The sequence below is a fragment of the Micromonospora pisi genome (assembly GCF_003633685.1).
Taxonomy (GTDB): domain Bacteria; phylum Actinomycetota; class Actinomycetes; order Mycobacteriales; family Micromonosporaceae; genus Micromonospora_G; species Micromonospora_G pisi.
On record NZ_RBKT01000001.1, the window covers coordinates 3,164,133 to 3,394,818 of the forward strand.

Consider the following 230,686-nt stretch of genomic DNA (forward strand, 5'->3'; position numbering starts at 1 on the left):
CAGGCCGACGCGGCGGCCGCTCGCGCCAGTGAGGCGATCACCGCTGCCGAGAACGCCGAAGCGGCGGCGGCTCGTGCCGCCGAAGAGGTCAGGCCGGCCTACACCGCAGCGGCGCAGGCCGCTCGTTCGGCCGCCGCGGCCGCCACCTCCGTGGCCGAGGCGAAGCGGGCGGCGGCGCAGGCCGCAGCCGACGCCGCGGCGGCGCGTACCGCCGCAGCCGGTGCGGCCAGCGCCGACGCCCAGGCAAGCGTTGACGCTGCCGCCGCTCGCAAGGCGGCCAACGAGGCCGCCGAGGACGCCGCGATCGCCGGGCGCAACGCACAGCAGGCCCAGCAGGCCGCCAGCCAGGCCAATCAGGCCGCCAACAGCGCCGAGGCCGACGCTGCCGCCGCTCAGGCCGCCGCCGACCGGGCCGAGGCCGACGCTGCCGCCGCCCAGCAGGCGGCCGACGAGGCGCAACAGGCGGCGGACAGCGCCGCCACCGCGGCCGCCAACGCGCTCCAGCACGCCATCGACGCGCAGAAGGCCGCCGACCGGGCGGAGGAAGCCGCACGGCAGCGCGCCGCGCAGGAACTGGCCGACGCCGCAGCCAACATCCCCCCGGACGCGACCGAGGCCGACCTGCTGCAATACCTGACGCCGGACGAACTGGAGCAACTGCGCCAGGCCGAGCAGGAGGCCGGGATGAGCATCCTGGACTTCATCAAGGCCGAGGCGTGGGACCTGTTCCTGGACCTGTCCGGCGTCGGGGACATCGTGTCCTGCATCCGCGACGGCAACGTCGTGGCCTGCCTGTGGAGCCTGGTCGGCCTGCTCGGCGGGATCAAGGCGATCCGCGCCGGCTACAAACTCGTCCAGCTCGTACCCAAGCTGATCGCGTTCCTCGAAAAGGTCAAGGACGCGAAGAAGCGGCGGGACACGCTGCGCGACATCGCCCGGCGCAACAAGAAGAAAAAGGACCGCGACGACGAGTGCGATGTCCGCGCCCGAAGCAACAGCTTCCTGAGCGGCACCCCGGTGCTGCTCGCGGACGGTACCAGCCGGCCCATCGAGAAGGTGGCGGTCGGCGACCTGGTGCGAGCCACCGATCCGATCACCGGTGTCACCGTCGCCAAACCGGTAACCGCCACCATCGTCGGCGACGGCGACAAGAAGCTCGTCGACATCACCGTCGGCGCCACCACGATCACCGCCACTCACAACCACCCGTTCTGGGTCCCGGAGCTGTCGCAGTGGGTCGACGCCGAACGGCTGGCGCCTGCGCAGTGGCTACGCACCGGCGCCGGCACCCATGTCCAGATCACCGCGGTGCGACACCACGACGCGCAGACCCGCGTCCACAACCTCACCGTCGCCGACCTGCACACCTTCTACGTGGTCGCCGGGACCGCCTCGATCCTGGTCCACAACAGCGACTGCGAAGAGATCATCTGGAAGAACGCCTACGACGCTCGATTCCCGCTCCGCGTTCCGAATCCCGACGAGCAGGATGAGCTGCCTGATCCTTCGATCGTCCGGCGGAGCAAAGACGGGCGAGGGCCACTCGCCGACGGCTGCCACCACTTCGTGATCATGCCGAATGACGAGGTCAGGTCGGTCTCCGACGGCATTCTCGAAGCTCTGTGGGACCGGAGCATCTGGTCGGGTCACACGAGCATCGCAGGACGGGACAGTCAGGACAAGCCGAACGGTGTGCTCATGGCGGGAGGTATCAAGGTTTCCGACGGAAAAATCGTCGAGTTCAACCGGTGGTCCGGCCACTATCAGCCGCAGGATTACGGAGATGACGACGAGATGCTTGAAGAGATCTCGAAGCGTGCGTTCGCGGCGGCCGGTTACGGCTGGTTCGCGACTTACAAGGGCGAGTCGCTGTGCGAGGACTGAGGTAATGGCGAGCCGATGGCGTACGGTCTGGGCGACCGGTGAGAGCGACGATCTGATCGTCCGTCTCGGCATGGCGGGCCCCGGCGTGGTGGTTTCGGCCGACCACGGCGGCGCGCTCGAGGCGCGGCGGGCCGATGATGGCTCCCTGGTCGCTCCGCCGACGTACACCGGTATCAGCGGTATCAGGGGCATCGTTGCGCTGGCGGCCTGGAGGGACGGCCCGATTGTGCGGGCGGCGACCGGCGCGGGTTCTGGGTGGGCGTCGTACCGGTGGTTGCAGCGGTGGGACCTCGACGCCCGGAAGGAGATCCCACCGGCGATCGACATGAACGTTGCGCAGGTGAAGCACGTCGACCCGGCCGTGGTCCGCGGCGAACAGGTCCTGGTCGTGATCAATCGCGGCACGCTCGAGATCCGCCGGACCACCGACGGCGCGGTCATCGACAAGGTGGTCAAGCATCGGGAAACATCGCGGGTCGTGATCGGCTCGTTCGGCCGGGAGCCGATCGCGATCACTACGTCGCCCAGCGCGCACCCGGAGCTGTTCCGGCTGGAGGACCTCGCGGCGCCCGAGCCGCTGCCAGGTCTTGCCGGCGGCTTCGTCGCCGCGATGGACGGCGACCGTCTGGTCTGCGGCAGCTACGCGGAACCATGGAATGCCTGGCGAACCGCGTGGGCTCGCGACCTGACCGGCCAGCGGCTCGGCCCCGATGTCACCGGTGAGGTGATCACCTCGGTGGCGGTCGCGGACTGGCCTGCGGTCTACATGGCCCGGGCCGACGGCACGGTGTCGCTGGTCGACCTCGAATCCGGCGACGAACTCTGCCCTGCTCTGCGACTGCCGACCAAGGCCGCGAGCCTCGCCGTCGCCCCGGGCGGAGATCTCATCGTCGGGTACGGCCCTCATGTCGCCCGTTTCCGGCCACCGAGGTGATGTCACCGGCTCGGGCGTCCTCCGTCGCGCCGGCACGCTGTGAGGATCAATGACAAAGGGGTCAGCCCCGGTCACACGAGCATCGCGGGATGGGACAGCCAGAAGGTACCCGACGGTGTGCTCATGGCGGGGGTCTGAAGGTCGAGGACGGGAAGGTCGTGGAGTTCAACCGGTGGTCCGGCCACTATCAGCCGCAGGACTACGGAGACGACGACGAGATGCTTGAAGGGATCTCCAAGCGTGCGTTCGCGGCGGCCGGTTACAGCGGGTCCGCGACGTATAAGGGCGCGACGCTCTGCGAGGACGACGAGGACTGAGGTAATGGCGAGCCGATGGCGGACGGTTTGGACGAACGGTGAAAGCGACTATCTGATCGCCTGTCTCGGCATGGTCGGCCCCGCCATGGTGGTTCCGGCCAACCACGGCGGCACCCTCGATGCACGGCGAGCCGATGACGGTTCCCTGGTCGCACCGCCGAGGTCCTACGGCTTCCCTGCGTTGGCCACGTGGATCGACGGAACGGGCGTGCGCGCGGCTGGGGATGGGCTTCAGTCCGCCCGTTCCGGCCACCGAGATGACGGAGGTGAGTGTGGAACGTCTGAGAGGGTGATTCGGGAGCGTATGTCCGTTGTGGGTTTGGCCGTAGGTTAGAGGCCCTGTTCGTGGGACTACGCGGACGGCGGTGGCGGGGCGAGAGTGAACAGGCCGGCCTCGGGCTCGGTCAGGATCTGGCGGGCGACGAGGCGTTTGAGCTTGGCTCGGAGACCCTCGGTGTCCTTGGCGGTGACGCCGGTGCCGAGGGCGTGGCAGATGTCCTTGGCACGCATCGGACTGGTGGCGGTGTGGAACACGGCGAGAATCTGCTGGTAGGCCGGGCTGGCGACGGTCGCGTCAGCGGGTGCCGTCGTGTCGGTGTGGCCGGTCAGGCTGAGCAGGGTCTTGCGGGTGATGGCGAGTTCGGCCAGTTCGGTCTCGGCCGTGGTGAGCTGGTCGCTGAGTGAGGCGATCTGCTCCCGAAGTCGTTCCGCGGCGGCACGGGCGGCGGTTTCGCGTTCGGTGAGCAGGTCCAGCAGCGGTGGCTGGGTCACCGCTGGTGGCCTGGGTCGCGCCAGGACGGGGTGTTGGTGCCGGTCAGCCGGCGGACCAGGTTCGCCGTGGACGCCCACCAGGTTCGAGACACCGCCGAGGCAGGGCGGCTCTCGTACTCGCGGACCAGGCGGCGGTGCAGCATCAACGTGCCGTTGGTCTGCTCGACCACCCACCGGCGCTTGACCGGCACGAACCCGGCCGTCGTGTCGGACCGTCTGACCTGCTCGACGTCGATACCGCGGACCGCGCCGTGGATCGCCACGTCGTCTTTGAACCCGGCGTCCACCCATGCCTTGGTCACCGTCGGCGTGTGAGCCACGACTTTGTCCAGCAGTTTCACGCCGATCGTGTTGTCGGTGACCGACGCGGCGGTGACCACCACCGCGATGATCAACCCCAGGGCGTCAACAGCAAGGCCACGTTTACGGCCCGGCACCTTCTTCGCAGCGTCCTTACCGGTCGTCGCGGCCGGGACGTGGTTGGCCGCCCGGATCGACTGGGTGTCCAACACCACCGCGGTCGGATCCTCCGCCCGGCCGGCCCTCTCCCGCGCCTGACAGCGCAACAGATCATGAATCACCTGGTCGGTGCCGTCGTCACGCCACAACGCGAAGTAGTAGTACGTCGCGGACCTCGGCGGCAGATCGTGCGGCAGGTACGCCCACTGACAACCAGTCCGGTTCTGGTAGAAGATCGCGTTCACGATCTCCCGCAACTCATAGCGGCCCCGATGCCCCGACACCGACGGATGCCTTGTCTTCCACGCCTGCAGGAACGGTCCGACCACCGCCCACTGCTCGTCGGTCAGGTCACTCGGATACGCCGCCCGCTCACCCATGATCAACCCAACGCAGCCACAACCTCACCGGTTACGACCACGGCTCATGTTTATGCGTCAGGCCACACCCACAAAGGACATAAGCTACCGAATCATCCTCTGAGTGCCGCCGTAATTAAGGCGCTTACCGATAGGGCGCGCGATGCTCCTCCCGACAAGCTGGCTGTCGACCGGTCGGTCCTGGCGATGTTCCTTGACACGCTGCTGGGCGAGCTGCCGTGGTGGAATCGCGCCTGGCGGGTAGCCGAGGTGGCAGAAGTGCGTAAGAGTTCTTCAGCTCTGGCCCTTCCGCCCGGGGAGGTGCAGGTGGTCGAGGTGACCGTGCGGGGTTCCCTCGGCGGCGACGCCGGCGAGGTTCAGTCGTTCTCTGCGCGGGTGAGGCTCCTGGAAGACCGGCTCCTCCGTTGGCAGATGAAGGTCGGGGACACGGTCATCGGACCGGCGGTCGCGCCGGCGGGGGAACCGGAGCCGCACCCGTTCGGCGCCGTGTTCCAGATGCTGGTGGAGATGCGCGGCCTGTCGTTGCGAGAGGTGGCCTGGCGGGCCGGGCGAGCCGACTCGACGATCATGAAACTCCGTCGCGGAGCCCTGGTTCCCGAACGGGCGCTGATCGACCAACTGGCGCGGGAGTTGAACGTGCCGGCAGCGAATCTCGCCCTCATCGCCGGAGTGGACCCGGCCGACCCGGGCCGGGCATAGCATTTGAGGCCTCGATCACCGGTGGGTCACCGCCGACGAGGCATACGGGCAGGACTCGAAATTCCGGCTCTGGCTGCAGGAACGCAAGGTCGGTTACGTCCTGGCCGTACCACACAGCCAGAGGGTTTCCACCGACACGGGCAGCGCCCGCGCGGACTTCCTCGCCGCCCGGGCCCCGGCCCTGGCGTGGAAACGACGTAGCTGCGGCGACGGTGTCAAAGGCCCACGCCTGTACGACTGGGCCGTCGCGTCCCTGCCCGACACCGGCACCACCGATCACGGGTTCACCCGGTGGCCGCTGATCCGCCGCAGCATCACCAGACCGGACCTTGGAAGGGCTACCCGAGGTCACGGACGACTCCCCGGAGCCATCCGTCTGACTACCCGCCGTGATCCAGGACGGTCGCCCTCCCACCCGGCAAATCTGACGTTTGTCCAGGTCACCCAGGGATGATGTCGTGACGGTACGCCTGTACCCGCGTCCCGTCCGCGAGGACAACCTCTACCCGGCCCGTTCTCGTCGAGCGCTCTGCCCACGAAGTGGACCCGCTTACCGGCGTGTTCGTCGGCCTGGGCACTGTCGGCGCGTGCAGGACGGTGGATCCAACCGAGGTTCACGACTTCAGGACGCACAAGAAACCCCCGAGTAGCACAGGTGTACGACGAGCGAGTCCAGTCATCCTCGAACATCCGCACCTCGCGACACGGCGGCGCGGCAACGAGCGGGGCTGCCCGTTTCTCCGGGGACCCGCGATGCGCCCTCGTCTGATCGGGATCACCATCGCCACGGGCCTGTTCACCTGTGCTGGTCCCAGGTGGGATCACCTGCACCAGCGGCCACTGATCGGCCGATCAGTGGCGGGAAGCCGGGCACGAGACGCCTCCAAGCTGAGACGTCGAGGGTTGCGGTGCCCTACGCCGGCCAGTAGGTAGTTCAGGCCGACCGTAGCGCAGGTCTCGATGCCACCCACCAGCTCGAGACGAACCGGGACGCCAGCGTTCTCGGGCCAGGTGCCGACGGCGTCGGCGATGCTCAGCAGCGGGCTGACCAGATCGCCGCCGGACCTCCCGCTGGATAGCTGCCTGGTTGCAGGCCTCCCAGACACCTCCGGCCAGGCGACATACAGCCGTCGCGTTGCCTGATCGTCGCTACCGCGACTGAGATCGTCTGGGTCGAAGAACGAGATGTCGACATCTCGTACCCGCTCCGAGTGAAGCCCGGCCCGTAGACCTGGCTCCAAACGAGGTCGCGAATCATCCCGGGCCCAACCAACCCACGGATCGGACAGCTCGCTCTCGCGTCTTGCTTACTGGTCGGGCTCACTACGTTGATCGTGTTCGAGCGCGGGAGGACGAACTTCGCCCAGTTGCAGCGGCGCGTCACCGCCGGCCGCAGGCTCCTCCGACTGGCCCACGAATACCCCGCCCACTACGTGCTCTTCGACCTGCTCGCCGACGCGGGCGGCAAACTGCTCCGGAATCTGCCCCTTTCGGAGCGGCGGGCCCGGCCCGGCGCGGCGCTCGGTCGGAGGCGGTCACGGAGTCTCTGCTCTCCTCGCTCGGGCTGATCCGGTGGCAGCTCACCCTAACCCGAGTCCTGGTGTTCACCACCACAGCCGATCGATACGGCACTGCCGCGCCCAGGTCGGTGCGAGCGTCGCCGAAACAACCTCATCAGTGGGATCAGTGTCGTCGTGATCGCAGGGCGGGCTGCCCACCATCGACACCGGTTTGCCCTTTTCGCTCGTTCAAGCGGGCTCGCCACATCGCCGACCGACCCACCGGCCAGGCGTCTCGGCGCAGCAAACGTAGCCCATTGAGACCCACGATGATGGTCGATCCCTCGTGCCCGGCCACGCCTAACGGCAGCGGAAGATGACCGATGATGTCCCAGGTGGCGAGCACGGTGATGACTGACCCCGCGATGACGAGGTTTGCGATGACATAGCGACGGGCACGGCGGGACAATTCGATGACAGCTGGGATGGTGGTCAGATCATCGCGGACAACGACCGCGTCCGCGGCTTCGATGGCGAGATCGGATCCCACCCTGCCCATCGCGATGCCGATGTGCGCAGCGGCCAGGGCCGGGGCATCGTTGATCCCGTCCCCGACAACGAGCAGGTGGGTACCGTCGGCCTGCAGCTCATGTACGGCGGCGACCTTGGCCTCGGGCAACAGGCCGGCGCGGATATCGTGCACGCCCACCTGGCTCGCGATGCGCACGGCAGCGCGGGCGTTGTCGCCGGTGAGTAGCACCGGTGCCCGTCCGGTCAGCGCCGCGATCCGAGCGCTGGTCTCGGCGGCAGCCGGACGAATCCGGTCGGCGATGCCGAGCACGCCGACCGGGTCACCATCCACGAGTACGACAACCGCGGTATGCCCGTCGTCCTCCAACTCCTCGGTCAGTCGGCGGGCGATCTGATGGCCGTCGGAAAGCAGATGGGCCGGGCTGCCTACGGCTACCTCGCGCCCCTCGACGCGGGCGGTCACGCCCCGCCCGGGCAGTGAGGTGAAGTCGGCCGAAGCCGGCACCGTCAGTTCCCGGTCCCGCGCGGCAGCGAGCGTCGCAGCGGCCAACGGGTGTTCACTGGGTTGCTCCGCGGCGGCGGCCATCGCGAGAACTTGGTCGCTGTCGTCGAGTAGGCCACCGGGCACCACCCGAATGACGGCCACTTGCGGGCTGCCTTCGGTGAGCGTGCCGGTCTTGTCGAACGCCACCTGGCCGGTCTGGGCAAGGCGCTCCATCACGACTGCGGACTTGATCAGCACACCATGACGGCCGGCGGTGGCCATCGCCGCCAGCAGGGGTGGCATGGTGGCAAGCACCACCGCGCAGGGCGACGCGACGATCATGAAGGTCATGGCGCGCAGCAACGATGTCGTGAGATCCTCACCGAGCGCCAATGGAATCCCGAACAGTGCCAGCGTCGCGACGACAACGCCGAGTGAGTAACGCTGTTCGACCTTCTCGATGAACAGCTGCGTCGGTGCCTTCGTGACCGATGCCTCTTCTACCATGGCCACGATGCGGGCCACCACGGTGTCGGTAGCCGATTTCGCCACCCGTACCCGCAGGGCACCGGTGCCATTGAAGGTACCGGCGAACACCTCGTCGCCTGTGCACTTGGCTACCGGTAACGGCTCGCCGGTGATGGTGGCCTGGTCTACCTCGCTGGCACCGTCGAGTACGTGACCGTCGGCGCCGATCCGCTCACCGGGGCGGATCAGGATCACGTCGGCGACCGCCAGGTCAGCCACGTCAATTGCCTCCTCACCGCCGAACGCATCCACCCTGGTGACGCGCGGCGGAGCGAGATCCAGCAGGCTACGGACCGAGTCGGCCGTGCGTTGAGTGGCAAATGCCTCCAGGGCGCCCGAGGTGGCGAAGATGACGATAAGCAACGCGCCGTCGAACACCTGCCCGATCGACGCCGCCCCGATCGCGGCGATAACCATCAGCAGGTCCACGTCGAGCGTCTTGTGCCGCAGCGCCCGCAGCCCGGCCAAACCCGGCTCCCAACCACCGGCGGCGTAGCAGGCGAGGTACAGCGTCCACCACGACCATGGCGGTCCACCCGCCAGTTGTAGAACCCCGCCGGCCGCGAACAGACCCACGGCGGCGGCCGCCCAGCGCGCCTCGGCCAGCGCCCACAGCGGAGTACGGCGCCTCCGAGGGGCACCCTGAGTAATCACAGCTGAATCCGGCCGGAGCCGCGCATCGGTCAGCACCAGACCACACTACCTGCGCAGTCATGCATATACGCAAGTTAGCAGGTCTGGGATAGGCTTCCGCTCATGCACACGTCCGTGCCCGACTTCCGTATGCCGAACGAGGAGCAGGTCCACCTCGCGGCCGAGAGCTTCCGCCTACTGGCCGATCCGACCCGGATCAAGATTCTCTGGGCACTGCTTCAAGGCGAGTCCTCGGTCGCCTGTCTGGCGGAATTAGTCGGTGGCGCCCCGACCGCTGTCAGTCAGCACTTGGCGAAGTTGCGGCTGGCTGGGCTGGTGCGCGGCCGACGCGAGGGAACTTTTGTCTACTACTCTGCCGCGAACGTGCACGTTGGTCACCTGCTCGACGAGGCCCTGTTCCACGCCGACCACACCGACCTGGACCTACCCGATCATCCGAGCGACGACCTGTCTACGCACCGGCCGCCCAGCAAACCTGCCGTCGACTGAATTTGTGGTGCCTGTCAGCCGGTCCGCAGCGCCAGGTCACCCGGCCGCCGGACCGCGCGCTGCGGCCCGGCGGGAGATGGTGAGTGGTTTGTTACCCGCAGCCCAGCGCGGCCTTCAGCCGCCCCAGGTTCGTCCGCATCACTGACAGGTAGTCATCGCTGGAGCCGGGGGTCAGGCCCTCGATCGGATCGAGTACCTCCGCTTTCGCCCCTACCTCCCGCGCGATGGTCTCGGCGACCTTCGGGCTGACCAACGTTTCGAAGAAGATCGTGGTCACCTTGCGTGCCCTGGCCTGCTCAGCGACCTCGGCCATGTGTTGCGGCGACGGCTCCTCCTCGGGGGACAGGCCGCTAATTGGGATCTGCTCCAACTGGTACCTGCCCGCGAGGTAACCGAACGCGGCATGGCTGGTAACGATCTCCCTGCGCTGGCAGGTCCCCAGGCTGTCCGTGTACTCGGTGTCGAGCTTGCCCAGCTCGGCGCGCAGGGCCGCCGCGCCGTTCCGGAAGTCGGCGGCCCGGCCGGGCTCCAAGGTCGCGAGCCGATCGGCGAGCTTGTCGCCGAGTGTCGCCAGCCGAGTCGGGTCCAGCCAGATGTGCGGATCTTTTCCGTTGAGCGCCTTGCTCTCCTCCTCGCCCTCATGTTCCTCGCCCTCGTGCTCCCCGCCGGCGGGGGCATCGCGCAGCGACTCGATCGCGAGGCCGTCGAAGGAGGAGTCTTTGGCGTTCTGCTCGACAGCCTCGTCGACCGCAGGCTGGAACCCACGCAGGTAGACCACCAGATTTGCATCCACAATCTGTCTGACCTGCTCTGGAACGAGTTCCATGTCGTGCGGCTCGACCCCTGGCTTGGCCAGGTTGGTCACGGTGACCGCGTCGCCGCCCACCCTCTGCGCGACGAACTGCAGCGGATAGAAGGCCGCCACCACCGAAATCTTGCTCGGCGACGCCGTGGGGCCAGGGTCACTGTCACCACCACATGCGCCGAGCCCAACCGAGGCCAGCACGGCTGTGGCCGTCAATGCCGTCACCTTCAAGGGAGTTCTCATGGTTCAGCTTGCGATCTTGCGAAAATGATTGTCAAAAGCGCATAACCGCATGCATAGATGCCTCCCCCGACCCGCCGCGCCCGCCGGTCGCCCAACCCATCCCAGGCGACGGATTTCTCCCGCCAGACACGCTCCTGCGGGCCGCACACTTCGGACGGACCCACACCCAATCACATGCGTCGCCCCGTCGCCTGACCACCTGCGGCGATGCGAGCGCTCCGCAGAGCTTGCCTACTGGTCCCGTCGTCGATCCACCCACCCCCACAGCGCATGCCCGTCGCCAATAATCGAAACGATTGTCATAATCGCTAGACCCATCGACCCGAGGACTTCCATGAACGATCCGTACCAACGATCAGCCGAGTACATCGACATCCTCATCGCCGAGGCTTGGGGGTTCTTCGCCCCCGGGCTTGCCGAGGCCCTGCGTGGCCTCAGCGGCACGACGGGGGTCACTGTGGACCTGGGCGCCGGTTCGGGTCGCGGGGTCGCGGTGATCTGCGCCGCCCTGCCCGACGACTCGCCGGTTCTGGCGGTGGAGCCCTCACCATCCCTGCGCGCGGTACTGCTCGCACGGGCACACGAGGACGTACGCCTGCGCGAGCGGGTGACCGTCTCACCGACCGACGCGCTGGGCACTCCCCTCCCCGACCACATACGGGCGCTGGTAGCCATGAACATGATCGGGCACCTGTCACCGGACGATCGACAGGTGTTGTGGGGACGAGCGGCCCCCCGACTGGTCCCCGGGGGCGGCGTGATCCTCAATCTCTCCCCGCCGACGAGCCCGACTCACATCGCGAGGAGCCGAATGTCCAGCCGCAAGGTGGGCGACCTGACCTACGAGGGCTGGGCGAGCGCGGAGGTCGTGGGCGATCACCAGGTCAGGTGGCACATGACCTACCTCGTCCAACGGGACGGGCAGCCCGTGTCCGAACTCGTCGTGGAATACGACTGGTGGGTCCTGGACGAAGCGGAGCTGGGCAAGGAGCTTGCCGAGCACGGGCTGACCACGCGTCGTACGGGCCCTCCCGACGCCGGGATGTACGTCGCGACCCGGAACTAACCTCCGTGACATGATTGAAATGAAATTCATTTTCACCTAGGCTCTCCGGTGCGCGCCCCGCCGTACTTCCGGTGGGGCGCTCCCCCTTGCCGTCGCAGCTACGGAGACCGGATGAACCTGCCCCTGAATCCCGAAGCAGCCCTCGACGACGTACTTGACTGCATCGCCGAGGTCCTCGGCACGGACCCCGGGCTGATCGACACGGAAACACCGCTGACGGCCCTGGGCCTGGAGTCGTTCACCGCCGTACGGCTACGCCGCCGGATCCGGGAGCGCACTGGGCACGACCTACCGCTGACGGCGTTTCTCGACAACGCGACCGCGCTGGACCTCGCCCGGCAACTGTCGCGGTTTGTTGAGCCGACCAGCGACCCCTCCAGCACCAGCACGCAGCCGGACGACTCGTTGGTCTTTGCCCTGACCCCGATCCAGGAGTCCTACCTGGTCGGTCGGGAGGCCGGGCTGGTTCTCGGTGGGGTGGCCACGTTCTATTACTACGAGTACGACCGGATCACCGACGACGCCGTGGCCGACCTCGATCGTCTGGAAGTCGCCTGGAACCGACTTGTCTCGCACCACTCGATGCTGCGGATGGTCGCCGACCACCGTGGCCGGGGACGCGTCCTGCCCTCGGTCGGGCCGTATCGAATCGGCGTCACCGACCTGCGCGACGCCTCGCCCGCAAAGGTGGACGAAGAGCTCGCCGCTTTACGGCACGACCGCTCTCACCAGGTACGCCCGGCCGGGCAGTGGCCGCTGTTCGACCTGCACGCGGCGTTCCTGCCCGAAGGCCGCACTCGCCTGTACGTCGGGGTCGACGTGCTGGTTACCGACATGGCCGGCTGGATGCTGCTGATGCGCCAGTGGGGGCAACTCGTCGCGGATCCTGCCGCGTCCCTACCCGTGCCTCCCGCCGACTTCACCGACCTGTTGCGGGGCAGGGCTGCCGATCCGGAATGGGCCGAGCGGCGTGTACGGGACCAGGCCTACTGGGCGACCCGCGTCGCCGAACTTCCTCCGGCGCCACGCCTGCCGGTGACCCGTGCCGCTGACTCCACCGAGCCGCCTCGATTCGTCCGGCACGCCGGCGGGCTCGAGACCGGAGCCTGGCGGGAGTTACGCGCCCGGTGCGGCGAGCACGGAGTGACGCCGACCGCCGCGCTGCTGGCCGCGTTCGCGGTGATCCTGTCTCGGTGGGGGGCCGGCGACCAGGTATGCCTGAACACCACGCTGTTCGACCGTCCCGAAAGCCCCGAGGGCATCGACCTGGTGGTGGGCGACTTCACCACCACCGCGCTGGTGGGCACGCCCCGGTGCGACCCGTCATCCTGGAGCGGGTTCGCCGGGTACGCCGCAGATCTGAACCGCCGGTTCTGGGAAGACCTAGACCACCGCTCGGTCTCCGGGGTTGAGGTGCTGCGACAGCTCGACCGCACCGCTGGCCCACCGCCCTACCCGGTGGTGTTCACCAGCGGGGTGGGGCTTGCCGGTGACAAGGCCGAGGCTCCGGCGAGCTGGCTCGGCGAGGAAGTCTTCGGTGTTTCGCAGACCCCTCAGGTACTGCTCGACCACATCGTGTGGGACGAGGCCGGGGCGCTCCGGATCGCCTGGGACGGGGTCGTCGGCGCCTTCCCCGAGGGCTACCTGCGGGACATGCTCGACGCGTACCTTCGGCTGCTGCACCGCCTCACCGAGGCCGCCGCCTGGAAGGATCCGACCCTCGGCTGGGACCCCTTCGTCCTACCGACCGAAACCCTGGACGTCGAGCCGTTTCCCGATGCTGGTCCGCTGCTGCACGATCCGGTGACCATCGCCGCCCACCGCGTGCCCGAACACCCGGCGCTCTACGCCGGCAGCGGGACGACCTCGCACGGACGGCTGGCCGAGAACGTCGCCGCAACCGCCGGAGCCCTCGGTGCGGCCGGTGTCGGTGCGGGCGATCTGGTCGCGGTGGCTTGTGAGAAGGGGCCCGCCCAGATAGCCGCGGTCCTGGCCGTCAACGCCGTCGGGGCGGGTTACCTGCCCGTCGAGCCGTCCTGGCCCGATGCCCGTGTGGCGGCGATCTGCGCCCGTGCCGGGGTGCGGCACGCTCTGGTCGGCCGAGGCGTACGGACGGCGTGGCCCGAGGGCGTCACACCACACCGCCTGACCGCAGTCGGACGGCCCAGCGCCCGACCGGAGGTGTCGGCGTCGCCGCCGACCACACCGCCGCGCCCGCAACCCGATGCCGGCTCCACCGCGTACGTCATCTTCACCTCCGGATCAACTGGCCACCCGAAGGGCGTCGAGATCCAGCACCGGGCCGCTCGCACCACCATCGACGACATCGTCGACCGCTTCGGCGTGCACGCCGGTGACCGGGTACTGGCCCTGTCCGCGCTCAGCTTCGACCTCTCCGTCTTCGACATCTACGGGGTCCTCGGCGCCGGTGGCGCGCTGATCCTGCCCGACCCGGCCCGGCAACGCGACCCGCAACACTGGCTGGAACTCGCCGACCGGCATGGAATCACCATCTGGAACACCGCCCCCGCGTTGCTGGAGATGCTCGTCGAGTACGCCGAAATCGAGCCGGAGGCCGCCGGTAAGGCCCTGCGCACGCTGCGGCTGGTGATGCTCTCCGGCGACTGGATCCCGCTGACCCTTCCCGACCGGCTGCGTCGCCTCGCCCCGCAGGCGCGGGTGATGAGTCTGGGTGGCGCGACCGAAGCGTCCATCTGGTCGATCACCTACCCCGTGGGAGAAGTCGACCTGCAGTGGCGGAGCATCCCGTACGGTCGGGCACTGCGGGCCCAGTCCTTCCACATCCTCGACCCGAACGGTGCCCCCTGCCCGGTCGGTGAACCGGGCGAGTTGTTCATCGGCGGTGACGGACTCGCCAGCGGCTACGTCGGCGATCCGGAGCAGACGGCGCAACGCTTCGCCACCCATCCGGTGCTGGGCGAGCGGTTGTACCGCACCGGGGACCTGGGGCGGTGGCGGCAGGACGGAAACATCGAGTTCCTGGGGCGCGTCGACCGGCAGGTGAAGGTTCGCGGACACCGAATCGAGCTCGGCGAGATCGAGGCCACGCTGAGCCGGCACCCGGGGTTGCGGCAGTGTGTCGTGGCGGCGGTGCCCGGTCCGGACGAACGGCCACGCCTGGTCGCGTACGTGGTACCCAAGGCCGGCCAACCTACGCCGCCGATCGCTGAGCTGACGGAAACGTTGCGCGAGCGGTTGCCCGACTACATGGTCCCGAACCGGTTCCTCGTGCTGGAGTCGCTGCCGGTCACCCCAAACGGCAAGATCGACCACGCGGCGTTGCCAAACCCCTACCGGACCGTGGACGACAGCTCGGACGACGACATCCAGCCGTCGCCCCCGCCAGCCACGCCTCCAGTACGCACGCCACTCTCGTCCGCCTCGAACGGCCCGGACTGGGTCGGCCCGGCGATCACTGAGGCGGCGGCGCTCGGCCTGGAGATCGGGCTGGTCGTACATCCGGGGCGGCTGTCACCGTCGCAGGCCCTCGTCGCGTCGGCCCGCTGGCTCGAACGGGTCCATCTCGGAACTGGTGCATACGCTGCCAATTTCGTCGAACGGATTCCCGTCGACGGTGTCATCGAACTCGTCCCTCGCAGTCCGAATCCGGTCCCGACCGCTGGCACTCCTCCGACCCGGCAACCGGCCGCCGTCGCCGAACCGGCAGTCACAGCACCGGAACCGTCGGCGCAGAAGCCCGCAGACGGTGGGGTGACCAAGGGTGCCCGCCCGACAGACCCCAGCGTCACCGAGGCGGTCATCGCGGTGCTCAGCGACCTGACCGGAGAACCGGTGCACCCGGACAGCACGTTCGCCGCGTTGGGCGCGACCTCGCTCACGCTCGTACTCAGCCACCGCAGGCTGCACGAGGGCATCGCCCCCCGACTGGCACTCGCGGACATGTTCGGACACGCCACGGTCGCCTCCCTCGCCGCCCACATCACCTCCCTGACACCCAACCAAGGCCCACGAACGCACGAGCCGCTCGACAATTCGACGCAACCGTCGACCCGACGCTCGTCCCGGCTGGCCGCCCGCACCCGGGCCCAGGAGGTCGACCGATGAGCGCGACGGACAACTCGGCGGAATCGCTGATCGCCGTCACCGCCCTGGACTGCCGCTTCCCCTGCGCACCCGACACCGCCGCGTTCTGGGAACTGCTGGTATCCGAGCGCCACGGCCTCACCCGACACACGCTCGGGGAACTCGCCGAGCGAGGGGTGCCTCTCCGGCTGCGCGAGCATTCCGCATACGTTCCGGTCGGCGGCGTCATCGACGGTCAGGACCTGTTCGATCCGGAACCGTTCGGGCTCACCGACACCGAGGCCGCACTCATGGATCCGCAACAGCGGCTGTTCCTCGAAGCCTGCTGGCGCGCCCTCGAAGCGGCCGGGCACGGCAACGGCATCGGCGCCGGAGCCGTCGGGGTGTTCGCCGGAGCCGCACACAGCGACTACCTCATGCGCAACCTCGCCCACCGCTACAACTCCGCCGCCAGTGATCCGATCGGCAGCCTCCAGACGGCTATGGCGACCGTCGGGGACTACCTTCCCCTTCAGGTCGCACACCGCCTCGGGCTGACCGGGCCGGCGATCGCCGTCAACAGCACCTGCTCCACCTCCCTGGTGGCCGTACATCTGGCCGCCCAGTCGCTGCTGGCCGGCGAATGCGACACGGCGCTGGCCGGGGGCGCGTCGCTGATCGTTCCACAGGGTCTGGGATACCTGTACGTTCCGGACGGGATCTTCTCCGTCGACGGTCGGGTGCGCACGTTCTCCGCCGACGGCACCGGAATCGTCCACTCCCAGGGAGTGGGGGTCGCCGTCCTGCGCCGTCTCACCGACGCCCTCGCCGACGGTGACCCGGTGCTGGCGGTGCTGCACGGCTCCGCGGTCAACAACGACGGCGCGGACAAGACCGGCTTCACCGCACCCTCCCCACGTGGTCAGGCGCGCGTGATCGCCGAGGCGCTGGCCGTGGCCGGTGTGGACGCCCGACAGATCAGTTACGTCGAGGCGCACGGCACCGCGACCCGCCTCGGCGATGTCGTGGAGATCGGCGCGTTGCGTCGGGTGTTCGGGGACGAGGGTCCGGCCTGGTGCGCCGTCGGCTCGGTGAAGAGCAACATCGGGCACGCCAACTCCGCCGCCGGCATCGCCGGATTCGCCAAGACCGTGCTCGCCCTGCACCACGGAGTTCTCCCCGCCTCGCTGGACGCCGAGCCGCTCAACCCACAACTGCACCTGGACGGCTCACCGTTCACCGTCGCCCGCCGGACCACGGACTGGCCCGGGCCGCGCTACGCCGGCGTCAGCTCGTTTGGCATTGGGGGTACGAACTGCCACATGGTGCTCGGCAGCGCACCCGCCGGGTCCGCCTCCGAACCCGATCCGCGCCCGCAGCTGACACTGCTCTCCGCCAACAGCGACGCGGCCCTGGCCGTCACCGTCACGGCGACCACGGACGCGCTGGATGCGGCTGCGGCAACGCCGGCCGACGTCGCGTACACCCTGCATCAGGGCCGGGTGGCTCGGCCGTACCGCGCCGCGGCGGTCCTCACCGGAAACGGTGTCACCGACCGGACCGCCCTGGCCACGGCGGCACGCCGTGCGGTCGGGACGGTCGCTCCTCGGATCGTGCTCGTCTTCCCCGGCGGCGGTGCCCAATACCCGGGCATGGGGCGCGAGCTGATGGCGGACGAGCCGGAGTTCGGCCACACCGTACGGGAGTGCGCGGCGCTGTTCGACGAATCCGGCCAGCCCCGGCTGGTCGACCTGATCCGGGCCGACCGCGACGACCAGGTCGCACTGCGGCTCGTCCGTGATCCGGCGTACGGCCTGCCCGCGCTGTTCACCGTCTCCCTCGCCACCGCCCGGGTCCTCGCCCGGTGGGGCGTACGACCGGACGTGGTGGTGGGTCACAGCCTCGGCGAGTACGTGGCAGCGGTGGTCGCCGGCGCACTGTCACTCGCGGACGCCGCTGCCCTGGTCCGCGTGCGGTCGCGGGGGATGTCCCGGACCGCCGGACAAGGCGCCATGCTCGCCGTGCCGCTGCCCGAGCCCGACGTGGCGGCGCTGTTGGCCGACCACCCGGAACTGGATCTCGCCGCCGTGAACGCACCCGGTTCCTGTGTGGTCTCCGGGCCCGAGCCGGCGGTGGCCGCACTGGAGGCGCGACTGGCTGCGGACGGCCCGGCGCCCACCCGCCTGCGGCTGGACGCTGCCGCCCACTCACGACTCGTCGACCCGGTCCTGCCGGAGCTGCGCGCGGCTGCCTCGGCGGTGGACGCGCGGACACCGGTGGTGCCGCTGGCCACCACCCTCACCGGCGGCTTCCTCGTCGACCCGCCCGGCGCTGACCACTGGGTACCGCACCTGCGGTCGGTGGTGCGCTTCTCCGACACGCTGACCACCGCCATCGGCGACGGGCCAGCCGTCGTCGTACAGGTCGGCCCCGGGGGCGGTCTGCTACAACTCGCCCGTCAACAACAAACGACGAACCTGGTGGCGACCGTCGCCACCTTCCCCGAGCCGGACGAACCGGGCGGCGAACGCGCAGCGCTGCTGACCGCCGCCGGTGAACTCTGGACCCGGGGTGTCGAGATCACGGCCGAGGCGCTGCATCGGCCCGGCCGGCGCAGGGTTGCCCTGCCCGGCCACCCGTTCAACCGGCGCCGGCTGTGGATCGACCCGCCCGAACCCGAGGCCGGACCCGTAGCGGACACGCCCGACGAGGACGAACCCTTCCAACTGCCGGTTTGGCAGCGCACACCCGTGCCGGACGGCCCATCGGTCGTCGCGGGTCGGTGGCTGGTCGACGGCCCCGAGGACAACCCCCTGATCGGCGCGGTACGGGCACACCTGTCCGCGCTGGGAGCCCAGACAATGGACCGCGCCGAGGTCTCCGCAGACCCGACGGTCCCCTGTGCCGGTGTGGTCGTACTCGACCTTGCCCCGGACGGTGACGACCCCGCCGACCGGGTGACCGAGGGCGTACTTCGGCATGCCGAGCTGGCTCGCCTCACCGCCGCCTGGGCGCACGAAACGTGCCTGCTGCACGTGACCGGTAGCGCTCAGCACGTGGAAAGCACGGACCAGCCGAGTCCGGCCGGCGCGGCAGGCACCGCCGTACCCCGGATCCTGGCTCAGGAATTCCCCGGTCTGCGCTGGCGCAACATCGACCTGCCGGCGGCCGGGTCGCCGGCCGAGCTGGCCCGCAGGGTGGGCGAGGAGGCGGCGGACCTGATGGCCGGCGGCCGGACCGGGATGGAGGTGGCGCTGCGCGGCGACCACCGTTGGCTGCGCACCCTGACCCCGTGGCGTCCACAGACCCGCGAACCGAGGGTAGGCACGAAAGCGGGCACCGCCGTGCTCGTCGGTGGGCTCGGCGACGTCGGTCTCACCATGGCCGAACACCTGGCCGAACGGGGTTGGCGGGTCGTCGTCACCGGCCGCACCGGACTCGCCCCCGACCCGGTGCCGGGCAGCCCGGCGGCGGACCGGATCGCGGCGGTCCGACGCTTGACCGAACGGGGTCTGCCGGTGGAGGTACGGGCGGTCGACGCCGGGGATCCGGCCGCCACCGCGGCGTTGCTGTGGGACGTCGTCGATCGGTTCGGCGGGGTGGATCTCGTGGTGCACGGCGCGGGCGTGGTGGCCTCGACCGCGGTCGTTCCGCTACGGGCCGTCGATCCCGAGGTGGCACGTGACCACGCGCGGGCCAAGGTCTCGGCCGCCGTGGCCCTGCGGCGAGCCCTGGCAGAGCTGCCCGAGCACACCCGCCCGGCCACCGTACTGCTGATGTCATCGGCGACGACCCTGGTCGGCGGCCTGGGGTTGGCTCCGTACGCCGCCGCCAACCGCTACCTCGACGCGCTGGCGGAACGGACAGGCACGGACGGCCGTACGGTCTGGGTCAGCGCGGCCTGGGACGGCTGGCGGGTCGGCCCGGGCGGCACCGACCGGGCCGTCGCCTCCCGACACTCGATCGGGCGACGAGACGGCATGCGCTCACTGGACCGTCTGCTCGCCCTGGCCGGGCACGGGCGGGCCCCCGCGCTGGTCGCGGTCTCCCCCGCCGACCTGCGTCCCCGTCTCGCCGGCGGGCAGACCGACGTACAGCGGACCACCGCAGCCGTCGGCCAGGACGGCCCGGCCGATGGCAGTGCCCCCCGTGACGACGCGGAAGCGACCCTCGCCAAGGTCTGGTCGGAGCTGCTCGGATTCGAGGTGTCCGACCGGGACGCCGACTTCTTCGCCCTCGGCGGGCACTCCCTGCTCGCCACCCGGATGCTGGCCCGGCTCCGTGACGAGCACGGCGTCCAGCTACGGCTGCAGGACCTGCTGTCGCGGCCGACCGTCGCGTCGCTGGCCGCACTGGTGGCAGCGGCCAACCGACCGTCCCCGACGCCGGCCGCTGGTTTCTCGGCGCAGACGGACGTGGACGCCGTCGGCACGGACTCCGACGCCGCCGGGCCGGACCCGGACGGGCCACGGGAGTTTCCGCTGACCCGGGTGCAGCACGCGTACTGGGTCGGCGGGTCCGGCGGTTACCGGCTGGGTGACGTGCCGTGCTCGTTCCACCTCGAACACGACTGCCCGGGGCTGGACACTGCCCGGTACGAGCAAGCCTGGAACGCCGTGATCGCCCGGCACCCGATGCTCCGCGCGATCATCACCCCCGAGGGCCGCAACCGGATCCTCGACCGGGTGCCCCGGTACCGCATCCGGGTACGGGACCTCTCCGCGCTCGACGAACCCGCCCGGCTGGAGAAGCTGACCCGGACCAGGGAGGAGATGGTCGGGCGGGAACCGCGCCCGGGCCGGTGGCCGCTGGTCGACATCCGCGCCGCGCGGCTACCCGGCGGAATCGTCCGCCTGTTCGTCAACGTTGACGTGCTCGTCTGCGACACCGCCAGCTTCCTGCTCTGGGACCGCGAGGTCCGCGCCCTCTACGAGGACCCGGACGCCCCGCTCCCACGGGTGGGTACGACCTTCGCCGCGTGCGTCGCCGCCCTGGAACAACGCGCCCAGGGCCCGGAGCGGGACCGGGCGGCGGCCTACTGGCGCGATCGACTCGATCGTCTTCCCGGGGCGCCCGGCCTCCCGGTCCGGCCAGCCGAACCGGGGACCCGCCCCCGGTTCGGCCGACGCACCGCCCGGTTGGACCCGCCGCAGTGGCAGGCGCTACGAGCGGAGACCGCCCGACGTGGTCTCACCCCGACCGCCGTCCTGCTCGCCGCGTACGCGGACGCGTTGGCCGCCTGGTCCGGACAGGGACGATTCGCCATCACTCTCACCCTGTTCGACCGCCCGCAGGTGCATCCGGACGTCAACCTGGTCGTCGGGGACTTCACGTCCCTGCTGCTGCACGAGGTGGACCGGTCCCGTCCCGGGACGTTCGCCGGCGACGCGGCCGACGCGCAGCGGACGCTCTTCCGCGATCTGGACCACCGCGAGTTCTCCGCCCTGGAACTGCTGGCCGAGAAGTCCGCGCGCACCGGCCGGACCGAGTCGGTACCGGTGGTGTTCACCAGCGCCCTGGGGTTGACCGACCCGCTCGGCGGCGAGCACGACCTGGACTGGATGGGCGCACCCGTGTACGGCGTGAGCAGTACGCCGCAGACCTGGCTGGATCATCAGGTGATCGAGCAGCACGGCGCCCTGCTCCTGCAGTGGGACGTGTTGGAGAACGTCCTGCCGGCCGACGAGGCGGACCAGGCGTTCGCCGCCTACGTCGAGCGGGTCCGACGACTGGCCTCCGACGTCGAGGCATGGGAGGCACCACGGCAGGCGCGGACCGTACCCACGCCACAGGTCGACGCCCGGACGGGTCAGGGTGAGACGGCGCTGCTGCTCCGCGCCGGCACCGCGAAGGCGCCGCTGTTCCTGATCCACCCCTCCGGCGGTGACGTGCTCTGCTACGGCGAACTCGCCCGGCTGCTCACCGACGATCGGCCGATCGTCGGTCTCACCGATCCGGCGCTCACCGGAGGCGTCGGACCGACGGACATCCCCGCCCTCGTCGACCACTACCTGGACACGGTTCGCGCGTACCAGCCGCACGGGCCCTACCTGCTCGGCGGTTGGTCGATGGGCGGAACGCTGGCCCACGAGATGGCCTGTGTCCTGGAGCGGCGCGGTGAGCGCACGGACCTCCTGTTCATGATCGATTCCAACACCCCGGACCGGATCAGGCCCCTACACGGTCAGGGGGCGCCAGAAGCGGTCGCCGCCCTGCGCTACCTGCACTCGCTCGAGGCGTTCCTCGACCTGGACCTCGTAGGCGGTGCGCGGGACGGGGCCGGACTGCTCACCGGAACCAGTGACGAGATCCGAAATGCCGTCACCGAGCGGCTGCGCCACGTCGGCCTGCTGAACCGGCGGGACACCGCCGACCTCCGGCTGCGGGTCTTCGAACGTCACCTGCGGGCGCTCGGCGAGCACCACGCGGGCCACCTGCACGATCCCGCCACCCGGCTGCTCCTCGTCCGGGCCGCGCTGCCGTCACCGCGCAACAGCGGCGTCGGCATGGGTGTCGACGACGCACCAGACCTGCCCGGCCTCGGCTGGCCCGGTCACGTACGCGGGCCGCTCGACGAAGTCGTCGTCGAGGGTCACCACTACTCGCTCCTCACCGGGGACGCCGCCAAGACGATCGCCGGACTCCTGGACCAGACCCTCGCGGCACTGCCAAGTCCGCTCCAGTAACCGCTCCGCCCCTCCTAGCCGATGGAAGAACCGATGTACATACCTCTCCGGTCCCGCCGCGCGCGGCACGGACTGCTGCCGCTTGCCATCACCGCCGCCCTGCTGCTGGCCGGCTGCGGCGCCGACAACACGACCAGCGGTTCGACCGGCGGATCGGGCGCGCCCGTCGACGGCGGCACCCTGCGCTACGTCGTACCGGGTTCGCCGGCCACCGCGAGCAACGACCCGCACGGCGGACTCGGCAACGAGTCGGACCTCATGCGCTTCGCCCTGACCTACGACGTGCTCACCGTCCCCGGCGCCGACGGCAGCCCGCAGCCGCGCCTCGCCCAGTCGTGGGAGCCGAACCAGACCCTGAACCGGTGGACGTTCCGGCTGCGCGACGACGCGAAGTTCACCGACGGCCGGCCGGTCCGCTCCCGGGACGTGCTGTACTCGCTGACCCGGATCGCGGACAAGGCCGCCGAGAACTACGGCCGGCTCGCCGACTTCGACATGGCAGCGGCCACCGCACCGGACGACCACACGGTGGTCCTGGCGACCCGGTCCCCGATGGCCGAAGCCCCGAAGGCGCTGGAGTCGATCAGCTTCGTGGTGCCCGACGGCAGCGCCGACTTCTCCGCCCCGATCCCCGGCTCCGGACCGTTCCGGGTGACCGAGACCGACGCCCAGACCGCCGTGCTCACCCGCAACGACAGCTGGTGGGGTGAACGGCCCCACCTGGACCGGATCGAGATCCGGGCGGTCGCCGACCCACAGGCGCGTGCCGCCGCCGTCACCTCAGGTCAGGCCGACGTCGCCGGCAGTGTCAGCCCGGCGGCCGTCAAGACCGTCGAGGCCGGGGGCCGGGCCCAGGTCGTGCGCCGCCAGGGCGTCACCGAATACCCGATCATCATGCGGCTGGACACCGCTCCCTTCGACGACCCGAAGGTGCGCGAGGCGTTCAAACTCGCCGCCGACCGTCAGGCGCTCGTCGACACGGTGTTCCTCGGCTATGGCCAGATCGCCAACGACCTGCCCACCCCGTACGACCCGTCGTACCCGAAGGGACTGACCCAGCGCACCCGGGACCTGGACCGGGCCAGGGATCTGCTCACGCAGGCCGGTCACGCCGAAGGGCTGAAGCTCACCCTGCACACCACCACGTCGTACCCCGGCATGGACACCGCGGCCACCCTCTACGCCAACCAACTCGCCGACATCGGTGTGCGGGTCGAGGTGAAGGTGGAGCCCGCCGACACCTACTGGACGAACATCTACGCCAAGAAGGACTTCTACGTCGGTTACTACGGGGGCATCTCCTTCCCTGACCTGGTACGCGTCGGCCTGCTGGCCGCCTCCCCGACCAACGAGACCGCCTGGCGCAACGCCACCTTCGACGCCGAGTTCAACGCCGCCATGGGGATCCTCGACCCGGCCCAGCGCAACGCCCGGCTCGCCGCCATCCAGCAGGACCTGTGGCGCGACGGCGGGTACGTGGTGTGGGGTGTCGGGGACGGGCTGGACCTGACCGGCACCGGTGTGCACGACCTGCCCAACGGGCCCGGCTTCCAGCGGATGTTCATCGAACGTGCCTGGAAGGCGAAGTGATCGCACGCCGACTCGCCCGTACGGCGCTGCTGGTCCTCGCTGCCACCGCCGTGGTCTTCGCCGCCACCGAGGTGCTGCCAGGAGACGCGGGGACGTTGCGGGACCCCGGCCGGGCGTCACCGGAGCAGGTCGCGCAGGCGCGCGACGAACTCGGCCTGGACCAACCGGTGGCGGTGCGGTACCTGCGGTGGCTGGGCGGGCTGCTCCGGGGCGACCTGGGCCGGTCGCTGAGCAGTGACCGGCCGGTCAGTGACCTGCTCGGCCAGCGCCTGCCCGCCACGGCCAGCCTGGTCGCCGCCGCGCTGGTCGTGACGGTCCTGCTCACCGCGGCCGGTCTGCTGGTCGCGCACCTGCGTCGGGGCCGGGGCGGGACGCTCGCCGCCGGGCTCGCCGCGGTGCCGCAGGCCGTCTACGCGGCGGCTCTGGGCGCGGTGCTGTCCGGGATGTTGGGTTGGCTTCCCGCCGTGTCCCTGCTCCCACCGGGCGGACACCCGTGGCAGGAGCCGCAGGTGCTGGTCCTGCCGGCGCTGACCCTGGCGCTGCCGTCGGCCGCGTTCGCCTGCACCCTGCTCCGCGGCGCGCTCACCGACACCCTGCACCGGCCGCACGTGGTCGACGCGTACCGGCGGGGCCTGTCACCGTCACTGGTTCTGCGCCGGCACGTACTGCCGTTCCTGCTGGTGCCCATGATCCAGGTGCTGGTCCTGACCACCGGGTGGCTGGTGGCCGGAACCGCACTGGTGGAGACGGTCTACGGCTTCCCTGGCCTCGGCGGGCTGCTCGTCTCCGCGGTGGCGGTGCGTGACGTGCCGGTGGTGCAGGGCGCTGCGCTGATCCCGATCGCCACGGTGCTGGTCGGAATGCTGCTCGCCGACCTCGCCGCCGCGACAGTGCATCGGACCGCCGGTCCCGCTACTCGCCGGCCGGTCGAGCTTACGGTTGGCGTGCCGTGACACGACGTTCGCGATGGGACACGGTCACGCCGGTCGTGGCACTGGCGGTGGTCGCGCTGGCCATGCTGGGCCGGCACCTCGCCCCACACGACCCCGAGCAACCGCTGACCATGCCCTGGTCCACGCCCTCGGCACGGCTGCCACTCGGTGCCGACGCGCTCGGTCGCGACGTCCTCTCCCGGGTCGTCGCCGGCGGCGCACACCTACTCGGGGTCGCTCTCGCCGCCGCCGTGACAGCGCTCCTGATCGGAGTCACGCTCGGGCTGCTCGCGGGCTGGTGGCCAACCCGGGCGGGCCGTGTCGTGCACTGGCTCGGGGACCTGCTGCTGGCCGTACCCGCACTGATCCTCGCCCTGGTACTGGCGGTGGCTCTACCGGGCGCGACGGCGGTCGTGGTCGCCTCCGTACTCAGCGGTGCGCCGCTCACCGCCCGCGTGGTGGCAGCACAGTGCGTCGCCGTACGTGACAGCGGCTACCTGCACGCCGCCGTCGAGCGCGGTGAACGTGGCCCGGCCATCCTCGTACGGGAACTCCTACCGGCGTTGAGCGGCCTGGTCGCGGCGGATGCGGGTTTGCGCCTGATCACCGCACTGCAACTGGCGACCACACTCGCCGTCCTCGGCTTCGGCCCCCAGCCCCCGAACCCCGACTGGGCGTTGATGCTCAGCGAGAACCTGCCCGGCGCCGCACTCAACCCGGCGGCACTGCTGGCGCCCGCCGTGCCGTTGGCGTTGTGCGCCCTGCTGTTCGCCGCCGCGGCACGCGCGGCGGGGCGCCGACTGGAGGGCGTGACGTGAGGGGTAGGAGCGGACACCTGATCGTGCTCAGCGCGGCGGCACCGCATAGCGGTACCCGCCGAAACGGAGCGCCCTCATGAGCACGGCGGACACGGCACTGTTGACGGCGACAGGGCTGACGGTGAGTCGCTCCGTCGACGGCGAGGTGCTGCTGCCAGCCACCGACCTGTGGGTGGGGCCCGGCGAGGTGCTCGCTGTCACCGGGGCGTCCGGGGCCGGCAAGAGCACGTTGCTGCACGCGCTGCTGGACACTCTGCCCACGGGTCTGTACCGCGCCGTCGGGACGGTGCGGTGGCGCGGCCAACCGATCCACGCGGGCCGACCAGCCCGCCGTTGGCGGCGAACACAGTGCGGGTACCTCGGTCAGGATCCGGCCCTGGCGCTGCATCCGCTCTGGTCGGTCGGGCGTCTGCTGGGTGAGCATCTGACCGGTCCCAGGGCGGACCGGGCAATGCGCGTCCGTGAGCTTCTCGACCTGCTCGACCTGCCGGCCGAACTCGCCGAGCGCCGTGGCGACGAACTTTCCGGCGGGCAAGCCCAACGGGTCGCCCTGGCCCGGGCTCTGGCAGCCCGGCCGGATGTCCTCCTGCTCGACGAGCCAACCTCCGCCCTGGACGGGAAGACCCGTCACCGGGTCATCGAGGCGCTGAGAGCCCGGCCGGAGGGGTGCACCCTGCTGGTGACCCACGACCCGCATCTGGTTTCCGCTCTCGCTGACCGGGTGCTGGACCTGACAGCGCCCGCCCCTGGCACTCCGTCCGCGGTTTGTCGCACGGCTGCCGGGACCTCCACGACGGGCAGGTTCGTCGCCACCAGGCGAGAGCCGGTCGCGCTCCGGCCTGCGGGACTCCTGCCGGCCCGGCACGCGGCAGGCGGATCTGACGACATCGATGACCACCCGGTCCTGTTGGCCGTGCGCGGTCTGCGGGTGACCCGGCCGGATGGTGCGCCGCTGCTGGAGGACATGCGTCTGGACCTGATCCCCGGGTCGTGGATCGCGGTCGTCGGCCCGTCGGGCAGTGGCAAGACCAGCCTGCTGCACGCGATGATCGGTCGTCGTCCCGCCGGGCATGGCCAGCTCCTGCTGAGGGGTCGTCCGTTGCCGGCGGACGTCCGGCAGCGCGACCGCGACCAACGGCGGGCCGTCCAGTTCGTCGGTCAGCATCCGGCCGGCGAACTCAACCCGGCGCACCGCGTCGGCTACGCGGTGGCCCGCCCGCTGCGGGTGTTGCACGGCCTGGGTCGTGCCGACCGGGGCCGGACGATGCTGCGTCTCCTCAACGTGGTCGGGCTCAGGGCCGACCACGCGCGCCGGCGCCCGCGTGCGCTCTCGGGTGGTCAGCGACAGCGGGTGGCGCTGGCCCGGGCCCTCGCCGCGCAGCCCGAGGTGCTGCTGCTCGACGAACCGACCTCGGCGCTCGACCAGACATCCGCCGGCACGGTGCTCGACCTGCTCGACCGGCTGCGGGCGGACGGCATGGCCATCCTGTCGGTCACCCACGACCCCGCCGTGACGGCCCGAGCGGATCAGGTGCTGCACCTACGTGACCGCCGACTTGTCCCGGCCGACAGCAACGGCCGACATACCGACACTCGAATGGAGGAATCCGGTGCCCGCTGAAGCGACCACCGATCCGATGGTGGCCCACGTCGCCGAGCACCCGTGGGTCGCCGAAGCGCGTGCCACACCAGACGGCGCCATCATCGTCCGGGCGGATCCCGCCGTCACCACCGCCGGCCCTCGTCCCGGACCACTGCTACAGGAGCACCTTGACCACTGGGCCGAGGTCTATGACTGGGTGTACCAGGACGCGGCCGGACGGCACGCGGACGACCTCGACCTCTCCGGCTGGCGGGCCTCGGACACCGGACTTCCCCTGCCGACCGAGCACATGAGGGAGTGGTTGGCCTGCACAGTGGGCCTGGTGTTGGGTCAACGGCCGGAGCGCATCTTGGAGGTGGGTTGCGGCACCGGCCTGCTCGCGCATCGCCTGCACCCTCACCTGAACGGCTACGTGGGCACCGACGTGGCGCCTGCGGCGGTACACCGGCTCGGACGCGCCGGCCTGCCGCGTACCGCATTCGTCCAGGCCGCCGCGCACGAGACGTCGGGTGCCGGGGTACGGGCGGCCATGGACGCCGTGTTCGGCCCGGATGTCGCGCCCGACTGTGTACTGCTGAACTCCGTCACCCAGTGCTTTCCGGGGCTGGACTACCTGGCCACGGTGCTGCGTCAGGCGCTGGGCACGGTCGCCGACGGCGGAACGGTGATTGTCGGCGACATCCGGCACAGCGGTCTCCTGACCGAACACTTCACCTGGCTGGAACAGTCCCGCGAGCCCGGTCACGAGACGGATCTCCAGGCGCGGGTACGAGCGGCGATCTCGGCGGACGAAGAGCTGTCCTTCTCCCCCAGCGCCGTCGTATCCATGCTGGCCGGGCAGGACTGGCCGGTGCGGATGAGCGTGCGCGCACGGACGATGGAGGACAACACCGAGCTGACCCGATACCGCTACGACCTGGTCCTGCACGTCGGTGCCGAGTCCTCGTTCGACGGGGAAGCACCGGTCCGGGCTGTCCCCTGGTCGCACCAGCCAGGTGAGGACGTGGCCGCGACGCTACGGGCTGCGCTGGCCGATCAGCCGGTCGTCGTGTCCGGCATCCCCAACGCATTGTTGAACGACGGCCCGGCGGCGGTCACGCCGTACGCCCTGCGCCAGGCGGTGGGCGAGTTGGACGCCGTGGTGCTGCTGGACCCGTACGACCCACGGCTGCTGGCGGTCGCCGCTCCCGCCGCCTGCGGATTTCTGACGGTCGACGCACTTTCCGCGCTCGGCGGTGCGACGGGGCCGGAAGCCCACGAGCCGCTGGCCGGGTTCGTACGTCGCAGACTGCCCGAGGTGCTGCGTGACCACCTGCGACGCCGGGCGCCGGGCCTACGGCCGCCCAGGATCGTCGTCGCCGATGCCGACGACCGGGCAACACCGTGAGCAGCCCTCCGGTTCACGGGCTGTCGGACCTGCCCGGGGTGGCCGCCTGGCAATGGGTTCCGGGACCCGGACGGCCCGCGTTGCTGGTGTCCGGCGCCGCAGCCGGAACCGGCGCGCGGACAATTCCGGCGGAGGCGCAACGGACCGCAACCGGCGGAGGGGATGCGGCGGCTGCCGCCGGGGACGCGGCAGTGGAGGGCGCGGACCTGACGTCCCTCCCCCGGCTGACCCGGCTGCTGGACGAGGTGGCCCTGCTCGCGATGGCCCGGGTACTGCACGCGGCGCGGCTCTTCCGCGACGGCGCGACGCACGACGCGGCCCAGGTGCTGGACGCGCTCGGCGTTGCCCCCCGACACGCCTGGATCACGCGACGGTGGCTGACCACTCTCGTCGCCGAGGGGCGACTCAGGCACGACCCGCGCACCGACCGCTACCACGACCTCGTCGCACCGGACCGAGCCGGATACGCGCGGGCCCGCCGGGAACTGGACGAAGCACGCCGTGGGCTGGGCTACCCGCCGTCGATGACCCGGTTCTTCCTGGCCACGGCCGACCGGCTGCCGGCGCTGCTGCGGGACGAGGCGGGCGTGCAGGCACTGCTGTTCCCGGACGGATCGACCGACACGGCCGAGGGCAACTACCACGACAACCTGCCCAGCCGGTGGGCCAACCACGCGGCGGCGGCAATGATCGCCGACAGCTCACGGGGTGCGCGGTCGAACGGTCCGCTACGCATCCTGGAGCTGGGTGCCGGGATCGGCGCGACCACCCGGCACGTCCTCGACGCGCTGGCGGACACCGAGATCGACTACTTGTTCACCGACGTCTCGCGCTTCTTCCTCACCTCGGCGCGGGCCCTGCTGGGTGACCGGCCGGGGCTGCGGTTCGGCCTGTTCGACGTCAACCGGCCACCGGTCGGACCGGAATTCGCGCCCGGCTCCCGGGACGTCATTCTGGCCGCAAACGTCCTGCACAACGCCCGGCACGTGGGCCTGGTCCTGGCGGCCCTACGGGAACTACTCACGCCCGGTGGACTGCTGGTGCTCGTCGAGTCCTGCCGCGAGCACTACCAGGCGCTCACCTCCATGTACCTGCTCATGTCACCCGCCGCTGACGAGGAGCGCTGGTTCACCGACCTGCGGGCCGGACAGGACCGGGTGTTCCTCACCGCAGCGGAGTGGAGCGACCAGTTGGACGCCGCCGGATTCGACCCGCTGCCGGTGCTGCCCACAGACGGCCATCCACTGGCCGAGGCGGGTCAGCGAGTGATCGCCGGTCGGGTCCGGCCGGGAATCCCGCTCCCGGACCCGACCCTCGTCACGGCCGCCCTCGCGGCCAGGCTGCCACCGGCCGAGCGTCCCGAACGGGTCCACGCCGTGGACCGCATCATCCCCACCCCGTTCCCCGCCATGATGGGAGACCCTCGTTGACCGACTCCTCCGGCACCAACGCACCGACCGAGCTGGTCGACGCCGTACGCGCCGTCTGGGCCGATGTGCTGGACCTCGACGTGACCGCCGTACCGGCCGACGCCAGTTTCCTCAGCCTCGGTGGCGATTCCGTCCTGACGGTACGGATGGCAGCGCTGATCCGGCAACGGATCGGTGCCGCCCTGGCCCTGGCCGATGTCCGTGTCGAGCACAGCGCGGCCCGACTGGCCACCCTCATTCACGAACGCGGAAACGCGACTGGAGCACTGCGCCCGCTACCGCTTGAGCTGAAGAGGCGAGACGACCCGGAAGCACCCTTCCCGCTCCTCCCACTCCAACAGGGCTACTTCGTCGGGCAGCAGGACGGGTGGGAACTGTCCTACCGGTCAGCCCACCACTACGTGGACATCGGCCTGCAGAATATCGACGCCGACGAGATCGCCGAATCGTTGCAGGATGCGCTGGAGCGGCTCGCCGAGCACCAGTCGGTACTGCGTGCCCGGATCCTGCCGGACGGGCGGCAGAAGATCCTGCCCTTGGACGATCCGGAGGCCCTGCCGCTGCTGCGGGTGACTGATCTCAGCACCGCCGGTGCGGACGAGATCACCGAGAAGTTGGCGGCGATCCGACATGAGATGAGCACCAACGGCCCCGACCCGACCCAGGGGTGTGGACTGGACATGCGACTGACCCTGCTGCCCGACGCGAGGGCCCGGCTGCACTCCTCGACCAGTCTGATGATCATCGACGGCTGGTCGTCGGGGGTCTTCTACCGGGACCTGTTCGCTCTGGCCACCGACCAGAACGCGATGCTGGCCCCACTGGACGTCGACTTCGGCGACTATGCCGCAACCCTGGATGGGTTGTCCGGGACCGAACAGTGGCGAGCCGACCGCGACTGGTGGTGGGACCGCCTCGACGACCTTCCGCTCCCCCCGGCCCTGCCACTGGCCGCCGATCCGGCGGATGTCCGTCCAGTCCTGATGGGCGCACGCCAGGCCGTCCTTGACCCGGCCCGGTGGGCCAGGCTGCGAAAGCACTGCGCCCGACACGGCGTCACCCCCTCGGCCGCGATGTTCGCCGTGTTCTCCACGGCCCTGGCCCGCGCCTGTGGACACCGACGATTCCTGCTCAACACCCTGCAACTGAACCGCCTTCCGCTACACACCGACGTCCCTCGGCTGGTCGGCGCCTTCTCCTCGACCATGCTCGTACCGGTGGAACTGCCCGGCTCGGCGACCTTCGCCGACCTCGCGGTCCGCGCTCAGCGGGACATCGGGGAAGCCATGGCGCACAACCTGGTGACCGGGGTGGAGGTGTCCCGCGAACTCGGCCGACGCCGCAACACCCGGCGTCCGGTCGCCCCGGTGGTCTTCCAGAGCACCCTGGGCGTCGACGCTGCCCTCGGCAGTGAGGTCCCCCGGACCGCCGGACCGCTGGGCACCATCGACCTCTCCAGCCACTACCAGCAGTTGCGTACCCCGCAGGTGGCGCTCGAGGTCCGGCTGTTCGAGCTGCGTGACGAACTGGTGGTGGTGTTCTCCCTGGTGGAGGAGATCTTCGAAGCCGACGACGTGGACCGGATGTTCACCGACGTGATGGCCTCCATCGAAACCCTGGTCGACGAGGACGGTTGGTCCGTGCCGCTCGCGCTGCCGGAGCCCCTGGACGCCCCCGAGCACGCCCGGTCGGGCGCCCGCCTGTCCGTGCCGACGGCGCCGGCCGGGACGATGGACGAACCCGGTCCGCCACGTGACGACCTGGAACGGACGATCGCGCGGCAGTGGGCGGCGTTGCTCGGCTGCCCGGTTCCGGACCGGGCCACGGACTTCTTCGGTCTCGGCGGGGACTCGCTGCTCGCCGTACGGATGCTCGGTGCCCTCGCCCGGGAGGAAGTGGGACGGGTGACACCCCGTCGCTTCCTGGAACATCCCACCGTTGCGGGGCTCGCCACCGCCGCCCGCGAGACGACCACTCCATGAGCGCAGCCGTGGCGGGGTGACGACCCCGCCACGGCTGTCGGCGGTGACCCGGCGGGCCGCTGCGGACGAATTCGCCGATGCTCAGCCGGCCAGGCCCGCGTCCTCCCGGAACAGTTCCTGGTCCAGCCACACCGCTGCCCGCGCGCCATCGGCGGCACCGGTGACGACGAACGTCAGCGCGTCGGGCAACGCCGCCAGACGGGCGGTGTCCCCGGCCGCGTAGACCCCGGGGATGGAGGTCCGTTGAAACTCGTCCACTCGCACGCAGCCATCCGGCAGCAGCTCACACCCCAACTGTTCGGCCAGGGCAGAGTGCTGGCGAGTCGGCGCCCGATGGTAGACAGCCTGCCGTTCGAGCACCACCCCGTCGGCGAAAACCAGCCGCAGGTCACCCTCCTCCCCCTCGATCCGAGTGATGGGCGCCTCGCGTACGGGGATACCGGCGGCGGCGAGGCGCCCCACGGCGGGTTCGGGTACGGGATGCCCGTTGGTGCAGACGACGACGTCGTCGCTGAACCGATCCGCGACGTACAGCGCCTGCATCACCTGCGGCAGTTCGTGCCCCACAACGGCGAGCGTCATGCCCCGGGTCTCCCAACCGTGGCAGAACGGGCAGTGGAAGACACCCCGTCCGAATCGCTCGGCCAGCCCGGCGACGGTGTCGGTGAGGTCGACCTGACCCGTTGCCAGGACCAGCTTGCGGGACTGATAAGCCTGTCCGTCGGCCAGCGTCACGATGAATCCACCGTCGGCTCGCGTGACATCGTCAACGCGGCCGTCCCGACATTCCACGCTCGGGTAGGCCGACAACTCGTCCCGGCCCAGCTTGCGCAGCTCGGCCGGGGAGAACCCATCCCGACTGAGAAACATGTGCATCTCGGCAGCCGGCGCGTTCCGCGGGCTGCCACTGTCCACAACCAACACCCGTCGGCGCTGGCGGCCCGACACCAGGGCGGCGTTGAGCCCGGCCGGCCCACCGCCCACCACGATCACGTCAAACACGGCATCCTCCTTGCCGGCAACGCCGGCGCTCATCATCTAACGAAAATGACAATAGTTATCATTTGCGGGAGTAGCCAGTGCTCAGTGAAAGGCCCACACGATGAGTGACACCACGACGATCGGCGTCCTGGGAGGCTACGGAGCTGTCGGCAGCTCGGTGGTACGCCGTCTGCACCAGACAGTGACCGGACAGCTCCTGATTGCCGGCCGTGACCCGGCACGAGCCAAGGAACTCGCCCGCACGCTGGGCCCCGGCACAGCCTCCACCGAACCCGCAACCGTCGACCGCAACGACCCGGCCTCGCTCGACCGGTTCGCGGCACGCTGCGGTCTCATCGTCAACTGCGCTGGCCCGTCGTATCGGGTGCTCGACACGGTCGCCCGGGCCGCACTGCGTCACGACGCCGACTATGTCGACGCCGCCGGGGACGATCCCACACTTCTGCGGCTGCTCGCCGACGGCGGCGCCAACGAATGGGTCGCGGCGGGACGGATTGCTGTCTTGTCCGCAGGAGCCCTGCCGGGCCTCTCGGGGCTCCTCCCGCGCCACCTTGCCGCCGGAATCCAACGACCAGTCCGGCTGGACGCGTACCTCGGCGGGGTAGCAGCTCTCACCCCGGCAGCAGCCGGAGACGTACTACTCAGTCGCGGCCCCGAGCACGGCATATCCGGCGCCGGCTGGCGGGGTGACGACGTACGGGAGCGGACTCTCGCGCCCCGGCGCGGCCTGTCACTCCCGGCCTTCCCACGATTGGTGGACGCATTTCCCTTCCTGTCCACGGAGGCAGTCCGGCTTGCCCGCGCCGTGCGGCTCCAGCAGGTGAACTGGTACACCGTGTTCGGCGGCGACCAGCTCCCACAGCAGTTGGCCATGTCATGGGCACTTGAAAGCACCGACACACGCGACCTGATCAGCGCGGCAACCGAGGACGTACGACGACACGGCTCGTGGTACGGGCAGGAGTTCCACCTCTGGGAGGACGACATCGACGGCCCACCGACCCGCACCCTGTCGCTGACCACCGAGGACTCCTACGAACTCAGTGGCTTCATGGCGGCGGCGACAGCGAGCGCGATACTCGCGGGCGAGGTGCCTCCGGGAGTCCATCTCGCCGCCGATACGCTTGATCCCGCCAAAATCACCCAGGCGCTTTCGGCCGACCCCGCAGTCAAAATCAGCCTTGCCGAAGCGATGGGCTAGCAGGCGAGTTCCAGTCCCGGCGTAACCACGATCCATATCACCTGTCGGGTGCGATGCGGTGATCTGCTCAACGAGACCTCACCGCAGACACCGAAGAATCGCGGGTGGCGGGTGCGCGGTAGCTCGCGCCATTCAGGTGATTCGGTCGGCGGGCGGATGCCGAGCCGGGCGGGACTGCGGGATGCGGCCCCGCCCGGTGGCGGTACGGGTCAGGCGAGACTCAGCGCAGGCCGAATGCCCGGGTGAGGGTCTGCGAGACGGTGTTGCCGGAGCTGTCCTTGGCGCTGGCCCGCAGGGTCACGAACTGCGCCGTGTCGGTCGCCTTGAGCTTGGTCGACCAGCCGAAGTCGTTCTGGGTCAGCTTCGCCCGCTGCCAGGTCGCCCCGTCGTCGTACGAGAGTTCCAGGGTGACCTCCCGGATGGTGGCGGTCACGCCGGGCAGGTGCGAGGCGGCCACCGACAGTTCGGTGTGCCGGCCGGCCTTGCCGTCGGTGTCCGTCGCCACGTCGTAGTCGAGCTGGATCAGTGGCAGTGTCTCCGTCGACTCTGCGCCGGTCGCCGCCGAGGTGAAGTTCCACTCGGTCAGCGTGTGGGTCGAGTACGGGTTCGCCCAGGTGCCCCGGTCGTTGTCGACCACCAGCCGGTACGGCAACCGCTCCGGGGCGAGTCCGCTGACCGGAAGGTACTCGGCGTTGCCCCACAGAAGCTGCTGGTCGCCCTGGTAGAGCGCGGCCCAGTTCCGTACGTCGTAGTTGCCGCCGGCGTCGCCCACGTAACCGGAGCCCGAGGCACCCCAACCCGGCACCGGGATGTAGACCGAGTCGAGGTAACGGACCGGCTGGTAGTTGACCGGCCCCATCCGGGGGCGCTGGATCGGACCGAACCAGCTCACCTTGCTGATCGGCCCGACCGGGTAGCGGGCGGCGACGCCCACCAGGTGCTGTCCGGTCTCGCCGAGGATCTGCGCGTCGTTCGTCCAGCTCACGTCGGCGGTGACCCAGTCGGTCCGGTCACCCTGGGCGGCCACGGTGAGCTGGTTGCCGACCGCCCAACCGCGCCAGACGTCGGGGCGGAACTCCATCGCCTTGCCCTGGCGGAAGTTGCGGAACGACACGTCCACCCGGGCCAGGTCCTTCGGCGTCGAGCGCCAGGTCGGATTCGCCGGCACCGCACCGGTCCAGTGGTGCACCACGTCGTAGAGGTAGTCGGTGGTGGGGTTCGAGGTGACCGTGAGCGGCACGCTGCCACGGCGAAGTTCGCCGATCAGCTCCGCGCCCTCGTCGGCGGTGAGGGTCGCCACCGTGATCGGGGCGGGGCTCTCCGGGGTCCACGGGTTCTCGTCCCAGGGGTCGAGCCGCCCCACACCGTCGTTGACGACCAGGAGCAGCTTCGCGCCAGCGGTCGCCGCGTTCTGGGCCTGTTCCGCCAGGGCGATGGTGTCGCTGCGACGGACCACCACGGCCTTGTCGCGTACGTCGCGCTTGGCCAGGTCGGCCGGGGTGCCGTCGGCGGCGAAGACCGCCGGCAGTTGCGCGGTGCCGGCCGGCAGCGGCGTCGCCGCCCGCTTGACCAGCAGATCCTCATAGGTACGGGACTTGGTGGCCACGGTGAGCGCGGGCTGTTCGAGCCGGAACCGGGCACCGAACTCGAACGCCCCGTCGGTCACCTTCTTGCCGGTCGGCAGCGCCCAGATGCTGTCGTACGACGCGTTCGGCAGCGCCGAGCTCTCCACCAGGCTGTCGGTGTACGAGCGGTGGATGTCGAGCCGGACGGCGGCCGGGGTCGACTCCTTCGGCACGTACGCCTGGACCCGGCGGAGCTTGGTGCCGTCCAGGGTGACGGTCCGGTCCTTGTCCAGCTTGACGTCGTTGAAGGGGAGCAGCGCCATGCCGAGCGAGTGCGGGCCGTTGGCGCCCTGTACGTCGGCGCTGAGCCAGCCGGAGTAGCTGCCCACCGGCAGCCGCAGGGTGCCGGTGCCGGAGGCGTCGAGGTCGACCGCGGCGAAGAGGTTCTGCGCGGTGACGATGACCTTGCCCGAGAGCGGTTTGCCGGAGCGGTCGGTGGCGACGACGGTCAGGTTCTGCCGCTGCCCCTCGCGTACGGCGCCGATGAGCGTGTGCGCGCGGACCGTACCGGTGTTGTCCTTGGCGTGGATCATGCCGCTGATCGGCTGGTCGACCGGGAGCAGGTCCAGCTTCGCGGTCAGCGTGACCGAGCCGGTGCCGTGTGCCGGTACGGTCACCCGGTTGGTGGAGAGGGTGAAGAGCCCGGCCGGGGCGGTGGCGTCGACGGCCAGGTCGAGGGTGACCGGTTGATCGCCGACGTTGGTGTACGTCACCTGCTTGACGTCGGTCTCACCCGGCTCCGACGGCCACGGGTGAAACCCAGAGGAGGCGGAGGCGGTGGCGAAGACGGTCGCGTGGACCGCGGCCTCGACGTCGACCCGCCCACTGCCGGCCTGGTACGGGGTGTAGGCCGGGGTGGCCTTGGTGCTGCTGACCAGCGCCTGTTTGATCTGCTGGCCGGTCCAGTCCGGGTGGGCGGCGAGCACCAGCGCGGCGGCACCGGCGACGTGCGGCGTCGCCATCGAGGTGCCGCTCATCATGGTGTAGTAGCCCGATCCGCCCCGTACGAGGTGGGAGCGGGCGGCGAGGATGTCGACGCCCGGTGCGGTGATCTCCGGCTTCAGTCCGCCGTCACCCACGCTCGGACCCTGGCTGGAGTCGTCGGCGAGCCGGTCGTTGGAGTCGACCGAGCCGACGGTCAGCGCGGATTCCGCCGTACCCGGGGTGCCGATGGTCTGCGGGCCGCTGTTGCCGGCGGCGACCACGAACAACGCGCCGGTCTCGGCGCTGAGCCGGTTGACCGCCTCGGTCATCGGGTCGGTGTCGTCGGTCGCGCCGCCGCCCAGGCTCATGCTGATGATCCGGGCCTTTTCCTGCCGGGCGGCCCACTCCATGCCCGCGATGATCCAGGAGTCCTGCCCCTGGCCCTCATTGTTGAGGACCTTGCCGACGTGCAGTTTCACGCCCGGCGCGACGCCCTTCTCCTTGCCGTCGGAGGCGGCGCCGCTGCCGGCGATCGTCGACGCGACGTGCGTACCGTGGCCCTGGTAGTCGGTCACGTCCTCGTCCGGCACGAAGCTGGCGCTGCTGGCGATCTGGTCGGCCAGGTCCGGATGTTCGGTGTCCACGCCCGTGTCGAGCACCGCGACCGCCACGCCGGTGGCGGTGTTGCCCTCCGCCCAGACCCGCTGGGCGCCGATCTGCGCGGTCGAGTCGGCCAGGTCGGCCGTGACCCGGCCGTCGAGCCAGACCTTGGCGATGCCGTTGGTGAGCGACGGGTTGGCCGGCGCGCGGCGGGTCGCCGGGGCGTCCGGGGTCGGCACCGGGGTTCCGGTGAGCGACGACCAGAAGGTCGGGGCCTGTGCCCGCTGCTGCGCCACGGCCGCGCCCTGAACGCTGGTCAGCGGGCGTACGGCGGTGGAGCCGGCCACGTTCGCGGTGGTGCGGGCGCGGGCGGCGGTGTCGGTGTAGCGGACGATCAGCGGCAGTTTGTCGCTGTGCGCGTCGTCGTAGCCGTCGGCGATCAGCCCGGTCACGTTGAACAGCTGCCGGTCGAGCACGCCCGCGGTGACGTACGGCAGTGCCGCGTCCGGGTAGACGTAGAGCGAGCCGTCGAGCACGGCGCGGTGGAAGCTGGCCGTGGTCCCGTTCGGACCCTCCACCGAGCGTAGGGCGGTGCCGTCGGCGGCGGTGCCGACCGTCACCTTGTCACCGGTGATCAGGGTGACGCTCTGCGAGCTGCCGCCGGCCGGCAGTGGCGCGGTGACGGGGTGCTGGGGCGGAACCGGGCCCGTGGGTGCCGCGGCGGCCGGTGCCGCGACGCCCATGGCCAGGGCCGCAGCCGTACCGAGGGCGATCAGCCCTGGTCTGCGGAGGGGCAAGTGAGGCAACGAATTTTCCTTTGGTCAGCTTCGCTAAAGCAGGTGATGACAGAGAGGTTCCAGTCGGTCTGATTACGCCGGTACGATAGCGAAGATGAAAATCGTTCTCAACGAAGCTTCGGTGTCTTTCAAATCACCGCCGCCGTAGCGCAGGGGAGCTCGGCTGCCGGTGACCGCTGGTTCGCCAATAGCGGCGGACCTAACGTCAGCATGGGAACTTGATGGGTTGCGGGCTCAATCTGCTGGATAGGGCCTGGTAGCGGTGATCGCCCACCGAGTGCTTGGCGGAGGATCTCGGCGAAGACCTTTGCTGGTCAGCCGTAGGAGTCGGCCGGCCAGCGAGGCCAGGCGGGCCCGGTCGGGGCTGGCGACCACGATTGCGGTCCCGTCGTCAGTGAGTTCGCGAAGAGGGTGCAGATTCCCGCCGCGGTGGCGGGATCCAGTTGTGCGGTGGGTTCGTCGGCGATCAGCAGTGCGGGTCGGGCTGCCAGTGCCCGCGCGATAGCGACCCGTTGCTGTTCGCCTCCAGACAACTCGCCGGGTCGAGAGTCGGGATCAACCGTCAGCAGTCCGACGCGCGCCAGCAGGCGAATTGCGGTGTCCCGGTTGTTGGTGGGATCGGGCTCGGAGACGGTGCGCCAAATCGGCCAGCGGGGGTCGAGCCTGGCAAAGGCGTCCTGGAAAATCGGCATGACGTACCTGGGTGGCAGGGTGGACCGGCCGGCGTACCGGATGTTTCCACCTCGCTGATCCGCACGTCTAAGCCGAGCGGCTTGAGCTGCGCCTGAACGATGGTCTTGGTGTCCGGCTGTTGCGGGTAGGTCAGCACAGTGACCGTCAGTGGTGTGCCGGACTGCGTGCGTACCCGTCGGGGCCGGGACGCCATCCGGCTGCGTCGAGCAGCCGGACCACCTCGGTCGCGTCGGTACGCTGGGTGTGCTGGGCGTAGTCGACGACCGGTGGGTAGAGGCGCCAGTCGGGATGCTGTACACGCACGGCAGAGCCAGCCGCTGGGTTCTTAGCAGCCCGGCGGCCAGACCCGCCACACCCTGACGCCGAACGCGAACGCACGCCGTACCGCATCGTCACTCATGGCCATGATGCGGGTGTAGAAGATGGCCCAGTTGCTGCAGGGGCTGACGCGCGGTGGCGCCGTTACCGGGCTGACGCAGCAGCTCGGTGGGCGGATACAGCGCCACGTCCGCCTCGTTGTTGCGTACCGCCAGCACCCGTGCCTGACCGTCAGGAACGAACCGCACCAGCGCTCCGGCCAGCGCCGGCTTGCCACCCCAGTAGTTCGGGTTCGCGGTCAGCCTCATCTCGTCGGCGGTCAGCGCGGTGGCCTGGAACGGCCCGGTGCAGACGCCCTCGCCGACCAAGGCTGCCGGACCGGGTTCGACGGCCACGACCGTGGGGTCGTAGACCACGACGCCTCCCTGATCGCGCTGGTCGCCGAATTGGTCAGGCGCGTACGCCGAACGCGAACCGGACGATCGTGGTCAGCGTCAGTTCCTCGCCCGCCGTTTTCAGCACCCGGGTCGCGTCGGCGAGCGCGGCCGGCAGCCGATCGGTCGGGATGCGTTCCAGCAACCCGCGGGCGCCGTGCGACCAGGCCCACGTCATCCAGTGTTCGACATCGCGAAATCGGCTACGGAACGTCGCCTCGTCTACCGCGATGTCCTGGTACCCCGTAGTTTCCAGCAGGGTCATGGTCGACTTCCGCGTGGCGAACAGATCCTCCTGGCCAGCCGTCGGCGACTGCCGTTGTTCCTCCGGGAGATGCTGGGCCAGGGTGCGCATCGTCTCGGTGAACAACGGGTCGTGCGCGGCGAACGTGGTGAAGCCGAGCCGGCCGCCGGGGCGCAGCAGACGCCGGTATCCGCGCAGCGCGTCGATCGGCGCGGGAAGCAGGAACACCACCAGGCCCGCGAGGACCGCGTCGAAGGTGGCCTCCGGCAGCGGAGGGGTCTGAGCATCGGCGACCTCGACCCGTACGTGACCGAGGCCGGCCGCTGCGGCATCGGCCCGGGTCAACTCGACCATCGCCGGCGCCAGGTCGATGCCGATGACGCTACCTGTCGTACCGACGGCCTCGGCCGCAGGGAACAGGACCGCGCCGCGTCCACAGCCCACATCAAGCACACTCTGGCCGGGACGTAGCCCCGCTCGGCGAACCAGCTCACGTCCCATCGGACCGAAGAACTCCACGCCGATCCGGTCGTAGGTCGCGGCGCTGCGGTCGAACAACCCGGCCATGTCCGCCTTCATCCGCGTGCCTCGGTCACGCCGGTGTTGTCGCCCACGTCAGGCCCCCTTGTACTGCTGTCGGCATCGGTTCGGTCCGCATCGGGTGTTGGCGCAGGCCGGCCGCGACCATCGGAACATGGGTCTTATGGTGGCCACGCCGTGCGCGTGGCCCCGAACGGTCACACAACGTCGCCGATCGCCTGACATCGGGGCACCCGCCATCTGACGGCGCTCGCCACAACCCATTGACGGATACGCCGATCGGTCACATCTACGCCTCGGGTAGGTGACGTCCACACACCTGGGTGAGGCGTTGCATGGAGGGTGGGGCGGAGCGGGTACGTGGGTACCTGTTCCGCCCCACCCCTGTCGCGGGAGTCAGCGTGGAGTGGGTCAGCTGGCCGCGACGTTGAAGGTGAACTGCTTCGAACCCGAGCTGATCGTGGCTCCGGTCGAGGCAAGTACGCCGGTGACGCTCAACGTGATGACATAGGTGCCTGCGGCGTCGAAGCCCCAGTTGACGTGGCTGTGCGCGAGTCGCGCGACGTCGAGGGTATCGGGCAGGCCGTTGCCACTGTCGAACAGGACCGTCGGCGTACCCCCGGAGGCGGTGTAGATGCTGAAGCCACCGGGGCCGCTGACGCTGGTCAGACGGAAGGTGACCTTGTTGTCGACGAAGATGCCGGCGGGTACCTCGGTGGTGTTCCAGCCGGCCCAGAGCAGTCCGGATGCCTCACTCTGAGGCAGGACCCACGCGGTGCCGCCGGTGCCGAGGAATGACCACGGGCCGGTCGAGGGCACTCCGGTGATTTGCGCGGCAACGGGCACCTCGAAGGTCACGTCCGCCGGGTTACGCTCCACGGCGGTCCCGCCGGTGCTGTCGAGAACGCGCAGTGCCAGGGCTCCGCTGACGTAGTCGACGTCGAAGACGTCGACGTGGCCGCTTGAGAGCGGAATCGGCACCGCTTGGGCCGGGGCAGCAACCGCGCCGACCAGCAGGGCCGCTACCGCGACAGGCGCGAGCAGTCGGGTACGAAGTCGCATCAGGATCTCCTAGCTCAGGACCTGGAAGTGGTACACGGCGGCGTCGGAGACCGTCTTGCCGTTCGCGGCCAGCTTGCCGCTCGCGGTGACCAGGAACCAGTAGTGGCCGGGGGTCTCGAAGGCCCAGTTGGCGTGCAGGTGGCCGCCGGCGGCCAGGGTCACGACGTCGGGCAGTCCGTCGCCGCTGTCGACCAGGATGTTGCCCGGCAGGCCGAAGGCGTTTTCGGTGTAGATGGCGATGTCGCCGGGTGCGGCGAGCGCTACGAAGTTCACCTTCACCGAGTCGCCCTGGAAGACGCCCGCTTCGAGCTCTTCGGTGCCGATGCCTGGCCAGAGCAGGTCGGGGTTTTGCACCTGGGGCAGGATCCACACGGGGTCGCCGGCGGTTCCCAGGAAGGCGTAGGACGGGTCCGAGGGGATGACGGTCTCCGCCTCCGGCTTCACCTGGAACTTGACGGCCTCGGGGTCGCGCTCGACCTCGGGCTCAACGGTGCCGTCGTGGACGTGAAGGTTCAGCTGACCATCTTCGTAGGCAACGCCGACAACGTCGGCGTGGCCCTGGTTGATGACGATCTGCGAGTTCGCCTGGGCGGGCGCGCCGGTCGCGAGCAGCGCGCCGAGCAGCGCGCCGGACGCGACGAGCACCCTGATGGGGGTACGCACGAAAGACTCCTCCCCGCGGTCCACTGTGGGCCGCTTAACGAGAATGATAATCGTTTTTGCGGGAAATTTGTGGCTGGAGGATTAACGGATGTGATCGTCTGGTCGACCCGCGTCAGGATGCCTTCGCCGCGTTTTCGGCCGTCCTGCGTCTACGCGTGGTGAACAGCAGGAACACGCCGACAGCCACCATCGCGACCCCGGTGGCTCCGGCGGGTAGCAGCCAGGATGACCCGGTACGGGGCAACCCTCCACCACCGCTGCCGGTGCCGGTGCCGGTGCCGCCGCTGGAGCCGGTGCCCGTACCAGGAGTGAACCCGTCGTTGGGGTCGACGGCCCCCACCGCGATGGTCAGAACCTTCGTGCTGGTCACGGACTTCCCGGCCTTTGTCGTGCCGGTCATCTCCACCCCCAGGCGGTAGATTCCGGACTTGGTGAACGCCCAGTTGCCGTGCGCGTGGGTATTCGGGGGAACCCGGATGCCCTGGGGCAGGGTCTTGGCGGAGTCGAACAGCACCTCGGGTTTGCCGAACGATCCGGTGAGGTAGAGCTTGAAGTGTCCGGGCCCGCTGAGGCTGGTGAGCCGCCAGGTCACGTCTCCGTTGATGCCGTTGACCACCGAGGGATCCTGCGTGTTCCAGCCCGGCCACACGATGCCGGACTGTTGACCCTGCGGCAGTAGCCAGACATCGGACCCAGCGGCCCCGAGGAAGGCGTAGTCGGCGCCGCTCGGAACCTTGATCTTCGCCTTGTCGACGACGTGCAGGACCACGTCAGACAACTCACGCCACACCGGAGGGCTACCGCTGTCGTCACGGAGGCGGACCGTCCAGGTGTCACCTTGGAGCTGGGGCCCCATGTCGACGTGGCCGTCGGCGAACACCTTTCGTCCGGTCGCGGTGTTCGCCACGGCCGCCGCTGTCGTGGCGCCGACCACCGCCTTTGGGTTGGCCTGCAGCTTCGGTAGCCCGTGAGGCACCACCGCGATCTCGGAAAGGGCTTTGGCTGCGGGGCCCGCGACGCGAGGTTCAGGCGTGCCAGCCGGCAAAGCCGTGGGTACGGCGTCTGGCACGTCAATCCGGTAGGTCGCCTCGCCACGTGCCTCCCCACCGTCGACCTTCCGGGCCGAGGCACCAAGAGTCACCTTATAGCTACCCGGTTTGTCGAAGGCCCACACCAGTCCGCCCTGCCGGACACCCACCGATAGCGACATGGCCTTCGGCCCGCTGCCGTCCGCACTGCCGAGTACGGGCTTGGGGGTTCCCAGTGAGGAGACGGTGTACGCGTGGAAGATGCCCGGCCCCTCCACCGCGGCGAGACGCAGTGTCACCGCGTCGCCGACGAGGCTCCCTCGCGGCAGTGCGGTGGTATCGAGAGACGCCAGGTCCCCGTCGGCGGCTGCCACCACCCACACGCGGTCCCCCGGCTTGCCGAGGAAACCGAAGTCGGCACGGTCGGGAACCACCGCGGCATATCCGTCGTCCGCGTCGATCACCACGTCACGTGGATCGTGCCCGGCAAGACCTTGACGTTGTTGCACAGCGTCACGGATCTGGATCGACAACGCGTCGCCGTCGGGTCGTACGGACACCAGGTCGGCGCCGTTGACAGCCACCCGGGCCGGTTCGGCATACGCCGGAGCCGGGCCGGCGCCGGCCGCGAAAGCGATGGCGAACAGGGCGGTGAGGGCCCGTCTCATGAGCTACCCCTAGCGGTTTCGGTAGGTGAATGGTCGGCCGTACCGTCGGTCGGCTCCGTGGTACGGGCCGAGGCCATGGCGTCCGCGCGGCCTTGTGCCCGGGCGTCGGCCAGGGCGCGGGCGATGGCCCGCCGTCTGCGGATCATCAGCCACGACGCGACGACGATCAGTAGCAGCAGTACGAGCTGTGGCCACGGGAGCGCCCACACCGTCGCGCTCCTGCTGGCCATGGTCGTACCGATGCCCTGGTCGCCGACGGGGACCGGCATCACGCCGAGGTCGAGGTCGAGACGCACGAGGGGCCGGATCCGATCGACACGGACGGTGGTGGTGAACACGCCGCCTGGCAGAAGCTCGGGTAGGTCGGCCAGCTGGGTGGTACCACTGCCGAGGCCGAGTGGGCCAGCGACGTGGACCTGCGGGCGGCCGGTGAGTCTGACGTTGCCGGTGTTCCGTACCCGATAGGTGACCGTCAACGACCCGGGGCCGAACGGGTTGAGGTTGCCGGTGTAGCGGGCCTCGGTCTGTTCCACGCTGAGGGCCGGAAGCATTTCGCCAGTGACCCGTAGGTAGATCCGGGCACCGACCCGCCGGTCGACGCGCACCCGGTTGCCCTGGTCGTCGGACTCCGGCGAGGCGATCGATGCGACGATGCCACCGGCGTGATCACCGGGTGTCGCGTTCTCCGGCACCCGGATGCGGAACGGTACGTCCATCCGCGACTTCGACGGAATGACCATTCGCCGGTACGCGGGCTCGAAAGCGACCCAACTGCCGACGTCGGTGGGTTTCTGCGCGGCGGGCAGCAGGTCGAACGCGCCGGTCGCGGTGGTGAGCGCGTCACTGGCGTACACGTCGACCGTGATGGGCTGGGCCGAATAGTTGGAGATCGCGGCGTAGTCGGTCAGGACCGCGCCGGGGTCGAGTTTGTAGGTGAACGAGGACCGTCCGTTCGGGCCGCTCTTGCCCGATGGTGCCACGCCCCAGGTGACCGGTGTCGCCGGTTCGGCACGGGCCGCCGCCCCGATCGGCATAACACCGATCAGGGCGGCGACCGCTGTCAGAAGAACGCGCACGATTAAATCGCGGTCAAGGTCAGCGTGGCGACATAGGTACCGGCCGTGGTGTCGGTCGGCAGTTCCAGACGCAGGTCAGCGCCAAAACGAGCGGTACCACGCCCGCTACCTGCCGGCGCTGAGCCCAGCACCGCACCCCCGGCGATCCCGTTGCCGGAACTGAAGCCCGATGCCACCACCGGCCCGGCAACTACTCCCTGGCCCTCGGCCTGGGCGAGCACCTGTGGCGTCCAGCCCAGGTACTTGCCGCCGAAACGGACACCGCCCTCGGCGCTGAAGTCGGACACCATCCCGGACGCGTTCCATCCCGGCTTACCCGCCCGAGTGTCGGTCACCGTCACCGGCCGCAGCACGCCGGCTGCCTCCAGCCGGTCACCGCCCGCTCCAAGCGCCGTGGCGGGCAGGAGCACCGTACGGTCGTTCGGATCCACGCTGAGCACCAGCGCGCCGTCGATGTCCCGTACGGTGGCGGTGATCGACTGGCTGGCACCGGGATTCCCGGGGCCGGCGGCTTCCTTCACCACGAGCGTGACTGGGTCGCTTTCGGCCACCGCGTTGTGGTCGTCGTCGTACAGGACGGCCTTGTACTGGCAACCGTCCAGCGCCAGCGTGGAGGTGAACTGGTACGCCGCGCCCAGCTCACCCTGGACCACGGCGAAATCCGCCGCGCCGGGGCACTTGCTGAACCAGTGGTAGTGGTCGAGCTCGGTCTCCGGCGTCTGTAGCGCGACCAGGTTGACCTGCCGCCCGGGCTCGTAGCTGTCCTCCAGGCCGAAGATGTCCAGGTCCACCTCGGGTGTCGGGGTGGTGGCATCCCCGATCAGGAAGGAGTAGTCGACCGGGCCGGTCGACACCGCCGTACCGTCGGTGAGGGTGGCGTCGGCCTGGAACTTCAGGGTGTATCGACCGGTCGCACCGAACGCCCAGTTCGCGTGGGCGTGCGTGTGGACCGGAACATCCAGCGCGTCCGGCAGGCCGTCGTCGGTCCGGAACCGGTGCAGCGGTCCACCGAGCGCGTCGGTCATGAAGACCCAAACCTCGCCCGGTCCGTCGACGTCGACCAGGCTGAGCTTCACCTTGTCACCGGTGAACACACCACTGGACAGGGTCGTGGTGTTCCATCCGGGCCAGAGCAGATCCGGGTCCTGGACCTGCGGCAGCATCCAGATCGTTGACCCGGCGGGCCCCAGGAAACTGTAGGACGGGATGTCCGGGACCTGGGTCGCCGAAGCCGGCAGGGCCTGGAAGACCACGTCGGCCGGATCGCGGATGACCGACGGCGAGACGCTGTCGTCGTGCACCTTCAGCGACAGCGTGCCGCCCTCGTAGTGCACATCCACCGCGTCCGTGTGGCCCTTGGACAGGACCACCTCTTCCGCGGCGAGCGCCGGTGCGGCGCTAACCGCAACCGATGCCAAGACCGCGGCGACGGTCGCGATGATGATCGCTGGTCGTCCGCGTGCCTGTGTGGCCAATGGTTACCTCCCCACAGCTAGTTGAAAATGAAATTCAGTGTCATCAGACATGCGGAAGCTAGCACGACAACCGCAGGCTGTCGAGTGGGTGGTGTTCCGCTTCACCGCTCGTCCCAGGGCCGCACGCTGTGCGGTCGGACATCCTTGCATTCGTTGACCCAGCCGAACGGTTGAGTCGGTCTCGCTGATCGTCCTGATCGGACGGTGCCGCACAAGCAAGACATGGATCGCCGGAGCACGCCGATCCGTCGGACAATGCTCGCTACAGGATCGTCACGCCGCCCCCCGAACCAACCGCATTCGACTGGCCAGTAGCCCGTGACGTGGCGCGAGCAGCCACCCGCCCAGGAACACTGCGGTTAGGGTGAGCACGATCGTGCCCCCTACCGGCAGATCCCAGGACCAGGAAAGATAGAGCCCGACCAGCGCCGAGACCCCGCCGATGACCGGGGCGAGGAACATCATGACGCCAAGACGGTCGGTCAGCAGTCGAGCCGTCGCCGCGGGCGTGATGAGCAGCGCGAGCACCAGGATGTTGCCGATGGTCTGCACCGAAATCACCACCGCCAGTGTGACCATGACGTAGAGCACGATGTCCAGCCAGAACGTTCGGAGGCCGACAGATCGGGCCATTTCCCGGTCAAGGGTTACCGCGACAAGTTCCTTGTGTAGAAGGAAGGCGACCAGCAGGATGACCACTCCGGTCAGGCCCACGACGAACACGTCCCGGTCGGGGATTCCGGTGATGGAACCGAAGAGGAACTGCTGCAGTGAGCCGGCGTAGCCGGGCGCCCTTGAGATGATCACGATTCCCAGGGCGAAGGCGGCGACGAAGAACACCCCGATGACGGAGTCCTCCTTCAACCGCCTGTTCTGTGAGAAGGCCGCGACGAGCAGCGCCGTGATCACGCCCGCGATGGTGCCACCGAGCACCAGGCTGCCGGAGACCACGAATGCGACGGCCAGGCCCGGAAACACGGCGTGGGCGACGGCGTCGCCGATGAACGCCATGCCTCGCAGGACCACGTAACAGCCGACAACACCGCAGACGATCGCGGACATCACTGCGATCAGCAGGGCCTTGGGAAGGAACGCCAGGTCGGGGTTGAACAGGTCACGGATGAAATCGACAGGTGTCATGTCACGCCCCAACGGCTTCGGCCGGCGCACGCTCGGTCAGACCGAGGCTCTTCAACAGCGGGTTGTGCTCGCTCACCTGGAAGGTGTCCATCCATATCTGGCGGTCGCGCAACTGTTCGGGTGTGCCGGCGGCGACGACCGTCTGGTTGAGCAGCACGAGCCGGTCGCAGCTGTGCACCGCCGCGACCAGATCATGGGTGGCCATGAGGACGGCACTCTCCTTGGCGAGGACGACGAACAGGTCACTGAGCAGTTCCTGGGTCGGCATGTCCAAGCCGGTGAACGGCTCGTCCAGCAGCAGTACGTTCGGGCGCAGAGCCAGTGCGCGTGCGACGAGGACGCGTTGACGTTGCCCACCGGACAGCTCTCCGACGGGGCGACGCCGCAGGTCAGTGAGACGAACCCGCTCAAGGGCCTCGCCCACGGCGTGCCAGTCCGGGACACCCGGTCGCCGAAACAGGCCGACCTGACGTACCCGTCCGGTCATCACCGCGTTTTCGACCGAGATGGGAAAGTCCCAGGTGAACTCGTGCCGCTGTGGCACATAGCCCACCGGTGAACCACCCAACCTCGTCGGCTTGCCGGCCACCAGGACCCGGCCGCCGCGAGGCCGGAGCAGCCCGAGGACGGAGCGCAGCAGGGTGGTCTTGCCCGCGCCGTTCGGTCCGACCAGCCCGACCAGTTCGCCCGAGTCGATGGTGAGGCTGACCTCGCGTAACGCGAGTCTGCCCCCGAGTTCGACGCTGAGGTTTTCCACGTGCAGAGCGCTGGTCACCGTTGGCCCTCCCGGCCGCCGGCCCGGGCCGCCCCGTCGCCCGCGACGGCGGCTTCGCGTTCTGTCTCCGCACGTCGACGGGCGGCGGCGCCCCGTACCGCAGACCAAATCAGTCCGCCCACCAGCAGCACAGCGACGAGGACAATCAGCGCCGTCAGCAGCGCGGTACTCGTACCGTCGGAACTCGTCCCCGACCTCGACGCAGGGCCGTCCTGGCCAGCCGCGGCTGGCGAACCACCCGGTGGTGGAGTCGGGCCCGCGTACGCGGCGGTGAATGCCTGCTCGGTGCTTGTCTGGTCCCCGACCGAAAACCGCAGCGTGCCCTGGCTCGACACCTTCCCGCCATCGATCAGATCGGCGGATATCTCGATCACGGCGAGGTACACACCGGGTTCGGAGAAGATCCAGTTGGCATGGGTATGGGTGTTCGTCTCCACCCAGAGCGGCTGTGGGTAGGGCTTGGTGGAATTCCACAGCACCTCGGGCGCGCCGAGATTTCCCGACTGCAAATAGACGATGACGTCGCCGGGTCCCTGAACGCCGAGCAGGTTCATCGTGACGCCGCGCTGAATCGCCTCCATGGTCCCCGGGTCCTGGGTGTTCCAGCCAATCCACACAACGTCCCGGTTCTGGGTCTGCGGGACAACGTAGACGGGTGTGCCGGGGTTCTGCCCGAGGAAGGTGTAGTTCGGGTCGTCGGGAACCTTCTGGACGGCGGCGTCCGGCACCTGAAATACCACGTCCGGCAGGTGTCGCCACACCGACGGCACGACCGTGTCGTCATGAATCTGAATCGACCATTGCCCGTCCCGATAACGCGGCCCTATGTCGACGTGCCCCGAATCGAGGACGGCCCGGCCCGAAACCTCCGACTGCTCAGCGTCGACACGCTGGTCCAGTGCGTCGTCCGTGCCGGGCGCGGTCGGCGCCGGGGCGATCAGTGGGTGTCGCCCTGTCGGTTCACTCGCCCAGCCGGGGGTTGCCGTCAAGGTCAGGGCCATCGCCACGGCGGTGCCGGCGACCGCTCGGAGCCGCCGGCCCAACCAAGCCTCGCCGCTAATACGTGTCATCGGGATACCTATCGTCCTCATCGGGCCAAGCATTTCTTCAGCGAGTCGGCGTTGAAGCGCATCATCTGAACGTAACTACGGACGGTGTCGTCGAAGGCATCGCCGTAGATCGCACAGACGGCGACTCCCTGCTCCTTCGCCACCTCGACCAGGGTGGATGATCGTGCCTTGAGGTTCGGCTCCAGGAAGACCGCCCGCACCCTCAGGTTTCTGATCGTCTCGGTGAGCTTCACCCGATCCGCGAGGCTGGGCTCCGTCGCTGGGTTGGGGGTCACGAACCCGGCGACCGGTATGTCGTACGCGTGGGCCAGGTAAGCGAACGCGTCGTGAGTGGTGACGAGGTACCGGTTGGCTGGCGGAATCGACGCGATGGTCTCCGACATGTAGGCATCGAGCGCGGCCAGGTCCGCGAGGTACCGCTCGGCATTACGTCGGTACTCCGACGCACCCTGAGGGTCCGCCTCGGTGAGGCTGTCGCGGATCAGCTCAACATAGGCCTGGGCGTTCCCCACGTCCTGCCACAGATGTGGGTCTATCTCGCCGTGCACATGCCGACCCAGTACGGCCTGGGGAAGCTGGTGTACCCGCTCGCCCGGACGCCCCAGGAACCGGTAGCCCGTGCCCGAGGGCACTTCCTTCAGGGCTTTGTTCGGCACCTCGATAACCGTCGTGGCGGGGTCGTACACCTCTTGGTGGACATCGCCGCCGCCGTGTGGATCCGCGTAGATGGAGAACCGCCGGCTGTCCATGTCGATCGCGAGGTCCGCGTGCCCGGCGCTCAACACGGTCGGCGCCGCCATGCCGCTGATCGAGTGCGGGTCCACGCCCACCGCGAAGGTGAACGTCTGGTTCCCGAGGTCGATTGGCCTGGCGTCGTGCGCGACTCGCAGCTGCGCCTTGAGAGACAGCCGGTACACACCCGGCTTGGTGAACGCCCAACTCATGTGGGTGTGCGCGTCTGGAGGCAGGGTCGCGGTGTCATCCCGGAACCCGTTCGTCGCGTCGAACCCGTCGGTGGAGTTGATGTAGAAATCGGGGTTGCCGAACGACTCGGTCAGATACGCCACCAGCTCGCCCGGTCCGCTGACATCGGTCGCCGAGAGCAGCACATCCGACGACCGGTTGGCCTGATACTCGGCGCCGGTCCCCTGTACTCGCAGACCCAGCCAGATCGTGTCCAGCGACACGTCCTCGACCAGTGGGATGATCTCCGCAGCGTACTTCGACGCGCCCTCGGCCAACGAGATGCTCGGCACCCCCGCCCGTAGATTCGCATCGAGGGTCTTGATGACGTTCTGGGCTTCAAGCAGGAGATAGTTACTGAAGGCAAGGTCGGCGTAGACAATGTTGCGCACGTCCCGCAACGTCGGCTCATACACGTGCGCGTCCGCATTGTCCGGGACCACCGAGTCAACGACGACGCGGTCGCCTCCGACATTGCGTACCAGATCCGCCAGGATCCCAGTGGTGGTCATGACCTGGAGCCGCCGATCGGAGTCACTGAGCGCCACCGGAGCACTGCAACCCGAGAGCATGACGAGCACCAAAACCGCAGCCGTTAGGCGCGCTCGCGAGGCTCTCACCCGAAGCACCGCCACCAGGAAATATTCCATCTGCCCGAAGATGCCACCATTCGCCGCCGATCCCCCTCGTCCTTATAGGACGGACGCACACCGCACGCGCCACTCACCTTGCAATGAAAACGGTTTTCGCATCGTATAGCAAGGGCGCCTTTGCGGAGGCCCAGGCACTTGGGTCCCCTCGTGGGCGGCTGGCCCTACGCTCCGCGATGGCTGCGGCATGACGCGCAGACACCATGAAGATCAAGTCGTTCGGCGTTTGGACTGAAGCCGGTCTGTTCCCGTAGCTGGCTCAGCCAGAGGGCTACCACGTCCGGCGGACACTCGGTGACCCGACCGCAGCGGTCACAGACCAGATGCTGGTGCGGTCTACCACCGCAGTACCGGTAGCCCCGCCCATCATCGGTGTCGAAGGCGTGCAGGAGTCCCGCCTCGGTCAGACGATGCAGGGCCCGATAGATGGTGGTCAGGCCCACCCGCTCCCCTGCGGTCACCACAGCGTGATGTATCGCTTGGGCTGTCATCGGACGCTGACACTGGGCCAGGAGGACCAGGATGGCCCGCCTACGCGGGGTCTGCGTCAGACCCGCAGACCGCATTTCCGCCTCGATCCGGGTAGCCACCATCGTTACCTAGGATTGCCAGCCGAAGCGGATAACCTGGGCACGCAGCGAAGCCACCCCACCCCGGCCACCGCCTGTGACCGCTCTCGAAGCGGGTAGAGATGCGCACCGAGCGTCTCGGCGATCCAGACAGACACCACCGACGAAGCGCGCTGGCATGCCGGCGCGGCCCCCGCAGACGCAACAGGCAAGAGCCTCCAGGCGACGAATAGCCAAGAGGGACAGCAGCGCCGCCGCGGGATCGGTGACGGCACCGACATCACATCCCCTCGACTAAGTTGAAAACGGTTGTCATTATAGCCTGGTGCAGTCTCAGCCCTCCAGCCCAAGCCACCCAGACCATGCCGATCAACCTTCATCGATCAACACGGGACCGCTCTGGATCTCCGTCGAGCTTCGGCTCGGACCGGGGCCGATCGACCCGAACACCGCCCACGTCATTCGACTGCTACAAGAGCTGAGCGAGGCCGAGCAACAGGCCAAGATTCCTACTCCAACTACCGCACCATCCCTCTGGATGGTCCCTGCGGCTCGCACCGTCTTTCGGCAGACAACCGAGATCAGGCTGACCAGACGCGAGTACGACCTCTTGCTGCACCTCGCCGAACAACCACGACGCGTGTTCACCCGCGCCCAACTACTGCAACAGGTTTGGGATGACCCATACACCAGCCACCGCACCATAGATGTCCACGTCCGCCGGCTACGCTCCAAGATCGGAGTTGACCTCCCGGTGGTGTCGACGTTGCGCGGTGTCGGCTACCGGCTCCACAGCGACATGTCGGTCAAGATCATCCGCGAACCTGAGCCGAATTCCTCATGGGATGGCCGACCTGACCTCGGGACGAGTTGACAGACAGGGCCGGTAGCCCGTAGGCGAACGCCCCGTCAAGCAGGACGGGCCCCAGCCGACATCCCCGTTCGTGGCAAGAGCACCAGCAGGGCAACTCCCTACCGAAGATCGAGTTCGCCGACCACAGCAAGCGACTTCCACGACAGGGCCAGGTGGCCGCCAACAGCAACGATAAGGGAGCGCGATCAGGCCCTCAAGCGACTACGCCCAGAGCGTCACCGCTTACCAGGTGGTCGAGCTGAAGCGTCGTCGGGAACATCCCCCGCGAGGTCTTCTGAGGCTTACCCTCGGGCTCGGCGGCGGTACGACCATCGCACCCAGAGCCTGTGGCAACGCACCGACCGGCGGTTGTGGCGCACGCTTCACGGGCTCTGACGAACGACCGCTGCGGCGCGTACGGGTCCGGTGTCCACCACAGTGATGGATCGCCTCGGCGTCGGACATCACCGTGTGGTGGGTCGCGGCCGTACGACAACGGGTACGCGCCGAGATCGAGCGGATGCCCTCCCCGCGCGAGATCGTCGAAAGCGTGGAAGCCCTGATATAGGCGCTTGTCCGCGAGAGTGACCGGCGACGGGTGCTGTCACGGACGACTATCGTATCGATGGGTCCCAAACGACGATCATCGTCGGGATGGGCAGCCCCGGAGTCTCGGTTTGGAGCTGCAGCAGGGGCACCCAGTCCAAGCCAACCATGACCGGGCAGTCGCAGCGGAGTTTGTCGTTGCCCAGGGTCGGCTCACCGTCGGCCACCTGCACGGCGAAGCAGGACGTCAGCCCCGACGGGTACGGCACGTCGAGCAGATACCGAACGGCCAGCGGCCGAAGACCAACCTCCTCGACCACTTCGCGCCGGACCGCGTCCTCGGCTGTCTCACCGGCGGCTATCCCCCCGCCTGGCAACGTCCAGTATTCCTGACCATCGTGTCGGCCAGAAGGACCGCGGCCGCGCTCCCGCACCATCAACAGCCGATCTCCCCGTACGATCACCGCCGCGGCTCGTCGACGCTGGATCACGGCCACATCACCTCCGGGCCAGGGGTGATGGCGGGCACCAAGCTGTTGCCCATGTCAGCAGTCTTTTGGCTACGGGCGCGTTGCCTCATGAGGTCTCGATTCCCTCACGCAGGGCGTCCGTCGCCGCGGTGGCGTTCTCCATGACGGCAAGCAGTGCCTCCTGCCGATCCCTGGCGTATGCCTGCAGTTGCTCGGGCAGCAGCGCCTGTCCGAGAACCAGGTCCTCGTACGGGTAGACCGAGCTGGCCGTATAGCAAATCGATGCCGGGACGACAGCGAGTAGATCCTCCGGCCTGACGTTCGGGTGCGCCGTCCGGTACCCGGCGGCCATCGTCTTCAGGCCGCGACGCCATACCTCCCCGAGGAGGAGCTGCCAGCGACGGCGTCTCGCCTGAAACAACGCCGGGCATCTGTTGAGGGCGTCCCGCGTCCGGCCCGGGACCTTGCTGGCGGCTCTTGCCCGACATCTGCGGTTCTCGATAGCGTGCAGGCCGGGCGGCGGAGGTGAGGCGTTGTCGTTGGTCGCCGAGGTCGTGGCGCGGCTCAACGCGGTCCGCGTCGACCTCCACCAGCAGCGGCAGAGCGCCTTGAGCCTTGCCGTCCAGCTCGATGAGACCACCCGCCGGCTGACCGCAATGATCGGCACGTCTACCAACCCTTACGCGCAGATGGCCCTGGCCCGCCTCGCTGCTGGGGCGCGGCGGTTACGTGAGGGGGCGCAGCTTGCCGGTGGCGCCGAGGCGGCGGTCGCGGCCTACGTCGACCTCATCACTGGTACAACAGTCGCCGCCGCTGGTGGCGAGGCCACCGCCTCGGTCGGGCCCGCTGTGGCACAGACCCGGCCGCAGAAGTCGGCCGTCGACGAGATTCGACCGCATGTCGGGCGTGATGTCGCTGCGGGACGGTTGTACGACACCGAGGGGCGGCCGTTGACGCCGTTGGCCGGGCCGGGGGACACCGGCGCCGGTACGGGTCTCGCCGCTCCGCTGCCATCGCTTCGGTTCATCACCCACATCGAGTCCAACGCCACCGCGCACATGCGCCGGCATCGCATCCGGCACGCCGTGCTCTACACGAACATGAGGCCCTGCCTCGGCGAGGACGGCTGCACCCAGAACATCAAGGCCACACTGCCGGCAGGCTATAGGTTGACCGTGTACCAGGTACGCCCCAACGGGGGCGTACGGGTCTGGCTGTTCGATGGAACCGGGGAAGGGATCGCCGATGATCGAAGCTGACGAGCACCCCGTACAAGGCGAGGAAACCGCCGTGGCGGACCTCCAGGAGCGGGCACACATCCTCGATACCCCCGCACTGACCGCGCACGCGCTGTCGCTCGGATTCCGCCCTCCCGATGACGGGCCCGGCTGGCTCATCGTGCGCGAATACACCGAAGACGGTGCCGACCGGGGTCTGTTCTGGGTTGGACCAGACGACCAGTAGCCAAAGCACCACAGCAACCGCCTGCCGCGGCCGGGGCCTCCTTCACGGGCCGGTCTGTACCCCCTCAGGACCAGAGGGCTCCGTTGTTGAGCCGCTCATGCCATCGATCGAGCTTCGCCGTCTGGGCGGTGCTGGTGATCTCGGTGAAGCCGTCGCGGTCGCCGATCCACCAGGTGCTGTCGTAGCGGACGATCATCCGGTACCGGTCGCGGGTCGATAGCAGGGTAACGAGGCGCTGCTCCTGGTACAGGCGCATCTGGGCGTGGTCGATGGAACGCGGTGTGCGGTCGGGGTCGACGTCGCTGGGAGCGGTGGTCATCGGGTTCGTGATCTCGTTCATGGCTCGCTCTCCCTTCACAGCTCGATGCGGCGGACGTCGACAGTGGGAGTTGGCGTGGTTGGTGGCTCTAATCCGATGTGATGCTCGCCGCGCTGTGCGGGTGTGGCTTGGATGGCGTGTTCGGCTGCGGTGGTGGCGCTGAGGGCGAGCGTGGCGGTCACGTGTTCGAAGACCAGTTGATGCCCGACCATGACCGCGGTGCCGACGGCGACGGTGGTGACTTCCAGGCGTGTGAGGTAGGCGTACTCGGACTCGTTACGCGGGTCCGGGAGTCGCGTTTCGTGGTCGTACATGTTGTTGATGTCGCGGGCGCGCTGGACGTGCCAGGCGAGGATGACGGCGTCGATGGGGTCGTTGTCGTAGGCGATGGAGACCGCGAATTCGTAGGTGAGGCGGCGTTGCTCGGTGGTGAAGACCTCTGGTGTGAGCCATCCGGCCACCGCGCGGGCTTGTTCGGGGTGTTGCACCAGATCGGCGATGACCGCGTCTTCCCGGTGCAGTTCGACGGCCGTGGCCACGGTTGTCAGCGACGTCACCTGGACGCTGCGGTCCGGGTCGATGGTGCTGCCGGGTGCGAAGGTGTCGGCCTGGACGGTGAGGGCCTGTCCGAGTCGGGTCAGGTTGTCTCGGGCTTCGGGATTGCTGGCGAGTGCGGCGGCATCGAGGTAGGGGTCCGCGAAGTCGGCGATGTCGCGGTCGAACGCGGCTTGGATGACGATCTGGGTGTAGGCGCGGAGCCGATCGCTTCCTGGTGCGTTAATCGCGAGCGCTTGTAGCCAGGCGGCGTCGACGTCGGGCCGGTCGACCATCTCAACGATGGTGGCGGTGACTTGTTCGGTGGCGTATCCGGCTGTTTGTAGGTCGAGGATCGCCGTGTAGATGGCTTGGTGGGCGGGGTGGCCGAAGTCCTCGGTGTTCAGGTGTTCGGTGATGAGGGCCTGGTCGCGGTCGGCGAGCAGGGCGCCGAGGATGCCTTGTTCGGCGCGCATGATCAGGTCTGACATGGCGTTTCCTTACTACTGGTCGAGCTGGTCGCGGGCGGTGTCGGCGGCGCGCATACGGGCGCTCGTATCGTCGAGGTGGGCGTGGTGGGTGGGGTCGGTGCAGCGCAGCCAGGTGGTGCCGTCGGTACTGCGGGTCCACCACGTCCCGTCGAGGCGGGCGTAGTACGGCATGCTGCGGCTATGCGGCTCGGCGTGACCGGCCGCTACAGCGGTGGTCATGTCCGCGTCACTGATCTCGTCACCGGAGGCGGTGACCGGTCGCGGGGTGGGTGCGGACGCCATGACGGGTGGCCGGACCTTCTGCCACTGCTCGGCCAGGTCCGGGTGTGCTTCGCCCAGCACGGTGGCGTCTTTGTGACCGGCGCGGCAGGTGGGTGCCCAGAAGGTGGCGGTAGCGGCAATGGTCTGGCGTAGTTCGCCATGCCAGGACCGGGCGGTGTGAGCGGCTGCGGCGGTATCCGGGCTGGTGTATACGGCGTTTCGCCAGGCTTTGAGGCTGCGGAGTTCTTCGACGAGGCCGGGGTGCCGGGGCCAGCACAGCGGTAGGCGTTCTTCCCGGGACAATTCGTAGAGGTCGTGGATCCAGATCACCCATTCGACGAGGGCCTTCCATTCGGCGGCCTGCTCGTCGGGGGTCATGGTGTGCCATTCGCGGATCAGCGGGCGGGGCGGGTCGAGGCCCGCAGCCATCGTTTGATGGCTCGTTGTGCCGGTGTCGCGGTGGGGTGTGGTGGTCATCGGTTTGCCTTCGGGGTGTGGTCCATGAGGGTGCGGGCGTCTCGGGTGGCTCGGGCGTAGTCCTTGGCGTGGCGGCTTTCGTAGTGACGGACCATGCGGGTCTTCACGGCTGGGGTGGTGGCGTGGATGACCAACGCCTCGCGGTGTTCTTCGTCGAGGACGCGGATGGCTTCGGGCGCCATCGTTTTCCGGTCGACGACGGTGGCTTGGACGCTGACGCCGTGGGCGTTGCGTTGAGGAACCAGGAGGGTCTCCCGGTAGGTGCCGGCCAGTTGGGAGAAGTCGTCGAGGTCCGCGCCGGCCAGGCCACCGAGGGCGATCTTGATGGTGGAGTTGGCCCACAGCATCTTGCGGCCGACAGCTCCCCAGCGTTGTTCGGCGGCAGCGAGGTTCTGCAGGACGGCGGCGACGAAGATCCCGCTACCGGCCGCGTACGACATGAGCTGCGGCAGATCGGGCAGCGGCACGACGTTCGTGACCTCGTCGAGGATCATGCCCAGCGGTGGGTCCAGCCGCCCGGTGGGTGCGCGCAGGGCGAGGCGTTTCGCGGTGGTGGTGATCTCGTCCACGAACGCGGTGACCAGGGGTGCGAGCGCTTCGGCCTGGTTCTCGTCGACGAGCAGGTAGATGGTGTCGGTGCCCGAGCGGAGGAACGTCTCGACGTCGAACGAGTCCGAGGTTGGTCCGCTGAACACCTGGTGGGCGGCCTCGCCGAACAGGCAACTGGTGCCCGTCTGCACCGTGGTCCAGAGGTTCGAACGGGTGGTGGCTGGCTGGCGGTAGAACCCGTCGAGCATTCGCAGCACCCCGTCGCGGGCCCCGTAGACGTCGCGCAGGAGCTTGACGGGTTCGTCGTTGGTGTCATCGGTCGACCAGACCAGGACATCGGCCATGGTTCTGCCGGTGAGGGCGGCGGTGTGCAGCCACGCGGCCATGAGATTCGTGGCGGTCAGGCCGAAGAACCCGGCGTTGGTTGCGTCGGCCCCGTCCTGTTTCCCGACCTGGATCATGACGTCGGCGCGTTTGCGGGCGATGTCGTAGCGTTCGCAGCCGGCGATCGGGGTCCAGGTGACCCGGTGTGGCCAGGTGAGGTCCCCGGTCAGCTCCATCACCCACGCGGTCCCGGCGCGCAACGTCGCCGTGGCTTCCAGCACGTCGGGGCGGACCGAGGTGACCACGGCGGCACCGGGGAACCCGCGCAGCCACGGGATGATGACCTGGGAGGTTTTGCCCTGGCGGGGTGCGGCCACGACCAGCACCGACGATTCCAGGCTCGCGTACAACGGCATCCGCCCGGCGAGCCCGAGTTCCACCGCGACATCGGACAGCTGCGGCTTCCCGGTGAGTCCGGGGCGGAGTCGGGGCGCTTTGCGCAGGACGGCGGCGGCTGACAGGTTCTTGGCCAGCTGCTGACGGGATGCCATGCCCCTGGCCTGCCGGTCCGTGCCCCACCGCCGGCCCACCAGCACCGCGACGGTGACCATGGTCGCGAGCACCACTGCCATCGCGGTGTAGAGCCCGACCGGACCGGGCAGCTGTGCCTGGGTGTGCGCGGGCCAGGCCAGACGCGGATCGGCCGGGTGTTTGGGCAGGGCGACCGCGATGGTGAACGCGTCGCCGATCGACACGTCCGGCCAGGTGAGTTCGAACAGGAGCCCGGCGACCTGTCCCGACAGCCAGGTGCCGACCATCGCGAACCCCGCGACCCCGATGATCGCGATGATCGCGTAGTCCGATCCGCTGGTCAGGCCGCCCCCTCGCAGCCGAGTGGTGTTGCCGCTCATCTCGACCCTTCGTCTACGGCTCTGCCCGACGCGCGTTCGAGGTCCGCGGCGTAGATCTCCCGCGCCGCCCTCACGGCGGCATCGCAGGTCACCGGGTAGGTGAGGTACCGCTGAATCAGGGTGCGTTCCTGGGCGATGGGGGTGTCGTGCTGGCAGCCGCCGTCGTGTACCTCGCGCAGCGCGGCGTAGACGTGCCCCAGGGTCCTGCTCGTGGGAGTGGGCAGGAAGTCCTCGCTGAGCGCCTGGTAGATGTCGCGGCGGAACTCGGTCGTGAAGACCCGGTCGGGCAGCCACCCGGTAACCACCCAGGCGATGTCGGGGTACTGAAGGAGCCCGGCAAGGAGGCTCTCCTCGGCCCTGACGCGGTCCCTGGTCGGCTCTGCCGGACGGCGGGTGTCCGGCCGCCGCTCGGACCACGCCTCGAACAGCAGCAACGTCAGGTCGTCGTTACGGTCGGGTCGAAGGCGGAGGATCTCCGCGCGGCGGTTCAGGGCCAGGCCAAGACGAGCGTACGCATCACGGCGGACCCGAGACTCCTCGCCGCCCGGTCGTCCGAGTTGGCGGAGTTCGCGGCTGATCGCCGTCTCGCTGCCCGACCGCACCACCTCCTCGTAGGCGATCGCGATCTCCGCCTGGTCCGTGTTGCCGGCCGTCGCGGCAAGTTCTTCGAGGAGGTTCGCGGTGATCCCGCCATGGGCGAACCGCGAGGCGCAATCAGCGGCGACCTGAGCAGCAGCCCATCCGGGATGGGCCGCCTGCACGCGCAGGATGTCGGTGTACAGCCGCCCGGCGATCGGATGCTCGAAGTCCCCGGCATGCAGATGCGCGGCCTCAGCCGGCGGGGTTCGCTCGGCCAGTGTCGTGCCGATGACCAATTGCTCGCACCAAATCTCCGCCCATCCCATCCGCTGCTACACCGCCATCCGCTCGTTGGTGTAGAACAGCTGCCGCTCTTGGGCGGTCAGGATTGTCTGCACGATTTGGCTGGGCTGCCGTCCGACTTTCCACAGGGCTCGGCCGACGTGTTCGCCGGACCATGAGGCGATGTGGGCGCATTCGGTGTCGGTGAGCCCGATTTGCTCTTTGGTCATGGCGAGGGGGGCGGTGTCTTGGCGTAGGCAGACCCGGACGTCGCAGGAGGCGATGAGGTTGCTGGCGATCATGACTTCTTCGCTGCCGGCGGCGCCGACTGCTTCGAAGTCGGCGAGCCGGTGGGTGCTGAGCATCTGCAGGGTGCCCTGCGCGCGGGACAGCCGTAGGTCGGAGTCGACTTTGCGGATCATGGCGGGGACGCGCATGGCTCGCCAAAGTTCGTCGCGGATGACCATGCGGACCGGGCCGCCGGGTTCGTCGATCGCCGCCTGTCCCCAGGACGACACACACGCGAGGGTCATTGCCACGGTTTCGTCACCGCGCCCGTCGATCCGGGACAGGTCGACGGTCTGGATTGGTGCGTCGAAGTCCAGGTTGATCGTGGTGGGTCCGTCGAACAGGCCGCTGAGAGAGCCGTGGATCATGTTGCCCAGAGCGTCGGCCGTGGGTCGGATCATCTCCCGCAGTTCCGCGGTGTCATCCCCGCGGATGCGCAGTTCGGTCGCCATCTCCGGCAGCGGGTCACGAAGCAGTGCCCAGACAGCGGGGATGGTCGGGTCGGTCAGGTCACTGTGACCGGTCGCCTCCCCGGAAGCGTGTTTGATCGCCAGGGACAGGGCCGCTTCCTCCGTCGGTGACAGGGCACGGCCGAGGCGCATGACCAGCAGCGATGACAACAAAGTGATGCGGCGGCGGTGGATTTCGTCCAGTCGCTCGCGTAGCTGTTCGGGGTCGACGGGCAGGTTACGTCCCAGGGGTCCGCTGTCCAGGGGGTTGAGCCGGTTGCCGAGGCCGGGGCCGAGTTCCATGGGTTCGACGCCGAGGTGCCGGGCGAGGGTGGCGTATTCGTTCTTGATGTCGCCGAGAACGAACGCTTTGACCCCGTAGGCCATCAGCCGGTAGCAGAGCAGCTTGATGGTGGCCGACTTACCCGACCCGGGGACACCGGTGATCAGGAAGTTGGGGTTCGTGATCAACCCCAGTCGCAGCCACTCGATGGGGTGGCAGGAAAAGCTGCCCCCGGATTGGGTGTCGATGCCGATATAGGTGCCGGTCGGGGGCATGGTCTGCCCGTACAGCCACGGGTAGAGGCCCTGCATCTGGCCAGTGGAGCTGCGGAAGACCGGGACCTGCGGAGCGCGGGCGGCCCGGCCGGCGAACGGGCGGGCCCAGCCGCGTCGCGGTGGCGTCGGCTCGGGCCGGACCCGCTCCGGTGCCGCTTCCCTGGCCGAGATGACGGCCGGGTGAGGCAGTTGACCGAGGACGTCGGCCAGGTCCACCACGGGCAGGTCGTCGCCTCGCTTACGCCGCAACAGCATTCACTTCACCGCCCTTCGGATTCGGTTGGGGTGGAGGCACTGCGGGGTGTGGTGTTCATGGCGGTTTACCACCTCTTCTTCGGTAGGCCGAAGCCGAGCGGGAGGGCGCCCATGACGAAGCCGACGTCGTGCGCGTACCACATGCGGCGGATTTCGATCCGGGCCGCGGCGGCGTCGGCTTCCAGGGCCAGGCAGGCGTCTTCGAGCTGGTCGGCGTCGGTGACGGTCAACGTCACGTAGCCGGTGAAGCGGACCAGTCCGTGGCCGGCGGCGAGTTCGGCATCCTGCGCCTCCGCACGGGCCAGCGCCTGCCGTTCGTGCTCGGGCACGATCTGCTTGGTCCGTTGACGCATCCCGACGGCGACAGAGCGTTTGGTCCGCTCCCCCATCACCTTCCGAGACGCCTCCCGAGGCCCAAGGGGTTCGATGTGCATGGAGAACGACCGGCGGTGCACACCCTCACCGAGCAGCGGCGCGAGGACGGTGGCGTACACCTGGTTACGCGGCCAGTCGTGAATCCAGTACGTCACGGAATGGGCGCCGTCGTGGGCGTAGGCGTGCGGTTTGCTTTCCGCAGCTGCCGGGCCAGCGACCGCCGGGTCTACGCCGGCTGCCAGGCCGTCGGCGTTCACGGCGCTCGCGTTGGCGCGCCGCTCGGCCAGGTGCCGCCCCGAGTGCGGGTCGTAGGCGGTCCGGATGACCTCGGCGAGATCACGCGGCCCGAGCCAGGACTCGATTTGCAGATCCGCTCCGGCGATCGACGCGCCCAGGGCGCGAAGGTGACGGGTGAGGATGCCGGCGGCTGCGGCACTTCCACCACCGGCGCCCTTGATCGCCCCGGAGGCGCGGCGCTCGTCCATGGTGAACGCGAGATACGCCTCCCTGCCGCTGGTCGAGAGGGTGGCGCCGGCCAGTAGACCCGAGGTGACCTCGACCGCCTGCCGTGGTGCCCCGTCGGCGACGTGGTCGGCGTGCCAGCGGCGCAGCGCGGCGCCGGACTCCGGCACGATCCGCTGCAACGCCTGCACCCGGATGATCGGGTTCCCTTCGGTGCACAACCGGGCGAGGAGTGCCCCCCAGCTCGCGACGCGTTGGTCGCGGCGGCTGGAGTCGACCAGGCTGATGCCGGAGTACCGCACCCGGGCGACCGCGGTGTAGGTGCGGTCCAGGCGGTGGTAGGCCACTGCCAGGGGTGCGCCGGTTGGCCCTCTACCTTCCATGATTTTGATCGGGGCGAGGAGGCCGGGTAGGTCCATCGGTTTCGGCGCGGTCTTGTCCGCCGTGGCCTCGGGGGCGAAGGCGGCGGACAGGAATCGGTGGCGGGTGCGGGATCTGCCGAGGTGGTAGGAGGTGAAGGCGAGGACCCACTCGTCGACGGTGCGTCCGCCCAGGCGGAGAAAGGCCAACGCTGTCAGGATCGCGGCGACTGGCCAGAGGACCACGCCGGCCTGCATCCGCGCGGACGCGAGGGGCCAGATCGCGGCGAGTACCGCTGCGGCGACCATCACGACGCGTTGGAGTGTCATCCCGAACAGGAACGCGACCTTCTCGTGCTGCCACCCGAAGTAGGTGCGGGTGCTGTGGTCGGAGTTGGTGCTCACTTGCCGACCTCCTCAATCGGGCTGGTGTACGTGGGCTGGTGAGGGACCGGTGGCGGTCCGGGGTCCGCCGCCACCGGTTCGGTCCGGGTCTCCGGCATCGCTCCCGGCGCGACGGGATGCTGTACATCGGCCGCCACGGAACTGCTGCGGTCGGCTTCGATTGACGGAGCCGGCTGCGGACTGCCACCGGAACCACCGCCAGTGGCGGCACCGGTCCAACTTCCCCCGTACTGCGGGTAGCCAGCGGGCCTGGCGTGTGGATTCGCGCCGTGGATTCCGGCGTGCCCGGCGGTCTGCTCCATCCGCCCGGCGAGGGAGTTCACGGCACGTTGGGCCATGTCGATACCAGCGGCGGCGACCGCGATCGGCAGGGCGACCGCTCCCAACGCCCCGGCAGCCCCAGCCGCTCCGGCGCCAGCCGCGGCGGACCCCCCGCTCGCAGCGGCGCCGGTTGCACCAGCTCCTGTCGCCCCTGTGGCTCCGGCCGCGCCGGTCTCCGTTCCGGCGGCGGCCATCGTGCGGGCCTCGGTGGCCTGGCTGAACTGGGCCGGGTTCACCCCGACCGGGGATCCGCCGCTGTTGGTGCGACCGGCCGCGAAGCCGAGTAGCCCGGCCATCCCGCCGCCTGCGGCGGCCTGCACGGTGGCGAAGGTGAAGAAGCGGGCGATGACCGGCCAGGCCACGACCGCGAGCAGCAGGATCAGCATCCCGGTCAGGAGTGTGGTGAGGTCCGTGGCCCGGGTGGGGTCGGTCGGGTCACCGAAGATACCGAAGCCGATCGCGAACACCATCGCGATCACGGGCTTGAGGATGATCAGCTGGATCGTCGCCGCGCAGAGCTTCGACCACCAACTCTTCGTTGTCTCCGAGATCTGCCCGACCGCCGCGATCGGTGAAGTCGCCAGCAGCACCGCGATCGCGGCGTTGCGCAGCAGCATCTCGAACCAGAGCACCAGCGTGAGCGCGATCCCGACCAGGGCCAGAATCAGCATCAGCGAGGCGGAGGTGCCGTTGACGCTGGTGAGCTGGAAGAGAACGGTCAGCTTGGCCTTCAGTCCGTCGTTGCCGCCGAGGGATCTGTCGACGATGCCCTTGGTGATCTCGTCCGAGGCGATCAGTGCCGCATTCGCGACGAGCATCGTGGCCAGGAACGCCAGGACCGCTTTGCCGGTGCCGACCAGCCCTTGGGCCAGGGCGGAACCATCCTGGGTGACCGCGGTCCGGATGATCTGGATCAGCAGCAGCAGTGCCGCGATCCCCATCGCGAGCCACTTCGAGATCGCGTACGGCCCGTCGATGCTCATCAGGTCGATGTTCGGAAAGGCAACAAACGCGTCCGCGAACGTTTTCAGCAGCGACGTCGCCGCGTCGGCGAACGATTTGCAGACCGACTCCCACGCGTTGCCCGCGACACCGCCGACGATGCCGCCGATGATGTCCCCGGGGTTGCAGCCGTTGACGTCACTTCCCAGAGGGACACATGCTGTGATCATGGCGTGAGCGCCTGCCATCCCCTAGCGGCAGCGTCAGGCGTGTTGGGCTGAGCGACCAAACTGGTGTAGTCGGTGTCCCTGCTCGCCGCCCCCGGCTTGGGGGCTTTCCAGTCGGTGCCGTCCCAGTGCAACTCGATGGGGTACGCCCCGAGCACGGACGTGACCTGACCACCGGACGTGGTCGTCAGGTAGGCCAGGATCAGCACCGTCACGGTGTCCGGTGAGGCGTCACGCACCTGGTAGGCGGCGGGGCCGAAGGTGATCGACGCACCCGACGGGACCGGGCCGGCGGTCGGCAGTCCGAGGGAACGGCGGAGGTTGACCGGTCCCTGTGCCATGTACTCCTCGGCGTCGTCGAACGACGGGTCCGCGATTACCGAGGCGATCTGCCGGCCACGCTGCGGGTCAAGGTTCGACAGCACCTGGGTCAGGTACTCCGTACCCGCTACCACCGCACCCTGCATCGAATGGGGGTAACCCACCGAAATCCCATCCACGGTCCGCGCACCCTTGACCAGCCTCACCGGACCCGCCGGAACCTGCTGGACGGGCGATACCACGGTCGGTGAGGCGCCCACGCCCTTTGACGCCGCGATGGTCGAGCGGGACAGCGTCCAGGTGAGCAACGCAGCCGCCACAGCCACTGCGACCGCCACGGAAATGACCACTGCTACGCGTCGCCGACGGGGGGTCTCATCCAAAAACGTGCTCATGACGCTGACGGCTATCCGGCCGCACCGAAAACGGTGTTGACCAGAGGAATCGCGATCGCGGTAGCGATCACGCCCCCCAACGACCAAATGAAGGCGCTCTTACCCCGCTCGGCCGTGTCGGGGCGATTGGAAAGTTTGCCGACAGCCATCATCCCGCCAGCGGCGAGCGCGGCGATGGCACAGGCGATCAACGCACCCCATTTGACATAGGACAGCAGGAGCGTGACTCCGTTGCTGCCACCTGTCGGGTCAGCGGGGGCGGGATTGGGTATGTCCGCGAGAACGGACAACGCGGAGGCAAGGTGATGCACGGGGTTCTTCTCCTCGCGAGCGGGGGTGTCGCTGTCGCGTGGTGTTATCCCAGGTCAACCCGAGGTAGCGAGCCAAGCGTGTACAGCGGAGAGAACTGTAAACAGCCCCTGCCTTCGGCACGGAAGTCTCCAGCAGAGTGACATGCGCCATACACCAAGGGGTCACGTAAGAGATTGTTAACAACACATGTCGAATCAGAACATCAAAAGTCGAGAGCGCACCGCTGGGGTAACCACCAACAACGACGGGCCAAACTCCCTCGCGGGCGCTTCGACCATCCTTTACGGACGGTCTATCCGGCCCTACAGCTACCGCACAGCCAGCCGCGAAAATCGCGGAACTCGCACACGACAAAGGGGCCATCCCGCCGGTATCCGTAACAGATCCGCACCGGCAAGCGCCCCACTCCGAGTCTGGACAAGCACAGCTGGATCGCCCATCTGTTCGGCGTCAACGTGACGTACTTCGGCGACGGCGTCATCACGAATCGTGTCGACACACAGCTGGGCGAGCGTCACCGAACTACGCGATCACGGCGCTCGTGAACTCGCCCAGTTAGCCGCCCAGCTGTCCATCGAAGCCCTCGAGCCGATCTGGGCTCAGCCGCGTTACGCCCAGAGCCGGGAAGGGCTACCCGAGGTCACGGACGACCCACCGGGCCCACCCTCCTGACTGTGACATGTACCTCTGACCAGCAGTTTCCCTCTGGCCTCCACTCGCATACCGTCGTTACTCTCCCGAATGCGGATCTTCCAGCCCGGCGACTTTCCGCGCCGGGGAGAAGCTGTACGCCAACCACGCACCCCCACAGCACGACACCGAACCCCGACCACGCGACCTGCGGCACCGATACGAACGCCTGCTCGACGACAACGCCATCCCCTCCCCCGCTCGAACGGCACGCTCGCGCCGCCGCCATCGCGGACGCCCCATCGAGATACGCGAACCACCCGAGCCCGCATGGACGGACGAGCACTCGGATGTATGGGTACACACGGCGACCCAGAACTTGATCTTCGTCGACACAACGCGCAGCCCGTGGGAGCAGGACCCACACCTTGCCATTAACAACCACAAACACCCTTGTTCGGCTGATCCCGAGGTACCGCTATGCCCCACCCCCAGCGGGCACGATGAAACTGCTCGCGCTCACACCCATCACCCCCATAGCCCTCGCGCTCGCCATCGCCGTGTCCGCGGTCGGCAGCGGCGCCCTCGACCCCGTCGCATCCACGGCGGGTTGTCTTCCCGCCGTGACCGAGGGAAGCCCCGCGCAGACCGCACTCAAAGCGCTCGCTCCGACCGCTCTGGCTAACGCCAAGACCATCTACGACACGTCCACCCAGATGAAACTGCCCGTCCGGGCAGCGGTCATCGGCATCGCCACCGCGCTGCAGGAGTCCTACCTCAAGAACATGGCTAACTCGAACGTGCCCAGGTCACTCACCCTCCCGCACGAGGGCGTCGGCTCCGACCACGACAGCGTCGGCCTGTTCCAACAACGCCCCCTACCACCGGACGGCGAAGGCGGATGGGGCACCGTGCAGGAACTCATGACCCCCGCCATCTCCGCCACCAAATTCTTCAGCAAGATGCGCACGATCGGCGGCTGGGAAACCATGCCCCTCACGGTCGTCGCCCAACAGGTCCAGGTCAGCGCCTTCCCCGACGCCTACGCCAAACACGAACCCCTCGCCACGGCCATCGTCAACGCCATCACCGACGGCACACTCACCTGCACCGCGCCCGGATCCCCCTCCGCCTCGGGATGGATCAAACCCGTCAACGGCACCTTCACCAGCGGCTTCCGTACTCCCGACCGACCAGACCACGACGGCGTCGACGTCGCCGCCCCGAAAGGCACCCCCATCTACGCCGCTGCCGCCGGCATCGTCATCACCGCCACCTGCGACGCCCCGAACTGCGACACCGACGGCTCAATCGACACCCCCGGATGCGGCTGGTTCGTGGAGATCGCTCACGCCGACCAGACATCCACTCGCTACTGCCACATGCTCCGACAACCATTCGTCGCCAAAGGCCAACCCGTCACCACCGGCCAACAAATCGGCACCGTCGGCACCAGCGGCAACTCCACCGGACCCCACCTACACTTCGAAACCCACACCAGCACCCCACCCACCAGCGCAAACGCCACCGAACCGTTCGCCTTCATGCGCGCACGCGAAGTCGATCTTGGGTGAGCCGCCTGTAGCTTCTCGTTGAAGATGTCGCTTTCTCATGGACGTGTCGCCCGAGTTGTCGCTTGCGACATTTCCGTGAGAAACCCTTCGGCGTGGCGTCGATGGAACTGCTCAACCGCTACGCCCAAGCCAACGTCAGACCGAAATCGGCCCCTACAAAAGGAATCGCCCCAATCAGCGCCAGTAGCACCGGCGCCACGAGGCGGCGTTCATGTGGCGACCGATCGGCTCAACCCCGCCCATACGCGAGCGCATGATCCCTGGCGCTGCTGGTCGCCGACGGGGTGGGGGTCGCCGAGGCCGGGCTTGATGGCTGTCCTATGTGGAGCCTTGCAAAATCTTGTCTCGTTCGCGGGGCATAACCAAGGGTCCAATCCTGGGTGGCGCTTCGGTCTGCGGCCACGCCCCCGCCTGGTGGTCGGTGCCGAAGCTTGTCAGAGGCCGAGGTGGACCGGATGCATCGGCGTGCCGGTGGTGAGAAGCGCCGTCAACGGTGTGGCGAGGTCGCGGGGCGAGAACAGCTCACGGCCGGCATAGTTGACGATCTCCGAGAGCGTCCACCAGCGGAACGCGGCCAGGTTCTCCTCGGTGGCGAGTTGGTCGTCGGTGAGCTCGCCGCGGGGCTGGAAGTGGCTCGTGCGGATGAGGAAGTAGTCATTGATGAGGCCGCCGAGGCCGGGCACGAGGTCGGCGGCGGCGATTTCCTGGTGCCAGACGTGCGGTGGGTCCACGGTGACCGTAAGACCTGTCTCCTCGCGAAGTTCGCGACGCAGGGCCGTCAGCGGGTCCTCGCCGGGCTCGATGCCGCCGCCTGGGGCCGCCCACACGCCGTCCGCCTGATCCGGCACTGCTGGGTGTGGAGGGGCGAACCGGCATAACAGTATGCGGTCGTCCTCGTCGAGCACGATCGCACGGACGGCCCGGCGCAAATTCGGCGTCATGTCCTGGCCAAACAACGCCCGAGCGTTGCTGACCAGCTCCTTGGATGCGATCTCCGCACGGGTCAGGAACAGCATCGCAAGCCCTTCGCCAAGAATGACGTCCTCCTGACGGGCATCGGTGCTGCCCTCGAACACGTGGAAGCGCACCCCGATTCCGCCGGCAACGACCTGCTCCACCACCCGGCAGTGCTCAAGGGTGGCGGTCAGCCCGGTCTCCTCCAGAAGCTCACGGTGAGCAGCGGTCAAGGCGTCCTCCCCGGGCTCGACCAGCCCACACGGCGGCCCCCACCGTCCCGGCTCCACACGCTTATCGAAGCCGCGCTGTTGCATCAACACCCGCCCAAGCCGGTCGGTGAGGACGATGACCGCAACCTCGTCTGTGATCTGCATGCGCGGCACCCTAGACGACACGTACGACGTCCCCGCCCCGCCGCAGGACCATGATCGCCGTACTCACTCACCACAGACCTGAAACGCGAACGCCAAACGGTCTCGCGAAGTTGGTGGGGGCCGAGGAAAGCGCCATCTCGGTGAGAAGAAACCGCCGACAAGTCAGTGAGAAATTGCGGCTATGCCGCAGGTCAGAGCGCTCAGCGCCGACAACTTCATTGAGAACCTACACGCCGTGTAGGGCCTCATCGGAAATGGCGCTTTCTCGCGAGCATGGCGCCCGAGAATCTCTCGCGTGGCGTCGAGACTCCTGAATGCCAAGTTAACGCCATGGAGGGATCGGCCGTTTGAACGGGGGCCGCCGGTCAGGTCCTTTCCCGCGCTCCGGATGGGCTGAACTGGCCGGGCTACTGATGGTCAACCACGGACGGCCACCACGCTGGTTACGCTGAGGCTCCCGCCCTCCTGATAAGGACCCCTTGATCATCGCCGGGGGCTGGCCCAGTAGCGTCCCTGACCGTGCGGTGCCGATCGATACTCTGGTTGGCCTCACGCAGTTGCCGGACCTGGGCACCCAATTGGAGCCCGCCGTGCCGTCGGACCGCCGCCCCACTTGCGTCGCCGCGCCTTCGGTGCGGAAGAATGCCCTCATGACCGAGGACCTGGAGTTCCCCTCAGGCTCCAAACTGGACACCACGGTTCCGCACTCGGCGCGGATCTGGAACTACTGGCTCGGCGGCAAGGACAACTTCGCGGTCGACCGCGCCGCCGGCGATGAGGTGATCGCACACATCCCGGACATCCCCATCGGGGCCAAGTCCGAGCGCGCGTTCCTCAAGCGCGTGGTCAGGTTTCTCGTCGAGGATGCCGGCATCCGTCAGTTCCTCGACGTCGGCACCGGACTCCCCTCGGCGGACAACACCCACGAGGTCGCGCAGTCCCTCGACCCCCGCTGCCGGGTGGTCTACATCGACAACGACCCACTCGTCATGGCGCATGCGCGTGCGCTCCTGACCAGCGCACCGGGAGGCAGCTGCGACTACGTCGAAGCCGATCTGCGACAGCCGGACACGATACTCGCGTCCGCGCGGCAGACGCTCGACTTCTCGCAGCCGATCGGGCTCATGCTCCTCGGCGTCGTCAACCACCTCATGGACGACGACGTGGCGTACGACTCCGTCGCGCAGCTGGTACAGGCGATGCCCACCGGTAGCTACCTGGTACTCACCCACTCCACCGCGGAGATCCACGGCGAGCCGATGCTGCGCGTGATGCGGGAAACCACCGAGCGCGGTGGCACGCCAATCCGCGCCAGGACGAAGACGGAGCTCGAACGCTTCTTCGACGGGTTGGACCTGCTGGAGCCCGGCGTCGTTACGTGCTCGCGCTGGCGCCCCCACCCCGAGTCCGACGAGCCGGAGGTTTACCTGTTCGGCGGCGTCGGCCGCATCGGCTGAGCTGAGCCCCTCGGCGCCGGTCAGCCACGAGGGCAACCTACTCCCGGGCACCGGGGGGGTAACCGCTGGATCAGCGGCCACGGGCCCGTCTCGCGGCAACAAGCCCGCAGCGATCTCCATCGAGGAATCCGCCATCTTGGGTGAGAAACCGGGCCGCCACTGATAAGACACCGACAAGGGCCAGGTCAGCAGACGTTGCCGCCGTGCTCAGCGGAGGCCGGCCGGTCGCGCAGAGTTTGCGCGCGTTCATGTCCAGGTCGGCCGAGCCGCGTAGCTGGCCGGAGTTGGCTGCGGCGGTGACGTTCGAGCCGTCCGTCAAGGACTTGAGTACCGCGCGGCTTGACAGCTTGTTCACCGGTGCCGAGCACACCAGTCTCATCGAGAGCTTCCGCCGGGTCATGGGCTCGATTCTGGACCACGCCGGCGGGTATCGACCACCCGTACCGAGTCCCCCGGCCCTGAGCTTGGCCGGCTCACCCGACGACTCGGACCCGAGGCCAGCGTTCGGCGGGGCGATGCCGCGCTAGCCGTTGTCGTGACACCTCCAGGCTGACTCGGGTCGGGTTGCGCTGCCAGGTGCCGTCGAGGAGGTCGTCGAGGCCGTGTGGTGCGCAGACGGCGATGTGCCCGTCGGCGTCGAGGCGTACGGCGACGGCGGTGGCGTACTCGGGCCAGGTCGCTACCGCGTCGGCGATGCTGGCCAGCGCGGGGACCGGGTCACCGCCGAATCGGTTCGGGTACCAGGTGTGCACGGCGGCTTGGTTTTTCGCTTCCCAAGGGGGTTCTGCCCATATCGATGCCAGGCGGGCGGTGGCGTGGTTGTCGTTGTCTCGGGTCAGGTCAGTGGGGTCGAAGAACGCCACGTCGATGTCCCTGGCCTGGGAGAAGTCGAATCCGTGCCCGTACCGCTGATCCCACACCACGTCCCTCAGGACACCAGCACCGATCCAGGCATCCGGCAGTCCCGATTCGCGTACGGCGCGCAGCGCTCGCATCAACGGCTGACTCGCCTCGACCAGGTCACACAACTCGCGGTTCCGCATGCTTCGCCGCTTCCCGTTATCCACGGTCGTAGGGGCTGATCTTGTTTTGGGTCAGCTTCGGGGGTGCGGCAGCCGATCGGGTGCCGCCGGCAGTTGTGCGCTGGCCGGGGTGCCTACGTCGCTCTGCTGGGCGTGTGCGCGCAGCGGCACGGTGTTGGAGTTTTCGTCGTGCAGGCGGCGTGCGAGGTAGTCGCTCAGCGGTGTCGCCTGCGGTACGTCCGAATTACAACTCCTAACGAAATGATGTTGTGGGGTGGTTCCGTGCGTGGCATTGCTTGATCAGCCCCGAGGCATCCCGCCATGCGGACTGTTGACGATGAGCGGCACGCTGTCTGGTGCCAGGAAATGGTGGCCCTCGAAGTACTCCAGGTGAACGTGGCCGCCGTCGTCCATGCTGGATACATCGCGTAGCAGGTCGGCGAGGAGCGACCGGCTTTCCGCGCCACCGTGGATGCTGAGATAGCTGCGATCGTCGACACCAATGACGACGGGACCCTGCGTCACTTCGATGAGCACACCCCGTAGGTGCCGAGGGTGAGCGGACGAGGCAAGGCTCAGCTCGCCTCCGCTTGCTACCAGGTCAGCGAGGTGACAAAGGTCTGCCCGGGCACTCGCGATGTCGACGCCTTCGGCTGCTGAGTAGTAGTCAAGCTTCACCCCGCAACCGTAGGCTCCCGCGTCTATCTAGCAACTTTCAGCTCTGAGCGGCGGAGTCGGCGCCAGCAGATGATGGCGCAGGCGAGGGTGAGGAAGGCTTCGTGGATGTCGTCGCGGATCTCCCAGCGGATGCGTAGGCGGCGGAACCAGTGCAGTAGGACGATGGTCTGTTCGACGACCCAGCGTCGGGTGCCGAGTCCGGAGCCGTGGTCGGTGCCGCGTCGGGCGATGACTGGGGTGATGCCCTTGGCTCGTAACTCACGGCGGTACTTGTCGAAGTCGTAGCCGCGGTCGGCGTAGATCCGCTCGGGTCGTTGTCGCGGTCGGCCTCGGATGCCCTTGATCGGCGGGATCTTGTCGACTAGGGGCAGGAGTTGGGTGACGTCGTGGCGGTTGCCGCCGGTCAGTGTGACGGCGAGGGGGATGCCGCCGGCGTCGGTGATGACGTGGTGTTTCGAGCCTGGCTTGCGGCGATCGACCGGGCTCGGACCGGTTTTGGGCCACCCTTGAGCGCCCGGATGTGCGTGCCGTCGATCACCGCCCGGGACATGTCCAGTTGGTCGGCGGCTCTCAGCTTGCCGAGCAGGACTTCGTGCAGGCGTTGCCACACGTCGGCGTCGTTCCAGTCCCGCAACCGGCGCCAGCAGGTCATCCCCGACCCGAACCCGAGTTCTTGGGGTAGGTACTCCCACGGGATCGCGGTGTAGAGCACGAACAGGATCCCGCACAGCACCTTGCGGTCGTCGAGGGGCTTGCGGCCGGGGAACCGGTGCCGGCGAGGCGGTCGAGGTGGCAGCAGCGGTTCGATCTCGGCCCACAAGTCGTCCGAGACGATCCACGGCGGTTGCTCACCCCTCCTCACGTTCAGACAGAACGACCCTCACGTCCCAGAGTTACGCCCAACATCATTTCGTTAGGAGTTTTTAGTGGCGGCACCGGAGGGGACGTGGCGGGTGTTCCGCAGTTCGGCCACGAACTCGGGCAGGGGTGCGCCGGCCTGGAGGGCGGTAGTGATCGCCGTGGACAGCGCGTCGGCCATACCGGCCAGGGTCGAGCCGTGTTTGCCCACGCGTAGTTCGACGTGGGTAAGCCGATCACACGCGGCGGCGGTGACGAGGCGCCCCGGGATGCCCTCCAGCACGAAGTCGTGCGACGTGCCGATGTGTCGGCGGCCTGCGTGCCCGTGCGTGCTGCTCATGTCGCTCATGGTCGGGTCTCTTCCTCAGTGCGGGTGCGGGTATCGGCGAGCCGTCAACACGGTAGGCAAGCGGGTAGCGGCACTGCCACGACGACACGCAGCAAATTCGCACACGTGATCGACGACGCGGTGCGCCGGCCGGTGGCCCTGCTCGCCGTCGCCTTCGACTGTGCAGCCCCGCCGAGTTCCGCTGCTGTTCGACCTGGCCTCCGCCGAGATCGTCGTGCACCTGTCACTCGCGTCCACCTTCGTCCATCTCCACGGCGGACGAGCGTAGCTCAGCCTGCGACGAAGACGTCTGCCGCGCCGGTGCCGTGGCGACATTGTCCGGAGGGTTGGCGGGTGGCAGCGGGGCCCTGGGTGAGTGGGGTGGCATACGTGGCGGGTCGCGCAGGGTTGCCTTCCAGGGCAGGAACACCGCGCTGATGACGGTGAGGGCTGCCGTTGCTGTGATGGCGGTGCGGGGGCCTGCAGCAGCGGCGAGGAGTCCTGCCGCCGCGATGACGACCGGCTGGGTGAGTTTGCTGCTGATGGACCAGGCGGTCAGGACGCGGGACAGGCAGTGCTCGCTGGTGTGGTTCATTCGGTAGCTGGAGAAGGTCGGGTTGAAGGCGCCCGCGAAGAACAGCAGGAGTGTTTCGGCGACCACGATGACGATCAGGCCGGGTGTGCCGGGCGGCGCGAGTGGAATGAGGCCCATCCAGAGTGTGCGGGCGACTCCGGCGGTGAGCAGGACCGTACGCAGGCCGTAGCGGGCCGTGAGGGGGCCGGCGGTCAGGGAGCCGAGGATGCCGCCGAGGCAGGGCAGGCCGAGGGCGAGGCCGTACTGCCAGGGTGCCAGGTGCAGGTCGCGGAGCATGAGGACCGCGATGATGGGCATGGCGGCCATGATGGCGCCGCCGAAGAGCATCGCGTTGGCGAACAGGGCCCGTAGGCCGGCGTGATGGAGGATGTACCGCCATCCCTCGGTGGCTTCCTGGGCCCAGTGCGGTGCGGGGTGGCGTGGAGGTGGCGGTGGTTCGACGCTTTGCAGGCGCCGGATTGCGAGTGCGGACAGAAGGAAGCTGGTGGCGTCGACGGTGATGGACGCGGTGGCGCCGAGCCAGGACACGAGGACGCCGCCGATGGGTGAGCCGATGCTGTTCGCCGTCCACTGGGAGGTCTCGAATCGGCTGTTGGCGGTAACGCGCTGCTCGACGGTGACCAGGTGCTTCAGGTGCGTGCCGCTGGCCGCGCTGAACGCGATGCCGCAGGCGGTCTGGATGATGGCCACGACGCACAGCTGCTCGTAGGTGAGCTCGCCGAATGCGGCGGTAATGGGAATGCTGGCCAGGGCCGTAAACCGCAGCAGGTCGGCGCCGATCATGACGGGTCGTTTGCGGCGGAACTCGATCCAGGGGCCCAATGGCAGGACGATGACTGCCGAGGCGATGCCGGACATCACCGCGAGCAGGGAGACTTGCAAGCTCGATGAGTCCAGCAGCAGGATCGCGACCAGCGGCAGCGCGCCCGCCCCAACGGCGGATCCCAGTTCGCTGACCGAGTAGGCGCCCCACAGTCGGTGGAAGTCGCGGCTCAAAGCGGGCGGTGTCTCACGAGTGTCTGGCGGCCGGTCGCGGGTCGGCGCGCTGGCGATCGTCCGGTTCCTGGTCATCGCGGGAGGAGATCGTTGTCGCGGCCGGTCAACGGCAGGCTGGCCGCGGTGGCGATGCGGTCGATCGCTTGCTCCAGCGTGGTGGTCTCGGGCAGGACGAGTTCGTCGGGCCAGCCGAGAACATCGTGTGGGGCGTACCAGGTGCGCAGGTTCTCCGGCGATACCTCCGTCGCCTCGGGACGCGTTTCGTGGCGCCGTAAGGTCTCCGGCAGCGACACGTCGAGGTAGACGAACTGCGTCCGCCCGCGGTGCGCGTCGCGCAGCTCGGTGAGCATGTTTCGGTACCGGGCGGAGTGCATGATCCCTTCCAGGATTACGTGGTAGCCGTGGTCAAGGCAGAAGCGGACGTTCTGCGCGATGAGGGCGGGCGCAAGACCGCCGGGTTTGTCACGTTCTCTGAGCAGGATCCGACGAAGGTGATCTTGGCCGACCATGGCGCAGCCACGGCCGTGCCGGTGCCGCAACGTGCGGGCGATGGTGCTTTTCCCGCATCCGGAATTGCCGCGTATGCACACCAGGATCGTGTCGGGACTGCCGGCGGGAGTCAGGTCGTCCATGGGGCGTTCCTTCATGCGAGGCGGGCTGGTGCTGCTGTGGAATTTGGACGTCCCTCGCTCGGCCCGGCCCCATGCTCAGCCCTGGACCGGGCGATGTGTTGCGTTCGTTGCAGTTAATTCCTGTTTGCGTAGCCGGCGGCCTGCAAGCTGAACAGATCGGCGTATCGACCGCCAGCGGTGATGAGTTCGTCGTGGGTGCCGGCCTCGGTCAGGATGCCGTGGTCCAGGACGAAGATCCGGTCGGCGTGTCGTACGTTGGCCAGCCGATGGGTGATCAGGATCGTCGTCGCCTTGCCCTGTCGGTCCCGGATCGCCTGGAACAGCGCGTCCTCGGCGCGCGGGTCCAGCGCCGACGACGGCTCGTCCATGATCAGCAGTTCGGCCTCGCGCAGAAACCCGCGAGCCGCGGTGATTCGCTGCCACTGCCCGCCGGAGAGATCCTGCCCGTCGGCGAAGGTACGGTCCAGCAACGTCTCGTATCCGTGTGGCAGGTCGCGGATCATCCCGTGAGCGACCGCACGTCGTGCGGCGAGTTCAATCCGGTCCCGCTGTGGTGCGGTCTCGGTGTCGCCGATGGCGATGTTGGTCGCCGCGGTGAACGGCCACTTGTGGTACTCCTGAGTGACCACAGCGATCCGCGCCCGCAACCCGTCGGGGTCCCACTCGCTAAGCGCCCGTCCGTTCCACTCGATCCGGCCCTCGCTCGGAGTCCGCAGAGCGGCGATCATCCCGGCGAGGGTGGTCTTGCCGGAGCCGTTCTCACCGACGAACGCCACGGTCTGCCCCGCGCGAATCGTGAGGGTCACGTCGTTGACGGCCGGGGTGTCGCGGTCGGGGTAGCGCAGGCTTACCCCGCGTACGGCGACCTCCTCCAGCGGCGTGACGGCCGCGCCGCCCACGACCCGCGGTAGGTAGGCGGTCGCTCGGGTCATGAAGCCCCTGTAGTCGCCGAAGTGCTGGCCCTCGGTGTATATCCGGTCCATCTGGAGGGTGACGGTGGTCAGGGACCGTTGCGCGGCCTGGACCGCGAGCACGCACGTCGCCGCCGCCGCGAGTGGGATCTGCCCGTCGAGGAGCAGGATGCCGAGCAGGACGTACACGGCACCGGTGGCGAGTCCGCCGATCATCGATCCGACGCTGGTGGTGGTGGTGACCTTCCGGGCCAACGCGATCTGGATGTCCGTTTCCACGTTCATGACCCGGTCGTACTGGTCGAGGAGGAACCCGCGTAGCCCGTACGAGCGGAGTTCCGGGGCGGAGGCGCGTTCGGCCATCAAGCGGTGCAGGAGCCATAGCCGGCGTCGGCGTACCGAACCGGCGGTGTACGTCTGGTATCGCTGGTGGCCGGCGCGTAGTGAGGCCCAGGCATTGGGCAGGGTCGCGACGAGCAGCGCGATGAGCAGCAACGGGTGGATCACGATGACCGCGACGGTGACGGCGAGGAGGCTGACCAGCCCGGCGAACAGGTTCATGACGCCTTGGACCAGGCCGGTCGCCGATTCTGTGCCGCGGCTTGCGCGTTCCATGTCGTCGGCGAACGCGTCCTCGTCGAAGGCGTCGAGGCGGACCTGAGTGCTGACCTCGAAAAGACCGCGTTCGACCTCGCGGCTCACCCGCGGGCTGAGTCCGTTCTGGGCGTACCCGGTGGCGATGCCCATCCCGGCGCGGAGGGCGGTCGCTGCCGCGAGGAGCGCGAGTGCGGGCAGGGCGGCGGTCACCCGGTCGGGCGTCGGGCCGCCGGCGAACAGCTCTACCAATATCCGCTGGGTGGCCAGCAGTCCGAAGGCCGCCATCACACCCGCGCTGATCGTGGCGGCGGCCACGACGCTGGTGCGGGTCCGGTCGGCACGCCAACTGATCCGCAGCGCCTGGCCGACCAGACGGGGTAGTTCAGCGAAGACGGCGAGCAGGCCGGCGCTGGCCCGGGCCCGCATGCCGCTCTCCCACCACATGCTGCGTAGCTCCGGCAGCACCGACTCCATGGGTTTCTCGCCGGCCGTTGGTGTCTGCCGTTCGGCAGCCTGGCCCTCATTCTCGGCGGATCGTCGTTGGCGGATCGTCGTCCTCACACGGCCTCCTCGGTTGAGCGGGTGATGCCGCCAGCGGCGTCGACGCTGACACCGTTTGGGCACGGCGGTACGCCCGGCGTCCATCTGGCGCCGGGAAAGCGAAGTTGCTGAGGCGCGGATGTCGGGTCTCAGTGACCTGTGACCACGCAGAGGAGCCTACGTTCCGTAGCAAGGTCGAGTCATGTAGTAGCCGGCGTGTCGAACAGGTGTGTCATCGGCGCCAAGTTGGCCGCGTGACCAACGGCCCTAAAATCGGACGGAACCGACATTCGCACGGCCGATTGGTCCGACCGCCATCTACGCGGGAGCGCGTCTCACTGACACGTCAAGGCGAACTGGTCGCCGATCTTCGCAAGGCACCCAATGTCGGCAGGCACCTCAACGCCGCCCAAATCGACGACCAGGTCTACCGGCCCGACGCCGGACTATCCATCGGTGTGGGCGCGGCGCACCCGCAAGCCGCTCTCACGCGGCTACGGTCGATCGTCGATCCCTACGACTACACCACAGCCCGACCACGCATCCACATACGGCAACCTGCTCGAGACCTGCCGGCCACGCCCACGGAAGAGGTCACCGCCATGACCACAAGGCTGCATCACCTGGCCATCACCGCCACCGACCTCGCCAAATCAGCACCTGGCTACGACGCGATCCTCGGCGTACTCGGCTACCGCCGCCACATCACCACCGACGCAATCTGCACTTGGAACGGCCGGGAACCCGAGATCCTGCTCTACCCCGCAGAAGGCGACGACCGGACCCCCCATCAACACGGCCGGCCCGGCTGGCAGCATTCCGCCTTTACCGTCGCCGACCGAGCCACGGTGCATGCCGCACACGAGGCAGCCGTGGACAGCGGATGGACCGTCGTCCACCCGCCCAAGGAGTACAACTACACGCCCGGGTACTTCGCCGTGTTCGTGGAAGACCTCGACGGCGTAAGGCTGGAGATCGCTCACATCCCCGCGACCGGGAAGTAACTCGGGATCCTCAACGCGGAAGCCCAATGCCCTCGGAATGCGGGCGAGATTCCCAATCCGGTCATGGTCTGGCACAGGTCAGTTCTGCCTGATTGCCCGGCTCGTGGTGCAGCTCCCGCCGCGTATCGATCCTTACCACCGTTCCTCGTACGACCCACCCGGGGAATCCCGGCGACGACTCGGGCCGGTCGTTCACCCCTGTTCACGTCAGATGCCCGGCGAGGCGCTGGGCGAGTTCCTCGGGTGTAATGGTTTCGATGCCGAATGCCTGGGCCTTGTCGAGCTTGCTGCCGGCGTTCTCTCCGGCGACGACGAGGTGGGTGCGGGCAGAGACGCTTGAGGACGCGCGTCCCCCCGCCTTGGCGATCAGTTCGGTCATCTCGGTTCGGGATCGGTCCGAGAGAGGCCCGGTCATCGCGCCGGTCACCACCACGGTCATCCCCGCCAATGGCAGCTCGCTCTTTGCCTTTTGGGCGGACGTCTCCGCATCGGCCCCAGCATCTGTGGGAGTAGAGGGGACGAAGTCGGGCTGGTTCATGTTCACGCCCGCGGCGACGAGCTTGTCGATCACCGGGGCAAGGTCGGCCAGTTCCTCTACGATCACGGGGGCTTTCTCGCCGCCGATGCCGTTGACCTGCTCTAGAGCGACGGCATCGGCGTCTCGGATGGCCTGCATGGAGCCGAAGTGCGCGGCGATGCGCAGCGACATGGATCGGCCGGTGCCCAGGACGCCGAGGGCACAGAAGACGCGATTGAGGGGTTTGGTCTTGGCCGCCTTGATTGCGGTCATGAGGTTATCGGCGCTCTTGGCCCCCATGCGGTCCAGGAGGAGCAGCTGATCGCGGGTGAGGGTGAACAGGTCGGCGAAGTCCTCGATCAAGCCCTTGTCGACGAGTTGCACGATGATCTTCTCGCCGAGGCCGTCGATGTCGAGCGCGTCGCGGGCGACGGCATACCGGATCGCCTCTTTCCGGCCGCAGGCGCGTCCCCGCGCGCAGCGCCACCGCTCCTGGCTGCGGTCGATGCCGGACCCGCAGCGCGGGCAGAGTTCGGGAAAGTCGATGGGCTGCTCGGTGCCGGTGCGTAGGCCAGCGACCGCGCCTTCGACGCGGGGGATGACTTCGCCGGCTCGGTAGACAATGACGTGGTCTCCGAGCATCAGGCCGCGGCGGGCGATGTCGGCCGGGTTGTGCAGAGTGGCGTAGGTGATGGTGGTGCCAGCGACGTCCACGGGGTCGAGGACGGCGCGCGGGGCGATCACGCCGGTGCGGCCCACACTCCACTCCACGGCGCGCAGCACAGTAATTTTCTGAGCGGCAGGGAACTTGAAGGCGGTGGCCCAGTGCGGGGTGCGTGAGCCCATCCCGGCCCGGATCTGGTCGACGGGGCTGTCGGCCTTGATCACGGCACCGTCGAGCTCGATGTCGAGTTCCGCGCGCAGGGCGCCGATCTCGCGTACCCGGTCCATGACCTGGTCAAGGGAGGTGTAGGTCCGGGTGGCGAGGGGAGTGTCGGCCATCGTCCCCAGTCCGAGAGCGGCGAGGCGGGCGATGAGCCGGGTGTGGGTGAGCCCGGCGAGGGTGGGATCGTCGGTGTGTTCGGGGTCGGTCAGTGCGGCGTAGGCCAGGAAGGTCTGCTCGATTCGGTAGGCCCGGTCCTTGGCGCGCAGTGAGCCCGAGGAGGCGTTGCGGCGGTTGGCGAAGGCCGTGGCGCCGTGCGCGGTCCGCAGCTCGTTCGCGCCGGCGAACTGGTCCTCGGTCATGAGGACTTCGCCTCGCACTTCGATCGTGACCGGTTCGGTCAGGATCATGGGCAGGCCGATGATGTCCCCGATCGCGTGGGACACGTCCTCCCCTGTCGTCCCGTCGCCCCGGGTGACCAGTTGAACCAGCCGACCCTCGCGGTAGCGGGCTGCCAAGGCCACACCGTCGAGCTTGGGCTCCACGGCCCAGCCTGCCACCGCCGCTCCGCCCAGCCGCCGCTCCAGCGAGACGGCCCACGCCGTCAGCTCCTCGTCCGAGAAGACGTTCCCCAGGCTGAGCATCGGAACGGTGTGCTCGACGTCGCCAGCGGTCACTCCTGCCGCGACCTGCTGGGACGGGGAGTCGGCCGCGATCCGCCCGGGGTGCGCGTCCTCCCAGACGGTGATAGCGCGCAGCAGCCGGTCGTAGGTCTCGTCGTCCAATCCTGACTCGCCGGAGCCGTAGTAGGCATCGGCGGCCTTCCGCGCCTGCGCGACGGCTTCAAGGTAGGCGGCCTCATCAGCAAGGTCGACAGCGGGCGCCGCTGCGGAAGGCTTCGTCATGCCGCTTATTCTCCTGACTGCCACTGACAGCGCGGCGGTAGCGCTGGTGTGTGTCACCTCGGGTGTCGCGTGGGCGCAATCGGGCGGGGTTCGGTCCGCTGGCCCGGCAGGCGGGGGCGGCTGAACGGCGCCGGTCCATCAGTTCCGGGTCGTGTCGGGGAGAGCCCGAATGTGCGGTAGAAGGTGTCGTTCTCGAAGCGTCGGTGCGGGTCGAACCTGCTGAGCGCCCGCCGGAACCGGTGGAAGCCGTCGGTGTTGGCGGCGGGCAGCAGTTCCGGAGTGAAGTACTTGCCCCAGTGCGGCCTGCCGCCCAGACCGTAGAGCAGGCGCTGGATGTCATCGAACAATGGACGCGCGGCGGTGATCGACCCGACGGCGGTCATGTAGGACACGAAGCCGAAGTAGGTGGCCGGGCCTGCCTGCGCGGGACTCAGGTAGCCGTGGGCTGGGCCGGTGGTGCGCAGGATAACGGGGTAGTGCAGCTTGTAGGGGGAGGCGCGCAAGAGTTCCTTGAGACCGGCGTACGCCCCTGGTACGGCGTCCAGGGGAACGGCGATCTCCATGTTCAGCTGCGGGGCCGGGATGCCGTTCTTGAAGATCTCGTGGAGCGTCCCCTTGGAGCCCCTCGCGCCGAGGAACTTCTCCAGCGTCTGGGCGGCCGGCGTCCGGCCCTGGCCGTCGCCGATGTCGGCCATCAGTTGGCGGCGGGTGCGAGTCACGACGCGGTCCAGATCAGCCAGACCCTGGGCCTCGGCGGCCGTGGGTGTCCAGCTGTCGTCGTGAACGACCCAGGTGTGCGTAACCTGGTGCTCGGTGAACCACCAGCTCTTGGCGGCCACGGATTCGCGGTTCCAGGCGGCGTAGCGCTCGGGCAGGCTGTCCTCGGCCACGGTGAAACGGGTGCAGTGCAACTCCTTTGCCGGTCGACCTCGGAGTTCCAGGCCGACGACCACGCCGAGGCACCCGAGGTTGAGCACGGCCGCGCCGAACTCGGCGTCAGCGGGGGTGAGCCGGTGCAGGGTGCCGGTCCCGTCCATGAGCTCGACGGCGGTCACGCAGTCGGAGAACGTGCCGCTGGACAGACCCTGCGCGTGGGTGCCGGTGGCGAGGGCACCGGCGACCGTCTGGCTTGTGATCACGGGCGGGCATGCGGCCGGTTCCAGACCGTGGCTGTCAAACGCCCGCCACACGTCTTCGAGCAGCGTGTCTCCGGTGACGTACAGGTTCTCGCCACGCAGCTCACCGACCCCGCGGCCCGGGAGGTCGAGGAGGATGCCTCGAGTCCCGTCCGGGCACCGCAGCTGGGCCGGGTAGGTAAACCTGGACCCGAGGACGCGCACTGTTTCCTTCTCGCGTGTCAGCATCGACTCCAGCTGTTCCAGGGACGTGATACGCGTCCAGCCGCCCTGGGCGGCGATGGTTACGTTGCCGCCCCAGTTCGTGAGAGTCATAGGGAAAGTCCTCGGTGGTCTCGTTCCGCACCCGAGGCGGAGAGCGATCATCGCGGCCTGGTGCCGAATGCCTGTACTCGAACAAGCTGTCGTGTCCCCGAAGTGCGGCCCGCGGTTGGAGACGGGGCGCAGCGCGAGCCCTGCGGGACTCGCGCCGCGTCCTGACGGTCCGCCTCTCAGGCGGGGCCAAACATGTGCTGAATGGGCGGGTGCGGGTGGGGGCACGAGGTGAAGTCGGGGCCAAAGCAGCAGGCGTGGTCCGTCGTCCAGGTCTCAAGATCGGTGGAGGGTCGTCCCAGGAGTTGCTCGGCCGTACGGGTCGCCGGGGCGTCCCCCTCAGCGCCGATCCGGCCCCACAGACCGAGGACCTGCGCTGCGGCACTACGGCGTATCCCGTACTTGGCCAGGCTGGTCACGAAATGCTCGTCTGTCTGCCGCACGAACGTGATCGGCCGCCCGCAAACCTGACTCAGGGCCGAGGCCCACTGGGCACAGGTCGCCTGCGTGTGATGGCTCATCAAGGCGCTGCTCAGATCCACCGAGTCGGGAGACAGGATCTTGCGGCAGAACAGAGCGGCGGCGTCGTCGCAGCTGATGTAGGAAAACGGGCGGTCGGCGTCGACGGGGAAGGTAAACGACCCCACCCCGGCGATCGACTGGCACTGGTAGAGGATGTTCTCCAGGAACATGGGCAGTTGAACGACGTCGAACGCGATCCCGGACTTCTCCAGGAGCGCTTCCAGCGCTGCCGCTTCGTCGGCCATCGTGCACTGCTCCGGGGCGAACTGGATGCCCAGGCAGACGATTCGTTGCACACCGGCCCTCTGCGCCGCCTGCAGGTACATCCCGCCGATGTCGACTCGCCGGTCGATCGGAGGCACCATCAGCATGGTCTCCGTCCCGGCCAACGCCTCGGCCAGCGAGGCGGGCTCCGCCGGCTCCCACTCCCGGAGCTGTACCTCAATGTCGCTCACGGCTCGTCCGGCGATCCGGGCTTCCGGGATGGCCAGGCGTAGCGTCAGCTGCGGTGCATCGCAGGCGAGTCGGCGCAGCGTGTAGTGGCCGACCTTGAAGAAGTTCCGGGTCGCTCCGAGCACGGTGACGACCTTCGGCAAGTCCGTCATCGCGCACCCCAGCTCTCACTGCTCGTCGTGTCCTTGTACAGGTCCACCGGGTTGACCGTGTTGGAGTGGTAACCCAGCAGCCGACGGCTCTGGAAAGAGAGGTGGCCGGCCGCGGTGGCGGGATCGCAGGGGTGGTCGTACGGGCGCAGCCACGCTTGTCCGAAGCGGATGATCGCGCTGCGTCGCTCCTGGGTCCGGTTGGGCAGCACGGCATGCCACATGGTGTTGCCGAAGACGACCGCGTCGCCGGGTTCGGCGTGGATACTCAGGGCGCCCTCGGGAAGCGAGCCCTGGGCGAGGGCGTCGTTCGCCGTCTTCCAGTAGGCGTTGTCCTTGTAGTTGGCCGGCCACCGGTGCGAGCCGGGGATGAGCACGAGGTTGCCGCTGTCCTTGGGCCGCGTGTCGGTGAAGAACACCTGGGCCTTGAGGTGCAGTGGCCCGTTGAGCTCGTCGTACGGACGCTCCAGGTAGGGCCCGGAGTCGCGGTGCCACGGCTCGTGGACCTCCTGGTAGATCCCCCGCCTCAGCACCTCAGTGCCCAGGACCTGGAGCGACCCGTTGAGGATCCGGTGGGGGACGGACATCAGGGCGGCGCACTCGAAGAGCAGCTGGTACTCGGCGATGATGTTCGCGGCGTCGCGCACGTGGGTCAGGGCCGGGTTCGTGTTGAACGAGCTGTGCGTCAGGTCGGGGCCGCGGTCGTCGGTAAGCCTGCGGACGGCCGTGTCCACCGTGCTGACGACGCTGTCGGGGACGGCATGCTTGATGAGCGCGAAGCCCTGTTCGGTGAACTGGGCGACGGCGTTGTTCGGTGAAGTCATCACGCTTGACTGCTCTCTGCCTCGGTCTTGGGCGGCTGTGGGGCGTTGAGGGCCGTGCGCAGGCGCTGCGCGACCTCGTGCTTGCGGGTCGGATCGGCCAGCCGAGGGAAGACGACGATCGAGTCGCCGTCGTAGCGCGGCACGACGTGGACGTGAAAGTGGAAGACGGTCTGATGGGCGGCCTGACCGGTGGCGTGGACCAGGTTGATGCCGGACGCCCCGCACGAATCCCGCAGAGCGTTCGCCACCTGCTTCGCGGTCGCCATGACGTGCTGGAACGACTCTTCCGGGATGTCGAGCAGGTCCTGGAAGTGCTGCTTGGGAACAACGAGGACGTGCCCGTAGGTCGCCGGGAGATGGTCCAGGAAGCACAAGGTGTCCGCTGTCTCGGCTAGGACGTGCGCTTCCACGTCGCCGCAGGCAATGCCGCAAAACACGCAGGAGGACACCGCGCCGCCGACCGGTTCTTGTGCCGGGTATCGAGACAACCACTGGGGATCGAAGTTCAAGGACATGGCGTTAGGGGCCTTCTCTAGGGGCACTGCCCACAAATCGGAGGGCAGCCGGGCATGGCGACATGGCCCGGGGGCGATCGATGCTGCGGGGCGATGCCGGCTGGTGGGCCGGCTTCAGGCGGCCGGGTTGTAATCGGGAAGGGCGGTGCCGGCGGTGCCGCAATCGGGTGATCGGCGCCGAGTTGATGGTTGGCGGTGAGGCCGGGCAGGACGAGCGTGGCGAGGTGGCCCAGACCCCAGAGCGTCGATGCGTCGGGCAATGGTTCGGAGGCCGCGCTCGGCGGACGGTGCGTTTGCTGGTGCAGGGTGGGTCCAGCCGAGGAATCGCGTGACTCGGGCCTGCGATAACTGACTGCACTAGTAACGATTACTTAGTCCAGTGGCTCTGGGAATACCGACCTGTGGTCCGACCTCGTGTACCGACCTTCGGTCCGACTTGGCGTTGAGCTGGGTGGACTAGCGTGTCAGCGAGGAACAAGAGGGACAACGTTGATCTGGCTGCGGCGCCGTGGAGTCTCGATCTGGAACCCGAGTTGATGCGCACGGACGCGACTGAGGGACGCCAGCTGACGCAGCAGGATCAGTCTCGCGCTCGATATGAGCGGTTTGCTCCGTCAAAAGTTCCTGAGGGTGCTGAACGGGTGGTCCGATGCAGGACCGGACTACCGGGACGTGCGTGACGGAGAATCACGGCAGTGGTGAGACACTGCCCCGCAGTCTGGAGCGGGAGACTATGAAGGACGTCGAACGCGTATGCACGTTCCTCGCGGCGTAGCTCCACCAGTTCGACACTGGTCACTTCGACCACGGCAACGTCCGCATGGCGTAGCGACGCGACCTGTTCGATAATCGCCGCTGCGGGGTGAGAGCTGTTGCTGTAGGCGATGCTTACGTGCGGGACGAAAGCGGTAGTACGTTCTGCCAGGTGGATGTAGCCGATGGCGGCTCGGGCGATCTTGCGAACGGCAACGATCGGGGCGTGTGGGCCGGCGCTGAATCGCACGGCTCCAGGGGAGCCCGCGAGGGGCCCGACTGTGATGGTGGCGGGCGGGACGAGCGCGTACTTCCCAGCGGCCACGGCGGCAATCGCGTCCACCACGGCTGGCTGGATCTCGTCGGTGAACGCGACACGTTGGAGTGTGAGATGCAAGCTGGACATCGGTGCCATATCCAGCGTCGAGATGTGCTGGAGTGCTGCTTGGCAGTAGGCGGTGAGGCGCCGCAGGGAGGGGTACTGGTCGAACCGAAGAATCCAGTGGTAGGAGCGGCGGCCGTTGCTCCAACCAGGGCGGTCCCAATGATTGGCTAGCCGGTCGAGAGTTCTGTAGCGGTTCCAGTCAGCGATGACGTAGTCCCGAGAGTGGATTTCGAGCCTGGTCGGGTCAGGTGGTGTCATGATTGGGCGATCCGTTGGCGAGCCAATGCGTAAATTCATCCGGCAGTTCGCTGACGACGGGTTCGGCTGACCAGGCAGAGAGGTCCTGGGCGGTACTGATGGTGCGTTGCCGGATGGACTCGATGCGATGCGTATTCGCCGCTGTCATCGCCTCGCGCATGAGCGCCGCCGCGTGTTCCAGGTCGGGCCGGGACGTCGACGTCACCGCTGCAGCCATGTCGAGGCGGACCAGCGCACGGCTCCACATGGAAGGCGACGCATCGACGACCTCCAGCGCGCGACCGGCATAGGCAAGCGCTTCCACCGGCTGGGCGAGTGCCAAGCGTGCGGTCGCGGCGTTTGCCGCCGTTCTCGCTTCGCTGTAGAGGCCAAAGGAGATGCAAGGAGTCATGCCCGCCTGCCGGGGAAAGGCATCCAGCAGGTCGTATGCCTCACCGATCGCTCGGTCGACGGCGCTCCGTTCGCCGAGCTTGCCAAGGGCACGGGCCTCACCGTTGACCGCCAGTCGGACGGCTTGTTGCCCTCCTCCCGCATAGCAACGTCCGTCTCGCGCTAACTCCAGCGCTTGGCCATAAGAGGCCGCATAATATTCGGTCAGACTCTGGGTTCCGCGCACCCATGCGCGGAGTTCGTCGTCGTTGACATGGTCAGCCAGCGAAAATGCTTCGAGTCCGTATGCGCGAGCTGAGTCGAAGTGACCCAGGTTGATGGCCATGTAGCTGAGTTGACCAGACATTCGCGCGGCGGCGCGGAACAGCCGGTCACGATGGTGGGCTCGATGCCAAGCCTGCAACAACGGCTGAATCAGTTGGCGTTGCGACACCAGGTCGGGCGCCAACGCCGCAGGCCCGTCCTGCTCGTACTGCTCGACGACGCGGGTGACGTGCGCGTCAAGGTCGTCTAGCAACGTGTCAGTGAGGTCGGAGGCGTGGGCCCGAACCCGCGCCAGGATTGCGGCTGGCTGCTCTACGGAAAGAGAAAGCCGCGTGATGGACGGTTCGCTGGGGCCGCTGCTGAGATGGGGCATCGTCGGTGCGTCGTGGGCTGTAGAGGTCGAGTTGGGTGTCGGTGGCGGCGCCGAGGACGTGGCGGAGGGCGGCGCGGCGTTCTTCGCTGGGCCAGCGGTGTTCGCCGCGTTCGAGCTTTCCGATCCAGCGGGAGTCGACGTAGTGGGCGGTGAGGTTACGCCTGGGGTAGAGCAGGTCGAGGGCGGTGTTGACGGCGTCGGCCAGCTCACTGCGCGACATGCACTGGCCTGCTCGCCGGGGCGATGGCAGTCGCTGGCGGGCGTCGCTGAGCAGGGTGTTCGGTGTGATCATCGTGTCCGGATGGCGAGGCACTACATCTCCTCACGCGCATGTCGTTGCAATCGGCATATCAACAACTCGGCGGAAGTCGCGATGTCGACCAGTCGGAAGCCGATCGGTGGGAGGTGGGGGTCGACCGTGTCAAGCGTTTGAGACGGGTCAGCTCGCGGTGCAGCGATGATGACCTCGTCAACGGCGTGCATGTACGGTCGTAGCGCGTCGCCGCGCTCGTGCCCGATGACGAGCACACTGCGTACGCCGACTGCGTAGGCGGCCGACAGCCACTGCGGCAGGCCGACGCCAATATCGGCTTCGTCCGGTAGTGCGAAATGCCCTGGGGCGTGACCGCCGGGGATGCCCTCGTCGAGGGTCTTGTCCGTCACGACGAGGTCCGCGCCACCGCGCAGGTGGAGCAGAAGATGTCCTTCCGCCGCCTGGTGACGTCTGTCGTTCGGAGCATATGCCCAGGTCAGGTAGGGCCTACGGCGCGTGGTTGCGGTTAGCCATGGCCCAAGGACGGTGAGGGCTTCGTCGCGCAGTACATCGGTTTCGACCTGGACGCCTGCGGCGGCGAGCATCGCGGCGCCGCCTTCGCCGCGGGAGGTTGGGTCGATGACGCCGATGATGACGCGGGAGATGCCTGCGTCGAGCAGTTCCTGGCGGCACGCCGGTGTGACACCAACATGGTTGCACGGCTCGAGTGTGACGACGGCTGTGCCGCCACGAGCCGCCTCTCCGGCGGTGGTCAGGGCGTGCACTTCGGCGTGCGGCTCTCCCTTGCGGCGGTGAAACCCTGTACCCACGGTCGTTCCATGCTGGTCCAGGATGACGCATCCGACGGGCGGGTTCGGGCTTGTGGTGCCCAGCCCAAGGGCCGACAGTGTGATGGCGTGCCGCATCGCGGCCAGCTCTACGTCTGATGCCATCAGGCAGTCTCCACGAGGTCGTCGAGGAACGCGCGAACGTCGGCCAGGTGACGGTGCTCGTCTACTGCCGAGCCGATCAGGGCGAGTTGGTGCAGGATCCGGCGCGATCCAGCTCGACGGGCGACCGGCAAGGCGATACGCGCGGTGGCGGCGGCTTGGTCGGGCTGGTCAGCTGCGACGTGTGCTGCGGCCTTGGTCAGCAGGGCTGAGGTGAAGTCCTGGCGGTGGAGCGACGGGATCGACGGCAGCGCCGCGTCGAGTACCGCGATGGCCTCCTCGGGACGCTGCCCCAGCCGGAGGCACGTTCCTCGGTGAACTTCGATGTACCCGCTCGTGCAGTAGGAGCCGTGCTCCCCTTCGGGCTTACCTGGGCCACGGTCGGCGGCCCACCGATGCGCGTCGTCAAGGAGCTGCATCGCTTCGCGGTGCTCCCCGACCGTCGCGAGCGCGTGGGCATGCTGCACGCGAAGCGCCGCCCGCACCGGGCTGGGCACCTTCTTGTCTTGAACCATGGCGGCTTCGGCCTGTTCGACAGCGCGATGCGGCTTTCCAGCGATAAGCCAGTGTTGACTGCTGCGGTACATCGCCCACGCCGTCATGGTCGGATCAGCGATTTGGTTGGTCCAGGTGAGCGCCTTCCCAGTCCAGTGCTGGGCGGCTGGGGCGTCGTTGAGCGACTGGTTCAACCATGCTGCGGACTCGGCGTACTGGGCGGCGAGGCGGACGAGGCTGGGGCGGATTGACGGTGGCACGTCACCGAGCAGCCGGTCGAGAAGCATGAGCTGAGCCGTGACGCCGATGAGCGCGTACTCCGGTCCGAACAGCTTGTCGTTTTGGACCAGCAGGTGCCACTGTGCTCGCAGTTGATACATCGTCTCGTCCCAGCTCCCGGGCGGCGGGTGAGCTTCGCTGCTGCGGGGAGCCCCGCCGGTGCCGGTGCGCCGTGGGATGTAGAGGTCAAGGTCGGTATCGGTGGCAGCGCCTAGAACCAGGCAGAGCGCGGAACGACGCTCTTCACTTGGCCATCGGCTCTCGCCACGTTCGAGTTTGCCGACCCAGCGGAAGTCGACGTAATGGGCGGCGAGATCCCGGCCAGGGTAAAGCTGGTCGAGCGCGGTGTTCACGGCGTCGGCCAACTCGGCCCGGGACATGCATTGCCCACGCCGCCGTGGTGACGCCAGACGCTCACGCGCCTCGCTAAGCAGCGTGTTGGGTGTGATCTCGGTTTCCGGGTGGCGGGGCACTACGTCTCCCCTCGACCGGGCGGATCGACATCTGACGGCATCAGTCGCTCTCCCTCTGCCAGTCAGCTCGGCGGTCAGCGAGCAGTGCCCGCGCTTCGGGCACATCTCCGAACCGCATCATTCTCTGTACCACGACGCTCGCTCGTTGCGAGATTCGCGCGCTCGGCAGTTCGTCGCTGAGATCAAACATGCGTGCGGCGGCGCTGGCGGCGGCTTCCGGTTCGTTCGCGTCGGCGTAGGCGACGGCCAACCACGATAGGTACAGCGCTACCTCCCGCGCGTGTGTCGCGTCGTACCGGTCCAGCACCTTAGACAGTAGAGGTAAGGCTCTGAGCGGCCTGCGCAGTTCCGTGAACACACGCGCGTCCATGACGTCCAACTCGTCCTGGCTTACCCAGTACGCCCACAGCGGCGCCTCGCCGTCACGGCTGTGGAGTAGCGACTCGTGTGCCTCGCCGAGCGCTCGCATGGCGCGTTGTGATTCGTCGGCACGCGCATGGGCCCATGCCAAGCGGTCGAAAGATAGTGCCCTGGCCTCAGCGGGCGCATCGTGTCCGGCTTCGTCCAGCGCAGCGCGGGCCAGCTCGACGCCTTCCCGTTCACGTCCGGTGTTGGCGTGCTGGTAGGCGAGTGACCCGAGCAGGTTGGCTGCCAGCGTTGCGTCACCGGCCTGTCGGGCGGCCGATGCCCCGAGGTTGTAGGCACGTTCCGCCAGGTGGAGGTGCCCTGCGTCCGAGGCGATCCACCCTGTGATCTGCGCCAATTCACCAATCTGGATCAGCAACCCACGACCGACCGCCTCGGTGTGGGACGTCTCGCGGTAAAACTTCGTCGCCGCCCGTAGTTCGCGAAAGGCAGGGCGGATCAGGTCTCCGCCAGCCAGGATGTCATCAGCCAGGCGCAGCCGATGCACTCGGGCTGCCAAATCGCTCACCGTTGTGTGGCCGACCCGGCGCCCGGCCGTGGCCGTCACCAACTGCAGCAGATCGCCTGTGGGAAGCAGTTCGGCCAGTGGGTCGGGCAGAGCTTGGTGGTGGTGCTCGTTGGCGCCCGTCAACGTGCTGTCGGTGCGTCGTGGGCTGTAGAGGCCGAGTTCGGTATCGGTGGGGGCGTCAAGTACGTGCCGTAGGGCGGCGCGGCGTTCTTCGCTGGGCCAGCGGTGCTCGCCACGTTCGAGTTTGCCGATCCAGCGGAAGTCGACGTAATGAACGGTGAGGTCCCGGCCCGGGTAGAGGCAATCGAGGGCCCGGTTGGCGGCGTCGGCCAGTTCGGTCCGGGACAGGCACTGGCCCGTCCGTACTGGTGAGGGCAGCCGCCGGCGGGCACCGCGGAGCCGGGTGTTCGGTGTGATCACCGCGTCGGGACGACGGGGCACCGAATCCTCCCTTCACGGCCGCCGATGGACGCTATGACGACCGCTGACCTCAGGACCGCGCGCGTTTGAGCGATGTCAGCTTATCTGTCGATACGACCAGTGACGTACCCACGGCTACCGCGTCGACCCGTACGGTTACCGCTCGTTCAGCAGGATCGAGAGATGCTCGCCAAACGACTCGGCCAGGCTTGCCAGCAGCGCCTCACCTTTGCCTGCCGTGCCGGCCGAGGGCCGGCCGATGACCCCGGTCGTCGTATAGGCACCCATTCCGTGGGCCAACAGCATCGGCCGTTCATCGGCGGCGTGGTCGCCGTCGACGAAGCCGGCACCAACCGCGCCCGGCTGGACACACAGCAGGATGGAGACCTCCAGCTCACCCGCGTGCATGTCATGATGTGCGTCGCTGGCCAGCTCCGCCGCGGACCGGGCGTTGTCCCAGTCCGTCCGCGTGGGAAACAAGGTCATCGAGCCGGCCTTCTCCGCGTTTGCGGTCTGCACGATGTTGGATTTACCGACCAACAACGGCCTCGCAGCGCTCTGACCTGCGCCAGCATCAAAACTTACATGTCAGCAACGTGGCCAGCGAGGATGACGTACCCGCGTGTCGACGCTGGGGCACGGGTCGGCCAACGTCCGCGGCGTAGGCACCGCCAGGTGCCGCCATGCGCGCTGTCACCAGGCTGAGCCGTGAGGCGAGCAACGCCTTCCAATCTCAACGCTGCGTGGGTCAGGAGGTAAACCATGCCGCTCGGTCACTTTCTGTAGGGTACGTCGGCCCCCAGCTCACGGTTGGCATACTGATCTAGCCGATGACAGTGCAGTGCCGACCGTAGAAGCTGACGATCTCATGCGGGTATCGGGCCGATCTGATTGCGTCGGGGCCGGCCGCCGCTGCGCGCGGGGTTTCGATCGGGATTCGTGGGCGCTACCGCAGTTGGTCGCGGCGGCGGGTCAGGTTGGCGGTCTGGGCGGTGTTGCCGGCCAGCTCGATGGCTTTGTCGTAGGCCGCGCGCGACTGCTGACTTTGGCCCAGCCGGCGCAGCAGGTCGGCGCGGGTCGCGTGGTAGGCGTGATAGCCGGCCAGCTTGTCCTCAAGACGGTCGACGGCCGCCAGCGCCACCTCCGGTCCGTCGAGCTCGGCGACCGCGATAGCCCGGTTGAGGGCGACGATCGGCGAGGAGTCGAGGTGGACGAGTTGGTCGTAGAGGGCGACGACCTGCGACCAGTCGGTGTCGCGGATGTCGCGGGCGGAGGTGTGCACGGCGTTGATCGCGGCGAGGATCTGGTAGCGGCCCGGAGCCACCCCGGCGGCGGCAGCGGCGAGGCGCTCGCGCACGAGCGGTGACCCTCGGCGATCAGCGCCTTGTCCCAGGCCCCACGGTCCTGCTCGTCGAGGGTGACCAGTTCGCCGCTGGCCGAAACCCGAGCGGTGCGGCGGGCCTCGGTGAGCAGCATCAGCGCCAACAGCCCGGCCACCTCACCGTCCTCCGGCAGCAGAGCGCGGATCAGACGGGTGAGCCGGATCGCCTCGGCGGTCATGTCGTGACGTACGGGATCGGTGTCGGGGCCGGTCGCCAGGTAGCCCTCGTTGAAGACGAGATACAGCACGGCGAGCACGCCGGAGACGCGTCCCGGGAGATCCTCGGCGGCCGGCACCCGATAGGGGATCCGAGCCGACTTGATCTTGGCCTTCGCGCGGGTGATCCGCTGCTCCAAGGTGGTCTCCCGCACCAGGAAGGCGCGGGCGATCTCGGGCACGGTCAGACCGCCGACCATGCGCAGCGTCAGCGCCACGCGGGCTTCCATCGCAAGCGCCGGGTGACAGCAGGTGAAGACCAGCCGCAGCAGGTCGTCGTCGATGGCGCCGAGAGGCTCGGGTGGGGTGTTGTCGTACACCATCTGAGCCTCCTTGTGCTTGTCGTCGCGCTTGTTCTCGCGCCGGATCCGGTCGATGGCCTTGCGGTTGGCGGTGGTGGTCAGCCAGGCGCCGGGGTTGGGGGGTACGCCGTCGGCCGGCCACCGTTCCACGGCGGTCGCGAACGCCTCGGCCGCTGCCTCCTCGGCGATGTCGAGGTCACCGAAACGCCGGGTCAGCGAGGCGACCGCCCGGGCCCACTCGTCGTGGTGGGCCCGGGTGACCGCCTCCTCGACGTCGCTCACTGGAACGGCCGCACCTCGATCTTCCGATCGCAGACCTTCGACGCCTCGGCGGCGAGCTTGAGCGCCACATCCAGATCGGGGACCTCCCACACCCAGACGCCGGCGAGGTACTCCTTCGACTCCACGAAAGGCCCGTCGCTGAACACCGCCTGCTCGCCCCGGTTGTCGATGACGGTGGCCGCGTCGGTGTCCGCGAGTCCGCCCGCGAAAACCCAGTAGCCCTCGGCGATCAGTCGTTCGTTGAACGCGCTGATGGCAGGCTGCCTGTCCGTGCTGCCGGGATTGCTCTTGTCATCGATCACGGAAACCAGGTACTGCATCTGAAGAACATCTCCTCTGGTGTCAAGAAAGCGTGGTTCGACGGTCAGGAACTTCAGGCCGTCGCATACCGCGGACGCCCGGCCGGCCGGAAGACCTGGATCGTCACGCCCTTCGAGTCGACCCGCGACTCGACCAGATCGAGCGCAAGATCCGGACCGGTCTCCGGGAACAGTCTCGCGCCCAGGCCAACGATCACCGGGATCACGATCAGAGTCATCTCATCGACCAGATCGTTGGCCAGCAGCCACCGGACCAGGGCGCCGCTCCCGTGCACCTGCAGCTCACCCCCAGGCTTGGCCTTCAGCTCACCGATGGCCGCCGCGAGGTCACCGCGGAGAACGGTCGTGTCCTCCCAACGCGGCGCGGTGAGCGTGGTCGAGGCAACGTACTTGGGGGCCTCGTTCAAGGCCACGCCGATGGGATGTGCGCGCATCTGGTCGATCGATCCCCAGGAGCCGGCGAACAACTCGTACGTGCGCCGGCCGAACAGGAACGCCTCGGCCCGCTGGTAGGTCTGCGTGATGAACGTCCTGGTCCCGTCGTCGCCCTTCCCCAGGGCCCATCCGCCGCGCTCGAACCCATTCGGGTGGTCGTCCGTGGGGGCGCCGTTGTTCTGCATGACTCCATCAATCGAGATCTGGGTCATGGTCGTCAGCTTCATGATCGCGGTTCCTTGCCTTGGCGCCACCCCTTGTCGGCGGCCTCACCCCTGCTACGAACACCACCGCCCCGATCCGACACCCCCTCCCGGACTTCCTTAGAGAATTTTCCGGGACGCCGGTCGTCATCGCTCCGACAACACGACAGTTTCGCAGCGACTGCGCTCCGCCTCCTCAAGCACGCCCAGCGCGGACAAGCTCCTGGACCAGATCGACCGATCACGAAGATCCTGACTAGTCGTCCGCACATGCCGCGATCCGCACGTCGGGCCCTTGTTGGCCGGTAACTGGGCGTATCCGCTGGTGCGAAGGTCCCTGGGCCTGGTGTCGGCCGTGAAGCCAAGCAGGTCGTTCCGTCCGCTCGCGTCTGCCTGACGCGGCGGGGTCTCGCGCGCGGCGACGCGCGGACGAGGCCCTCGTCTGCTCGTGGCAGGCTGTCCGGGTGACCTTTCTGCTTCCGATCGCGACGTCTGGTGACGAGCGTGTCCGGGCTGCTCGGACGGCGGTGTTGCCGGTGGGCAGCTTTGAGCAGCACGGCGAGTTCCTGCCTTTGATCACGGACACGGTCGTTGCGTGTCTGGTTGCCGGGCGTGTTGCGGAGGATCATCCGGTGTTGTTGCTGCCGCCGCTGACGATCTCGTGTTCGCACGAGCACGCGGGGTTCGCCGGGACGGTGAGTATCAGTGCCCGCACGTTGCTCGCGGTGATCGAGGATGTCGACGAGTCTCTGCGGGCGTCGGGCGTGGAGAACCTGGTGATCGTCAACGGGCACGGCGGGAACTACAGCCTTCGCAATGCTGTTCAGCAGGCCACGACGATCCGGCGGCGGATGGCGCTGTTTCCCGCTGCCGAGGACTGGAACGCCGCGCGTGTCGAGGCGGGCTGTGAGACCACTTCCCACGAGGACATGCATGGTGGGGAGCTTGAGGTCTCCTTGCTGCTGCATGGGGCGCCGCAGCTACTGCGAGAGGGATACCGGACGGCCGACCATCTGGCGAACGACCGGCCTGATCTGCTCACGGTGGGGATGCGCGCGTACACGTCGTCCGGGATCATTGGGCGGCCGTCGTTGGGCAGCGCGGACAAGGGCGCGGCGGTGCTGGACAGCCTGTCTCAGTCGTTCGCCCGGGTGCGTGACCTGCTGGAGGGGTGACGCCGTCGTCGACGCATCGTCGGTCACGTCATGGTTGCCGGGTCGGCGATCCGGCTTTCGAGGTCGGCGATGCGCCGGTCTTGGAAGCGCAGGGTGGACCGGGCCGCGGCGAGCCGTTCCTCGAGCATCCGGTTGTCGGCGGTCAGCTGCCGGACCCGCTGCTTGAGGCTGGTGTTCTCGGTGGTGATCCGCGCGGTGGTCTCGTCGTCCCACTCGGCCTGTAGGTCGCGGACCTGGCCGAGGAGTTCACCGATGCGCGTCCGTTGACGGCTGATCTCGGTGTGGGCCTTGGTGAGCGCGTCTTCGGCGTTGAGTGCGCGTTCTCGCCACACGGCCTGCTGACCGTCGGGCGCACCGCGAAGCTGCGTGCGCTGCTGGTCAAGGTTGGCAAGCGCGCTAGCGATCGCGGCACGGGCCTGCGGGTTGTCGTAGATGAAGGTTCGAGAGACGTTGGCGCGTCGAGCAACGGCGGCGACCGTGACTCGGACGTTCTCGCGGCGCATGGCGGCGAGGGTGTCCTGGACCCGCCCGATGGCGGCTTGGCTGCGTTCTCGCCGTGCGGCGAGGGCGGCGACTGTGCGGGTGCCTGACGAGGCTACGGAGCTCACTCGGCCTCCTGTCCATCGGAGGTGTCGTCGGCGTGCCCGCCGGCGGCGGCCAGGTCGTTGGCGCGGAAGACCGTGGCCCATACCCGGTGAAAGTAGTCCTGTGGCTTGCGGAGATCGAGTGCGAGTGCGTCATCGAGCAGGCCCAGGCCGGCGAGGGCTTTTTCCAGGCCGTCGATGGCCCGGGCGGTGGGTTCGAAGTGTTGCTGCAGGTAGGTGGCGGTGGCGTCGTCGTTGGCGCCTTCGGCCAGCAGCCGCCATTGCTCTCGTTTGCGGCGCCAGTAGAGCAGATCGGCGCCGGACAGGACGAACTTGTCGCAGTTGTGGCAGTCCAGGTTCCACGGGCAGGCGCCGCCGTCGACGACGGGCTGGAAGGTGCAGAATCCGCCTTCGGCGGGCGTACTGCGCCTCGATAGGTCGATCGCCAGGGCTTGAACGTGGGCGCGGGTGAGCGGGATGGTGTCGGCGGTGAGCAGCTGGCCGGGGTTGGCGGTGCCGGGCCCGGCGACCCACACGTGCTGGAGGACCTGTTCGAGGTCGGAGTGCGCCAGGTGCACGTAGTGTTCGGCCATGCGGTCGGAGACCTGGCCCAGGTAGCGGCGGATGTGGGTCAGGGTGGCGCCGTGGCGCAGCAGGTTGGTCGCCAGGGTGTGCCGAGCCTGGTGCGGCACACAGTGGCCGAGGTCGAGTTCGGTGATCCAGGCCCGGAACGGGCCGTAGAACCACTCCTTGGACAGCGAGACGGTCCCGGCGGGGTTGCGTTGTGGGCTGGGGAACAAGGCGAGTTGGGCGCGTTGCGTGCCGGCCGGCTGGTAGCCGTAGCGGGCGGTGAACCGCTCCAGCGTCTTGGCCTGCCGTGCCTGCAGCCGGTCGTAGACGCGGTCCGGGATGCGGATGGCGACGTCGTAGTTGCCGACCTTGGTTTGGTCGTGCCAGAACATTGCCAGCCCGCCGTAGCGGCCGAGGCAGTCCCAGCGGACATCCAGCACTTCGCCGATGCGCCGGCCGGTGGCGATCAGCGTCTCCCAGATGTCGCGCATGCCGTGATCGAGCCGGTCGTGATGCTCGGCCAGCCGGCGCAGGTTCGTCTCGTCGGCCAGAGCGCGGGCGACCTGGTCCGGGAACGGCCGGCGTGTCCGCAGCGGCAGCCCTTCCCAGGCGGGAACCGCCGCGATGAACTCCCGCGCCAGCCCCAGGCTGTCGACGGCACCACGGTCGAGGGCGTCGCGCAGCACCGTGCGGACACCGTTGAACACGATGCCGCGTGTGGTGGCGGAGACCATCGACGGTTTGCCGCCCGCTTTGGTGATGCCCAACGAGGGCAGGCTGTCGCGTTCACGGCGGCGCTGGTCGGCGACGAACCGGCGCATCTGATCACCGCGGAGCGTGGCGGGGTCGTGGCCGCCGCCCGGGGCATCGACCGCGAGGAAGGCGCCCAGCTCGACGCAGGCCCGCCGCAGGTTGTCGAAGCTGCCCGCGGTGCGCGGGCAGCGCGGCGATTGCAGCAGCCCAGCGAGGTGGTCCCAGGCCAGGTCCCGCAGCCAGCGTTGCGGGATCGCGGTCAGGTCGAAGCGGCTGGTCCGGCGCGGGAACCGTACCCCGAAGTGTTCGGTGTCCAGGATCCCGGTCTCGCGGGCCTCGTCCGGGGTCCGGTAGATCCGCCACAACTCGCCGGTAATCTCCCCGGCGATCCTGCGCACCCAGCGGTCCGCCCGGTCGGTGACCAACTCGGCCAGCGTCGTGGTGCCGGCTGCGCGGCAGCTGTTGACCATCTTCTGCACGTGGCACAGGTCCCATCGGGTCGGGCGGGTCTGCTGGGTGTGCGCGAACAGGCCCCATTGCAGCTCGGCGCGCAGCAGCGGTGGCAGCCCGCGCAGGTTCAGCTGGGCCGGACTCGGCATCGGGTCGGTGCTGGCGCACCAGCGCCGAAAGGCCGGCTCGTCGGTGTAGGAGACCGGGGTCGGCCGGCCGCGCTGTTCGTACCGCTGCGACCAGGCCGACGACAGGTCAGCGCCGCCGGGACTGCCGGCCTTGCGGTAGCGGGTCTCGTGCCCCGAGCACAACCGCAGCGGCGACTCGGCCAGGTTCGGACATACCGCGACCAGGCAGTCGCCGTAACCCGGGTACGGCTGCTGGACAGCGACCCAGTTCACGAAGGCCGCCTCATCCAGGACGCCGTGATGCTTCCATTGGCTCAGGTGCCGCCGGCACAGCCGCCATCGGGTATGCGCGGCCGGTCGGTCCGGGCAGATCCGGCACGCGGCCTGCTCTACCCACTCCGACGCCGGCAGCGGCTCCGCCGTAGACAGGAAGGCGGCCTTGCCCACGCCGTGTTGGTCCGCCTTGCTCCACGCCCGCATATGTACTGCGCACATGTCCGCGCCGCTGGACCGGACCCGCTCACAACCGCCGATCACGCACCACCACCGGTAGGTGGCATGGTCGCGGGGAATCCGGACTATGTCCGTGCGGAAGATCGGATCGAACGACGGTGCATTGATCAGCGCGGTGAGGATCTCCAGCCGGTCGCGGCCGACGCGGCCGGGCCTCGACGGCTGCGGCAGCAGCGTGAGGGTGGCGTTCACCGGTTCTCACCCCACACGGTGTGCAGCGCGGCGTCGAACGCCGGATCGTGCACATCCACGTGCGCGTAGATCTCGTCCACCACCGACGTGGATGCCCAGCCTCCGGCGTCGCGGGCAATGACCAGGTTCCCATCGGCCGCGTCGAGGACGGCGCTGGCGAAGGAATGGCGAAAGGAGTGCGGCTTGACCAGCCCCAGACCGGTTCGCCGCCCGGCCCGCGCCAGCATCCGCCGGGCCGCGACCGGCGCCCACGGCTGTCCCCGTCCCGGGCCGTGAAGCTGGACCAGCAGCATCCCGTGCCCCGCGCCGCCGCATGGGTACTCGCCGGTGATGTAGTCGAAGTAGGTGTGCACCATGGCCGGGCTTACCCGCTTGATCAGCCCACCCGTCACCGTGCCGGCCACCACCCGCCACGGATGCTTCGTTTTCGCCTCCGCCCGGTTCGGATTGCCCGGCCGGTGACAGACGTGCACGTGCGGCGAGCGACACTGCCCGCACGCGGCGTTCTCGCGAAGGTGCAGGTCCACCAGGTGCAGCCCGCACAGCTCCCCGATCCGGAAGCCGCCATCGGCCAGCCAGGTCACCACCAGCCGATCCCGGGCCCTTCCCACCTCGGCCAGCAGCCGTTCTCGTGCGCCTTCCGGGAGCATCTTCGGATGCCGGCGCTGCGAGCCGCGCGGGGCCAACGGGTTCGCCGGCATCGTGGTCTTCACGTGGCCGAGAAACGAACGACGGCGATCCGCCCGGGAGGGCAGCCGGCTGTTGCTCAGCTGCGCGCCGAGCGCTTCGTTGATACCGAGCGATGCCTGATGCAGGTAGAAGCCTTTCAAACACGCTGCGGCGGTCGACAGCGCAGCGTGCCCGTACGGACGCTTGCCCTCGCGCCACGGCCGACCGAGCGGCATCCGGACGTCAGCTCCCACCAGACCCATGTACCGCTCGAGGTCGCGCAGCCCCACCGCCGCCGTCGGCAGACACTCCCGATCGAGCCATCGCAGGTGATCCACCAGCAGGTACGCGTACGTGCGTTGCGTACCAGAACCGTCATGCCGCCGCAGGAAACGGTCCGCCTCCATCTGGACCCTGCCCTCCGGGCAGACGATCGTCCACGCGCGACTCCCGTCGCTGGACCTGATCTCTTGAACCCGAAAGTCTCCGACCACCACACTACGAGCCACGTGCCCTCCGCGCCGACGTCCTCAACAGGTCGGACGTGCCGGACCCGGTCGGTAAACGAGTACGGGACGTCCCTGGTCACAGGCCAATGCGAACGTCGCGGACGGCTCTACCCGCGGTCGGTAATATTGCTCAGGACGTAGTTGCCGCCGTGGCCGTTGATGATCGCCAGCCGCGTGATTCCGTTGCCTGAGAGCGATGCCCGGATGTCTTCGACGACCGCGGAGAGGGTCTGGTGGCTGATGCTGACCGTGCCGGGCCAGGCGGCGTGCTCGTGCGAGCACGACACCGTGATCGGCGGCAGCACCAGGACGTCGTGCCGCTGTGCGATGGATGCGGCGATCGCTGAGGCGACGATCGTGTCAGTGGTCAGCGGCAGGAACGAGCCGTGTTGCTCGAAGCTGCCGACCGGCAGCACCGCGACACTGGGTGTGCGGGCGGCGACCTCGGTGCTGGTGGTCATTGGGATCAAGTCCACGTGGCTATCTTGTCATCGGCCGGTCACCGCGCCGCGATGAGCGTCGACAAAGGCGCGCACCGGGGCGAGGGCGCTGTGCCAGCGCAGCGCGATAGCGAGCGGCTGGGTCGCCCGGATGACGCGGTACGCGCCTGCCTCGCGTGCCAACCGCAGGGCGTTCATGCCGTGTGCGGCGGCCCGTTCGGGGTCGCCGAACAGGTAGCACTCGCCGAGGTGTGCATGCCACATCCCGACGTCGAGCAAGGGCACCGCATGTTCACCGTCCAGGAGATCTTCGAAGATCCTCACGGCGGAGATCGAATCGCCAAGCAGTTGCCGGCACCGCGCATCGACCGCAGCGACGTAGCGCAGGTCGCAGTGTCTGGCGAATTCGTCCTCCGTGTCGTTCGCGGCGCGGCGCAGCCCACGGCGGGCAGCGGTGATCACCGTAGGCGCGTCGTCGTCGCCGCTGGCGGCCAGCCCTTCGGCCATCCGGGTCAAGCACAACACACGCGTGCGGGGCGGTACCGGGCCGTGAGTGAGCGATCGGCGAGACAGCGTGATCGCGGCGCGGACATCACCGTCGGCGAGGGCGCGCTGGCTTTGCCGCATGAGGCTGTAGGCGCCGAGCAGTTGGTCGTCGGCCTCGGCCGCGCGGCGGTGCGATCGGTCCAGCCACGACCCGCCGTCAGGTTCTCCGGCGTTGTCGGCGACCCAGCTCATGAACTCCGACCACCGGGCATCGACGCTCGCCAGGTATGGTCGGGCGCCGTCGCGTTGCAGCCAGTCGAGGACTTCGAGGTGCTGGCGGACCCGCATACCGAGCTGCGGGGTTACCGCGGGGGTGGCCTGCAGCGTGAGGCGGTCGAGTTCGCGTAGCCACGCCTCGACCGCATCCGGCTGGCTGGAGATGAGCTCGTCATCGACACGGATGCCAGTTCCCGGCGTGCTCGGCTGCGCTGACAGGGGAACTGGCTGCTGGGTTGCTGCAGGCGAGCGCCGTGGGCTGTAGAGGCCGAGCCGAGCATCGCTAGCAGCCTTGAGGACGTGACGAAGGGCTGCGCGGCGCTCGTCGCTGGGCCAGCGGTGCTCACCACGCTCCAGCTTGCCAACCCAGCGGAAGTCAACGTACTGGGCCGTCATGTCCTCATCTGGGTGAAGCCGCTCAAGGGTGCTGTTGACGACGTCGGCCAATTCCGCGCGCGAGAGGTGCTGGTCGCGGCGGTTCGGCGACGCCAGGCTTTTGCGAGCGTCGCTGAGCAGGGTGTTCGGCGTGATGATCGCATCAGGGTGACGCGGCATAGCCACCTCCACGAAACACGGACATTCACCGGCGTGTGATCCCCCTGCGACACAACGTGCCGTCGGGCGTAGCATCCAGCACCGCCGCGCGCCGCACCACCCCGCCCGTCGCCAAGCCCACAATCCCGGTCGGGCACCCACCGCCGACGAACGAGGCACGCCGTCGTACTCGGCAGGGCGGATGCCATCGAACTGCACGGGTCCGGCGAACGATCGGCGAACCGGAATGGCCCGTCGGCCGTCGTCACGAGCTTGCCCGTTCGGCTAGACCCGGATGGCGAGTGTCACCGATCGAACTTGCCGCCACGCACGTCGTCGGTGAAGGCGCGCCAGCTGGCCGGGTCAAATTCCAAGACCGGGCCTGTGATGTCCTTGGAGTCACGCGTACCAACGGTGCCGTCATCGGCGCGGGCGAACTCGACGCAGTTGCCACCGTCGCTGCGACTGGACTTACGCCAGTTCGTGTACTGCCGTGCGTTCATACTGAAACTCCTCCTATGGGTGACAGGTCCTGCGCCGCGTCGCGGAGCAGACGGATGCTCATGTCGGGCGACAGCGCAGCGGCCATCAGCCGGTCATGCAAGCCCAGGTAGGGATCGATCTCATCCCAATCAGTGTGGATCAAATCCCTGGTAAGCGTATCGACAGCGACGGCCACGGACTTCGGCGTGTCGCGGTAGCGGTAGATCGAGTACGCCGACGGAGGCGCACTGTGGCCCTTGATGGACGCGCCGATCGGTAGCACCCGAACAGTCACCGACGAATGGCTCGCGCAGACGGCGAGGATGTGCCGTAGCTGCTCGGCAACGATATGCGGTTCGGCCGCGTAGCGTCGGACCGCGATCTCATCGAGCACGACGTCGTACTGCGGCCCGCCCTCGGCAAGCAGTAGTTCCTGCCGGTGCGCTCTCGCGGCGACGGCCGCGGCAGAGTCGAACCTGTCGGCTTGACGAGCAAGATTGCTTCGCAACCGAGCGTCGGCGAACGCGGGCGTCTGCAGCACCCCAGGAAAGATCAAAGCGAATTCGGTGATCGCCTTGGTGCCGCTTTCCAGGTCGGCATACGTGGCCTGCCGGACGCCCATCCGTTCGGCGTCGGCCATCCACCATCCGCGCGCCCAACCGTCGGCCGCCGCGTCCATGATCGCCGTCCGTCGGTTCACGCCAACGGCCAGGTAGTCGCAGATCGCGCTGACCAGGTCGATGTCCGGACCGAGGTGCCCGTTCTCCAAGGCGCTGAGCTGCTGGCGCGGAAACCCGACGGCGCGCGCGAGCGGTTCGCCCGACATTCCGTGCTCATCCCGCAGGCGCCGGATCTCGCGTCCTAGCCATCGCCGGCGGACGTACGGACTGGGGCGGGTCACCGGCAGCCTCCAGGGGGTGCATTCAAACCCGGTCGACGATCGCGGCCGGCTGGGTGCAATCAATGTAACCCCGACATCCAGCGAAACGATCTTGATGCCGCTAGCGGTCCGTTATGAATGCGCAGCTCAGACGGCGGTCGGACCGAAGGTCGGTACACGAGGTCGGACCGAAGGTCGGTATTCCCAGCCGCGCGCCATTGCGTGATCGTTGATTCGCAACGAGTTATTCCTCGATGGGCCGCGGAGCGTCGCCGGCCCCGGCCCAAGCCAAGCACAGGTCCATCCCCCCGACGCACATCCGTGCCCAATTGGCGACCAGGGCGCACATGCGTCGCACCGCCGCGGGGGCCTGGCCACGAGGTGAGAGCCGATGCGCACAAGGAGGCTGAACGCGATGAGCGATGTGGTCGCTGCGGACCAGGTACCGGCCGCCATGCACGGCACGGTTGCGCCCATCGCCCACGGATCTGGCCGGGGGCGGGTGCTTGCTATGGAGCCGCCCGCCTCCGGCCGAATGTTCACCGATGGGCTTCGCGTACCAGGGCGAGGCGATCACGGGTCCGGTCGCGTTCTCCTGCGATACACGCCGTCCCCCTACCCTGCCAGGCCTGCTCGGACGGCAGCCCCGAGCCGACGGCCCAGGCGCGAGGGAGGCTCCTTCCTCCGGCCGAGCCCTCTCGCCCGCGGCAGGAAAGCGGTGGTGTGCCGGCGTCAATCGGTGGTCGCCGGCACGCCACCGCTCCCCCTTCCACCCCTGACTCGCGCGACATCGCGGCGACGTAACGGGATGACCGAAAGACGCAGCCACATCATGAGCCCACACCGACACACCACCGGACTGCTGCCACCTGTCCAGATGGCGGTTATGTCATGACCGATCCGGCCCCCCATACAGCGACGAAATCGCCCGGTCGTCGCTGGCGGCTTCGTGATCGACGGATCCGGGCCAAGCTGGCCGTGATTCTGGTACTGCCGATGGTGGCGATTCTGGCTCTCGCCGGATTGATTACCGCTGGCGCTTCGTCCTCCGCGCTACAGGCGGATCAGGCCCGCCGACTGGTCGCGCTCGGTGGTGTCGCCGGGGAGCTGGCCGCGCAGATGCAGCGTGAGCGTGTGCTGGCGGCGCTGGTGCTCGCCGGAGACGAAGCGTCGGTCCTGGAGGAGTACCGCAGCCAGGCTGCGGCCACCGACACCGTCATCGGCAGCTTCCGGGATGCGGCGAGCGACGTGCAGCCTTCGGGTGGCCTGGCTGTCCTGCTGGTGCGGGTAGAGGGACAGCTTGATGGGCTCGACGCGGTTCGTCAGCAGGTGCAAGCCGGCCGGGATGTGCCCGGCAGTGTCGTGGTCTTCCGCTACCGCGCGGTGATCGCCGACCTCATCTCGTACCGGCAAGGGCTGAGCCAGGTCGGTGTGGACGCCGAAAGCGCGAACAAACTGCGCGCGGCTTCCGCGCTGTCGCAGGCGATTGAGTCGCTTGGGCTGATGCAGGTGGCAGTAATTCAGGCGGACATTGCGGGGCGGCTGACGCCTGCCGGGCAGCAGGAGATCATCGGCGCGGACTCCGGTGTGACCGAGGCGCTCCAGGCGTTTCAGGACCTGGCCCCGCCGGGCTGGCGGTCGGCGCTCAACACCCGGGTCACGGGCGAGGCGGTCATCGAGGCCGAGAGGTTGCAAGGGGTGGCCGTCCGCACCGAGCCGAACGCAGCACTGCGTCTGGGTACCAGCGCCACGGGGTGGGCGAGCACGGTCGACGCCCGGATGGAGCTGTTGCATGCGGTCGAGCGTGACCTGGACCGGGAGTTGCGTGGCGACGTCTCCCGGCAGCGAGATGCTGCGCGACGGAGCATCGTCGCGCTGGCCGGCGGGGTCCTGACCTGCCTTTTTGTGATGGTGTTGATCGGTTGGTGGGTGGCCCGGTCGTTGACGTCGTCGCTGAGCCGGCTGCGTGAGGGCGCGGAGATGGTGGCGCAGCGTCGCCTACCTCGGGTGGTGGAGCAACTCGACACGAACAACATCGACCGGGCTACCGCCGGCCGGTTGATGGCCGAGGCTGCCGCGCCGCTGCGGGTGGACGGATCGGATGAGGTGGGGCAGGTCGCGGCGGCGTTCAACATTGTCGCGGCCAGTGCGGTGCGGATCGCTGGTGAGCAGGCGCTGCTCCGCGCGGAGGTCTCTGGGATCTTCCACTCGGTCTCCCGGCGACTGCAGCGGCGGGCGAATCTGCTGATGGTCAGTCTCGACGGCCTGGAGCGCGACGAGCAGGACCCCGAGCGGCTGCGCCGGCTGTTCGACCTGGACCACGTGGCGACGCTGATCCGCCGGCTTATCGCCAACCTGCAGGTACTCGCCGGTGGCCGTGCGGGCCAGCCGACCCAGGCAGCGGTTCCACTGCCCGACCTGCTCCGGGCGGCGGGTCAGGGCATCGACGACTACCTGCGGGTGGATGTCGGCGAGGTCGACAACGCTGTGAGCATCAGCCCGGATGCCGCGGTGGATTTGATCCATCTGCTGGCTGAGCTGCTCGACAACGCCGCCAAGTTCTCCCCGCCCGATTCGCGGGTCGTGGTCGAAGGACGCCGAGTCGGCGATCTCCTGCACATCCAGGTCCTCGACCGCGGCATGGGCCTCGGCGACGAGGAGTTGAAACTCGTCCGCGACCGGATCACCCACCCACATCGGATCGACAACCGCACGACGGACCAGATGGGTCTGCCGGTCGTCGGTGCCCTCGCCGAGCGGCTGGGTATCACGGTCGGCATCCGCTCGCAACGGCACCAGGGTACCCAGGTCGACCTGACCATCCCGTCCCTGCTGTTCTCGTCAGCGCCGCTCCGATCCGCCGTGGAGTCCGACCGCACCGCGGAGATGCCGGCGATCCGACCACGGCCGACACCTGCCGCAGCGGTCTCATCAAGCACACCGCCCATGTCGTGGCCACCAACCGGGCAGATTCCCCAGACGGGCCTTACTGGCTCGAGCGCCGGGGCCGCCGCGCCCGTGATCTTCGAGCAGTTGAGCCGCGACCCGCGACGCTCCTGGTTCACCACCAGCGATGCGGGCGATGAGGACCAGGCCCCCGAGCTGTCGCCAGCGTGGCAAGAGGCGGCAGCCGCAGCTGAGGCCGTCAGGACGACGGTGCCCGAACAGTCGACCCCGAATGGACTGCCGGTGCGCCAACCCGGCCGACGGGTGATTCCACCAGTCGACGTGGCCACGCGGCCACGCGTCCCGGTGCAACGCGACCCGAACGCGCTACGCCGGCAGATGAACGCCTTCCACAACGGGCTCGGCGCAGCCGGGCGGCACACCCCTCCCTATCGTGATCTCGTAAAGGACCCCTCGCGATGACCAGACCGAACCTCAACTGGGATTACCTCCTCGACCGGCTGTGCGCGCAGGAGTCGGGCATCTCGCATGCTGTCGCCCTGTCCGCCGACGGGCTCCTCATCGCGAAGAGCAGTGGCCTGTCTCGTGAGCACGCGGATCAACTGTCGGCGTTCACGTCCGGTCTGGCGAGCCTGACCGCAGGCGCCGCGTCGCTCATGGCCGCCGACCCGGTCGAGCAGACCGTCGTCGACATGCGCGGCGGGCACCTCGTGGTGATGGCGATCGGTGACGGGTCGATCCTGACCGTCCTGGCCCTCAAGGGGTGCGACATGGGGCAGGTCGCGTACGAGATGGCCACGCTGATCAACAGCGTCGGGGCCGCCCTGACGCCCGAGCATCGCGACGCGCAACTGGTATGACGGACCTTGCCCTGCACGCCGGTGGGGCGCCGCAGCAGCGCGGCGCCCGGCCCAACCCCGCCCGGGTGACCTCGTCCAAGATCCTCATCGCTGGCGGATTCGGCGTCGGTAAGACCACCTTCGTCGGCGCCATCTCCGAGATCACCCCGCTGCGGACCGAAGCGGTGATGACCGAAGCCAGCGTCGGCGTCGACGACACAGACGCGGTGCCGGGCAAGACCACCACGACCGTCGCGATGGACTTCGGTCGTATCACCATCGACTCCGGCCTGATCCTGTACCTGTTCGGCACACCCGGGCAGGACCGGTTCTGGTTCATGTGGGACGAGCTGTCCCGGGGCGCGATCGGCGCGGTGGTACTGGTCGACACCCGCCGGCTCGATGACTGCTTCACCGCCATCGACTACTTCGACAACCGCCGGCTGCCCTACGCCGTCGCGATCAACCAGTTCCCCCACGCGCCCAGGTTCGAGGACGCCGAGGTCCGGCACGCGCTGCGGATCTCCGACAACGCACCACTGCTGTATTGCGACGCCCGCGACCGCGAACTGGTCCGCGGCACCCTCATCACCCTGGTCCAACACGTCCTGGACCAGCGACGAGCCACCGCCACGCCCACCCCCTCCCCCTGACGACCTTGAGGAGAACCATGACTGGCGGACGACGTACCTCGCGCACCCTCGCCGTATTCACCGCGCTCGCGCTGACGACCGTGATGGCCGGCTGCTCCGGATCGAGCCTGAACGACGACGCCACCGCCGGCAGCAGCGGCCCGATCAAGGTCGGGCTGCTGTTGCCGCAGTCCGGCCCGTACAAGAGCATCGGCGACGATCTCGCCCGCGGGTGGCAGCTCTACCTAGACACCCACGACGGCAAGCTCGGCGGACGGACGGTCACCATCACCACCGTCGACGAAGCCGAGGGCAAGCAGAGCGCGATCAACGGAGTCAAAAAGCTGCTCGACAAGGACCAGGTCATGGTCCTGGCCGGCACCGGGACCGCGGACGCCGTCGAGTCCATCAAAAGCCTGGTCACCGAACGGAAGGTGCCGTTCGTCGGCACCGGCGGCCGGCCGTCGACCCTGGACGACCTCACCTACATCTGGCACACCTCATGGCTGTCCCGCGAGACCGGGCAGGCCGTCGCCGACCACGTGCGCGCGACGATCAACGGGCCGGTCTACGTGATCGGCCCGGACTACCAGGGCGGTTACGACCAGATCGGCGGGTTCGTCGACGCCTACACCGCCGCTGGGGGAAAACTCGCCAACGACGACGGCAAGCCCGCCTGGACGCCGTGGACACCGCCGACGACGAACTTCCTGCCCTACCTGAACAAGATCGCCGACAGTGACGCCAAGGCCGTCTACTGCTTCTACGCCGGCACCTCGGCGGTGGAGTTCGTCAAGCAGTACGCCCAGGCGGGCCTACACACCAAGATCCCGCTCTACGGCGCCGGGTTCCTGACCGAGGGCACCGTCCTGGGCGCCCAGGGGGCCGCCGCCGACGGGATCCGCACGGTGCTCAACTACGCGGCCAACCTCGACAGCCCGGTGAACCGGGTGTTCGCCCCCGCGTACCAGCAGAAGTACCAGTCCGCGCCGAACATCTACAACGTCACCGGCTACGACGCCGCCCTGGTTCTCGACCGGGCCATCGCCGCCGCGGGCCGGAACGTCACCCGTGAGTCGCTCAACGCCGCCATCGCGGCACTCGGCGCGATCGACAGCCCCCGCGGCTCATGGCGCTTCGGTGCCAACCACTCGCCGATCCAGCCCTGGTACCTGCGGGAGGTCGGCAACGACGGCCGGGCTCGCGCCAACGTCGTCGTGCAGAACCTGACCACCCTCGGCAGCTAAGACAGGAGTCCCACCATGAGCACCACGACCAACACGCCCGCCGGTTCGCCTCCGGCGGCGGGTAGGTACACCTTCGACAACGCGACCCCGGAGGCCGCCAACCAGGTGCGCCTGCTCGCCGAGATCCTCGACGACCACAGCACCAGCGTGCTCGCCCGCCTCGACCCAGAACCCGGCTGGCGGTGTCTCGACCTCGGCTCCGGCGCCGGCAGCGTGGCGACCTGGCTGGCGTCCAGGGTCAGCCCGACCGGCCGGGTCACCGCGATCGACACCGACCCCCGGCACATCCCCACCCACGACCTCGTCCACATCCGCCAGGGCGACGCCACCGAACTCGACCTCGGCGACAAGGAGTACGACCTGATCCACGCCCGGCTGCTCACCATGCACCTCGAGCAGCGCCGCACGCTCCTGGGGCGCATGACGCGCGCCCTCAAACCCGGCGGCCTGCTGGTGCTGTCCGAGTGGGACTGCACCAACACCGACACCATGCTGCTGCGCGGCACGGCCGAGGCCGCGCAGGCGTTCGCCGCATTCCAGGAGAAGCTGCTCGCCCTCGCGGTCACCAACGGAGCCTCACTCAACTGGGCCCGGGAAGTCCCCCTGGCCATGCACCACGCCGGCCTGATCGACATCGAGTCCGAGGTCCACAGCCGGCTCTGGGCCGGCGGAGAGGCCGGCTGTCTGCTCCACGCCAGCAACAGCCGACAGATGGAATCCGCTCTGCTCGCCGCCGGTATGACGACCGCGTACCTCACCACGCTACGTCGGGCCATGAGCGATCCAGCCACCCTCACCTGGATGTACCCGATGGTCACGACCGTCGGCCGCCGGGCCGAGAACTAAGCACCGTAACGCGGAAAGGGGAGGGTGTCGTGGGGCAGACCGGCATGTACGTGGTGACCGCGATCGACGGGGTGGCCTTCGGGCTGCTGCTGTTCGTGGTCGCCGCCGGACTGATGTTGATCTTCGGGGTAATGGGCATCCTGAACCTGGCCCACGGCACGCTCTACCTCGCCGGCGCCTACCTGGCCTACCTCCTCACCAACGGGAACCTGTGGGGGTTCGGACTCGCGCTGGCCGCCGGGGTGGCACTCGGCACCGCTGGAGGTGCCGCCCTGTCGGCCGTCCTGCGCCCGCTGACCGGACGGGACCACCTAGACCAGGCACTCGTCACACTCGGCGTCGCGTTCCTCGCCGCCGACGGGTTCACCACCGTGTTCGACGCCGCCCCACTACCGGTCACCGCACCCCGCCCACTCGACGGCAGCATCGACGTCGCGGGCCACGGATACCCGGTGTACCGGCTGACGTTCATCGTGGTCGCCGCCGCCATCGGTGCCGGCCTGCACCTGGTTATCCGGCGCAGCACCGCCGGGGTCCTGCTGCGCGCTACCGTGTCGGACCCGCCGATGGCCGCCGCCACCGGCATCAACGCCGGCCGGGTCCGCACCGCGGCGATGGCCGGCGGCGGTGTGCTGGCCGTCACCGCAGGGGTCCTCGGCGCGCCGTTGCTGGGACCGGCACCCGGGGTCGACACGACCGTGCTGGTGCTCTCGCTGATCGTGGTGGTCCTCGGCGGAGCCGGATCCACCGGCGGCACCCTCGCCGCGGCGTTGCTCGTGGGGCAGGTCCAAACCGTCGGGGTGCTGCTCGCCCCTGCTGCCGCACCGTTCGCTCTGTTCAGCGCCCTGCTGATTGTCCTGGTGGTACGTGGGCGGACGGGTGACGTGCCGGCGGTGAGGGCAGCATGACCACCACCACCGTGACGCCCGTGAACGACGCGCCGACCGCCCCCTACTCCCCCGCATCCCGCCGATCGGTCCACGTCGCCGTTGCAGCCGTGATCCTTACAGCGGTGGCTCTGCCCGGCGTCGTCGACGCGTACACGATCTCCCTGGCCACGACCGCGCTCGTCCTCGCGGTGCTGGCGATGAGCACTCAACTACTCGTTGGCGTCGCCGGACTGCCCGCCTTCGGTCAGGTCGCCTACTTCGGTGTCGGCGCCTACACCGCAGCGCTCCTCGCCCAGGGCGGCACCACCACGGGCCCCTTCCACTTGGCCGCAGCGGCCGTGACGGGTGCCATCGCCGCGGCCGTCACCGCGCCGCTGGCGCTACGGACCCGGGCTACCGGATTCCTGATGGTCACCTTCGCCATCCAGAGCCTGGCCGCCACCGCTGCCGCGAGATGGACCCGGGTCACCGGCGGCGACGAAGGGTTGCACACCTCTGCGGTGACCCTCTGGGCCGGCGCTGCCCCGCTCACCAACGCGGGCCACGTCTACCTCTACGTGCTTGCCTGCGTTCTGGCCCTTGGCACGGTGGTGGCGTTACTCCTGCGGTCCCGTCTCGGGCTCGTGCTGCGCGGCTGCGCCGACCACGAACCCCGCATGGCAGCCCTCGGCCACCGGGTCGGCGCCGAGCTGACCACTGGATACGTCGCGGCCGGCGCCCTCGCCGGCGCGGGAGGAGCGCTGCTGGTCGCGGTCAACCGGTACGTGTCCCCGGCAGACATGGGATTCGACGTCGCCGCCGTCGCGCTGCTCGCGGCGGCGATCGGCGCCGGCACCATGACCGGCGCGGTCGCCGGGGCGTTCGCGGTCGTCGCCGCCCGGGATTGGCTCGGCGGTACCACCGGCGGCCACGGCCCGGCCCTGCTCGGCCTGCTGTTCCTCACTGTCGCCTACGGCCGCCCTCACCTCACCCCCCTCACACGCTGGGCCCGTTCCGCCCTCGCTTCGAAGGGGAAAACATGAGTCTGCTCCAACTCCAGGATCTCGGGCGCGACTACCACGGCGTGCGTGCCTTGAGCGACCTCACCCTCGACATCTCCACCGGCGCCCGGCACGCCATCATCGGGCCGAACGGTGCAGGCAAGACCACCCTGCTCAACCTCATCGCGGGCACTAGCCGCCCGACCAGTGGCCGGGTCCTGCTCGACGGTCACGACATCACCCGCCTCGGCGCTGCCGCCCGCGCCCGCCGCGGTATCGGCCGCACCTGGCAGCACCCCGCGCTGTTCCCCCGGCTCACCGCTCACGCCAACGTCGCCCTCGCGGTAACCCGGCACACCCCCGGCGGCGGCCGGCGCTGGCTACGGGCACCGCTGCGGCCCATCGTCAACGCCGCAGCCCACGCTGCCCTCGACCAGGTCGGACTCACCGCCCACGTCAACACCGTGGCCGGTCGTCTGCCCTACGGGCAACGCCGGCTCCTCGAACTCGCCATCGTCCTAGCCGCCCGGCCCCGGCTCATGCTGCTCGACGAACCCTCAGCCGGCCTCAGCCCACACGACATCGACCAACTCGTCACCACCGTCCGGGCACTGCCAACCGATGTCACCGTGATGCTCATTGACCACCACCTCGAACTGGTCTGGGCCATCGCCGACACGGTCACCGTCCTTGACCACGGGCAACACCTGGCCACCGGATCCCCCGAGGACCTCCGCGCCAACCAGCGGGTACAGGCCGCCTACCTCGGCGCCAAAGCCCCGCCCGCCGCACCTACTACTACCAGGGCCAACCGGAAGCCGGTACTGCTGCGGGTACGCGGCCTGCGCGTCGGCTACCAAGGTGCGCCCGTCCTCAACGACTTCGACCTCGACGTCGCCGAAGGCGAGGTACTGGCCATCCTCGGGCGCAACGGCGCCGGCAAGACCACCTTGCTCAACACCCTCGCCGGACTACTCACTCCCGTGCCTCCCACACTCATCGACCTCGCCGGCACCCGCCTCGACCTGGCACAACCCCACCGCATCGCCCGCGCCGGTGTCGCCCTCGTTCCCCAGGGCCGCCGCCTGTTCGACCTCAGCGTCGCCGAACACCTCACCGCCGCCGCAGCAGCAGCCGCCGTAGGCGGCACTACGCCGGGACGACGGCCCTGGACCCGCGACGACGTGTTGCGCCTGCTGCCCCCGCTGCGCCACCGCCTGCTTCACCCCGCCGTGCAGCTCTCCGGGGGCGAGCAGCAGATGCTCGCCCTCGCGCGGGCGCTCCTGACCAACCCTCGGCTTCTGCTCCTCGACGAGCCCAGCGAGGGGCTCGCCCCCGCCACCGTCACGCAGCTCGGCCAGATCGTGCAGACCGTTGCCAGGCAGGGGTTCACGGTGCTCATCGCCGAGCAGAACACGGCCTTGGCCGCGCACGTGGCCGACCGGACTGTCCTGCTCGACGGTGACCCCAGCGTCCCGACCACCGCACAGGCCAGCCCATGAGGACGTCCATCGCTGTCCCACCACCGCGGAAGTCAGCCGAGGAGATACGCGCTGACGCCGAACGGCGCATGCAGGTACTGGCTGAGCAGGGAATCGTCACACCCGACGTTCGAGTCCGGGACGAACGCGTCATGCAGCGGGAGGATCACTCGCTCGTCGACAACCGCCTCGGCCGGGCTCGCAGAAACTACCGCGTCGATCGCGGCATCCTGCGCGACTACATCTGGCGCGCACCCACTGGCCGCCGTCGCGGCCGGCGGTGGGCAGTGCCCGGTCCTGTTTGTCACGAGCACCATCTCGCCGTCTCCCCAGCGCAATGCCGGGCCGTCTCTGGTGACCCTCCACTCCTCTGGCTACAGGACGCATACGACATATGACAACCGATTCCGTGACGATCTCCTCAGGTATAGCCGGTACGGCCCTGTCCGCGGTTGAGGCAGTGCTGTTCGACCTCGATGACACGTTGGTTTCCAGCGATGCCATGTGGTACGCCGTCGACGTGGTGTGCCGGTACACCGCGGCCAAGCACGACATCCCCGTCCCAGCCGCGCTCGCCACCGCATACCGCCACACCTTCGAAGCCGCGTGGAAGGGCTTCTCCACGATGCTCGCCCCCCTCGGCTCCGTCCACGCCATACGCCGGTACCCCTGGACGCACGCCCTGGCGGCCGTAGGCATCTCGGCGACCGACGCTGAGCTGGACCATCTGGTCAACGCGCTCCTTGCCCACCAGCTCACGATCACCCGCCCCGACCCCCACCTCCCCGGACTCCTGCGAGCCCTGGCAGACCGGTACCCCCTCGCGGTAGTCAGCAACGCGTCCGCAATCCACGCCGAAGCCAGGCTGGCCAAGGCCGGACTCCTCGACCTCTTCGACGCTGTCATCTGCGGTCTCGACGACCAGGTACTCAAGCCGGACCCTGAGGCTTTCGCTCGCTGCTGCCGGGAACTCGGGGTAGACCCGGGCAGTTGCCTCTACATCGGCGACGACTGGAACAACGACATGATCGGCGCCAGACAAGCAGGGCTACATCCCATCTGGGTGCCACGAAATCCGCAGCCCGTTCCAGCTGGGGAGCCACCGACACCTCTCTACCCCAACATCAATGCGGCCGTGCGAGCCATCCTCCGTGCACCTGCATTCCCGAACCCTCAGCAGACCGCCCACCCCGAGGAATACGACGACCACGCCCGCCCGAACGACAAACGCCCCGGCTGTCGACAAGGTCATGGCACGGCCCACCTTCACCGAAAGCCCTCCGCGTGCGGACGTGGCGCCGAGTCGACGCCGGGCGAGCCCGAAGTATGAGAAAGGATGGAGCAGCTTGCAAACACGGGCGGCGGCGTTGGCGGCGTTGAAGCTTTGGGCCGATTACAACAGCGAGGCTACTCGAAGGCGGCTGATTCGCGCCGCCTACGAAGCCGGCAACACCTTTTCCGCCATATCGAAAGCGGGCGGCGTGGCTCGTACCACAGTGACAAATGACCTGGCCACCACTAGCGCGAGTGCCCGAAGCCGACCGGTCATCAAAGCAGCAGATCGAGTGGCGACAGGTAGGAACACCCTCGTCCCATTGGAGCGGTGGGCCGCTCGGAGGCCACGACAGGTGGTCGTTGCCGCCGCTTGGCGGGCAGGCGTCACGGTCGTTGCCGAGCTGGCGGACGTCATCGGTGTCTCCGAAGCGACCATCTACCTAGATCTCCAAGCAGCGGGGATCAACACATCGGAAGAAACGTCGGCCTCTACCGTCATGACTCGCGCGATCGAGGAGATGCGCCGCAGCGGACGCATGATGAAGGGCCGCGAGATTGTGGAGCAGTACGGATGTTCGGCGGTCTACGCCTACAGGGTGCGGCAGCGTGCACGGGCTGCCCTTGAACAGCATTTGTGATCCGCCAGCTGTAGACGCTTTGCCTGAGCGATCGGGCAACGTTGGGCCTTAGCGGTTGATGAGTCACACTCACAAATTAGAAGGCCGGCTATATCTGGGGAGTTCCAGCGTGGCAAAGAAAGCAATTACGGTTTTGACTGATGACCTCGGCGGCAGCGGGCAGATCGCACCGTGGAATTCGGACTCGACGGGATTACCCACACTATCGACCTGTCGAAGAAGAACGCCGAGATGCTCGACCATTACCTGAACGCAGGTACTCGGGTCGGCCGGGCGGCGTCGATGGTCGTCGGTCCGCGCGGCGGTTCCCGCACATGGATGACAACTCGGATAGCGGCGTCCGCGCCGCCTTTGCGGCCGGGCTCGTACCGATCTGGATCACGCAGCAACCGGCGGCGACCCCGCCCGGACCGCTCGCCGTGCCCCAGTAGCCCGCCGTCGCCGACGCCCTCCGCGACCTACTGCACCTGATGTCACCGACTCTACGACGAAGGAAAGTGCACCTATGACGCCGATTTCCGGCACCGCCGAAGCGGCTCGCCTCGCCACGATCCAGGACATTGAGCGGCTCGCCCGATCGATGGGCAACGCGTTCGCCGGGGCCCCGGACGCCGAGTACCTGATCGCCGATCCGCGGATCCGTCAACCGATCTACAAGCGCGTCGCCTCCGAGACGCTGCACCACGCGGTCGTGCACGGCATGGTGATCTGCACACCGGATCACACCGCCGTAGCCGTCTGGTACCCGGCCACGGCGTTGCCCCTCCCGGACGCCGAGGCCGCAGCCTCCATCGAGCACCTCTGCCCGGGTTTCGCCGACCGGTGGAGATCCCTCGGCGCGGCCCTCGACGAGCGCCGCCCGACGGGAACCGACTGGTGGTACCTGGCCTGCCTCGGTGTGGACCCCGCCTGGCAGAGCAGCGGCATCGGCTCGGCGTTGCTGCGGGAGCGCAACGGCGTCCTGGACGCGGAGGGCAGCGGTGCCTACCTGGTGGCGACGAGCGCCCGTAGCCGGTCCCTGTATCTCAGGCACGGCTACGAGGACATGGGCACGCCGGTCACCCTGCCCGACGGGCCGACCATGTGGCCCATGTGGCGGCAGCCCCAGCCCAGCGGCCGGATGGTCTGAGGCGGTCAAGCGTCGGGGGTAACCCCGCCGGTGCTCGATGATCCGCCGCCCCGCTTTCCCGACAGACGGCGGCCGAGTGAATCCACAGGCGACGAGAGCTACGGCGTTGCGCCTGCCCCACCCCGGCAGTCGCCCACCAACCTGCACCAGCCAGCACCGACCCGTAACGGAGGAAGGCGACCGATGACGGATTCCCCACGACGACAGCTCGTCGAAGTAGCCGGCGGTGTGAAGACGATGTTCGACCCCGGACGCCTGGCCGAGCTGTACCGCGAGCATCGATCGCTGCGGGTGGTTGCGGCGGCGACGCCATGCTCCTACGCCACGGCCCACCGCGTCCTCGTCGCCATGGGAGTCGAGCTACGTCCCAGAGGAGGGTCGTTCGATGCGCGACCGATCAGCGGGAAGAACCAACTCTTGCTGGCATGCATCGCCGCTGGTGCCGCACCCGACCAGATCGCCAAGCAGATGCGAGGAACCGACAGCGGAGTCGCGCTCGCGCTGCGCCAACTGCTCACCGACCTGCACGCCCGCACCCCGGCGCACGCCCTCGCACTGGCCTACCGGCACCTGCCCGCCCACAACCTCCCGTACACCTCCCTGCCGGTCCCGCTCACCGACCCCGAGTTGGACATGTTGCGATCGCTCGCGGCTGGGGAGCCCGACGACGCACTCGACGGGCACCTAGGTACCACCAGCGGCCTCTACGACAAGCTGGGTGTCACCGACAGCGCGGGTACCGTGTGGGCGGCGCTGCGAGCGGGCCTGCTGCCCATCTACTACCACCGCGACGACATACCCGCGACCGCTGAGGCCACAGCGGCAGGCGTGGTCGGTTCCCTCGGAGCCGCCGGAATCCCCGTCCGAAGCGTCGGTTCTCCATGACCCCGACCCCCGACAGCATTGCCCCCTGCCCCGTACACGGCGGGATGACCATCCTCGACGAGACGTTGGGGTGGATGCACCTGCCACCAGGTGTACCAGTCGATGGCACGTCAAACGCTACCGAGTTGGGCGACAACGCGTCCGACCTTGAGGAACTTTCCCCGCGTCCACCGTCTGCCAGGTCCCAACGGTGTGACGCACGGCGCCGACCGGCACCCGAACCCCGAGTGGGAGTCCGGCCAGGCGCCACGTGGTCGGCGGCGGTCGTGCCCGCGCCGCCGCCGACCACCCCTAACCACCAGCCCGGCCAACCCCAATCCGATTCGTCTTCCACCGCCGCCCTCGATTGCCCTCCGGCACCGTCGCTGCGGAAACAGTTTGAGGTGGCACGCGACGCAGTCGCGGCCGGATCCTCAGACCTTGCCCGGGAGATTCTGGGTAAGGCACTCACTCCCGAGCACACGCAGCGGCCGGACCCGGATGCGGCCGACGCCGCGACGCTCTACGCCCACCTGCTGCTGATCGACGAAGGGGACCACGTCGCGGCCGGCACCTGGGCGGCGTACGCGCACAACGCATGCCTGTACCTACATGGCCGAACGGACGAGCGCACCATCGCGGCGGTCCTCACCCACGCTCGGGCTCTCGGCGCGGGCGGCGACGTCGACGACGCGGAAGAGCTGTTCCTCGTCGCAGAAGACGCACTCAGCACAGTCGATCACACCGCCGCCCGGGCGATCATCGTCGGCGTCGAGTTGGCCGAGATGCGTCACCAGAACGCGCTCTGCCCGTCCGGACTCGAACTGATGGGCGACCTGTGCACCACACGCGCCGATCGATACGGCGCACCCGACCCCTTGGCCATCACCCTGCTCGCCCGCCTCGGCGCGATGTATCGCGCCTGCGGACACACCAACCCGGCCGAAACATGTCTCCAGCAGGCCGCCGCCCTCGCCGCGACCGTCGGTGACCTCGCCGCCGCGGTCGGCCTGATCGCGAAGCAGCACGACCCGTACCACCCAGACCTGTGCGCCTACAACCTCGACCCCTCCCACCCGATCCCCGGCGTGCCGAATCTGGCGAACCAGATTCCGCGCCGCCCACAGCGCCACAAGGACAGCCCGGCACCACACGACGTATCGTCGCGACTCCCTCAGGAGCGGTGAGGAATGCGCGAGCGACATGGTCCAGTAGAACCGCGTCTTTCCGTATGTCGGCAGCTGCGCGAGGCGCGAGAGGGTACAGGACACACGCAGACAGCCGTCGCTGAGCTGCTGGGCTGGGGCCAAGCAAAGGTGCAGCGGATCGAGGCCGGGCAGGTCGCGGTGTCGACAACCGATCTGCGCGCGATGCTGGACCTCTACGGCGTCCATGACCAGGAGGCGCGCAGCCAACTGGAGATCAGCGCGCGGAAGGTCCGGCGCCAGCCGTGGGGAACATATCGCGACGTGCTCACCCCCCAGGAGCGGACCTACCTCGGCGGGGAAGGCTCAGCAACGCGACTACGGCACTACGCCCCACTGCTCCTACCGGATCTGCTACGCACCGAGGCATACGCCTGGGCGGCGATCACCTCCTTCACGATCGGACCGCCGGACCACCGGCTGATGCGCCGGAAGCTAGAGGTTGTCCTGGCACGCCAGGAAATACTCGACCGTAACGACCCACCCCACCTGCAGATCGTGCTGGACGAGGCAGCCCTGCACCGGCCAATCGCCGGCACCGACGGCGTAACCGCCACGAGGGCGCAGATGGCCCGCCTGCGTGACCTCGCACGCCGTGACAACATCTCGCTCCAAGTCCTGCCGATGCGCGCGGGGCTGCCAATCGACGAGCCCATTACGGTGCTCGACCTACCCAACGGTGAGCACGTCGCGTACCTACCCCGGCGCTCCCGCGTGACCGTGACCGACAGGGATCAGGTCGACCACTACGACCACGCCTTCGCCGGCCTCGCCGAAGCAGCCATACCCCTGGCCGCGACAGTCACACCCATCTTCACCACCGGCCAAATAGAGAAAACCCCATGACGACAACGGCCGCCGCCGGATCGCCGCGGCCCCGGGGAGATGCCGACGCCGGACTCCACGAGCCGGCGAGAGCGGTGTCGACACCTGATCACCAGACAGGGCCATCGATGGCACGCAGGCGGCTCAGTAGGACGCTGAAGCGGCTTCGCGAAGACCGTCGATACACCATCAACCAGGTCCAACGGGCGATGGAGTGGTCAACATCCAAGGTCGTGAGAATCGAAAGCGGCGCGGTCGGCATCACCGTCAACGACCTACGAGTACTTCTCGCCTACTACGGCCTACACGACGACGAGACCGTCGAGGCTTTGTTGCACCTGTCGCGCGCGTCGAAGCGGCACCACTGGGCTGCCCAGTACCGACCTGTCCTGCCCGCCGCCTACATCGACTTTCTCGGCTACGAAATGGAAGCAACACTCGGGAGCTATTGGGAGCCCCTTTTCATACCCACGTTACTGCAGACCGAGGAATACGCCGAGGTGCTGATCAAGGCCACAGCCGCGCAGCACCTACCGATGCCCGAGGTCGAGGCGCGCGTCCGGCTCAACAACGAACGGCAACGTCGCGTGCTCACCCCCGAGCGAGCGGGCGCTACTCGCATTATCATCGACGAGTCCGCGCTCGTACGGTGTGTCGGCGATGAGGACGTGATGCGCCGACAGTTCGCCCACCTCGACGTGATGATCGAACGCACCCGTGCCGAGATTGTCGTCGCCCCGCTCGCCGTTGGCGCCCACCTGGGCCTGGACAGCTCCTTCTCCATTCTTGAGCACGCCGCATCGGACGACCCGGACATGGTTCACCGGCACGGCGGGCCGCAGGACGCTCTTGAGGTGGAGGACCCGCGCGTGGTGCAGCAGCACAAGGAGACGTTTGACGGCCTGGCGAGCGCCGCAATTCGGGGCGACAACGTCCGACGGCTCCTGGTTAGGCCCGGACAGTAACTCGAACCAACCCACGCCGGTACGTCCTCGCCCCGTACCGCCGACGAGATCCTTGAGTCCCTCGCGGCCTACTACCGACGAATCAACGACTTAGGACACTAACGACGCTAAGTCATTATTTGAGACAGAGGTTGAAACCCGGCCGGACAGGCTCCGGAAAGCGTTCAAGGTGAAAGGATTCGGCGATGAAGCTGCGGATCGCTACCACGCAGCCAACCGCGAGCGTCGACGCCCGCCACAACGGCCGGAAGGTTCGCCACCTGATGCGTCAGGCCGCAGCGGCGCAGGCCAAGTTGCTGCACTTCCCCGAAGGCTTCCTGTCCGGATACGCCAAGGAGCAGATCGCCGACTGGGACGACGTCGACTGGCCCGCGGTCCGAGAGGAACTCGACCAGGTCACCGAACTGGCGGCGGAGCTCGGAATGTGGGTCGTCCTGGGCTCAGCACACCCGTTGACACCCCCGCATCGCCCACACAACAGCCTCTACGTGATCTCCGACCAGGGCCGCGTCGTGGCGCGGTACGACAAGCGGTTCTGCTCGAACACCGAGATCACCAGCTTCTACAGCCCCGGCTTCGAACCGGTGGTGTTCGACGTCGACGGCTTCCGATTCGGTTGTGCCATCTGCATCGAGGTCAACTTTCCGCAACTGTTCGCCGAGTACGAACAGCTCGGCGTGGACTGCCTGCTGCTGTCGGCGTGGCCCGTCGATTCGATCTTCTTCACCAAAGCTCAGGCTCATGCCGCGATCAACAACTACTGGCTGAGCGTCTCGGTCCCATCGCAGAGTGCGCACCTGATGCGGTCGGCGGTCATCGGCCCTGAGGGCAGCAGCCTCGCCTCCGTTGACGCCCCAGCCGAGATGGTTGTCGTGACCCTGGACCGAGACGCTCCCGAGTTTCATATCGCTCTCGACCTCGCCCGTCCGTGGCGCGCTACGGCCAACCAGGGTGATATCTACCGCAGCCGGCGTGTTGACGATCCCCGCAGTGCCGACCACACGTGTGTGTAGTGCACGGACAGGTATAGGCGTGCACTAATTAGCAGAACCAATGCCGGGTCGCCTCGTCGGTCTGGAGCCAGAGGCGGACCGCCCGCGCGGGCGCGTCGAGGAGCAACTGGCCGTCGACCTCCAGACCGACGGCCACGCCGGCCAGGACAGAGCCCGAGCGGCGGGTTTCCGACAGGGTGAACGTTGCCTGCTGGGCACTGGAACGCTTAACTCAGCCGAAGCGGCTGGCGGATTTGCGCGGTCCGGCTTCCCAGTTACGAGGAACCGCGCCGTGATTACCCACGGCTGGCCGGGTTCAGGTAGAGACCAAATTCGGTTGTTGTTGACGATCGTCCTGGTGGCGAGCGCGAGTGCGGCAAGTCCGAATCCCTGGAGTTCGGCGGCGGGACCGGTGTTTGCGGAATCTGAGGTCGGACCCGCCGCCAGCCGACGACCGTACTACATCTGTCGAGTCGAGTCGAAAAGCTTTCCGGCCAGCCGTGATTCCGGATTGGCGACGTGTCAATGCCTGCCTATGGGAACCGTCCGTTACTCGCTCCCTGGCCCTGACCACCCCGTGGCCTCACAGTCCCCGAGATGGATCAGATCGCCACCGTACCGACCCGCGTCTGGCTCCTAATGGAAAGGCGTCCTGGCGGGATGCAGACTGGGATCGATCCGTCGACCGCCGCCGTCGCTGAGGCAGCAGCCGACCTTGTTGACGCGTCGACCCGCTCTACCCAACGGTCACCCATGACCAGCACGATCAGGCCCGGCCGCACGAGCGTCGCGTAATTGGTCAGGGGTGCCGCCACGGCCCCACGGGCGTCGCGGCACGGCCCCACAGCGTGCCGGTCGGGACCTGAACAAGGCGATTCGGCAATGGTCGTTCAAAAACGGGCACGACGTCTCGAAACGCGGCCGGATTCCGGCATCGGGGGTGGGGGTGTACCGCAGCCCTTGAACCGACTGAACGCGGGCGGCTTGTTCGGGGCCTCGGCACAGGGCGCACGGATGATGCACCCTTTATGAGGTGTTGAGGAGTTCGAGGGCGCCGGTGGCTTGGCGTTGAATCGCGTCGATGGTGCCTTGTTCTGGGCCGGTTTGGTCGGTGGTGATGGTGGTTTGGTGGAGCAGGGCTTCTGCTGCCCAGATTCGGTGCCAGGCGAGTGCCCAGGTTTCGGCGGGTAGTCCGGCGCGGTTGGTGAGGGCGTGGGGGTTGCCGCCAGCTTGGACGTAGCGGGTGAGGAGCCGCCGTAGTCGTGGTGGGTCGGCTGGGTTGCGGGTGCCGTGCCAGGTGGCGAGGTCGAGGATTCCGGGGCCGTTGAAGGCTTTGGCGACGTCGAGGAGGTGCCAGCCGTGGTCGGTGATGTGCAGTGAGGTCGGATGTAGTTCGGAGTGGCAGATGCCGAAGGGCGCCAGGTCGGCACCGGCTGCGCGGGTGGGGGCAATGGAGTTCAGGGCGTGAAAGAGTTGGGCGAGCTTGCGGGCATCGGTGAGTCGTCCGTTGTCGCGCAGGTGGTGTATGTGGCCCAGGCTTCGTGCCGGTAGCGCGCGAAGGGTGGTCTCGTCGAGGGTCGCGAGCCCGGGTGCGGGATCGAGGTTGTGCAACCTCGCTGCGGCGATAGCGGCGTCGTCCTCGTTGGCTTCGCGGGTTGCCGGGCCGAGGTCCTCGATGAGCATGCCGAGGGTGTTCTCGATCGTGGCGGAGCCGCGAACCCGTGGCACCGGGACACCGTGCGCGGCTAGGTATCTCAGTGTGCGGTCCTCGTTGGCGAACGGGCCGGCGGCGTATTTGAAGACCAGGGTCGCGCCGCCGGTCAGATGCAGGCGTTCGACGCCGCTGAGCTGCCAGACCCGGATCCATTCGCGGCGGACGACGTCGAAACCGGCGTTGTCGGTAAGAGCGGCCAGGAGCGCGGTCACGACATAATCGGCGATCACCGTCCCGGCTCCTGCATCCTGGTGCGGGCGGTCGCGGCGGTCTGGTCGATCAGGTCCAGAACGTATCCGAGCTGGTCGCTCATGCCAGTAGGCACCAGACCGGTCGCGGCCTGATGGAAGCCGTGGAAGTGCGGCAGGAGCCGGAGGAGACCGGGCCGGGCGGTGAAGAAGGCGTCCGGGTCCCCGCTGGCACGGGCGCGGCGTATCAGCGAGGCGAGAGCGACGATCTTGTCAGCGGTCGACGCGAGCAGAACGGGCCGGTCGTCGGTGCTGATCGGCGGGTTGGGCTGGTCGAGGGCGTGGTGCTCGACCTGCAACGCGCGGATGATCCGGGGCACTTCCGGGCCGTAGCGGGCGGTGAGGATGGTGTCGAGGTCCAGCTCGGGTGGGACGAATTCCGGGGCGTCGTGCAGGAGCGCGGCAGCGACCAGCTCCGGCGGCACACCGGGTAGGTGGCGGGCGAGGGTGACCGCGACCCGGACGGCGTGCACGAGCGCCGGCCGTTCATCGATGATCTGTCCGGTGCACCAGGTTCGGGCGTCGGTGAGGGCTTGGCGGACGAGTGGATGACGCGGCGCGGCGAGAACGGTCACTGTCGGCGCCCTTTCTGGCCCTAGCATGGGCGGGTGGATGCTCCGCTGCCCGAGTGGTCCGAGCACACCTGCGGGGTGTGCCCGGCGCAGGAGTTGGGGCCGGGCCGGTTCGACGTCGTCGACCGGCCAGGTCCGGAATTCGCCTACAACCGGGCGGCGGGATGGCGGGTCGACCCGGACGGGAATCCGGTCTGCGTGCACCCGTACCGCGTCGGGATGCCGCCGGGCCGGTACGCCTCGGCCGGTGTTCCGCTGCCGGATCTGAGCGCGGCGATGCCGGCGCCTACTCCGGCGGCGTTGGAGTTGCCGACCGAGTTGGACGACTTGGAGGGGTGGTTGGTCGCCACGCTGCGGGTCGCGGCGCCGGAGCAGATGTTCACGGCGGTCGCGCGGGCGGAACGGCAGGCCGGTGAGCGGTTCGCACCCGGCGTGGTCGTGAAGGCCCTACGCCGGGTGCTCTCCATCGAACTCGCCAACCGGTAGGTCAGACCGCCGCGGCGACGGGCTCGTCGAAGGTGATGGTGTGGCTGCGCCCACCGCGGCCGAAGCCCGCGGGACCCAGGTGGGTGTCGAGGATCGCCAGCCGGCGGCTGACCTCGGCCGCGTCGAGCCAGTACCGCAGCGGCTGATCGCCCCAGCCGGCCGCCGCGTAGTAGTCGTCGGTGATGCAGCCCCGGGTGTAGCCGAAGTCCTCCAGCTCGGTGGCGTGCGGGAACACCACCCGCAGCTCGGCCTGCATCCGGCTCATCAGGGTGAACTGCGCGAGGACCGCGTGGACCATCTCGTCCACCGGGGCCGGGACCAGCAGTTCCGCCTTCTCCTCGTCACCGCCGGTCAGCTCGTACACCGCCGCCTTCAGCGCGAGGACCCGCAGCGCCTCCACCAGCAGCGGCCCCGCGTCCCGGTCCAGCGACCACTCGCTCACCGTGGGGTAGCCGGTGAACGTGGCCCAGCAGGTCGAGTACCGCATCGAGGAACCGTTGAGCCGCTCCCAGCCGGAGTGCTCCCGCATCGCGTCCAGGATCTGTGCCGCCCGCTGGCCGACCGCCTCCGGTGCCGGCATCTGCGTCGTCGTCGCCGTCATGGCCTGTCCCTTCCCGTACGTTGGGGGTGAGAGCGCGGCGGCCGAGCACCCTTCTGCGTCGACCACCGCAACCGTTACCCATGACGGTATGGACGGTGACGGGCATCGATACAGAGTGTGTTGTGGGCCGCTGACGCGCAGGCTTCACACGGGGTGTGAACGCGGCGAAACACTTCGATCGGCGCCCGGTTGGCCATACCCTGACAGGGTGGCCGAGGCGAACATCCTGCTCGATGCCCTCCTCGAACGCGCCGGCCTGTCCCACGCCGGCCTGGCCAAGCAGCTCAACACCCTCGACAGCGGACTGCGCTACGACCACGCCTCCGTCGCCCGATGGATCCGCGACCACGCCATCCCCCGCGACCCAGTACCGGTGATGATCTGCCGCATCCTCGGCGACCGGCTCGGCACCCCCCTGACACCGACGGACATCGGCATGACCCAGGACCGGGCCGGCACCGACCCGCGCGGCCTGCCGCAAGTCGTGGACAGGGCTGCCGCGCTGTGGCGCAGCGACCAGAAGGGCCACACGCCCCGGTCGACCGTCACCGGGCCGCAGGCGATCGCGCCAGTGTGGGAGTGGGAGAACCCACCCGAGGACGACGACGTGTCGCACCTCGGGCAACGGCGGGTCGACCCCGCCGACGTCGCCCGGCTACGACACGCCCGAGCCCGCTACCAGGAAATGTACCGGCGCGTCGGTGGCGTACCCGTCAAGGCCCGCATCGTCGCCACCCTCACCGGGCAGGCCGCACCGCTGCTACGCGCCGCCTACGACAACACCCGGGGCCGCGAGCTGTACCGGGCCGTGGGCGGACTCGCCGCCCTGGCCGGGGTCTGCGCCTACGACGCCGACCAACAACCCCTGGCACAACGCCATCTACTGACCGCCCTGCGGCTGGCCAAAGCCTCCGGCGACCGGGCATTCGGCGCCTACGTCGTCGCGCTCATGGCCAACCAAGCCCTCTACCTCGACGAGTACCGGCTCGTGGTGCAGTACGCCCAAGCCGGCATCCGGGCCGCCGGCACCGTCATCTCCCCGGCCCTGACCGCGGACCTGCACGCCCTCGCCGGGAAGGCGTACGCGCGCATGGGCGACGCGACCGGCAGCCACCAGCACCTCCGGCACGCCGAGACCCTCGCCGGACGCATCCTCCACAGCGGGAGCCCGGCCGAGGTGTCCTACGTCCAACCCGGCCTGGTCGAAACCCAGGTCGCCGAGGCCCTACGCCGGCTCGGCGACCTCACCGCCGCACAAACCTACGCCGAGGAATCCGTACGGACCGGCACCACCACCCACCTACGCGGACAGGTCCACCGGTACGCGGGACTGTCACTCATCCTCACCGCACGAGGCGACCTCGACCGCAGCGCGCAGACAGCCGCCCAGATGCTCGACCGGGTCACCGGCATGGAATCCGGACGCCTGCACGACCGGGTAACCCAGGTCATCTCCGCCCTACGACCCCACGCGGCCCACCCCGCAGTCGCCGACCTCCTCGAACGCGCCCAACCGCACCTACCACCGATAGGAACCTGATGCGCTGGAAAGTTCACTCCGAACGAGACCTCTACCGCGACCAGTGGGTCCACGTCGCCAGCGCCGACGTGGAGCTACCCGACGGCCGACACCTCGACCACCGCATCATCCGCACCGCGGCACCCGGAGCCGGCCTCGCCGTCGTCACCGACAACAAGGTCCTCCTCATGTGGCGGCACCGGTTCGTTACCGACACGTGGGGCTGGGAAATTCCCCACGGCAGCATCCGCCCCGGCGAAGACCCCGCCGACGCCGCCGCCCGCGAAGCCGAAGAGGAAACCGGCTGGCGACCCGAACGACCGATCCACCCACTCGTCTACAGCCAACCCTCACCCGGCCTCATGACCAGCGAACACCACATCTTCAAAGCCAACGCCGCCACATACATCGGCCCACCCAAGGACGGCTTCGAAAGCGACAAAGTCGAATGGGTACCCGTCGCCGACATCCCGGAACTCATCAACAAAAAGCAGATCGTCGCCGGCACAACCCTCGTCGCGCTGCTCTACCTACTCACCACCCAGACAACGGCCGGATGAGAGGCATTTCGACAGCCGGACGACACGGATGAACCTCGCTGCGATGGCTACCGGTTTCCTGGCTGTGCTGGATCAGATCACTCGTCAGCGTGCCGGACTGGCCGAGGCTCTGTTGTCGATGACCGATAGGCACCGGCACCTACTGGCCCTGATACCAGGTATGCACGGCGGCTTGGTTTTCGCTTCCCCAAGGGGGTTCTGCCCGTATCGTCGCCAGGCGTTCGGTGGCATGGTCGTCGTTGTCTCGGGTCAGGTCAGTGGAGTCGAAGAACGCCACGTCGATGTCCCTGGCCTAGGAGAAGTCGAATCCGTGCCCGTGATCCCACACCACGTCTCTCCCTCAGTGCGGACCGGCAAGGCCGTCGACACGGTAGGCAAGCGGGTAGCGGCACTGCCACGACGACACGCCGCAATTCGGACACGTGATCAACGAGCCGGTGCGCCGGCCGGTGGCCGCCACGCCACGTGCCCGACTGGGATCAGCTCACCGAACTCAACCGACCCGCTGGGCCAGCACCTGACCCGACCAGGACCCGGACCGGAAGGTCTGGGTGGACGTGAACCCGTGGCGCTCGTAGAAGGCCACCAACTCGCCACCGCCGCCCGCCCAGCAGTCGACCCGCAGGAGGCCTACACCGGCTCGCCGGGTCTCCTGCACGGCGTGCGCCAGCAGGGCCGACCCGAGGTGCCGACCGGCGAATCGCCGGTCGGAGACCAGGAGACGGACGTAGCGCTCCGGTTCTCCCGCAGGCGTGATCGGTGCCCGCCGGGTCCGGACTGGAGTCCAGGACCAGAGCCGCGGCCGGCATCCCATCGAACTCCGCGATGTACGGGAGGTTCTCGGTCATGTAACGAGCGACCAGCTCGGGCCCTCCGGGCTTCTCGGAGAACAGTGTCGTGCCCCACTGCTCGGTGTTGCCGCGATCGTTCATCCAGAGCACCGCTGAGTCGAGCATGGCCAGTACGGCGGGCGCGTCGGCCGGGCCGCCGCGTCTGATGCGTACGCCGCAGGTGGTGTTCTCCATGCCAGAACTCTAATGACGTGTCCGGGTGCTCCGTCATCAGCGCTGATGATTCCATGCAGGCACCGGGCTGACCGGGCAACTGGCGTTCCTGCTCCGGCTGCGGCACGGTGGCCCGCGCCTCTTCCACCCCGATCCGGTTGTCGCGCCGCCACGGGCCGGCGTCGCGCTCAGCGCGGTTCCGGTCGCCGTACCGGCAATGCTCGGCTCGGTACTGGCCGGCGGGGCTGGCCCACTCTGACCGTGCCGTGCCGAGGGGCGGCCGCCTCGAACCGCGCCCGTCCTGACCGGGGCGTCAGCGTCCCGGCTGCCGCTCGGGCAACAGTGGGGCCAGACCGTCGAGCAGGCGTTGCAGGCCGAACTCGAAGAGGCTGTCGAAATTCAGGTCGACGTCGCGCCGGCCGGCGGTGCTGGCGAGCAGGCGAAACGAGCCGGCGGCGAACATCGCGGCGAGGGACTCGCGGCGGGCCCGCACCTATTCCTCGTCGGTGACTCCGGTGTCCTGTTCGACCTCGGCCTCGCGTTCCAGGTTCACCGCCAGTCCCCCGTCCGTCGCCCCGCAACACCCTGATCGGCCACGGGGTCGCGCTGCTCGCCGGTTACGGACTACTCACGACGTGCGGCCTGGCGGATACACCGTCGGTGCTCCAGACCGGTGTGACACCGGCCCGGATCCTCGCCGGTACGGGCTCGGTGGCGGTCACCGCACTGGTTCTGGTGCTGTTGAAGGCCAATCACCCCCCGGCCGGCGCGACCACGCTGATCGTCAGTCTCGGCCTGCTGCGTACGGAGACACAACTGCTCGTCGTCGCCGGGGCGGTGCTCTTACTCACCGTGGTCGACTGGCTGTTCAACCGGGTTACAGCCAGACCCATGCCGTTCTGGGGAGCATCGTCCGGTCACCGAGCCGTTTGATCGGTGCCCAACCGGGTACCGCCTCCAGTCGCGCGCACGCTGCCTGAACTGACCGGAGACCGTGGCGCCTCTTGATCGCATCGCCAATCCCTAGGGCCCCGAAGGCTGCGACCGTCGCAGCCCGGCCGATGACTCCCCTGCCGTACGACCCAAAAGCTGCGTCAGGCGACCGACACGCGAAACGGTCCCATACCCGTGCCAGTCAGCGGATACGCCGCTACGGCCGTACGTCGGTCCGGGCATCCCCGCAGTCGTCCGGACGCTTCGGCACGGCCGTGACGGGCGCCCCGGTGAGCCGGGGTTGAGGCGCCCGGCCGGGCGGCGATGGCGGCTCCGCTCCGGGGTCCGATGGCTCCGGTAGGGGTAGCGTCCGGGGCTGACCCGGGAGAAGCAGCACCGGCGTACCGTTGTGGCGCGTGCCTCGACGGGCGCGGCGAGTTTGTAGGTCACTTCGTCCGCCCCTGACGGTGACCTGGATTCGGTCACCTCGCCAGAAACGCCTGCGTAGGTCCGCAGCGTGCGGCAAACGTCTGGGGTTCTCTCGCTGCGAGCTCGAACGCCGCGAGTGCTCGGCTGCCCCTGCTTCCAGGTCGCCGCGAGCCGGGTCCGTCCGCCCGGAGACCTCGACGCCCTCATGAGCCTGCGCACGGATTCATCGCATAGGTCCGTCATTAGAACGCCGGCATGAAAGTGCTTCGGCCGCACTCTCATTCACACTCAAGTCCCGCGCCCACATCTTGGTTCCGTGGAATTTCCACCGCCCCGCTTTTGGTGACCGATGGACACGTCCCGTTGCCCATCACCAAGATAAAGGCATTTGTCATGGTAAATGCCCACGGCGCCGGATCGTCGCCCGTAACCTTGGCGACAGGCGCGTGATTGAATTTGACGAATCTTTGTACCGTGTACTTACCGCGCGGGTGGGAGTTCCTCTCCGACTGTCGGCAGCTAATTCGCTCCCGTTGACAGGAGGCTGCATGTCAATCAAAGTGATCGTTCGGTTCGTCTGTGTCTGGGTCCTGTCCATCCCGTTGCTGGCCGTCGGGACGCCGGCGTCAGCAACCCCGGAGGGGCCGACTCGAGGGGTCGCCACTTTTCAGGGGACAGTGATTGATCTGAAGGACGGCTGGTGGGGTGCGCAGTCGTGTGTGGTGTGGGCGGGCCGGAGGGCGGAGTGTTTCGCGACGCATGAGGAGGCTGACGTGCTGTTGGGGTACAGCCGCCAGGCTGATGCCCTATACCAGGAGGGGGCGCGGTCGTCTGGTGGTGCGGGTTCACTTGCTGTTCCCGCGTGCGCGAGTGGATGGCTGTGTCTGTATGAGCACGCGAATGGCGGGGGCCGGAGGCTGATTTTCAGCGACGAGTACTGGCATTACCTCTCGGAGTGGGGGTTTGACAGACAGACGTCCTCGTGGCGGAACAATCAGGGCTCGGCGGACGTCGGGCACCTGTCGCTCTACAACAGTGGTTCGGTTTACAACTGTGGGTCGAGGTCGTACGCGAATTCGATGGGGAGTGCTAACGATCAGGCGTACGCCGTGTGGGGCTGACCGCGGAATGGGGCGGGGGGCGGCCCGGTGATCGGGTCGCCTCCTGTTTCGGCGCGGCGGTGGTGTGCTCATGGGATGTCCGGGACCCAGTCGGCGGTGACGTAGGTGTCGAAGTCGACCACGGCTGGTGCTTCCACGTTGAGTCTGCCGGTGTCCGTCAGGAGCATCTGTTCCTGGGCGAGGAGTATGCCGGTGTGTCGGTCGATGATGAGGGTGTATCGGGTCGGTAGGCCGCTGACGTCGGAGGTGACGAAAAACGCTTCGCCGCTGCGGTCGGCTCGGTCTGTCGTGATTCCGGCGTATTGAAGGTCGGGCAGCCGGGCGAGGACCAGTAGGACGGCGGCTCGTTCGGACGGGTCTAGGACACGTTCCTTGAAGAGGTCGGTGATGGCGAGGAGGGTTTGCGCCGACTCGTCTGTTCCTTTGTTGATCTCCCTTAGCCACTTCTCCAGCTGCGGCACTTCGGTCGGTGGGCGGCCCGCCCACAGTCGCTGGTAGCCGCCGGGCGGGTAGGTTTCGGCGACAGGAGTGTTGCCCCGGCTGAGGGCACGCTGGTCCTTCCAGTCCCGCCGATCGTCGGCGTCGGCGAAAATCGGCGTTCCTTGGCGGCGGATACTACGTCCGGAGTTGTCGGCCCTCAGCCAGGTTTCGGTGTCGGTCGGTACCACCGCCGAGGTGATCCGGCGCCCGTCGATTTGACTGTTGAGGTTCCAGCTGACGATGCGTAGGTGTTCGACCAGCGAGTCCGGGCCGCCCGGGCTGGCGCCCGCGGCGGTGGATCGAGTGGAATCGGCGATCTGTTCGAGCAGGGGTGCGGCGGCGACCGGTTGCTCGGGTGCGTGGTAGGTGAGCGGAGGCGGTGTCACGTCGTGCGCGGGTGCCGGATTCGGGATCATGGTGAGCGTGGCGATGACGGCGATCGTGGCTGAGACTCCACCGACGGCGATGCGCCATACCCAAGTCCACCGGGGCGGTGTGGCGGGCGCCGGGCGTGGTTGGTCAGGCGTGCTGAGGATCCGCGCCAGGGTCGCCGCCGCGATCTCCGAGTTCGGTTGCCATTCCTCTTCGGACCTGGCGAGTGCCGGGCCCCAGTGGGCGCGGAGATCTCGAGCCGCCTTGTCGATCACCATTCTCTCCCTCCGACAAGTTCGATAAGTGGGTGTCTGTCGTGGTCTGCGCCGCGCGAGTGGCGCAGGGCCTGATCCCTGAGCCGCTTCACTCGCATCGTCATCGCTAGACGGCTACAGCCCATGACCTTGGCTGCCTCTGTCTGCGTCAGATCACAGTGAACCAACAGGAAGATCGTGATTCGGTCTTGTTCGGGCAATTTGGCGAGAGCGTCGTCGAAGCGCATGCCTCGGACGACCCGCTCGGCGTGGTCAGGTGTTGTCTGAGCGACAAGAGGGGGGCCGTGTTCGGCGACGTACCCGTTCTGGGTCCTCTTTGCTCTCACACGGTTGCTGACGTGGTTGGACGCCACCTTAAGGAGCCATGGAAGCGGATTCTCCCGGTCCCGTACCGTGTCACGCTTGTTCCAGGCGAGAAGGAACACATCGGCGGCCACGTCCTCGACGTCCAGGCCAACACTCTTGTAGCCCACGAAACGGCAGATCGTGCTGTAGTGACGCCCGAACATTTCGGTGAACCAAATTTGATCATCCATGCATCCCTCCACCTGGATATGTCGCCAGACCCCGGGAACGTCACGCCCGATCGACCAGGGTCCACGAGTTCATCCGAACGGGTACGCGAACGCTGCCCTGTCCGCGTCGACCTCCGTCGTCACAGGGAGGTACGAACGGCCGGTAGACCCACCCAGGTGTCACGCCGCGGATCATTCAGGACACCGCGGCCGGATGTCGTCAATGCCCGACGTCGACGAGCCCGGCATCCGTCACCTGCAGCCCGACGGCCGATCCACCCACACTCGGCAAATTTATGCATCGTCGTAGGCCGATGAACACCACGGGCTCTGCCTCGGGCAACCATGGTCGTGAGCTGCTTGAACTCATCCTCACTGCCAGCAGTGAGGAGTTTCGGTCGATCACGGATCCGCAGGCATCTCACGCTTCGGGACATCACGCTCGAGAGCCCGTGACAATCCGCGCTGCCCGCGAAATATATGGGTGGAGACACCGACCGTCGCGGCAGCGCATGAGGGCCGACGGTCCACATGCTCTGCGGATCGTGCCCGAACCACGGCACAACCGCGCCGAGAATGGCCAGCCACTCCATCGGTAGTGGCGCCCCCTCATCGGCCCGCCCTGACTCGTGCCGGAGACCTCACCCGACCCACCCGAACCCGTCAAACGAGGCACGACAGGGGCACCACCCAGAAACTCCTCGAACGCGCCGCTGGGGACCAGCGGACCGCGTTACGCAGGCGCCGACAGTCGCGCCCCGTCCGGATCCTGCCGATCCTCCGGCCTATCTCCGGGCGCCCGCACTCCGGCCTTCAGGGCCGACCCCGACCATCCTCACCTCCGATAGGGAGCACAGTGCCGAAGCACCACACCCCGAACCGTGTCCGAGTCTGGACACGCCGCACCATGCGATACGGATTTCCGGTCTTTTTTCCCGCGTCAGCGGTCGTCTCCACCTTCCTCGCGTCGCTCAACCACGGCCCCATCCGGGTGTACTGGGGCCTCGGAGCTATCGCCGCGACGACAGGGACGGCCATCTTCGGTGTGTTCAAGGAACGGCAGGCCAGCGCCGCCGGCGACGCGGCCGCCCGGGCACGGGCCCAACTCGCCTCTGGCCTCAACCGCGCCGGCGCTCCCCTGCTGAACGCACTCGGGAAGGTCACCACCGCGAAGACCGAGCAGGAACTACGAGCCGCGGTCGATGTCCTGACCACCCGAGTCGTCGACATCGGTCATTCCCAGTGCGGACGGCACAACCAACCACGCGCCAACCTCCGCTGCGTCTACTACACCTACAACCACGACCGCCTCGAACGCGTCGTGTACGTCGGACGTCAAACCAACACCGCACCACGCCGCCACTTCACCAACGGAGCGAGCGCCCACGACAACGAGGCCATCCGACTCACCCTCAGCGAGGATGTCCTGGTCGTCGACGACCTCCACCAAACCCCACCACCCCACTTCAACGACGCCAAGGGACGCAGCTACCGCTCCTTCATCGCAGTACCCGTACGCGCCGGCGAGACCAGCTACGGCCTCCTCACCCTGGACTCCGACCTACCCCACTCCCTCACCGACGTCGACAAAGGCCACATGGTCCTCCTCGCCGCCGTCCTCGCCGCCGGGCTCGCCCACCAGGAAACCGCCGGAGCGGTCACCAACATCCCCACGCCATAAGCAACCAGCGACAACGGGTCACCACCCGCCGAGAAGCCGAAAGGCTGAATACCATGCCACCCCACCATCCCCACACCCCCGCGACCGTTCGGCACGTACCCCTCCTCTCCGACGACGGACACCGCTTCCTCAACGGCGACCTCACCGCCGCCGACTACCTCGAAACCGCCCGACGCGCCGCCATCGAACAAACCCGCCGCGAAATCGCACCCCACCTCCGACGAGCCACCCTCACCTCCCTCGTCACCTCCATCACCACCGTCGCCATCTTCTGGACCGGAGGCGCGGTACTCCTCATCGCCCACCACGCCACCCACGCCGCCACCGCACTCAGCACAGGAACCATTGCCGCAATCCTCGGGCTACTCGCCCGACACCGACTCAACCGAGAATCCTGAACCCGCCAGACCCCCCACCCAGGCCAACCGTCACAAACTCCCGCCGACGGGAGAGTCCCCGCAGGTACGAGGAGGATTCAGACCAGGCCGCCCCTTGGCGGCGACGCCATCTGAAACGAGCCGAGGTGGTAGACCATCGGAAGATTCATCGACAAGTGAGCCATCTCGTCCCTGGGCGGGCCACCAATCGCGAAGCCCAAAATCCGTCTGCGGTGACTACACGTCGTCTGGCATCATCGATTGAAGCCGCTCACCCACCGGCCGGCGATGCACGGTCGGGATCACGCCGTCTCGCAGGTGGTAGATGAGCCTCTCCTCATGGCCGATCACGTGGGCCAAGGCCGCTGCGAGTCCTGCCGCTGCCGGCTCTACCGCTAGCGCCCGCATGATGGCGAGGTAGTCCTCGTCTCGCATCTCGTTGCCACGGAGGTGCCGTAGTGCGTCGGCTGCCTCGTGAAGTAAACGATCTGCTTCGCCAACGCACGGGTTGGTTTCGATTTCAAAGTCGAAGTCTTCCCACCCGTCTACGGAGGTCGGAAGAGTCGCGTCCGGGCGCTTCCTCACGCTGTCGAGGCCGCGCACGTTGGGGTGTGCTCGGATCTCCAGGGCGATCGCTGGCGTCAGGTGTTGGAGCGTGGCCGCTGTCCTCCGTGCCGTGGGTGTTCCTCCCAAGGCGTCGCGTAACCCTTCCGCTACCGCCGCCCGCTGGTCGTCGCCGGTGTTGGCGAACCGTAGGAGGTACTTTGTGATCAATGGAAGGTCCGGCGGGTCCGGCTCGCCCAGGACCTTCATGGCCTCCGCGATCAGCCGGTCGCGCCATCTGGGGTAGGAACGCGCCATACCGTCGTCAATGATGTCCAGCGCGAGGCGCGGGCCGACCGGTGCGACGCCGCCGAGCCGGTCGTCGGCCGTCGCATCGATTGTCTCAACGAGCTCGACCAAGGCTTGGTGCTGATGCCGTTGAGGGGTTGAGAAGAGCTGGCCGGCGGCGAACAGCCAGGTGTTACGCCAGTACGGACTGGCGGCGGCCACCCGCACGCGGTCCAGAATGTCGTCCAGCGGTCCAGTGGTCAGGTGCATGGCGGCCATGAGTTCTTGCAGGGACCTCACATCGAAGCCGTAGCCGTCCGCGCCTCGGGGCACGATCAGCACCAGCCGCTTGGTAGCCGCGTCGAAGATGTTCGACAGCAGGCCCGCGTCCTTGCCGGACGGTTTGAAGCCGGCTTCGGTGAGGACTTGCCATGCGATGCGCCGCAGCTCCTCGGGGGTGAGCGTGGCGTAGGACCGGTCGCTGGATTCGCTGCGCACCTGCAGTTCGAATCCGACCCGTTCGTGTAGCTGTTGGATCTGCTGGCCGTAATCCTGAAGCATCTTGTGTAGTCCAGCTGGCTTGTCGCGCTCTCGCTTGAACACTGTGTCGTAGTAGCCCCGAAACAGGCTGTAGCGATCCGGGGCCAGCTGTCCGGCTCCGTCGATGATGATGGTCAGGATCAGGACTTGCAGCGGGGTGCGCAGCAGGTGCTGTAGAGATTCATCTTCCGCAGCCTTGACCAGACGGGCGTGCACTCTCTCGATCCGGTCGGTGTCCGTACGAAGGCGGACCCTGGTCGCGAGCTTCCCGTAGCGAACGGCCTCTGCGAGTTCAAGATAATCCAGGTCGACCCGTTCGAACTGCGCGGGCGCGATTTTCTCTGTGTAACCCACCGGCCGAGTGGTCAGAATGACGAGCACATCGCACTTGTCCGCGTCGACGTCATTGACGAACTCGGTCACCCGCTCGATCAGGCGCTTTCGCACGGTGGGCTCGGTGACCTCATCGAGCCCGTCAAGGACAAGCAACCACGGCCACTTCTGCCTCCATTCCTTGAGGGCCCACGCCGTCACAATTCCCGTGTCGGACCTGCGGGACACCTTATGTGCGATCCATCGCAGCAGGGTGGAGTCGTCGTTGAGCCCTCCCTCCTGGACATACTGCGCCAGGTCGATGCGCACCGGCCAGCGGCGGTTCCTTGGCAGCTCACGGGCGAAACGCCTCAGAGCGGTTTTGGTGCCCTCGATGATCTCGCGGTGGCCGTCTCCAAGGTTGTCAGCGTCGCGCAGCAGGGCTGCACGGAACACCTGGACGAGGAACTTGGAGATCGTCGTCTTACCGTTACCCGGTGCCCCGGTAATGATCAGATGTCGAGGGGCCGCCTGGGTCGTTATACCGGGCGCGAGGACGTGTTCCGCGCGATCGAGAACATATTTGATCACGCTCGTGTGCCGCGTCCCGGAGTCGAAGCTGACCGGTAAGTCGATCGCTATTTCATGAACGGGAATTCCATTGCCGTCACCGCTTCCCGCCTCATCGAAGTAGATGAATCCCTCGCCTGCCAGCGCAGTCTTCGCGTGCTCACGAAGCGCGGCTTCGAGATTGTCGGTCGAGATGTTGTCGCTGAGCTGCCTCAAAACAGTGAAGGCATCTCCGGCAGTAAGGAACGCCGGAAACGCACTGCGGATTCCCGGGTAGACCTTGAGGAGGGTCTGAATCTGGTTGCCGTCCCACACGCGTACCTTCGCGATCGACTTCACCCTATTCAGGCGCTTGATCCGGGCGCTCGTGGCCTCCCCGTCGATATCCCGCGTGCCATCATTGAGATGGTCCAGATAATCTTTGATGTGGGTATTTATTGTGTCATGCCCGCCGACCACAGGGAACGGCGTGAGGATCACGTTCGTAATGAAGATCAAAAAGCCGGGGATATCCCTGCGATCGCCCTTGAAATTAGCCCAGGCATCGAGCTCCTTACGGATTTGTCCCCAAAGCCAAGCCGCGTTTTCCGGGTGTCCACCGGTCACGGACGCCTTATGTTTCACCTGGATGACGGTGTAGCCGTCCCACACTTCGCCAGGCTGATCCTCGACTGGCTTCCAGACGAGCTGACCCCGGTAGTACAGATCACGCCCGCCGTCACGCCCTGCGCCCATCACCTGGACGCCAGGGCCGAAAGCCGCGACTGCAAGGCTGGCCGCGAGATCTTGGAAGCCTGTAGGGCCTAGCTGCTCCAGGTTGTCACTCAACCCGCACCTTCTCGACCACGATCGCATCCATGCCAGGCCGACAACGACCCGGAGGACATAGCCTACGCACACGAGTTCCACCCGGTGTGCCCAGAGCCGTCCGCCGGAAGCCGAGCCTTTCCTCTGCGGCTGTTTGCTCGGAGCCGGGGTCGTCCGGCGAGTCGCTGCCGGAATTCCGTAGTCACCCCGTTACACCACCGAGCCGTGATGGCTGGCGATCGCGCTAGTCCGGCTCCCCGGGGCGTCTTAGATGAGCGACATCTGTTCATGGTCAGGCAGGTTGAAGTGAATGACCCGCCCAGGGTCGACGTTCCCGGTGTCGGTGAGTTGATGGGCTTCGCGGGCGTTGCGGACGTAGATGAGTACTACGGGTGGGAGTCGATGCAGCGAGGCTGGGCTGGGGCGGAGTATGCCGTGCAGCCGGCGGCGCGTGTAGATCGCGATGCCGTACGCGCTGTCGGCGGAGGCGCCCTGGGCGTCGAACTCGGCCCGGGTGGCTTGCTTCTTCCACAGCGGCTCGGCCACGGCGTCACGCAGTTCCTGGACCTGCGCGGGCGACAGCACCGCCCACCACTGGCCCGCAACCAGTTGCTCGTGCTGTTCCTGCCGGAGGCGTTGCTCCTCGGCGGCGCGGGCCTGCTCCTGCCGCTGTCGTTCCTCGGCTTCTCGTCGCTGCCGGGCCTGCTCGGCCTCGATTGCCCGCTGTCGCTGCTGTTCCTCCCAGCGGGCGGCCTGCTCCGCTTCCCAGATTTTGCGCTGCCGCTCCTGCTCCTGCCGTTGTGCCTCGCGTTGGCGTTCCTCTTCGATCCGGCGGGCCTCGGCTTCGGCCTTGCGCTGTTGCTCGGCTCGGCGCTCTTGCTCTTCCCGCTGGCGTTTGCGCTCTTCCTGACGTTGGCGCATGGCTTCGTGCCGCGTCTCGGTGTCCACGTGTGGGCTTGTGGTCCAGACCAGGGGTCGCCGACGCCAGCTCCTGCTGGCGAACCAGACATTCCGGTACCGGGGCCGGACCCGGTGGACCTGTGTCTGCCCGTGCAGTACCCAGCGGATGAAGGCGGTCAGCTCCAGGTCGTCGACGGCGATCCAGGTGCCGTGCTCGAAGGAAAACGAGGCGGGCCCGTCGACGACGGTCCACGGACGGTCCTCGCGCGGCTCCTGGACCCGGACTGACGGCACGGCACCCAACCAGAGGGCCTTCCCGCCGGGGCTTACCCAGCACACGCCGATGCCCTCAGCCCGGTACCGCTCGGTGCGCTCCTGGATTTCCTCGTTCGTGATGGGTGACAGTTGGGCCTCCCAGGCGATGCGCTGTGTGCCATCGTGGGAGGAAGCGAGCACGTCGGCACGCCAGGTGCCGTCCGGTGCGCGGACCTCCAGTTCGGCGTGCCAGTCGGCGGCGCGGATCGCGGTCGCGAGTTCCAGCTTGAGCAGATGGTGCTCCAGGGATTCGTTGAGCCAGGCGCAGTCGGCGGGCCGGCCAGGGTCGTGGGCGAAGTACCGCAACTTGCGGGCGGACACCTTGGCGTGCACGCCGTAGCCGCAATCGGGGCAACGCAGCGCGACCCGGGGCCGGGTCTTGTGCACCTGGTCCCAGCTCAGTCCACGGCCGAGGTCGGGCAGGGTCGCGTCGATGCGGCCGACCTCGGGGTGGATCGCCGCGAACGCCATGTCAGCGGCCTTGTCCGGTTCTGCTAAGGGCGGCCGGGTCGGTGGCGGCGACCACTTCGGGACCGGGTCGGGCGTAACGCTCCAGGGAGCGCACGGAGGCGTGCCGGGAGCAGGCGAGCAGGGTGGCGGTGTTCTGGTGCCATTCTCGGCTTCGTGGGAAGGCATCGCGTGGCGGAGTTGGTGCAGCGTCCAGCCCTGTTCCCGGTCGACCGAATTGGCGAGAGGCCAGGTGGCGTGCTCGAAGATCTCGGCCGCGCGGCGGTAGGACAGCCAGACCCAGCCGGTGACGAGGCACAAGTCGACGGTGGCCACGACGCGAGTCGGCTTGCAGCCCGCAAGGAACACCGGGCCGTGGGCGCGGCCGGCGACAAGCCGGGGCAGCAGCATGGCGCCGCCGGCCTGGCAGAACACCCACTTGGTGTTGCCGCCCGTGGACACCACCCGGGCGCGTTTGCTGGCCAGGTCGAGGTCGGGCACGTCGAGGGTGAGGATCTCCTCGGCGCGGGCGGCGGTCGCGTAGAGCAGCCGCCACAGCGTTCTGTCGCGCAGACCGACGTCGAGGTGCCACAGCGAGGCGACCTAATCGCGGGTCAGCACCCGGGTGGTGTCCACGGTGACCTTCGACCGGACCCAGTCCGCAGTGGGGGTCGCCGGCGATCCAGCCGATCGTCTCGCGCCACCAGGTGAACGAGGAGCGCAGGGTGGACAGGTGCCGGACCCGGATGGCCGGAGCGGTGGTGCCGAACGCCGCCGTGCACGCCTGGGCGAGCGCCGCCGCCTCGGGCTTGGGGTCCAGCGCGCCGACGTCGCCGGCCGGGGTGCCGGCGAGCGCGGTCAGGGTCTGCCGGTGCTTGACCGTGGTGCCTGTCGACCAGGCGCCGGCGGCGGTGCGCGCGGCGAGGAACGTCTCGACGGCGTGGGCGAAGGTCGGCGTCGGGTACAACGTCCTGAGCTTGTGGACCGGCCCCACCCGCGCACCTCATGGCTCGTCGCAGGAAATGCGTACGGGTCGATGGTCTCAGAGAAGTAGGACAACTTCGACCCAGTGCTGCTCGCTGCGGATCGGTCAGGTCGCGCCGAGCGGGTTGTCGCGGGGGATCGGTCGTTGCCTGCGACAACCGGTTCAGGCGCTGCCGGGCCGGTCGGGGAGCCACAGGCAGAAGGGGACGGCGGGGTGCGCAGTGATCCGATCCGCCGGGCCCTGGGCTGTCCCCGATACGGAATCGATGGCCTTGATTTCAGGGATGCCCCTGAACGGAACACCGGCATCCCCCTGAGATAGAAGGTGCTCGACGTCGACCCGACGACCGATACAGCAAAGATCGATAGTCTGCTATCTCATGTCGCCTCGTGGTGTTTCGTCTGCCCGGACTGTGCCCGGAAGGAGATCAAAAACCCCGCCCCCATGATTTGGGGGCGGGGCTCTGACCTGCACTTTCACTTGTAGCGGGGACAGGATTTGAACCTGCGACCTCTGGGTTATGAGCCCAGCGAGCTACCGAGCTGCTCCACCCCGCGTCGACTTGTTAAGACTAGCGCACCGGCACACCCGCCCGCAAAACGAGCCACCACAAACCGTTGCGCACCGCCCTGACCAGGGGATTCGTTCAGCGAATGGCGAAAGACAAAAAGCTCGGCGGGCCGGAACGAGAGTTCTGTTCCGGCCCGCCGAGCTTCTTTTTCTGCTATTCGCCTACGGTCAGCCGCTCGGAGTGGCGGGCGGCGCACTCGGTGTGGTCCCCGTCTGGGGGGTGGCCGCACTCGGCGTCGGTGACGCCCCGGCGATCCCGGCCGCCCGCTGGGCTGCCTGGAACTCCGTGAGCGCGGAATCCAGGGTCTTGAGCGACTTCCCCCACCGCTCGACGTCACCGGACGCCTGCGCGGCCTGCACCTCGGCGATCGCCGCCTGTACCTTCTGCGCCGCCACTGCCAGTTCACCGGTGAGCGCGGGCGGTGCGCTCGGCGTCGCGCCAGGGTTCGGCGTGGCCGGCGGGTTGTCACTCGGCGGTGGCGGCGGCGTACCGCCCGGCGGTGGAGTGGTGCCGGGGGCCGTCTTGCCCTGCTCGACAAGCTGTTTGATGCCGTCCTGCAGGTTGTTGGCCAGCACCACGTACTCGCCGCCGTCGCCGTACGAGAGCAGCACCCGCTGCAACAACGGGTACGCGTTCTGCTGGTTGCTCTTCACGTAGACCGGCTCGACGTAGAGCATGCCGTCCCCGAAGGGCAGCGAGAGCAGGTTGCCGTACTGCACCTGGGCCTGGTTCGACGAGAGCAGGTTGAGTTCCTGCCGGATCGTCGCGTTGTTGGTCATCTTCTGGTGCACCTGCACCGGCCCGGAGACGGCCGTCTGGTCCGGCAGCTCCAGCACCTGCAACTGCGGCTGCCCGTTCACGTACGACCCGGAGATCAGCGCGGCCAGGTTCTGCCGGCTCGCCGGGGTCACCGCCGAGGTGAGCTGGAACCGGGGCGACTCCTGCCCGGGAAGCTGGGTGAACAGGTAGTACGGGGGCTGCCGCTGGCCGGTGTCCGGGGCGTCCGGGACGTTCGGCACCTCCCAGAAGTCCTGCCCGGAGAAGAACTCCGACGGGTCGGTGACGTGGAACTTGGCCAGCAGGTTGCGCTGCACCTTGAACAGGTCGGCCGGGTAGCGGAAGTGCGCGGCCAGGTCGGCCGGGATCTGCGACTTCGGCACCACGAGGTCACCGCCGAAGGCCTTGTTCCATGCCTTGAGCACCGGATCGGCCTCGTCGAACTCGTAGAGCTTCACGGTGCCGTCGTACGCGTCGACCGTCGCCTTGACCGAGTTGCGGATGTAGTTGACGTTCTCCCGGGCCAGTTGGAAGGTGCCCCGACCGGTCAGCTCGTCGGCCGTCTCGGTCTGGAGGTTCACCTGCTCCGCGTACGGGTAGGTCGCCGCCGTGGTGTAGCCGTCGATGATCCACTGAATCCGACCGTCGATCAGCGCCGGGTACGGGTCGCCGTCGAGGGTCAGGAAGGGGGCCACCTTCTCCACCCGGTCGCGCGGGTTACGTACGTAGAGCAGCTTGGAGTTCTCGTTCACCGCCGCGGAGAGCAGGAAGTTGCTCTCCTGTTCCTTGATCGCGTAGAGCAGCTTGCGGGTGAACGAGCCGATCTCCACCCCACCGGAACCGGTGTAGGTGTAGGTCTGCCCGCCGCCGTTCTCGCTCTCCCCGCCGGTCGGCCGGTCGAACTCGACGTTGCGGTTCGAGTCGGTCTGGCCGACGATCGCGTAGTCGCTGTCGTCCATCTGCTCGCCGTAGTAGATCCGCGGCTGTTGCGCCGGGATCTGCTCGGTCGAGGACGAACAGGTCTGCTGCGCCTGGTCACCGAGGAAGCCGGAGACGAAGAACGGCTGACCACCGCAGACCACCTGGTTCGCCGGGGCGCTGACCAGGCCGTAGCCGTGGGTGAAGACGGTGTGCCGGTTGATCCAGTTGCTCTGCTGCGTGGTCAGCTCGCCGTAGTTGATCTCGCGCATGCCGACGACGTAGTCCTGGGTGGCACCGTTGACCGTGTAGCGGTCGATGTCGAGCTTGGGGCCGAAGTCGTAGAAGCCCCGCACCTGCTGCAACTGGGTGTAGGTCTCGGAGATCAACTGCGGGTCGAGCAGCCGGATGTTCGGCACCACCGAGGTGTCGGTGGCGAGCGTGGCCGGGGGCTTCAGGTTTCCGGCGCCGTACGGGGCGGTCTGCGTGGCGGCGAGGCCGAAGGAGGCCCGGGTCGCCTCGATGCTGCGCTGGATGTACTGCGATTCCTTGTCCTTGAGGCTCGGCTTGACCTCGAAGGTCTGCACCGCCCAGGGATAGATGCCACCGATCGCCACCGCCGAGATGCCGAGCAGGGCCAACGAGATGCCCGGCCAGACCAGGTTGCGCATCACCGCGTTGGAGAACACGATGATCGCGATCGCGACCACCACCGAGATGTAGGCCAGGATCTCCTTCGCCGGCAGCAGTGCGTTGATGTCGGCGTAGCCGGCGCCGTAGGTGTTGACGCTCTCGTTGAACTCCAGCAGCATCGCCCGCCGGTCCAGCACGTACGCGATCGCCTTGAGCAGCACGAAGACCGCTACCAGGGTGGTCAGGTGGGCCCGTGCGGCGTTGGTCATCCGGTCCCCGACGCCCTGGAGCCGCACCCCGCCGAAGATGTAGTGCACGGCGAGCGCGCCGATCACCGAGAGGACCACGGCGGTGAAGCCGACCCCGAGCAGGTAGCGCCAGAACGGGAACTGGAAGACGTAGAAGCCGATGTCGATGCCGAACTCGGGGTCCTTGACCCCGAAGCTGCCACCGTTGCGGAACAACAGCCACTGGCTCCACCGGCTCTGCGCACTGAGGCCGGCGAAGAGGCCGACGATCACCGCGAGCGCGCTGATCCAGGCGCCGATCCTCGGTGCCAGCACCATCCGGTAACGCTCCAGCGTCGCCTGCTCGGCCGAGTGCGGCCGCAGCACCGGGCGCAGCCGGTAGGCGAGCCAGAGGTTGCCGCCGACCACCACGGCCATGGCGAGCCCGACCGCGGCGAAGAGCAGGATCCGGGTCACCAGGACGTCGGTGAAGACCTGAGTGAACCTCACCTCGTCGAACCAGAGCCAGTCGGTCCATGCCTGGACCCCCCAGCCCAGGAGGGTGAACAGCAGGAACACCCCGACCAGCACACCGACCGTGACTCGGCCACGGCGACTCATTCTCGGTAGGGGACTGCTACGCATGACCACTGTTGGCTCCGCTCCACGGTGATCGGCTCCGACCAGGCACCCAGAGTACGGGGTCCACCTGAGCGGGATGAGCCCAAGGTGAACACGTCAGGTCAACAGAGTGGCGGTTGACCTCCGGTGCGTAGCAGATTCAACGCGTTGAGTGCGTCCTTGAGCGTGGCCACCCGGTACAGCGGCAGGCCCGGCTGGGGGTTGCGGACCGCCTCGGCGCAGTTGTCCGCCGGCACCAGGAACGACACCGCGCCGGCCTGCTTCGCCCCGACCAGCTTCTGCGGGATGCCACCGATCGGCCCGACGTTGCCCTCGTCGTCGATGGTCCCGGTGCCGGCGATGATCTTCCCGCCGGTCAGGTCGTCGGGGGTGAGCTTGTCGATGATGCCCAGGGTGAACATGAGCCCGGCGCTGGGGCCGCCGATGTCGTTCAGGTCGATCTGCAGCTCGAACGGGTGCGGCTGCCGTTGCTCGATCTCCACCCCGATCCGTGGCGGCTGACCGCTGGCCGCGGTGGTGGTGACGGTGGTGGTCGAGGCGACGCCGCCGCGCTGGAAGCCGACGGTGAGCGCGGTGCCGGCCGGCTGGGCCCGGACCAGCTCGGTGAGCTTCGTGGCGGTGGTGACCGGCTGCCCGTTCACCGTCGTGATCACGTCATCGGGCTTGAGCCGGTCCACCGATGGCCCGCCCGGGGTCACGACCTTGACCGTGACCTGCACCGGGAAGCCCAGTTCGGTCAGCGCGGCGGTCTCGGCGCTGGTCTGCGACGCGGTGAAGTCCTCGGCGTTGCGCTCGTCGACCTGCTGCTGCGTCTGCCCCGGCGGGTAGATCAGTTCGCGCGGCACCACGGCCTCGGAGTCGGAGAGCCAGCCGGAGATCGCCGACAGCAGCCGCACGTCGGGCTGTACGCCGACCGTGGTCAGCCGCAGCTGCCCCGCCGAGCTGGAGGTCTCCCGGCCGGTCACCTTGATCACCTCCTTGCCGTCCTCGGAGCCCAGCGTGTTGACCGTGGGGCCGGGTCCGAGCACCACGTACGGGATCGGTGTCCCGACCACGCCGAGGCTGAGCAGGGCGGTGAGCAGTGCACCGAGCAGGACTGTGACCCCGCGACGTCTCATGCGGCAGAGCGTACCGAGCCCTCATGGGGGTCCCGCTGGTCGAACCCCTAGTTCTCCCTGAGCACAATTCGGGGACCGGCATTCTGCCCCCTCGCGCGCGTACCGTGGACGGGTGCCTGATATTCCGTTCGGCTTCGCGCTCCCCGGTGGCCAGCCACCTGACCCCAACGACCCGCAGCAGATGCAGCAGTTCATGGCTCAGCTGCAGCAACTGCTCGCCGCCCCGGGCAGTGGCCCGGTCAACTGGGACCTGGCCCGCCAGGTGGCGGCCAGCCAGCTCAGCTCGACCGGAGACCCGGCGGTCACCCCGTTCGAGCGACACGCTGTGGAAGAGGCGCTGCGCCTCGCCGACCTGTGGCTGGAGCCCAGCTCCGCGCTCCCGTCGGGCATCCAGACCTCGGTGGCGTGGAACCGCAACGAGTGGATCTTCCGGACCCTCGACGTCTGGCGCAAGCTCTGCGACCCGGTCGCCGGCCGGATGGTCGGGGCCATGGGCGACCTGGTGCCACCGGAGGCCCGCGCCCAGCTCGGCCCGATGCAGTCGATGGTCGCCACCCTCGGCGGGGCCCTCTTCGGCGGACAGCTCGGCCAGGCGCTCGGCTCGCTCGCCGCCGAGGTGCTCTCGGCCGGGGACATCGGGCTTCCGCTCGGACCGGCCGGCACGGCCGCGCTGGTCCCGGCGAACATCCGGGAGTACGGCGCCGGCCTGGAACTGCCGGAGGACGAGGTCCGGCTCTACGTGGCGCTCCGCGAAGCAGCCCACCAGCGACTCTTCGGGCACGTGCCGTGGTTGCGCGGGCATGTCCTCACCGCGGTGGAGACGTACGCCGCGGGCATCACGGTCAACCGTGAGGCGATCGAGGAGGCGATGGGGCGGGTCGACCCGACCAATCCCGAGTCGATGCAGGCGCTGGCCCTGGAGGGCATCTTCACCCCGGAGGACACGCCGTCACAGAAGGCGTCGCTGGCCCGCCTGGAGACAGCGTTGGCCCTGGTCGAGGGGTGGGTCTGCCACGTCGTCGACAGCGCCGCCTCGGAACGGCTGCCCAACGTGGTCAAGCTCGGCGAGGCGTTCCGTCGCCGCCGGGCGGCGGGCGGACCGGCCGAGCAGACCTTCGCCGCTCTGGTCGGACTGGAGCTGCGGCCGAGGCGGCTGCGGGAGGCCGCGGCGCTCTGGGCGGCGCTGACCGAGCACCGGGGAATCGCCGGGCGCGACGCCATCTGGGGGCACCCGGACCTGCTTCCCTCCGGCGAGGAGTTCGCCGACCCGGAGGGCTTCGCCCGCGCTCAGCTCGACCTCGACGAACTGGACTCGTTCGACTTCACCCAGCCGGGCGGCCCGGCGGGCGGGGACCGCATCAGCGGTGACCAGACCGACGAGGGCCCGGAGCAGCCCGGGGACAAGAACCCTTCCTGAACCCGGTGGTTCCTCTCCGCCGGTCAGCCGGCGGAGAGGAGCGCCCGGGTGGTCTCCCAGCCCTCGACCGCCACGTCCAGGGTGGCCAGGTCGGCCGGGCCGCGTAGTCGGCGCCAGCCCGGAGCGACCGCCACCTCGGTCGGGTCCGGCGCGGCGGCCCGGAGCGTGTCCGCGTCCGTCGTGTCCAGGTCGACCTCGGTGAGCCAGGCCGGTGCGGGCAGCCGCGACGCCACCCCGAACAATCCCGGGCCGGTCGGGGCGGCCGGGGCGACCGCCACCTTCCGGCTGCTCAGCGGGCGGAGTAACTTGCCCAGGATCAGGCCGGGAAGGTCGGGCGCGTCGGCGACGATCACCGCCGCCTGGTCGTAGCCGTCGGCGGCCGCCGCGGCGAGCGCCGCGCCCACGGTCCGGACCGGAAGGTCGTAGATCGGCATTCCCGGCCAGGCCACCGCGTCGGCCAGCGGCCGTTCGGCGGCGGTCGCGGCGATCGCCGGTTCGGCCTCACTGAGCGTGGCGATCAGGTCGACCACGTCCTCGGCCAGGGCGGTTTGCCAGCGGATCGGGTCGGTGCCGGGGGGCGCCCAGTGCACCGGTCCCAGCAGTGTCACCACCAGACGTCGGGCCATCCGACGAATCTAGCCCGGCGTTGGCCGGCTCAGTCGGTCAGGTTGACCGCGACGGCGGCCACCCCTTCCAGATAGCCCCGGGCCCGCTCGGTCTTGGGGTAGCGCCCCACCAGGGCCCAGAACCGGGCGTTGTGGCTCGGTACGACGAGGTGGGCCAGTTCGTGCAGGAGCACGTAGTCGATCACCCACTCGGGCATCTCCTGGACCCGGTGCGAGATCCGGATGGTGCGGTCGGCCGGGGTGCAGGAGCCCCAGCGCCCGTTCTGGTTGGTGACCCACCGGACGCTCGCCGGGACGGCCACCCGACCGTGCTCGGCGAGGTATCGGTCGATCAGCCGTTGGGCCCGGAGCAGCAGATCGTCGTCGGACCGACCGTTGCGTTCCTCCCGGGCGGCCAGCCGGGCGAGCATCCGGTCGACCCACTCGCTCTCCTCGGCGCGGGAGAACTGGTCCGGGATCAGCACCACGACCCGCTCACCGTCGCGGTAGGCGGACACCGTCCGGCGCCGGCGCACACTGCGCCGTACCTCGACGACCGGCTTGCGCGCCCCAGCCATTACCGGTCCGCGACAGCCCGGGTTTCATTCACGAAGGAAAACTAATGCGTAGTGACCAGGTGACCGCAAGAGTCAACCCATCGACACGCGCCGGGAAAATCCCGGTTAGCGGCCTACAGTCCGAAAAAATTATTTGACCGGCCCGGCCGGCGGGGGCGGCACGGCCTCTCCGAGGCGTACGAACGCTGAGCGACACGCGGCGGGCTCCACGGTAAACGATCAACCTCGGGGCTGTTGCGCGGCACCCCTGAATGCCGTTCTGAAGGCGTTCATCCGGCGTGTCCCTGCGAAACTGACTTATCCGACCTATTCCGGCATGCACACTCTCGTCGTCGGCTTACTCACAGTGCCGACGCATTGCTGACTGGAACCTCCCGCACCTGGGTAGGGTCCGCGGACCGGCGGTCACACAGTGGTGATCGCGCAGAGATCCCAGCGCCGGGGCCTTCGCGGCCCGCCGCCGGGCAGACGTTGGGTGAGTGACCCGACGGAAGAGGAGGGCACCGTGGCCGACAAGGCCCAGACCTACAACGGGTACTGCGTCAAGTGCAAGGAAAAGCGTGACTTCGAGGGCAACGTCGAGGTGTCCAAGACGGGCATGAACATGGCCAAGGGCAAATGTCCCGTCTGCGGAACGACGGTCAACCGGATCCTCGGCAAGGCCAAGGTCTGACCGCCACGCGCTATCACTTCGCGGGGAAGGGGCGGCCAACCGGCCGCCCCTTCCCGTTTCCCGTCACCGCATCACGGCCGGCACGCCTCTGTCGCGCTGCGGACACCCGCTGTGATGTCCCGAGCACGACATTAGTTACTCGCCAGTTGTGGATAACCCACGAAAGCCTGTGGATAGTGCACGGCATGGCTGCCACTGCCTGTGGATAACGATCGACTGATCGTTGGGCAACGATGACAGCGTGTCACCTATGACACGAAGCGCACTCCCCCGCCCCACCCTGCTCCCCGGCCTGGCCCGCCTCTGGCGCGACCGGCACACCCTGCAACTCGGCCTCGACCCCAGTCGCGCCGTGCTGCTGGAAATGGCCGATCCCGGCGCCGCCCGCCTGCTCGACCTGCTCGACGGCAGCCGGAGCGAACGCATGATCCTCGACCACGCGGAAGCCCTACGGATCGAACGGGAAGACGCCCGTACGCTGATCGACACCCTGCGCACCGCGGGCCTGGTCGTCGGCGCGCACACCCTGCTCCCCCCGGACCTGCCCGAACCGGACCGGCAGCGGCTCACCAGCGAAGCCACCGCGATCGCCCTACGCGGGCCCGAGGCGACCGCCACCCCCGCCCAACTCCTGCGACGCCGCCGGGCGGCCCGGGTCGTGGTCACCGGCCAGGGCCGGCTCGGCGGGCCGGTCGCGGTCGCCCTCGCCCAGGCCGGCGTCGGTCATGTCCAGCCCGACCTGACCGGACGGGTGGACGCGGCCGACGTGGTCGGAGGTGGGGCGGTCAGCGCCGACCTGCACCGTCCCCGGGCCGAGGCGGTCGCCGACGCCATCGCCCGCGCCGCGCCGGGCACCGAGACCCGGGCGGTACGCCGCGGCGGCGCCAACCTGGTGGTCCAGGTCGGCACCGACCGGCCGGCCGGCCTGCTCGCCGCCGGGTACGCCCAGCGCCGACAGGCCCACCTGCTGCTCAGCCTGCACGACGGCGTACCCGTGGTCGGGCCGCTGGTCCCCGCCACCGGCTCTCCCTGCCTCAACTGCCGCGACCTGCACCGCCGTGACCGGGACCCGGGCTGGCCGGAACTCGCCGCGCAACTCGCCGGGGAACCCGCGCTCCAGCCCTGCAGCACCCCGACGCTGATCTCCGCAGTCGGATACGCCACCGGCGAGGTGCTCGGATTTCTCGACGGCGGCTCACCGGAGACCGTCGGAGCGGCGGTCGAGATTCGGACACCGGGGCGATTTCGCCGCCGGGCCTGGCCCCCACACCCCGCCTGTGGCTGCACGTCACGGCGGCGTCGACGACGTTCAACCGCCACGGAATAACGGACACCGGGGTCGCCGTGGCCCGGGCCACCCGGTGACGGCGGCCGTGACCACCGAAAGTCGGTAACAATGATCTGGTGACCGACATCCCGCGCCGGGCCGTCTCCCGGACCGCCAAGCTAGCCGCCCTGCCGCTCGGCTTCGCCGGTCGGACCGTGCTCGGCGTCGGCAAGCGCGTCACCGGGCTCGCCTCGGAGGTGATCTCAGCCGAGATTCAGCAACGTACGGCCGAACAGCTGTTCAGTGTGCTCGGACAGCTCAAGGGCGGCGCGATGAAGTTCGGCCAGGCGCTCTCGGTGTTCGAGGCGGCGCTGCCGGAGGAGATCGCCGCGCCTTACCGACAGGCCCTGACCAAGCTCCAGGAATCGGCGCCGCCGCTGCCGGTGGCGAGCGTGCACAAGGTGCTGAGCGAACAGCTCGGACCGGACTGGCAGTCGTACTTCCTGGAATTCAATGACAAACCAGCCGCGGCGGCGAGTATCGGGCAGGTCCACCAGGCGATCTGGAACGGCCCCCCGGTCGTCCCGGCCGGGACCCGCCGCCGGGGCACGAAGACCACCGCCCGCGCCGCCGCCACCGGCCGACCGGTGGCGGTCAAGGTGCAGTACCCCGGAGCCGGCGACGCCCTGCTCGCCGACCTCAAGCAGCTCTCCCGGCTCGGCACCATGTTCCGGGCCATCCAGCCCGGGCTCGACATCAAACCGCTCCTCGCCGAACTGCGTGACCGGATCAGCGAGGAACTCGACTACGAACTCGAAGCGGAATCGCAGCGCGCCTTCGCCGCCGCGTACGCGGGCGACCCGGAGATCTTCGTACCCGAGGTGGTGGCGGCGAGTCCGCGGGTACTGGTCACCGACTGGGTCGACGGCACCCCGCTGTCCCAGATCATCGCCAGCGGCACCGAGGAAGAGCGCAACCAGGCCGGGCGGCACCTCGCCACCCTGCACTTCTCCGCCCCCGGCCGGGCCGGGCTGCTCCACGCCGACCCGCACCCGGGCAACTTCCGGCTGCTGGCGGACGGCCGACTCGGGGTGATCGACTTCGGTGCGGTGGCCCGGCTCCCCGGCGGCCACCCCGAACCGGTCGGGCGGCTGGTCCGGCTGGCGCTCGCCGGCGAGGCCGAGGCCGTGGTCGACGGCCTGCGGGGCGAGGGCTTCATCAAACCGGACGAGGTGATCGACGCGGAGGCGGTCCTCGACTTCATCATGCCGGTGCTGGAGCCGCTCTCCGTGGAGGAGTTCCGCTTCACCCGTGCCTGGCTGCGGGTCGAGGCCGGAAGGCTCACCAACCCGAGGTCACCGGCGTACCAGCTGAGCCGGCAGCTCAACCTGCCGCCGTCGTACCTGCTGATCCACCGGGTCACGCTCGGTTCGATCGGGATCCTCTCCCAACTGGAGGCGAAAGCCCCGTACCGGGCGATCGTGGAGCGCTGGCTACCCGGATTCGCCCCACCCGCCTGAACCGGGCGGCCGGACCAGCCCGGCACACATGACGAGAGCGGACCCGGATGCGCCAGTGGCACCCGGGTCCGCTCTCGTTCGTCAGGCTGATCGGTTACCGACCAGCGGGGTGTGGAGCGGTTGCGCCCGATTCATCGGGGCGCAACCGTGCCAGGGATCAGAAGGAGCCCAGATCGCGGGCGGCCCGACGGCGGGCCTCGAGCGCGATGACACGGGCGGATCGGGTTGCCTCAGTGCGCGTGGTGTTACGACCGGCCTGAGGCAGTCGCATTCGGGCCCGGGACAACGCTTCGTGGATGAGATACATCTCTTCAACTCCAACGGGGTTTCTGCTCACGGTGTTCGGATAGACGTTCGGTACCGGCAGGGTGCCGGCGTACACCTCGATCGGGTTCATGTCAGGCCGCCAACCGGACAGCGCCACGCGAGTCGGACAGCCCATCGGCCGCCAACCGCGCCTCGGCCTCGACCCGCAACATCACGTCCCGTGCGACGTCCTCCTTACGCGGACGGCCCCGGGGCCGCTTGCGCGGAACGACCGCGCCACGCTCGAAGATCTCGCCGCCCCAGACGCCCCACGGCTCCGCCCGATCCACCGCACCAGCCAGGCACTCGACGCGCAGCGGGCAGTCCCCGCAGAGCGACTTGGCGAGCTCCAGCTCGGTGGGCGAGTCGGCGAACCACAGGTCGGGGTCGAACTTCCGGCAGGGCAGATTCGCCTCCAGCTCGACGCTCAGGTCAAGGGGGGCCAACGCCAGACTCATCGCCCGGTCACCTCTCTCTCGCGCTTCGATCTCGTGGATCGCTGTTCCTACGTACTTGTGGCGATACAAAAACTGAGGCCGCGGATCCCGGTAAGCGGGTTCCGCGGCCTCGAGGTGAGCCGGTGGTCTGTAGATCAGACCGGCCTTCCTCGAGGTGGAACACCGCGAACATCCATCCGCTTCTTGCCCAGGTGGATGCCTTCGCCCGTGAAGCCACTGCTGCCATTGATTCCGGCGGACACGGCGGCCTGGACCAGCTCGGTCTGAACCAGGTCGGCCTGCACCAGCTCGGCCTGCACCAGCTCGGCCTGAACCGAGGCCTGGTACGCCTGTGGAATCAACGGAGTGCAGACGGAGAGCAGAGCCCTGTCCATCCACACCGGTGCGAGCACAGTCGGCTGCACCGACGGTCGCTCGTTCAGGTAGATCGCCACTGGTCTCGCCTCCTGTCTCACACTCGTTACCAACATGTCATTACCCCTCTTGAGCAGGGCGAAAGCCCCAGCTCGCGAGGTGTGCCTTGAGGCTATTCCTCATCCGGGGGCGAGGGCAAACGGTTTTACGGGTCGATTATCGAAGTTTTTTCCGGGACCAACTCGTCCACCACCGCGCCGCCGACGAGAGCGAGCACCGCCTCGCCGTACAGGCCGAGCTTGCGGGGACCGATGCCGGCGATCGCCAACAGGCCGTCCGGTGCCACCGGACGCCGCTCGGCCAGCGCGGTCAGGGTCGCGTCGGTGAACACCACGTACGCGGGGACCTTCTGGGCGCTGGCGACCCGGGCCCGCCAGTCGTACAGCCGCCGGTACAGCTCGTCGTCGAGATCCGACGGACAGTCCGCGCACCGCCCCAGCTTGCGGTCCACCCCGGCGAGCAGGGTCGCTCCGCAGATCCGACAGGAGACGACCCGGTTACGTCGAGGGTCGGGTTTCCGGCCCTCGACGGCGGTGGGCGTCGCCCGCTCCCCGCCGGAACGGTCGAACTGTGGCAGGAAGCGGCACGGTCGCCGGGGCCGTCCACCGGGCGAGCGCGCCGAGGCGTACGACAACCAGAGCCACTGTCTGGCCCGGGTCACCCCGACGTAGAGCAGCCGCCGCTCCTCCTCGACCTGCTCCGCCGTCTTCGCGTACGTGGTCGGCAGAGTGCCGTCGGCGAGCCCGACCAGGAACACCGCGTCCCACTCCAAGCCCTTCGCCGAGTGCAGGGAGGCCAGGGTGACCCCGTCCACGGTCGGAACGTGCTGCTGGGTCGCCCGCCGCTGCAACTCCTCGCCGAACTCGGCGAGCGACACCGCCCGCTCCACCCAGCCGACCGGGTCGCCGGTGACCGCGTGACCGGAGACCCCGCCCCGGGCGGTCGCCACGGTGGCATCCCCGATCGGGAGGAGATTGGGCGTTCTCGCGTACTCCTCGGCGAGCTGGACCAGCGCGGCGAGCGCCTCCCAGCGTTCCCTGGCCGCACCACCCGGCGGGGGTTGCTCGCGGGCCCAGCCGACCGCGGCCAGCGCGTCCACCACGGCCTGGACCAGCGGTGTCCCTGCCGGCGTCGAGCGGACGGCGGAGCGCAACGCGATCATCGCCTGGCGCACCTCGGTCCGCTCGAAGAACCGCTCGGCGCCCTGTACGAGGTACGGCACCTCCGCCTCGGCCAGCGCCTTCTCGTACGCCTCCGACTGGGCGTTGGTACGGAACAGCACGGCGATCTCCCGGGCCGGCGTGCCGGCGGCGACGAGCTGCCGGCAGCGGGCCGCGACCGCCGCCGCCTCGGTCGGCTCGTCGGGGAAGATCCGCAGGTCCGGTTCGGCGCCCGGGGGTCGCTGTCCGACCAGTTCCAGCCGGAGCTGCGCCTCGGTGCCCCGGGCCTGCCGGATCACCGCGTTGGCCAGCCCCACCACCTGCGGGGTGGAGCGGTAGTCCCGCACCAACCGGATCACCACCGCGTCCCGACGGCGACGGGGGAAGTCGACCAGGTATCCCGAGGTCGCCCCGGTGAACGAGTAGATGGTCTGGCTGGCGTCGCCGACCACGGTCAGGTCGTCCCGCCCGCCGAGCCAGGCGTCGAGCAGCCGCTGCTGGAGCGGGTTGACGTCCTGGTACTCGTCCACGACGAAGTGCCGGTACTGGGCGCGTACCTGCTCGGCGACGTCCGGGTGCTCCTCGATGCCCCAGACCGCCGCCCGGAGCATGTCCTCGAAGTCGATCACCCCGTTGGCGCGCTTGATCTGCTCGTACGCGGCGAACACCTCGGCCACCCGGGCGGGCTCGTGCGGGGTCTCCCGCAGCGCCTTCGCCGCGGCCACCACGTACTCCGCCGGCTCGACCAGCGACGACTTGGCCCACTCGATCTCGCCGGCGAGGTCCCGGGCGGCGGCCCGGTCGGTCCGTAACCCGGATCGGGCGGCGGCCAGGGTCACCAGGCGTACCTTGCTGTCGAGCAGTTCGGGCATCGGCCGCCCCTCCAGCAGCCGGGGCGCGAAGTAGCGGACCTGGCGCAGCGCGGCGGCGTGGAACGTACGGGCCTGGACACCGCCGACGCCGAGCGCGGTGAGCCGGGCCCGCATCTCGGCCGCGGCCCGCGCGGTGAAGGTGACCGCGAGCACGTGCCGGGCGGCGATCTCGCCGGAGAGCGCCCGGTACGCGATCCGGTGTGTGATCGCCCTGGTCTTTCCGGTGCCGGCGCCGGCCAGGATGCAGACCGGGCCGGCCACCGCCGTCACCGCGGCGCGCTGCTCGGGGTCGAGTCCGGCCAGCACCCGTTCCGCGCTTGAGTCAACCGCCACAGCTAGGAATCATCGCAGTCGGCTCCGGCGTTGCAGCGGTTAGCCTGTCGATCGACGAACATCTGGAGGACCTGATCATGCTGACCATGTACTCGACGTCCTGGTGCGGCTACTGCCACCGGCTCAAGTCTCAGTTTGATCGGGAGGGGATCGGCTACCAGGTCGTCGACATCGAGCAGGACCCGGCGGCGGAGCAGTACGTGATGAGCGTGAACGGCGGCAACGCCACCGTGCCCACCGTCCTCTTCCCCGACGGCACCGCCCTCACCAACCCTTCGATCACCCAGGTCAAGGCCCGCCTGGCGGCCTCCTCCGCCGCCACCAGCTGAACCATCCCCGCCCGATCGCCCCACCCGCTGTTGTCGATCATGAAGTTGGCGCTCCGCCTCCGGCGTGTCACGCCGCCAACTTCATGATCGACCAGGGGTACGGGATGGTCGGGCGGGATCAGGCGGTTGGCTCGGGGGTGGGGGTCGCGTTGGGGATCCTGACCTCCGGCAGAGCGTCGTCAAGCGGCGTGGGTCGGGGCGCCAAGGGTGGGGAGAGGCGACGGCCCAGCCACAGGTAGCGGGCCACGGCGAGCATGGCCGCCGCCATCAGCGCGAAGAGCAGCCGGTAGTCGACCGCGCCGACCAGCACCGCACCGAGCCCGATGGAGAGCGACTGCGGACCGCTGACCACCGCCTCGGAGGCCGCCGCGACCCGGCCGACCAGCAGCACCGGGGTACGGCGCTGGGTCAGCGTGTTGAGCGAGACGATCACGATCGGCAGCGCGAAGCCGGCCATCACCATCGCGACGAACCCGAGCCACAGATTCGGGTGGACCAGGGCGAGCACCGCCGGCGCGAAGATCCCCACCCCGGTGGCGAGGGCTCCGACCTCACCCAGGCGCCCCACGATCGTGGCGGACGACAGGCCACCGAGCAGGCCGCCGACCCCCTGCACGGTCAGCAGTACGCCGACGAAGGCGGGTGGGTGGCCGAGCCCCCGGTCGACGTACGCGAAGATCAGCGACTCACTGAACCCGAGCACCAGCATGGTCAACGAGGTGCCGACCACCCCCCGGCGCAGGGCCGGGTCGCCGAGCATGTGCCGTCCGCCGGCGCCGATCTCCGCGAGCCAGCGCGGCTGGGCGGGCGAGGGGGCGGCTTCCCGTACCCGCATCCGACTCACCGCGGCAGCCGCGGTGAGAAAGCCCAGCGCACCGAGCGTGGCCAGCGCCCAGCCGCCGAACCCGGCGTAGAGCGCCGCGCCGGCCAGCGGACCGACCAGCCGCAGCCCCTGCTTGACGGTTTGCAGGGTGGCGTTCGCCTCGGCCAGCAGGTCCCCCGGGACGATCTCCTTGATCAGCCCGATCAGGGTCGCGCTCAGTGCGATGTAGGAGAGCCCGTAGAGGGCGCCGACCCCGTAGATGATCCACACGTCGCCCCGGTCCTGGACGGCGTAGAGCGGGGTGAGCAGGAGCGCGGTGCAGAGGTTGACACCGATGAAGAAGGGCCGCCGACGGAACCGGTCCACCATCCAGCCGACCAGTGGCGCCAGCGCCATGGGCGCCACGATCGCGAAAACGGTCGCTCCGGCCATCCCGTCGGAGCCGGTCAGGTCCTTGACCCAGATGGCGAGCGCTAGGAGCAGGATCGACTCGGCGACCATGCTGGCGACGAGCCCTCCGAAGAGGAGTCGGAAGTCGGGGCGGCGGAGGATGGCACGCATGACGAGGGGGTCCCTTCGTGCACGGGGAACGGCGTCAGCCGTCGTCGGCGGTGGCCGGCTCGGATGGCCGAGCCGGCACGCCCCAGGCAATGAAGCGGACCGGTCGCGAATCGAGGGGTCGAGCTTCGGGGTCGATCGGGTCGGGCAGTCGGCGGGCCAGCACCTCGTTGATGGCCGCCCCGATCTCGGCGAGTTGCGCGGGCGTACACCAGCCGACCGCCTGGGTGAGGAAGCCCGCGCCGCGCCACTGTGGAGATTCTTCGTGCCGGTTGCCCAGCCATTCCCGCAACGCCTGGTATTCGACGTCGAGCAGGACCTGGTGGGCGGCCTGCCCCACCCGGGTCGACTCCGCACCGCCGGGGCCCCAGCGGTGCCGGTCGAGCACGATCCGCCAGGGTCGCTGGCGCCCGGTGCCTCCGCCGGCCTCCTCGACGAAGCCGTATCGGGCCAGCTGGCGCAGGTGCCAGGAACAGTTCGCCGGGCTCTCACCGACCTGCTCGGCGACCTCCGTGGCGGTGGCCGAGCCACAGAAGGCCACCGCGTCGAGAATGCGCAACCGGAGCGGGTGGGCCATGGCGCGCAGCATCCGTGGGTCCCGGATGTCCCCGACGGCCGGTTGCGGCATGGCCGGAAGCGTAGCTTTCGAAAGCTTTCTTTGGAAAGAGATCCTTTCTAGGACACGCCGCGCACGGTTCGTCGGCGGAGTGCGACGACCGGCATACTGACCGTGGGGGGCAGTCTGAACCGGTCATCGCCCGGCAACCGTCGGGCTCGACACGGTGCCCGGCAACCGTCGGGCACGACACGATCGAGAGCGAGGACCCGTTGCCTCCAGCTCAACCCAACCCGACCCAACCAAAAGGTACGCCGCCGAGCCCGCACCTGCGCCGACGCCGACTCGGCCTGGAGCTACGCCGTCTGCGCGAGACCGCCCGACTCACCGGTGACCAGGTCATCGAGCAGATCGGCTGGGCGTCCGCGTCGAAACTCTCCCGGCTGGAGAACGGCCGCAGTCGACCCGACCCGCGCGACGTACGCGACCTGCTGGAGCTCTACGGGGTCACCGGACCGTTGCGTGACGAACTCGAAGCGATCACCCGTGAGGCGGGCGACGTACGGAGCTGGCTGCGCTCGTACCGGGCGATGACCCCACGCCAGCGCAGCTTCGCCGAGTTGGAGGCCGGCTGCGCGGACATTCGCGAGTACAGCCCCTTCGTCGTCCCCGGACTGCTCCAGACCAGGGAGTACGCCCGTACCCGGATCGTCTCCTTCCGTCCGTTGGGCAACCACACCGCCGACGCCGGGTCGGACGTGGACGATCCGGAGACCGAGGTCGAGGCCCGGATGTCCCGCCAGTTGCTCCTCACCCGGGAGGTGGCCCCACCGCGCTACTCCGCGGTGCTGGAGGAGTCCGCGCTGAGCCGGCGGGCCGGACCGCCGGAGGTCGTACGGGCGCAGCTCAACCAGCTCTGCAAGCTCGCCACCCTGCCGAACGTGACCTTGCAGGTGCTGACCAGGGACGCCCGGGTCGCCAACTGGTACATGCCGCACACCGGCTTCTCGCTCTACCGGTTCGCCGATCCGCAGGACCCGGAGACGCTGGCGATCGAGGGACACTCCACCAACCAGGTGCTCAACGACCGCGACGAACTGGACCGCTATACGGTGGTCTTCGAGTGGCTGCAGTCGGCGGCGATGACCCCGGAGGACACGCTGTCGTGGCTGGCCGAGATGGCCGGGCGGGGGTACGGCGACCCGGGGCGACCGGCGCCGTCCCGGGGGCCGGTGACTCCCCCGACCCAGCGGCGGCGAACCGAACGCCTGACCGGGCAGTGACTCCCCGCGGCCGGGCGCCGTTGGAGGGACGGCCACCCGTCACGATGCACCAGTCAGGTAGGAGCTGACCATGGAGACAGCCCGGACGTCCCCGGCGCCGGAGCCGCTCGGCGAGCATCTCGCCCGTGCCGCCTGGCGGACCAGTTCACGCAGCCAGACCTCGAACTGCGTCGAGGTTGCCCCGCTCGGCGACGACCGGGCACCGGTGGCATTGCGCGACAGCAAGGACCGGGGCGGCCCGGTCCTGGTCTTCGCCCGTACCCGGTGGCTGGACTTCATCGCCGGCGCCAAGGACGGCGAGTTCGATCTGACCTTCGTCGAGAACGAATTCGGCCTGGTCCTCGCCGAGGGCGAGTTCGACCTGAACTGAGCGACATCTCCCACCCGGGTCCCGGATCAACGAGAGCGGGCGGTCGGCACCGACACCACGCGGGCCGGCCGCCCGGATCCTGTCCGGGCCGCTGTGGGTCGGTGTCCCGAGGTCGGATCAACCGTGTGTGGTTCCACAACGGAGCCGACAGAAGCGCTCAGTCACCTTGTGACGCAACGGATTGACGTTTCCCCGGCCGACGTGATGACCTTCGCCGACCGGTGATCAATTGCGACACCGGCACTGAGCAGCCATCACCCATTTGGCTGACCCGCGAAATCAATCAGCGCGTATCACTTGCCGGTGGCGCTCCGGTGCGTAACATGGCGTGTGGGGCTACATGGAAGTTCCACGAACTGACTCCGTTCAGTGATTGCACGAACATCATCCGTCACGGTTCACCCCGGAGACGCCCATGCGGTTTCTGATCGTTCGCACCGACATCCGTACCGCTGCCGACGACGACCTGGCCGCGATCTGGGCCGGCGGAGGCCGCCTCCGCGATGAACAGACCGCCCCCGAGCACCGCCGCCAGATCGTCCGCGCGGACGACCTGGACGCCGCCCTGATACTGGCCCGCGCCCTCTCCACCGTCGGGGCCGTACGGTCCGGACGACAGCGGGTGAAGGTTCTGCCACTACGCGACACCCGGTGCCGACCACCGGCCGAGTGGCAGGAGCAGCCGGCCGGCACCAGCGCACCACCACGCACCACCCGATGATCGACCGTCGTACGCCGGCCCGGCTCCCCCGCCGTGCACCACGCCACAGCCGGCCGCGACGGCAATGATCTTGGCCCGTGACCGCCGCGGCAACGACGGTCACGGGCCAAGATTCGTCAACCGGGGCACCCGCCCCGGACCGGGCCGTGGGGCTTCGCCTCCAGCCGGCTCAGGACTCGTCGAGCCAGCGATGCACCAGGTAGAGCGCGATACTCGACGGCGGCGGCATCCCCACCCGGTTCCCCTCGTCCGCGTCGACCGGCGTACCGGCCAGCACATCGGCGATCTCCCGACGGGTGAACCAGCGGGCGAACGCGATCTCCGCCGGATCGACCCGCACCGGCTGCGCCGGATCGGCATGGGCCAGGAAGCCCAGCATCAACGAGCCGGGGAACGGCCACGCCTGACTGCCCGCGTACTCCACGTGGTCGAGACCGATCCCGACCTCCTCCGACACCTCCCGGTGCACCGCCGCCTCGGCTGACTCCCCCGGCTCGACGTACCCGGCCAGACAGGAGAAACGGCGCACCCCGTCGTGCGGGCGCCAGGCCGCGTTGTTCCCGAGCAGGCACCGCCCGTCCGGACCCGGTTTGCCGTCGTGCACCAGGACGATCATCGCCGGATCGGTACGCGGCCAGATGTGGGCGCCGCTCTCGTCGACCCGCGTCCAACCCGCGTCGGTCACCGTGGTCGGCAGTCCGGTGATCGAGGAGTACGCGTGCCGCGCGTGCCAGTTGCCCAACGCCACGGCAGTGGTGAAGAGCCCGGCGTCGGAGTCGGTGAGCAGGTGCCCCACCTCACGCAGCGAGACGATCCGGGTCTCCGGCACAACCGGCAACGGCCCGTCGACCGCGAAGACCGGGGTGCCGTCCGGCTCCACCCCGAGGAAGAGCCGCACACTGGTCCCCTCCGGCACCTCCGACGCGGCCAACAGCAGCAGCGTGGGCCGGCCCGGGCCGACACCGACCAGCGCCCGACCACCCCCGGCGATGTCCACCACCAGCACCCGGGCCTGCTCCCACGCCCGCGCCAGCCACTCCGGATCGTCTCGCCGGTGTGCCGCCCGGTCCAGGGTGGTACGGGCCAACGGCGGACCGTCGGGGTCGGCCAGACCAGTCACGACGACTCGGCCGGGGACTCGACCGGGGTCAGCGCGGCGAGCGGCCCGGCGATCCGGGCGGCGTCACCGAGCACGACGGTGACCGCCCTCGACGGCGCCAGATACTTCGCCGCGGCGGCGGCCACCTCGTCCCGGGTGGCTCGGGCCAGTCGGGCCGAGTGCTCGGCGAGGAAGTCCAGCCGCAACCCGAAACCGGCGTACGCGCTCGCCAGCGCGGCCAGCCCCGCCTGCGTCGACATGCCGAGTTGCAGGGTGCCGAGAGCGTACTGCCGGGCCTGCTCCAGCTCGTCCTCCTTCGGTGGCAGCGACGCCAGCCGACCCAGCTCGTACACCGTCTCCAGCAGCGCGGGACCGGTCACCTCGGTGGCCACGTCGGCGGCGACGATCAACGCCGAACCGGCCAACGCGTGCTCGATCACCGAATGCGGCCCGTACGTGTAGCCCTTGTCCTCCCGGATGTTCTCCACCCACCGGGACGAGAAGTAACCGCCGAAGATCAGGTTCGCCAGGTGCAGCGGCGCGTGGTCCGGGTGGGTACGCGGCACCGCCGGCAGCGCCATCCGCAGCGACGACTGCACCGAGTCGGGGCGGTCGACCAGCACCAGCGGACCGGACGTCAGCGCCGGCGCGGGCGGCAGTTCGACCGGCCGCCCCGCACCCTTCCACTGGCCCAGGGTCGCCTCGGCGGCGTCCAGCGCCCGCTCCGGCCGTACGTCACCGACGATGACCAGCACCGCCCCGTTCGGGTGCACCCGGTCGGCGTGCAGCGTACGGAGCTGGGCCGCCCGGACCGCCCGGACCTGCTCCGGCTCCGGCGTCTGCACCGCGTACGGGTGCTTGCCGTACATCCGGCGCAGCAGCGCCTCCCGGGCCAGGTGCGCCGGCTGGCTCTTCGCCACCTGGATGTGCTCGATCATCCGGTCCCGCTCGTTGGCGACCTCACCCGACGGATAGGCCGCGTCGGTGACCACCTCGGCAAGCAGCTCCAGAATCCGGTCCAGGCCGCTGACCAGCCCGTTGCCGGAGATCATCAGGCGGTCCGGGTCCGCCCCGGCGGCCAACCCGCCGCCCACCTTCTGCAACTCGGCGGCGATGTCCAGGTTGGACATGGTGCTGGTGCCGGAGAGCAGGGTCTGCGACAGGAGTACGCCCCGGGCCAGCGGCGCCCGGCCGAACGGCACCCAGAGGCGCAACTCGACCAGGGGCACGGAGGGCCGGCGGATGGCGATCACGGTCAGCCCGTTGGACAGCGTCCGCTCGGCCCCGGTCGGCACCTTGAGCTTGCGGTTCGGCCCCAGCGCGGGCAGGGAGAGCGTCACTTCGTTCCTCCGGGGATGACCTCGACGGCCGCCCGGCGTTCCGGACGCAGGCTGGCGGCGGCGGCCCGTACCTGCTCCTCGGTGACCTCGCCGATCAGCCGGGGCAGGTCGTTGAGGAGGTCGGGGGCGCCGCGCTGCTGTTCCAGCACGGCCATCTGCAAGGCCCGGCCGAGCACCGCGTCGGTGCCACGCAACAGGTGGGTGGCCATCCGGGCCTGGGTCCGGGCCAGTTCACCGTCGACCAGCCCGTCGGTGGCCACCCGGGCGGCCTCCTCGTCGATCGTCCGGAGCACCTTGTCCACGTCCCCACCGGGCGGCAGGTGCGCCTCGACCAGCAGTGCCGTGGGGTCCCGTACGCCGAACGGCTCGCCCATCAGACCGAGGTAGCCGCCGATGCTGGTGACCGTCCGGTCCCGCAGTGCCAACCGCTCGACCAGCCGGGAGGCGTCACCGTCGGTGAGCACCTCGGCCAGCACCACGTACGGCAGGTAACTGGTCAGGTCGGCGACCGGGTCCGGCACCCGCCAGGCGGTGGCGACCGCGGGCAGGGGCGCCAGCCGGTCGGTGTACGCCTGCCGCCGCTCGGCGGTGAGGTCGGGCTCGGCGAAACTCGGCCGCACCGGGGCGGGCCGTGCCGGGACCGAGCCGAAGTGCCGTTCGACCAGTTCCTGGGTCTGCGCCACGTCCAGGTCCCCGCTGACCGCGAGGACCGCGTTGCCGCAGGCGTAGTAGCGGTCGAAGAAGTCGGCCGCCTCCTCGACGGTGGCGCTCTCCAGGTCGTCGAAGGAACCGTAGCCGTCGTGCGCGTTCGGAAAGGTGTCGAACATGATCGGCGGCAGCCGCAGCCAGGGGAAACCGCCGTACGGGCGGTTGAGCACGTTGACCCGGATCTCCTCCTTGACCACGTCGACCTGGTTGCGCAGGTTCTCCTCGGTCAGCCGGGGACCGCGCATCCGGTCGGCCTCCAGGAAGAGCGCGCGTTCGAGGGCGTTGCTCGGCAACGTCTCGAAGTAGTCGGTGTAGTCGAGGTGGGTGGAGCCGTTGAAGGTCCCACCGGCGCCCTGCACGTACCTGAAGTGGGCGAGCTTCTCCAGGTTCGCCGACCCCTGGAACATCAGGTGCTCGAAGAGGTGGGCGAAGCCCGTCCGCCCCTCCGGCTCGGAGCGGATGCCCACGTCGTAGACGACCGCCACGCCGACCACCGGCGCGCTACGGTCCGGGGTCAGCACCACCCGTAGGCCGTTGTCGAGGGTGAACCGCTCGACCGGATACCTCGTTGCTGGAATCTTTGATCTCCGCGCCGCCACGACCCGACCCTAGCGCGTCCCCACACCCGCGCGCCGTGACGTTGCCCCGACGGCCGGCCCCGGATCGTCCCGGAGCGTTCCGACCGCGCCGGGGCGGGTGAGCGGCAACACCTCCCGACCGACCCGGTACGCGTCCGCCCCGGAACCCCGTCCGGGCTCAGACCGCGACGGCGAGCGGGCTCGGCGCACCCTCCCGGACGGCGAACCGGGTCGCGAGCGCCCGCGCCTGGCCACGGATCTCCGGCACGGCGGTGGTCTCCCAGAGCCGACCCCGCCGGGGCGGGCCCACGGCCCAGAGCACCCCGTCGGCCGATCCGTCCCGCCCGTACAGCGCACCGCCGCCGTCCACGTCCAGACCGAGCCCGTACGGTCCGGGTCGGACGAGCCCGTCCGCGAGCAGTCGCCGCACCAGAGGGTCCGCCGACCCCGGCAACCGTCCCGGGCCGGTGCAGTTGATCAGGGCGCCGAAGGTGGTGACCTCTCCACCGGTCCACACCGACGTGCCGACCGGAACCCGACCAGCGTGCTCCAGCCGTACCTCCAGTCCGTCCGCCGGCCCCGGCGTCACCGCCCCGACCGTCGCGGCCCGTACGGTCAACCGACCGCTCGCCCGCAGCCGGTCCAGCTCGTCGGCGATCTCCGGTGCCATCCGGTGCCGGTGCACCTCCCAGTGCCGGGCCAGGTGCCGCAGGAACCGGTCCCGGTCCACCGGGGACAGGCCCGCCCAGAGACCGTCCAGCCGGGGCCGCAACCCGTCGACCACCGACCGCCAGTCGGCACCCGCCCGGACCAGCTCGCGGAGCTGACGGACGAGCTGACGCAGCGACGGCGCCGACTCGGGCAGCCCGCCCTGCGCGGGCACCGGGGGACCCGGTCGACGTTGGGAGTTCGGCAGCAGACCGTGCCGCGAGACCGCGACCATCGGGGCCCGCTGACCGGCCTCGGCCAGGCTGAGTGCCACGTCGACGGCGGTGAGACCGGTGCCGAGGAGCAGCACCGGCCGGTCGACCGGGACCGTGTCGAGCGCACCGGGCGCCCAGGGGTCGCGGACGTATCCGCGGCGGCCGTCGTACCCCACCGACCAGCGGGCGACCGGATCCCCGGACCCGGGTGCACCGATGGCGAGCACCACCCGGTCGGCCGCCGAGCGGGCACCCGACTCGAACTCGACGTCGACCCCGCCGGTGGTGGCGACGATTCGGCTGACCCGGTCGCGGCGGATCCGCAACCGTCCGGCCGCGTGCCGGTGCGTGGTGTCGAGCGTCTGCCGGAGGTAGTCGCCGTACCAGCTCCGGGGCATGAAGTCGCCGGCGCTCGCGGTGGGCCGCCGCAGGCGGCAGAAGTCGACGAAGTCCCCCGGCGTGTCCGGGTCGGCGCTCATCGTGCCGGCCGGCGAGTTGAGCAGGTGCCACGGCCGGGCCGCCGGGCCGTACGCGATGCCGGTGCCGGGATCTGGCGAGGGATCGACCAGCACCACCGAATCGGAGGTACCGCGCAGCAGCTCCCGGCTGACCAGCGTGCCACTACAGCCACCGCCGACCACCAGCACCGTCCGGCTCATCCCGCCGCCCCCCGACCTTGATCCGGAAAATCCTATGCCGAAAGTAGGAGATGACCACCCTTCGCCGCTAGGTCTGGTGACAAAGTCGGCGGGACCGGTGGGGGCCGGGCCGGATCCGGATGACGTCAGACCGGGCGGACCGAGGCGAGGGCGTCCTCGACGATCCAGTCCCACTGACGATGGGTGCCGGGAACGGAGATGTAGAGGATCGCGGCGGTCGCCCGCCCGACGTCGACGCAGGCGACCGCGGCCAACTCGTCGGTCGCCCGGAGCCCTGGCCGACTGAAGTGCAACCGGAACACGGTCACCCATGCCGGGCGACCGCCGAGCGTGGTCCGCTCGTCGCGGAGCAACTCCATCCTGCTCGGCTGCGGGTAGTACTCGGCCCGTACGTCGGCGGCGACCCGCCGGCCCACACATTCGAGGTTGAAGGTGAGCGCGTCGTTCTCGGCCGCCGGGACAGCGGCGGAGAGGATCGAGGCGTGGTAGTCGCTGAACCCGTCGTACGCCGGCTCGGTGACGAAGTGCTGGCCCATCCGGTACGGCACCTCCAGGGTGCCGGCATTCCAGACCGTCTCCCACGGTTGCCACGGTGCGGGGTACTCGGTGTAGGAGATGCCCGCCTCCTCGTCGACCGTACGCCGCTCGACGGCTGGGGCCGAGGCGGTCGCGGACCCGGCCGGTGGTGACGGGAGCACCGGTGGATCGGCCGGCACGGACGGCGCCGGGACCGGCCCGGGAGTGGCGGGCAGCGGGCACATCCGGGCCAGTGGCGGCCGGAGATCCGGCGGAGCGGCGAAGTCCTCACCGAACGGGCGTGGATTCCCGCCGAGGGTCATCGCCAGGACCACCACGAGACCGATGACCAACACCCCGCCGGCCGCCCCGGCAAACCACCGGAGCCGCAGCCGCTCCCGCGCGGAGCGCTCGACCTGGAGCGACAGCCGCTCAGCGGGAGGTACGCCGGACCGGTCGCCGAGTCGGGTAACCGGACCCGCCGTCCAAACCGGACCCGCCGTCGACGCCGGGCCGGGCGTGGACGGAGACGATGGTTCGGGTGGGGTCGGGTCAGGCATCTCCCCCAGTCAACACCACCGGTCGGTGAACCGCGAAGCGGCCGATGGTCCACTTCGGTCCGGAGCAGGGGAGTCCGGTTCAGCGGGAAACCGCGACGTCCGACTCCATGTTGTCACTTCCGCCGGGTGGCGCCTGCAGCTCGACCACCTGCGGACGGACCGGTTCGATCGGGGCGTGGTACCAGGGGGCGAAGGCGGCGATCAGGGCGAGGAGCAGTCCACTGAGCGCGACCGCGAGCACCACCAGGATTTCGCGTACCGCTCCCGGACCGGCAGTCAAGATCATGACGACCTCCCCATCGGGGAGCCCGTTCGACCAGCCCGCCAACTCCCCATGGAACAGGATCACGCATAACCGGACACAGCACAGTCATCCATCGGACGCATTCGGATGATCCGATCGGCGCTCCGCGCTCACACTCCCGGTCCCCACCCCACACCGCTCGTCGACGGTCCAGAGTGAACCGGGCCGGCCGTGAACGGCCGGCCCGGTTCACCAGACAAACGCGGTGACGCGTGGAACGAGGTCAGGAGGCGCGGGGCGCGGCGGGGCGACGCGGCCGGCGGGGACGTCCGGAGCCACGGTGCTGGGTACGAGCAGCGGCACCCGCCTGGCCGGTGGCCTGGGTCGGCTTCGGCGCGGCGACGGTCACCGGTACGCCCGACGGGATCCGCGCACCGGTCACCCGGACCAGTTCGTCGTCACCCGGACGCACCTGGGCCGACTCCGGCCGGATGCCGGCGGTCGCCATCAACCGGGCCATGTCCCGACGCTGGTCGGGCAGGACCAGGGTGACCACCGCACCCGTCTCACCCGCGCGGGCCGTACGCCCACCCCGGTGCAGGTAGTCCTTCGCCTCGGTCGGCGGGTCCACGTTGACCACCATGTCCAGACCGTCGACGTGGATGCCACGGGCCGCCACGTCGGTGGCGACCAGGGCGGTCACCTGACCATTGCGGAACTGCTCCAGCACCCGGGTCCGCTGCGGCTGCGACTTGCCACCGTGCAGAGCGGCGGCGCGTACGCCACTGGCCAGCAGTTGCCGGGCCAGCCGGTCGGCGCGGTGCTTCGTACCCGTGAACAGGATCGTCCGGCCGTCCCGGGCGGCGATCTGGGTGGTGGTGGCGGCCTTGTCGGCCGCGTCCAGGTGCAGCAGGTGGTGGGTCATCGCGGTGACCGTGGCGGTCCCCGGGTCCACCGAGTGCGACACCGGGTCGGTCAGGAAGCGGCGGACCAGCCGGTCCACGCCCCGGTCCAGGGTGGCGGAGAAGAGCATCCGCTGCCCGTTCGGCGCCACCTGCTCCAGCAGCCGGGTGACCTGCGGCAGGAAGCCCATGTCGGCCATCTGGTCGGCCTCGTCGAGCACGGTGATCGTCACCTGGTCGAGCCGGCAGTCACCCCGGTTGGTCAGGTCGGCGAGCCGACCCGGGGTGGCGATGACCACCTCGGCACCGGCGCGCAGGGCGTCGGCCTGGCGCTGCAGCGAGAGGCCGCCGACGACGGTGACACAGCGCAGGCCGACCGCGCGGGCGTACGGCGCGAGCGCGGTCGTGACCTGCTGGGCCAGCTCACGGGTGGGGACCAGGACCAGCGCCAACGGCTGGCCGGGCCGGGCCCGGCGACCGGCGGTACGGGAGAGCAGCGGCAGACCGAAGGCGAGCGTCTTGCCGGAGCCGGTCCGCCCCCGGCCGAGTACGTCCCGACCGGCGAGCGAGTCGGGCAGGGTGGCGGACTGGATCGGGAAGGGTTCGGTGATCCCGTTCGCGATCAGCGCCGAGTGCAGTGCGGGTGCCAGCGGGGCGTCGGCAAACGACGCGACGGCATGGGTCATGGATGGGACCTTCCTCAAGACGGCACGTGTCGAGGAAGGTGCCCGTGGGGCACTGCCGCCGGGAGCCAACGGGCTCCACCAGCGGTCGCAAGCACGAACCGAAGGGTAAACGCGGGGCCGGCCCGCGCCAGCGTGGCGCGGGCCGGTCACGTCACCGCACCCGGCGGGCGCGGCAGGTTGGAACAGGTGTCACGCCGCCCGGCGGCGGGGAGCAGGCTGCGACAGCATGCCCCCACGCCGGGCGGACGCGACTGGGTGGGACAGGGTTCAGATCGGCCGGATGTTCTCGGCCTGCGGGCCCTTCTGGCCCTGGGTCACCTCGAACTCGACCCGCTGGTTCTCGTCCAGGCTCCGGTAGCCGGAGGACTGGATCGCCGAGAAGTGGGCGAAGACGTCGGCGCCGCCGCCGTCCGGGGTGATGAAGCCGAAGCCCTTGTCAGCGTTGAACCACTTGACGGTGCCAATTGCCATTTGTTTCGTCTCCTTGACGGAACGATCGGTCCCGCACTTTTGCGGGCCGAAGAGAATCGCCCGCGCCGGTAGGCGCGGATCGGTGTCGCCCTCTGGTCGCCCCGCCCGGAGAACTCCGGACATAACAAAGAGCGCCTGGGTCACAATCCCGCAGGCGCACACAGAGTCTCTGGGAACCAAAACTGCAACTAGGTCAGCATAGCACGTACAACCCGGAAAGGTCATCAAGCTGCGGGCAGGGAAGTGATCAGCGCACCCAACCCGTCCGCGTCGAGCAGGTCGACCGGACGCACCGTCGTCCCCTCGCGTACGTAGTGGAAAGCGGCCCGGACCTGCTCCAACGGCACCCCGGCCAGCTCCGCCCAGGCCAGCCGGTACGCGGCCAACTGCACCGCCGCCGCGTCCGCCGCCGGGCCGACCGGCACCCTGCCGGTCTTCCAGTCGATCACGTCGAACCGGCTGCCCGGCCCGGCGAAGACCGCGTCCATCCGGCCCCGTACGACCACCCCGGCGACCACTGTGGCAAACGGCACCTCCACCTCGACCGGAACCCGGTCGGCCCACTCGCTGGCCAGGAAGCGCTCCCGCAACTCGGCGAGCGCCTCATCCGGCGCGGCGTCCTCGTCGGCCGCTCCGGGCAGTTCGTCGATGTCGAGCAGCCGGTCGGCCCCGAACCGCTGCTCCAACCAGGCGTGGAAGGCGGTGCCCCGGCGGGCGTACGGGTCCGGACGGGCCGGCAAAGGCCGGCGCAGCGTACGGGCCAGCGTGTGCGGATCGCGACGCAGCGCCACCAACTGCGAGACGGAGAGGTGCCCGGGAAGCACGACCTCGATCGGCCCGACCCGTGCGGCGAGCTCCGCCCGTTCGGCAAGGAGCAGATCCGTCTCCCGGCGCCACCGGTCCAGATCTGGATCGACCGCCACCGGAACCGGGGACACCGGGTCGACCGCCACCGGAACCGGCGACACCGGGTCGACCGGCACGTCGGCGGTCAGGTGGCGGCGCACCAGGGCCGCCGCCTCGGCCATCGCCGGCCGCCGGCCGCCGAGCGGGTCGGCCGGCCACTCCGCCCGTACCACCACTTCGGTGGTCGGGTTGACCGCGTCACCCGCCGGCTCCGGCGCCCACGCGTCGATCACGTAACCCTCACCGGTGAGGCAGCGGTCGTAGACCTCGCGGAGGAAGACCGACGGGCCCCGGGCCAGCTTCGCGCCCTCGCCCCACCAGTAGCCGGAGCAGAGCAGCAGCCGCCGGGGCCGGGTGACCGCCACGTACGCGAGCCGCCGCTCCTCCCGCTCGTCGTGCGCCCGCCACTTCTCGGTGAACGCGGTCAGCGCCTTCGCCACGCCCTTCTGGTCGGCCACCTCGTCGAGCTCCAGCACCGGCAGCCCGTCCGCGTCCCCGCGCAACGGGAACGGCAACACCCCCAGACCGAACAGGTAGTGGTCGGAGTTACGGACCGGACCGGGCCAGACACCCCGGGTGAGCCCGGCGACCGCGACCACGTCCCACTCCAGCCCCTTCGCGGCGTGCGCGGTGACGATCTGCACCGCCCCCTCCACCACCTCCAGCTCCCCCGGCGCCAGCCCCCGCTCCTCCTCCTCGGCGGCGGCGAGGAAGGCCAGGAAGCCCGGGAGGGAAGCGTTGGTCGAGTCACCGGAGAACCGGGCGGCGACGTCGCCGAGGGCGTCCAGGTGGCCCCGGGCCAGGCCGGCGTCGCCGCCCCGGCCGTCCGTACCGGCCCGGACCGCGACCTCCACCTCCAGGCCGATGGTCCGCTCCACGTCGGCCACCAGGTCGGGCAGGGACTGGTCCAGCCGATGCCGCAGCAGCCCCAGCTCCAGCCCGTACGCCCGCAGCCGGACGTAGCCCTCGGCCGAGTACGCCTGCGCCGGGCCCAGGTCGGCCAGCGCCTCGACCAGGGTCGCCTCGTCCAACCGGTCGGTGGTGATCTCCGGCTCGTCGTCGGCGCGCGGCAGCTCCCGGCGGGCGGCGGCGATCGCCCGCGCCCGCCGGTGCAGCGCGACCAGGTCCCGGGGTCCGATCCGCCACCGCGCCCCGGTGAGGAGCCGGAGCAGTGCGGCCCCGTCGGTCGGGTCGGCCAGCACCCGCAGGGTGCAGACCACGTCCCGGACCTCCGGGGTGTCGAGCAGCCCGCCGAGTCCCACCACCTCGACCGGCAGACCCCGCTCGCGCAGCGCCGCCTCGATCGCCGGAATCTGGCTCCGGACCCGGACCAGCACCGCGGTGCTCGGCCGACGGTCGACCGGAATGTGCTCGGGCAACACCCCCGGCATCCGCGCCGCGCCGCGCCACGCGGCGAGCACACTCTCCGCGATCCAGTCCGCCTCTTCCTCGTACGTCGACAGCAGCGCACAGTGCACGGTGCCGGCGGCGGCCCCGCGGGCGGTCCGCCCGGGGATCGGGTCGTCCACCCGCAGCGCCGCGCCCAACTCGCTGACCTGCGCCCCGGCGGCCCGCAAGGCGACCGCGAGCCCGTTGGCCACGCCCAGGATCTCCGGCCGGTTCCGCCAGCTCGTGCTGAGCGTCAGAGTGCGCGCGGCACCGCCACCGGCGGGCGCGAACTCGGTCGGGAAACGGTCCAGGGTGCCGGCGCTCGCCCCGCGCCAGCCGTAGATCGACTGGCACGGGTCGCCGACGGCGGTCACCGGATGTCCCCCGCCGTAGAGCGCGTGCAGCAGCACCACCTGGGCGTGGCTGGTGTCCTGGTACTCGTCGAGCAGTACCACCCGGAAACGTTCACGCTCGATCGTGCCGACCTCCGGATGGTCGCGGGCCACCCGTGCCGCCCGCGCCATCTGGTCGCCGAAGTCCATCGCCTCGAAGTCGTCCTTGCGCTGGTCGTACGCGCGAACCAGAGGCATCAGCTTCAGTCGGATCTGCTGGATCTTCAGTGCCTTGCGTACGTCGGCGTAGATCTTGCCGGGCTGCGAGCTGACCTCGGCGTAGAACCGACCCGTCCAGGCGGCCAACTCGTCCGGGGTGACCAGGTGCTCGGCCAGCTCACCGGCGAGTGCCAGTACGGCGTCGGTGATCGTGCTCGGCATCCGGTCGACCTCGGACATGTCCCCGTCGTACGTGCGGACGAGCAGGTCGGCGAGCTGCCAGCGGGACGCCTCGGTGAGCAGCCGGGTGGAGGGCTCGTACCCGGCCCGGAGCCCGTGCTCGGTGACGATCCGGGCCGCGTACGAGTGGTACGTCGCCACCGTCGGTTCGCCGCCGAGCAGGTCACCGGCGGGGTCGCGGCGGTCCCGGCCGAGCCGCCGTACCAACTGGTCGAGCCGGGTACGGATGCGGTGCGCGAGCTCTCCGGCGGCCTTACGGGTGAAGGTGAGGCCGAGCACCTGCTCCGGTCGGACGTACCCGTTGGCAACCAGCCAGACCACCCGGGCGGCCATCGTCTCGGTCTTGCCCGATCCGGCACCGGCAACGACCAGCAGCGGCTCGACCGGCGCGGCGATGATCGCCGCCTGTTCCCGGGTCGGCGCGTGCAGCCGCAGGAGTTTGGCCAGCTCGACCGGGGTGTAACGCGGTCCCGAGTCGGGCTCCCGCGACGGCGGCGGTGCCGGGGCGGCGAAGAGTGACGACTGGCTCAATCCCGCTCTCCACGCTGGGTCGGCGGCGTCATCCCGGGCCGCCGGGCCGGTGGTTCGACCACCTGGCGTCCCTTGCCCGAGATCGGGCAACTGGTCCGTACCGGGCAGACCCGACACTTGCTGTTGGCTACCGCGGCGAAGGTCGAAGCGGCCATCGTATCGGCGGTACGCCGGACCATGGCCCGCGCCCAGTCCGACTCGTCGCCGGTCCCGACCGGGGCCTGGCCCTGCTCCTTGGCATCCTTGGTGCCGGTACCGAGCTGCACCAGCGCTGCCCCGCCGGAGGAGTCACCGAACTCGGCGAACGCCCCCGCCTCCACCGCGGCCTGGTACGCACCGAGCTGTGGATGTTCGGCCAGTTCGGTGCCGGTCACCGCGGTCGACTTGCCGGTCTTGAGGTCGATCACGACCAGCCGCCCGTCGGCGTCGACCTCGAGCCGGTCCACCCGGCCGGTCAGCTCGATCGGTCGGCTGGGGTCGTCCAGCCGCACCGCGAACTCGTGCTCGATGGCGAGCAACCGGCGCGGGTTGCTGGCCAGCCACCGGAGCAGTTTGTCGACCATCGCCTCGGCCCGCTGCCGCTCCGGGCCGACCATCCAGCGGGCGGCCAGGTCGATCACGTCGAACCGGGCGGTCACGTACTCGATCAGTTGGGCCCGGTCGGCGCTGGCGTCCTCGGCGAGCATCGCGGCGGCGTGCACCAGGTTCCCCACCCCCTGCGCACCGCTCGCCGGGGCCGCCCCGCCGTGCCGTTCCAGCAGCCAACGCAGGCTGCACCGCAGCGCGCTCTCCATGGTGGACGGGGTGACCCTGACCGGCTCGCCCTCGTCGACCAGCGGCCGGTCGTCGGAGAGTGCGCGCAGCCCCCACCAGTCGTCCGGGTGGGCACCGGGCACACCGGCGGCGGCGAGCCGGGCCAGTTCGGCCGCGGCGGCCTGCCGCCGCTGGTCGGTCGTTGCCGGGTCGACGAGCACGGTACGCAGCTCCGCGACCAACGCCGGCAGTGTGAGCGCCCGGGGCGGGCGCTCCACCGGCAGCTCGACCGGTTCCTCCCCGGCTCCCCCGCCCGGCCGGTCCGACCCCGGCGCACCGCCGCCGTCAGCGCCCGACCCGCCGTCCGGGTCGACCGGATCCGGGCCCGGATCGGGGGGCGGTGCCAGGTCGTAGAGAAACCGGCTCGGCTGCTCCTCGTAGTCGAGCCCGCCGACCGCCGCCGATGCGACGGCACTGACCAGCAGCCGACGCCGGGCCCGGCTGACCGCCACGTAGAAGAGCCGACGCTCCTCGTCCAGCAACGCCGAGGTCTGCCCGACCAGGCTCGCCGCCAGCCCACTGCCGTCGGAGCGTCCCGCGAGCACCTCGACCAGCCGCTCCGAGCCGAGCAGGCTGCCCCGCAACCGCAGGTCCGGCCAGGTCCCCTCCTGCACGCCGACCACCGCGACCAGGTCCCATTCGAGGCCCTTCGCCGCGTGTGCGGTCAGCAACCGGACCGCGTCGCCGGGATCGGCGCTCGGCGCGAGCGTGTCTGCGGGCAGCTGCTGGCCCAACACGTGATCGAGGAAGACCTCGGTACGGGCACCCGGCAGCCGGTCGACGAACCTGGCCGCCGCGTCGAAGAGGACCACGATCGCGTCCAGGTCCCGGTCGGCGGCGGCGGCCCGCCACCGGGGCGCGTTCTCTCCCTCGCCGCTCGTCGCCCGCTCCCGGCTGATCGCGCCGGACCAGCGCTCGGCCAGCCCGCTGCCCTGCCAGACCGCCCAGAGCACCTGCTCGGCGGTGGCGCCGGGGGCTGCGGCGGCCTCCCGGGCGGTGGCGAGCAGGCCGGCGACCGCCTGGGCCGGCTCGGCCCACCGACGCTCGATCGCAACCAGCTCGGCCGGGTCACGCAACGCCTCGACCAGCAGCTCCCCCGAGGGCCGGCGGTCACCGGCGGCCAGCGCCAACGCCCGCAGCCCCTGTCGCAGCCGCCGCTCGGCGAGCGGGTCCGCACCGCCGAGCGGCGAGTGCAGCAACGCGACCGCCGCCTCCTCGTCCAGCCGGTCCGGCTCCAGCGCGCACCGCAGCAGCAGCAACAGCGGCGCCACCGCCGGTTGCAGGTGCAGCGGCAGGTCCTCGGCGTGTACGACGGTCGGCACCCCGGCCGCCTGGAGCGCGCGCTGCAGCGAGGGAAGTTGCCGGGGAGCCGAACGGACCAGCACCGCCATCCGGGACCAGGGCATCCCGTCGATCAGGTGGGCGGAACGCAGCGCGTGCGCCAGGTACGCCGACTCGCTGGTCGCGGAGCGGAACGTACGGACCTGCACGGTGCCGGGTTCGGCGTCGGGCAGCGGCGCGAGTTGCCGGTGCGCGATCGGCCCCCGGAGCCGCCGGGCGACCCGTGCGGTGGCGGCCAGCAGGCCGGCCCCGGTGCGGTAGCCGGTGCTGAGCAGGACGGTCCGGGCGACCGCCCCGGAGGCGGTACGGAACCGGAGCGGGAAGTTGGCGACACCGGCCGGGTCGGCACCCCGGAAGGCGTACGTGGAGGAGTCGGGGTCGGCGAACGCGACCAGGGACTTGCCTCCGCTGGCGACCAGGGCGAGCAGTTCCATCTGGGCGGGGTCGGTGTCGGCGAGTTCGTCGACGTAGACGTACGCCAACCGGCGCCGGACACCGGCCAGCAGCTCGGGGTCGTCGGCGAGCAGCCCGATGGCGGCCCGGACCAGCTCGGCGGGGTCGTACGCGATCGAGCCCCGGCTGGTCGCGTCGCGCAGCGCGAGTACGGCGACGTACTCGCGTAGGAAGCGGGCCGCGGCCGGCCAGTCGGCTCGGCCCAACCGTTCCCCGAGCCGGGCCAGCTCGACCGGGCCGACTCCGCGCTCGGCGGCGCGTTGCATCAGGTCGCGCAACTGTTCGGCGAAGGCCCGGGTGCGCAGCGCCGGTCGTAGCTGCTCCGGCCAGCCGACCCGGTCGAGGGGAGCGTCCGGGGCGCCGGAACCGCGCTCGCCGGCCCTGTCCCCGCCGGCCCCGCGCTCGCCAGCCCCGCGCTCGCCAGTCGTGTGTTCGCCGACCACGTCGAGCAGCTCACGGATGATCAGGTCCTGTTCGGGACCGGTGAGCAGCCGGGGCGACGGCTCGCCGCGTTCGGCGGCGGCCCGGCGCAGCAGGCCGTACGCGTACGCGGGGAAGGTGCGTACCAGTGGTTCGTGCATCACCCGGGCGGCGACCCCGGTCACCCGGGCCTCGATCCGGTGGCGCAGTGCGGTGGCGGAGCGCCGGCCGAAGGTCAGCACCAGGATCTGTTCCGGGTCGGTGCCCTCGGTCACCCGCGCGACCACCGAGTCGACCAGGGTGCTGGTCTTGCCGGTGCCCGGCCCGCCGAGTACGAGCAGCGGCCCGTCGGTGTGCGCGACGACCTCCCGTTGCCTGGGATCGTCGATCCGCGCCGGCTCGGCCTCAGCCGGCCGACGGACCAGCTGGTACGCCTGCACGCCGCCCATCACACCATGCCGCCCCGACGTCCCCCCGAAGGAAGGGCCCCTTGTTATCGCTTTCCGTTGTAGAAGGGGCCCTTCCTAACGGAGACAGTGGGTGGGGCGGTCAGCCGAGGCGGGCCTCGATCGCGTCGAGCGCGGCCGGCACCGAGTCGACCACCACCAGCAGATCCATCGCCGGTTTCCGCGCGAAACTGCCGGGGGCGAGTCCGTTGAGCCAGTTGACCAGGCCGGAGTAGAAACCGTCCTGGTCGAGCAGGACCACCGGCTTGTGGTGCATGGACAGGGTGGCCATCGTCCAGACCTCGAAGAGTTCGTCGAGGGTGCCGAGCCCACCGGGCAGGGTGAGGAAGGCGTCCGACTTGTCGATCATCGCGGTCTTGCGGCTGGCCATGCCGTCGGTGATCACCAGCTCGTCGGCGTGCAGGTCGGCGACCTCCAGGTCGACCAGCGCCTGCGGGATGATGCCGAGGGTGTGGCCACCGGCGGCGCGTGCCCCGTCGGCCACCGCGCCCATCATGCCGACACAACCCCCGCCGGAGACCAGGGTGTGGCCGCGTCGGGCCAGTTCGCCGCCGGTCACCGTGGCGAGGTCGAGCCAGCGCTGGTCGAGCGTACGGGAGGAAGCACAGAAGACGCAGATCGCGGCCATCGACTCAGTCCTCCCGACGGGTGGTGGAAGCCGCCTGCTGGTCGGCGCCCGCCTGGGCGATGGCCGACTCCTGAAGCGCTTCCTGTTCCGCGGCGAGTGCCGCGTCCGCATCGATGATATGCCCGACCGCGGTGGCCACATCATCGGTGACCAGTATCAATTCGAGATCGGCGGCGCCGATCTTGCCGCTGGTGGCGAGGGTGTCACGCAACCAGACGAGCAGTCCGCTCCAGTACGCCTCACCCATCAGCACCACCGGGAACCGGGTGACCTTGCCGGTCTGCACCAGGGTGAGCGCCTCGAAGAGTTCGTCCATGGTGCCGAACCCACCGGGCAGTACGACGAATGCCTGGGCGTACTTGACGAACATGGTCTTGCGGGCGAAGAAGTAGCGGAAGTCGATCGCCATGTCGACCCAGTCGTTGATGCCCTGCTCGAACGGGAGCTCGATGCCGAGTCCGACGGAGAGTCCGCCGGCTTCGGTGGCGCCCCGGTTGGCCGCCTCCATCACACCCGGCCCACCACCGGTGATCACCGCGTAACCGGCTCGGGCGAGCGCCGCGCCCAGCTCCTCGGCGAGCTTGCACTCGTCGCTGTCCGGCAGGCTACGGGCGGAGCCGAAGACGCTCACCGCGGGCGGCAGGTCAGCCAGGGTGTCGAAGCCCTCGACGAACTCGGAGAGGATCCGCAGGGCGCGCCAGGCGTCCTTGGTCTTCCAGTCGCCCCGGGTACGGGAGTCGAGTAGGCGCTGGTCGGCCGTACTCCCCGGAATGGCGTCCCGACGGAGGGTGACCCCGCCGCCGTGCCGTTCCGGCCCACGGGCCCTGCCACTTCGTCCCTTGCTGTGACTCATGCGCTCCACGGTAGTGGGAGCGTCCCGTGCCGTACGCCACTCACCCCGTCGCCGGGAAAACCTCGGCGATCAGGGCGTCGGGCAGGAAAGTGTGTCGAGCAGCGCAACCGAATGCGCCTCCAATGCGTCTTACTATTCACATACCAGGTATGCACCGGGTCCGGCAGCGCCGCCGGACACCTTTGGGGGGAGGCGCAACCGTGATCAACAACAACGAGATCATCCGGCTCCGGCGACAGATGCACCAGCGAATCCGCGCCGTGGTGGCCGAACGGCGGCTGGCCCGTCAGCAGGATCTGCCCGACGACCACACGTTCGACCACTCGGCCGTCGCGGCGGAGAGCCCCGGCGGTCACGGCGAGGTCAACTGAGTCACCGGTGAACTGAGCCAGCTGGCTCAGACCGGCGCGAGCCAGCGGTGCAGGGTGGCGGCACCGTCCCGGATCTTCCCGATCTCGACGTGCTCGTCCGGGGCGTGGGCCAGGTTGGGGTCGCCCGGTCCGAAGTTCAGCGCCGGAATGCCGAGCGCCGCGAACCGGGAGACGTCGGTCCACCCGAGCTTCGCCACCGGCGCCTCGCCGACCGCTGCCAGGAACTCCCGGGCCGGCGGCGCGGTCAGGCCGGGCAGCGCACCGGCGGCCACGTCGACCAGGTTGACCTCAAGACCGGCGAAGACCTCGCGTACGTGCGCCTCGGCCTCGGCCGGCGACCGGTCCGGCGCGAACCGGAAGTTGACCTCGACCTCGCACCGGTCCGGCACCACGTTGCCGGCCACCCCACCGTGGATGCCGACCGCGTTCAGCCCCTCCCGGTAGACACAGCCGTCGATGGTGACCGTACGGGCCTGGTACTCGGCCAACCGGTCCAGGGCCGCGCCCGCCGCGTGGATCGCGTTCACCCCGCGCCAGGACCGCGCCGCGTGGGCCCGCCGACCGGTGGTCACCACGATCGCCCGCAGCGTCCCCTGGCAGCCCGCCTCGACCACGCCGTACGTCGGTTCGAGCAGCACCGCGAAGTCGGCGGTCAGCCACTCCGGGTGCGTCTGGGCGACCAGGTTCAACCCGTTGTACCGGCTGTCGATCTCCTCAGCCTCGTAGAACAGGTACGTCACGTCGTACCGGGGTTCGGCCAGGGTGGTCGCCAGGTGCAGGGCGTACGCCACCCCGGACTTCATGTCCGAGGTGCCGCAGCCGTAGATCAGGTCGCCGTCCTGCGTCGACGGGAAGTTGTCGTTCAACGGCACCGTGTCCAGGTGTCCGGCCAACACCACCCGTTGCGCGCGGCCCAGATCGGTACGGGCCATCACGGTGTTCTGGTGCCGCCGCACGTCCAGGTACGGAACCGACCGCAGCACCTCCTCGACGTGGTGTGCGATTTCCTTCTCGTTGAGCGAGACGGACTCGATGTCGACCAGGGCGCGGGTCAACGCGACCGGATCGGCCAACACCTCGGGGGTCAGCGGGTTCTCCATGCTCGGCACGGTACCGTCAAGATTGTGCGGGCGCGGAGTGAGCTGTCGAGCTGTGCTGTCCGTGACTCGTCGGCCCCGAGTTCACACCGGCCGCGCCCTCCGCAGGCGACAATCGGCCAGGGTCCGAGGATCGCCATTGCCGCGAAGCCGGCCCGAGACCCACAGACACGAAGGATGACTCAGTGACGACCGCGCAGCCCGCCTGGGGTATCGGACTGGCCACCATCACCGCCGAGGGTCAGGTGCTCGACACCTGGTATCCGACCGGCAAGCTCGGCCTGGGCGCGCTGCCACTGGTGCCCGGCGAGGAGCAGGCGGACGTGCTCGACCTGCCGCCGGGCGCGGTCGGCGAGCGGGCCCTGCCGGGACTCCGTACCGTGGTGGTGATCACCGAGATCGGCTCGTTGGCCGACCCGATCAAGGACGCCTCCGACGCGTACCTGCGGTTGCACCTGCTCTCCCACCGCCTGGTCCGGCCGAACGAGCTGAACCTCGACGGCATCTTCGGGCAGTTGGCGAACGTGGCCTGGACCTCGGCCGGGCCGTGCCCGCCGGACCGGGTGGACGAGCTGCGCGTCATCGAGCGCGCCGCCGGACGTCACCTCGCCGTGTACGGGGTGGACAAGTTCCCCCGGATGACCGACTACGTGGTGCCGTCCGGGGTCCGGATCGCCGACGCCGACCGGGTCCGGCTTGGCGCCCACCTGGCCTCCGGCACCACCGTCATGCACGAGGGCTTCTGCAACTTCAACGCCGGCACGCTCGGCACCTCGATGGTGGAGGGGCGGATCGTCGCCGGGGTGGTGGTCGGCGACGGTTCGGACATCGGCGCGGGCGCCTCGATCATGGGCACCCTCTCCGGTGGCGGCACCGAGAAGGTACGCATCGGCGAGCGCAGCCTGCTCGGCGCGAACGCCGGAATCGGCATCTCGCTCGGCGACGACTGCGTGGTCGAGGCGGGTTGCTACATCACCGCCGGCTCGAAGATCACTCTGCCGGACGGGAACGTGGTCAAGGCCCGGGAGCTTTCCGGCGTGGCCGGGCTGCTCTTCTGGCGCAACTCGCTGACCGGGGCGCTGGAGGCCCGTCCGCGCACCGGTCGGGGCATCGAACTGAACGCCGCCCTGCACGCCAACGACTGACCGGCACCGAAACAAAGGTGGTACGGGTGCCGGCCACCATCCTCGGCCGGCACCCACCCACGGTTACTTCAGTTTGTAGGCACGGATCACCTTCTGCGTGACGGTGTTACCGGCCGAATCGGTGGCCTTCGCGCGCAGCGACACGTACGCGGCCCCGTTCGGGTGCCGTACGCTCGCCGTCCAACCGGACTTGCCAGCCTTCACGGACGCGTTCCGCCAGGTCCGCCCGTCGTCGTAGGAGACCTCCACGGTCAGCTGCCGCACCTGTGCCGACGGGGCGCCGGGCTGCCGCGCGACGGTGACCGGGATGTCGAACTCCCGACCGTCCGGGGCGGCGTTGCCGGCGTCGAGCTTGGGTGCGTACCGGATCGCCATCGCGGGCAGCTTGGCGATCTCGTCGACGGGCCCCTCGCCGGAGCGGAACGTCCACGCCACCTCGGTCGAGGTGGCCAGGTCCGCGACGTTCCGGGTGGCCGAAACCGTCAGCCGGTAGTCGGCCTTGCCGGCTGGCACGTCGAACCTTCCCCAGCCCGGGTTCGGGACCTCGTCGACCAGCTTGCCGTTGCGGTAGAGCGCGGTCCGCGCCGTCTCGGTGAGCGAACCACCGGGGTTCCCCGCAGCGTCACTGAAGATCGGAAGGTCGACCCCGATCATGTTGCCCTGACGGAAGATGCCCTGGTCCGGCCAGCGCGGCTCGGGGAACGACGGACCGTACGGCGCACCGTTCCACACGTTCTGGTAGTGGCGTCCGGCCTGGTACTGCACCGGGGCCGGCACCTGCAACACCGTCTGGGTGGCCGGGTAACCGTCGGCGTCCGGCAGGGTGAACTCCAGCGCCTGGTCCCACCGCACACCGTCGTCGGTGTTGTAGTACTCGACCCGCTGCCCGGGTACGACGACCGGCAGCCCGACCGCCCAACCGCCGGTCGGCTCCGGGTAGAACGCGTACGAGAACCGGTAGACGGTCTGGCCGGGCGCGCCACCCCGGAAGTCGTTCTTGACGGTGGCAAGGTCCCGGTCCCGGAAGTGCCGGGCGTATCCGGTCGGGAACCGGCCGGGACTCATGTCGCTGAGCCCGTAGAAATACTGGCTCTGGAGGAACTGCCCGTCGGCACCCGGATCCGCCCACTGGCTGGCGATGCCACCCCTGAAGGCCGACGAGGTGCCGGTCCCCAACTGAGCGGTACGGAGGCCGTCGAAGGTGAAGGAGAGCAGGCTGGAGCCGAAGCCGCCGTCGAGCACGGTCCAGTTGGCGGAGATGTCGACCAGGGCGGGTGCGGCCGACGGGTCGGGCACGGTCACCCGGACCGGTCGGCCCTGGCGCGCGTCGAGGGTGAGACTCAGGTTCCGGTCGACGACCAGTTCCGGCTGCGCCAGCATCGTGGCGTCTACCTCGTCCTCGCCGCGCAGGTGGAACAGCACCGCGTCCAACCCGTAGCGACCCTTCGGCACCCGGACGGTGGCGGTGCCGTCGTCGTCGTACACGCTGGTGAAGGAGAACCGGTCCAGTCCGATGAGCGAGCTGCCGTACTCGACGGCCGGGGCTCCGGTCTGGTCGATGTAGGTGAAGGTGAGGTCGTAGCTCTCGACCTCCTTGTCGACTCCGACCGGGGTGGTGACCACGGTCGACCCGGTGGTGGCGGTCAGGCGGCCGGACCAGTAACCGTCCGGACCGGCGACGCTGGTGTCCGCGGTCACCGTGACCGTCGCCTCGCCACCGGCGGGCACGGTCACCTGGTTGGCGCTGGTGGTGAACAGGCCCGACGGTAGGGACGCCCCTTCCGGGCCGGTCACCTGGAACGCGAGGTCGAGGGTGAGGGCGGCGCTACCGGAGTTGTGGTAGGTGACGGTCCGGCTGACCGGCGCGTCGTCCGCGTGCGGCCAGACGGCCCGCCCGAAGGAGAGACTGGCCGGGTCGGTGGTCACCGGTTGGGTGATGGCGCGGGCCACGTCGACCCGGCCGGCTCCCTGCTGGTACGCGGTGAGCGTCGGATCGGGCTTGGCCGAGGCCATCAGGGTCGACTTGAACTGTGCCGCGCTCCAGTCCGGGTGCTGCTGTCCGAGCAACGCCACCGCACCGGCCACGTGTGGGGTGGCCATCGAGGTGCCGGAGACGGCGACGTAGTGCTCGCCGACCGGCGTACCGAGCAGGGTGCCGGCGCCCTTGGCCGCGACGATCTCCACACCGGGTGCGGTGATGTCGGGCTTCACCGCGCTGTCCCCGACCCGGGGTCCCCGACTGGAGAAGGCCGCCAGTTTGTCGTCGCGATCGACCGCGCCCACGGTGAGGGCGGCGTCCGCGCTGCCCGGTGAGCCGACCGAGGCGTCCGAACCGTCGTTGCCGGCGGCGACCACGAAGAGCGTGCCGGTCTGCGCGGTGAGGGTGTTGACCGCTTCCTCGACCGGGTCGATCTCCGGCCCGTCGTATCCGCCGAGGCTGATGTTGACCACGTCCGCCTGCTTCTCCACGGCCGCCCACTGAAGACCGGCGAGGATCGCCGACTCGGTGCAGCCGTAGATCTCGCAGACCTTGCCGGAGACCAGGGTGGCGTCCGGCGCCACGCCCCGGTACTTCCCGGCCGAGGCGGCGCCGCTGCCGGCGATGATCGAGGCGACGTGGGTGCCGTGCCCGACCAGGTCGCGGGGATCGGCCTCCTCGCTGAAGTTCCGCGCCTCGGCGACCCTGCCGACCAGGTCCGGGTGTTCGACGTCGACGCCGGAGTCGAGCACCGCGACGGTGACCCCACTGCCGGTGAACCCAGCCGCGTACGCGGCGGGCGCACCGATCTGCGGCACGCTGTGGTCGAGGGTCAGTTGCCGTTTGCCGTCCAGCCAGATTTTCTCGATCCCGCCGGCGGTGGCGGTGCGGGCGCTGCCCTGACCGGTGGTGACCCCGGCCCAGAAGGCCGTGGCCTGGTCCTTGGCGGTGGTGACCGCGGCGCCGCCGATCGCCGGCAGGTCACGGGTGACCCGGGCGCCGGTGCCGCGCAGGGTTCCGGTGGCGGAGGCCACGGCGCCGTCGCGGTAGGTGACGATCAGTGGCAGGTTGTCCCGCGCCGCGTCGTGGTAACCGGCCTGGACCAGCCCGGTGACGTCGAAGAGGCGCCGGTCGAGCTGCCCGGCACCGACCAGCCGCGCCGCGTCGCGCGGGATCACGTACAGATGGTCGGCGTCGCGCTGGACGATGAACTGGATCTTTTCTCGCCCCTTGGCCGGCTGCACCGAACCGGTCAGGGCGTCAGCCGAGGCGAGCGTGATCCGGTCGCCGGTGAGCAGGGTGACGGTGACGGGTCGGGCCTGCGCCCGAGTGGTCGGCTCTGCGGTCGGCGGCGCGGCCGCCGGGACGGGACTGGCCAAGCCGGCCGAGCCGGTGCCGAGCACCAACCCGACCCCCAGTGCGACTGCGGTCAATCTCCTCGATACCTGCAACGAAACCTCCCCGGTTGACATCTCGTGGATGTCAGGTCCTGCATGGACACCGGTCAGCATTGCATACCGAGTATGTATCTGATACCCCTGACACTATCTAGAATTAGACCATTCAATCGCTTGTGATCATTTCCGACGCACTACCAACATTCGGCAAATGATCATCCCATCCATCGAGATCATCCTATTCAGATCATCCACGGTACCGGCGAAGGAGAGGCTGTGGCCTCGCACAAGACACGGATGCTCGCAGGCGAGCTCTACCTCGCCGACGACCCGGAAATCGTCGCCGACGCACAGCGCGGGGCACGGCTGATGGAACAGTTCAACGCGACCACCGTCGATGATCAGGAGCGGCGGCGACACCTGCTCACCCAACTGCTCGGCGCGGTCGGCGAAGGAGTCGGCATCCGGCCGCCGTTCTACTGCGATTTCGGCTACCACATCACCATCGGCGACGGCACGTTCATCAACTACGGCGCGGTGCTGCTCGACGTCGCGCCGATCACGATCGGCGCGGACGTACAGATCGGCCCGAACGTGCAACTGCTGACGCCCACCCACCCGGTCGAGCCGGAGCCGCGCCGAGCCAAGTGGGAAGCGGCCAAGCCGATCAACATCGGCGACAACGTCTGGCTCGGCGCTGGCGCGATCGTGCTCGCCGGCGTCACCATCGGCGAGAACACGGTGGTGGGTGCCGGCGCGGTCGTCCCCCGCGACCTCCCCGCCAACGTCGTCGCCCTCGGCAACCCGGCCCGCATCACCCGCCGCCTCACCTGACGCCGCTTCCTCTCCGGACGAGGCTTCGCAGGCAGGACGCGTCGACGACCCGCGACGTCGGTGCCGGTCAGGCGCGTTGGATCGGAGCGGGGCTGCGCCGCTCGGGGCCCCACCGGTTGGCGTCCTCCTCCGCCAACGGGCGGGAGAAGAGGTAGCCCTGGCCGAGGGCGCAGCCCATGTCCATCAGCAGCGTCCGTACCACCTCGGTCTCCACCCCCTCGGCGATGATGTCCAGGCTGAGGGTTCCGGCCAGCCGGATGATGCCCTCCAGCAGCAGCAGTTGCCGTCGGGAGGAGGCGACGGTGGCGGTGAACGAGCGGTCGATCTTCAGTACGTCGGCCGGCATCTGCTGGAGGTAGCTCAACGACGAGAAGCCGGTACCGAAGTCGTCGATCGCCACCCGTACGCCCAGGGTGCGCAGCTCGGTCAGCTCCGCCCACACCTGGTCGTCGTCGCGGAGCAGCAGACTCTCGGTGATCTCCAACATGAGCAGGGTCGGCGGTACGTCGGCGGCGCCCAGGGCGGCCCGTACCCGGTCGACGAAGCCACCCGCGCGCAGTTGCCGGGCGGAGACGTTGACACTGACGTACGGCGTCGCCGACGGGTCCCGGTCCTGCCGCCAGCGACCGGCCGCGGCGACCGCCTCGCGGAGCACCCAGTCACCGATCTGCTCGATCAGGCCGGTCTCCTCGGCGAGCGCGATGAACTGATCCGGCGGAACGAGACCCCGACCGGGATGGTGCCAGCGCACCAGCGCCTCGAAACCGGCGGCGACCCCACTGTAGAGATCGACGATCGGCTGGTACTCGACCATGAAGCTGCGCCGCTCGACCGCCTCCGCCAGCGCGGTACGCAGTTCCAGCCGCTGCACGATCGCGGTGTGCAGCTCCGACTGGTAACGGCACCAGCGCCCCTTGCCGCCGCCCTTCGCCACGTAGAGCGCCAGATCCCCGTGCTTGAGCAGCTCCCCCGCATCGGTGGCGTCGGCGCTGGTCGCCACGCCGATGCTGACCGAACCGTTGAGCAGGGTGTCACCGACCGCGAGCGGCTCGGCGAGCGCGCGGACCAGATCGTCGGCGATCCGCTCGGCCTGCTCCGCGTTCTCGGCGTCCGGCACCAGCACGGCGAACTCGTCGCCGCCGAGCCGGGCCACCATGCCGGTCGCACCGACCAGGTCCCGCAACCGCTGCCCGACCGCGATCAACAGCCCGTCGCCGACCGCGTGCCCGTGCGCGTCGTTGACCGAACTGAACTCGTCCAGGTCGATGCAGAGCACACCGACCATACGGCCACTGCGGCGGGCGTGGCCGACCGCCGCGTACACCTGGTCCTGGAAGGAGGCCCGGTTCGCCAACCCGGTCAGCACGTCGTGCATGGACCGGTGGGTCAGTTCCCGTTCCAGCCGGCGCCGTTCCGTCATGTCCCGCATGGTCACCACCAGGCCCCGGACGGTCCGGTCCCGGCGCAGATCGCGGCAGCTCACCTCCAGGTGGATCCGCTCACCGTCCGGTCGCCGCACGGTCCAGTCGGCCCACCCGCCGCCCGACGACCGGGCCGGGTCCAGCAGGTCGTCGATCAGCTCCCGGTCGTCCGGGTGCACCACGGAGTTCAGTTCGGCGCAGTCCGCCGGGTCGATGCCGATCACGGTACGGACCGAGGGGCTGGCGTACCGGACTGACCGGTCGTCGTCGACGACGAGGATGACGTCCGTGGCGTTCTGCACCACGCTGCGGAAGTACGCCTCGGTGTCCCGCCGGCTGATCTCCTGGCTCAGCCCGATCCGTTCCAGCGCGAGCGCCACCTGCGCGGCCAGCACCTCCAGCGAGTCGCGCAGCCCGGCGAGGACGGTCTGGTCGGCGGCGACCAGCAACGCGCCGACCCGGGGCACCCCGGTGGCCCGCTCGTCGAGCACCAGTGGACAGAGCACGGCGGTGCTGAACTCGCCCAACTGCCCGGCCAGCGCCGGCTGGAGCATGCCCACCCGCAGCACCCTGGTGCGGCGGGCGGTGGCCACGCTCGGCGCCGGGTAGTACGTGGAGGGTTCCGTGACCGCCGACCCCCAGATGCTGGTCGCGGCGGCCGGCACCCCGTCGGCCCGGTTGACCGTGAACACCACCCGGTGCGGGGCGTGCTTCGGCACCAGCCGGGCGACGGCGGCCCGTACCGCCCGGTCGACCTCGCGGGCGGCGGTGGCCGACACCAGGTCGGCGGCGGCTTTGCGCAGGCTCCGTTCACGGGTGACCACGAGCCGGTGTGCGTCCGCCGCGTCCGCGAGCCGGCTCAGCACCAGCACGAACATCACCCCGGAGACGACGGCGATCACCGTACCGTCGTGCACCTCCCCGGTGACCGCCTCGAGCAGCAGCACCGCCGGGGCGAGTACGGCGGCCAGTCCGAGCAGCACCAGTCGGAGCCGTCCGACCTCGGTCTGCCGTGGCTGGGCCGGCATGGTCAACCGCGTCATCCGGGGGTGCAGGGCGGCGGCGCCCCAGCAGACGGAGAAGGTGAACCAGCCCAGCTCGATCGGCCCACCCGGCTGCCAGCCGCCGTTGTGCAGGGCGATGCCGTAGCCGAGGTCTCCGGCGAGCATGCCCGCGGCGCCGATCACCAGCAGTACCGCGGCGGGGTTGATCGGTGTGGCGGTGAGCAGCCGCGCGGTGGCCGCCAGCACCAGCAGGTCGGCGAAGGCGAACGCGGCCAGGGTCGAGCGGCTGAACGGGTTGAGCCCGGGTCCGTCGAGGTAGGGGCCGAGAACAAAGATCCAAAGCAGGAATCCGCCGGCCGTACAGAAGATCAGAAAGTCGAGGAACTGCGATCGGTCACGGGCGACAATGTTCGAACGGGTGAGTCCGAGTAGTCCGGCGCCGATCAAGGGGAACATCAACAAATAGGAAACATCTGCGGCCGATGCCGGCGCGTCGCTCGGCAACGACGCTTCGAGACTGTAGAGGGTGTCGCCGACGGCGAGCAGCGCCATGCCTGCGGAAAGCAGCCGCCAGGTGTATCCGCGTTGTGGGCGGTGCCACCCTACGCCGACCAGCACCGCAGCGGCCCCAGCCAGCCCCACCAGCGCGAACAGGAAGGTACGCAGCACCGGCACGGCGAAGAAACAGCCGACCAGTACGCCCATTCCCACCGCGTACCAGGTCAATACCTTCCGAGCGGACACGGGCCTCCTGTCGATGTTCGAAACCAACGTACCGAACCCGCCTAATCGACGTTGTCCGCCCGGTTTACCAGTCCTCGATGCGGTTCGCTATCGCCAGGGTGGGCAGTGGTTGACGACGATGAGTGTCCGGGTCGTGAACACGACTCCCCGCGTACGACAATTACCTGCGTAACACTGGTCACCGGTCCAGTCAACGATCACCCGGCAACCGGGACGTCAGCCCGCGAGTCGTACGACCACATCGGAGCGGTCGACGGTGGTCTCGATCAGATCGGCGTTGACCTGGTCGGTGCCTCGGGCCCGGGTGGCCGCCTCGGTCACCGACCGACCGAAGCCGATGTGCCGGTCGGTCAGCCGACGCAGCCGCTCCCCCGCTTCGAGGTCCAGGAACCACACCTCGTCCAGGAGCCCGCGCAGCTCACCCCAGGGCGGGGCCGGCACCAGCAGATAGTTGCCCTCGGTCACCACCAGCCGCACCTGCGGCGGTACCGCGATCGCCCCGGCGATCGACTCCTCCAGCTCACGGCGGAACTCGGGCGCGTAGACCGTGCCGCCGGCCCCGTCCCCGCTCTCGCCCCCGGTACGGAGCCGACGCATCAGGGCCACGTAACCGGCACCGTCGAAGGTGTCGAGGGCGCCCTTGCGGTGGTGCCGGCCGAGCCGGTGCAGCTCCGCCTCGGCGAGATGGAACCCGTCCATCGGCACCAGTGCCGCCACCGGGCCGAGCGCGGCCACCAGCCGTTGCGCCAGGGTGGACTTGCCGGCGCCGGGTGCGCCGGCGATGCCGAGCAGTTGCCGTGGACCGGCCCCGGCCAGGGCGCCGGCCCGCGCCACCAACCGGTCGAAGGTGTACGGCTGCGCCGGTACGGACACGGCGGCCGGCTCAGTCGCGGGGCTCGGCAAGCACCGTCGGCTCGCTGATCGTGAACCGCGCCTCGATCGCGGCCTGGATCGTCTGCACCTGGGGGTCGAGATCGAGGTCGGGCACGCTGTCCATCGCGCCCTTGCTCCGGAAGCCCTGCGCCGAGCCGACCATCATCATCGACCGGTGCTGTTCCACGCCGGGGTCGGCGAGCTGGACCAGGGCGGTCACCCGGGCGCCGAGCGCGTCCGCGTACTCCCGGGCCCGGTCGACGGCCTCGCCGATCGCGGCCCGGCGGACCTCCCGGTACACCGGGCTCTCCGGTCGCAGCGCCCACCACGGGCCCGCAACCTGGGTCTGGTCCTCTTCGCCCAGTCGGAGCATCAGCTCGCCGAGCACGCTGAAGTCGGTGACGGTCACCGTGGTGGTCACGCTGCCGTGGTAACCGATCACCCGCTCACCGGAGCGCTTGGTCTGGGGATAGACCCCGAGCTGGCCGGTCTCCCGCCGCTCGATCGCCGGGCCGTACGAGTCGATCAGCCCACGGACCGCCTCCGCCCGCTCGGCCAACCGGGTCAGGGTCGTCGGCCGGTCCCGCTCCCGCACGTTCACGGTCACCGCGAAGCGCGCCAACTCCGGCGGCACCTCACGAAACGCCTCGCCCCGTACCGCCACCACCGGACCCTCGACCATGGCCCTAACCCTAGGGGCATCCGCCGGACTTTGACATGCCGAGCGGGCACCGCACCGCCGCGCTACAGCCGTACGGTGACGACCGGCTGGTCGAGCAGCACCGCACCGACCAGCTCCCGCACGTCCTGGCTGACCAGTGCGTGCTGGGTCGCCACGTGCACGTCCCGGAAGCAGCGCTGCAACGGGCTCGACGCCCGGATGGACGCACCCCCGCCAGCGTGATAGACGAGGTCGACGGCGTGCGCAGCGCTCCTGGTCGCGTACGCGATCGCCAGCCGCAGCCGGGCACGCTGCTCAACCGGCACGACCTCCCCGGCCGACACCCGGCGCCAGCAGTCGGCGATCTCACCGAGCAGGTACGCACGCCCGGCGCCGAGGATTGCCTCCGCCTCGGCGAGCCCGGCCTGGATCATCGGCTTGCCGGCGACCGGCTGCCCGGTCAGCGGGTCACGCTTCTCCCCCGCCAGCCGGGCGAACTCGTCCAGCGCGGCGCGGGCGATGCCGAGCGCCACCGCGCCGATACCGAACGCCAGCAGCCCGAAGACCGGGAACCGGTAGAGCGGCCGGTCCTGCCGGGGCGGACCGAAGAGCGAGAACGAGTACGCGTCCGGGACGAAGACGTCGACCGCCTCGATGTCGTGGCTGCCGGTGCCGGCGAGCCCGACGACGTCCCAGTTGTCGTGGATGCTGAGGTCGGCAGCGGGCATGATCACGTGCCGTACCTGCGGCATCCCGCCGGGTCCCGGCGCCGGGGTGTCCCCGTCGAACACCACGCAGCCGCCGACCAGGTGGGTCGAGTGACGGCTGGCGCTGGCGAACGACCAGCGACCGCGTACCCGGTAGCCGCCGGGCACCATGGTGGCCCGGCCGGACGGTGCGGCGACCCCGGCGATCAGGAAGCGGGGGTCGGCGAGCAGCTTCGCCGCGACCGGCTCGTCCAGGTATCCGAGGGTCGCACCGGTGGCGGCGCCGATCATCGTGCACCAGCCGACCGAGCCGTCGGCCCGGCCCAACTCCTCGAACACCTCGAACATGGTCAGCGGGTCGGCCTCGACACCACCCGCCGCGTTCGGCGCGGCGAGCCGGAACAGGCCCAGCCCGGTGAGGTCGTCGACCAGGTCCTCCGGCAGCCCCCGGTCGCGCTCGATCCCCGGCGCGAGCGCCCGGATCCGGACGGAGAGAGCACGAACCTGATCGATCAGCGCCAGCGACATGGCCGCCAGCCTAGGACCGCCCCCCGGTGACCGGAAATCAGCGAAGCAGTTCGATTTCCGATCCGCTCACGTACAGCGGATCAGCCGGCACCGGCCAGCAGCGGGTGGACACCGGCAGGTGTGGCCGGCACGGGAGACCCGTGCCGGCCACACCGTGGTGGTGGTCAGCTGCTGTACGCCTCGACCTCCCAGAGGGAGTGGCCGTAGCCGGTCCCCCTGGCGGTGCCGTTGATCCGCAGGTAGCGGCCGTTGGCGCCGAGTCCGGTCAGTTCGTCGACTCCGCCGTTGGCCCCGGTCACCGAGCGCACGGTGGTCCAGGTGTTGCCGTCGTTGGAGGTCTGGATCTGGTACGCGCTGCTGTACGCCGCCTCCCAGGTCAGCTTGACCCGGCCGATCGCGGTGGGAGTGCCGAGGTCGACCCGGATCCACTGCGGATCGGCGAAGAGCGACGACCAGCGGGTGGTGAGGCTGCCGTCGACCGCCTGGGCACCGGACATGCCGGCCCCTTCACTGCTGGAGACGAGCGTCGGCTTGTTCAGCAGCAGGTTGGCCCCGGGCTGCGGGTTGTTCGGCCCGCTGCCGCCGTACACCTCGAACTCGAACAGCGAATAGCCCCACCCGGTGCCCCGGGTCGTGCCGTTGAGGCGTACGTAGCGGCCGGTCCCGGTCAGGCCGGTGAGGTCGTCGACCCCGCCGTCACCGCCGGTCACGCTCCGGATGGTGGTCCAGTTGGTCCCGTCCGGCGAGGTCTGGATCTGGTACGCGCTGCCGTACGCCGCCTCCCAGGTCAGTTTCACCCGGTTGATGGCGTACGAGGCACCGAGGTCCACGTCGATCCACTGCGGGTCGCTGAACGCGCTCGCCCAGCGGGTGCCGATCGCACCGTCGAAGGCGTTCCCGGCGACGAAGGCGTCCTGGATGCTGGACGACCGGGCCGTCTTGTTCAACGCCAGGTTGCTGCCCGGTTCCGGGTCCGGGTCCGGGTCGGGGTCCGGCCCGGGGCCCCCGGGCTGGGGCGAGAGGGTGAACTGGTCCACGTCGAAGTACGGACCGGTGCCCTTGAAGACCAGGTAGAGGGTTCGGGTGCCGGTCGGTGCGGTGACGCCGCCGGTGACCGTGGCCCACGTCGTGTACCCACCGGTCGGGACCACGGTGGCCGAACCGACAAGCGTTCCGGTCGGTGAGTCGACCCGCAGTTCGAGGGTGCCGCCACCGCCGGCCGGGGCGCCGACCCGAGCGCTGAACGACTGGATGCCGGTCAGGTTGTACGGGGTGAACGAGATCCAGTCGTTGTTGTCGACGTACCCGATCGCCCCACCGCCCTGGGCGTTGCCCGGATTGGTGATCTGGATGCCGCTGGAGTCACCGAAGTGCTCCGCCTGGCGTACCCGTGGTTGCAGCACCGCCTGGGCGTGCGTGGTCAGCGCGGGCTGGCCGCCGCCGCCGAGGTCGGTGTATTCGGCGTCGATGATGCCGAAGATGTTCGCTGCGGTGTCGTGCTCGCCGTCGGCCGAGGTCTGGATGACCCCGGTGCAGCCCTGCACGCTGCCGAGCTGGTGGCCGTGCGAGTCGTGGCCCAAGACATAGTTGACCTTGACCCGGGCGCAGTTGATCGCGCCGTCCTGGACGTCGGTGACGGTCACGGTGAACGGGACCGAGTCACCGAAGTTGAACGTGGACCCGTTGAGCGGCGTGTTGATGGTGACCACCGGCGCGCTGTTGCCGACGGTGACCACCACGCTCGCGGTAGCCGTCTTGCCGGTGCTGTCCCGCACCGTCAGGGTCGGGCTGCGCACCCCGTTGGTGGTGTACGTGAAGCTCGGGTTCGCCACGGTGGAGTCGGTGGTGCCGTTGTTGTCGAAGTCCCAGGCGTACGTGATCGGGTCGCCGTCCGGGTCGAGCGTGCCGGCCGAGGAGAACGCCACGGTCAGCGGCGCCACCCCACTGGTCGGGGTCGCGGTGACCCTCGGAGTCGGGGCACGGCCCTCGCGGGCGTACTCGATCCGGTAGAGCGCGGAGTTCGCGTCGCCGTTGAACCAGCCGGTGCCGTAGTCGAGTACGTAGAGGGCGCCGTCCGGGCCGAACTCCATGTCCATGACCTGCGTGCCGGTCCACGGGAACGGGTTGATCTTCAACGGCTCACCGGCCGCATCGATCTTGATGTTCTTGATCCAGCGTCGGCCGAACTCGCCGGCGAAGTAGGTCCCGTCGTAGTACTGCGGGAAGGCCACGTCCGAGGTGGACGCCGGGTTGTAGCGGTAGACCGGCCCACCCATCGGGGAGAGCCCGCCGCCGGTGAACTCCGGCGGGGAGCCGGAGCCGCCGTACGGCAACCAGGCCGGGACGGCCGCCGGAAGCTGGGTGATGCCGGTGTTGTTCGGCGAGTTGTTCACCGGGCCACCCGCGCAGTTGAACTTCGGACCCGACGGCCCACTCGGGAACGTGTAGTCGTTGTACGCGTCGTTGCGCGCGGTGCAGTACGGCCAGCCGTAGAAACCGGGCTGGGTGATCCGGGCGAACTCCACGTTGCCCGCCGGCCCCCGGTTCGGGTCGGCGGTACCCGCGTCCGGCCCGTAGTCACCGAGGTAGACCACGCCGGTGGCCTTGTCGACGCTCATCCGGAACGGGTTGCGGAAGCCCATCGCGTAGACCTCGGGCCGGGTACGCGCGGTGCCGGGCGGGAACATGTTGCCGGCCGGAATGGTGTAGCCGCCGGCCGCGCTCGGCTTGATCCGCAGCACCTTGCCGCGCAGGTCGTTGCTGTTCGCCGAGGTCCGCTGGGCGTCGAACGCGGGGTTGCGGTCGGCCCGCTCGTCGATCGGGCTGAACCCGGCCGAGTCGAACGGGTTGGTGTCGTCCCCGGTGGAGAGGTAGAGGTTGCCGGCCGCGTCGAAGTCCATGTCACCGCCGACGTGGCAGCACATGCCCCGACTGGTCGGCACCTCCAGGATCAGCGTCTCGCTGGCCAGGTTGATGGTGTTGTCGGCGTTGACGGTGAACCGGGCCAGTCGGTTGACCCCGTTCCAGGCTGCGAACTGGGCGGGCGTACCGGTGGCCGGGGCACCGCCGCCGGGGGTGTTCAGCGGCGGGGCGTAGTAGGCGTACACCCAGCGGTTGGTGGCGAAACCGGGGTCGGCCTTGATCCCCTGCAGGCCCTCCTCGTCACCGGTGTAGACCGGCAGGGTGCCAGCGATCTTGGTGTTGCCGGCGACGTCGGTGTGCCGGATCGTGCCGTCCCGCGAGGTGTGGAACACGCCCCGGTCGGGGAGCACGGTCAGGCTCATCGGCTCGCCGGTCTCGGCCACCCCACGGGCGAGCGTGACCTGCTGGAAGTTGCTGTTGACCGTGCCGCCGCAGTCGGCCTGCACCGCGCCGGCCGCGCCCCGGATGCCGCCGAGCAGGTGCCGGCGGAAGTTGGCGTCGGCGTACGACGCGTCGGTGTGCCCCATCCCGGTGTACCAGGACCGGCCGCCGCCGTAGTTGTGGCACCAGCTGATCGGGTGGTCCGCACCGTTGCTGCCACCGGTGTAGCTGGTCTCGTCCAGGGTGGCGAGCACGTGTACGTTGCCGCGCGGGTTGGTCCGGTAGTTGTACCACTCGTCAAAGCGGGACCAGCGCTGCGGCAGGCCTGTGGTCGACGGGTGCACCTGGTCGGCGACCTTGACGGTCGCGGTCTGCTCGGCCGGGTGCGAGGCGAACCAGGCGCCGACGAGCCCGCCGTACCAGGGCCAGTCGTACTCGGTGTCGGAGGCCGCGTGTACGCCGACGTAACCGCCGCCGGCCGCGATGTAACGCTCGAACGCGCCCTGCTGCGCCGCGTTGAGTACGTCGCCGGTGGTGGAGAGCCAGATGACGGCGTCGAACCGGGCCAGGTTGGCATCGGTGAACTGGGCCGAGTCCTCGGTGGTCTCGACGGTGAAGTCGTTGGCCGCGCCGAGTGCCTGGATCGCGGCGATGCCGGGGGTGATCGATCCGTGCCGGAACCCGGCGGTCTTGGAGAAGACGAGCACATTGAACGCGGCGGCGCTGGCCGCCGGTGGTGCGGCGACGATGCCGCCCACCACGAGGACCGCGCTCAGCACACCGCCGAGCCACGATCGCAGTGATCTACGCACGTGAGTCCCTTCCTGATCCGATGGAGGACGGCGTGCGCCGATCACGCCCTTGCCGGTGGTGCCGTCGAGAGCGCTCTCTCGCATCTCCCCGGCGCGCCGACGGCCGGTGAGAGTGCGAGGTATGCACATACATCGTTACGGCTCGGTTGCGGGCTCGTCAAGGATTGTTTCGGCAATCCTGAGAGCGCTCTCCAGGCGGCCACGATGGACGTGACCAGCAAAGATCCATTACAGATTTTCGGTCAGAGAATCGACCGACGACGAACTCCGGGCCCTCTCGGACAGCCGGCCGACCGCCGGGCGCCCGCTGGCGGCTACTCAGCCAGCGAGGCGCTCGGCGGCGGCGGCGATCCGCTCATCGGTCGCGGTGACCGCGAACCGGACGTGCCTCGAACCGGACGGCCCGTAGAAGGCACCCGGTGCGACCAGGACGCCGCGCTCCGCGAGCCAGTCGACGGTCGTCCAGCAGTCCTCGTCGCGGGTGGCCCAGAAGTAGAGTCCCGCGGTCGAGTCGCTGAGCGTGAAGCCCGCCTTCTGCAACGCCGGCCGCAGCACCTCACGGCGGGCGGCGTAACGGTCACGCTGCTCCGCCACGTGCGTCTCGTCGCTCAACGCGGCGACCATCGCCGTCTGAACCGGCTCCGGCACGATCATGCCGGCGTGCTTGCGTACCGCCAGGAGGCGGTCCACCAGCGCCGGGTCACCGGCGACAAAACCAGCCCGGTAGCCGGCGAGGTTGGAACGCTTGGAGAGCGAGTGCACCGACAGCAGCCCGTCGTACGACCCGCCGCTGACCTCCGGTGCGAGCACCGAGACGGGCGACGACTCCCAGCCCAGGGTCAGGTAACACTCGTCGCTGGCCACCACCACACCGCGCTCCCGGGCCCAGTCGACGACCTTGCGCAGATGCGCCGCCGGCAACACCCGCCCGGTCGGGTTGGACGGGGAGTTGACCCAGATCAGCCGTACCCGGGGGTTCGGACCGATCGCGGTCAGCGAGTCGGCCCGGACCACGGTGGCCCCGGCGAGCCGGGCGCCGACCTCGTAGGTCGGGTAGCAGACCTCGGGAATGACCACCACGTCGTCCGGCCCGAGGCCGAGCAGCGTGGGCAGCCAGGCGACCAGTTCCTTCGAACCGATCGTGGGCAGTACGCCAACCCCGGCCGGGTCCGCGCCGCAGTTACGCCCCACCCAGCCCGCGATCGCGGCCCGCAGCGCCGCCGTACCGGCGGTGAGCGGGTAACCCGGCGCGTTCGAGCCGGCCGAGAGCGCGTCCCGGATCAGCCCCGGCACCGGGTCGACCGGGGTGCCGATGGAGAGGTCGACGATCCCGTCGGGATGCCCGCTGGCGACCACCTTGGCGGGCGCCAGCAGGTCCCAGGGAAAGTCGGGTAGGCCGTCGATCCGGCTCGCCGCCGCACCAGTCGACCCACCTGCGCCCCCACCACCGGGGGTCATCCCCCCACCGGTCGGTACGCCGCTCAGTGTCCCTCTCCGCGCCGCTCCTGCGCCGCGACGAAGGTCGCGTCCTTCTCCACCTTGCCGATCTTGGAGGCGCCACCGGGCGAGCCGAGGTCCTCGAAGAACTCGTAGTTCGCCGAGGTGTAGTCCTTCCACTGCTCCGGCACGTCGTCCTCGTAGAAGATGGCCTCTACCGGGCAGACCGGCTCACACGCCCCGCAGTCCACGCACTCGTCGGGGTGGATGTAAAGCATCCGGTTGCCCTCGTAGATGCAGTCGACCGGGCACTCCTCGATGCATGCCTTGTCGAGCACATCGACGCACGGCTCGGCGATGATGTAGGTCACCGATCTCTCCTCCGCAAGCTACGCCGCGATCAACCGCGACGGTAAGAGCCTAGTATCTCGCCGAGGAGGGGGGCGATCGTGCTCCGACGGCAGGATCTGGGACACCGCGTGGTAGTCCGTCGAATTGTAGGGGTTCGTGACGACCGACCGCTCTTCACCGACGCCCTCGGTGAACTGGTCGAGCTCACCGAGACACACCTCACCCTCGCCACCGAGCGCGGGAAGCTGCGGGTGCCGCTGGACGAGGTGCACCGGGCGAAGCGGGTGCCAGCGGCCCGGCGGCCGAACGCCGCGACGGTCGTCGCCCTGGAACTCGCGGCCAACGAGGCCTGGCCGGCACCGGTGCAGGAACGGCTCGGCGACTGGCTGCTCCGTGCCGCCGACGGCTGGACCGGCCGGGCCAACTCGGCGCTACCGGTCGGCGACCCGGACCGTCCCCTGGCGGCGGCGATCGACGCGGTCGCCCGGTGGTACGCCGACCGTGGCCAGCCGGCGATGATCAACACGCCGCTGCCGCTCGCCGCGCCGGTCGGCGTGGCGCTCGACGAACGCGGCTGGACCAGCCGAAGTCCGGTCCTGGTGCAGACCACACCGCTGACCGCGCTGCTTGCCCGCCTCCCCGCCCGGACCGACCTGGCCCAGGTGGAACTGGCGACCAGCCCTTCGGACGAGTGGCTGAGGCTCACGGCGGCGCGAAAAGCCACCCACGCGGGCGGCACGGTTGGGCCTGAGCCGCTCGACATCCTCCCGGCCGCCGCCCGACACGTACTCACCGCCGTGGACCAGATCCGCTTCGCCCACCTGTACGCGCCGACCGGCGACAACGGCCGGAAACTGATCGCCGTCGGCCGGGGCACGGTCACCGGCGCGGGCCGCTGGCTGGGCCTGACCAGTATCGAGGTGGTGCCCGAGGCCCGCCGGCAGGGATTGGCCCAGCACGTGATCGGAGCACTGGGCAGGTGGGCGGCCGAGCGGGGCGCGACCGACACGTTCCTCCAGGTCGAGGAGGACAACTCGGCCGCCGTGGCGCTCTACCGCCGGCTCGGATTCACCACCCACCACACGTACCTGACCCGGGTGGCACCACCCGCCGGTTAGGTGAGTGGTGCGGCACCCGTCGGGTCAGCGGCGGACGACCCGGCGCGGCTTGGCCAGCTTGGTCTCGGCGTACCGCTTCAGCGACTGGGAGCGGTAGTCCAGGCCCATGGCGGTCACCAGCAGGAACCCGAGCAGGGTGCCGGCACCGGCGAACCCGGCATAGAGCCAGATCTGGGAGAAGAACTCCCCGGCGCCGTTGGCGAACGGGTAACTCCCGCTGACGAACGGGCCGACGACGACGGTCAGCGCCATCGCGCTGAGCACCGCGACCGCGACATCCCCACCCCAGCGGGCCACCGGCTGACGCCGCGCGTACACGAACGCGATCACGGCCAGGATCAACCCGATCAGCCCGAACATGATCAACGACACCCGGTCAGCGGCCTCGACGTCGTCCTCGAACCCGAACCGGATGACCAGCCGGGCGATCACGTTGATCAGGAAGAACACCGCCGCGAGTACGCCGACCGGCAACCAACGGTCCTTCATCGCACGCCTCCAGAAACAGCCGATTCCCGTACCGCTGGAAGATATCTACCACCCGTAGCTGGGAGGATCCATCAGCCGGCCGGGCGGCTCGACGGCGGAAGCGGGCCGAGCGGCCTGGAAACGATCAGTTTGAACGCCAACGCGGCGAAGGCCATCGAACCGGCGAAGATCATGACGACGCCGACCCAGTTGTCCCCGGCGAGCAGCACGTCCCCCTCACTGGTCTTGATCGCGGCCACCGCCATCAGCGCGAACCAGGGCACGGCCGGCAACGCCACCGCCCACCGCCGCCCCACCGTCCGGTACGCGAACCAACCCAGCACCAGGTTGGCCGCGATCGCGACCAGCACCGACACGCCGATCAGCTGGCCACCGACGCGGAGCGTGGCGAGCAGCAGCTCCAGCGTCCCGGTCACCAGGGCGGCGATCACCGCCAACACTCCCCCGGCGATCCGCAACAGCAGGTCGAGCAGGCGGACGAGCCCCGCCCAACGCGGCGGTCGGGGCTCGGCGGGCATCTCGCCGGAAACCGGCGTCGACGGACTGGACAGCGTCACCGCGCTCCGCTCTCCGCCAGCGCGTCGGCTCCGGCCACGGCGGCCGGTCCCACCGCCTCGGGCGCCAGGCCGGCGAAGAGGTCGTCCTCCCAGCCGTACGGGCCGGATCCGGGTCCCCGCTCGCCGGCCGCCAGGGTGTAGTACTCCACGCCCATGAACTCGCCGCCGAAGTTGCCGGCGATCGAGTAGAGCCACGAACTCGCCGGGATCTGGGTGGCGTGCGCCCGCATCGACGCCTCCTTGGCGGCATGCTGGTCGGTGCCGTCGATCCGGGCCGCGATCTCCGCGTCCGGCGTACCGAACGGCAGGTCGTCGAAGCGGTCGATGCCGGCGAACGGGTTGTCCGAGGACTCCCCGAACGCGGCCATGCCCGCCTCCAGCACGCTCTTCGGCATCGCCGTCCAGTAGATCTTGGCTGGTCCGAACCCCTCGGCCGTGGCCAGTTCCGCCGCGCGCATGGCGACCCGGTGTGCCTGGATGTGGTCCGGATGTCCGTAGAAGCCGTTCGGGTCGTACGTGACGAGCACCTGCGGCCGTACCTCGCGCATGATCTCGACCAGATGCCCGGCCGCCTCGTCGAGATCCGCCTGCCAGAACGCACGTGGGTGGTCGTTCGTGACGAGCCCCATCATGCCCGAGTCGCGGTAACGGCCCGCCCCGCCGAGGAAGCGGTGGTCCGACACCCCGAGGGCGGCACACGCGGCGGCCAGTTCGGCGATCCGGTAGCCGCCGAGCTGGTCGGCGGCGTCCGCGGCGAGCCCGGCCAGCGCCGGTACGTGAATCTCGCCCTCCTCGCCGAGCGTGCAGGTCACCAGCGTGACCTGTGCCCCGGCGCGGGCGTAGTGCGCCATCGTCGCCCCGGTTCCGATCGCCTCGTCGTCCGGGTGTGCGTGTACCAGGAGAAGCCGCCGGGCGGCCAGGTTCGTCACGGCAGTCACTCTACGCGTCCGCGATCGACCGCCCAGCAGGTCGAGGTACGGACACGATGAGCAGCTCAGCCCCATCATCGATCGCGCCGCTCTACGATCGGCGATGTGGACTATCCGGAACTGGCCGCCCGTACCCGCCGGTTCAGCCACGGCGCACCACGGTCGGTGACGGTGGCCTCCGACGGCTCCCGGGTGGTCTTCCTCCGGTCCGGCGGCCCCGAGGATCCGGCCGACGCGCTCTGGCTGTTCGATGTCGCGACGGCGACGGAACGACTCGTCGCCGACCCGGCCATCCTGCTGGAGAGCGATCCGAGGGACCCGCTCGCCACCGTCGCGCTGCCGCCGGCCGAACGCGCCCTACGCGAACGGCAGCGGTTGCAGGCCGGCGGCATCGGCGGTTACGCCACCGACCCGGCCGCCCGGGTGGCGGTCTTCGCCCTGGCCGGTCGCCTCTTCCGGGCCGACCTGGTACAGGGTGACGTGGTCGAGGTCGCGGTCACCGGGCCGGTGATCGACCCCCGCCCGGACCCGACCGGCGAACGGCTCGCGTACGTCACCGAGGGGCCCGCCAGCACCGACCGGACCGGCCTCCCGGGCCGCACACAGAGCCCGAACGGTGGCAATGGTGGGAGCTGCGGCGGGCAACTGCGGGTGATCGAGGCCGACGGCACCGACAACCTGCTCGCCGGTGAGGAGGCGGGCGTCAGTTGGGGACTGGCCGAGTTCATCGCGGCCGAGGAGTTCGCCCGGTACCGCGGCTACTGGTGGGCGCCGGACGGGCGATCCATCCTCGCCGCCCGGGTCGACGAGTCCCGCCTGCCCCGCTGGTACCTGCACGACCCCGGTGACCCGGCGAGCCTGCCGCGCGGCATCGCGTACCCCCAGGCCGGCGGGCCGAACGCCGAGGTCAGCCTCCACCTGCTCGACCTCGACGGCGGCTGGGTCGACGTGCACTGGGACCGGGAGACCTACCCCTACCTGGTATCGGTGCACTGGGCCGACACCGGACCGCTGATCACCGTGCTCCGGCGGCTGCAACAGCATGGCCTGGTGCTCGCGGTCGACCCCCGTACCGGGGAGACCCAGGTGCACGCCGAACTCGCCGACCCCCGCTGGGTCGAGCCGGTCGCCGGCACTCCCCGGCATCTGCCCGACGGGCGGGTACTGGTCGGCGGCGAACTCGCCCACGACGGCTACGACGCCCGCTGCCTCTTCGCCGACGGCACCCTGCTCACCCCGCCGTCGCTCTACATCCGCCGGGTGGTCGGCCCGCTCCCGGCCGGCCCGGGAGCGACCGACCTGCTGGTCGAGGCGAGCGACGGGGAACCGAGCCAGCAACATCTGTTCCGGGTCCGGACCGCGATCGGCGGCGGGGTCGAGTCGCGCCGGCTGACCGCCGACCCGGGCTGGCACACCGGGGTCGTCGGTGGCGACGTACTGGTGGTCGGCTCCGCCTCGCTCGACCACGCCGGCACCCGGTGGACGGTCTGGCGCGGTGAGCGCGAGCTGGGCACGTTGAGCACGCTCGCCGCGGCCCCGCCGTACTCGCCTCGCCCGGTGCTGGAGCGGGTCACCGACCGCCGGCTCCCCACGGCCGTGCTCTACCCGCGCAGTCACGTCGCCGGGCGCCGGCTGCCGGTGCTGCTCGACATCTACGGCGGGCCGGGATTCCAGCAGGTGCTGGCGAGCCGCGCCCGCTGGCTGGAACGGCAGTGGTGGGCCGACTCCGGCTTCGCGGTCGTCACCGTCGACAACCGGGGTACGCCCGGAGTGGCGCCGTCGTTCGAGAAGGTGATCCACCGGCGGCTCGCCGACGTGATCCTGCTCGATCAGGTGGACGCCCTCACCGCGCTCGCCGAGAAGCACCCGGACCTCGACCTGGGCCGGGTCGCCATCCGGGGCTGGTCGTTCGGGGGCTGGCTGGCCGGGTTGGCCGTACTCTGCCGCCCCGACCTGTTCCGCTGCGCCGTCGCCGGAGCGCCGGTCAGCGACTGGGCCCTGTACGACACCGCGTACGCCGAGCGGTATCTCGGGCTGCCGGACGACAGCCCGGAGGTGTACGCCCACCACTGCCTGCTGGAGTTGGCCGCCGAGCCTCCGGTCACCCCGGACGACGCCCGGCCGATGCTGCTGGTGCACGGCATGGTCGACGACAACGTGGTGGCCGCGCACACGCTGCGGCTGTCGGCCGCGCTGCTGGCCGCCGGTCGTCCGCACTCGGTGATCCCACTGACCGGCGCCACCCACATGGCCGCGGACGGTGCCGCCGAACGCCTGCTTCGGCTGGAGCGCGACTTCCTCCACCTCCACCTCAGAGCGCTGTAAGGAAGGGCCCCTTACTAACGCATAGCGCTCGGGTTCTGGGGATCGTTGCAACGCCTGAGTGTTTCAGGGGTTGCAGTGTTCGAGAGCCGTTCGGATCGTCGGTCGCAGGGTCGTAAGCAACTCCGTGCCGAACGTCAGGCATATTTGGATCTTGTGGCGCGGGGTGTGGGTACGAGTGAGGCGTGTCGCCTGGTGGGGGTCAACCGGAGGACCGGTCACCGCTGGCGGTATGGCAGGGAAAGCCAGACGAAGGCCGGGTGGCAGAGCGATCGAGGCTCCGCCGTCCGGCCTTCGTCTGGGTCGGCCCGCTACTTGTCGCAGGACGAGAGGATCGTGATCGCGGACCGGCTTCGTGAGGGTGCGTCGCAGGCGGCGATCGCGGTGGAGTTGGGGCGTCCGGCCTGCACGATCAGCCGGGAGATACGCCGTAATCGTCATCCGGGTAGTGGTGTTTACCGGCCCTACGCCGCGCAGGAGCGTGCTGACAGTCGGCGTCCACGTCCGAAGCCCGGCAAGATCGCCGCCCACCCCGAGCTACGCGCCCTGGTGCAGGGAAGGCTGGATCTCAGACACAGTCCCGAGCAGATCAGCCGTCGGCTCCGCAGGGACTTCCCCGAGCGAAGCGAGTTGCACGTGTCTCACGAGACGATTTACCAGGCGCTCTACGTCCAGGGCCGTGGCGAGTTACGCCGAGAACTCACCGCGGCCCTGCGGACCGGACGCGCCGTGCGCCGACCCCGCCGGCAGCCAGGGCAACGTCAGACCCGCTTCGTCGCACCGATGCTCATGATCAGTGACCGGCCGGCCGAGGTCGAGGACCGGGCCGTGCCCGGACACTGGGAAGGCGACCTGATCATCGGCAAGGACAGTGCCTCCGCGATCGGCACCCTCGTCGAACGCGCCACCCGCTACGTCCTGCTCGTGCACCTGGGCCACGACCGGACCGCCGACCACGTCCGCGACGGCCTACTCGCCACGATGAACACCCTGCCCACCCACCTGAAACGCTCCCTGACCTGGGACCAGGGCGGCGAGATGGCACTACACCACGAGTTCACCATGGCCACCGACATGCCGGTCTACTTCTGTGACCCGCACTCACCCTGGCAACGCGGCTCGAACGAGAACACCAACGGACTACTCCGCCAGTACTTCCCCAAAGGCACCGACCTGTCCACCCACAGCCCGGAACACCTCGCCGCCGTCGCCGCCGAACTCAACGGCCGACCACGCAAAACGCTCGGCTGGGACACCCCAGCCGAGCGTCTCGCTAAGCTCCTAGCCGTCACCGGCTAGCCATCGTGTTGCAACGACCCCTGGAATCCGCCGCGTTAATAAGGGGCCCTTCCTTACAGCTGTGCGCGGTTACTTCGCGTACGCGTTGTAGAGCACGTGGGTGCCGATCGACTCGGAGAAGAAGACGCCGCCCACCTTCGAACCGATCACGCCGGTGAAGTACGCCTGGAACAGCGGCACCACCGGCACGTACTTCTCGTTGATCAACTGATCGATCTCGGCCCACTTCGGCCCGGCCTCACCGGCCGGCAGCGCGCTCACCTCGTCGATCTTCTGGTTGACCTCGTCCGAGTTGAAGTACGAGACGTTCGAGTTGCCCTTCGGCCCGAGGCTGCGCCCGTCCCAGAGGACCGGGATGGTGGAGGCCGCACTGGGCCAGTCTGCACCCCAGTTGGAGATGTGGATGTCGTACTCGTTGCCCCGGGTGCGGGCGGTCGGGTTGTGCTGCGGGGTCTCCACCGTCTTCACCACCACCTCGAAGCCGGCCTTCTCCAGGCTCTCCTTCACCACCGGTGCGGTGACCTGGCCGAACGCGCTGCTGCGGGCCATGAAGACGAGCTTGACCTTCTTCCCGCCGAGCAGTTCCCGGGCCTTCTCCGGGTTGCCGTTCGGCCCGCCGTCCCACGGGTTGGGGTAGCTCTTCCAGCCGATGGTGTTGTCCGCGAGCAGGGTGTTGGTGACCCGGCCACCGGCGTCACCGCCCTGGGTCAGCACGATGCCCTGTTTGTCGATCGCGTACGCGATGGCCTTGCGGACGTTGATGTCGGTGATCCGCTCGTTGTTGATGGTCAGGTAGAACACGAACGGCTGCGGCGCGGAGATGGTCCGCTCCTTCAGCGCCGGGTTGCCGAGCACCTGGTTGACCAGGGCCTGGGGAGCGCCGTCGGTGCTGATCGCATAGGCGTCGTCACCCGCGTCGGCGATGATCCGTTCGGTCTGCGCGGTGTCGTCGGGTCCGAGTTCCCAGACGAAGCTGTCCGGGTAGTCGTGCCGTAGCGGGTCGGTCTCCGCCTTCCAGTGCGGGTTGCGCTCCAGCACCAGCCGGGTGTCCTTCAGGTACTCCTTGATCTTGTACGGCCCGGAGGAGAAGATCCTGCGGTCGTACTCGGTCCGGGTGTCCTTGGCCTGGGGAACCGGCGCCGATGTCGGCAGCGAGAGCGCGAACGGCAGGTCGCAGTGGGGCTTGGCGAACGTGAAGACCAGGGTGTACGGGTCCGGCGTGGTCAGGCCGGGCACGGCGGTGCTGCCCGAGGTGTACGGACCCTTGTACGTCGCGTTGTAGGCCGGGTCGTCGGCCAGCCACTCCTGGAGGTAGGTCGGGCCGCCGTCGATCGACTCCTCGAACGACCGGGCGATGCCGTACGCGACGTCGGCCGCCGTGACGTCGGTGCCGTCCTCGTACCTGACCCCCTGCTTGATCTTGTACTCCCAGATCTTGCAGTCGCCGTTGACGTCCCTGCCCGGCGTCTCGGCCAGGTCACCGACGAGGGTGACCTGGCCCTTACCGTCCTCCCTGAACTGGGTGAGGGTGCGGACCAGCAGTTGCTCGGCGGCCATCGCCGCCACGGTGTAGGTGCGCTGCGGGTCGAGGTGTTCGAAGTCGGACTGCACGATGGTGCGGATGGTGCCGCCCCGGCTGGCTCCGGGGATCGCCGGCGCCGGTCCCTGAGACTCCTTCGGGTCGGTGGCGATCGCGCTGGTCCGCTGCCGGACGGCAGCGTCGTCGCGGTCGGGGTCGGCCTCCCCGGTGTTCTTCGAGCACGCCGCCAGTGCCGAGGCCAGCACCAGCGCGACCCCGGTCGCGGCTATCACACGTCTTGGTCGCATCAGTCGGTCCTCCCGATCGACTCGGGTGGAGGAACCTGCACCTCCACCACTGATTGACGGAACTTTCCGCACAGCTCAACCCAGCCGTACCCTCGGATCGATCACCGCGTAGAGCGCGTCGACCACCACGTTCGCGACCACGATGAAGACCGCGGCGAGCAGCACCGTCGCCATCACCACCGGCATGTCCAGGTTGATCGCCGCGTTCAGCGACGCCTTGCCCAGTCCGGTGAACCCGAAGATGGTCTCGGTGATCACCGTTCCGCCGAGATAGGTGCCGAGGTCCAGCCCGGCGATGGTGACGATCGGGGTGATCGCCGCCCGGAGCGCGTGCCGGCCGTACACCTTCGACCGGGGCAGGCCCTTCGCGCGTGCGGTACGGACGAAGTCCTCGGTCAGGGTCTCCAGCATCTGTGCCCGGGAGAGCCGGGCGTACGACGCCGAGTTGAGAAAGCCCAGCGCGAGCCAGGGCAGGATCATCGCGCTCGCCCACGCCACCGGGTTCTCCGTGATCGGCACGTAGCGCGGGTAGCTGAGCCAGCCGGTCTCGTACACGAAGACGATCAGCAGCAACGGCCCGAAGAGCAGGATCGGCATGGAGGCGCCGACCAGCGAGAACCCGACCGCCATCCGGTCGAAGACGGTGCCCCGGCGCAGTGCCGAGATCATCCCGACCGAGACCCCGATCAGCAGCCAGACCACCGCCGCCCCGGCGACCAGGCTCAGCGTCACCGGCAGCGTGCGCCCGACGATCCGCGACACCGGTTCGTCGTTGCGGAAGGAGAACCCGAGGCAGGGTCGCGGACAGTCCCGGGCCGCCTCGCCCTGGCCGACGGTACGGCCGACGAAGATCCCCTTCATGAAGGTGCCGTACTGCTGGACCACCGGTACGTCCAGCCCCATCCGGCGTTCGATCATCTCCAGCCGTTCCGGGCTGCACACCTTGCCGTTGCCGCACATCAGCTCGGCCGGGTTGTTCGGTACGGCGAAGAAGAGCCCGAAGGTCAGCACACTGACGGTGACCAGCGTGCCCACGGCCAGCAGCAGCTTCTTGACCAGGAAGCGGAGCATCGACGCGACCCCCTACCGATTCGACTTCGGGTCGAGCGCGTCCCGCAACGCGTCGCCGAAGAGGTTGAAGGAGAGCACGAGCAGGAAGAGCGTGGTGCCACCGATGACGGTGAAGCTCGGCACCTCCCGGATGAAGTCGACACTGTCGCTGATCAGGCGCCCCAGGTCCGGGGTTGGTTCGAGGATGCCGATGCCGAGAAAGGAGAGTGCCGCCTCGGCAGTGACCAACGCCGGTACGTTGAGCGAGAAGGTGACCAGGATCGGTGCCCAGAGGTTCGGCAGCAGTTGTCGGAACAGGATGTGTCCCAGCCCCGCACCGGCCGCCCGGGCGGCGTCGACGAACTCGCGTTCCCGTAACGACAGCACCTGTCCCCGGACCAGCCGGGCGGTGTAGGTCCAGTTGAACAGGACGAAGATGGCGATCAGCAGGACCGGCCGGAACCAGGACGCCTCGGCGTCGCGTACGCCGTAGAACTGGTTGACCGCCACCGGGATGAACGCGAAGCAGAAGATGAAGAACGGGAACGCCATGGTCAGGTCGATGAACCAGGTCAGTGCGGCGTCGACGCGGCCACCGAGGTAACCGGCGAGCACGCCGATCATCAGACCGAGCGCGATGGTGAGCAGCGCCGCGGTGAACGCCACCAGCAGTGACGTACGCAGCCCGTACACGAGCTGGATGAACACGTCCCGGCCGATGTTGGGTTGGATGCCGAGCCAGTGCTCGGCGTCGACGCCGGCGTAACCGAGCGGGAAGCCGTTGCGGTCGAGCCGCTCCGGGAAGCGTTCCTGCGGCCCCTTGCCGTAGAGCCACTCGATCAGCGGCGCGGCGGCGGCGACCAGGACGAAGAAGACCAGCGCGGCGCCGCTGGCCATGCCGACCCGGTCGCGCCGGAGCCGGAGCCAGGCGAGCTGCCCCGGTGAGCGGCCGACGAATCCGGTGCCGACGGGCGGCACCGCCCCCGGGGTCAGTCCGCCGGACGCGTCGACCACCGCCGCCGATGCGGCGACCTGTTGCTCACTCATCCCAGTTCCCCCTCCTCCGGGAAGTGACAGGCGGTCGACTGGCGGCCACCGTCACGCGGTACGAGCGCGGGTTCGGTCGTGGCGCAGAGCTCCCGGGCCTTCCAGCAGCGGGTTCGGAAGCGGCAGCCGGACGGCGGGTGCAACGGCGTCGGTACGTCACCGCGCAGCCGGATCCGGCCGGTCGGGCCGAGCCGGCCGATGTCCGGGATGGCGGAGAGCAGCGCCCGGGTGTACGGATGCTGCGGCCGGTGGTAGATGTCCTCCCGGTCGCCCAGTTCGACGATTTTGCCGAGGTACATCACCGCGACCCGCTGGCAGAAGTGCCGGACCACGGCGAGGTCGTGGGCGATGAAGACGAACCCGAGCCCCAGTTCCCGTTGCAGGTCCCGGAGCAGGTTGATCACCTGCGCCTGGATCGAGACGTCCAACGCGGAGACCGGCTCGTCGGCGACGATCAGCTTCGGCCGCAGCGCCAACGCGCGGGCGATCCCGATCCGCTGCCGCTGCCCGCCGGAGAACTCGTGCGGGTACCGGTTGTAGTGCTCCGGGTTGAGTCCGACCAGTTCCAGTAGCTCGGCCACCCGCTGCTTGACCCCACCGACTGGCCTGATCCCGTTGACCTGCAACGGCATCGCCACGATCCGGCCGACGGTGTGGCGCGGATTCAGCGACGCGTACGGGTCCTGGAAGATGATCTGGAGGTCCTGTCGGAGCGGGCGCAGTGCGGCACGCCGGGCATGGGTGATGTCCCGCCCCTCGAAGCTGATCCGGCCGCCGCTCGGCTCGAGCAACCGGACCAGCATCCGCCCGGTCGTCGTCTTGCCACAGCCGGACTCGCCGACCAGGCCGAGCGTCTCGCCGGCGCGTACCTCGAAGTCGAGGCCGTCGACCGCGCGGACCCGCGCCGGGGAGCGCCACCCGCCGCGTACCGGGAAATGCTTGGTGAGTCCCTCGACCCGCAGCAACGGTTCGCTCATCGGTCCGCTCCGGTCGCCGCGATCTCCTCGGCGTGCAGCCGTTTCCGCTCCGGTTCGGGCAGGTGGCAGGCGACCAGGTGACCGCGTTCGGCCACCTGGCGCAGTTCGGGGACCTCGGTGCGGGAGCGGTCGCCGCTACGGCCGGCGTACCGGCAGCGGGGATGGAAGGCGCAACCCGACGGCAGGTTGATCAGGCTCGGTGGGCTGCCCTCGATCGGCACCAGGTCGGCGTCCGCCGGTCCGCGCAGCGACGGGACGCTGGCCAGCAGACCCCAGGTGTACGGGTGCTGCGGCCGGCGGAGCACCTGCTCGACACCGCCGTGCTCGACCGCCCGCCCGCCGTACATCACCAGTACCTCGTCGGCGACCTGGCTGACCACACCGAGGTCATGGGTGATCAGGATGATCGCCGAGTGGAACTCGCGTTGCAGATCCGCGAGCAGGTCGAGGATCTGCGCCTGCACGGTGACGTCGAGCGCGGTGGTCGGCTCGTCGGCGATCAGCAGATCCGGGTCGTTGGCCAACGCCATCGCGATCATCGCCCGCTGACGCATGCCCCCGGAGAACTCGTGCGGGTGCTGGTCGATCCGCTTCGCCGGCTGGGGAATGCCGACCCGGTCGAGCAGGTCGATCGCCCGTTGCCGGGCGGCCCGCCGGCCGGCACTCGGATGGTGGACCAGGTACGCCTCGGTGATCTGCCGCCCCACCGAGTAGTACGGATGCAGCGCGGAGAGCGGGTCCTGGAAGATCATCGCCACGTCCCGCCCGCGTAGCCGCCGGACCTCCTCCTCCGGCCGCCCGACGACCTCCTCCCCGCCCACCCGGATACTGCCGCTGACCGTGCTCCGCCGAGGATCGTGCAGGCCGAGTACGGCCAGGCTGGTCACGCTCTTACCGGAGCCCGACTCACCGACGATGCCGAGGGTGCGACCACGGTCGACGGTGAAGGAGACACCGTCCACCGCTCGGACCGTGCCGTCCGGGGTCTCGAAGCCGACCCTGAGGTCCCGCACCTGGAGGTAGGGACCGTCGTCCACACGCTGTCGGGGTGTTCCGGGCATGCCGCTCGACCGCCTCTCTCCACTCCCGCCGGTTCCGGGTCCATGTTCGTCACAGCGGGTAAACCTGCTGCGAACCACCGGAAAGAACCCGTGAAGGGTGGTAGAGGGCGAAACTAAGCTACGGGCAGGGGCCTGTCAGCGGGCAAACAGTAACGAAACCGCATCGAGGACGCTCTCCGCCCACTCTCCTCATTGAACCGCGGTTGAACCGTTAACATAACTGGCTGACGCGTTGACAACCGTCGACCGAACCGAGCTCCGGACGACCCGTTATCGGGATCGCGCGGAGCGGGTCGCGCGCACTCCACCCCGACCCCGGCGGACGGTCCGACCACCTCGCAACCACTACCCTGCGTGATCCCGCGCCCGGCGCTGTCCGTGCCGCTACCCCGCCCCTGACCGGGATCTCGCATAGGGTCATGGTCATGACCCACTTCGACGTGGCCACGGCCGCGGTGCAGGCGGCGCTCGACGCGGGCGCCCGCTATGCCGACGCGCGGGTGATGCACCGGCGCTACGAGTCGATGTCCGCACGCAACGGCGAGATCGAGGAACTCTCGCAGGACGAGGACGCGGGCATCGGCGTACGGGCACTCGTCGGCTCCAGCTGGGGCTTCTTCGCCGTACCCGAACTCTCCGACGCCGCCGCCCGAGCGGCCGGCACCCGCGCCGCGCGCATCGCCACCGCCAGTGCCCGCGTCCCCGGCCCTGCTGTCGACCTGGTGCCGACCGGCGGGCAGAGCGGCACCTGGTCCTCGCCCTGCGCGGTCGACCCGCTCGGCGTCGCCCTCTCCGACAAGGGTGACCTGCTGGTCCACGCGACCAAGCTGTCGCACCAGGCCGGGGCGGACCTGGCCGAAGGGCTCTACCAGATCTGGGACACCAGCAAGTGGTTCGTCTCCAGTGAGGGGCACCGGATCGACCAGCACGTACGCGAGTGTGGGGCGGGGATCTCGGCCACCGTTATCGGCGACGGAGAGACCCAACGCCGCTCCTACCCCAGCTACCGCGGCCAGTACGGCACCAGCGGCTGGGAACTGGTCGACTCGCTCGACCTCGGCGCGCACGCGGTCCGGATCGCCGAGGAGGCCCGTGAGCTGCTGACCGCGCCACTCTGCCCGAGCGGGGAGACCACCCTGATCCTCGGTGGTGAGCAGCTCGCGTTGCAGATCCACGAGTCGGTCGGGCACGCCATCGAACTCGACCGGATCCTCGGTTGGGAGGCCGCCTTCGCCGGCACCTCGTGGCTCGACCTCAACCAGCTCGGCCGGCTCCGTTACGGCTCCGAGCTGATGAACATCACCATCGACCCGACCATCCCGGGCGCGCTGGGCAGCTTCGGCTTCGACGACGAGGGCACGCCGGCGGCGAAACGCGACGCGGTCCGCGAGGGCCGGTGGGTCGGTGTCCTGGCCGGTCGCGACTCCGCCGCCGTCGCCGGCCTCGACTACGCCGGCAGCGTGCGCTCCGACGGCTGGTCGCGGCTGCCGATGGTACGGATGACGAACGTCGGCCTGGAGCCAGGACCGCACACCCTGGACGAGATCATCGACGCCACCGACGACGGTGTCCTGATGGACATCAACCGCTCCTGGTCGATCGACGACAAGCGGCTCAACTTCCAGTTCGGCTGCGAGATCGGCTGGGAGATCAAGAACGGTCGCCGGGGCCGGATGCTGCGTAACCCCACCTACACCGGGATCGGCCCGCAGTTCTGGCGCTCGATGGACATGCTCTCCGGCGAGAGCGTCGCCTGGGGGACCCCGAACTGTGGCAAGGGTCAGCCCGGCCAGGTCGGGCACACCGGCCACCCGGCCGCCCCGGCCCGGTTCACCAACGTACGGGTGGGGGTGCGCGGATGACCTGCTCCACCACCGTGGCGGTACGCGACGAGCGAAGGGAAACATCTCGATGAGCCGGGAGCTCGATCTCGCAGGTCGGGTGGTGGAACTGGTCCGGGAGATCGCCGGGCCGGACGCCGAGGCGGAAGCCAGCGCCACCCACACCGCCCACTCGCTGACCCGCTTCGCCAACTCGGCAATCCACCAGAACGTCGCAGAGGACACCACCGGTCTGCGGCTACGGCTGCACGTGGACGGTCGTACGGCCGCCGGCTCCAGCACCGTCGTCACCGACGACGGGCTGCGCGGGCTGGTGGAGCGTACGGTCGCCGCCGCCCGGCTCTGCCCACCCGACCCGGCCTGGCCCGGGCTGGCCCCGGCGACGGCACCCGACGGCACCGGCAACTACGACGAGGCGACCGCGCAGGCCACCCCGGACGAGCGGGCCGACCGGGTACGCGCCTTCGTCGAGGCGGCCGGCGGGCTGGAGACGGCCGGCTACTGCCGTACGGTGAGCTGGGCCGGCGGCTTCGCGAACAGTGCCGGCCAGTCCGTCACCGGCCGCTCGGCCGAGGCGGCCATGGACGGCATCGCCCGGGCCGGCGGGGTCGACGGGGTGGCCCGGCGCAACACCGGGCGTCTCTCCGATCTGGACGGTACGGTCCTCGGTGCCCGGGCGGCGGTCAAGGCACGTGCCGGTGCGGCCCCGGTCGAGCTGGCACCGGGGCGCTACGAGGTGGTGCTGGAGCCGACCGCGGTGGTCGACATCCTGCAGAACTTCGCGCTCTTCGGGTTCAACGGCAAGGCGTACAACGAGCGACGGTCCTTCGCCGAACTGGGCAGCACGCAGTTCGACCCGACGATCAGCCTGGTCGACGACACGCTCGGCACGCTCGGCCTGCCGTACGACGCGGAGGGCACCCCGAAGCGTCGGGTCGCGCTGGTCGAGAACGGGGTGACCCGTACGGTCACGCACGACCGGCGGACCGCGGCCGAGGCCGGGGTCTCCTCGACCGGGCACGCGCTGCACGGTGGCGCCTCCTGGGGTGCGGTCCCGACCAACCTGTGCCTGCTGCCCGCCGGTGACACCGGCGACGGCTCGGGTCCGACCGAGGTCTCCGGGCCGATCGTCGACTCGGACACCGCCGCGCTGGTCGCCGGGGTCGAACGTGGACTGCTTGTCACCGACTTCTGGTACACCCGGGTACTGGACCCGAAATCCCTGGTCATCACGGGTCTGACCCGCAACGGCGTCTGGCTGATCGAAAACGGCGAGATCACCACGGCGGTGCAGAACTTCCGCTTCACCCAGTCGTACCCGCAGGCGCTCGCGCCCGGCGCGGTGCTCGGTCTGGGCCGGCACGCGTCGCTGCTGCCGGACAGCTGGGACGCCTCCTGGTGGTCGGCTCCGGCGCTGCGGCTGGCGTCGTGGAACTTCACCGGCGGCGCCTCGGGCTGATCTTCCGGCCGCTCCGGGCTGACGATCATGAGTGAAGTTCTGCACAACCACGCCCGGAATGACGGCTGGGACTTTCGTTACCGGTAGGACACACGCGAGACTCCCTTGCGCATCGTGCGCTCGGCGTGCGGCGTAACGTGTACGCCGAACTGCGCCGGAAGGCATAGGTCCTGGTGTACAGCGTGCGGGTGGCGCGACTTCGAATCACATCGCTGCCCCCGCGCGCTCACCGGAACACCATCCGTGCCCGTCAGCCAGACAGGGCCCTGTCAGGGAGACATAGGAATGACTACGACGGCAACGAGGCCGGGGGGTGCGCGTCCGCGCGCCGCCATCGCGGCGAGGACGTTGCGTACCGACCGCTGGTGGTTCGCGCCGCTGATCACGGTCATCGGGCTCGGCGCCTGGGTCACCTACGCCACGGTCCGGGTGTTCATGCACGACTTTTACTGGGTCGCCGATTATCACTATCTGACCCCGTTCTACTCGCCCTGCGTGACCCAGACCTGCCTCCCGGAGGCGGCGCACTTCGGCCGTGTGCTGCCGGGCTGGTGGATCATCCCGGACGCCGCGCTGACCCTGCCGTTCCTGCTGCTCTTCCGGCTCACCTGCTACTACTACCGCAAGGCCTACTACCGGGCATTCTGGCTTTCCCCGCCGGCCTGCGCCGTCCCGGACGGGCACGAGACCTACAGTGGCGAGACCCGCTTCCCGCTGATTTTCCAGAACGCACACCGGTACGCGTTCTACGCCGCGGCGGTCATTTCACTGATCAATACCTGGGACGCCGTACTCGCCTTCCGCAGTCCCGAGGGCTTCGGTTTCGGACTGGGCAACGTGATCCTCTGGATCAACGTCATCGCGCTCTGGGCGTACACGCTTTCGTGCCACTCCTGCCGGCACATCGCCGGTGGCCGGCTCAAGCACTTCTCCAAGCACCCGGTGCGCTACCGCTTCTGGACCTTCGTGTCCAAGCTCAACACCCGGCACATGCAGCTCGCCTGGATCACGCTGGGCACACTGGCGTTCACCGACTTCTACATCATGGCGCTGTCCGCCGAGTGGTTCGGCGACCTGCGGTTCATCAACTGAGGGCCTGACATGACTACGCGAATCGAACGACACCACTACGATGTCGTCGTGATCGGGGCCGGCGGCGCCGGCCTGCGGGCGGCGATCGAGGCCCGGCTGGCGGGCAAGCGCACCGCCATCATCTCGAAGTCGCTCTTCGGCAAGGCCCACACGGTGATGGCCGAGGGCGGCGCGGCGGCGGCCATGGGAAACGTGAACAGCCGGGACAACTGGCAGGTGCACTTCCGCGACACCATGCGCGGTGGCAAGTTCCTGAACAACTTCCGGATGGCCGAGCTGCACGCGAAGGAGTCGCCGCAGCGGATCTGGGAGTTGGAGACGTACGGTGCGCTCTTCGACCGCACCAAGGACGGCAAGATCTCGCAGCGCAACTTCGGTGGCCACGAGTACCCCCGGCTGGCGCACGTGGGTGACCGGACCGGGCTGGAGCTGATCCGTACCCTCCAGCAGAAGATCGTCTCGCTGCAGCAGGAGGACAAGCGGGAGCACGGCGACTACGAGGCCCGGATCAAGGTCTTCGCCGAAACCACCATCACCGAACTGCTGCTCGACTCCTCCGGCCCGGACGGTCCCCGGATCGCCGGCGCGTTCGGCTACTACCGGGAGTCTGGCGAGTTCGTCCTCTTCGAGGCGCCGGCCGTGGTGCTGGCGACCGGTGGGGTGGGCAAGTCGTACAAGGTCACCTCGAACTCCTGGGAGTACACCGGGGACGGCCACGCGCTCGCCCTGCGGGCCGGCGCGACTCTGATCAACATGGAGTTCCTCCAGTTCCACCCGACCGGCATGGTCTGGCCGCCGTCGGTGAAGGGCATCCTGGTGACCGAGTCGGTCCGGGGTGACGGTGGTGTGCTGAAGAACTCCGACGGCAAGCGCTTCATGTTCGACTACGTCCCCGACGTCTTCCGCAAGCAGTACGCGGAGACCGAGGAGGAGGCGGACCGCTGGTACAGCGACCCGGACAACAACCGGCGCCCGCCGGAGCTGCTTCCTCGCGACGAGGTGGCCCGTGCGATCAACAGTGAGGTGAAGGCGGGTCGTGGCACCCCGGCCGGCGGCGTCTACCTGGACATCGCGAGCCGACTCCCGGCCGAGGAGGTCAAGCGCCGGCTGCCGTCGATGTACCACCAGTTCAAGGAGCTGGCCGACGTCGACATCACCAAGCAGCCGATGGAGGTCGGGCCGACCTGCCACTACGTGATGGGTGGGGTCGAGGTCGAGCCGGACACCGCCGCGGCGCACGGACACGTCCGGGGGCTCTTCGCCGCGGGTGAGGTCTCCGGCGGCATGCACGGCTCCAACCGGCTCGGCGGAAACTCCCTCTCCGACCTGCTGGTCTTCGGCCGGCGGGCGGGCGGGCACGCGGCGGCGTACGCCGATGGCCTGGCCTCCCGCCCGAAGGTGGCGGCGACCGACGTCGCGGCGTCGGTGGACCGCGCGCTGGCCCCGCTGGAGCGCCCGGACGGCGAGAACCCGTACAAGCTCCAGCAGGACCTGCAGGCGGTGATGGGCGACCTGGTCGGCATCATCCGGCGCAAGGGCGAGCTGGAGGACGCACTGGTCCGCCTGGCCGACCTGCGGGAGCGGGTGGCGAAGGTGGGTGCGACCGGTGGCCGGCGCTACAACCCGGGCTGGCACCTCGCGCTCGACCTGCGCAACATGCTGGTCGTCTCGGAGTGCACCGCGAAGGCGGCACTGGAGCGGGAAGAGTCGCGCGGCGGACACACCCGGGAGGACTTCCCGAAGATGGCGCCGGACTGGCGCATGGTCAACCTGGTCTGCTCGCTCGACGGCGACAAGGTACGGCTGGAGCACAAGCCTCTGCCGAAGATGCGGGCCGAGCTGATCCAGCTCTTCGACCGGACCGAGCTGGCCAAGTACCTGACCGAAGACGAGCTGGCCGACTTCGACGCGCTCAGCGAGGGTGTCGAAACCGGCGGCGTGCACGCGCAGGAGGCGGGCAAGTAATGGGTACGAAGCGCCACTTCAAGGTCTGGCGGGGCGACGACCAGGGCGGTGACCTGCAGGACTACCAGATCGAGGTCAACGAGGGCGAGGTTGTCCTCGACGTGATCCACCGGTTGCAGGCCACCGAGGCACCCGACCTCGCCTGCCGCTGGAACTGCAAGGCCGGCAAGTGCGGCTCCTGCTCGATGGAGATCAACGGCATGCCCCGGCTGGGCTGCATGACGCGGATGTCGACCTTCGAGGAGGCCGAGACGGTCACGGTCACCCCGCTGCGGACGTTCCCGGTCATCCGGGACCTGGTCACCGACGTCTCGTTCAACTACGAGAAGGCCCGGGAGACCCCGGCGTTCGCGCCGCCGGCCGACCTCGCCCCCGGTGACTACCGGATGAAGCAGGTCGACGTCGAGCGGTCGCAGGAGTTCCGCAAGTGCATCGAGTGCTTTCTGTGCCAGAACACCTGCCACGTGGTACGTGACCACGAGGAGAACAAGGTCGCGTTCTCCGGCCCGCGGTACTTCATCCGTGCCGCCGAACTGGACATGCACCCGCTCGACAGCAAGACCGACCGCAAGGAGTACGCACAGGCGTCGCAGGGCCTCGGCTACTGCAACATCACCAAGTGCTGCACCGAGGTTTGCCCCGAGCACATCAAGATCACTGACAACGCGATCATCCCGATGAAGGAACGCGTCGTCGACCGCAGGTACGATCCTCTTGTGTGGCTTGGTAGCAAGATCTTCCGACGGGGTCAGACTGACGGCGACGAGACAGGTGCTCGTCCGGATCCGTCAGATGTCCGTGAGCATCACTCCCACGGTGGCTCCTCCGGCGACCCGGTCGCCGAGGAGCAGGCGCAGCGGGGGGTGAACTGGCACCGTCAGGTGCCGCACCCCACCAGTCCGGTGGTGGACGAGCGGGGCAAGATGCCGCTCAGCGAGTTCACCTTCGACCGGCCAGCCGCGCCGTCGCCGTTCGGCGACGACGTGTCCTTTCCGCTCCCGGCTGACCACCTGAACTACGCCCACCCGGACCAGAAAGACTGATCCGGGGCGTATTCAGCCCGTACGCGTACTGAAGGCTCGGCGGCAGTAGCCGCCGAGCCTTCAGTGGTATTCCGGGCACAACTCCCATTCAGGCACGATCGCCGTTCCAAACCATTTTTCGGGACGTCGACGTGATCGGGCCTTGTTATCGCGTATGACGTCGCATTTCCCCCGGCGTGTCAGAGCAGGGGCCGCAGGGCGGCCACGATCGGCTCATCCGCGGGCAGCCAGGCCACCGAGCCGAGTTCGGCCGCCGTGAGCCAGCGCAACTCCGCGTGCTCCAGCCGTTGTGGCTGGTCTCCACCGATGAGCCGGGCCTGGTAGACCCGAAGTACCGCCCGGCCGTGGGCGAGCGGCACGTCCGCACCGACCCGCTCGCCGACCTCGATCCGGACGGCCAACTCCTCCATACATTCGCGGATGAGTGCGTCGATCTCAGTTTCGCCGGATTCGACTTTGCCGCCCGGAAACTCCCACTTGCCGGCCACTTCCGGCGGCTTGGCCCTGGCGCAACCGAGCACCCGTCCGTCCTCGATGATGGCCGCACCGACAATTACCCTGCTCTTTCGCTTTCCGTAATCAGTCGACTCGCCGCTGTAACCGGCACTCTCGTCCCCACTCGCCCGTTCGGTCTGCACGGGCATCAACGGTGCCAGATCAATCGGCGGTTCGGGTGCCGTAGCCCAACCGTAGGGCAAAAGAACACGGAACTGTGGACGTGGACACACCAGCCGGCCGGCGACAGACTAGGGAGCACCGACTAGGACACGGGATAGCGACGATTTGGCCACAAGCCGGCAACGACGCTTGGGAGGTATGGTGAAGCGTGCTCTATGGCGCAGTCGATCCCAGCGTGACTACCTGACCGACGCGCTCACCCTCTTGCCCGGCTGGATCCGGGAGGGGCGACAACTCAAGCGCACCCTCATCCTCGACGATACCCAACACGCCGCGCTGACCGAACGCGTCAAGATCGTCGCAGACGCGGTGCACGTACGTCCAGAGCTCCGGCGTCTCGACGGCCACACCCAGATCAAAATCGGCGCACCGGACGAGGACACGATCACCGAGAACGTGGTCACCCTCGCCGCCCGGATCGAGGACGTCTACCGCTCGGTCACCAGCGCCGACTGACCCACCCGTACCGCTCAGGTCGGCGTGGCGGCGGCGCGCGCCGCCTCACGGACAAGCTGGTTGGCGTCGTCCCGCTGCACCCCGGTCGCCTGCAACAGGTCAAGAGCGGCGGACCTGACCTGCGCCACCACCGCCGCGCCGGAGAGGGCGACCCCGTGGTCGTAGCCCTGACTCGCGTCGTGCACCGCCCGCAGCACCCGCCTGCGCGCCTCATCCGGCACCCGACCGTGCCGAAACTCGTCGTGCAGCAGCCGGACCGCCTCGGCGAGGCGGTCGACCGCGACCGGCAGGCAGTCCGGGAGGGGTTCGCCGTCCGCGATCAGGCTGGCCACCCGACGGGCCAGGCCACGGCTGCTCCACACCGCGTTGTCCATGTGCTCGGCCCCCTGGGTGAACAGGGCCAGCGTCTGGCGGCGATGCCAGCGGGCGGGCGCCAACTGCACCACCTCCTTCGCCCCGTCCACTGCCGCCTTGAGGTTCACCAGGTCCGACTCGATGGCTCCGAAGCCATCCACCGCCCGCCCGACGGCGGCAGCGTCGCGCGCCCTCATCGCCTGCGCGGTCAGGCTCAACTGTCGAGCGAGTTCCTCGATCGGATAGCTCGCGGCACGTTGCACGATCCGACGCGGATTGAACGGCAGGAGCAGCAGGACCACCACCAGGCCGACCCCGCCACCGATGAGGGCGTCCACGAACCTCGGATACTCCAGCTCACCCACGGTCGGCGACAGGGCCGCGATCAGCACCGCCGTACCGCCCGCCTGAGCCAGCAGCACACCCCGGCCGCTGATCAGGATCGCCCCGATCACCGCGAGCGTCACAATCACCCCCAACTGCCACGGCCCCCGGCCGGCGACCAGCATCAACCCGTCGCCGACACCGATGCCCACCGCGACCCCCGCGATCAGGGCGACCGTACGGTGCAGCCGCTGCCCCGTCGACGAGGCGATGGTGCCCACGGCGGCAGCGGGAGCGAACACCGGTTGCGGCGTGTTCAGGACCTCGTGCGCGATCCCCCAGGACAGCGCCGCCGCCACCCCGGCCTGGACTGCGATCATCAGGTTGATCTCCATCTGCCGGATCCGGTCACGCACCTTGGTCCGGCTCGCATCGGCCCACCTGGCGAGGATCTCGTCGACGCGTCTCGTGGCGGGATCGGCCGGCAGCGCGGGCGGGCGCCGATGACCAAGGTGCCGGAGCGAGAACATTGCCGGGCTTACCCCTCGCACGCCACCCGAACCATGGTTCCTGGCGGAGATCCTGGCGCCATCCGCCGAGGTGCCGCGGTGGCGCGCCGCTCCTACCCTCGGCCACATGGCCAACAACGTCACATACGACCGTCGGGAGCAGTTCCAGCAGATCCAGAGCGGCCTGCTCGACGGCGAGCAGGTGATCGCGGTCTACGACGCGATCGGCACCGGCACCGGCTTCATCGGCCTGACCAACCGGCGGGTGATCATCCAGGACAAGTCGTTCGTGGGCAAGAAGTTCGCGATCACCAGCATCCCGTACTCGAAGATCACCAGCGTGAGCGTGGTGAGCAACAAGTCCTGGGGCGGGTCGTTCTTCTCCACCGGCGCGATCGCCATCCACGTCGGCACGCACACGTACGAGGTCGAGTTCCGGGGCGACCAGAAGAGTCACCACGTACACAACGTGATCCTGCACTACATCTCGTAGCGCCCCGGCATCGACGACTCAGACGTTGAAACGGAACTCGACCACGTCGCCGTCCTGCATGACGTAGTCCTTGCCCTCCAGCCGGACCCGGCCAGCCGCCTTCGCCGCCGCCATCGACCCGGCGGCGACCAGATCCTCGTACGAGACGATCTCAGCCTTGATGAAGCCGCGCTGGAAATCCGTGTGGATCACCCCGGCGGCCTCCGGCGCGGTCGCCCCGACCGGGACGGTCCAGGCCCGCGCCTCCTTCGGCCCCGCGGTCAGGTACGTCTGCAGCCCGAGGGTACGGAAGCCGACCCGGATCAGCTGGTCCAGCCCCGGCTCCGGCTGCCCGATCGACTCCAGCAGCTCACGGGCCTCCTCCGCCGGCAGGTCGATCAGCTCCGACTCCACCTTGGCGTCCATGAACACCGCCTCGGCGGGCGCCACCAGCTGGCGCAGCTCGTCCAGGAAGTCGGCGTTGCCCAGTTCGGCCTCGTCAACGTTGAAGACGTACAGGAACGGCTTGGTGGTGAGCAGGTGCAGCTCGCGCAACTCGACGATCTCGATCCCGGCGCGGGCTCCGCCCGCGTACAGGGTGACACCGGTGTTGAGCAGGTCGATCGCCTTCTTGGCGGCCTCGACCACCGCCGCCCGGTCCTTGCGGATCTTGGCTTCCTTCTCCAGCCGGGGCAGCGCCTTCTCCAGCGTCTGCAGGTCGGCCAGGATCAGCTCGGTGTTGATCGTCTCGATGTCGTCGGCCGGCGAGACCTTGCCGTCGACGTGCACCACGTTCGGGTCGGAGAAGGCCCGGACCACCTGGCAGATCGCCGCCGCGTCACGGATGTTGGCGAGGAACGCGTTTCCGCGGCCCTGGCCCTTGGAGGCCCCCCGGACCAGTCCGGCGATGTCGACGAAGGTCACCGGCGCGGGGATGATCTTCTGTGACCCGTGGATCTCGGCGAGCTTGTCCAGTCGCTCGTCCGGCAGCCCGACCACGCCCGTGTTGGGCTCGATGGTGGCGAACGGGTAGTTCGCGGCCAGCACGTCGTTCTTGGTGAGTGCGTTGAAGAGCGTGCTCTTGCCGACGTTGGGCAGGCCGACGATGCCTAGCGAGATAGCCACGACAAACCAGCATACGCAAGCCTTCGCCGCCACCGCCCGGCGCGCCCGCGCTCCCGGCCGGCCCCGCCGCCGGGACCGGTTAACAAGGGGCCCCTCCTATACAGAAAGCGATAACAAGGGGCCCTTCCTTACGGTGAGGTCCGAATTCCGCTAGCAGGGGGGCATCGGCGCGGGGAGTATCGGTCGGGTGGAGTTGGACTTCGAGCGGTGCTACCGGGCGGTCGACAGCCGTGACCAGCGGTTCGACGGCTGGTTCTACACCGGCGTACGGACCACCGGGATCTACTGCCGGCCGTCCTGCCCGGCGGTAACCCCAAAACGGGAAAATGTCACTTTCTACCCGTCCGCCGCTGCCGCCCAGCGGGGCGGACTGCGGGCCTGCCGGCGGTGCCGGCCGGACGCGGCACCGGGCTCGCCCGAGTGGGACGTCCGGGCGGACGTGGTCGGGCGGGCGATGCGACTGATCGCGGACGGTGTGGTCGACCGGGACGGGGTGCCGGGTCTGGCCGCCCGCCTCGGCTACACCGAACGGCACCTGCACCGGATGCTCACCGCCCAGGTCGGCGCCGGGCCGCTCGCACTGGCGCGGGCCCAGCGGGCGCAGACCGCCCGGATCCTGATCGAGACCACCGAACTGGGGCTGGCGGAGATCGCGTTCGCCGCCGGGTTCGGCAGCGTACGGCAGTTCAACGACACCATCCGCGAGGTGTACGCGGCGGTGCCGTCGGTACTGCGGGCGAAGGCCCACCACCAACCGGCCGGGACCGGCGCGGGCACGGTGTCGCTGCGGCTCGCGTACCGGGCCCCGCTGCACGTGGAGGCGTTGTTCGACTTCCTCTCCCTGCGGGCCCTGCCGTCGGTCGAACGGGTCGACCACGGGTCGTACACCCGGGCGCTGCGTCTGCCGCACGGTCCGGCGGAGGTGACCCTGACCCCGCTCCCCGGGTACGTCGCGGCGACGCTGCGCCTGACCGACGTACGCGACCTGTCGCCGGCGGTGGCCCGCTGCCGCCGACTGCTCGACCTGGACGCCGACCCGGAGGCGGTGGACGGCACGCTCGCCGCCGACCCGGCACTCACCGCCGCGGTCGACGAGGAACCCGGGGTACGGGTGCCGCGTGCCGTCGACGGCTTCGAGATGGCGGTCCGGGCGATCGTCGGCCAACAGGTCTCGGTGGCCGGGGCCCGGACCGTGCTGGGCCGGCTGGTCGCCGCCGTCCCCGGCCCGGTGGCGGCGCCCGGCCAGCCGGCGGCGCCCGCCGACGAGCCGCCGGTCGGCGCCCCCGACGCCGAGTCGCCGCTGCGGGCGTTCCCGGCGCCGGCGGAACTGCTGGCCCTGCCGGACGGGGCGTACGGCATGCCCGCCGCCCGCCGCGAGACGATCCGTACGGTGGCGCGGGCGGTCGCCGACGGCAGCCTGGACCTCGATCCGGGGGCGGACCGGGAGCGGCTCACCGCCCAACTGACCGGGCTGCCCGGGATCGGCCCGTGGACCGCCGCGTACGTGCTGCTGCGCGCGGTCGGCGACCCGGACGTTTTCCTCCCCACCGACCTGGGCGTACGCCACGGCGCGACCGCGCTCGGGCTGCCCGGCACCCCGGCCTCCCTCGCCGACCACGCCACCCGGTGGCGCCCCTGGCGTTCCTACGCCACGATCCGACTCTGGAGAGCATCATGAACGACCTGAACAGCTCGACCACGGGCAGTACGACGGAGCTCAGCAGCGCCCAGGTGGACACCCCGGCCGGACCGTTGACGATCCTGGTCAACCGGGACGGTGCGGTCCGCGCCGCCGGCTGGACCAGCGAGGTGGGGACGCTGCTGGCGGTCGTACACCCCAGTCTGCGGGCCCCGGTCCGGCCCCGCGCCGACCTCGGGGCGGTGACCCGCGCGGTCCGTTCCTACCTCGACGGTGAGCTGACCGCGATCGACGCCGTGGCGGTGGAGCAGCACAGCGGCGGCGAGTTCATGACCCACGCCTGGCAGACGTTGCGGCAGGTAAAGCCGGGTGAGCCGGTGACGTACACCGGTTTTGCCGAGCTGTCGGGGCGGCCCCGGGCGGTGCGCGCCGCGGCGGCGGCCTGCGCCCGCAACGCCGCCGCGCTCTTTGTCCCCTGCCACCGGGTGCTGCGCACCGACGGCAGCCTGGGCGGGTTCCGGTGGGGGCTGGACGTGAAGCGTTGGCTGCTCGGTCACGAGCGGCCATTGACCGGAAGCTGACTGTTACTGGATCGGCGTTTACCGATACGGTGCAGGGGTGCCTCCGGACCACGATGACCCGAATTCAGGGGTTGTGACGATTCCGGAGGTTCCCCCGCGCCCGCCGTTCGGACACAACCTGTGGCGGCTGCGTCGCTACGTCCGCCCGTACACCGGTCAGCTCGGCTGGCTGCTGGTCGTCGCCTTCGCCGCAACCGGGGCGAGTCTCGCCGTACCCCTGATCATCCGGCAGGTGATCGACGGTCCGATCGCGAACCGCGACCCCGGCGGTCTGTACCGGCTCGGCGTCCTGGCGCTGCTGCTCGGGCTCGCCGAGGCAGTGCTGATCTTCGTCCGCCGCTGGGTGCAGTCGTCGACCGCCCTTGCCATCGAGTCGGCCATCCGCGACGACATCTACGCCCACCTGCAACGGCTGCACGTGGGCTTCCATGACCGCTGGCAGTCGGGGCAACTCCTCTCCCGGGCCACCGCGGACCTGTCGGTGATCCGTCGGTTCCTCTCCTTCGGGCTGCTCTTCCTGATCGTCAACACCGCTACCTACCTCGCCGTGGTGGGACTCCTGATCCACCTCTACTGGCCACTCGGCCTGCTGGTCGCGGCGAGCGCCGTGCCGCTGTTCACGGTCAGCCGGCGGTTCACCCGCTCCTACCTCGCCGCGTCCCGACAGATGCAGGACGAACAGGGCGACCTGACCACCCTGATCGAGGAGTCCACCCAGGGGCTGCGCACCATCAAGTCGTTCGGCCGTCGCCCCGAGATGGCGCACCGGTTCGCCGTACGGGCCCGGCAACTGCACGACACCGCCACCGGCAAGGGCCGCCTGATCGCCCGTACGTCGGCCGAGTTCGACCTGGTCCCGAACCTGACCCTGGCGGTGGTCCTGGTGGCCGGGGCACCGGCGGTGGCGTACGGCAAGCTGACCATCGGCGAACTGGTCGCCTTCGTCACGCTGCAACTGATGCTGATCTGGCCGATCGAATCCCTTGGTTGGATCATCGCCAACGGTCAGGAGGCGGTGACCGCGGCCGACCGGATCCAGGAGGTGCTCGACACCGCACCGACCATCGTGGACCGACCACACGCGGTCCCGCTGCGCCGGGCCGCGGTCCACGGCGACCTCCGGTTCGAGCGAGTCACCTTCGGCTACCCCGGACTCGCCCGACCGGTGCTCCACGAGGTCACCCTTGCGGTTCGGCCGGGCGAGACGATGGCGATCGTCGGCGCCACCGGATCCGGCAAAACCACGCTGCTGTCGCTGGTGCCCCGGCTCTACGACGTCGACGCCGGCCGGATCAGCCTCGACGGGCAGGACATCCGCGATCTCCAGCTCGCCGGGCTGCGCCGGGTGGTCGGGGTGGCGTTCGAGGAGCCGACACTCTTCTCCATGTCGGTCCGGGAGAACCTCACCCTGGGGCGGCCGGACGCGGACGACGACGCGATCCGCGACGCGCTCGCGGTGGCGCAGGCCGATTTTGTGTACGGCCTGCCGTGGGGACTGGAAACCCGGGTCGGCGAACAGGGCCTCTCCCTCTCCGGCGGGCAGCGGCAACGGTTGGCGCTGGCCCGCGCGGTGCTCGGCCAACCAGGTGTGCTGGTGCTCGACGACCCGCTCTCCGCGCTCGACGTGCACACCGAGGCGCTGGTGGAGGCCGCGCTGTCCCGGGTGCTGCGGGACACCACCGCGCTGTTGGTGGTGCACCGACCTTCCACGGTGGCGCTCGCCGACCGGGTGGCGCTGCTCGCCGACGGCCGGATCACCGCCGTGGGCACCCACTCCGAACTGCTCGCCACCGTCCCCGACTACCGCGCGGTCCTCTCCGCCACGGAAGCCGCCGACACTTCCGCCAGGGCCGGGGAACCGGACGCCGCCGGCCTGACCGGAGAGTCGGACGCCTCCGGCCTGATCCGCTCATGACCGCCGGAGCCGCGCCCACCCCCGGTACGGACCCGGCCGCCGCCCTCACCGGCTGGCGGGGCGTCGCCACCGACCCGGACGCCGAACGGACCACCGCCGAACGGGGCACTGTCCGCGCGCTGGCCCTGCTCCGGACCCGCAGCCGGGCCCTGCTCGGCGCCTTGCTGCGGCCCCACCGCCGGCTGATCGGGGTGGCGGTGGTGCTGCTCCTGGTGCAGAACGCGGCCGGCATGGCCGGTCCGTACCTGGTGATGCTCGGCATCGACCGGGCGATCGACCCACTCCGCGAGGGTGACCCCCGGCCCCTGGTGGCGGTGGCGGTGGCGTTCAGCGCCGCAGCCGCCGCCGAGTACGCGGGCAAGCGCGGTTTCCTCACCCTCTCCTCGCGGATCGGCCAGGCCGTCCTGATCGACCTGCGTCAGCGGGTGTACGAGCACTTCCTGCGACTTTCGGTCGGCTTCCACGAGCGGTACACCTCGGGTCGGGTGATCGCCCGGCTGACCAGCGACATGGACTCCATCGGCGAACTGGTCGACGGTGGCATCGACGACCTGGTGCTGGCCGCGCTCTCCATCGTCTCCGTCGCCGGCGTCCTGCTCTGGCTCGATCCGCCACTCGCCGCGGTGACCCTGCTCGCGTTCCCGTTCCTGCTGGTGCTCTCCCGCTGGTTCGCCCGCGCCTCCGGGCTCGCCTACCGGCGCACCCGCGAGGCGGTCGCCCTGGTGATCGTGCACTTCGTCGAGTCGCTGGGTGGGATCCGGGCGGTTCAGGCGTTCCGTCGCGAGCCCCGCAACCAGCACATCTTCGCCTCCGTCAACGACGAGTACCGGCGGGCGAACCTGCATGCCTTCCGGCTCATCGCCACCTACTCCCCGAGCATCAAACTGATCGGCAACGTGGCCGTGGCGGTGGTGCTCACGTACGGCGGCTGGCGGGTCCTGCACGGCGCCACCGAGATCGGCGTACTCGCCGCGTTCCTGCTCTACCTGCGGCGATTCTTCGAACCGATGCAGGAGCTGAGCCAGTTCTACAACTCGCTCCAGTCGGCCACCGCCGCGTTGGAGAAGCTCTCCGGGGTGCTCGACGAGCGACCCGGCGTACCCGAACCGGCGCCCCCCACCGGGCTGCCCGCCGGCGGCGGTCGTGGGGAGATCGAGTTCCACCGGGTCACCTTCAGCTACCGGGAGAAGACGCCGGTCCTGACCGAACTGGACCTGCGGATCCCGGCCGGGCAGATCGTCGCGCTGGTCGGCGCCACCGGGGCGGGCAAGTCGACGGTGGCCAAGTTGGTCGCCCGCTTCTACGACCCGACCAGTGGCACGGTCAGCCTGGACGGGGTCGACCTGCGGCGGGTGCCCGACGCCGAACTGCGCCGCGTGGTGGTGATGGTGACCCAGGAGAACTACCTGTTCAGCGGCTCGGTCGCGGACAACATCCGGTTCGGCCGGCCCGACGCCGAACAACCGGAGATCGAAGCGGCGGCGCGGGCGATCGGCGCGCACGACTTCATCGCCGCCCTGCCCGACGGGTACGACACCGACGTGCACCGACGCGGCGGGCGACTCTCCGCCGGGCAACGTCAACTGGTCGCGTTCGCGCGCGCCTTCCTCGCCGACCCGACCGTGCTGATCCTGGACGAGGCGACCTCGTCCCTGGACGTACCGAGCGAGCGGCTGGTGCAACGGGCGCTGCGGACGATCCTGTGCGACCGGACCGCGCTGGTGATCGCGCACCGGCTCTCCACGGTGGAGATCGCCGACCGGGTGCTGGTCGTCGACGGGGGCCGGATCGTCGAGGACGGTCCGCCGGCCGCACTGGTCGAGGCCGACGGTCGGTACGCGGCCCTGCACCGGCAGTGGCGCGATTCGCTCGTCTGAACGTCGGCGCGGCGAACCCGGCAGCGCGGTGACCCGTCTCGGGCCGGCATCCCGGATGTCGGTATTGCCGGTCACGGAGGGTATCGAGGGCTCGGTAGCATCGGGTCATGACGGATACGGCGAAGAACCCGCGCGCCGGTGTCCCCGAGCGTCCCACCCTGGACGGACTCGAGGAGACCTGGTCGCGCCGTTGGCAGGAGGAGGGCACGTACGCGTTTGACCGGTCCAAGGATCGGGCGAGCGTGTACGCGATCGACACCCCGCCACCGACCGTATCCGGTGAGCTGCACATGGGGCACGTCTTCTCGTACACCCACACCGACACGGTGGCCCGGTTCCAGCGGATGCGCGGCCGGACCGTCTTCTACCCGATGGGCTGGGACGACAACGGCCTGCCCACCGAGCGCCGGGTGCAGAACGTGTACGGCGTGCGCTGTGAGCCGGCGCTGCGGTACGACCCGGACTGGCGGCCGCCGGCCGCCCCGGTCAGCGACGACGCGCGGAAAAACCCGATCCCGATCTCCCGGCGCAACTTCGTCGAGTTGTGCACGCTGCTGACAGGTGAGGACGAGCTGGTCTTCGAGGCGCTCTGGCGGCGGCTCGGGCTCTCGGTGGACTGGTCGCTGACGTACACCACGATCGGGGCGCACGCCCAGGCGACGTCGCAGCGGGCGTTCCTGCGGAACCTGGCGCGGGGCGAGGCGTACCAGGCGGAGGCTCCGACGCTCTGGGACGTCGGGTTCGCCACCGCGGTCGCCCAGGCGGAACTGGAGGACCGGGAGCGGCCGGGGGCGTACCACCGGCTCCGGTTCGCGGTCGCCGCCCCCGGCATCGCCGGGGACGAGAACGTGGTCGGCGGTTTCGTGGAGATCGAGACGACCCGGCCGGAGCTGCTGCCGGCCTGCGTCGCCCTGGTCTGCCACCCGGACGACGACCGGTACGCGCACCTGGTCGGCGGCACCGTGCGGACCCCGGTCTTCGGCGTCGAGGTGCCGGTGCACGCGCACCCGCTGGCCGAGCCGACCAAGGGCACCGGCCTGGTGATGGTCTGCACCTTCGGCGACCTGAGCGACGTCACCTGGTGGCGGGACCTGCACCTGGAGACCCGGGTGGTGATCGGCCGGACCGGTCGACTGCTGCCGGAACCGCCTCCCGGGGTGGACCCGGTGGCGTACGCGCCGCTCGCCGGCAAAACGGTGAACGCGGCCCGCCGCGAACTGGTGGCCATGCTCGCCGCCGGCGGCGACCTGATCGGGGAACCGAAACCGATCACGCATCCGGTGAAGTTCTACGAGCGGGGCGACAGCCCACTGGAGATCATTTCCAGCCGGCAGTGGTACCTGCGCAACGGCGGCCGGGATCCCGAGCTTCGGGCGGAACTGCTGGCGCGGGGCACCGATCTCAACTGGGTGCCGGCGCACATGCGGCACCGGTACGAACACTGGGTGGGCGGCCTGACCGGCGACTGGCTGGTGAGCCGGCAACGTTTCTTCGGGGTGCCGATCCCGGTCTGGTACCGGCTCGACAACGCTGGCGAGCCGGACTACGACCACCCTCTCACGCCGGACGAGTCCGCGCTCCCCGTTGACCCATCCAGCGACGTGCCGCCGGGTTTCGACGAGGCCCAGCGCGGCCAACCCGGTGGTTTCACCGCCGACCCGGATGTCATGGACACCTGGGCGACCTCGTCACTCACCCCGCAGATCGTCGGCGGCTGGGAGACCGATCCGGACCTGTTCGCCCGGGTCTTTCCGATGGACCTGCGCCCGCAGGGGCAGGAGATCATCCGTACCTGGCTCTTCTCCTCGGTGGTCCGCGCGCACCTGGAACACGGCGTGCTGCCGTGGCGGGACGCGGTCCTCTCCGGCTGGATCCTCGACCCGGACCGGAAGAAGATGTCCAAGTCCAAGGGGAACGTGGTCACCCCGATGTCGCTGCTGGAGTCCAGCGGCGCGGACGCCGTGCGCTACTGGGCGGCGAACGGACGACCCGGCACGGACCTTGCCTTCGACCCGGCGCAGATCAAGGTCGGCCGGCGGCTCGCCACCAAGCTGCTCAACGCCTCCAAGTTCGCGCTCGGGCTGGGCGCGGCGGACGCGTTGCGGGCCGAGGTCACCGAGCCGCTGGACCGGGCCATGCTCGCCGGGCTCAGCACGGTGGTCGGCACCGCCACCGCCGCCTTCGACGACTACGACCACACCGCCGCCCTCCAGGCCACCGAGTCGTTCTTCTGGACCTTCTGCGACGACTACATCGAGTTGGTGAAGGAACGGGCGTACGGTTCCGGTCCGGGTGCCGACTCGGCCCGGGCGGCGCTCGCCACCGCACTCTCGGCCCAGTTGCGGCTCTTCGCCCCGTTCCTGCCGTACGTGACCGAGGAGGTCTGGTCCTGGTGGCGGTACGGCTCGGTGCACCAGGCGCCCTGGCCGACCACGTACGAGCTGAGTCAGGCGGCCCGGGACGGGGACCCGGAGTTGCTCCGGCTCGCCGGGGCGGCGCTGACCCAGGTGCGCAGGGCCAAGTCGGACCGGAAGCTCTCCATGCGTACCGACGTGCCACTCGCCGAGGCGCTCGGCCCGGCGGAGGTGCTGGAGAAACTGGCGCTGGTCGGTGACGACCTGCGATCGGCCGGCCGGATCGCCAAGCTCGACTTCCTTCCCGACCGCGCCCCCGAACTGGTCATCGCCTCCGCCTTCTGAGGTGTAAGGAAGGGCCCCTTGTTATCGCTTTTTGTATAGGAAGGGGCCCTTCCTAACGCTGCGGGCGCTCTGCGGCACGCTGCGGACGGTCAGTACGGCCAGTCGCCGCGCAGGAACCGCAGCCCGAGCAGGAAGGTAACCACGGCGGGCCCGAGGAGCAGGGTGATCGCCTGCAACCGGTACGCGATCCGGTGCCGGGTCAACTCCACCGCGTTCAGAAAGACGATCACTCCGGCCAGCATCATGAACCCGCCCCACCAGTCGGTATGGCCGAATTCGATCCGTCCGTTGCGCAACAGCAGGAAGGTGACCCCGAGCGCGGCCCCGCCGAGCGCGAGCATCGCCACCGTACGGTGTGCGGCGCGGGCGAGCGGGTGTGCCGGGTGCCAGCCGTAGGTGCCGGCGATCGCCAGCGACGGCAGGATGATCATGAATGGCCAGCCCCGGCCCATCACGCCGAGCATCAGCAACGCACCGACCGCGAAGACCAGCCCGCCGACGCAGGCCACCAGGTACCCGGCGAAGGCCCGGCCACCGCCTCGGGCCAGCAACGGTCCTCCGGTCGCACTGATCAGGGCGCCGGGGACCAGGATGAATCCGGCCCACCAGTGGAACCGGTCGATCGACTGCGCGATCACGGTGACCGCGGCCACCGCCAGCGCGGCCGCGGCAAAGCTGCCGAGCCAACTGGTGGCCGATCCGGGCCGGGATGGCGTCACGGTGTGGATGTCTGCGCTCACCCTGCCGACTCTGCCCCGTTCGGCGCGCTCCGACCATCCCGCCAGCCCTACCATCGCCGGGCGGGCTAGCCCGAACCACCTGCGTCGATCATGAAGTTGACGGGGATTCCACGCCCCAAAGGGCGCACCAACTTCATGATCAACCCGCTGCCCGGGAGTGCGCGCTAGAAGTCGCCGCCACCGAAGTCGCCGCCACCCCAGTCGCCGCCGCCGAAGTCGCCGCCACCGCCCCAGTCGCCGCCGGACCAGTCGCTGGAGTCGGCAGCACCGAAGCCGGAGTCCGCCGAGTAGTCGGCGGCGCTGTAGTCGCTGCCACCGCCATACCCGACGTCGGTGTAGTCGGCACCACCGTCGCCGGCCGCACCGGCGTCACCGGCGTCGGCCCCGTCGGCCCCGTCGGCGAAGCCCTCCTGGTAGCCGGCGTCGTAGCCGTACCCGGGGTCGGCGAAGGCGGGCGAAAAGAGCGCGTCGGCGATCAACATGCCGCCGACCACGCCGGCCCCGGCCGCCAGGCCGGTCTTCCACCAAGGGGTGGAATACCAGCCGGAGGGGACCGGCCGGCCCTGGTAGCGACCGCCCGGGTAGTAGTAGGGCGTGCCGGCGCCCGGCTGCGGTCCGGCCCGGAACACCTGCCCCTGGACGTTGACCTCCCGCTCCCGGGTGATCGACCCGGCGCCTCGGGAGGCGGCCAGCGGCGGCAACTCGGGGCCGGGGTCGATGCCGAGCGCGACCCGGGCGGCGCGGACGTACGCCAACCCCTCCAGCGCGGTCTCCCGGGCAAGTTCGTACTGCTTGGCGGAGCGGGCCTGCTCCAGTTGACCACCGGCCGCGTTGTAGCGCTCCCCGGCGTCGCTGAGCGCCTGCCGGACCGCCGGCTCGTCGCCCCGCAGACCCAGCACCTGACCGCCCAGCCGCTCGTACCAACGCACCGCGTCGGCCCGCGCGTCGGCCAGCTCACGCACCTGCCGGGCAGTGGTCTCCCGCCGCCACCAGGTGACGCCGCCGACCAGCAGAACCAGCAGAACCAAGACCCACACCATGCGTACGACGGTAGCTCCGCCAGCCAACCGGTCCGCCTTACCGGCGATCCAGGTCACACCGGTGTCGTACACGTTTGGCATGCTCAGCGGCGTGGGAGTCTCGACGGTGCTCGTGGTGCTCGTCTGTCTCAGCGCCGGTGGCGCGCTGGGCTGGCTCGCCGCCCGCGCCCGCTCGGCCACCGAGATCGCCCGACTGGACGCGACCCTGCGCGCCACCCGGGACGGCGAGGGACGGCTGGAGCAGTCGATGCGGGCGCTCTCCTACGAGGCGACAGCGCAGTCCCAGGAGGCGGTGGCCCGGGCGGTGGCTCCACTGCACGAGACCCTGCGCCGGTACGAGCAGCGGGTGGCGGAACTGGAGCGCGACCGGGTCGACGCGTACGCCGAACTGCGGGAGCAGGTGCGGTCGATGGGCGCGGTCTCCGGCGAGCTGCGTACGGAGACAAAACAGCTCGTCGCGGCGCTGCGGGCACCCCAGGTCCGGGGCCGGTGGGGTGAGCACCAGTTGCGCCGGATCGTCGAGGCCGCCGGCCTGCTGGAGCACTGCGACTTCGCCGAGCAGGTCACCGCCGCCACGGACCAGCAGGTGGTCCGCCCCGACCTGGTGGTCCGACTGCACGGCGGCCGGTCGGTGGTGGTCGACGCGAAGGCGCCGTTCGAGGCGTACCTGACCGCGATGGAGGCACGGGACGAGCGCGGGCGGGACGCGCACCTGGACAACCACGCCCGGCACCTGCGGGCCCACGTGGACGCCCTGTCGGCCAAGGCGTACTGGTCGGCGTTCGCGCAGACACCGGAGTTCGTGGTGCTCTTCGTTCCGGCCGACCCGTTCCTCGACGTCGCGCTGCAGCGGGACCCGACCCTGATGGAGCACGCCTTCACCCGCAACATCGTGCTCGCCACCCCGGCCACCCTGGTCGCCCTGCTCCGTACGGTGGCATATGCCTGGCGTCAGGAGGCACTCGCCCGCAATGCGGTGGCGGTGCACACGCTGGCCCGGGAACTCTACGGACGACTGTCCACTCTGGGTGAACACGTGGCGAAGCTCGGCAGTTCGCTGGGCGGAGCGGTGACCGCTTACAACCGCGCGGTGGGCTCCCTGGAGTCGCGGGTGCTGGTGAGCGCGCGCAAGTTGGCCGACCTTGGTGTGTCCGGTGACGAGTTGGCCGCGCCGGCTCAGGTCGAGCTCACCACCCGGCATTTGCAGGCGCCCGAGCTGACCGATAACGGCCAACACGAATCTCACGCAGAGTAGCGGAATGTAACATACAAATATGTGAATCAGATGCGGTCAATATCACGGGCTGGTCACAACGGACTCTGGACTAGTGACAGGGATCGACCAGACGCGAAAGATGCGCTCACACGTGCCCTGTTTCTAAGGGCCCTGTTCTCTGGAGGAAGAGAACGTGAGCAAACCCCGTACCTGGAGTCGGCGTACCTCCGCCGGCCTCCTCGCGTCAGTCGTGGCGGCGGGCGCCATGACACTGACGGGTGGTGTGACAACCGCCGGTGCCAACCCGTCGACCGAAGCCGACGTTCTCAAGGGGACCCCCACGGACACGTTGGGTTCCCACGATCTCGAACTGCTCGCCAAGGCCGAGGCCAACCGCGAACAGGACGTCACGGTAATCGTGGTGACGGACAAGGGCGAGGCCAACGACGTCGCGGCTGAGCTGAAGAAGCTCGGCGGCGTCATCGGCAAGCAGGTGGATGGTGTCGGCTACGTCCGCGCCCGGATTCCCACCAGCGCCGTGCTCAAGGCGGCCAAGCTGCCCGGCGTCGCGGCCCTCGACCTGAACGAGACGATCCAGCTGCCGAAGCCGGAGCCGGTGAAGGCGGGCGCCAAGGCAACTGTCGCGGTGAGCGGGCCGGGCGCGGACACGCCCGCCGTCAACCCGTACATGCCGACCAGCGAGACCGGCGCGGTCGCCTTCAAGCAGGCACACCCCGAGTGGGACGGGCGGGGGGTGACCATCGGCAT

192 protein-coding genes, 1 tRNA gene and 5 pseudogenes (2 of these 198 only partly in view) are annotated in these 230,686 nt (G+C 69.3%); 78 read left to right on the forward strand and 120 right to left on the reverse strand.

All coding sequences use genetic code 11. The features are described 5' to 3' along the window. From BDK92_RS40780 to BDK92_RS38985, 3 genes are all read left to right on the forward strand, one after another. Nucleotides 1-1,884: the final stretch of a polymorphic toxin-type HINT domain-containing protein gene (locus BDK92_RS40780; protein WP_147456984.1), read on the forward strand. 2,379 nt of this gene lie to the left of the window's left edge; only the last 1,884 of its 4,263 coding nucleotides appear in the window; the start codon falls outside the window, past its left edge; the stop codon is at nt 1,882-1,884. Nucleotides 1,885-1,888: 4 nt separating this feature from the next. Further along, nucleotides 1,889-2,818, forward strand: coding sequence for a hypothetical protein (locus tag BDK92_RS13110; RefSeq protein WP_121156968.1), 930 nt, complete (start codon nt 1,889-1,891; stop codon nt 2,816-2,818). Nucleotides 2,819-2,976: 158 nt separating this feature from the next. Then, nucleotides 2,977-3,135 carry a hypothetical protein gene (locus BDK92_RS38985; RefSeq protein ID WP_170208571.1) on the forward strand — a complete coding sequence of 53 codons (159 nt, stop codon included), beginning with the start codon at nt 2,977-2,979 and terminating at the stop codon, nt 3,133-3,135. Nucleotides 3,136-3,486: 351 nt separating this feature from the next. Here the strand turns inward: BDK92_RS38985 and BDK92_RS13115 are convergent, their stop codons facing one another. Together BDK92_RS13115 and BDK92_RS13120 are read right to left on the reverse strand one after the other, a co-directional pair. Beyond that, nucleotides 3,487-3,906, reverse strand: a complete 420-nt coding sequence (locus BDK92_RS13115; RefSeq protein ID WP_121156969.1) for a hypothetical protein — start codon at nt 3,904-3,906, stop codon at nt 3,487-3,489. Beyond that, the gene (locus BDK92_RS13120; protein WP_121156970.1) at nt 3,903-4,745 is read right to left on the reverse strand and encodes an IS5 family transposase; all 843 of its coding nucleotides are present in this window, start codon (nt 4,743-4,745) and stop codon (nt 3,903-3,905) included. The genes BDK92_RS13115 and BDK92_RS13120 overlap by 4 nt, the downstream gene beginning before the upstream one ends. Nucleotides 4,746-4,931: 186 nt before the next feature. Here BDK92_RS13120 and BDK92_RS38990 point away from each other — a divergent pair, with 186 nt between their 5' ends. Further along, complete coding sequence (locus BDK92_RS38990) at nt 4,932-5,444, forward strand: helix-turn-helix domain-containing protein (RefSeq protein WP_170208572.1); 513 nt, start codon at nt 4,932-4,934, stop codon at nt 5,442-5,444. An 821-nt stretch (nt 5,445-6,265) separates the two neighbouring features. On the opposite strand, the gene BDK92_RS41145 is transcribed toward BDK92_RS38990, so the two are convergent. Further along, entirely contained in the window at nt 6,266-6,685 is a 420-nt protein-coding gene (locus tag BDK92_RS41145) for a nucleotidyltransferase family protein (RefSeq protein ID WP_170208573.1), read from the reverse strand. A 93-nt stretch (nt 6,686-6,778) separates the two neighbouring features. Between BDK92_RS41145 and BDK92_RS13145 the strand changes: the two genes are divergently transcribed. After that, nucleotides 6,779-7,012, forward strand: coding sequence for a hypothetical protein (locus tag BDK92_RS13145; protein ID WP_211349199.1), 234 nt, complete (start codon nt 6,779-6,781; stop codon nt 7,010-7,012). A 115-nt stretch (nt 7,013-7,127) separates the two neighbouring features. On the opposite strand, the gene BDK92_RS13150 is transcribed toward BDK92_RS13145, so the two are convergent. Further along, nucleotides 7,128-9,176: a heavy metal translocating P-type ATPase gene (locus BDK92_RS13150; RefSeq protein ID WP_425462228.1), complete on the reverse strand. Its 2,049-nt coding sequence runs from the start codon at nt 9,174-9,176 to the stop codon at nt 7,128-7,130. 66 nt (nt 9,177-9,242) lie between these two features. On the opposite strand from BDK92_RS13150, the gene BDK92_RS13155 reads away from it, so the two are divergent. After that, nucleotides 9,243-9,629 (forward strand): ArsR/SmtB family transcription factor, encoded by a 387-nt coding sequence (locus tag BDK92_RS13155; protein WP_121156974.1) that lies wholly within the window; start codon nt 9,243-9,245, stop codon nt 9,627-9,629. 91 nt (nt 9,630-9,720) lie between these two features. Here the strand turns inward: BDK92_RS13155 and BDK92_RS13160 are convergent, their stop codons facing one another. Then, on the reverse strand, nt 9,721-10,677 hold the full coding sequence (locus tag BDK92_RS13160) for a metal ABC transporter substrate-binding protein (protein ID WP_121156975.1): 957 nt from the start codon (nt 10,675-10,677) through the stop codon (nt 9,721-9,723). 334 nt (nt 10,678-11,011) lie between these two features. Here BDK92_RS13160 and BDK92_RS13165 point away from each other — a divergent pair, with 334 nt between their 5' ends. From BDK92_RS13165 to BDK92_RS13210, 10 genes are all read left to right on the forward strand, one after another. Then, nucleotides 11,012-11,743 (forward strand): class I SAM-dependent methyltransferase, encoded by a 732-nt coding sequence (locus BDK92_RS13165; RefSeq protein WP_121156976.1) that lies wholly within the window; start codon nt 11,012-11,014, stop codon nt 11,741-11,743. 111 nt (nt 11,744-11,854) lie between these two features. Continuing rightward, nucleotides 11,855-15,829, forward strand: coding sequence for a non-ribosomal peptide synthetase (locus tag BDK92_RS13170; protein ID WP_121156977.1), 3,975 nt, complete (start codon nt 11,855-11,857; stop codon nt 15,827-15,829). Further along, nucleotides 15,826-22,473 carry a type I polyketide synthase gene (locus tag BDK92_RS13175; protein WP_121156978.1) on the forward strand — a complete coding sequence of 2,216 codons (6,648 nt, stop codon included), beginning with the start codon at nt 15,826-15,828 and terminating at the stop codon, nt 22,471-22,473. Before BDK92_RS13170 ends, BDK92_RS13175 begins: the two co-directional genes overlap by 4 nt. Before the next feature lie 33 nt (nt 22,474-22,506). Beyond that, nucleotides 22,507-24,063, forward strand: coding sequence for an ABC transporter substrate-binding protein (locus BDK92_RS13180; protein WP_121156979.1), 1,557 nt, complete (start codon nt 22,507-22,509; stop codon nt 24,061-24,063). Next, on the forward strand, nt 24,060-25,016 hold the full coding sequence (locus BDK92_RS13185; protein ID WP_121156980.1) for an ABC transporter permease: 957 nt from the start codon (nt 24,060-24,062) through the stop codon (nt 25,014-25,016). The genes BDK92_RS13180 and BDK92_RS13185 overlap by 4 nt, the downstream gene beginning before the upstream one ends. A gap of 62 nt (nt 25,017-25,078) precedes the next feature. After that, nucleotides 25,079-25,813, forward strand: a complete 735-nt coding sequence (locus tag BDK92_RS13190) for an ABC transporter permease (protein WP_121162073.1) — start codon at nt 25,079-25,081, stop codon at nt 25,811-25,813. 76 nt (nt 25,814-25,889) lie between these two features. Further along, on the forward strand, nt 25,890-27,434 hold the full coding sequence (locus BDK92_RS13195) for an ABC transporter ATP-binding protein (RefSeq protein ID WP_121156981.1): 1,545 nt from the start codon (nt 25,890-25,892) through the stop codon (nt 27,432-27,434). A 16-nt stretch (nt 27,435-27,450) separates the two neighbouring features. Beyond that, nucleotides 27,451-28,803, forward strand: a complete 1,353-nt coding sequence (locus tag BDK92_RS13200; protein ID WP_121162075.1) for a class I SAM-dependent methyltransferase — start codon at nt 27,451-27,453, stop codon at nt 28,801-28,803. Beyond that, entirely contained in the window at nt 28,800-30,233 is a 1,434-nt protein-coding gene (locus BDK92_RS13205) for a class I SAM-dependent methyltransferase (protein WP_121156982.1), read from the forward strand. Before BDK92_RS13200 ends, BDK92_RS13205 begins: the two co-directional genes overlap by 4 nt. Beyond that, nucleotides 30,230-32,215: a condensation domain-containing protein gene (locus BDK92_RS13210; protein WP_121156983.1), complete on the forward strand. Its 1,986-nt coding sequence runs from the start codon at nt 30,230-30,232 to the stop codon at nt 32,213-32,215. The genes BDK92_RS13205 and BDK92_RS13210 overlap by 4 nt, the downstream gene beginning before the upstream one ends. Before the next feature lie 81 nt (nt 32,216-32,296). Here BDK92_RS13210 and BDK92_RS13215 read toward each other — a convergent pair whose 3' ends face one another. Beyond that, entirely contained in the window at nt 32,297-33,217 is a 921-nt protein-coding gene (locus BDK92_RS13215; protein ID WP_121162077.1) for an NAD(P)/FAD-dependent oxidoreductase, read from the reverse strand. A gap of 100 nt (nt 33,218-33,317) precedes the next feature. Between BDK92_RS13215 and BDK92_RS13220 the strand changes: the two genes are divergently transcribed. Beyond that, on the forward strand, nt 33,318-34,418 hold the full coding sequence (locus BDK92_RS13220; protein ID WP_121156984.1) for a saccharopine dehydrogenase NADP-binding domain-containing protein: 1,101 nt from the start codon (nt 33,318-33,320) through the stop codon (nt 34,416-34,418). Nucleotides 34,419-34,638: 220 nt separating this feature from the next. Here BDK92_RS13220 and BDK92_RS13225 read toward each other — a convergent pair whose 3' ends face one another. The 15 genes from BDK92_RS13225 to BDK92_RS13290 all read right to left on the reverse strand — a co-directional run bounded on the left by BDK92_RS13225 (nt 34,639) and on the right by BDK92_RS13290 (nt 51,756). Next, nucleotides 34,639-38,373 carry a S8 family serine peptidase gene (locus BDK92_RS13225; RefSeq protein WP_246017004.1) on the reverse strand — a complete coding sequence of 1,245 codons (3,735 nt, stop codon included), beginning with the start codon at nt 38,371-38,373 and terminating at the stop codon, nt 34,639-34,641. Between the two features lie 305 nt (nt 38,374-38,678). Continuing rightward, nucleotides 38,679-39,056: an ATP-binding cassette domain-containing protein gene (locus BDK92_RS13230; protein WP_121156986.1), complete on the reverse strand. Its 378-nt coding sequence runs from the start codon at nt 39,054-39,056 to the stop codon at nt 38,679-38,681. 145 nt (nt 39,057-39,201) lie between these two features. Then, a complete protein-coding gene (locus tag BDK92_RS38995; RefSeq protein ID WP_170208574.1) occupies nt 39,202-39,360 on the reverse strand; it encodes a hypothetical protein in 159 nt (52 codons plus the stop codon). 89 nt (nt 39,361-39,449) lie between these two features. After that, a complete protein-coding gene (locus BDK92_RS13235) occupies nt 39,450-39,791 on the reverse strand; it encodes an ABC transporter substrate-binding protein (RefSeq protein ID WP_121156987.1) in 342 nt (113 codons plus the stop codon). 34 nt (nt 39,792-39,825) lie between these two features. Next, nucleotides 39,826-40,632 carry a class I SAM-dependent methyltransferase gene (locus BDK92_RS13240; protein ID WP_121156988.1) on the reverse strand — a complete coding sequence of 269 codons (807 nt, stop codon included), beginning with the start codon at nt 40,630-40,632 and terminating at the stop codon, nt 39,826-39,828. Nucleotides 40,633-41,004: 372 nt separating this feature from the next. After that, complete coding sequence (locus BDK92_RS13245) at nt 41,005-41,655, reverse strand: choice-of-anchor M domain-containing protein (RefSeq protein ID WP_121156989.1); 651 nt, start codon at nt 41,653-41,655, stop codon at nt 41,005-41,007. A gap of 9 nt (nt 41,656-41,664) precedes the next feature. Further along, nucleotides 41,665-42,318, reverse strand: coding sequence for a choice-of-anchor M domain-containing protein (locus tag BDK92_RS13250; protein ID WP_121162080.1), 654 nt, complete (start codon nt 42,316-42,318; stop codon nt 41,665-41,667). Between the two features lie 112 nt (nt 42,319-42,430). Continuing rightward, nucleotides 42,431-44,014 (reverse strand): TIGR03773 family transporter-associated surface protein, encoded by a 1,584-nt coding sequence (locus BDK92_RS13255; protein WP_121156990.1) that lies wholly within the window; start codon nt 44,012-44,014, stop codon nt 42,431-42,433. Beyond that, nucleotides 44,011-45,090, reverse strand: a complete 1,080-nt coding sequence (locus tag BDK92_RS13260; protein ID WP_246017006.1) for a WxL protein peptidoglycan domain-containing protein — start codon at nt 45,088-45,090, stop codon at nt 44,011-44,013. The genes BDK92_RS13255 and BDK92_RS13260 overlap by 4 nt, the downstream gene beginning before the upstream one ends. Nucleotides 45,091-45,092: 2 nt before the next feature. Continuing rightward, nucleotides 45,093-46,565 carry a choice-of-anchor M domain-containing protein gene (locus BDK92_RS13265; RefSeq protein WP_121156992.1) on the reverse strand — a complete coding sequence of 491 codons (1,473 nt, stop codon included), beginning with the start codon at nt 46,563-46,565 and terminating at the stop codon, nt 45,093-45,095. Between the two features lie 273 nt (nt 46,566-46,838). Beyond that, a complete protein-coding gene (locus BDK92_RS13270) occupies nt 46,839-47,705 on the reverse strand; it encodes an anchored repeat-type ABC transporter permease subunit (protein WP_121156993.1) in 867 nt (288 codons plus the stop codon). Between the two features lies 1 nt (nt 47,706). Continuing rightward, on the reverse strand, nt 47,707-48,480 hold the full coding sequence (locus BDK92_RS13275) for an anchored repeat-type ABC transporter ATP-binding subunit (RefSeq protein WP_246017010.1): 774 nt from the start codon (nt 48,478-48,480) through the stop codon (nt 47,707-47,709). Continuing rightward, nucleotides 48,477-49,571: a choice-of-anchor M domain-containing protein gene (locus BDK92_RS13280; RefSeq protein ID WP_246017012.1), complete on the reverse strand. Its 1,095-nt coding sequence runs from the start codon at nt 49,569-49,571 to the stop codon at nt 48,477-48,479. Before BDK92_RS13280 ends, BDK92_RS13275 begins: the two co-directional genes overlap by 4 nt. Beyond that, nucleotides 49,568-51,085: an anchored repeat ABC transporter, substrate-binding protein gene (locus BDK92_RS13285; RefSeq protein ID WP_246017514.1), complete on the reverse strand. Its 1,518-nt coding sequence runs from the start codon at nt 51,083-51,085 to the stop codon at nt 49,568-49,570. The genes BDK92_RS13280 and BDK92_RS13285 overlap by 4 nt, the downstream gene beginning before the upstream one ends. A gap of 242 nt (nt 51,086-51,327) precedes the next feature. Continuing rightward, complete coding sequence (locus BDK92_RS13290; RefSeq protein ID WP_121156996.1) at nt 51,328-51,756, reverse strand: Fur family transcriptional regulator; 429 nt, start codon at nt 51,754-51,756, stop codon at nt 51,328-51,330. A gap of 301 nt (nt 51,757-52,057) precedes the next feature. Between BDK92_RS13290 and BDK92_RS40275 the strand changes: the two genes are divergently transcribed. Next, nucleotides 52,058-52,606, forward strand: a complete 549-nt coding sequence (locus BDK92_RS40275; protein WP_246017014.1) for a winged helix-turn-helix domain-containing protein — start codon at nt 52,058-52,060, stop codon at nt 52,604-52,606. A 593-nt stretch (nt 52,607-53,199) separates the two neighbouring features. On the opposite strand, the gene BDK92_RS13300 is transcribed toward BDK92_RS40275, so the two are convergent. Continuing rightward, nucleotides 53,200-53,622, reverse strand: a complete 423-nt coding sequence (locus BDK92_RS13300) for an NUDIX domain-containing protein (RefSeq protein WP_121162084.1) — start codon at nt 53,620-53,622, stop codon at nt 53,200-53,202. An 85-nt stretch (nt 53,623-53,707) separates the two neighbouring features. Next, the gene (locus tag BDK92_RS13305; RefSeq protein ID WP_147456985.1) at nt 53,708-54,022 is read right to left on the reverse strand and encodes a hypothetical protein; all 315 of its coding nucleotides are present in this window, start codon (nt 54,020-54,022) and stop codon (nt 53,708-53,710) included. A 112-nt stretch (nt 54,023-54,134) separates the two neighbouring features. Between BDK92_RS13305 and BDK92_RS40280 the strand changes: the two genes are divergently transcribed. Beyond that, nucleotides 54,135-54,860, forward strand: coding sequence for a DddA-like double-stranded DNA deaminase toxin (locus BDK92_RS40280; protein WP_246017015.1), 726 nt, complete (start codon nt 54,135-54,137; stop codon nt 54,858-54,860). Next, the gene (locus tag BDK92_RS40285; protein WP_246017016.1) at nt 54,847-55,065 is read left to right on the forward strand and encodes a hypothetical protein; all 219 of its coding nucleotides are present in this window, start codon (nt 54,847-54,849) and stop codon (nt 55,063-55,065) included. Before BDK92_RS40280 ends, BDK92_RS40285 begins: the two co-directional genes overlap by 14 nt. Nucleotides 55,066-55,129: 64 nt before the next feature. Here BDK92_RS40285 and BDK92_RS13315 read toward each other — a convergent pair whose 3' ends face one another. The 10 genes from BDK92_RS13315 to BDK92_RS13360 all read right to left on the reverse strand — a co-directional run bounded on the left by BDK92_RS13315 (nt 55,130) and on the right by BDK92_RS13360 (nt 65,460). Beyond that, nucleotides 55,130-55,405: a hypothetical protein gene (locus BDK92_RS13315; RefSeq protein WP_121156999.1), complete on the reverse strand. Its 276-nt coding sequence runs from the start codon at nt 55,403-55,405 to the stop codon at nt 55,130-55,132. A 14-nt stretch (nt 55,406-55,419) separates the two neighbouring features. After that, complete coding sequence (locus tag BDK92_RS13320; RefSeq protein ID WP_121157000.1) at nt 55,420-56,409, reverse strand: DnaB-like helicase N-terminal domain-containing protein; 990 nt, start codon at nt 56,407-56,409, stop codon at nt 55,420-55,422. Nucleotides 56,410-56,421: 12 nt separating this feature from the next. Then, nucleotides 56,422-57,099 carry a hypothetical protein gene (locus tag BDK92_RS13325; RefSeq protein ID WP_121157001.1) on the reverse strand — a complete coding sequence of 226 codons (678 nt, stop codon included), beginning with the start codon at nt 57,097-57,099 and terminating at the stop codon, nt 56,422-56,424. 44 nt (nt 57,100-57,143) lie between these two features. After that, nucleotides 57,144-58,931, reverse strand: a complete 1,788-nt coding sequence (locus tag BDK92_RS13330; RefSeq protein ID WP_121157002.1) for a type IV secretory system conjugative DNA transfer family protein — start codon at nt 58,929-58,931, stop codon at nt 57,144-57,146. Further along, nucleotides 58,928-59,836 carry a hypothetical protein gene (locus BDK92_RS13335; protein WP_121157003.1) on the reverse strand — a complete coding sequence of 303 codons (909 nt, stop codon included), beginning with the start codon at nt 59,834-59,836 and terminating at the stop codon, nt 58,928-58,930. The genes BDK92_RS13330 and BDK92_RS13335 overlap by 4 nt, the downstream gene beginning before the upstream one ends. A 6-nt stretch (nt 59,837-59,842) precedes the next feature. Continuing rightward, nucleotides 59,843-61,342, reverse strand: coding sequence for a VirB4 family type IV secretion system protein (locus BDK92_RS13340; protein WP_211349201.1), 1,500 nt, complete (start codon nt 61,340-61,342; stop codon nt 59,843-59,845). Nucleotides 61,343-61,407: 65 nt separating this feature from the next. Further along, nucleotides 61,408-62,943: an SCO6880 family protein gene (locus BDK92_RS13345; protein WP_121157004.1), complete on the reverse strand. Its 1,536-nt coding sequence runs from the start codon at nt 62,941-62,943 to the stop codon at nt 61,408-61,410. After that, complete coding sequence (locus BDK92_RS39000) at nt 62,940-64,436, reverse strand: hypothetical protein (protein WP_170208575.1); 1,497 nt, start codon at nt 64,434-64,436, stop codon at nt 62,940-62,942. Before BDK92_RS39000 ends, BDK92_RS13345 begins: the two co-directional genes overlap by 4 nt. Continuing rightward, entirely contained in the window at nt 64,433-65,149 is a 717-nt protein-coding gene (locus BDK92_RS13355; protein WP_484198555.1) for a DUF8175 domain-containg protein, read from the reverse strand. The genes BDK92_RS39000 and BDK92_RS13355 overlap by 4 nt, the downstream gene beginning before the upstream one ends. 11 nt (nt 65,150-65,160) lie before the next feature. Beyond that, on the reverse strand, nt 65,161-65,460 hold the full coding sequence (locus BDK92_RS13360) for a hypothetical protein (RefSeq protein WP_121157006.1): 300 nt from the start codon (nt 65,458-65,460) through the stop codon (nt 65,161-65,163). A 1,134-nt stretch (nt 65,461-66,594) separates the two neighbouring features. On the opposite strand from BDK92_RS13360, the gene BDK92_RS13365 reads away from it, so the two are divergent. Next, the gene (locus BDK92_RS13365; RefSeq protein ID WP_121157007.1) at nt 66,595-67,665 is read left to right on the forward strand and encodes a M23 family metallopeptidase; all 1,071 of its coding nucleotides are present in this window, start codon (nt 66,595-66,597) and stop codon (nt 67,663-67,665) included. A 434-nt stretch (nt 67,666-68,099) separates the two neighbouring features. On the opposite strand, the gene BDK92_RS41150 is transcribed toward BDK92_RS13365, so the two are convergent. Beyond that, entirely contained in the window at nt 68,100-68,996 is an 897-nt protein-coding gene (locus tag BDK92_RS41150) for an NUDIX domain-containing protein (RefSeq protein WP_246017017.1), read from the reverse strand. Between the two features lie 650 nt (nt 68,997-69,646). Between BDK92_RS41150 and BDK92_RS13380 the strand changes: the two genes are divergently transcribed. After that, nucleotides 69,647-70,453 carry an SAM-dependent methyltransferase gene (locus tag BDK92_RS13380; protein WP_121157008.1) on the forward strand — a complete coding sequence of 269 codons (807 nt, stop codon included), beginning with the start codon at nt 69,647-69,649 and terminating at the stop codon, nt 70,451-70,453. A 70-nt stretch (nt 70,454-70,523) separates the two neighbouring features. Here the strand turns inward: BDK92_RS13380 and BDK92_RS39005 are convergent, their stop codons facing one another. From BDK92_RS39005 to BDK92_RS13420, 8 genes are all read right to left on the reverse strand, one after another. Next, nucleotides 70,524-70,853 carry a hypothetical protein gene (locus tag BDK92_RS39005; RefSeq protein ID WP_170208576.1) on the reverse strand — a complete coding sequence of 110 codons (330 nt, stop codon included), beginning with the start codon at nt 70,851-70,853 and terminating at the stop codon, nt 70,524-70,526. 73 nt (nt 70,854-70,926) lie between these two features. Then, complete coding sequence (locus tag BDK92_RS13390) at nt 70,927-71,496, reverse strand: nucleotidyltransferase family protein (RefSeq protein ID WP_121157009.1); 570 nt, start codon at nt 71,494-71,496, stop codon at nt 70,927-70,929. Nucleotides 71,497-71,775: 279 nt separating this feature from the next. Beyond that, nucleotides 71,776-72,153 (reverse strand): Imm32 family immunity protein, encoded by a 378-nt coding sequence (locus tag BDK92_RS38385; protein WP_147456987.1) that lies wholly within the window; start codon nt 72,151-72,153, stop codon nt 71,776-71,778. Nucleotides 72,154-72,176: 23 nt separating this feature from the next. Then, nucleotides 72,177-72,988, reverse strand: a protein-coding gene (locus BDK92_RS13400; protein ID WP_170208866.1) for an IS5 family transposase whose coding sequence is annotated in 2 segments (ribosomal slippage) — nt 72,177-72,652 and nt 72,652-72,988 — 813 coding nt in all. Because the reading frame shifts where the segments join, the coding sequence is not laid out codon by codon here. A 78-nt stretch (nt 72,989-73,066) separates the two neighbouring features. Next, nucleotides 73,067-73,351 carry a TSCPD domain-containing protein gene (locus BDK92_RS13405; RefSeq protein ID WP_147456988.1) on the reverse strand — a complete coding sequence of 95 codons (285 nt, stop codon included), beginning with the start codon at nt 73,349-73,351 and terminating at the stop codon, nt 73,067-73,069. Nucleotides 73,352-73,583: 232 nt separating this feature from the next. Further along, the gene (locus tag BDK92_RS13410) at nt 73,584-75,005 is read right to left on the reverse strand and encodes an MFS transporter (RefSeq protein WP_121157013.1); all 1,422 of its coding nucleotides are present in this window, start codon (nt 75,003-75,005) and stop codon (nt 73,584-73,586) included. Further along, nucleotides 75,002-75,562 carry a kinase gene (locus BDK92_RS13415; RefSeq protein ID WP_121162089.1) on the reverse strand — a complete coding sequence of 187 codons (561 nt, stop codon included), beginning with the start codon at nt 75,560-75,562 and terminating at the stop codon, nt 75,002-75,004. Before BDK92_RS13415 ends, BDK92_RS13410 begins: the two co-directional genes overlap by 4 nt. A 113-nt stretch (nt 75,563-75,675) precedes the next feature. Continuing rightward, complete coding sequence (locus BDK92_RS13420; protein WP_246017516.1) at nt 75,676-77,544, reverse strand: ABC transporter ATP-binding protein; 1,869 nt, start codon at nt 77,542-77,544, stop codon at nt 75,676-75,678. A 320-nt stretch (nt 77,545-77,864) separates the two neighbouring features. Between BDK92_RS13420 and BDK92_RS38390 the strand changes: the two genes are divergently transcribed. After that, nucleotides 77,865-78,614 carry a VOC family protein gene (locus tag BDK92_RS38390; RefSeq protein WP_147456989.1) on the forward strand — a complete coding sequence of 250 codons (750 nt, stop codon included), beginning with the start codon at nt 77,865-77,867 and terminating at the stop codon, nt 78,612-78,614. Between the two features lie 202 nt (nt 78,615-78,816). Here BDK92_RS38390 and ligA read toward each other — a convergent pair whose 3' ends face one another. The 15 genes and pseudogenes from ligA to BDK92_RS13495 form a co-directional block, all read right to left on the reverse strand. Then, nucleotides 78,817-80,919, reverse strand: a complete 2,103-nt coding sequence (gene ligA, locus BDK92_RS13430) for an NAD-dependent DNA ligase LigA (RefSeq protein ID WP_121157015.1) — start codon at nt 80,917-80,919, stop codon at nt 78,817-78,819. A gap of 53 nt (nt 80,920-80,972) precedes the next feature. Further along, nucleotides 80,973-82,370, reverse strand: coding sequence for a D-arabinono-1,4-lactone oxidase (locus BDK92_RS13435; RefSeq protein WP_170208577.1), 1,398 nt, complete (start codon nt 82,368-82,370; stop codon nt 80,973-80,975). A gap of 176 nt (nt 82,371-82,546) precedes the next feature. Further along, nucleotides 82,547-83,494, reverse strand: coding sequence for an NmrA family NAD(P)-binding protein (locus BDK92_RS13440; RefSeq protein WP_121157017.1), 948 nt, complete (start codon nt 83,492-83,494; stop codon nt 82,547-82,549). Beyond that, nucleotides 83,491-84,315, reverse strand: coding sequence for a phytanoyl-CoA dioxygenase family protein (locus tag BDK92_RS13445; protein ID WP_121157018.1), 825 nt, complete (start codon nt 84,313-84,315; stop codon nt 83,491-83,493). The genes BDK92_RS13440 and BDK92_RS13445 overlap by 4 nt, the downstream gene beginning before the upstream one ends. Continuing rightward, nucleotides 84,315-84,824: an HIT family protein gene (locus tag BDK92_RS13450; RefSeq protein WP_211349203.1), complete on the reverse strand. Its 510-nt coding sequence runs from the start codon at nt 84,822-84,824 to the stop codon at nt 84,315-84,317. Before BDK92_RS13450 ends, BDK92_RS13445 begins: the two co-directional genes overlap by 1 nt. Before the next feature lie 586 nt (nt 84,825-85,410). Further along, nucleotides 85,411-86,226 (reverse strand): 2'-5' RNA ligase family protein, encoded by an 816-nt coding sequence (locus tag BDK92_RS13455; RefSeq protein WP_121157020.1) that lies wholly within the window; start codon nt 86,224-86,226, stop codon nt 85,411-85,413. Continuing rightward, the gene (locus tag BDK92_RS13460) at nt 86,213-87,253 is read right to left on the reverse strand and encodes an NsdA family TPR-like regulatory protein (RefSeq protein ID WP_121157021.1); all 1,041 of its coding nucleotides are present in this window, start codon (nt 87,251-87,253) and stop codon (nt 86,213-86,215) included. The genes BDK92_RS13455 and BDK92_RS13460 overlap by 14 nt, the downstream gene beginning before the upstream one ends. Next, nucleotides 87,138-87,566, reverse strand: a complete 429-nt coding sequence (locus BDK92_RS38395) for a helix-turn-helix domain-containing protein (protein WP_147456992.1) — start codon at nt 87,564-87,566, stop codon at nt 87,138-87,140. The genes BDK92_RS13460 and BDK92_RS38395 overlap by 116 nt, the downstream gene beginning before the upstream one ends. Beyond that, complete coding sequence (gene ribD, locus BDK92_RS13465; RefSeq protein ID WP_121157022.1) at nt 87,566-88,459, reverse strand: bifunctional diaminohydroxyphosphoribosylaminopyrimidine deaminase/5-amino-6-(5-phosphoribosylamino)uracil reductase RibD; 894 nt, start codon at nt 88,457-88,459, stop codon at nt 87,566-87,568. The genes BDK92_RS38395 and ribD overlap by 1 nt, the downstream gene beginning before the upstream one ends. Then, entirely contained in the window at nt 88,459-89,703 is a 1,245-nt protein-coding gene (locus BDK92_RS13470) for an NsdA family TPR-like regulatory protein (RefSeq protein WP_147456993.1), read from the reverse strand. The genes ribD and BDK92_RS13470 overlap by 1 nt, the downstream gene beginning before the upstream one ends. A 40-nt stretch (nt 89,704-89,743) precedes the next feature. Then, nucleotides 89,744-91,078, reverse strand: coding sequence for an NsdA family TPR-like regulatory protein (locus BDK92_RS13475; protein ID WP_211349205.1), 1,335 nt, complete (start codon nt 91,076-91,078; stop codon nt 89,744-89,746). A 135-nt stretch (nt 91,079-91,213) separates the two neighbouring features. After that, nucleotides 91,214-91,597, reverse strand: coding sequence for a creatininase family protein (locus BDK92_RS13480; RefSeq protein ID WP_147456994.1), 384 nt, complete (start codon nt 91,595-91,597; stop codon nt 91,214-91,216). Between the two features lie 406 nt (nt 91,598-92,003). After that, nucleotides 92,004-93,238, reverse strand: a pseudogene (locus BDK92_RS13485) (RNA polymerase sigma factor). Beyond that, the gene (locus tag BDK92_RS13490; protein ID WP_121157025.1) at nt 93,235-93,558 is read right to left on the reverse strand and encodes a YciI family protein; all 324 of its coding nucleotides are present in this window, start codon (nt 93,556-93,558) and stop codon (nt 93,235-93,237) included. Before BDK92_RS13490 ends, BDK92_RS13485 begins: the two are co-directional and overlap by 4 nt. Nucleotides 93,559-93,611: 53 nt before the next feature. Further along, entirely contained in the window at nt 93,612-94,220 is a 609-nt protein-coding gene (locus BDK92_RS13495; RefSeq protein ID WP_121157026.1) for a dihydrofolate reductase family protein, read from the reverse strand. A gap of 440 nt (nt 94,221-94,660) precedes the next feature. On the opposite strand from BDK92_RS13495, the gene BDK92_RS13500 reads away from it, so the two are divergent. Next, on the forward strand, nt 94,661-95,371 hold the full coding sequence (locus tag BDK92_RS13500) for a creatininase family protein (RefSeq protein WP_121157027.1): 711 nt from the start codon (nt 94,661-94,663) through the stop codon (nt 95,369-95,371). A 23-nt stretch (nt 95,372-95,394) separates the two neighbouring features. On the opposite strand, the gene BDK92_RS13505 is transcribed toward BDK92_RS13500, so the two are convergent. The 7 genes and pseudogenes from BDK92_RS13505 to BDK92_RS13535 form a co-directional block, all read right to left on the reverse strand. Then, the gene (locus BDK92_RS13505; RefSeq protein ID WP_121157028.1) at nt 95,395-95,979 is read right to left on the reverse strand and encodes a DUF6262 family protein; all 585 of its coding nucleotides are present in this window, start codon (nt 95,977-95,979) and stop codon (nt 95,395-95,397) included. Beyond that, the gene (locus tag BDK92_RS39010; protein ID WP_170208579.1) at nt 95,976-98,561 is read right to left on the reverse strand and encodes a tyrosine-type recombinase/integrase; all 2,586 of its coding nucleotides are present in this window, start codon (nt 98,559-98,561) and stop codon (nt 95,976-95,978) included. The genes BDK92_RS13505 and BDK92_RS39010 overlap by 4 nt, the downstream gene beginning before the upstream one ends. Continuing rightward, nucleotides 98,558-99,637 carry a tyrosine-type recombinase/integrase gene (locus BDK92_RS13515; RefSeq protein WP_211349207.1) on the reverse strand — a complete coding sequence of 360 codons (1,080 nt, stop codon included), beginning with the start codon at nt 99,635-99,637 and terminating at the stop codon, nt 98,558-98,560. Before BDK92_RS13515 ends, BDK92_RS39010 begins: the two co-directional genes overlap by 4 nt. 224 nt (nt 99,638-99,861) lie before the next feature. Beyond that, a pseudogene (locus BDK92_RS13520) lies at nt 99,862-100,215 on the reverse strand (creatininase family protein); the annotation flags it as partial. A gap of 12 nt (nt 100,216-100,227) precedes the next feature. After that, nucleotides 100,228-101,496 (reverse strand): hypothetical protein, encoded by a 1,269-nt coding sequence (locus BDK92_RS13525; protein WP_147456995.1) that lies wholly within the window; start codon nt 101,494-101,496, stop codon nt 100,228-100,230. A 284-nt stretch (nt 101,497-101,780) separates the two neighbouring features. Continuing rightward, a complete protein-coding gene (locus tag BDK92_RS13530) occupies nt 101,781-101,978 on the reverse strand; it encodes a DUF397 domain-containing protein (RefSeq protein ID WP_121157031.1) in 198 nt (65 codons plus the stop codon). Further along, nucleotides 101,975-102,859, reverse strand: coding sequence for a helix-turn-helix domain-containing protein (locus BDK92_RS13535; RefSeq protein WP_121157032.1), 885 nt, complete (start codon nt 102,857-102,859; stop codon nt 101,975-101,977). Before BDK92_RS13535 ends, BDK92_RS13530 begins: the two co-directional genes overlap by 4 nt. A 975-nt stretch (nt 102,860-103,834) precedes the next feature. Here BDK92_RS13535 and BDK92_RS13540 point away from each other — a divergent pair. The 8 genes from BDK92_RS13540 to BDK92_RS13575 are packed head-to-tail and all read left to right on the forward strand — an operon-like array spanning nt 103,835 to nt 112,681. Further along, nucleotides 103,835-106,207 carry a sensor histidine kinase gene (locus BDK92_RS13540; RefSeq protein ID WP_170208580.1) on the forward strand — a complete coding sequence of 791 codons (2,373 nt, stop codon included), beginning with the start codon at nt 103,835-103,837 and terminating at the stop codon, nt 106,205-106,207. Continuing rightward, nucleotides 106,204-106,605: a roadblock/LC7 domain-containing protein gene (locus BDK92_RS13545; protein WP_121157034.1), complete on the forward strand. Its 402-nt coding sequence runs from the start codon at nt 106,204-106,206 to the stop codon at nt 106,603-106,605. The genes BDK92_RS13540 and BDK92_RS13545 overlap by 4 nt, the downstream gene beginning before the upstream one ends. Beyond that, nucleotides 106,602-107,237, forward strand: coding sequence for a GTP-binding protein (locus BDK92_RS13550; protein WP_121157035.1), 636 nt, complete (start codon nt 106,602-106,604; stop codon nt 107,235-107,237). Before BDK92_RS13545 ends, BDK92_RS13550 begins: the two co-directional genes overlap by 4 nt. Before the next feature lie 17 nt (nt 107,238-107,254). Next, a complete protein-coding gene (locus tag BDK92_RS13555; protein WP_121157036.1) occupies nt 107,255-108,463 on the forward strand; it encodes an ABC transporter substrate-binding protein in 1,209 nt (402 codons plus the stop codon). 15 nt (nt 108,464-108,478) lie between these two features. Next, nucleotides 108,479-109,309 carry a class I SAM-dependent methyltransferase gene (locus BDK92_RS13560; protein ID WP_121157037.1) on the forward strand — a complete coding sequence of 277 codons (831 nt, stop codon included), beginning with the start codon at nt 108,479-108,481 and terminating at the stop codon, nt 109,307-109,309. Nucleotides 109,310-109,338: 29 nt separating this feature from the next. Continuing rightward, nucleotides 109,339-110,217 carry a branched-chain amino acid ABC transporter permease gene (locus BDK92_RS13565; RefSeq protein WP_246017020.1) on the forward strand — a complete coding sequence of 293 codons (879 nt, stop codon included), beginning with the start codon at nt 109,339-109,341 and terminating at the stop codon, nt 110,215-110,217. After that, nucleotides 110,214-111,221, forward strand: coding sequence for a branched-chain amino acid ABC transporter permease (locus BDK92_RS13570; RefSeq protein WP_121157038.1), 1,008 nt, complete (start codon nt 110,214-110,216; stop codon nt 111,219-111,221). Before BDK92_RS13565 ends, BDK92_RS13570 begins: the two co-directional genes overlap by 4 nt. Next, nucleotides 111,218-112,681 (forward strand): ATP-binding cassette domain-containing protein, encoded by a 1,464-nt coding sequence (locus BDK92_RS13575; protein ID WP_121157039.1) that lies wholly within the window; start codon nt 111,218-111,220, stop codon nt 112,679-112,681. Before BDK92_RS13570 ends, BDK92_RS13575 begins: the two co-directional genes overlap by 4 nt. A 32-nt stretch (nt 112,682-112,713) precedes the next feature. Here BDK92_RS13575 and BDK92_RS38400 read toward each other — a convergent pair whose 3' ends face one another. After that, nucleotides 112,714-112,977, reverse strand: a complete 264-nt coding sequence (locus BDK92_RS38400; protein WP_147456996.1) for a hypothetical protein — start codon at nt 112,975-112,977, stop codon at nt 112,714-112,716. 92 nt (nt 112,978-113,069) lie between these two features. Between BDK92_RS38400 and BDK92_RS13580 the strand changes: the two genes are divergently transcribed. From BDK92_RS13580 to BDK92_RS13630, 10 genes are all read left to right on the forward strand, one after another. Next, entirely contained in the window at nt 113,070-113,990 is a 921-nt protein-coding gene (locus tag BDK92_RS13580; RefSeq protein ID WP_170208581.1) for an HAD family hydrolase, read from the forward strand. Between the two features lie 298 nt (nt 113,991-114,288). Then, entirely contained in the window at nt 114,289-114,573 is a 285-nt protein-coding gene (locus BDK92_RS13585) for a hypothetical protein (RefSeq protein WP_121157041.1), read from the forward strand. A 171-nt stretch (nt 114,574-114,744) separates the two neighbouring features. After that, the gene (locus BDK92_RS41155) at nt 114,745-115,044 is read left to right on the forward strand and encodes a hypothetical protein (protein WP_425462229.1); all 300 of its coding nucleotides are present in this window, start codon (nt 114,745-114,747) and stop codon (nt 115,042-115,044) included. A 34-nt stretch (nt 115,045-115,078) separates the two neighbouring features. After that, nucleotides 115,079-115,702, forward strand: a complete 624-nt coding sequence (locus tag BDK92_RS13595; RefSeq protein ID WP_121157042.1) for a GNAT family N-acetyltransferase — start codon at nt 115,079-115,081, stop codon at nt 115,700-115,702. 183 nt (nt 115,703-115,885) lie between these two features. Beyond that, the gene (locus BDK92_RS13600; RefSeq protein ID WP_147456997.1) at nt 115,886-116,587 is read left to right on the forward strand and encodes a helix-turn-helix domain-containing protein; all 702 of its coding nucleotides are present in this window, start codon (nt 115,886-115,888) and stop codon (nt 116,585-116,587) included. A gap of 266 nt (nt 116,588-116,853) precedes the next feature. Continuing rightward, nucleotides 116,854-117,753: a hypothetical protein gene (locus BDK92_RS13605; protein WP_147456998.1), complete on the forward strand. Its 900-nt coding sequence runs from the start codon at nt 116,854-116,856 to the stop codon at nt 117,751-117,753. A gap of 3 nt (nt 117,754-117,756) precedes the next feature. After that, the gene (locus BDK92_RS13610; protein WP_121157045.1) at nt 117,757-118,617 is read left to right on the forward strand and encodes a helix-turn-helix domain-containing protein; all 861 of its coding nucleotides are present in this window, start codon (nt 117,757-117,759) and stop codon (nt 118,615-118,617) included. A 107-nt stretch (nt 118,618-118,724) separates the two neighbouring features. Then, the gene (locus BDK92_RS13615) at nt 118,725-119,561 is read left to right on the forward strand and encodes a helix-turn-helix domain-containing protein (RefSeq protein ID WP_246017517.1); all 837 of its coding nucleotides are present in this window, start codon (nt 118,725-118,727) and stop codon (nt 119,559-119,561) included. 185 nt (nt 119,562-119,746) lie between these two features. Then, a complete protein-coding gene (locus BDK92_RS13620) occupies nt 119,747-120,574 on the forward strand; it encodes a carbon-nitrogen hydrolase family protein (protein WP_121157047.1) in 828 nt (275 codons plus the stop codon). Nucleotides 120,575-121,358: 784 nt separating this feature from the next. Then, nucleotides 121,359-121,517, forward strand: a complete 159-nt coding sequence (locus BDK92_RS13630) for an Lsr2 family DNA-binding protein (protein ID WP_121157049.1) — start codon at nt 121,359-121,361, stop codon at nt 121,515-121,517. A 62-nt stretch (nt 121,518-121,579) separates the two neighbouring features. Here BDK92_RS13630 and BDK92_RS13635 read toward each other — a convergent pair whose 3' ends face one another. Together BDK92_RS13635 and BDK92_RS13640 are read right to left on the reverse strand one after the other, a co-directional pair. Next, complete coding sequence (locus BDK92_RS13635; protein ID WP_170208582.1) at nt 121,580-122,497, reverse strand: aminoglycoside phosphotransferase family protein; 918 nt, start codon at nt 122,495-122,497, stop codon at nt 121,580-121,582. Further along, nucleotides 122,494-123,090, reverse strand: coding sequence for an HD domain-containing protein (locus tag BDK92_RS13640; RefSeq protein WP_121157051.1), 597 nt, complete (start codon nt 123,088-123,090; stop codon nt 122,494-122,496). The genes BDK92_RS13635 and BDK92_RS13640 overlap by 4 nt, the downstream gene beginning before the upstream one ends. 33 nt (nt 123,091-123,123) lie before the next feature. Here BDK92_RS13640 and BDK92_RS13645 point away from each other — a divergent pair, with 33 nt between their 5' ends. After that, complete coding sequence (locus tag BDK92_RS13645; RefSeq protein WP_121157052.1) at nt 123,124-123,573, forward strand: hypothetical protein; 450 nt, start codon at nt 123,124-123,126, stop codon at nt 123,571-123,573. A gap of 1 nt (nt 123,574) precedes the next feature. Here the strand turns inward: BDK92_RS13645 and BDK92_RS13650 are convergent, their stop codons facing one another. Further along, nucleotides 123,575-124,174: a hypothetical protein gene (locus tag BDK92_RS13650; RefSeq protein WP_246017021.1), complete on the reverse strand. Its 600-nt coding sequence runs from the start codon at nt 124,172-124,174 to the stop codon at nt 123,575-123,577. A 208-nt stretch (nt 124,175-124,382) separates the two neighbouring features. Here BDK92_RS13650 and BDK92_RS13655 point away from each other — a divergent pair, with 208 nt between their 5' ends. After that, nucleotides 124,383-125,714: an NsdA family TPR-like regulatory protein gene (locus tag BDK92_RS13655; RefSeq protein WP_121157053.1), complete on the forward strand. Its 1,332-nt coding sequence runs from the start codon at nt 124,383-124,385 to the stop codon at nt 125,712-125,714. After that, on the forward strand, nt 125,714-126,253 hold the full coding sequence (locus BDK92_RS13660) for an NUDIX domain-containing protein (RefSeq protein WP_121157054.1): 540 nt from the start codon (nt 125,714-125,716) through the stop codon (nt 126,251-126,253). The genes BDK92_RS13655 and BDK92_RS13660 overlap by 1 nt, the downstream gene beginning before the upstream one ends. Before the next feature lie 139 nt (nt 126,254-126,392). Here BDK92_RS13660 and BDK92_RS41160 read toward each other — a convergent pair whose 3' ends face one another. The 3 genes from BDK92_RS41160 to BDK92_RS13675 all read right to left on the reverse strand — a co-directional run bounded on the left by BDK92_RS41160 (nt 126,393) and on the right by BDK92_RS13675 (nt 127,750). Further along, nucleotides 126,393-126,530 (reverse strand): nucleotidyltransferase family protein, encoded by a 138-nt coding sequence (locus tag BDK92_RS41160; protein ID WP_170208583.1) that lies wholly within the window; start codon nt 126,528-126,530, stop codon nt 126,393-126,395. Between the two features lie 216 nt (nt 126,531-126,746). Continuing rightward, nucleotides 126,747-127,067, reverse strand: coding sequence for a GNAT family N-acetyltransferase (locus BDK92_RS39670; RefSeq protein ID WP_211349209.1), 321 nt, complete (start codon nt 127,065-127,067; stop codon nt 126,747-126,749). Nucleotides 127,068-127,570: 503 nt separating this feature from the next. After that, nucleotides 127,571-127,750 (reverse strand): hypothetical protein, encoded by a 180-nt coding sequence (locus tag BDK92_RS13675; RefSeq protein ID WP_121157056.1) that lies wholly within the window; start codon nt 127,748-127,750, stop codon nt 127,571-127,573. A 77-nt stretch (nt 127,751-127,827) separates the two neighbouring features. On the opposite strand from BDK92_RS13675, the pseudogene BDK92_RS13680 reads away from it, so the two are divergent. Continuing rightward, nucleotides 127,828-128,190: pseudogene (locus BDK92_RS13680) on the forward strand (HPP family protein); the annotation flags it as partial. Between the two features lie 977 nt (nt 128,191-129,167). Next, nucleotides 129,168-129,740: a peptidase inhibitor family I36 protein gene (locus tag BDK92_RS41165; RefSeq protein ID WP_121157058.1), complete on the forward strand. Its 573-nt coding sequence runs from the start codon at nt 129,168-129,170 to the stop codon at nt 129,738-129,740. A 68-nt stretch (nt 129,741-129,808) separates the two neighbouring features. Here the strand turns inward: BDK92_RS41165 and BDK92_RS13690 are convergent, their stop codons facing one another. Then, nucleotides 129,809-130,870, reverse strand: coding sequence for a CU044_5270 family protein (locus BDK92_RS13690; RefSeq protein ID WP_121157059.1), 1,062 nt, complete (start codon nt 130,868-130,870; stop codon nt 129,809-129,811). Further along, nucleotides 130,864-131,403: an RNA polymerase sigma factor gene (locus BDK92_RS13695; RefSeq protein ID WP_147456999.1), complete on the reverse strand. Its 540-nt coding sequence runs from the start codon at nt 131,401-131,403 to the stop codon at nt 130,864-130,866. Before BDK92_RS13695 ends, BDK92_RS13690 begins: the two co-directional genes overlap by 7 nt. 886 nt (nt 131,404-132,289) lie before the next feature. Between BDK92_RS13695 and BDK92_RS13700 the strand changes: the two genes are divergently transcribed. Both BDK92_RS13700 and BDK92_RS13705 read left to right on the forward strand, forming a co-directional pair. Beyond that, nucleotides 132,290-133,063 (forward strand): GAF domain-containing protein, encoded by a 774-nt coding sequence (locus tag BDK92_RS13700; RefSeq protein ID WP_147457000.1) that lies wholly within the window; start codon nt 132,290-132,292, stop codon nt 133,061-133,063. Nucleotides 133,064-133,116: 53 nt separating this feature from the next. Beyond that, complete coding sequence (locus tag BDK92_RS13705) at nt 133,117-133,461, forward strand: hypothetical protein (protein ID WP_121157062.1); 345 nt, start codon at nt 133,117-133,119, stop codon at nt 133,459-133,461. A 216-nt stretch (nt 133,462-133,677) separates the two neighbouring features. On the opposite strand, the gene BDK92_RS13710 is transcribed toward BDK92_RS13705, so the two are convergent. The 5 genes from BDK92_RS13710 to BDK92_RS13750 form a co-directional block, all read right to left on the reverse strand. After that, complete coding sequence (locus BDK92_RS13710; protein WP_147457001.1) at nt 133,678-136,521, reverse strand: NACHT domain-containing protein; 2,844 nt, start codon at nt 136,519-136,521, stop codon at nt 133,678-133,680. Between the two features lie 246 nt (nt 136,522-136,767). Further along, nucleotides 136,768-138,663: a competence protein CoiA family protein gene (locus tag BDK92_RS39015; RefSeq protein WP_211349211.1), complete on the reverse strand. Its 1,896-nt coding sequence runs from the start codon at nt 138,661-138,663 to the stop codon at nt 136,768-136,770. Nucleotides 138,664-139,630: 967 nt separating this feature from the next. Beyond that, nucleotides 139,631-139,704: transfer RNA gene (locus BDK92_RS13740), tRNA-Met, on the reverse strand. A gap of 181 nt (nt 139,705-139,885) precedes the next feature. Beyond that, complete coding sequence (locus BDK92_RS13745; protein ID WP_246017023.1) at nt 139,886-142,918, reverse strand: UPF0182 family membrane protein; 3,033 nt, start codon at nt 142,916-142,918, stop codon at nt 139,886-139,888. A gap of 98 nt (nt 142,919-143,016) precedes the next feature. Further along, nucleotides 143,017-144,033, reverse strand: coding sequence for a YlbL family protein (locus BDK92_RS13750; RefSeq protein ID WP_121157066.1), 1,017 nt, complete (start codon nt 144,031-144,033; stop codon nt 143,017-143,019). Nucleotides 144,034-144,214: 181 nt separating this feature from the next. On the opposite strand from BDK92_RS13750, the gene BDK92_RS13755 reads away from it, so the two are divergent. Further along, the gene (locus BDK92_RS13755; RefSeq protein WP_121157067.1) at nt 144,215-145,450 is read left to right on the forward strand and encodes a zinc-dependent metalloprotease; all 1,236 of its coding nucleotides are present in this window, start codon (nt 144,215-144,217) and stop codon (nt 145,448-145,450) included. 23 nt (nt 145,451-145,473) lie between these two features. Here BDK92_RS13755 and BDK92_RS13760 read toward each other — a convergent pair whose 3' ends face one another. Together BDK92_RS13760 and BDK92_RS13765 are read right to left on the reverse strand one after the other, a co-directional pair. Continuing rightward, a complete protein-coding gene (locus BDK92_RS13760; protein WP_121157068.1) occupies nt 145,474-146,076 on the reverse strand; it encodes a hypothetical protein in 603 nt (200 codons plus the stop codon). Nucleotides 146,077-146,105: 29 nt separating this feature from the next. After that, nucleotides 146,106-146,633 (reverse strand): M48 metallopeptidase family protein, encoded by a 528-nt coding sequence (locus BDK92_RS13765; protein ID WP_121157069.1) that lies wholly within the window; start codon nt 146,631-146,633, stop codon nt 146,106-146,108. Nucleotides 146,634-147,138: 505 nt separating this feature from the next. Between BDK92_RS13765 and BDK92_RS13770 the strand changes: the two genes are divergently transcribed. The 3 genes from BDK92_RS13770 to BDK92_RS13780 all read left to right on the forward strand — a co-directional run bounded on the left by BDK92_RS13770 (nt 147,139) and on the right by BDK92_RS13780 (nt 150,093). Continuing rightward, a complete protein-coding gene (locus BDK92_RS13770; RefSeq protein WP_199736319.1) occupies nt 147,139-147,306 on the forward strand; it encodes a DUF5679 domain-containing protein in 168 nt (55 codons plus the stop codon). 250 nt (nt 147,307-147,556) lie between these two features. After that, a complete protein-coding gene (locus tag BDK92_RS13775) occupies nt 147,557-148,633 on the forward strand; it encodes a ThiF family adenylyltransferase (RefSeq protein WP_121157071.1) in 1,077 nt (358 codons plus the stop codon). Nucleotides 148,634-148,710: 77 nt separating this feature from the next. After that, on the forward strand, nt 148,711-150,093 hold the full coding sequence (locus tag BDK92_RS13780; protein WP_121157072.1) for an ABC1 kinase family protein: 1,383 nt from the start codon (nt 148,711-148,713) through the stop codon (nt 150,091-150,093). 157 nt (nt 150,094-150,250) lie between these two features. Here the strand turns inward: BDK92_RS13780 and BDK92_RS13785 are convergent, their stop codons facing one another. The 4 genes from BDK92_RS13785 to BDK92_RS13800 all read right to left on the reverse strand — a co-directional run bounded on the left by BDK92_RS13785 (nt 150,251) and on the right by BDK92_RS13800 (nt 153,636). Beyond that, entirely contained in the window at nt 150,251-150,490 is a 240-nt protein-coding gene (locus tag BDK92_RS13785) for a hypothetical protein (RefSeq protein WP_121157073.1), read from the reverse strand. Nucleotide 150,491: 1 nt separating this feature from the next. After that, a complete protein-coding gene (locus BDK92_RS13790) occupies nt 150,492-150,857 on the reverse strand; it encodes a WhiB family transcriptional regulator (protein ID WP_121157074.1) in 366 nt (121 codons plus the stop codon). A gap of 134 nt (nt 150,858-150,991) precedes the next feature. Continuing rightward, nucleotides 150,992-151,291: a hypothetical protein gene (locus BDK92_RS13795; RefSeq protein WP_121157075.1), complete on the reverse strand. Its 300-nt coding sequence runs from the start codon at nt 151,289-151,291 to the stop codon at nt 150,992-150,994. 125 nt (nt 151,292-151,416) lie between these two features. Further along, complete coding sequence (locus BDK92_RS13800) at nt 151,417-153,636, reverse strand: ATP-dependent DNA helicase UvrD2 (protein WP_121157076.1); 2,220 nt, start codon at nt 153,634-153,636, stop codon at nt 151,417-151,419. Nucleotides 153,637-153,713: 77 nt separating this feature from the next. Here BDK92_RS13800 and BDK92_RS13805 point away from each other — a divergent pair, with 77 nt between their 5' ends. Then, nucleotides 153,714-153,965, forward strand: a complete 252-nt coding sequence (locus BDK92_RS13805) for a mycoredoxin (protein WP_121157077.1) — start codon at nt 153,714-153,716, stop codon at nt 153,963-153,965. A 118-nt stretch (nt 153,966-154,083) separates the two neighbouring features. Here BDK92_RS13805 and BDK92_RS13810 read toward each other — a convergent pair whose 3' ends face one another. Both BDK92_RS13810 and BDK92_RS13815 read right to left on the reverse strand, forming a co-directional pair. After that, on the reverse strand, nt 154,084-155,349 hold the full coding sequence (locus BDK92_RS13810) for an MFS transporter (RefSeq protein ID WP_121157078.1): 1,266 nt from the start codon (nt 155,347-155,349) through the stop codon (nt 154,084-154,086). 34 nt (nt 155,350-155,383) lie between these two features. Then, nucleotides 155,384-155,974 carry a winged helix-turn-helix domain-containing protein gene (locus BDK92_RS13815; RefSeq protein WP_121157079.1) on the reverse strand — a complete coding sequence of 197 codons (591 nt, stop codon included), beginning with the start codon at nt 155,972-155,974 and terminating at the stop codon, nt 155,384-155,386. Between the two features lie 257 nt (nt 155,975-156,231). On the opposite strand from BDK92_RS13815, the gene BDK92_RS13820 reads away from it, so the two are divergent. From BDK92_RS13820 to BDK92_RS13830, 3 genes are all read left to right on the forward strand, one after another. Further along, nucleotides 156,232-157,185, forward strand: a complete 954-nt coding sequence (locus BDK92_RS13820) for a helix-turn-helix domain-containing protein (protein ID WP_246017520.1) — start codon at nt 156,232-156,234, stop codon at nt 157,183-157,185. Between the two features lie 70 nt (nt 157,186-157,255). Continuing rightward, nucleotides 157,256-157,555 (forward strand): DUF397 domain-containing protein, encoded by a 300-nt coding sequence (locus BDK92_RS13825; RefSeq protein ID WP_121157081.1) that lies wholly within the window; start codon nt 157,256-157,258, stop codon nt 157,553-157,555. A 415-nt stretch (nt 157,556-157,970) separates the two neighbouring features. After that, nucleotides 157,971-158,276, forward strand: a complete 306-nt coding sequence (locus BDK92_RS13830) for a hypothetical protein (protein ID WP_246017025.1) — start codon at nt 157,971-157,973, stop codon at nt 158,274-158,276. Nucleotides 158,277-158,445: 169 nt separating this feature from the next. On the opposite strand, the gene nudC is transcribed toward BDK92_RS13830, so the two are convergent. From nudC to BDK92_RS13890, 12 genes are all read right to left on the reverse strand, one after another. Beyond that, the gene (gene nudC, locus BDK92_RS13835) at nt 158,446-159,387 is read right to left on the reverse strand and encodes an NAD(+) diphosphatase (RefSeq protein WP_121162104.1); all 942 of its coding nucleotides are present in this window, start codon (nt 159,385-159,387) and stop codon (nt 158,446-158,448) included. Nucleotides 159,388-159,392: 5 nt separating this feature from the next. Further along, nucleotides 159,393-160,715: a M16 family metallopeptidase gene (locus tag BDK92_RS13840; RefSeq protein ID WP_121157082.1), complete on the reverse strand. Its 1,323-nt coding sequence runs from the start codon at nt 160,713-160,715 to the stop codon at nt 159,393-159,395. Beyond that, on the reverse strand, nt 160,712-162,022 hold the full coding sequence (locus tag BDK92_RS13845; RefSeq protein WP_121157083.1) for a M16 family metallopeptidase: 1,311 nt from the start codon (nt 162,020-162,022) through the stop codon (nt 160,712-160,714). The genes BDK92_RS13840 and BDK92_RS13845 overlap by 4 nt, the downstream gene beginning before the upstream one ends. A gap of 157 nt (nt 162,023-162,179) precedes the next feature. Next, on the reverse strand, nt 162,180-163,583 hold the full coding sequence (locus BDK92_RS13850; RefSeq protein WP_121157084.1) for an FAD/NAD(P)-binding protein: 1,404 nt from the start codon (nt 163,581-163,583) through the stop codon (nt 162,180-162,182). A 125-nt stretch (nt 163,584-163,708) separates the two neighbouring features. Beyond that, a complete protein-coding gene (locus BDK92_RS13855) occupies nt 163,709-164,659 on the reverse strand; it encodes a hypothetical protein (protein ID WP_121157085.1) in 951 nt (316 codons plus the stop codon). A 79-nt stretch (nt 164,660-164,738) separates the two neighbouring features. Further along, nucleotides 164,739-164,945, reverse strand: coding sequence for a hypothetical protein (locus BDK92_RS13860; protein WP_147457002.1), 207 nt, complete (start codon nt 164,943-164,945; stop codon nt 164,739-164,741). Between the two features lie 241 nt (nt 164,946-165,186). Next, complete coding sequence (locus BDK92_RS13865; protein ID WP_121157087.1) at nt 165,187-166,491, reverse strand: DEAD/DEAH box helicase; 1,305 nt, start codon at nt 166,489-166,491, stop codon at nt 165,187-165,189. A 267-nt stretch (nt 166,492-166,758) separates the two neighbouring features. Beyond that, nucleotides 166,759-166,962: a transcription antiterminator/RNA stability regulator CspE gene (cspE, locus tag BDK92_RS13870; RefSeq protein ID WP_101369720.1), complete on the reverse strand. Its 204-nt coding sequence runs from the start codon at nt 166,960-166,962 to the stop codon at nt 166,759-166,761. Between the two features lie 224 nt (nt 166,963-167,186). Then, nucleotides 167,187-170,579 (reverse strand): ATP-dependent helicase, encoded by a 3,393-nt coding sequence (locus BDK92_RS13875; protein WP_121157088.1) that lies wholly within the window; start codon nt 170,577-170,579, stop codon nt 167,187-167,189. Further along, the gene (locus BDK92_RS13880) at nt 170,576-174,046 is read right to left on the reverse strand and encodes an ATP-dependent helicase (protein ID WP_121162106.1); all 3,471 of its coding nucleotides are present in this window, start codon (nt 174,044-174,046) and stop codon (nt 170,576-170,578) included. The genes BDK92_RS13875 and BDK92_RS13880 overlap by 4 nt, the downstream gene beginning before the upstream one ends. A gap of 109 nt (nt 174,047-174,155) precedes the next feature. Beyond that, entirely contained in the window at nt 174,156-174,701 is a 546-nt protein-coding gene (locus BDK92_RS13885; protein WP_121157089.1) for an LOG family protein, read from the reverse strand. Between the two features lie 4 nt (nt 174,702-174,705). Beyond that, nucleotides 174,706-175,554, reverse strand: a complete 849-nt coding sequence (locus tag BDK92_RS13890; protein WP_121157090.1) for an LOG family protein — start codon at nt 175,552-175,554, stop codon at nt 174,706-174,708. A gap of 200 nt (nt 175,555-175,754) precedes the next feature. On the opposite strand from BDK92_RS13890, the gene BDK92_RS39020 reads away from it, so the two are divergent. Continuing rightward, nucleotides 175,755-175,925, forward strand: coding sequence for a hypothetical protein (locus BDK92_RS39020; RefSeq protein WP_170208433.1), 171 nt, complete (start codon nt 175,755-175,757; stop codon nt 175,923-175,925). Between the two features lie 26 nt (nt 175,926-175,951). Here BDK92_RS39020 and dapE read toward each other — a convergent pair whose 3' ends face one another. Next, entirely contained in the window at nt 175,952-177,025 is a 1,074-nt protein-coding gene (gene dapE / locus BDK92_RS13895) for a succinyl-diaminopimelate desuccinylase (protein ID WP_121157091.1), read from the reverse strand. Nucleotides 177,026-177,207: 182 nt separating this feature from the next. On the opposite strand from dapE, the gene dapD reads away from it, so the two are divergent. Then, nucleotides 177,208-178,167, forward strand: a complete 960-nt coding sequence (gene dapD, locus BDK92_RS13900; protein WP_121157092.1) for a 2,3,4,5-tetrahydropyridine-2,6-dicarboxylate N-succinyltransferase — start codon at nt 177,208-177,210, stop codon at nt 178,165-178,167. 63 nt (nt 178,168-178,230) lie between these two features. Here the strand turns inward: dapD and BDK92_RS13905 are convergent, their stop codons facing one another. Beyond that, a complete protein-coding gene (locus tag BDK92_RS13905) occupies nt 178,231-181,578 on the reverse strand; it encodes a S8 family serine peptidase (RefSeq protein WP_342775814.1) in 3,348 nt (1,115 codons plus the stop codon). Between the two features lie 240 nt (nt 181,579-181,818). Between BDK92_RS13905 and BDK92_RS13910 the strand changes: the two genes are divergently transcribed. Further along, nucleotides 181,819-182,376, forward strand: coding sequence for a sugar O-acetyltransferase (locus BDK92_RS13910; protein ID WP_121157094.1), 558 nt, complete (start codon nt 181,819-181,821; stop codon nt 182,374-182,376). A gap of 67 nt (nt 182,377-182,443) precedes the next feature. On the opposite strand, the gene BDK92_RS13915 is transcribed toward BDK92_RS13910, so the two are convergent. The 7 genes from BDK92_RS13915 to fdxA form a co-directional block, all read right to left on the reverse strand. After that, nucleotides 182,444-185,545, reverse strand: coding sequence for a putative bifunctional diguanylate cyclase/phosphodiesterase (locus tag BDK92_RS13915; RefSeq protein ID WP_147457003.1), 3,102 nt, complete (start codon nt 185,543-185,545; stop codon nt 182,444-182,446). A gap of 216 nt (nt 185,546-185,761) precedes the next feature. Continuing rightward, nucleotides 185,762-186,418, reverse strand: a complete 657-nt coding sequence (locus BDK92_RS13920) for a nucleoside/nucleotide kinase family protein (RefSeq protein ID WP_121157096.1) — start codon at nt 186,416-186,418, stop codon at nt 185,762-185,764. Nucleotides 186,419-186,428: 10 nt separating this feature from the next. Next, nucleotides 186,429-187,100: an SIMPL domain-containing protein gene (locus tag BDK92_RS13925; RefSeq protein ID WP_121157097.1), complete on the reverse strand. Its 672-nt coding sequence runs from the start codon at nt 187,098-187,100 to the stop codon at nt 186,429-186,431. A gap of 62 nt (nt 187,101-187,162) precedes the next feature. Next, complete coding sequence (locus BDK92_RS13930; protein ID WP_121157098.1) at nt 187,163-188,314, reverse strand: acyl-CoA dehydrogenase family protein; 1,152 nt, start codon at nt 188,312-188,314, stop codon at nt 187,163-187,165. A 164-nt stretch (nt 188,315-188,478) separates the two neighbouring features. Continuing rightward, entirely contained in the window at nt 188,479-192,429 is a 3,951-nt protein-coding gene (locus BDK92_RS13935; protein ID WP_121157099.1) for a ThuA domain-containing protein, read from the reverse strand. 318 nt (nt 192,430-192,747) lie between these two features. After that, complete coding sequence (gene dapC / locus BDK92_RS13940) at nt 192,748-193,887, reverse strand: succinyldiaminopimelate transaminase (protein ID WP_170208585.1); 1,140 nt, start codon at nt 193,885-193,887, stop codon at nt 192,748-192,750. A 23-nt stretch (nt 193,888-193,910) separates the two neighbouring features. Then, the gene (gene fdxA, locus BDK92_RS13945) at nt 193,911-194,237 is read right to left on the reverse strand and encodes a ferredoxin (RefSeq protein ID WP_170208586.1); all 327 of its coding nucleotides are present in this window, start codon (nt 194,235-194,237) and stop codon (nt 193,911-193,913) included. Nucleotides 194,238-194,315: 78 nt separating this feature from the next. On the opposite strand from fdxA, the gene BDK92_RS13950 reads away from it, so the two are divergent. Further along, complete coding sequence (locus BDK92_RS13950) at nt 194,316-195,335, forward strand: GNAT family N-acetyltransferase (protein WP_121157101.1); 1,020 nt, start codon at nt 194,316-194,318, stop codon at nt 195,333-195,335. A 24-nt stretch (nt 195,336-195,359) separates the two neighbouring features. Here BDK92_RS13950 and BDK92_RS13955 read toward each other — a convergent pair whose 3' ends face one another. The 3 genes from BDK92_RS13955 to mshB all read right to left on the reverse strand — a co-directional run bounded on the left by BDK92_RS13955 (nt 195,360) and on the right by mshB (nt 197,319). Continuing rightward, nucleotides 195,360-195,824, reverse strand: a complete 465-nt coding sequence (locus BDK92_RS13955; RefSeq protein ID WP_121157102.1) for a hypothetical protein — start codon at nt 195,822-195,824, stop codon at nt 195,360-195,362. Nucleotides 195,825-195,895: 71 nt separating this feature from the next. Continuing rightward, nucleotides 195,896-196,342 (reverse strand): hypothetical protein, encoded by a 447-nt coding sequence (locus BDK92_RS13960; protein ID WP_121162108.1) that lies wholly within the window; start codon nt 196,340-196,342, stop codon nt 195,896-195,898. A gap of 35 nt (nt 196,343-196,377) precedes the next feature. Further along, a complete protein-coding gene (mshB, locus tag BDK92_RS13965; RefSeq protein WP_211349216.1) occupies nt 196,378-197,319 on the reverse strand; it encodes an N-acetyl-1-D-myo-inositol-2-amino-2-deoxy-alpha-D-glucopyranoside deacetylase in 942 nt (313 codons plus the stop codon). 96 nt (nt 197,320-197,415) lie between these two features. Here mshB and BDK92_RS13970 point away from each other — a divergent pair, with 96 nt between their 5' ends. Both BDK92_RS13970 and BDK92_RS13975 read left to right on the forward strand, forming a co-directional pair. Continuing rightward, nucleotides 197,416-199,635 carry a S9 family peptidase gene (locus BDK92_RS13970; protein WP_121157104.1) on the forward strand — a complete coding sequence of 740 codons (2,220 nt, stop codon included), beginning with the start codon at nt 197,416-197,418 and terminating at the stop codon, nt 199,633-199,635. A 144-nt stretch (nt 199,636-199,779) separates the two neighbouring features. After that, a complete protein-coding gene (locus tag BDK92_RS13975; RefSeq protein ID WP_425462297.1) occupies nt 199,780-200,931 on the forward strand; it encodes an IS30 family transposase in 1,152 nt (383 codons plus the stop codon). 69 nt (nt 200,932-201,000) lie between these two features. Here the strand turns inward: BDK92_RS13975 and BDK92_RS13980 are convergent, their stop codons facing one another. From BDK92_RS13980 to BDK92_RS14000, 5 genes are all read right to left on the reverse strand, one after another. Further along, on the reverse strand, nt 201,001-202,758 hold the full coding sequence (locus BDK92_RS13980; RefSeq protein ID WP_121157105.1) for an ABC transporter substrate-binding protein: 1,758 nt from the start codon (nt 202,756-202,758) through the stop codon (nt 201,001-201,003). Between the two features lie 75 nt (nt 202,759-202,833). After that, on the reverse strand, nt 202,834-203,829 hold the full coding sequence (locus BDK92_RS13985; protein ID WP_121157106.1) for an ABC transporter permease: 996 nt from the start codon (nt 203,827-203,829) through the stop codon (nt 202,834-202,836). A 12-nt stretch (nt 203,830-203,841) separates the two neighbouring features. Next, complete coding sequence (locus tag BDK92_RS13990) at nt 203,842-204,855, reverse strand: ABC transporter permease (RefSeq protein ID WP_121157107.1); 1,014 nt, start codon at nt 204,853-204,855, stop codon at nt 203,842-203,844. Continuing rightward, entirely contained in the window at nt 204,852-205,832 is a 981-nt protein-coding gene (locus BDK92_RS13995; protein ID WP_121157108.1) for an ABC transporter ATP-binding protein, read from the reverse strand. Before BDK92_RS13995 ends, BDK92_RS13990 begins: the two co-directional genes overlap by 4 nt. Beyond that, nucleotides 205,829-206,893, reverse strand: a complete 1,065-nt coding sequence (locus BDK92_RS14000; RefSeq protein WP_121157109.1) for an ABC transporter ATP-binding protein — start codon at nt 206,891-206,893, stop codon at nt 205,829-205,831. The genes BDK92_RS13995 and BDK92_RS14000 overlap by 4 nt, the downstream gene beginning before the upstream one ends. 425 nt (nt 206,894-207,318) lie before the next feature. Here BDK92_RS14000 and BDK92_RS14005 point away from each other — a divergent pair, with 425 nt between their 5' ends. From BDK92_RS14005 to BDK92_RS41170, 6 genes and pseudogenes are all read left to right on the forward strand, one after another. Next, nucleotides 207,319-208,755 (forward strand): TldD/PmbA family protein, encoded by a 1,437-nt coding sequence (locus BDK92_RS14005; RefSeq protein WP_121162110.1) that lies wholly within the window; start codon nt 207,319-207,321, stop codon nt 208,753-208,755. Nucleotides 208,756-208,804: 49 nt separating this feature from the next. Beyond that, a complete protein-coding gene (locus BDK92_RS14010; RefSeq protein WP_121157110.1) occupies nt 208,805-210,193 on the forward strand; it encodes a TldD/PmbA family protein in 1,389 nt (462 codons plus the stop codon). A 285-nt stretch (nt 210,194-210,478) separates the two neighbouring features. Then, the gene (locus BDK92_RS14015) at nt 210,479-211,285 is read left to right on the forward strand and encodes a hypothetical protein (protein WP_121157111.1); all 807 of its coding nucleotides are present in this window, start codon (nt 210,479-210,481) and stop codon (nt 211,283-211,285) included. A gap of 9 nt (nt 211,286-211,294) precedes the next feature. Further along, nucleotides 211,295-213,250 (forward strand): fumarate reductase/succinate dehydrogenase flavoprotein subunit, encoded by a 1,956-nt coding sequence (locus tag BDK92_RS14020; protein WP_121157112.1) that lies wholly within the window; start codon nt 211,295-211,297, stop codon nt 213,248-213,250. Then, nucleotides 213,250-214,002, forward strand: a pseudogene (locus BDK92_RS14025) (succinate dehydrogenase/fumarate reductase iron-sulfur subunit); the annotation flags it as partial. The gene BDK92_RS14020 and the pseudogene BDK92_RS14025, both read left to right, overlap by 1 nt. 54 nt (nt 214,003-214,056) lie before the next feature. After that, a pseudogene (locus tag BDK92_RS41170) lies at nt 214,057-214,293 on the forward strand (succinate dehydrogenase/fumarate reductase iron-sulfur subunit); the annotation flags it as partial. 179 nt (nt 214,294-214,472) lie between these two features. Here BDK92_RS41170 and BDK92_RS14030 read toward each other — a convergent pair. Continuing rightward, nucleotides 214,473-214,931: a (deoxy)nucleoside triphosphate pyrophosphohydrolase gene (locus BDK92_RS14030; RefSeq protein WP_425462230.1), complete on the reverse strand. Its 459-nt coding sequence runs from the start codon at nt 214,929-214,931 to the stop codon at nt 214,473-214,475. A 178-nt stretch (nt 214,932-215,109) separates the two neighbouring features. Here BDK92_RS14030 and BDK92_RS14035 point away from each other — a divergent pair, with 178 nt between their 5' ends. Beyond that, nucleotides 215,110-215,427 carry a 4a-hydroxytetrahydrobiopterin dehydratase gene (locus BDK92_RS14035; RefSeq protein WP_121157115.1) on the forward strand — a complete coding sequence of 106 codons (318 nt, stop codon included), beginning with the start codon at nt 215,110-215,112 and terminating at the stop codon, nt 215,425-215,427. 14 nt (nt 215,428-215,441) lie between these two features. On the opposite strand, the gene BDK92_RS14040 is transcribed toward BDK92_RS14035, so the two are convergent. Then, entirely contained in the window at nt 215,442-216,656 is a 1,215-nt protein-coding gene (locus BDK92_RS14040) for an FUSC family protein (RefSeq protein ID WP_170208587.1), read from the reverse strand. Nucleotides 216,657-216,741: 85 nt separating this feature from the next. Between BDK92_RS14040 and BDK92_RS14045 the strand changes: the two genes are divergently transcribed. Beyond that, entirely contained in the window at nt 216,742-217,107 is a 366-nt protein-coding gene (locus BDK92_RS14045; RefSeq protein WP_121157117.1) for a PH domain-containing protein, read from the forward strand. Between the two features lie 18 nt (nt 217,108-217,125). Here the strand turns inward: BDK92_RS14045 and ychF are convergent, their stop codons facing one another. Beyond that, complete coding sequence (ychF, locus tag BDK92_RS14050; protein WP_121157118.1) at nt 217,126-218,211, reverse strand: redox-regulated ATPase YchF; 1,086 nt, start codon at nt 218,209-218,211, stop codon at nt 217,126-217,128. A 187-nt stretch (nt 218,212-218,398) separates the two neighbouring features. Here ychF and BDK92_RS14055 point away from each other — a divergent pair, with 187 nt between their 5' ends. The 5 genes from BDK92_RS14055 (at nt 218,399) to valS (ending at nt 226,922) form a co-directional block, all read left to right on the forward strand. Further along, entirely contained in the window at nt 218,399-219,889 is a 1,491-nt protein-coding gene (locus tag BDK92_RS14055; RefSeq protein ID WP_121157119.1) for an AlkA N-terminal domain-containing protein, read from the forward strand. Beyond that, nucleotides 219,886-220,431 (forward strand): methylated-DNA--[protein]-cysteine S-methyltransferase, encoded by a 546-nt coding sequence (locus BDK92_RS14060; protein WP_121157120.1) that lies wholly within the window; start codon nt 219,886-219,888, stop codon nt 220,429-220,431. Before BDK92_RS14055 ends, BDK92_RS14060 begins: the two co-directional genes overlap by 4 nt. A 73-nt stretch (nt 220,432-220,504) precedes the next feature. After that, on the forward strand, nt 220,505-222,346 hold the full coding sequence (locus BDK92_RS14065; RefSeq protein ID WP_121157121.1) for an ABC transporter ATP-binding protein: 1,842 nt from the start codon (nt 220,505-220,507) through the stop codon (nt 222,344-222,346). Beyond that, on the forward strand, nt 222,343-224,223 hold the full coding sequence (locus tag BDK92_RS14070) for an ABC transporter ATP-binding protein (RefSeq protein ID WP_121157122.1): 1,881 nt from the start codon (nt 222,343-222,345) through the stop codon (nt 224,221-224,223). Before BDK92_RS14065 ends, BDK92_RS14070 begins: the two co-directional genes overlap by 4 nt. 107 nt (nt 224,224-224,330) lie before the next feature. Next, complete coding sequence (gene valS, locus BDK92_RS14075) at nt 224,331-226,922, forward strand: valine--tRNA ligase (RefSeq protein WP_121157123.1); 2,592 nt, start codon at nt 224,331-224,333, stop codon at nt 226,920-226,922. Between the two features lie 89 nt (nt 226,923-227,011). Here valS and BDK92_RS14080 read toward each other — a convergent pair whose 3' ends face one another. Then, complete coding sequence (locus BDK92_RS14080) at nt 227,012-227,662, reverse strand: hypothetical protein (protein ID WP_121157124.1); 651 nt, start codon at nt 227,660-227,662, stop codon at nt 227,012-227,014. 164 nt (nt 227,663-227,826) lie between these two features. Then, on the reverse strand, nt 227,827-228,702 hold the full coding sequence (locus BDK92_RS14085) for a hypothetical protein (protein ID WP_121162111.1): 876 nt from the start codon (nt 228,700-228,702) through the stop codon (nt 227,827-227,829). 91 nt (nt 228,703-228,793) lie between these two features. Here BDK92_RS14085 and BDK92_RS14090 point away from each other — a divergent pair, with 91 nt between their 5' ends. Together BDK92_RS14090 and BDK92_RS14095 are read left to right on the forward strand one after the other, a co-directional pair. Beyond that, nucleotides 228,794-229,957, forward strand: coding sequence for a DNA recombination protein RmuC (locus BDK92_RS14090; protein WP_425462231.1), 1,164 nt, complete (start codon nt 228,794-228,796; stop codon nt 229,955-229,957). A 154-nt stretch (nt 229,958-230,111) separates the two neighbouring features. Continuing rightward, on the forward strand, nt 230,112-230,686 hold the 5' portion of the coding sequence (locus tag BDK92_RS14095; RefSeq protein WP_121157126.1) for a S8 family serine peptidase. 2,683 nt of this gene lie beyond the right edge of the window; the window shows 575 of its 3,258 coding nt (coding positions 1-575); its start codon is at nt 230,112-230,114; the stop codon falls past the right edge of the window.

What these genes read in the sequence shown, in the direction of transcription:
- BDK92_RS13110 (WP_121156968.1), top strand. Translation starts at nt 1,889, where the DNA reads ATGGCGAGCCGATGGCGTACGGTCTGGGCGACCGGTGAGAGCGACGAT.
- BDK92_RS13120 (WP_121156970.1), bottom strand. Translation starts at nt 4,745, where the DNA reads ATGGGTGAGCGGGCGGCGTATCCGAGTGACCTGACCGACGAGCAGTGG.
- BDK92_RS38990 (WP_170208572.1), top strand. Translation starts at nt 4,932, where the DNA reads ATGTTCCTTGACACGCTGCTGGGCGAGCTGCCGTGGTGGAATCGCGCC.
- BDK92_RS13155 (WP_121156974.1), top strand. Translation starts at nt 9,243, where the DNA reads ATGCACACGTCCGTGCCCGACTTCCGTATGCCGAACGAGGAGCAGGTC.
- BDK92_RS13160 (WP_121156975.1), bottom strand. Translation starts at nt 10,677, where the DNA reads ATGAGAACTCCCTTGAAGGTGACGGCATTGACGGCCACAGCCGTGCTG.
- BDK92_RS13165 (WP_121156976.1), top strand. Translation starts at nt 11,012, where the DNA reads ATGAACGATCCGTACCAACGATCAGCCGAGTACATCGACATCCTCATC.
- BDK92_RS13170 (WP_121156977.1), top strand. Translation starts at nt 11,855, where the DNA reads ATGAACCTGCCCCTGAATCCCGAAGCAGCCCTCGACGACGTACTTGAC.
- BDK92_RS13175 (WP_121156978.1), top strand. Translation starts at nt 15,826, where the DNA reads ATGAGCGCGACGGACAACTCGGCGGAATCGCTGATCGCCGTCACCGCC.
- BDK92_RS13180 (WP_121156979.1), top strand. Translation starts at nt 22,507, where the DNA reads ATGTACATACCTCTCCGGTCCCGCCGCGCGCGGCACGGACTGCTGCCG.
- BDK92_RS13190 (WP_121162073.1), top strand. Translation starts at nt 25,079, where the DNA reads ATGCTGGGCCGGCACCTCGCCCCACACGACCCCGAGCAACCGCTGACC.
- BDK92_RS13195 (WP_121156981.1), top strand. Translation starts at nt 25,890, where the DNA reads ATGAGCACGGCGGACACGGCACTGTTGACGGCGACAGGGCTGACGGTG.
- BDK92_RS13200 (WP_121162075.1), top strand. Translation starts at nt 27,451, where the DNA reads ATGGTGGCCCACGTCGCCGAGCACCCGTGGGTCGCCGAAGCGCGTGCC.
- BDK92_RS13220 (WP_121156984.1), top strand. Translation starts at nt 33,318, where the DNA reads ATGAGTGACACCACGACGATCGGCGTCCTGGGAGGCTACGGAGCTGTC.
- BDK92_RS13230 (WP_121156986.1), bottom strand. Translation starts at nt 39,056, where the DNA reads ATGCCGATTTTCCAGGACGCCTTTGCCAGGCTCGACCCCCGCTGGCCG.
- BDK92_RS13240 (WP_121156988.1), bottom strand. Translation starts at nt 40,632, where the DNA reads ATGAAGGCGGACATGGCCGGGTTGTTCGACCGCAGCGCCGCGACCTAC.
- BDK92_RS13245 (WP_121156989.1), bottom strand. Translation starts at nt 41,655, where the DNA reads ATGCGACTTCGTACCCGACTGCTCGCGCCTGTCGCGGTAGCGGCCCTG.
- BDK92_RS13255 (WP_121156990.1), bottom strand. Translation starts at nt 44,014, where the DNA reads ATGAGACGGGCCCTCACCGCCCTGTTCGCCATCGCTTTCGCGGCCGGC.
- BDK92_RS13270 (WP_121156993.1), bottom strand. Translation starts at nt 47,705, where the DNA reads ATGACACCTGTCGATTTCATCCGTGACCTGTTCAACCCCGACCTGGCG.
- BDK92_RS13280 (WP_246017012.1), bottom strand. Translation starts at nt 49,571, where the DNA reads ATGAGGACGATAGGTATCCCGATGACACGTATTAGCGGCGAGGCTTGG.
- BDK92_RS13285 (WP_246017514.1), bottom strand. Translation starts at nt 51,085, where the DNA reads ATGCTCTCGGGTTGCAGTGCTCCGGTGGCGCTCAGTGACTCCGATCGG.
- BDK92_RS13290 (WP_121156996.1), bottom strand. Translation starts at nt 51,756, where the DNA reads ATGGTGGCTACCCGGATCGAGGCGGAAATGCGGTCTGCGGGTCTGACG.
- BDK92_RS40285 (WP_246017016.1), top strand. Translation starts at nt 54,847, where the DNA reads ATGATCGAAGCTGACGAGCACCCCGTACAAGGCGAGGAAACCGCCGTG.
- BDK92_RS13315 (WP_121156999.1), bottom strand. Translation starts at nt 55,405, where the DNA reads ATGAACGAGATCACGAACCCGATGACCACCGCTCCCAGCGACGTCGAC.
- BDK92_RS13320 (WP_121157000.1), bottom strand. Translation starts at nt 56,409, where the DNA reads ATGTCAGACCTGATCATGCGCGCCGAACAAGGCATCCTCGGCGCCCTG.
- BDK92_RS13325 (WP_121157001.1), bottom strand. Translation starts at nt 57,099, where the DNA reads ATGGCTGCGGGCCTCGACCCGCCCCGCCCGCTGATCCGCGAATGGCAC.
- BDK92_RS13330 (WP_121157002.1), bottom strand. Translation starts at nt 58,931, where the DNA reads ATGAGCGGCAACACCACTCGGCTGCGAGGGGGCGGCCTGACCAGCGGA.
- BDK92_RS13335 (WP_121157003.1), bottom strand. Translation starts at nt 59,836, where the DNA reads ATGGGATGGGCGGAGATTTGGTGCGAGCAATTGGTCATCGGCACGACA.
- BDK92_RS13340 (WP_211349201.1), bottom strand. Translation starts at nt 61,342, where the DNA reads ATGCTGTTGCGGCGTAAGCGAGGCGACGACCTGCCCGTGGTGGACCTG.
- BDK92_RS39000 (WP_170208575.1), bottom strand. Translation starts at nt 64,436, where the DNA reads ATGATCACAGCATGTGTCCCTCTGGGAAGTGACGTCAACGGCTGCAAC.
- BDK92_RS13355 (WP_484198555.1), bottom strand. Translation starts at nt 65,149, where the DNA reads ATGAGCACGTTTTTGGATGAGACCCCCCGTCGGCGACGCGTAGCAGTG.
- BDK92_RS13365 (WP_121157007.1), top strand. Translation starts at nt 66,595, where the DNA reads ATGAAACTGCTCGCGCTCACACCCATCACCCCCATAGCCCTCGCGCTC.
- BDK92_RS41150 (WP_246017017.1), bottom strand. Translation starts at nt 68,996, where the DNA reads ATGCAGATCACAGACGAGGTTGCGGTCATCGTCCTCACCGACCGGCTT.
- BDK92_RS13380 (WP_121157008.1), top strand. Translation starts at nt 69,647, where the DNA reads ATGACCGAGGACCTGGAGTTCCCCTCAGGCTCCAAACTGGACACCACG.
- BDK92_RS39005 (WP_170208576.1), bottom strand. Translation starts at nt 70,853, where the DNA reads ATGACCCGGCGGAAGCTCTCGATGAGACTGGTGTGCTCGGCACCGGTG.
- BDK92_RS13390 (WP_121157009.1), bottom strand. Translation starts at nt 71,496, where the DNA reads ATGCGGAACCGCGAGTTGTGTGACCTGGTCGAGGCGAGTCAGCCGTTG.
- BDK92_RS13405 (WP_147456988.1), bottom strand. Translation starts at nt 73,351, where the DNA reads ATGAGCAGCACGCACGGGCACGCAGGCCGCCGACACATCGGCACGTCG.
- BDK92_RS13410 (WP_121157013.1), bottom strand. Translation starts at nt 75,005, where the DNA reads ATGACCAGGAACCGGACGATCGCCAGCGCGCCGACCCGCGACCGGCCG.
- BDK92_RS13415 (WP_121162089.1), bottom strand. Translation starts at nt 75,562, where the DNA reads ATGGACGACCTGACTCCCGCCGGCAGTCCCGACACGATCCTGGTGTGC.
- BDK92_RS13420 (WP_246017516.1), bottom strand. Translation starts at nt 77,544, where the DNA reads ATGGAGTCGGTGCTGCCGGAGCTACGCAGCATGTGGTGGGAGAGCGGC.
- ligA (WP_121157015.1), bottom strand. Translation starts at nt 80,919, where the DNA reads ATGACGAAGCCTTCCGCAGCGGCGCCCGCTGTCGACCTTGCTGATGAG.
- BDK92_RS13435 (WP_170208577.1), bottom strand. Translation starts at nt 82,370, where the DNA reads ATGACTCTCACGAACTGGGGCGGCAACGTAACCATCGCCGCCCAGGGC.
- BDK92_RS13440 (WP_121157017.1), bottom strand. Translation starts at nt 83,494, where the DNA reads ATGACGGACTTGCCGAAGGTCGTCACCGTGCTCGGAGCGACCCGGAAC.
- BDK92_RS13445 (WP_121157018.1), bottom strand. Translation starts at nt 84,315, where the DNA reads ATGACTTCACCGAACAACGCCGTCGCCCAGTTCACCGAACAGGGCTTC.
- BDK92_RS13455 (WP_121157020.1), bottom strand. Translation starts at nt 86,226, where the DNA reads ATGACACCACCTGACCCGACCAGGCTCGAAATCCACTCTCGGGACTAC.
- BDK92_RS13460 (WP_121157021.1), bottom strand. Translation starts at nt 87,253, where the DNA reads ATGCCCCATCTCAGCAGCGGCCCCAGCGAACCGTCCATCACGCGGCTT.
- ribD (WP_121157022.1), bottom strand. Translation starts at nt 88,459, where the DNA reads ATGGCATCAGACGTAGAGCTGGCCGCGATGCGGCACGCCATCACACTG.
- BDK92_RS13490 (WP_121157025.1), bottom strand. Translation starts at nt 93,558, where the DNA reads ATGCAGTACCTGGTTTCCGTGATCGATGACAAGAGCAATCCCGGCAGC.
- BDK92_RS13495 (WP_121157026.1), bottom strand. Translation starts at nt 94,220, where the DNA reads ATGAAGCTGACGACCATGACCCAGATCTCGATTGATGGAGTCATGCAG.
- BDK92_RS13515 (WP_211349207.1), bottom strand. Translation starts at nt 99,637, where the DNA reads ATGGAGGCGGACCGTTTCCTGCGGCGGCATGACGGTTCTGGTACGCAA.
- BDK92_RS13525 (WP_147456995.1), bottom strand. Translation starts at nt 101,496, where the DNA reads ATGCCGCGTCACCCTGATGCGATCATCACGCCGAACACCCTGCTCAGC.
- BDK92_RS13530 (WP_121157031.1), bottom strand. Translation starts at nt 101,978, where the DNA reads ATGAACGCACGGCAGTACACGAACTGGCGTAAGTCCAGTCGCAGCGAC.
- BDK92_RS13540 (WP_170208580.1), top strand. Translation starts at nt 103,835, where the DNA reads ATGGTGGCGATTCTGGCTCTCGCCGGATTGATTACCGCTGGCGCTTCG.
- BDK92_RS13545 (WP_121157034.1), top strand. Translation starts at nt 106,204, where the DNA reads ATGACCAGACCGAACCTCAACTGGGATTACCTCCTCGACCGGCTGTGC.
- BDK92_RS13550 (WP_121157035.1), top strand. Translation starts at nt 106,602, where the DNA reads ATGACGGACCTTGCCCTGCACGCCGGTGGGGCGCCGCAGCAGCGCGGC.
- BDK92_RS13555 (WP_121157036.1), top strand. Translation starts at nt 107,255, where the DNA reads ATGACTGGCGGACGACGTACCTCGCGCACCCTCGCCGTATTCACCGCG.
- BDK92_RS13560 (WP_121157037.1), top strand. Translation starts at nt 108,479, where the DNA reads ATGAGCACCACGACCAACACGCCCGCCGGTTCGCCTCCGGCGGCGGGT.
- BDK92_RS13570 (WP_121157038.1), top strand. Translation starts at nt 110,214, where the DNA reads ATGACCACCACCACCGTGACGCCCGTGAACGACGCGCCGACCGCCCCC.
- BDK92_RS13575 (WP_121157039.1), top strand. Translation starts at nt 111,218, where the DNA reads ATGAGTCTGCTCCAACTCCAGGATCTCGGGCGCGACTACCACGGCGTG.
- BDK92_RS38400 (WP_147456996.1), bottom strand. Translation starts at nt 112,977, where the DNA reads ATGGTGCTCGTGACAAACAGGACCGGGCACTGCCCACCGCCGGCCGCG.
- BDK92_RS13595 (WP_121157042.1), top strand. Translation starts at nt 115,079, where the DNA reads ATGACGCCGATTTCCGGCACCGCCGAAGCGGCTCGCCTCGCCACGATC.
- BDK92_RS13600 (WP_147456997.1), top strand. Translation starts at nt 115,886, where the DNA reads ATGACGGATTCCCCACGACGACAGCTCGTCGAAGTAGCCGGCGGTGTG.
- BDK92_RS13610 (WP_121157045.1), top strand. Translation starts at nt 117,757, where the DNA reads ATGCGCGAGCGACATGGTCCAGTAGAACCGCGTCTTTCCGTATGTCGG.
- BDK92_RS13615 (WP_246017517.1), top strand. Translation starts at nt 118,725, where the DNA reads ATGGCACGCAGGCGGCTCAGTAGGACGCTGAAGCGGCTTCGCGAAGAC.
- BDK92_RS13620 (WP_121157047.1), top strand. Translation starts at nt 119,747, where the DNA reads ATGAAGCTGCGGATCGCTACCACGCAGCCAACCGCGAGCGTCGACGCC.
- BDK92_RS13650 (WP_246017021.1), bottom strand. Translation starts at nt 124,174, where the DNA reads ATGACGGCGACGACGACGCAGATGCCGGCACCGGAGGCGGTCGGCCAG.
- BDK92_RS13660 (WP_121157054.1), top strand. Translation starts at nt 125,714, where the DNA reads ATGCGCTGGAAAGTTCACTCCGAACGAGACCTCTACCGCGACCAGTGG.
- BDK92_RS39670 (WP_211349209.1), bottom strand. Translation starts at nt 127,067, where the DNA reads ATGGGATGCCGGCCGCGGCTCTGGTCCTGGACTCCAGTCCGGACCCGG.
- BDK92_RS41165 (WP_121157058.1), top strand. Translation starts at nt 129,168, where the DNA reads ATGTCAATCAAAGTGATCGTTCGGTTCGTCTGTGTCTGGGTCCTGTCC.
- BDK92_RS13690 (WP_121157059.1), bottom strand. Translation starts at nt 130,870, where the DNA reads ATGGTGATCGACAAGGCGGCTCGAGATCTCCGCGCCCACTGGGGCCCG.
- BDK92_RS13695 (WP_147456999.1), bottom strand. Translation starts at nt 131,403, where the DNA reads ATGGATGATCAAATTTGGTTCACCGAAATGTTCGGGCGTCACTACAGC.
- BDK92_RS13700 (WP_147457000.1), top strand. Translation starts at nt 132,290, where the DNA reads ATGCGATACGGATTTCCGGTCTTTTTTCCCGCGTCAGCGGTCGTCTCC.
- BDK92_RS13705 (WP_121157062.1), top strand. Translation starts at nt 133,117, where the DNA reads ATGCCACCCCACCATCCCCACACCCCCGCGACCGTTCGGCACGTACCC.
- BDK92_RS13745 (WP_246017023.1), bottom strand. Translation starts at nt 142,918, where the DNA reads ATGCGTAGCAGTCCCCTACCGAGAATGAGTCGCCGTGGCCGAGTCACG.
- BDK92_RS13750 (WP_121157066.1), bottom strand. Translation starts at nt 144,033, where the DNA reads ATGAGACGTCGCGGGGTCACAGTCCTGCTCGGTGCACTGCTCACCGCC.
- BDK92_RS13755 (WP_121157067.1), top strand. Translation starts at nt 144,215, where the DNA reads ATGCAGCAGTTCATGGCTCAGCTGCAGCAACTGCTCGCCGCCCCGGGC.
- BDK92_RS13760 (WP_121157068.1), bottom strand. Translation starts at nt 146,076, where the DNA reads ATGGCCCGACGTCTGGTGGTGACACTGCTGGGACCGGTGCACTGGGCG.
- BDK92_RS13765 (WP_121157069.1), bottom strand. Translation starts at nt 146,633, where the DNA reads ATGGCTGGGGCGCGCAAGCCGGTCGTCGAGGTACGGCGCAGTGTGCGC.
- BDK92_RS13775 (WP_121157071.1), top strand. Translation starts at nt 147,557, where the DNA reads ATGACACGAAGCGCACTCCCCCGCCCCACCCTGCTCCCCGGCCTGGCC.
- BDK92_RS13785 (WP_121157073.1), bottom strand. Translation starts at nt 150,490, where the DNA reads ATGAACCCGATCGAGGTGTACGCCGGCACCCTGCCGGTACCGAACGTC.
- BDK92_RS13790 (WP_121157074.1), bottom strand. Translation starts at nt 150,857, where the DNA reads ATGAGTCTGGCGTTGGCCCCCCTTGACCTGAGCGTCGAGCTGGAGGCG.
- BDK92_RS13805 (WP_121157077.1), top strand. Translation starts at nt 153,714, where the DNA reads ATGCTGACCATGTACTCGACGTCCTGGTGCGGCTACTGCCACCGGCTC.
- BDK92_RS13810 (WP_121157078.1), bottom strand. Translation starts at nt 155,349, where the DNA reads ATGCGTGCCATCCTCCGCCGCCCCGACTTCCGACTCCTCTTCGGAGGG.
- BDK92_RS13815 (WP_121157079.1), bottom strand. Translation starts at nt 155,974, where the DNA reads ATGCCGCAACCGGCCGTCGGGGACATCCGGGACCCACGGATGCTGCGC.
- BDK92_RS13825 (WP_121157081.1), top strand. Translation starts at nt 157,256, where the DNA reads ATGGAGACAGCCCGGACGTCCCCGGCGCCGGAGCCGCTCGGCGAGCAT.
- BDK92_RS13830 (WP_246017025.1), top strand. Translation starts at nt 157,971, where the DNA reads ATGCGGTTTCTGATCGTTCGCACCGACATCCGTACCGCTGCCGACGAC.
- BDK92_RS13850 (WP_121157084.1), bottom strand. Translation starts at nt 163,583, where the DNA reads ATGAGCCGGACGGTGCTGGTGGTCGGCGGTGGCTGTAGTGGCACGCTG.
- BDK92_RS13855 (WP_121157085.1), bottom strand. Translation starts at nt 164,659, where the DNA reads ATGCCTGACCCGACCCCACCCGAACCATCGTCTCCGTCCACGCCCGGC.
- BDK92_RS13860 (WP_147457002.1), bottom strand. Translation starts at nt 164,945, where the DNA reads ATGATCTTGACTGCCGGTCCGGGAGCGGTACGCGAAATCCTGGTGGTG.
- BDK92_RS13865 (WP_121157087.1), bottom strand. Translation starts at nt 166,491, where the DNA reads ATGACCCATGCCGTCGCGTCGTTTGCCGACGCCCCGCTGGCACCCGCA.
- cspE (WP_101369720.1), bottom strand. Translation starts at nt 166,962, where the DNA reads ATGGCAATTGGCACCGTCAAGTGGTTCAACGCTGACAAGGGCTTCGGC.
- BDK92_RS13885 (WP_121157089.1), bottom strand. Translation starts at nt 174,701, where the DNA reads ATGGCCGCGATCTGCGTCTTCTGTGCTTCCTCCCGTACGCTCGACCAG.
- BDK92_RS13890 (WP_121157090.1), bottom strand. Translation starts at nt 175,554, where the DNA reads ATGAGTCACAGCAAGGGACGAAGTGGCAGGGCCCGTGGGCCGGAACGG.
- dapE (WP_121157091.1), bottom strand. Translation starts at nt 177,025, where the DNA reads ATGGAGAACCCGCTGACCCCCGAGGTGTTGGCCGATCCGGTCGCGTTG.
- BDK92_RS13925 (WP_121157097.1), bottom strand. Translation starts at nt 187,100, where the DNA reads ATGGTCGAGGGTCCGGTGGTGGCGGTACGGGGCGAGGCGTTTCGTGAG.
- BDK92_RS13930 (WP_121157098.1), bottom strand. Translation starts at nt 188,314, where the DNA reads ATGTCGCTGGCGCTGATCGATCAGGTTCGTGCTCTCTCCGTCCGGATC.
- dapC (WP_170208585.1), bottom strand. Translation starts at nt 193,887, where the DNA reads ATGACCCCCGGTGGTGGGGGCGCAGGTGGGTCGACTGGTGCGGCGGCG.
- BDK92_RS13955 (WP_121157102.1), bottom strand. Translation starts at nt 195,824, where the DNA reads ATGAAGGACCGTTGGTTGCCGGTCGGCGTACTCGCGGCGGTGTTCTTC.
- BDK92_RS13960 (WP_121162108.1), bottom strand. Translation starts at nt 196,342, where the DNA reads ATGCCCGCCGAGCCCCGACCGCCGCGTTGGGCGGGGCTCGTCCGCCTG.
- BDK92_RS13980 (WP_121157105.1), bottom strand. Translation starts at nt 202,758, where the DNA reads ATGCGACCAAGACGTGTGATAGCCGCGACCGGGGTCGCGCTGGTGCTG.
- BDK92_RS13985 (WP_121157106.1), bottom strand. Translation starts at nt 203,829, where the DNA reads ATGCTCCGCTTCCTGGTCAAGAAGCTGCTGCTGGCCGTGGGCACGCTG.
- BDK92_RS13990 (WP_121157107.1), bottom strand. Translation starts at nt 204,855, where the DNA reads ATGAGTGAGCAACAGGTCGCCGCATCGGCGGCGGTGGTCGACGCGTCC.
- BDK92_RS13995 (WP_121157108.1), bottom strand. Translation starts at nt 205,832, where the DNA reads ATGAGCGAACCGTTGCTGCGGGTCGAGGGACTCACCAAGCATTTCCCG.
- BDK92_RS14000 (WP_121157109.1), bottom strand. Translation starts at nt 206,893, where the DNA reads ATGCCCGGAACACCCCGACAGCGTGTGGACGACGGTCCCTACCTCCAG.
- BDK92_RS14005 (WP_121162110.1), top strand. Translation starts at nt 207,319, where the DNA reads ATGACCCACTTCGACGTGGCCACGGCCGCGGTGCAGGCGGCGCTCGAC.
- BDK92_RS14010 (WP_121157110.1), top strand. Translation starts at nt 208,805, where the DNA reads ATGAGCCGGGAGCTCGATCTCGCAGGTCGGGTGGTGGAACTGGTCCGG.
- BDK92_RS14015 (WP_121157111.1), top strand. Translation starts at nt 210,479, where the DNA reads ATGACTACGACGGCAACGAGGCCGGGGGGTGCGCGTCCGCGCGCCGCC.
- BDK92_RS14020 (WP_121157112.1), top strand. Translation starts at nt 211,295, where the DNA reads ATGACTACGCGAATCGAACGACACCACTACGATGTCGTCGTGATCGGG.
- BDK92_RS14035 (WP_121157115.1), top strand. Translation starts at nt 215,110, where the DNA reads ATGGTGAAGCGTGCTCTATGGCGCAGTCGATCCCAGCGTGACTACCTG.
- BDK92_RS14045 (WP_121157117.1), top strand. Translation starts at nt 216,742, where the DNA reads ATGGCCAACAACGTCACATACGACCGTCGGGAGCAGTTCCAGCAGATC.
- BDK92_RS14060 (WP_121157120.1), top strand. Translation starts at nt 219,886, where the DNA reads ATGAACGACCTGAACAGCTCGACCACGGGCAGTACGACGGAGCTCAGC.
- BDK92_RS14070 (WP_121157122.1), top strand. Translation starts at nt 222,343, where the DNA reads ATGACCGCCGGAGCCGCGCCCACCCCCGGTACGGACCCGGCCGCCGCC.
- valS (WP_121157123.1), top strand. Translation starts at nt 224,331, where the DNA reads ATGACGGATACGGCGAAGAACCCGCGCGCCGGTGTCCCCGAGCGTCCC.
- BDK92_RS14085 (WP_121162111.1), bottom strand. Translation starts at nt 228,702, where the DNA reads ATGGTGTGGGTCTTGGTTCTGCTGGTTCTGCTGGTCGGCGGCGTCACC.